Consider the following 213567-nt stretch of genomic DNA (forward strand, 5'->3'; position numbering starts at 1 on the left):
CAGCGCTTTCCGGCGGGGGGCCGTCGTCGTACCGCTGTGACGCGATGGCGCGTGATCAGCCGCGCTGTATGCCGGAGGTGTCCTGGAGGACTCCGCGGCGGCCGTCCTGCGTCTGGGCCACCAGACCGGGACCGCGCTGCTCGACCGCGAGGTACCAGGTGCCGGGGGCCAGCTCGGCGATCGGGGACGGCGAACCGTCCTCCCCGAACAGCGGGCGGGCCACCGGCACCGCGAACCAGAACGGGGAGAAGTCACCGGCGGGGGCGCCGCCCGTCGCCGGGCCGCCCTGCTGGGCCGGGGCGGGCTGGCCCGCCTGCGAGCCGTACGGCTGCGGCTGGCCCTGCGCACCGTACGGCTGCTGGCCGGCCGGGTAGCCGTAGCCCTGGCCGGGGATGCCCGGCTGGCCGCCGTACGGCTGCGGGGTCTGCGGCTTCGGGGCGCCGACGAGGGCGACCTTCAGGGCCGGGACGAGCGGCGTGGCGATCGCGCCGCCCGCGAGGATCGCGGCGCCGAGGAAGGTGAGGATCAGAGCGGCCCCGGCGCTGCCGGCGTCGAGCAGGTACCAGAGAGTCGTCCACAACGAGAAGACCGACAGGGCGGTGCCGAACTGGCCCAGTTCCAGCCCCGCGATCTTCTTCGGCTGGGGCAGCGAGCGGGAGGTGACGATCAGTGCGGCGGCGACGACCCCGGCCACGTGGACGCTCATCACGAAGCCCAGGAGGTCCCAGGCGTTGGAGCTGTAATTGCCGATGGTGCTCGTATTGATGAACGAGGCGACGAACAGCAACACCGCTGCTCCGATCACCACGCCGTCGCCTCGAGTGAGGGAGCGGATGTTCACGTGAGAAGTCCTTCGTCAGTCGTCTAAGTCGGGGCGGTCGTCGCTGCCGCCGGTCTGGCGGTACACGGTGCGAAGCTCGGGGGCGGCTCCCTGTCGTAGGGATGAATGTATCGTCTCGCCGTTCCGGGCGTCTGCCGGGTATCGGGGCCGGTATACGCCCGTTACGCGGGTACGTGGCCCGAGTTCACCACTTCCGTCTCCCGTTCCCCACCCGGTTCACGGCTCCCCTTCTCATCCCCTTCTCACCCTCTTCTCACTTCTTCAGGAATCCGCGGATCCCGTCCGCCAGACCCCGCGCCGCCTTCTGCCGCCATTCCGGATCGGTGAGCAGCCGGGCATCCGACGAATCGCGCATATTGCCGCATTCGATAAAAACCTTGGGCACGGTCGACAGATTCAGTCCGCCGAGGTCCGCGCGTACGTCGAGACCCGTGCCCTCGCCGAGATAGTTGGCGGGGGCGCTGCCGGTCTCGCGCACGAAATTGCCCACGATGTGTTCGCCGAGCCGGCGCGAGGGGCCGACGATGGCCGTGGTGTCCGCGCCTCCGCCCTTGACCCGGGCGGGGAGGATGACATGGAATCCGCGATTTCCGGGAGCCGATCCGTCCGCGTGGACGGAGATCGCGGCATCGGCCTCCGCCTTGTTCCCGATTCGGGCGCGCTCATCGACGCACGGCCCGTAAGGGCGCTCGTCGTCGTGGGTGAAGACGACCGTCGCGCCCTCTTTCCTGAGCAGATCGCGCAGCCGGTGGGAGACATCGAGGGTGAACTCGGCTTCGGGGTAACCGGCGCTGGTGGAGGTGCCGGTGGTGTCACATTCCTTGGTGGTTGTTCCGATATCCACCGGCTGATTGATCTCGGCGGTGTGGTCGCGATTGCGTGGATTATGGCCGGGGTCGATGACCACGACCTTGCCCGCGAGCGGTCCGGCCGGAGCGGAGGGTTCGGCCGGGGCGGTGCCGCCGGGAACGTCGTCGTCCCGCGTGCCGCCGGAGGGCGAAGGGGCGGGCGTGGTGGCCGGCGGGGCGGAGGACGCGACTCCGGCCGCCGACGCGGCGGACGGACCGCCGTCCGGGCCGCTCATCCCCTGCCGGACGAGCCATACCGCCACGGCGGTCAGCACGACAGCGGCGATCGCGACGGTGAGATTGCTCCGGCCGGAACGGCGGCGGGTGGGCTGCTGGCTCTCGTCGTACGACACCGTCGCGATGGTAGACGGTCCGGCGATCGGGACGCGGCGGAAGACACGGGACGTCGGACCGACTCGTCCGGGCAGCGGTCCCCCCGGCCGCGCGGCCGTACTTCGGCGGCGGTCAGATCCCCGGTGCCGTACGCCGCAGGACGCGCAGCGAATCGGTCACCGACACCTCGGTGAAGGCGCCCGAGGCCAGCGCCCGCAGATAGACGCGGTACGGGGCCTGCCCGCCGGCCGCCGGGTCGGGGAACACATCGTGGATGACGAGCAGCCCGCCCTCGGCGAGACGCGGGGCCCAGCCCTCGTAGTCCCCGTTGGCGTGCTCGTCGGTATGGCCGCCGTCGATGAAGACGAGCCCGAGCGCGCCGCCCCAGACCTCCGCGACCCGCGGCGAACGGCCGACGACCGCGATCACCGAGTCCTCCAGGTCCGCCGCGCGGAGCGTGCGGCGGAAGGCCGGGAGCGTGTCCATCAGGCCGCTGTCCGGATCGACCAGGGACGGGTCGTGGTACTCCCAGCCGACCTGCTGCTCCTCGCTGCCGCGATGGTGGTCGACGGTGACGGCGACCGTACCGGCCTCCCGTGCTGCGGCGGCCAGCAGGAGGGTGGAGCGCCCGCAGTACGTGCCGATCTCCAGCAGCGGCAGCCCGAGCGCGCCCGCCTCGGCCGCCGCCGCGTACAGCGCGAGCCCTTCATGGACGGGCATGAACCCCTTGGCGGCCTCGAAGGCGGCGAGGATCTTCGGCGCGGGTGCCGGGGGCATCGGCTCTCCTCGTGCTGGTGCGGTGGACGGCACGGACCGTGGTGGGGCGGTACGGACCGTGGTACGAAGCGTGATCGCCCATGCTGCCGTACAGCCCCGGCCCGCCGGCCGCCGGGGGTGAGAGGGCGGGTCAGGAGGCGACGGTGGTACGGCGCTCCCGCGCGCCCTGTACGAGGACCAGATCGACATCGACCGGCACGCCGCCGCCGGGATACTCGGCGGGGAGCGCGTGCGGCGCGTACCCCGTGGCCGTGCCCGCCAGTACGTACGATCCGCCCGACGGCGGCAGCAGCGCGTAGCGGCCGTCCTCGTCGGCGGTGGTGCGGCCCGCCTGCCGGCCCCGGGGGTCGATCAGCGTGACGTTCGCCCGCGCGACCGGCGTACCGTCCGTGTCCACCACCTGTCCGCGGAACCCGCCCGACCCGGCGACCAGCGTCGGCCGGCGCACCTGCTCGGCGTCGCCCGCCGGGGACGTACGCCGCCGCGCCGACCGCTGCGACGGCAGGAACGCGGCCAGCACCAGCCCGACGATCACCGCGCCCGTCGCGATGAGGAACGAGATACGGAATCCGTCCATGCTGGGGACGCTGACGCCGCCCGTCCGGATCGAGGTGTGCGCCAGCACCATGCCGATCACCGCGCTCGACACCGAGGTGCCGATGGAACGCATCAGGGTGTTCAGACCGTTGGCCGCGCCGGTCTCCGACGGGTCGACGGCGCCGATGATCAGGGCGGGGAGCGAGGAGTACGCGAGGCCGATACCGGCGCCCACGACGACCGAGATGACGATGGTCTGCCAGGCCGCGTTCATCAGGCCGAGACCCGCGCCGTACCCGATCCCGATGATCAGCATGCCGAGCAGCAGCGTGACCTTGGGGCCGCGCCGGGCGGAGATCCGGGCGTAGACCGGCGCCGTGAACATCATCGTCAGACCGAGCGGCGCCACGCACAGACCCGCCACCACCATCGACTGGCCCAGACCGTAGCCGGTGGCGGCGGGCAGCTGGAGCAGCTGGGGGAGGACGAGCGAGATCGCGTAGAAGGCGACACCGACCATGATCGAGGCGAGGTTGGTGAGCAGCACCTCACGCCGGGCGGTGGTGCGCAGATCGACCAGCGGGGCGGCGCTCCGCAGCTCCATCACGCCCCACAGCAGCAGAATGGCCACCGCCAGACCGAACAGCCCGAGCGTGGTCGGCGAACCCCAGCCCCAGTCGCCGCCCTTGGTGATCGGCAGCAGGAGGGAGACCAGTCCGGCGGACAGTCCGAGCGCGCCGAGCCAGTCGAAGGTGCCCTCGGCCCGTACCGAGGACTCCGGTACGTACCGGGCGGTCAGCAGTATCGACAGCACGCCGAGCCCGGCCGCGCCGAAGAACAGCGCGTGCCAGTCGGCGTTCTGGGCGATCAGGGCCGCGGCGGGCAGCGCGAGCCCGCCGCCGACGCCGATGGACGAGCTCATCAGCGCCATCGCCGAGCCGAGCTTCTCGCGCGGCAGCTCGTCGCGCATGATGCCGATGCCGAGGGGTATCGCGCCCATCGCGAAGCCCTGGAGCGCCCTGCCGACGATCATGATGACCAGGTCGTCGGTGAATCCGCAGATCAGCGAGCCGACCACCATCACGGCGAGGCTGGCGAGCAGCATCCGCCGCTTGCCGAAGAGATCGCCGAGCCGTCCCATGATCGGCGTGGAGACGGCGCCGGCGAGCAGGGTCGCGGTCATGACCCAGGTGGCGTCGGCGGGTGCCGTGTCGAGCAGGACGGGCAGGTCCTTGATGACGGGAACGAGCAGGGTCTGCATCACCGCGACGGTGATGCCCGCGAAGGCGAGGACGGGAACGATCCCGCCGGCTCCGCGGGTCGACGGATCCGGGAGCTCCCCGGCGTACTGATCGGTCGTCGTTTGTGGCATACGTGCGTCCTCCGGGCAGGAAGTGAGGGCAGCCGAGGGTGCGTCTACGGCAAGTGGATGCAGGATGAAACCTTCTACCCGGCCGTGATATTCCGGCGAACGCGACGCGGAACGCGATGCGAACGGCACCGGAAGAGGCCGCCGGTCCGTTCCCGCGTTTTCCTGACGCCCCATCAGAAGTGGGACGCGCGCCCCCCGGCATCTGCCGTCGGCGAATCTGCCACGGGCCGAGAACCCTTGGGCGGACACCCGGCCGGACCGAGAGTGGGATGACCGCGGCCACCACGCCCGGCCGCGCCACCCGACGACTCCCGGAGGACCGATGACCGCACTCCTCACCGGTGGGACCCCCGCCCCCGACCCGCGGGCCACCGCCGACGACACACCTCCGACCCGGTTCGACGACCAGCTGGCGGCTCAGCTGCTCATGCAGCGGATCGTCTTCCTCGGCACCCAGGTGGACGAGGTCTCCGCGAACCGGGTCTGCGCCCAGCTGCTCCTGCTGTCGGCGGAGGACCCGCGTACCGACATCAGCCTCTGCATCAACAGTCCGGGCGGCTCCGTGACGGCGGGGCTGGCGATCTACGACACGATGCGGCTGATCCCCAACGACGTCTCGACACTCGCCATGGGGTTCGCCGCGAGCATGGGGCAGTTCCTGCTCAGCGTCGGCGAGCGGGGCAAGCGCTACGCGCTGCCGAACGCGCGGATCATGATGCACCAGCCGTCGGCCGGCATCGGCGGGACCACCGCCGATATCGCCATCCAGGCCGAGAACCTCGAATTCACGAAGAAGGCCATCGAGCGGATCACCGCGGAGCACACCGGCCAGAGCGAGGAGACGATCTCCCGCGACGGCGACCGCGACCGGTGGTTCACGGCCGAGCAGGCGAGGGAGTACGGGATGGTCGACCGCGTGGTCGAGTCGCTCGACGATGTCCGCCCGGCCGGTACGCGGCGACGGATCGGACTCTGAGATGAGCCAGTACACGATCCCGACCGTCGTGGAGCGCACCCCGCAGGGGGAGCGGGCGTACGACATCTACAGCCGGCTGCTGGCCGAGCGGGTCATCTTCCTCGGCACCGAGATCGACGACGGCGTCGCCAACGTGGTCATCGCGCAGCTCCTCCATCTGGAGTCGTCGGGCCCGGAGCGCGAGATCGCGATCTACATCAACTCGCCCGGCGGCTCGGTCACCTCACTCATGGCGATCTACGACACGATGACCTTCGTCGGCGCGCCGATCTCGACGTTCTGCGTCGGGCAGGCGGCCTCGACCGCGGCGGTGCTGCTGGCGGGCGGGGACCCCGGGCGGCGGTTCGTCCTGGAACACGCCCGGGTGCTGCTGGGACAGCCGGCGAGCGGCGGCCGGCAGGGGACCGTCTCGGACCTCAGCCTCCAGGCGAAGGAGATGCTCAGGATCCGCGCGGAGATCGAGGACGTGCTGTCCCGGCACACGCACCACGACCTCGCGACCCTCCGCGCCGACATGGACCGCGACAAGGTCTTCACCGCGCACGAGGCGGTGGCGTACGGGCTGGCCGACGAGGTCCTGAGCAGGCGGTCCCCGGCTGTCCGGGGAACGTAGGGGGTTGTCGGGTCAGGCGGCGAGGAGACGTGCCTCGTACGACCCGGAGCCGCCGCGTCCCGGGCCCGGCCTCTCCTGACCGATGGGGGCCCGGCGGGTGTGCGTCCGGCCGGGACGGGTGAGTTCGCCGTGGCTCAGGGCGAGCAGATCGGCCAGCCCGAGGCCGAGCGCGCGGGCGGCGGCCGCGAGGACTTCGGACGAAGCCTCCTTGCGGCCGCGCTCCAGCTCGGAGAGGTACGGCATCGAGATCCTGGCCGCCTCGGCGACATCCTTGAGCGTGCGCTCCTGGGCGAGGCGCTCGCGCCGCAGGACATCGCCCACGAGGTGCCGCCACAGCGGCTCGCGCGGTTCCCCGGCGCCCGAGGGCGGCGAGGCGGCGGCGTCCGGGGACGGCGCGGCAGCCGCCGCCACCGGGCGCAGGGGAATGACGCGGGCTTGGTCGGTCGCGTGGCTGCTCACCTCCCCAGAGTAGGAGCGTCGCGCCGGACGGGAAGGGAACAGCGTTCTGCCTTCGGCGAATTCGCCGATCCGTGCGAGAGGCCGCCACAGACTCGCTGTGGCGGCCTCTCCTCATATGCGCGGTCGTGTTCCGGCCGGACGGTGCGTCAGATCGTCAGGCCGCGTAGCCGCTCTGCTCCGGGCGGCGGTGACGGCCGTGGACGGGGGACGCCGAGTCCTCCGTCGCCGCCGCACCTCCCCGGTGCTTTCCGTGCGTTCCGATACCGCCGCTGTCGTCCCGGTCGGCAGTTGCCGCTCCCCGCGGGCGCTCCTGGGTCGTGTCGGTTCGGGCTTCAGACATGTGGGAAGTCACCCCGTCGTGATCGCTTCTTGTGGTGGCGCAGGGGCTCCGGCCGCCCCGTACCGCCACGAGAGCGTGACGGTCACGCGTCCGCGTCACCGTCACCGACACATCCGGTCGGTACGGCCGCGAAGCCCCGGCCGAAAGTCTATCCAGGTGCCACACGGCCGGTGAGGGGAGCCTGCTGGAGCGGCACCGGCCTGCACATCACAGGAGTCCGGGGAGCGTTGGGCGGTTCCCCGTCCGCCGATTCCGCTTGTGCCGGTTCCGTGATCAGTCCGGGATCCGGGTCCTGGGGGCCGTCCGGTACGGGAAGCAGCACATCGGCGGGGGCGTCGAGGCGCGCCACCCCGCACGGCACCGCCCTTGTGGCGTACGGCAGTTGGAGCACGGCGTCCTTGGTCCACACACCGGATCCGGCCAGCCACCCCTCGGGCGCCCGGCGTTGATGCAGCCGCCGGCCCGCGGGACGCCACACCCCGAGCCGGCTGCCCGCCGCCCCGTCGATCCGCAGCGCCACCGCGCAGCTCTCCGGCATCAGCACCTGCCCCGGCTGTACGGCGAACGGCGTCACCGCGCAGTCCGCCAGCCGCAGGCACTCCGGGAACCGCACCGGCCGCAAACTACCCAGGACGCCCCACCCCAGCCGGTCGTGGCCCGGCGCGTCCGAGCGGATCAGCAGCAGTCCGCTGTCGGCGTCCGCCAGCAGCAGCCGGTCGTTGCTCTCCTCGGTGATCTGGAGCAGCGGGGTCACCTCGCCGCCCCGTCCCAGATCGACGGCGACGGCCTTCACCACGCCGTCCGTCTCCCGGTCGAGGGCCAGCATCCGGCCCGTACGGTCCAGCCAGACGCCGCCCGAGCAGCGGCCGCGCACCTCGGCGACCCGCTCGGGGCCGGACGCGCCGCCCGCCACCAGCCAGACCGTGGTGGCGCGCGGACCGGCGGACAGGGCGTACGCGCGGCGGCCGTCCGGCGACGGCGGCAGCAGCGTCAGCTCGGCGTGCTCGTCCGCGCGGCCCACCGCGCCCACCGGCAGCTGCCCCGTACCGGGGCCGGTGGGGTAGAGCAGCGAGAAGTCGTGCCGGTCCGCGACCAGCCGGCGGATGAGCACCCTGCCGTCCGACAGCGGCAGCACGTCGGTGTCGGGCTCCTCGGGCTGGTCGAGGGGGAGGGGCACGGCGTAGGGCTCGGGCCCGTCGAGGGTCCACCGCTCCGGGAACCACGCGTCGCCGCGACCGGCCGGAACGCCCTGGCGGGGCGCGCCGAGCGTCAGCCGCGCCGCGTACGCGCCGTCCGCCGTGATCGCGAACTCCGGATGCCGTACCGCCCGGCGAGGACCGCCCGGCTCGCCCCCTCCTCCCGGGCCACCCGGACCGTCCGGGCCGTTCGGCCCCGTTCCGTCCGCCCCGTCCGCACTGTCCGCCCCGTCCGGTCCGCTCCCGTCCTCAGCAGCCGTCGTAGCCGTAGTAGCCGTCTCGATAGCACAGGCCGTCATCGGTCTGTCACCTCCGGCGACGAAGCTAGTTTTCGTACTTCCTGCCGAACAACACGAGACCTCGCACTTCACACATAAGGGTGGCCATCGCGCGATTCCACAGATAGCGCGGGGGTGGGTGTGCTGGCCGGGACGGCGGTGGATAAAGTAAGGCACGCCTTACCAACCGCCGAGTACCGCCTCCCAGGAGCACCGACATGTCCATAAGACGCCGTGGCACAGCCGCCGCCGTCGCCCTCGCCGCCGCGCTCTCCCTCGCGGCCTGCGGCGGCGGCGACCCCTCCGACAGCGGTTCCGCCGCGTCGGACGGAGGCGACAAGAAGGCCGCCGTCGCCACGGGCGGCAAGGACTTCGCCGAAGCGGCCGAGAAGACGGCCGCCTACGGGACCGACGCGCGGCCGGGGCAGTTCCCGCGCACGATCACCCACGCCATGGGCACGACCGAGCTGAAGAAGCGCCCCGAGCGGGTCGTCGTGCTGGACGTCGGCGAGTTCGACAACGTCGTCTCCCTCGGCGTGGAACCGGTCGGATACGCGCCGACCGAGGGCGACGAGGGCATCCCCAGCTACCTGCGGAAGGGCGCGGGCAGCCCCAAGAGCGTCGGCACGATCAACAACCTCAACCTGGAGGCGATCGCCGGACTCAAGCCCGACCTCATCCTCGGCAGCCAGCTGCGCGCGGCCGACAAGTACAAGGCGCTCGCGGAGATCGCCCCGACGGTCTTCTCCATCCGCCCCGGCTTCACCTGGAAGGAGAACTACCTCCTCAACGCCCAGGCGCTGGACCGTACCGCGGAGGCGAAGGCCGAACTCGCCGCGTACGACAAGAAGGCGGCGGCCCTCGGCACGGAGATCGGCCCCGACAAGCCGACCGTCTCGATGGTCCGCTACATGCCGGACCGGCTGCGGCTGTACGCGAAGGCGTCCTTCATCGGCACGATCCTCGACGACGTCGGTCTGCCGCGGCCCGAGAACCAGCGGATCAACGACCTGGCCGTGGAGATCAGCCCGGAGAAGATCGACGACGCGGACGCGGACTGGATCTTCACGGGCGTGTACGGCGACCCGGCAAAGACCCAGCGGGACACGGCGCGCTCCAACCCGCTCTGGAAGAACCTGAAGGCGGTCGAGGCGGGGCAGGCGAAGGACGTCAAGGACGAGACCTGGTACCTGGGCCTGGGCGTGACGGCGGCGGACCAGGTCCTCGACGACCTGCGCGGCTACCTCGTCAAGTAGCGGGCGCCGTCGGGGTGACCGGCGCGCGCGCCGGGCGGGAACGTCCCCGCCCGGCCCCGCCCGGCCCCCGCCCGGCCCCGCCCGGCCCCCGCCCCATCCCGCCCGGCGTTATCCACAGGCATGGTGGGCGCGAGAGTGAGGACAGGTAGCCTTTGCACCGTGCCCCCTGTCCCCCCAGCCGTCCCCGCCGACGCCCCCTCCGCCCCCCGTCTGGCGGACGTCCTCGCCGCGCTCGACGCCCTCTGGCCGCCCGAGCGGGCCGAGCAGTGGGACGCCGTCGGCACGGTCTGCGGTGACCCCGGCGCCACGGTCACCCGGGTCCTGTTCGCGGTCGACCCCGTCCAGGAGATCGCCGACGAAGCCGTACGGCTCGGCGCCGAACTGATCGTCACCCATCACCCGCTCTATCTGCGCGGTACGACGACGGTCGCGGCCTCCACGTTCAAGGGGCGCGTCGTGCACACCCTCATCAAGCACGACATCGCGCTGCACGTCGCGCACACCAACGCGGACACCGCCGACCCCGGTGTCTCCGACGCCCTCGCCGGCGCGCTCGACCTGCGGGTCGTACGGCCCCTCGTACCCGATCCCACGGACCCCGCCGGACGGCGCGGCCTCGGCAGGATCTGCGAGCTGGACCGCCCCGCGACCCTCCGCGACTTCGCCGCACGCGTCGCGCACCGGCTGCCCGGCACCGCCCAGGGCATCCGGATCGCGGGCGACCCGGACGCGCCCGTCCGTACGGTCGCCGTCAGCGGCGGCTCGGGCGACGGCCTCTTCGACCAGGTCAGAGCGGCCGGTGTGGACGCGTTCGTCACCGCCGACCTGCGCCACCACCCGGTCTCCGAGGCCACCCAGCAGACCGCGCTCGGGCTGGTCGACGCCGCGCACTGGGCCACCGAGTGGCCCTGGTGCGAGCAGGCCGCCGCCCAGCTCGACGAGATTTCCGACCGCCATGGCTGGGACCTGCGGGTCCATGTCTCGAAGACGGTCACCGACCCCTGGTCAGCCCATCACTCCTCCGACTCCTCAGGAGCCCCCAACTGAACGCCGCGCCCGCCGACCAGATCCGACTCCTCGACGTCCAGGCCCTCGACGTACGACTGTCGCAGCTCGCCCACAAGCGCACCGCGCTGCCCGAGCACGCCGAGATCGAGTCGCTCGCCAAGGACCTCGCCCAGCTGCGCGACCTGCTCGTCGCCGCGACGACCGAGGAGAGCGACACCGCCCGCGAGCAGACCAAGGCCGAGCAGGACGTCGACCAGGTGCGCCAGCGCGCCGTACGGGACCAGCAGCGCCTGGACTCCGGCGCGGTCACCTCGCCCAAGGACCTGGAGAACCTCCAGCGCGAGATCGTCTCCCTCGCCAAGCGGCAGGGCGACTTGGAGGACGTCGTCCTCGAAGTCATGGAGCGCCGCGAGTCCGCGCAGGAGCGGGTCGCCGAGCTGACGGAGCGTGTCTCCGCCGTCCAGGCCAAGGCCGACGACGCCGCCGCGCGCCGGGACGCCGCCGTCGCGGAGTTCGACCGTGAGGCCGCGACGGTGACGAAGGAGCGCGAGGTCGTCGCCGCCTCCGTACCGGCCGACCTGCTCAAGCTGTACGAGAAGCTGCGTGTCCAGCAGGGCGGGGTGGGCGCGGCGCGGCTGTTCCGGCGCCGCTGCGAGGGCTGCCAGCTGGAGCTGAACATCACGGAGGTCAACGAGGTCAAGGCGGCCCCCGCCGACGCCGTGCTGCGGTGCGAGAACTGCCGCCGCATCCTGGTGCGGACCGCCGATTCGGGTCTGTGATGCGGCAGTTCATCGTCGAGGCGGACGGCGGCTCCCGGGGCAACCCGGGGCCCGCCGGATACGGCGCGGTCGTCCTGGACGGCCGCACCGGTGAGCCGCTCGCCGAGGCCGCCGAGTACATCGGTATCGCCACCAACAACGTCGCCGAGTACAAGGGCCTGATCGCCGGGCTGAACGCCGCCAAGGCGCTGGACCCGGCCGCCGAGGTCAGGGTCCGGATGGACTCCAAGCTGGTCGTCGAGCAGATGTCGGGGCGCTGGAAGATCAAGCACCCGGACATGAAGCCGCTGGCCGCCGAGGCGGCGCGGATCCTCCCCGCCGGGCAGGTGACCTTCGAGTGGATCCCGCGCGAGCGCAACAAACACGCGGACCGGCTGGCCAACGAGGCGATGGACGCGGGCAAGAACGGCGGCCAGTGGGATCCGTCGGCGTCGACGGCCGCGCTGGACGCGAGCGCGGCGCGGGCGGCGATGACGGAGGCGGAGGCGAGCGAGGCCGTGGGGCGGGCGGCACAGAAGGAGCGGACGGAGCGGACGGTGGCGGCGTCTTCCGACACAGCGTCCTCCGACACAGCGTCTTCCGACACCGCGTCATCCGTTTCGGCGCCCGCGAGTTCCCCGTCCGTGGGCTGGGGATCCTCCGCCGATCTCGGCGTTCCCGCCACCTTCGTCCTGCTGCGGCACGGCGAGACCGCGCTCACGCCCGAGAAGCGCTTCTCCGGCAGCGGTGGCAGCGACCCGGAGCTGTCCGCGGCCGGCCGCCGGCAGGCCGAGGCCGTCGCCGCGTCGCTGGCCGCGCGCGGCACCATCCAGGAGATCGTCTCCTCGCCGCTCAGGCGCTGCCGCGAGACGGCGGCGACCGTGGCGGCCCGGCTCGGTCTGGACGTCACCGTCGAAGAGGGCCTGCGCGAGACGGACTTCGGCGCCTGGGAGGGGCTGACGTTCGCGGAGGTAGGGGAGTGGTACGCCGACGATCTGAGCGCCTGGCTCGCCTCACCGGATGTCGCGCCGACCGGCGGCGGCGAGAGTTTCACGGCCGTGGAGCGACGCGTCGCGGCCGTCCGTGACCGGCTGCTGGAGCGCTACCGGGGCCGGACGGTGCTGGTGGTCACGCATGTCACCCCGGTGAAGACTCTGGTGCGGCTGGCCCTCGGCGCACCGCCGGAGTCCCTGTTCCGGATGGAGCTGTCGGCCGCCTCGCTGTCGGCGGTGGCGTATTACGCGGACGGCAACGCGTCGGTGCGGCTGCTGAACGACACCTCGCATCTGCGCTGACGCTCTCGCGGGTGCGGGTGCGGGTGCGGGTGCGGGTGCGGGTGCGGCTCGTGCCGTCCGGCGGCCCACGGCCTTACGGGCGGCGCGGCTCCCGCAGGGCCGACGCCTCGCGGGCCAGCGACTCGACCCGGTCCCAGTCCTTCGCCGCCAGCGCGTCCGCCGGGAGCATCCATGTCCCGCCGACGCAGCCGACGTTCGGGAGGGCGAGATACGACGGTGCCTTCCCCGCCGTGATGCCGCCCGTAGGGCAGAACCGGGCCCCCGGGAGCGGACCCGCCAGGGACGTGAGATAGGCCGTGCCGCCCGCGGCCTCCGCCGGGAAGAACTTCATCTCCGTCACCCCGCGCTCCAGCAGCGCCACGACCTCGGAGGTGGTCGACACCCCCGGCAGGAACGGCACGCCCGAGTCCCGCATCGCGGTCAGCAGCGCCTCCGTCCACCCCGGGCTGACCAGGAAGCGCGCGCCCGCCTTCACCGAGCCGGCCACGGCCTCGGCCGTGATGACCGTGCCCGCGCCGACCACCGCGTCCGGCACCTCCGCCGCGATCGCGCGGATCGCCTCCATCGCGGCCGGGGTCCGCAGCGTCACCTCGATCGCGGGCAGTCCGCCGGCGACGAGGGCGCGGGCGAGAGGCACGGCGTCGGCGGCATCGTCGAGGACGACGACAGGGATGACGGGGGCGAGGTCCAGCACGGAAGCCACGGGCGCGGAGGTCATGGCGACATCCTGCCGCGCCCGTGCCATTCCACGCAATGACCGTTGCGCAGGATGCAACGTCGCGTCAGAGGCCGCATCAGAGACAGTTCCGGGCTCAGTGGATCTCCGTGACCACCACATCCAGCGCCCAGGTACGCCCCGCCCGCTCCGGAGCGGTCGCCTCCACCACGTACCCCAGCTCCCGCAGTGTCTCCACCAGCTCGGCCGGGCCCTTCGGCCGCGCGCCCGCCGTCAGCAGATCCCGTACCAGCCGGCCCTTCGTCGCCTTGTTGAAGTGGCTGACCACGGACCGCTTCTCCGCGCCGGTCAGCGGATCGATCTGCGCGTGCAGCACCCGTACCGTCGCCGTGCGCCCCGCCAGTTCGCCCTTCGGCTTCCACGCGGCGGCATACGCCGACGAACGCAGATCGAGCACGGTCCCGCCGCCCGCCACCTCCGGCAGGACGGACTCCATCGGCCCGCGCCAGTACGCGCCCAGCGCGCCGAGCCCCGGCAGTTTGACCCCCATCGAGCAGCGGTACGAGGGGATGCGGTCCCCCATCCGAACCGCGCCCCACAGCCCGGAGAAGACCAGCAGCGTCTTCGCCGCCCGCCGTCGCGCCGAGGTGTCGAGCGTGGCCAGATCCAGCGCGTCGTACAGCACACCGGTGTAGATCTCGCCGGCCGGGCGCGTGCCCGCCGTCCGCAGCTCCACGTTCTTCGCGATCTCGCCGCGCAGCCCCTCGCTGAGCCCGAGCACCTGACGCGCCTTCTCCTCGTCGGCGGCGCACAGCTCGACGAGCTCGTCCAGCACGGCGGCCCTGGCCGCGGTCAGCCCCGGCAGGGAGAGGGACTCCGGCCTCAGCGGAGCGCCGCGCCCGGAAGCGGCCTTTCCTTCCGACGGCGGCAACAGCACGAGCACGGTGGTTCTCCTCGGACGACCTGGGCGGACAGGGGGCGTGGCCCCCGCGCCAGCGTAGGCGACGAACATCCCGCGCCGAGCCGCCGTGGGCGGGTCGTGCGCGTTCACGGGCGGCCCGCGCCGAGCCGCTCGTCGGCGGGGTGCGTTCGCTCGCCGCGCCGCCCGCTTCCGTCCGCCATACGCTCGGACCATGCCCCGCCGTCATCTGCACACGACCGGCGCAGCCGGGACTCCGCTGCGGGCCGCCCTGGACGAGCTGCGTACGGCGCTCGACGTGCCCGGGGCCTTCTCGGCCGCCGTCCGCGCCGAGACCGGGCGGGCCGTACGCGCCCCACGGCCGCCGGACGACGGCTGGCGGCCGGACCACGACGCCACCGCCGTCGAGCTGTTCACCCTCGCCCCGCCCGCCGCCGCCGACCTCGACCGGGCGCTGCGACTGGCCCGGCGGCCGGGCGGCGGCTTCCGGGTCCATTACGCGATCGCCGACGTCACCGCGTTCGTCACCCCGGCCGGCGCGCTCGACGCCGAGGCGCACCGTCGCGTACAGACCCTCTGCTTCCCCGACGCCAGGGTGCCGCTGTACCCCACCGTGCTCTCCGAGGACGCGGCCAGTCTGCTGCCGGACCGGACCAGGCCGGCCCTGCTCTGGCAGATCGACCTGGACGCGGAGGGCCGGACCGTCTCCACCGAGGTCCGCAGGGCGCTCGTACGGAGCAGGGCCAGGCTCGACTACGCGGACGCGCAGCGGGAGATCGACGCGGGGACGGCCCCGGAGTCCCTCGCCCTGCTGAAGGAGATCGGGGTGCTGCGCGAGCGGCTGGAACGGGAGCGCGGCGGCGTCTCCCTCGTCGTCCCCGAGCAGGAGATCGTGGCGCGCCCGTCCAGAGCGGACAGTGAACGCCCGTCCGAAGCGGCAGACAGCGTCTCCGGAGACAGCGTCTCCGGCGTTTCGTACGCCGTCACATACCGCGCCCCGCTCCCCGTCGAGGGCTGGAACGCCCAGCTCTCCCTGCTCACCGGCATGGCCGCCGCCCAGCTGATGCTGACGGCCGGCACCGGCATCCTCCGTACCCTCCCCAGCGCCCCGGGCGGCGAGGTCGGCCGGCTCCGTCGCTCGGCGGAGGCGCTGGGCATCGACTGGCCGCACCATGTCGCGTACGCCGAGACCGTCCGCTCCCTCGACCCCCACAACGCCCGCCACGCCGCCTTCCTCCAGGAGTGCACGGCGCTGCTCCGCGGCGCGGGCTACACCGTGTTCACCGGCGGCCGGATCCCGCGGCCCGCCGTCCACGCGGCGGTGGCCGCCCCGTACACCCACTGCACGGCCCCGCTGCGGCGGCTCGTCGACCGGTACGCGGGGGAGATCTGTCTGAGCGCGGTGGCGGGCCAGGGCCCGCCGGAGTGGGTGCTCGCGGCCCTGGACGGGCTGCCGAAGGAGATGGCCGAGGGCGCGGAACGGGCCGATGCGGTGGAGCGCGAGTGCGTCGACATCGTGCAGACGGCGCTGCTCAGGGACAGGGTCGGGGAGATCTTCGACGGGTATGTGATCGATGTGCGGGAGCACGACCCGGCCGTCGGCACGGTCCATCTGACGGACCCGGCGGTGATCGCCCGTATCGAGGGCGGCACCGCACCACTCCCGCTGGGGGAGCGGCTGCGGGTACGGCTCACCCGTGCCGGTCCGGGGTCGGCGAAGGCACTGTTCGCGCCCGCGTGAGCGCCTGGGTGAGGGCCTTGACCAGCTCGGCGGACCCGTCCGCGTGGAAGCGGACCACCCGGGCCCGCCCGCGCCGCCCGAGAGGCCGTACGAACGTGACGGGCGCGGTCAGTTCCACGCGTACGGTCGTCTGGCCGCCCACCGCGAGATCGAGGACCCCGTCGTCCGCCGGATCGAAGCCGATCAGGCCGCCGCTCGCCGGGTAGCGCCGGTCGACGTGTACGGAGGCGATCCGCGCCGCCTCGACGGACAGGTCGAAGAGCGAGCCGTACCGGATCCTCAACGACCCGTCCGCGCCCACCACATGGGGCCGGGTCACACAGCCCGCGTGCAACGCCAGCACCATCAGCACCGTATAGACGTCCAGCAGCAGCGTGATCCGGTGCACCACCGGCCAGGGGATCAGCACGGCCAGCGCCACCGTCTCGACGACGGCGACGAAGAGCAGGCCGTACATCATCGCGGTCTGCGGGCCGGTGTACGGAGCGGCGTGATCGCCCTCCCGCACGCCGTGCGTACGGCGCGTGACCCACCGCCCGAGGCTGCCGAGAGCCCGTATCTCGTGCGCGAGCAGCCGCCGTACGGGCTCGGGCACGCCGGTACGGACCGCCGAGGCGAACGCGTCCCGGCGGGCGGCACCGGTCCGCCGGGCCCGCGCGTAGTGCCGGCGCAGGACCACGGCCTCCAGCGCGACGAGCGCGAGCACGACGGCCTCGGCGCCCAGAAGCACGGGGGCGGGGACCGGCACCCCCGCCAACAGACAGCCGACGAGCACGAGTTCACCGGCGATGACGAGCGGTACGGCCCACTTCACGACGGCTCCCCTTCCCCTGTCGGCGCCTTCGTCGCCAGCGCCTCCATCACCAGCCGGGCGACCTCGGCCTGGGCCGGGGCGAAGTCGGCGATCAGGGCCTCCCCGAACCCGCCGACGACGGGCCGCTCCGGCGCCCGCGGAATCGCGGCCAGCACCTCGTCCGGGATGGCGGCGACGAGAGCGTCGGCGAGGGGCCCGATCCGGGGGTCGCCGGGCGCCGCGTCGGCGAGCTCGTCCAGCCGCCGGTAGAGACCGTGGAGCCGCGCGCTCTCCGCGAGGGGGCGCAGCGCCTCGTAGAACCGTTCACCGCCCCCGGCGGTGTCGAACAGGACCAGCAGTTCGCGGTCCTTGGCCCCCATGGGGGAGTCGATCGGCGGGACGGCGCTGAGCAGCCGCGCGAGCGCGGGGGACACCGGCCCCTCGGCGGACGGCGGGTCCTCCATCAGCTCGGCGAGCCTGGCGCGCCGAGCCCGGATCCCGGCCTCCTGCCGCGCCAGATCGGCGTCCAGCTCACCGAGCACCTCGGTGAACTCGCGCCCGGCGTCATCGGCGATCACATCCCGCACCTCGTCCAGGGCGAGCCCCAGCTCGGTCAGCCGCCTGATCCGGGCGAGCAGGACGGCGTCCCGTACCGAGTAGTCGCGGTAGCCATTGGCCCGCCGGGCAGGCTCGGGCAGCAGGCCCAGGTGGTGGTAGTGCCGTACCGCCCGCGTGGTGACCCCGACGAGGGCGGCGATCTCCGCTATCCGCATGGAGCCAGTACAAACCATGACGTCGCGGCAAGGTCAAGCCACCCGCCACCCGCCACCCGCCACCCGACACCCGCCATCCGTCACCCGCCACCCCGCCCAGGCCCCCCACCGGCGCCGATGCGCTGGGCCCCCCTCCCGCCGGGTAACATGGCCGACACGGCAGACGAGCCGGGCGGACGGCCGCGTGGAGCCCCCTGGGGCTTCCCGAGGAACGTCCGGACTCCACAGGGCAGGGTGGTGGCTAACGGCCACCCGGGGTGACCCGCGGGACAGTGCCACAGAAAACAGACCGCCGGGGACCGTATCCGTACGGGCCTCGGTAAGGGTGAAACGGTGGTGTAAGAGACCACCAGTGCCCAGGGTGACCTGGGCAGCTAGGTAAACCCCACCTGGAGCAAGGTCAAAAGGGAGCGCTCGTAGGAATACGAGCCGCTCCTGCGCGGACGACCGAGGGCTGCCCGCCCGAGTCCGCGGGTAGACCGCACGAGACCGACGGCAACGCCGGTCCTAGATGGATGGCCGTCTCCCGGCCGGCCGCGAGGCCGACCGGCGACAAAATCCGGCGTACAGCCCGACTCGTCTGCCTCCAAGGGACCCTGACCATGAGAAACGAAGGTCAGAGGCTTTTTCCAGGTACAGGCGGGCCTTGCTGGAACCTGGTTCGCACCGGTTCGCACGGGGCCGTGCGACTACGTACGTAGCCACGAAGGTAGCCATGCCTCGTGGCGTCGGCGAGTCCCGGCCTCGGTGGGTGGCGGTTCAGGTGAGCCGGTGTTCCAGGCGCAGCGACGGGCAGTCGTCGATCCAGTACACGTGGGACTGGTCGGTGACGCGGAGTCGCACCGCATCGATATCCGGAGCCCCGGCGTCCTGCCAGGCGACAAGGGAGCGTTCGATGTCGTCCCACAGTGCCACGGGGCCGCCTTGGCGGACGATCCAGCCCTCGCCGTCAGAGATGAACTCGGCGAACGATTCCCGCTCCGGATCGAACAGGTACCGCAAGAGCGAGCCGTCGCCGCGGGCGGCGCGGACGAACTGCGCGCCGGGTGCGGCGAGCTGTGCGAGGAACGCGGGCATCCACTCCTCCAGGACGAGGGGCGACACCAGCGCGGGCCGCTTACTGTCCGCGTGCGCGGTGCGGGCAGAGAGGTCGCCGGCCAAGGGCGTCACTGTCTGGGACCGCGCCTGCATGAAGGCGGAGCGTCCGGTGATCGCACCCTCGGCGGCGCCGTTATCGCCAACGGTGACCTTCGCGAGACCGGTTCCCCAGGGCCAGGAGCCGATCGTGCTGAGGACGACGCCACCGGGCCTCGTCTGCCGGATCCATGCGTACGGGATGCGACGCACCGCGCAGGTGGCGATGACCCGGTCGTACGGTGCCCGGTACGGGTGGCCTAGAAGCCCGTCGCCCGTCACCGTCCACGTTGAGTAGCCGACGGTTTCCAGGGCGGCATCCGCCCGTGACGCCACCTGCGGGTCGACCTCGACCGTGGTGACGTTGTCCTCGCCGAGGTAGTGGCACATCAGGGCCGTGGAGTAACCGGTGCCCGTGCCGATCTCCAGGACACGATGACCTTCTGTGAGGCCCAGGACCTCGATCATGCTGACGACGGTGGTCGGATCGGTCGAGGACGATGTGGGTACGCCCGCGACTGGTTCGCCGGTCTGGTCGGCGGTGAGGTGGCCGTCGAGCTGGGTGGTGAGGGTGTCGACGCTGTACGCGATCCTCAGCCACTCGTCCGGGCCCGTACCGACGGCGGTGACGGGCCGCCAGGTCCGCCCCTCGTCCAGGAAGACTCCGGGGTGGAGGAACTGCTCGCGGGGGACGGATTCGACGGCCCCGCGCAGCCAAGGGGACTTCAGAACACCCTTGTTCGCGAGAACGGCCGCCATGCGGCGCCGCTCGGATGCCGGGTCGGTCATCGGCGGTCTCCTTGCATGAGTAGGTCGGCGAACGCGGCGGACATCGGGAGGCCGGTCTCCGTCTCCAGCCACCCCCACTGCCCGTTGGGATTCAGCTCCAGCCACCAGTAGTCTCCGGCCCGATCCACCGCGAGATCGAAGCTCCCTGATACCAGCTCCAGTCGGTCCAGGTAGGCGCGCAGTGCCTTGTCCATCCGGTAGGGCAGGTGCTCCACGGTGTAGGTCAGGGCGCTGTAGTCCTTGCGCCAGTCCAGCAGTTCGGAGTCGATGCGCACGGCGAACGCGCGCCGCCCCACGATCAGGACGCGGAGGTCGGCGACCTTGTCCACACGAGCCTGGAACAGGTGGGGTGCGACGCGAACACTGTCGTCGATCTCGTCGGCGGTGACGGGGTCGGCCCATCCGGTCACCGGCACGCCATCCCGCGTATAGGGAGTCCAGCGCAGCGTCTTGAAGATCGCGTCCCCTTGGATACGGATGAACTCGCGCGCCTCGGCCGGATTGTTGGTGACGAGCGTGGGCGGGACGGCGAAGCCGAGCTGCTGGGCGAGAGCGAGCTGGGCGGGTTTGTAGCTGGCCGCCGCAATGTGTAACGGGTGGTTGATCCAGAGCGGGCCGTCCAACGCGTAGAGCGTGCCCCCAAGTCCGTAGCGGACCTGCGCCGCCGCGAAACGGGAGTCGTCCGGCGGCAGGTGGGGAAACGACGGCCACTTCGGGCGGCGCCAGTACACCGATCGGACGCTGGTCAGGTCGGCGGTTCTCGACGGGGTGCGTACCTGCCCGACCACAGGGGCCGGGCAGGTGCCGAACCGAGCCGAGACCGTGAGGCCATCGCCGATGTCGCCGGGGTTGAAACGGAGCACGGGTACATCGCGCCGGTTGAGTTCGGTGATCACCATGTCGGCGGTGATGTCGTCCGCCTCGGTGGCCACCAGTACCGGCCTCTTCTCGGCCATGGTCATCAGTCCTGGTTGCTGTCCTGGTCGTGACCCTGGTCGTTCCGCGAGTCCGAGTTCGTCGTCGTGGAGGTCTCGGTGCCCGAACTGGTGCCGTGCTTGCCCATCTCGACCACGTGACCGGCACGGTCGCGGAACACCCCGAGCTGAGTCGTGGGGTCGACGACGACCGTGGCGTGGAGCCGTCGGATGACGGTCGGGTAGGGCGCGAGGCGCCCCGCACCCCACGGGCGCATGGGGGTGAGAAGTACGACGGAGGTGGTCATGAGACTCCTTGGGTCGGGAGAGGCTCCGGCGGCGCGTACGTACGGCCACTGGCGCCAAGGTTCCTGCGGGGCAGTTCGGAGAGTCCTTCAGCCTTCGAGCGGCGTGTGACCAGTGAACGACGATCCGTTACCGTCTCCCAGAGCGGACCTAGCGAGGTTCCCAGGCGTTTTCCGGGCATCGCGCGGTGCGAGCTGGGCAGGTGCTCTTTCCGAGAGGGAGACCAATGGCGTCGAGGCGTAGGCGTTTTGCCGAACGGCGGGCGATACAGGGTTACTCTCAGGAGGTATTCGCCGAAGCACTCGCGGTGGCCGTGTCCACCGTGATCCGCTGGGAGGGCGGCCGTGCCACACCACAGCCGCACCAACGACCCAGGATCGCCTGTCTGTTAGGAGTCACCCTCTCCGAGCTGGAAGGGCTTCTCGTCGAAGAGCCGCCGGTCGAAACGGCCGTGCCTCCTGATACCCCACCCCTCCTCTACGGTGAAGATGACGACATGAAGCGCCGCGATGTTCTGGGCCTGCTCGCTGTCACGGGAGCGATGGTCACCCTGCCTGGTTCGGACGAGGCTCCCCGAGGACACACGGGGACGGCACTCCTTGAGACAGGGGAGGAACTGCACCGCGGCCTGTGGCAGGTCTTCACCCTCTCGGACTCCAAGCCGACCGTCTTCCCGGCCGTACGCAGGCAACTCGACGTCCTGGCGAAGGGCCTGATCGAGGCGCGCACCGAAGCGGAGCGGGCTCGACTGTGCACGATGACGGGCGACCTCTATCAGCTCGCCGGCGAACTCTTCTTCGACGCCAACCGGTACACCGACGCAGCCCAGTGCTACACGCTGGCCGCCAACGCTGCTCATGCTGGTGGTGACCACGACCTCTGGGCCTGCGCCATGACCCGCCACGCCTACGTCGAGTTATACGCACATCGCGCGCCCGCCGCCCAGCCGCTGTTGGCGGCGGCCTCGCTGATTGCCCGCCGGGGCGACAGCGCACTGTCCACCCGCCACTGGGTCGCCGCCGTCCAGGCCCAGGCGTACGCCGCCATGGGTGACGTCGACGCCTGCACCAGAGCCCTCGACGAAGCCGAGGAGGTGCACTCTCTTGGTAACCGCTCGCACAACGGCGGCTGGCTCCGCTTCGACGGCTCCCGTCTCCCGGAGGAACGAGGAGCCTGCTACCTCCAGCTCGAACGCCCCGACCTCGCGGAAGACGCCCTCACCGCAGCCCTCGCACAGCCCCTGTCGCTGCGCCGTCGCGCCGCCGTACTGAGCGACCTGGCCGTCCTCGGGGTCCATCGGCGCGACGCCGGCCAGGTCGTGCACTACGCGGAGACAGTGATCAGCCTGGCCGACCAGTCGAACTCCGGATTCATCGCCAAGAAGCTGGACGGACTCCGAGGGCGTCTTGCCCCGCTCATGTCCGATGATCGAGTCTCGGATCTGGATCACCGAATCGCGGCGCTCTCGCGCACCGCATGACGAGAGGGACATGTGCATGAGTGACGGTCGGATCTTCCGCGAGGCATGGATCGCCGGTGTGACCGCGCATTACCCCGGTGAACCGAAGCCCGGCTACGTCACGCCGTGGGACGAGACCCCGGAGTGGGAGCGCGAGGCTGCCGCGGCCGTCTACGGACAGGTTCGCGACTTCATCAAGGTCAGCGAAGGGCACGCCGCACGGCTCACCCGAGAGCAGAAGGGCCGCTTCGTCGCGCTCTGCTGGACCGCCCAGATATTCAAGCACTTCAAGGATCCGAAGCCCGGATATGTCGCCGACTGGGCAGACTTGCCGGCCTGGCAGCAGGAGACGGACTCGGACATCTTCGAGCGCATCGAGCAGACCGTCTGAACCCGGTGGACGACGGCCCTCGTCCGGACCACCGGGGGCCCTCCTCCGACGTCAGGGCTCCCGGCCGACGAAGGACAGGAACGCTGTCTGGGGGTCGGCGTCGGGAGGGGCGGGAACGCTCGGCCGGAACGCCCCGGTCCCGATCGCTCAGCATCGCGTGCATGTCGTCGCGGCACCGCGTGAAGGCGAGGGCGACGGCTTCCATCCGGGCGGCGCGCCGGCCCGGCCGCCCGTCGGCTCCCTCGCAGGCTGCCCCGGGGAAGCCGGCCAGGGGCCCGGATGCCTCCCGGTGGGCGGGAATGCGCCGGACCGTTGTGGCTGTTGGCCCGAGCATGAGCCCGCACTCCGCACCCGCAGCCAGTTCCAGAGAAGTCCTCCGGTACACCGCGTTCTCGACCGATCCCGGGGGCGGCAATCCGGCTGGTGTCGTCCTGGACGCGGCCGGGCTCGGTGATGACGCGATGCTCGCGATCGCGGCCGAGCTGGGGTACAGCGAGAGCGCCTTCCTGACCGCGCCGCCGGAGGGGCTCGGCGAGCCGGGCCGGGCTTTCACCGTGCGGTACTTCAGCCCGAAGGCCGAGGTCCCCTTCTGCGGACACGCCACGGTCGCCACCGCCGTCGCGCTCGCCGAGCGGACCGGTCCCGGCGATCTCGTCTTCGCGACCCGTGCCGGGACCGTCCCGGTGAGGGTCGCCGAGCGGGACGGCGCGCTGCGGGCCACGCTCACCAGCGTCGAGCCGTATGTCACCGAGGTGGGCAGCCAGGACGTACGGGAAGCGCTCGCCGCGCTCCGCTGGCCGGCGACCGATCTCGACCCGGCGCTGCCGTCCCGTATCGCCTTCGCCGGAGCCCGCCACCTTGTGCTGGCCGCCGCGACCCGGGCCCGGCTGGCGGATCTCTCGTACGACTTCGAGCGCCTCGAAAAGCTCATGCTGCGGCTGGATCTGACGACCGTTCAGCTCGTCTGGAGGGAGTCCGCGACCGTCTTCCATGTCCGTGACCCCTTCCCGGTGGGCGGCGTCGTCGAGGATCCGGCGACGGGGGCCGCGGCGGCGGCGTTCGGTGCGTACGCGCGTGAACTCGGCGTCGTACCGGGCGAGTCGGTGCTCACCCTGCACCAGGGCACGGACATGGGCCGCCCGGGTGTGCTGACCGTGGAGCTGCGGCCGGGCGACCCGCGCGTCCGGGTGTCGGGCGCGGGCGCCCGGATCCCGGACATGCCGTAGGCGAGCACGTCCGAAGTCCCGTCCGCCCGGGGGCGGACGACGCCACTTCGGACCTGCTCGTCCAGCGGTGGCGCTACGCGGCCAGCAGGTCGCGGATCTCCTTCATCTGACTGTCGCGCAGCGGCCCGTACGCGAGGGCGCCCGCGTTCTCCTCAACCTGGGCGACCGAGCGGAAGCCCGGGATCGGCACCGTATGCGGGCTGCGCGCCCACAGCCAGGCCAGCGCGCCCTGCGCGAGGGTGCGGCCGTCGCTGGTGAGGACGTCCCGTACGGACTCGACGCGCGCCGCCCACTCGGGCGACGGCACCCCGCCCGCCCCGAACCACCGCAGCCAGGCCGGGGGTACGGTCCGGATGTCCCCCGCGCCCGCGGCCTGGGCGCCGCCCCCGGACCGCCTGGCCAGCAGCCCCATCGCGAGCGGGCTGCGGTTGACGCTCGCGAGGTCGCGCTCCGCGCACAACGCGAGCATTTCCGGCGCGTCCTGGAGCACATTGCAGGCGTGCTGCACGGCCGCGCAGTGCGCCCCTTCGGCGAAGAGCGCGGCGCGCTCCGGGTCGTCGGTGCTCCAGGCGTACGCGCGGATCAGCCCCTCGCGTACGAACTCCTCGCAGAGGTCGCGGAGTTCGGCCGCCCGGTCGAGGGCCGCATCGGACAGATGCAGCTGGTAGAGGTCGATGTGATCGGTGTCGAGCCGGCGCAGCGACGCGGTGAGCGCGCGCCGCGCGTACGCGGGCGTGTCATCGGCACCCGTCCGGGTCCTGGTCGCCTCGTCGCACACGTTCCCCCACTTGGTGGCGATGACGACCTCGTCCCGCCGCCCCCGCACCGCGCGCCCGAGCACGCGCTCGCTGTGGCCCGTCCCGTACGCGTCGGCCGTGTCGAAGAAGGTGACCCCCAGCTCGATCGCCCGCCGGATCGCGGCCACGGACTCCTCGTCGTCGACCGCGCCCCAGCCGAGCGGATTTCCGGCGGTGTCCTGCCACTCACCGCCGATCGCCCAGCACCCGAAGCCGAGCGCGCCGACGGTGATCCCGCTGTGTCCCAGTGTTCTGCTCTCCATGGATTCCATGGAGAGAACGCTAGGAGTTGAAGCGCACGCGAAGACAAGAACCCGGACCAGGATCAGCGGCGGCAACGGAAAAAGCCCACCGCCTGAGGGGGTCCGTCACGCCTGCCCCGTCTCGAACCGCTCGACCTTCCCGTCCCCGACCGTGAACCGCCACGCGGTCCGCATCTCGCCCCAGGTGTCATTGCTGTAGCGCGCGACCAGCGCCAGCCCGCTGTCCGACTGCGACTCGACGTCCATGCGCCCGCGCGAGGTGAAGATCTCCCGGTCGGTCCACTCGTCGAGGTCCCGCTCGGACCCGTCGTCCGACATGGTCGCCCCGGGCGCGAGCGCGTCCCGGAACGCCTCACGGTCACCCTTGTTGACCGCACGCACGAACGCGCGGACCGCGGGGTCGCTGAGCTTGTCCACGGAGATGGTCACGGGTCCTCCTCGATGCGTCGATCTGTCGATGTGCCGAAGTACCGAAGTGCCGAAGTGCGGCGAAGCGCCGAGTGTGCCGAAGTGCCGATGCGCCGCAGCCTGGATGCCGGAAGCGCTGTGGAGTCCCCTCCATCCCTACACCGTCCGGCGCCGCCGCGCCCCTCGGACGTCACTCCCTTGGCCGCACCCCCGGCGTCATCCGAAGAACCGGCGCAGCAGCCAGTCCGGCATCACATCCGCCTCCCGGATGGGCGGCCCGAACTCGAATCCGTGCCGTCCCGCGTGCCCCTCCGGAAGACAGCAGCTCTCCTCCGACACATTCCCGGCCAGGAACTTCTCCGGACACGACTCCAGCCGGAGCAGCTCCCGCTCCGGTCCGTACTCCCCGGTATCCGGCCACCGCGCCCACATCACCCACGGAGCCGCCGTCTCCGACCCGCGTACACACTGCGCGATCACATGATGCAACCCCTCGTGCCCCGCCTCCAGCGCACACCACAACACCCGCTCGGACCGGAATCCGCCCTCCAGTCTGTCGAGCGCGGCCATCTCCTCGTCGAGAAAGAGAATCCGCCCCGGACACGACACCTGATGAATCGACACGGCCGACCACCTCCGGTCCGCCAGTGTGCCCCCACCCCCCGCGCCCGTCAGTGAATCGCCCCCACGTCACCCGTGAGCGCGTTCCCTCGACCATGCATCCGTGCCGCTGTGTTCCGCCCCCACGGACGGCCCGCCGGACAACCCCGGCGGGCCGTCCACGCGTGCGTCCCGCCTCGCGAACAACGTGCCCACCGCGGCGATTCGCCCCTTGGTGTTGATCTTCCGCACGGCGATCACGGGCAGGCAGGGTACGTGCGTCACGTGGGGTACAACTTGGCGCAGCACGCGGTCCTCATCCGGTCGCCATGCGTATGTTGTGCGCACGACAACGGGGCGCCTTCGCCTCCGACTGCAATGCGAGTGACAGCCGCCGTCAGGGGAGGGGCACATGACACCTGTACTTCGCCACGCACCGGCCAGCCGTACACCCGACAGCCAGGTACCGGGCAGCCGCACACCGGCCGGCCGTTCCCCCGGCAGTGCCCATTCCGCCGAGCTCAGAGCCGCCGCCGCGCATCTCGGCCGCCGTCGCTTCCTCACCGGCACCGCTGCCGCCGCCGCGCTCGCCTTCGCCGTCGATCTGCCGCGGGCAGGCGTCGCGAGCGCCGCCGAGCTGGACGTCAGGAGGATCGCCGAGGACCCGTTCACCCTCGGCGTCGCCTCCGGGGACCCGAGCCCCGGCAGCGCGCTGCTCTGGACCCGGCTCGCGCCCCGCCCGTACGAGGCCGACGGCGGTCTGCCCGCCAACCGGGTCTCCGTACGGTGGGAGCTGGCCCACGACGCGGCCTTCAGCCGGATCGTCAAGCGCGGTGAGACCGACGCGCACCCGGAGTTCAACCACAGCGTGCATGTCGAGGTCCCCGGGCTGGAGTCCGGCCGGGTGTACTACTACCGCTTCCGCACCGGCAGTTGGATCAGCCCGGTCGGCCGCACCCGAACCGCGCCCGCCGCGGGCGCCAGGACGAGCGCGCTGGCGTTCGCCGCCGTCTCCTGCCAGGCGTACCACGACGGCTACTTCACCGCGTACAAGCACCTCGCGGCCGAGGATCTCGATGTGGTCTTCCACCTCGGCGACTACCTCTACGAGTACGCCGTCAACTCCGCCGGCGGCGCCCGTAACTACCAGGACCGCGTGCTGCCCGCGCACTTCAACCGCGAGACGGTCACGCTGGACGACTACCGGATGCGGTACGGGCTCTACAAGTCCGACCCGGACCTGCGGGCCGCGCACGCCGCGCACCCCTTCGTCGTCACCTGGGACGACCACGAGACCGAGAACAACTACGCGGGAGACGTCCCCGAGAACGACGTACCGCCGGAGGAGTTCCTGCTGCGCAGGGCCTCCGCCTACCGCGCGTACTGGGAGAACCAGCCACTGCGCGCCCCGCAGCGGCCCAACGGCCCCGACATGCGCCTCTACCGCAGGCTGCGCTTCGGACGGCTCGCGCAGTTCGACATCCTCGACACCCGCCAGTACCGCGACGACCAGGCGTACGGCGACGGCTGGCAGCTGCCGGGCCCGGAGTCCGAGGACCCGGGACGCACGATGACAGGACCGAACCAGGAGCGGTGGCTGCTGGACGGCTGGAAGAAGTCCACGGCGACCTGGAACGTCGTACCCCAGCAGGTGACCTTCGCCCGGCGCCGCAATCTGCCGACGGACGGGTACAAGCTGTCGATGGACTCGTGGGACGGCTATCCCGCCTCCCGGCAGCGGCTGCTGAACGGCGTCGAGGCGGCCGGTCTCAAGAACTTCATGGTGCTGACCGGCGATGTGCACACGGCCTACGCGTACGACCTGAAGAAGGACTGGGACAACCCGGGGTCGCGCACGCTGGGCACCGAGATCGTGGCGACCTCCATCTCCAGCGGCAAGGACGGCACGGACCGGCCGTCCAACTGGGCCACGTTCATGGAGGCCAACCCGCACATGCGGTTCTACAACGGGCGGCGCGGTTACGTCACGGTGGCGCTCGGCGAGCGGCAGGCGCGGGCGGACTTCAAGACGGTCCAGGTCATCACGACGCCCGGGGCCCCGGTCACGACGGCGGCGTCCTTCGTGACCGAGGTGGGCGACCCGGGGCTCAAGCCGGCCTGACGGAGTTCAAGCCGGTCCGACGGGCCTCGGGCCGGTCGTCCGACCCGGCCTCGGGCCGGACCGGCACGGCTCAGGCCGCTCCGCCGTCGTCCGCGGGGAAGCGGACGCCGATACGGTCCCGTACCGCGTCGAGCGTCCGCATCACCGCGAGCGTGCCGTCCAGCGGCACCAGCGGGGATTCGGTCGCGCCGGCCCGCAGACAGCGCATCACCTCGGCCGCCTCGTACTGGAGGCCGTGGAGCGCGCCGTCGCCGGTGAACTCCTCGGGCTCCGTGCCGTCCCGGTGCAGTACGAACCGCTCCGTCCCGAAGAAACCGGACGGCACCTCGATCCGGCCCGCCGTGCCCGTCACCGTCGCCGTTACGGGGGTCCTGGCCGTCACCGAGCAGGTCAGCAGCGCCGTCGCCCCGGAGTCCCAGCCCAGCAGCATCCCCGTGTTGAGATCGACGCCCTCGGGCGAGAGCAGCGCGTCGGCCTGGACGCGGTCGGGCTCACCCAGCAGCAACTGCGCGAAGGAGACCGGATAGACGCCGAGATCGAGCAGCGCGCCGCCGCCGAGCGCGGGGTCGCGCAGCCGGTGGGTGGCGTCGAACGGGCCCTGGAGGCCGAAGTCGGCCTGGACGGTACGGATCTCGCCGATCGCGCCGTCCCGGACCAGTTCCACCAGCCGCAGGATGACGGGGTTGCAGTACATCCACATGGCTCACATCAGGAAGAGACCGCGCTCCCGGGCGAGCGACACCAGCTCCCCGGCCTCGCGCGCGTTGAGCGTGAACGCCTTCTCGCAGAGGACCGGCTTTCCGGCGGCCAGGGCCAGTCCGGCGGCGGACCGGTGCGCGGAGTGCGGGGTCGCCACATAGACGACGTCCACCTCCTCGTCGGCGAGGAGCCCGGCCCAGTCGCCGTACGCCCGGGGGATCCCGAACCGGCCCGCGAACGCCTTCGCGGACGCGTCGCTGCGCGAGGCCACCGCCACCACCTCGGCGTCCGGCAGTTCCCGTACGTCGGTGGTGAACCGCGCGGCGATCCCGCCCGTCGCCAGCACGCCCCACCGAACGGCTCCCTCCCGCGACACCTGCTGTGACATCTGTCCTGTTGTCATGGCTGCCCCACATAAAGGTCTCGACCGCTCCCGCTGAGCTGAGAGCATAGGTAAGGATTCAACGACATGGAGAGACGATGCCGGACGGCGGCCGAACCACCGAAGGACGTAAAGGACATATAACGCCCGAGCAGCGTCGCTCGGCACCGATTCCGGAACAGCGGCAGGCACCCCCGCAGGACCACACGGCGGGCGCGCGCCGCGCCGGGCTGCTGGTCACCCTCGTACTCGGCGGGCTCACCGCGCTGCCCCCGCTGTCCATGGACATGTACCTCCCTGCCCTGCCGGAGGTCACCCGCTCGCTGAACTCACCCGCGGCGACGGTTCAGATCACCCTCACCGCCTGTCTGGCGGGCATGGCGCTCGGCCAGATCGTGGTCGGGCCGATGAGCGACAAGTGGGGGCGGCGCCGGCCGCTGCTGCTCGGCATGATCGTGTACGTACTCGCCACCGCGATCTGCGCGCTGGCGCCCACCACCGAACTCCTCATCGGCTTCCGCCTCTTGCAGGGGCTGGCGGGCGCGGCGGGCATCGTGATCGCCCGCGCGGTGGTGCGTGATCTCTACGACGGTGTGGAGATGGCGCGCTTCTTCTCCACCCTCATGCTGATCTCCGGGGTCGCGCCGGTCATCGCGCCCGTGATCGGCGGACAGGTGCTGCGCCTCACCGACTGGCGCGGCATCTTCGCCGTCCTCACGGTGGTCGGCGTCGTCCTCACGTTCGTCGTCTGGAAGTGGCTGCACGAGACGCTGCCGCCGGAGAAGCGGCACAGCGGCGGCACCGTCGCGGCGCTGCGTACGATGCGCGGGCTGATCGCGGACCGGATCTTCACCGGCTACATGCTCGCGGGCGGTCTGGCCTTCGCCGCGCTGTTCGCGTACGTCGCGGCCTCGCCGTTCGTGGTGCAGGAGATCTACGGCGCCTCGCCGCAGACCTTCAGCCTGCTTTTCGGCGTCAACTCCATCGGGCTGATCACCGTCGGCCAGATCAACGGCAAGGTGCTCGTCGGCCGGGTCAGCATGGACCGGGTGCTGGGCTTCGGGCTCACGGTCATCACCGTCGCCGCGCTGGCCCTGCTGCTGATGACCTCCGGGGTGTTCGGTCCCGTGGGGCTCTTCCCGGTCGCGGCGGCGCTGTTCGTGCTGATGTCCGCGATGGGGCTCGCGATGCCCAACACCAACGCGTCGGCGCTGATGCGGACCCCGCACGCCGCGGGCTCGGCGTCCGCGCTGATCGGTACGTCGTCGTTCCTGATCGGCGCCATCGCCTCGCCGCTGGTGGGGATCGCGGGCGAGGAGACGGCCGTTCCGATGGCGGTCGTGCAACTGGTGTGCGCGGTCGGCTCGCTCGGCTGCTTCCTCGGTTTCGTACGGCCGTGGCGGCACCAGCAGCCGATGGAGCGCCCGGCCGCCCGACCCTGAACCCTTGATGTCGCGGTCTGTCCGCTGACGTCGCAGTATGTCCGCTGATGTCGCGGTCGGTCTGTTGACGTCGCGGTCAGTCCGCGCCGGGGCTCGGAGCCTCAGCCCTGGCGCGGGTAGCCGATCAGATGCGGGCGGTCCTTCGAGTCCGTCCAGCGGAAGAGCCCGACTCCCGACGCCTCCGCGCTGGGCAGCCGGAGATTGGTGGCCAGGGCCTCGGGCGTCGCGGTCGTGAGGTCCACCATGACCGGGTTGCCGCCGCCCGCCAGCGCGTCCTGCGTGTTGCGGGCGCTCACCGCGCCGTACGCCGTGCCGTCGTCCGACACGGTGGTCAGGGTCAGCGGCTGGGTGCCGTCCGCCTCCTCGAAGCAGTACGCCTTCTTCTCGTCCAGGTCGAAGGCGAGCCGCCCGGCGATCAGGAAACGGCCGTCGGGGGAGGCGATGAGGCGCGGGTCCTCGGCCGGGTTGATCGCCGGCTTACGGCATCGCACCTGCGTCACGACCTTGCCGTTCGCCGCGTCGTGCACCGCCCAGACCTCGTGCGTACGGGCGTCCTTGGCGCCCTTCTTCTGCTGCCACTTGGCGAGGATGTAGCCGCTCGCCATCGAGGCGGGCACACCCGAGGCGGCGTCGGTGTCCTTCGGCGCGCTCTGCCGGCTGAACCAGCCGCCGCGTACCCAGAACTCCTTGGCCCCGCCGACGAGCAGCCCCTTCGCGGTGACCCCGTGCACCTCGGTCAGCTTGCGGCACTCCTTGCAGCCCTTGGGGTAGCCGAGCGAGCCGGGCGGGACCTTGACCACATCGCCGGTCTCCGGGTCGATGACCGCGCTGGTGGCCTTGCCGTCGCTGATCAGAATGGCGGGTCCCGCCGCGCTCACCTTCGGCGCGTCCGCCCAGGGGGTTTCGACCCGCAGGCGGGAGCCGTCTGCCGCGTTGTAGATGTCGAGGGAGACGATGGAGTCGGCGGGGCGCAGCTCGTCCTGATCGAGTTTCCCGTACGACCAGGTGACGAAGTACTCCTGGTCGTCCTTGGTGACGGACAGCAGCCGGGGGAACCGGTCGGGGCTGAACAACGGCCGCCAGGGCTCCCCGTCCCAGCCGCGCTCCCCGGTCTCGGGATCGAGCGTCCGCAGCCGGAACCGGTACGCTCCGGCCCGCTCCAGATAGGCGAGCCGGTTCGTCTCATGGGCGAGGGCGAAGTCGGGGGAGCCGTCCACGATCTCCCAGCCGCGCGCGGCGTCGTACCTGTCCGGCACGCTGAGCCGCGGCGCCCGCTCCGCGACATTCGTCACGGGCTTCTTGGCCGCGCCGTCGTCCTTCGGCTTGGCGGGCTTGTTCCCGCCGCAGGTACTGAGCAGGAGCAGCAGCGCCAGCACGATCACCCCGACGACCAGGATCAGGCGTACGATCCGCTGCCGTACGGTTCCCTCACCGCCCCCGCGGAAGCGACCGCCTCCAGGGAAGCGACTACCCCCAGGGAAACGACTACCTCCAGGGAAGCGACTGCCCCCGGGCGAGAAGCCGCCTCCGCGCGAGAAACGGCCCCCGCGAGAGAATCCGGTCCCACGGGAGAAGCGGCCTTCGCGGGAGAAGCGTCGTCCGCTGGGTACGTCGGCCTGTCGGGGCCGGCGCACGAACCTCTGTTTCATGGTTCCCCTGCTGTCTCACGGCTGTCTCACGAGCCGGCTCAAGTGTCCCCCCGTGAGCGCGGCTGCCGGACAAGGAGCGCCAGCGTAGCAACTGCGCCTGTGCCCACCGCAGTTTGCCTGACCGTTATGACGGCCCGATTCGGCGGGTGAGGCTGCCCGTTTCGGCGGGCACGCCCGGGAGCGGGCCGCGTGTCAGAATTCGACGGTGAATCCCGCCGAGTCCGAATCCGCCGCCGAGTCCGCCACCGGGGCCGCTGCCGAGTCCGCCACTCGGTCCGCCACCGGCGGTTCCACCGGGGCCGCCGCCCTCCCCGCCGCCGAAGCGCTGCGCGCCGCGCTCGCCGGGGTGCTCGACGGGCTGCCGCCCAGGCAGGCGGCCGGGGCCGTCGAGCGGCTGATCGCCAACTACCGGGGTACCACTCCCACCGACGCGCCCGTACTCCGTGACCGCTCCGACGTCGCCGCGTACGCCGCGTACCGGATGCCGGCCACCTTCGAGGCGGTACGGGCCGCGCTGGAGGCCCTGGCCGACGCGGCGCCCGGCTGGGCGCCCGGGAGCCATGTCGACGTGGGCGGCGGTACGGGGGCGGCGGTCTGGGCGGCGGAAGCGACATGGGCCGAGGACGCGATGTGGTCGGCAGACGCGACATGGGCCGAGGACGCGACATGGGCGGAGCACCGGCGGCCCGGCGGCGAGGAGCCCCGTAAGGAGGCCCGCAAGGAGGCCCGTGCCACCACCGTCCTGGACTGGGCTGAGCCGGCGCTCGCCCTGGGGCGTGAGCTGGCGGCCTCGGGAGCGCCCGCGCTCCGTGCGACGGACTGGCGCCGGGCCAGGATCGGCGGGGAGTTGACGCTGCCCGAGAGCGATCTCGTGACGGTCTCGTACGTACTGAAGGAACTGACCGAACGCGACCGCACCGCACTCGTCGCCGAGGCCGCGCGGGCCGGGCAGGCCGTGGTGATCGTCGAACCCGGTACGCCCGACGGCTATCTGCGGATCATCGAGGCGCGTGATCAGCTCATCGCGGCGGGCTTCCGTATCGCCGCCCCCTGCCCGCACGACGGCACCTGCCCGATCGAACGGGGCACGGACTGGTGCCACTTCGCGGCCCGGGTCAGCCGCTCCTCGCTGCACCGCCAGGTCAAGGGCGGCTCGCTGCCGTACGAGGACGAGAAGTTCAGCTATGTCGCGGCCGTACGGTTCGAGGCGCGCCCGGCGGAGGCCCGGGTGACGCGGAAGCCGCAGATCCGCAAGGGACAGGTGCTGCTGGACCTGTGCACGAGGGATGACGGGCTGCGCCGGGAGACGGTCACCAAGCGCCACGGTCCGCTCTACAAGGAGGCCAGGGACACGGCGTGGGGCGACGCCTGGCCGTCGGCGGGTGGCTGAGCGGGGCTCGGGTTGCCTCGCAGTGTCCTCCAATGGAACGCCGGGAGGCCCTGAGATGACATGTTCGCCCCGGCCAACCGAAGTGACTTCTCGACACAACCGGCGCTCCCGAAGCCCTGTCTAAGCGGGTGTTCGGAGACGGCAACCGACCACCTCCGGCCCGCCGGCGCCGCTGCGCCAGGTGCTTGACCACCACCAGTTCCGAGAAGGGGCACTTCTGCATGCGTAAGCATGGAATCATCGCCGCCGCCACCCTCGCCCTCGCGTTCAGCGGGGCCATGTTCACCGCGCCCGCCGCCCAGGCGGACACATCGGCCGCGACCGGCCCGGCCACTCTCGTCCACGACGACGGCGCGCTCTGGTACAAGGCCGCTGACGGACAGGCGAACCGACTGAAAGTCTCCGTGAAGGACATCGATGTCGACCCCTCCGACTTCGGGTCCGATTACCAAATCACCTTCCGCGACCGGTTCAAGATGACCATCGACGCGTCCGCGAAGAAGTGGGCCGCCTGCACGTACCCCTCGGCGACCGACCGCACCGTCGTCCAGTGCACGATCGCCGCGCCCCTGGGCTCCGACGACTCGACCACCTACGAGGTCGACCTCGGCGACGGCGACGACACGGCGACGATCACCTCCGACAGCAGCGCGATCGCCGCGATCCACGGCGGTCCGGGCGACGACGTCCTCAAGGGCACCGGACAGAACCAGTTCAACGGCGGCGACGGCGACGACCGTGTCGACGGCGGCAACGGCCTCGGCGCCGACGGCGGCAACGGCGACGACATCCTCACCGGCGCCTGCCAGTACATATGCCGAGGCGGCGCCGGAAACGACTCCGTCACCGGAACCGGCGACATCAACACCCTGTACGGCGACGACGGCAACGACATCCTGCGCGCCGGCGGCGACAACGACGAGGTCTACGGCGGCAGGGGCAACGACAAGCTCTACGGCGAGAAGGGCAACGACACGATGTACGGCAACAGCGGCGACGACGTGCTGTACGGCGGCCCGGGCAACGACAAGCTCTCCGGCGGCCCGGGGAAGAACAAGGTCTACCAGGACTGACGGCCGCTCAGTCACCCGTGGGGGAGCACCGCCCCCTCACGGGTGCGCCCGGCGAAGGCGACGAAGTCGTTCCAGGCGGTGGGGGTGAGCAGGAGGACGGGCCCGGTGGAGGTCTTGGTGTCGCGTACGGGGACGATGCCGAAGGGGACGAGGTTGCGGGCGAACTCGACGCACTGCCCCTCTTGCTGACTGCTGTAGCTGGACTTCTCCCACTGCGCGTCGGAGAGGTCGAATGTGTTCATCGTGTCCAGTCCTCCATCACTTCGCGCATCATTTTGAGCGTCGCCGTTGGGGAGAGCGCGTCGGCGCGTAGCCGATCGTAGAGCACGCTGGCATCCGCCACGACCTTCCGGGAGTCGGTCACATGACCCGCGCCCAGAGTCTCCTGGTAGAGCATGTCCGGCTCGTCGTCGTCGAACTTCAGCAGCGTGAACCCCAGAGACCACGCGGGAGTCCCGGCGCTGAACGGCAGCAGCTGAATCGTGAAGCGAGGTGACTCCGCCTCCTCGATAAGGTGCGCCACCTGCTCGGCCATGACAGAGCGACTGCCGATCTCGCGCCGCAGACACGACTCGTCGAGAACGACCCAAACCAACGGAGGATTCTCGCGCTCCAGCACTTCACGCCTCTTGAACCGGCGTGCGACCCTCTCGGCGGTCACGTCCAGGGGATCGGTGGGACGCCACTTCCGGTAGAGGTCGTGCGCGTACGCCTCGGTCTGCAACAGGCCCATGATCAGGCTGTTGCTGTAGTCCAGGATGGCGGAAGCCTGCTGTTCGAGCAGGACGTACGGCTCGAACCAGTCCGGGTACCCACCCTTCTCGGCACACCGATCCCGTAGCCGCGCGAACATCCCCGGCGTACCAAACACCTGGTCGCAGCCTGCGGCGAATTCCGGACTGGCCATCCGGTCCCCGGCCTCCACCTTCGCTACGTACTGCTGCCCGTACCGCGCGGGAGCGCCCACCTCGCGCTGGCTCAGCCCCTTGCCCAGCCGCCACTCGCGCACCTCGGCACCGAAGTAAGCGGCCCCGCTGACCGGCCCCGTCGCCCTCTTCAGACCGTCCGACATGTGTCGTCCCTCCTCCACCCCAGACCCGGTGTTGTGCTCTCAACTCTGGTCAGCGTACGCGCGAATGCCGATTGTTGTGCACAGACAGTAGTTGCCCGACGACGTAGGGGTGCGTAGATGATTGACCGGAAACCACCGACCACGGACATGGCCGCACACACCGACGAGGAGGACGGCTTCCACCGCCTCGTCCCCGAGTGGGTGCCCCGCACATTCGCCGAGCCGACACCGGAGTTGACGGAGCGTGTGGCGTGCGGACTGCGGAGGCTGGCCGATGACGCGAAGTGAAGCGCGCAGGCGTCTGTCGCTGATGATCGCCGCGTACGGTGTGGACGGTTCGCTCGTCGTACCGAGATACGCGTCCGACCCCGATCCCGACCTGGGCGCCGAAGGCGCGGACCTCGCCCCCGGGGACGCGCTCAGGTGGCCGCCGTGCGCATGCGGCAACTCATCGTGCCCCGACTCCGCACCCCGCGCCGGTGACCGCGAGGGCGAGCAATGACCCTATCGCTACCGGAACTTGAACCCGCCCCCGCAACCGACTGCGACGTGTGCGCGGCGCTCTGCCGCCAACGCGAGGAAGCACGGGCCGTTGGCAACACCCGCATGGTCCGTGACTGGAACAACGAACTCCGCAATCACCCGCACCGCCGCGCGGGAGACTGGAAGTGACCCGTCTCGCCCGACCGCTCCCGGTACCGCGGCCGGGGTTGGGCGAACTCCGCCCCGCCATGCTGAGCTGGTGCGACGATTCGTAGCGTGCTGAGCGCACAGATAGGAAGACGTCTGAAGGAGGCGGCCCGTGCCCGTGGATGGCTCTAGTCCCGTGCTGCTGGACGGCGACGAGTGGCAGGCCCACTTCCGCGACTTCAAGCGCTCCGCGTTCCGCCTGGAAGTCCACCAGACGTACACCATGCCGACAGAGGAGGCCACCGTCCGCGACTTCCCGGCCGGAGCCCCGAAGCCGGATGGCTTCAACGCGCAGTGGCACCAGACTATCCGGGACCATGCGGCAGCCGGACGCACGATGACCCGCGCCAAGATCGTCCGTCGGCCGCTCACGCCCTACAGTCGCTACCTGTTCGAGTGGTGCATCCCGGGGAATGTGGCAGCCGGGGAGAGCTACCGCATAGTCGATGTGACGGACCAGCCGAACCCCGGACTGCCAGAGCAGGACTTCTGGCTGTTCGACGAGGTGACCGTCGTTCATCTGAACTATCGCCCCGACGGGACGCAGATCAATCGGGAACTGATCCAAGACCCGGACATCGACAGGTATCTCGCGTGGCGGGATCTCGCCCTGGAATGCGCAGTACCGTTCAGCGCCCCCTGACGAGCCCGACCACGCGGTGGGCTGGTCTATGCAGGAACGCGGGTAGCTCTTGCTCCTCAACGATCACCGCTCTAGCGTCCGAGGCATGTATCCGCAGAGAAGCGAGGGGGAACAATCATGAAGCTGACGCGGATCTCCGGCGGAGACCCCGATTGCCGGACAGATGACTGCCCCACGGTCTACCGCACGGACAAGCCCAAGACGCTTGCGATTCAGGGCTACATCGTCGAGCACGCGACTCCCGAGGGCGAAGCGGTGGTCTCCATCCCCGAAGACGTGCTGAGGGAGGCTGTGCGTGCACTTGGATGGTGATCAGTGGACCGCCTTCTTCGGTTCGTTCGAGCGGGAAGCGTTCCGGCTCGAAACCCTCCCTGTTTATGCCATGAAGGGTGAAGAGGAGGAGTTCGAGGCGTTCCAGACCACGGGAAAACTGGAACTCCCCCAGGATGACCCGTGGCTGGTGAAGGTTCGGAGCTTCCGTGATTCGGGGCGCCGGATTCGGCGAGTACACGTCGTCACCAGGCCACTCACGGATTACCTCCGGTACGAATTCGCCGCGTATCGCTACAACGTCGAGGCCGGAGAGGATGTGCGCATCCTTGATCTCACCGACCGCGAGAACCCTGGACTGCCTGACCAAGACTTCTGGCTGTTCGACAGTTCCCAGGTCGTCGCCATGAACTATCGGTCTGATGGCACACAGATCAGCCGAGACCTTCTTGAGGTTCCGGACCTCAACCAGTACCGGAAATGGCAGGAACTGGCTCTCTCGCTGTCGGTTCCGTTCTCGGAGTACGGCGCAGATTGAAGATAGACCCGCAAAAGGCCGGGCAGGATCGCCTCGATCTCGCAACAGCGCTCAAGGAGCTACGCCGTGCATCCGGCCTCTCGGGCGAGCGGTTGGCCGTGCGTTGTGGAATGTCCCAGAGCAAGGTCTCTCGAATAGAGACGGGGCGATTCCTGCCGTCTGTTGTGGACGTACAGCAGATTCTTCGCGCACTGGGCGTGGACGATGCCACGGCGGCGGACCTGCTGAGCCTGGCCCAGGTCGCGAATGCCGCGTACGAGGACGTCAGAACGTCCGTGAGACGCGGCCTGCACCATCGTCAGCGGGAGCTCGCCACGCTGGAGTCGGGTGCTCGCCATATGCGGCATTTCTTGCCCGCCATGGTCACCGGTCTGCTCCAAACCCCGAACTATATGCGCCAAGCCATGTCCCCCGCCGTGGAGCCCGCAGGAGGTGACATCTCCCGAGCCATGGCCCTGAAGCTGGAGCGGCAAGGCGTGCTTCACGACCCGTCCAAGCGTTTCGAGTTCCTGCTGACGGAATCAGCAGTTCGGTGGCAGCTGTGCGATGCCTCGGTCATGGCCACGCAGATTGATCACCTCGTGTCGGTTTCGAGGTTTCCCAACGTGCGTCTATCAGTGCTGCCTTTGGCGCGCCGAGTAACGGACGCGCCATTTCATACGTTCGTCACCTACGACGACCGACTCGTGACGGCTGAACTGTTCAGTGGTCAAGTCGTTCTGCGTGACCCCAAGGATGTCGACTATTACCGAGAGTTGTTCGACTTCTTTGCTGAGCACTCGGCGGGTGAGGAGGACACTCGGGCCATCTTGGAGTCCTGGGCCGATAGTTACAGGACCCAATCCATGCGGGAACGCGACTGACAGTACCGAGCGAGTGCTTTCGGTACAACAATGGGTTCCACGCCGATGGCGTACATGGAGCGACGAAAGGTGAGGCAGCAATGGGAAAGAATGGCGGAGACCACTCCGGTAAGCCCGACACCTCCAGCAGTGACGGCCACCGCGACAAACCACCGGGTCCCACCAAGCCGTACCAGCCTCCGAAGAAGTGAGATCGGATGACGACACAACAAGGACTCGTTCAGGCTCTTGAAGGCAAGGGGGTGCTGCTGCCCGAATGGCGGGAGGCGGTGGCCTCGGTGGACCGGGGGCTGTTCATTCCCGACGTATTCGAGGGTGGCGACTTCACCGCGGATCCCGAGGGATGGTCGCGAGCGGTCTACTCGGACGCGCCGGTCGTGACGCAGGTCAATGACGGGAAGCCCACGGCCGATGGGGAGTTCAGGCTCTTCACATCGTCTTCTTCGATGCCGTCGGTCATGATTGAGATGCTCGGCCTGCTCGATGTGCGGGAAGGGCATCGCATGCTGGAGATCGGCACGGGAGTGGGTTACAACGCCGCTTTGCTGTGTCACCGGCTGGGTGAACCCGCCGTGACCAGTGTGGAGTTGGACGAGGCGGTCTTGACCACCGCAAGGCGGAACCTGAAACGGGCCGGGTTCCAGCCGGCCACCGTCCTCGGGGACGGGCGCGATGGGTACCCCAGCGGTGCTCCTTACGACCGCATCCTCAGTACGTGCACTATGCGGGATGTTCCGAACGCGTGGTTGGAGCAGTGTCCCGAGGGGCGGATCGTCACTCCGTGGGGCAGCAGTTTCTTCAGCGGTTCGTACGCCACGCTGGATGTGGTGGGCGGGAAGGCCAGGGGCACGTTCTCCGGATATCCGGCTTTTATGTGGGACCGGACGCGGCGGGGCGGAGCAGGGCGTGTTACGGACATCTACCACGAGGAGAAGGGCGAGACGAGCACGACCGATATCGCGCCGCAGAACGTTATCCAGGACGATCCCGCGTTCTTCACCGGCCTGAGCGTCACCGATGCGTGGTACCGCTGGTGCGAGGCGGACGACGGCGGCGGCGAAGCGACGCTCTGGCTCTTCGCTGACGACCGGAAGTCGTGGGCAACGGTGGAGTACGTCCCGCACGCGGAGACGTATGAAGTGGAGCAGTACGGTCCCCGTGCGCTGTGGGCCGAGGTGAGGAAGGCGTTCCTGCGGTGGCACGACCTGGGGCAGCCGGAACGTTCGCGCTTCGGGCTGTCGGTCGATGGCGACGGTCAGCGGGTCTGGCTGGACGACCCGCACAACGTTGTCGGCCGGCCGTAGGCCCTGAACAGAGACCGTGAGCCCCGCGCCCCGTTCAGTCCGAGCGCCGCCGCGTAGCGGGGGTCGACCAGATCCAGGCCGATCACGGGGCGGCCGAAGAACTCCTGTGCCTCGCCGTGTGAGAGCGGGCCGGCCCGGAAGCCGCGCCCGGCCAGCGGATACGTGGCGGTGACGGCGGAATCGCCCTCGCCGCCCTCCGCCGAACCCGCGGCCTGTTCTTTCGAGCAGATGACGGGCGTGCATGGTCTCGTGAGCCGTTCATCCACCGGCGTGGCGGGCGCCGGCCCTGGTGCCTTCCGGCGCGCGGCCGGCCGTTCCGCCTCCGTCCGGTCGATCAACTCGGTCAGTCTCGACGGGCGGTCCGGCCCTGATGTCTCATCCCCGAATCCACGCACGTCCCAGAGGCTGTCACGGGCGCGTTCCCGCGAGCAAGGAGCCACTGTCACCCGCGGTTCGGCCGGCGGCGGCCCGCCGCTTTTCCACCGTCCATGCCCATCAGACCCGCAGCTCCTGCGTGCAGCACTTGACGCTGCCACCGCCCTTGAGTAGTTCCCCGAGGTCGATGCCCAGCGGCTCGAACCCCCGGTCGCGCAGTGGGGCGAAGAGGCCGGCCGCGCTCTGCGGGAGCAGGACATGGCGGCCGTCGCTCACCGCGTTCAGTCCGAGCGCCGCCGCGTCCGGCTCCTCGGCGATGAGGGCGTCGGGGAAGAGCCGGGCGAGTACGGTGCGGCTGCCGGGGGAGAAGGCGTCGGGGTAGTACATGATCTCGTCGGCCGCGTCGTCCAGCACACACAGGGCCGTGTCCAGGTGGTAGTAGAGCGGGTCGACCAGATCCAGGCCGATCACCGGACGGCCGAAGAACTCCTGTGCCTCGCCGTGCGAGAGCGGGCTGGCCCGGAAGCCGCGCCCGGCCAGCAGATATGTGGCGGTGACGGCGAAATCGCCCTCGCCCTCGTTGATGTGCACCGGCTCGCGGAGGTCGCTCCAGCCATGGGTGCGGAACCAGTCCAGATGCGCCTGCGCCTCGCCGTGCCGCTCCTGGTGGGCGAAGCGGGCGCCGAGCACGCGGCCGTCGATGACCGTGGCGCCGTTCGCCGCGAAGACCATGTCCGGCAGTTCCGGGTCGGGGTCCAGCAGCGAGACGGTGTGGCCGAGGGCTGTGTAGCGGTCGCGAAGCTCCTCCCACTGGGCCAGGGCCAGCGGCAGGTCCACGGGTTTCGCCGGGTTCATCCAGGGGTTGATCGAGTACGTCACCGCGAAGTGGTGCGGCGGGCACATGAGATAGCGGCGGGGCGAGGCGTCACGAGGCAAGGGGGGCTCCTCACGAGCTGCGGGCGCACATGGTGTCTGTGGGGGAAGCGTGTTGTGCGTGAAGCGTGGTGCGCGTGAAGCCATGGTCCGCTCCGCGGGGCCCGCGCGCTGTCAACCGTTCGGGTGGTTCCTTACGCGGCGTACGAGACGGTACGTGCCGATGCGGACGGGGCGGACGGGGCGGACGGGGCGTTACGGGCGAGACGATACGTCCCGCCTCCCCGGCTGTAGATTGAGGCCATGGCTGACAGCAGGGCACCCGACTCCACCCGGCGCAGTGAGCGTTCACGCCGGGCGATCTATGACGCGGCCCTCGCGCTGGTGAGTGAGGTCGGCTACGGCAGGACGACGATCGAGGGCATCGCGGCCCGCGCCGGGGTCGGCAAGCAGACGATCTACCGCTGGTGGCCCTCCAAGGGTGCCGTGCTGCTGGAGGCGTTCCTCGACCTCGGCGAGCAGGCGGCGCGCGAGGCGGACGGCGGGGAGGGCATCCACGAGATCCCCGACACGGGCGATCTGGAGGCCGATCTCAAGCTGGTCCTGCGCGCCACGGTCGACGAGATGAACGACCCGAAATACGACGTCCCCTCCCGCGCGCTCGCCGCCGAGGGGATCGTCGACGCCGAACTGGGCGTCGAATTCGCCAGGAAGATGCTCGAACCACAGCTCCAGCTCTATGTGAAGCGGCTGCGCGCCGCCCAGGAGGCCGGGCAGGTGCGGCAGGACCTCGATCCCCGGATCGCCCTGGAGCTGCTGGTCGGCCCCGTCGCCCATCGCTGGCTGCTGCGGACGCTGCCGCTGACACACGCGTACGCGGACACCATCGTCGAGTACGCGCTCCACGGACTGGCCCCGCGCCCGCCCTCGCGGCACTGAGTGCCAGGAGGGAAGCCGCGGCGCCAAGGTCCCCTGGACCCCCCGGACGCCGGGGGGCGCGCGGGGGCGCGTCGATGCATACGGGGCGGGTGTGGTGAATGCCACCGGCCCCGGAACCCCGTAACGGGGGCCGTATAACGCCGCATAAGCCGCGATCCACCCCGTGAAGGCCGACGGCTCCCCATACCCCGGTGGGGGCTCGCGGCCACCCGGGGAGCAGGATGGTGGGACCATGGGGAGAGTCCGCAGGGACGAGCATGAGGTGTGAGGGGATCGATGGGCGACGATTTCGGCCGCTACCGCGGCACGGAGAGCAGGATTCCCCAGTGGCTGCGCAGGCGCCCCAAGAAGAGCGCCGGCGGTTCCGCGTTCGACGGGGACGTGGCCGGCCGCGAGGCGCTGCTGCTCGCTGTCGCGGAGGCCGGTATGCCCGTCTCGCCCGCCGCGCACCCCGTCGGCTACCGATGTTCCTGTGAACGCATCGGCTGTCCCACCCCGGCCAGACACCCCCTCTCCTTCGCCTGGCAGACCCAGTCCACGACCGATCGCGCGCAGATCGAGCGCTGGGCGCGCAATCAGCCCGAGGCCAACTTCATCACCGCGACGGGCATGATCCACGACGTCCTGGACGTGCCGCTCGAAGCGGGCAGCCGGGCGCTGGAACGGCTGCTCGAACAGGGCATCGACGTCGGTCCCGTGGCGGACTCCGGCGGCGACCGGATGCTCTTCTTCACCGCGACCCGGGGCACGCCCGAGGACGAGGACGAGTGGTGGCCCTGTGAGCTGGACTGCCATCCCGAGACGATGGACGAGCACCCGGGACTGCGCTGGCACTGCCGGGGCAGCTATGTGCTCGTACCCCCGGCCCAGTTGCCCGGCGAGCTGTCGGTGCGGTGGCTGCGCGGCCCCGAGCATCCGCTGCCGGATCCGCTGACGCTGCTGGAGACGCTGACCGACGCGTGTGCCCGGTACGCGGGCGAGAACGGTGAGCTGGACCCGCACGCGGTGGCCTGGCCGCTGGGCCGCTGACTACGGCGGGGCCGGGCCCAGCCGCCGCCACCGAGCCCAGCCACCGCTACCGAATCGGGCCCAGCGGCTGCCACCGAGCCCAGCCGAACCCTCCTACGAGCCCTTCGCGCCCGTGACCCCCTGAAGGCGGCTCGCCACCTCCACCGTCGGTGTGTCCGCCCCCGCGCGCGGGACCAGCGCCACCTGGCTGGAGACCCACTCCTTGGTGACCGTGTTCCGTATCTCGCCCGTCAGCAGCGCCTTGACATCCGCGTTCACCCGCGGCGTGACACCCCGCGCGCCCGTCTGCCGCTCGAAGTGCCGCGTGGCGAAGAAGACCAGCGCCCCGCCGTCCTTCGTCGCCAGCCCCAGCGGGGCGAAGTCGCCCTCGGCCAGCGGCTGGTCGACATACTGCGTGACCAGACCGGGCAGCCGCGCGTTCTTCTCGCGGGCCTCCCGCCATCCGTCCGTGTGCGGCCCGTTCGCGAAGGTCTTCGCCTTGCCGTCGCGCAGATACGAGGCGTACGCCTCGCTCAGCTTCCCCGGCGCCAGCGACAGCGCCTCGCTGTCCGGCGCCACCGGTTCGCCCCAGCCGTCCTTGTCGGTCGCGAAGTCGGGGACCTCGTTCGCGGCCAGGATCGTCAGATACGGCACCTTCCACCGCTCGTCGGGCCCGTTGCGTACGAAGACCAGCACCCAGCGCGTGTCCTGCGGGCCGCCGTCGTCCGTGTCGCGGTTGCTGTCGGTGTCCGCGACGAACCAGCGCGGCCAGCCCGCCTTCTTGGGGATGGTGAACTTGGCGTCGGTCAGCTCCAGCGGCTGATGCGCCGGGTTGCCGTCCGGGTTCGTGATGCTGCGCGCCTTGAGACCCGCCTGGTTGATCGCGCCCAGCGCGCCGGTCACCCGGTCCGCGTCGAGCGCCGGATCGTACGCCTTGTCCGCCGCGTTGTACGCGTCGGTGAAATCCTTCAGCGCCCGCGCGGCCTCACTCCGGTCCGCCGACGGCAGAACCGCCAGCTCCCCGTGCACGGTCACGCACCCGCTCGCCGTCAGCGACAGCACCGTCACCGTCGCGAGCCCCGCCGCTGCCCGAATCGGCCTTCCCAGCCTGCTCATCGGCCGCCTCTGCTCCTTGACCCCCACTGACCGGCCCCAACCCTACCGGCGCCAGGAACAGCGCGAGCGTCGGGACCAGATACAGGCACCAGACAATGACCTGAAGGACCGTCGGGTCCGGCTGGAAGTTGAACACGCCCTTGAGGAGCGTGCCGTACCAGCTGTCCGGCGGGATCGTCGTGCTGATGTCGAACGCCTTGGTGGACAGGCCGCCCAGGAAGCGCGCCTCCTGGAGATCATGGACGCCGTACGCGAGCACACCGGCCGCGACGATCACGAGCATCCCGCCGGTCCAGGTGAAGAACTTGGCCAGATTGATGCGCAGCGCGCCCCGGTAGAAGAGCCAGCCGAGCACCACCGCGCTGGCGATACCGAGCAGCACCCCGATCAGCGGCGCGTGGCTGCCGTCCGAGGAGGCCCGTACCGACGCCCAGACGAACAGCGCGGTCTCCAGCCCCTCCCGGCCCACGGCCAGGAACGCCGTCGCGACCAGCGCACCCGTACCCATCTGGAGCGCCGCGTCCAGCCGGCCGTGCAGCTCCGTCTTCAGATGCCGCGCCGTACGCCGCATCCAGAAGACCATCCAGGTCACCAGCGCCACCGCGAGGACCGACAGCGAGCCGCCGAGCGCCTCCTTCGCCTCGAACGTCAGCTCCTGCGAGCCGAATTCGAGCCCGAAGCCGAAACCGAGCGCGATGACGACGGCGGCCCCGATCCCGAGCCAGATGGGGCGCAGCGCGTCACGCCGCTCCGTCTTGACCAGATACGCGACCAGGATGCAGACCACGAGGCTGGCCTCAAGGCCCTCGCGCAGACCGATCAGATAGTTTCCGAACACGTCGGAACTCCCTTTCCGATATCAGGAGATCAGGGCCCGGCCCCACCAGTCGTCCTTGTCCCGGACGCCCGGCGGGATCGCGAAGACCGCTGAACCCACGTGCTGGATGTATTCGTTGAGCGCGTCGGAGCGCGCCAGGGACCGCTGTACGGGGATGAACGCGTCCCGTACGTCGCGCTGGTACGCCAGGAAGAACAGCCCCGCGTCGAGCCGTCCGAGGCCGTCCGTACCGTCCGTGAAGGAGTAGCCGCGGCGCAGCATCCGCACCCCGTGGTGGGAGTCCGGATGAGCCAGCCGTACATGCGAAGTCGGCAGCATCGCCTTCAGGTTGGGCGTGTCGTGCTCGCGCGCCTTGCCGACCGCCGCGCCCTCGCCCTTGTCCCGGCCGAAGACGTCCTCCTGCTCCTGGAGGGAGGTACGGTCCCAGGTCTCGATCCGCATCGAGATCCGGCGGGCGACCAGATACGAGCCGCCCGCCAGCCAGCCGGGGCCGTCCGCGTCCGACACCCAGACGTGCTTGTCCAGGGCGGCGGTGTCCGTGCCCGCGATATTGCTGGTGCCGTCCTTGAAGCCGAAGAGATTACGGGGGGTCTGGGCGCCGGGCGTGGTCGACGACGTCTTGCCGAAGCCGAGCTGCGACCAGCGCACCGCGACCTTCCCGAAGCCGATCCTGGCCAGATTGCGGATCGCGTGCACGGCGACCTGCGGATCGTCCGCGCACGCCTGGACACAGAGATCGCCGCCGCCGCGCGCCGGATCGAGGTTGTCACCGGGGAACCTGGGCAGCTCGACGAGCGCGGCCGGGCGCCGCTCCGCCAGCCCGAACCGGTCCTTGGCGAAGAGGCCGGGACCGAAGCCGACGGTGAGCGTGAGCCGGGACGGCTTGAGGCCGAGCGCCTCGCCGGTGTCGTCGGGCGGGGCCTCGGGGAGACCGCCGTACGCGCCCTCGCCGACCGCGTGTCCCGTCGTCATCCGCTCGGCGGCCCGCGTCCAGTCCTTGAGCAGCTGGACCAGTTCCGCGCGGTCCTCGGTCGTCACATCGAACGCGGCGAAGTGCAGCCGGTCCTGGACGTCGGTGGCGATCCCGGCCTGGTGACGGCCGTGGAAGGGGACCGCCGCGCCGGACTCGGCGGCGGGCGCGGCGGTGTCACCGTCCCGTACGGCCGCCATGGCGCCCCCGGCCGCGGCGGCGCCGAGCGCGAGCCCGGCACCGCCCCAGCCGAGCAGCGCGCGGCGGGACGGCGGTGTCGTGGCCGGTGCCGGTGCCGCCTTCGCACCGCCGGGTTTCTCGTCCGGCGTGCTGTCGTCCGTGCTGTTGTGGGAAGACATGGTGCGCGGCCCTACTTGACGACGGCGGCGGCGAGCTTGGAGAGCGGCTCGGCCAGTGCGTTCACACCGTCCGAGAGCTCCTTGCGCTCCGCCTTGCCGACCTTCTCGTACGAGGTGAACTCATACGAGTCCGGGCTGTCGCGGTATGTGTCGAGCAGCTTGTTGAGCGCGGCGAACCGCTTGTCCAGCTCCGTCACCAGCGCCGGGTCGTTCTGCACGGCGACCGGCTTGAGCAGCTCGTACGAGCGCTGCGCGCCCTCGACGTTGCCCTTGAAGTCGACCAGGTCGGTGTGGCTGTAGCGCTCCTCCTCGCCGGTCACCTTGCCGGCGGCGACCTCGTCGAGGAGTTCCTTGGCGCCGTTGGCCATCGAGGTCGGGGTGATCTCGGCCTTGCCGACCCGCTGCTGCCAGTCGGCGAGGTCCTTGTCGAGCGCGTCCGCGAGCGCCTTGGCGTCCGGGCCGAGCTTCTTGTCCTGCCAGAGTTCCTTCTCCAGCCGGTGCCAGCCCGTCCACTTCTGGCCGGTCTCCAGACCGTCGGCGCGTACGTCGACCTTCGGGTCGATGTCGCCGAAGGACTCGGCGACCGGCTCGGTGCGCTCCCAGCCGATACGGGAGGGCGCGTACGCCTTCTTCGCGGCTTCCAGGTCACCGGCGCGCACGGCGTCGGTGAAGACCTTGGCCTTCGGCAGAGTCTCGTCGGCCTGCGTCTGGACGTACGTGCGGTACGCGGCGACGGCGGCGTCCATCTCCGGGCTGCGCCTGGCGGTGGCGGTGCCGCCCGTGACCGTGACCTGCTGGCGGATGCCGTCGCCCTTCATCCCGGGCTTGCAGGCGATCTCGTACGAACCGGCCTTCACCTCGGCGGTGATCTTGGCCTTCGTACCCGGGCCGATGTTCTCGCGCTCGGTGACGATCCGGTCGTCGGGGAAGAGCAGATAGACCTCGGTGATCTTCGTGCCCTTGTTCTCGACGGCCAGCTCCACATGGCCCGCCGGGAACTCCTTCGTGGAGACCTCGCAGGAGTCGTCCGTGGCGGTGACCTGGACGGCGCCGTCGCCGGCCTTCGCGTCGCTCTTCTCGGCGCAGCCCGTCACGGCGGTCAGGGCGGCCACCGCCGCGGTGGCGGTGACGACGGAGAGGCGGACAGGTCGCATGCGGGGCTCCACGATGGCTGGAATCGGACGGGAAAGAGGGGCGGGAAAGAGGCGGGATACAGCTGACATACGGAGGTGAGGCCGCCCTAACTTAACTGAGCCTTACCTGTGCCGTGACCGTTCGTGCAGTGATTCGGCTCTCACTGCCCCGCCCCGGATACGGGCAGGTCACAGTGGTCCCCAGGGCGCCCCAAGGCCGGGTCAAGCGCGGGTCAAGAGGTGCGCTTCGGGACCACCAGCGGAACGCCGGTGCGGGGGTGCGGGAAGACCTCGACGGGCTGGCGGTAGACCCGGCTCAGCAACTCGTCGCGGAAGATCCGGGCCGGCGGTCCCACGGCGGCGACGGCTCCGTCGTGCAGTACGGCGGTACGGTCCGCGTGGGCGGCGGCGAGCCCCAGATCGTGCAGGACGACCACCACGGCGTCGCCCGCCGCCGCACGCTCCCGGCAGACCCGCAGGACCAGCTCCTGATGGCGCAGATCGAGCGCGGCGGTCGGCTCGTCGAGGAGGAGCAGCGCGGCGCGCTGGGCGAGGACGCGGGCGAGCGCGACGCGGGCCCGCTCGCCGCCGGAGAGCGCGGAGAAGGGGCGCGGCGCGAACTCGGTCGTCTCGGTGGCCGCCATCGCCCCGGCGACGGCTGCCTCGTCCTCGTCCTCCAGCGCCGTCCCTGCCCAGGGCGCGCGGCCCATCCGTACGACCTGCGCCACCGGGAAGGGGAACGAGAGCGTGGCGGCCTGGGGGAGTACGGAGCGGCGCAGGGCCAGTTCGGGCGCGGACCAGTCGTGTGCGGGGCGCCCGGCGACGCGTACCTCACCGCGGTCGGGCCGCAGATCGCCGGCGAGCGCGGCGAGGAGGGTCGACTTCCCGGCCCCGTTGGGCCCGACGAGCGCGAGCACCTCACCGGCGCGGGCGTCGAGAGCGATCCCGCGGAGCACCTCGCGCTGTCCGAGCCGGACATGGAGGCCGTGGGCCTCGGCGAGGGGGGTGCCGGGGGCGACGGGGGCGGGGAGCGCGCGACGGCGCGCGGCGAACAGACTCTTCAGACTCATGCCCAACCGCCTTGTCCGGGAAGGGACGGGGCACTCATGCCCAACCCCCTTGCTTGCGGCGTGTTCTGCGCAGCAGCCAGAAGAAGAACGGGCTGCCGAAGAGCGCGGTCAGTACCCCCAGCGGGAGTTCCGCCGGGGCCGCGACCGTACGGGCCGCCAGATCACCCGCGACCAGGACCAGCGCGCCGCCGAGCGCGCTGCCCGGGACCAGGAAGCGGTGGCCGGGCCCGTGCGCCATCCGCAGCAGATGCGGCACCAGCAGCCCCACGAACGTGATGATCCCGGCCACCGCGACCGCCGCCGCCGTGAGCAGCGCGACCACCAGCACCAGCACCATGCGGAGCCGTTCCACGTCCACCCCCAGATGACGGGCCGGCCGCTCGCCCAGCGCGAGGAGATCCAGCCGCCGTGCGTAGAAGGGCGCCAGGACCAGACCGGCCAGCGCGCACGGCAGCACCGCGAGCACCTTCGGCCAGGTCGCCTGGGCCAGCGAACCGAGCTGCCAGAAGGTGATCTGGGTGATCTGCGCGTTGTCCGCGAAGAAGGGGAAGAGCCCGATCAGCGCCCCGGCGAACGCGTTCACCGCGATGCCGGTCAGGATGAGCGTGACCACTTCCGTACGGCCGCCCGAGCGGGACAGCGCGTACACCAGCAGCACCGTCGCGAGCCCGGCCATGAACGCGCAGACCGTCACCGTCCAGTTGCCGAAGAAGCTCAGCCCCAGCGCGATGGAGGCGACCGCGCCGACCGCCGCGCCCGACGAGATGCCGATGACCCCGGGCTCGGCGAGCGGATTGCCGAACACGCCCTGCATCAGCGCGCCCGCGCAGCCGAGCGAGGCGCCGACGAGGAGCGCGAGGACGACACGGGGCAGCCGTACGTTCCACAGGACGCTCTCGCCGACCCGGTCGAGCGCCGCGCCGCCGAGCCCGGTCCGGTGCTGCACGGAGGCGAGGACGTCCCCGAGAGGGATGTGGTACGCGCCGATCCCCGCGGAGAGCAGACAGAGGACGACGAGCGCACCGAGCAGCCCGGCGGTCAGCAGGGTGGTGCTCCCGGGCGGGCGTCGGCGTACTTTCGCGGCTGCCCCGGCGTTGGACGGATCGCCCGGATCCATGTCTCCGGGTGACGGCTGGCGCGCGATCGACGCTGACGTCATGTCAGCGTCCGTCCGCGTAGAGCTGCTTGACGATCGATCTCAGCACCTCGTCCGTGCGCGGGCCGTAGTTCAGCAGCACCCCGTCGTCGACCGAGACGACCCTGCGGTCCATTCCCGCCGGTGTCTCGGCGACTCCGGGGATCTTCACCAGGCCGTCCACCCCGCCCACCGAGTCGAGCCCCTTGGTCATCACCAGGATCGCGTCGGGCGCGGCCTTCGCCAGTGCCTCGCTCGTGATCGCGGTGAAGTCCTTGGCCGGCCCGGATTCCTTGCCCGCGTCGACCGCGCCGGCCGCCTCCAGCAGTGAACTCGCCCCGGAATCACGGCCGCCGAGCAGATAGACGGAGGCGGAGCCGCGCAGATAGAGGAAGGCGACGCGCGGTTTCCCCCGGCCCTTCCCGTCCGTCCCGTCCCTTGTGTCGCCCTTCCCGTCCCGCTCGCCCGCCGGGATCTCCTTGCGTACGGCGTCGATCCGGTCCTCCGTACGCTCCTTCAGCTCCGCGCCCGCCGTCGGCACGCCCAGTGCCCCGGCCACCGCGTCGATCCGTGTCCCGACATCGGCGAGGCTCTTCGCCGGGTCGACCACGACCAGCGGAATGCCCGCCTCCCGGATCTGGCCGATGGCCTCGGCGGGGCCCGTGGTGGTGTCGGCGAGGACGAGCGTCGGCCTGAGCGACAGCACGCCCTCCGCCGAGACATCGTGCGCCCTGGTCACCACCGGCAGTTTCGCGGCCTGTTCGAAGGTGGCGGTGACATCGCGGGCGACGACCCGGCCGCCGAGACCGAGGGTGAAGACGATCTCGCTCAGCGACCCGGTGAGCGGCACGATCCGGTCGGCCGAGGCGACCGTGACCTTCCTGCCGTCGGCTGAGTCGACGGTGACGGGCAGCCTGGGCGCGGGCGTGGCGGAAAGCGGCTCCACCCGGTCGGCGGTGGGTGTGGGCGACGGATTCCGCGGCGCGTCGGCCGCGTTCGTACGGTCGCCGCCGCAGCCGGTGACGGTCAGAGCGAGGGCGAGTACGGAGAGAAGAGCGCCCGTGAGGTGTGATCTGCGCACCGAGCGCACCATCCTGTTCGTTGTGCCGAGTCGTCCGGCTCGTTCAGCCGGGGCCGCTGCGGGGAAGGGGTTCCAGTACAGACCGAAGGTAGCTTAGGTTAGCCTTACCTTGCTTTCCAGGTCCCGGGTGGTGATGCGTCCGGGCCGGCCGTCCCTGCTCGTCAGACGTGGGAGTGACTCCGATGCTGTCCTTCAGACCCGTGCGCGCCTTCGTCGTCGCGCTGCTCATGGCGCTGCCGGTGGCCCTGCTGCCGGCCGCAGGGGCGCAGGCGGCCGACCGTACGGTGCAGGGCGGCCGGCTCGACTGGGGTATCAAGTCGTCGTTCCTCGGCTATGTCACCGGGCCCGTCGCGCAAGGCAGTTGGGCCCTCAACGGGGGCGCGGCCACAGTGGGCAGCCAGTTCCGGTTCCACTCGGCCACCGGCTCGTACGACCCGGCCACCGGCGCCTTGAGGGCCGGTTTCTCCGGCGGGGTCCGGTTCGTCGGACACCTCAAGGCCGACGGCACCCATGAACTCGATCTCACGATCAGCCGCCCCACCGTCCGGATCTCCGGCGGCCGCGGCACGCTCCACGCGGACATGGCGAGCAAGGCGAAGGGGAGCGGCAAGGTCACCTCCGCCTCCCAGGTCCCGCTGGCCACGCTCGATCTCTCCGGGATCGGGATGAAGGGCGGCGCCAGCCCCGTCGTCCTCACCCGTGTCCCGGCGACGCTCACCGCACAGGGCGCCACCGCCTTCGCCGGCTACTACACGGCCGGTACACCGCTCGACCCGATCAGTCTGTCCGTGGACGTGAAGGCGTCGGGCGAGGCGCCGGAGAAGTCCCCGCCGGCGTCCGCCACCGGGCCCGGCGACGGCGAGAAGGCGACCGACGCCATCCAGGACGCGGCCGTCGACTGGGGTGTGCGCCGCACCTACCGCGAGTACGTCACCGGTCCCATCGCCAAGGGGACATGGACACTGAGCGGCGGGGCGCAGGACGGAGGCGCGCTGTTCCGCTTCCCGCGAGGCAAGGGGACGTACGACGCCGGGAAGGGCACCCTCGACGCCGCCTTCGCGGGCAGCGTCCGCTTCACCGGGACCGGGCTGGATCTGACGCTCAGCAAGGTCGTCGTACGGGTGAAGGACGGCAAGGGCACGCTCTCGGCGGATGTCACCGACGCGGCCGAGGGCAGTCCGCCCCGTAAGGCCGTGCCGCTCGTCACCTTCGCGGCGAAGGACTTCACGCCCAAGGACGGTCTCGCCTCGCTCACCGAGGTCCCCGCGACCCTCACCTCACCAGGTGCCGAGACCTTCGGCTCCCTCTACGCGGCCGGGACGGCGATGGACCCCGTGTCGCTCGCCGTCGCCGTCGACAAGACGGCCGAACTGCCCGCGCTGCCCGACCTGGGCAGCGACGCCTCGCCCTCCGCGACGCCGGAGGACAGGGCATCCGCCGCCCCCTCCACCGGGCCGGCCACGGGCGCCGCGTCGTCCTCTTCGTCCTCGTCGTCCGCCGGTACGGGGACGTATGTCGCGCTCGGCGCGGGCGCGCTCGTCGTCGCGGGACTGGCGGGCCTCACGGTCGTCGCCCTGCGCAGGCGGCGCGGCGCCCACACGCCGTAACCCCCCCAATTTCCGTGCGGAAACCCGCATTTCGCCGGGGTCCCGTGCCTTCTACCCGTGCGCTCGCACGCCACACGATCGAGGAGTACACCCACCCATGCCTGCCACCCGCCGCCCCATAGCACTCGCCGCCGCCATCGCGACGGCGGCAGCCCTCGGAGCCACCGCCTTCACCCTCCCGGCGCTCGCGTCCGGCGCCCCGGCCGCCGCGCCCGGGGGACCGCTCGCCGCGCCCGGCGCCGCCCCGACGCTCGACCTGAAGGACGGCACCCTGGACTGGGGCCTCAAGGAGTCCTTCCGTACGTATGTGACCGGCATCGCCGCGGGCACGATCACTCCCGCCGACGGCGCCACCCAGGCCACCGGCAACGGCCCCTTCACCTTCACCGACGGCACCGGCTCGTACGATCCCGCCACACACGACGTGGCCACGGACTTCGACGGCAGTGTGCTGTTCTCCTCGAAGGCGCACGGCTTCGAGATCAAGGTCGCGGACGTGAGGCTGGTCACGGAGGGGACGGGCGGCGCCATCGAGGCGGACGTCACCCTCAACGGCGCGACCCAGCCGGACATCGAGCTGGCCGCGATCGATCTGACGGGCATCCGTCCGGAGAGCACGGGCACGAAGATGGTCTTCAAGGACATCCCGGCCACGCTGACCGCCGACGGCGCGAAGGCGTTCAATGGGATGTACGCGGAGGGCACGGAGCTGGACAAGGCGACGCTCGCCGTCAGTTACGAGACGGGCGGCGGCACGTCCTCACCGCCGCCCTCGCCGACGCCGACCCCGACGTCGTCGCCTACCGAGTCCGGGCCGACGACTGCCCCCACGTCGGACGCGCCCAGCGCCACGCCCACCCCGTCCACCACGACTCCGTCCACCACGACCCCGTCCACCGCCGTCTCCGAGGCGCCTGCGGTGGCCGAGGACGGCGCGATCGTCGACGGAAATCTCGACTGGGGCGTCAAGGAGTCCTTCCGCTCGTACGTCGTCGGCCCGATCGCCCAGGGCAAGGTCGAACTCACCGACGGCGCCACGAAGTCGGGCGCGGCGGCCTACCGCTTCCCGAAGGGCACGGGCGACTTCGACGCGACCGCCCGGACCCTCTCGGTGTCCTTCGGCGGTACGGTCCGCTTCCTCGGCCACCAGGAGGCCGGCGAGTACGTTCTCGACCTGCGGCTGAGCGGCCTCCAGGTCGTGGTGAAGGACGGCAAGGGCACGCTCGTCGCCGACGTCAGCAGCAAGGACCGCGAGACGGGCAAGGTCTCCGCGTACCAGGATCTGACCTTCGCCACGCTGGACGTCCCGGCCGCCGGTCCGGTCGCCAAGGACGGCGTCGTCACGCTGAACGCCGTACCCGCGACCCTCACCGCCGACGGTACGAGGGCCTTCGGCGGGATGTACCCGGAGGGTACGGAACTGGACACGCTGACCCTCGCGGTCGCGCTGGACGAGGACGCCAACCTCCCTGGCGGCGCGGGCGGTTCTGGCGGTTCTGGCGGCTCAGGCGATTCGGCCGGCTCCGGTACGGCGGGCGGCGGCACGGCGGGCGGCACCGTCGGCGGTACGGGGGGCGGGTCCCTCGCCTCCACCGGTTCCGAGGTCCCGGCGGGCGCGCTGATGGGCGCGGCCGGAGCGATCGCCGCCGCCGGCGCGGCCGTCGTCCACGCGGCCGGGCGGCGCCGTACCGGCCGGCCGGAGACGGCGTAATCCGCGCCGCTCAAGGGCGGTGCTTAAATGCCTGCGTGACTGACATCGACGTACTCAGCGTCTTCTGCGGGGCCGACGGCCGGCACGGCAATACGCTCGGTGTCGTCCGCGAGGGGCGTCACCACCCCGACCGGGCGGCCCGGCAGGCCATCGCGGCCGAACTCGGCTACAGCGAGACCGTGTTCGTCGACGATCCCGAGCGCGGTGTGGTCGACATCTATACGCCGGGGCTGCGGCTGCCCTTCGCCGGGCATCCGCTCGTCGGCGCCGCCTGGCTGCTCGATCTGGAGACCGTGAACCCGCCGGCGGGCGAGGTGTGGGTGCGTCAGGACGGCGAGTTCACCTGGATCACCGCCCGCCCCGAATGGGCCCCGCCGCGCACGCTCCGGCAGTACGCCACCGCCGCCGAGGTCGACGCGCTGCCCGCCCCGCCGCCGGGCGAGGGCTGGCTCTACGCCTGGGCCTGGGAGGACGAGGCCGCCGGCCGGGTCAGGGCCCGCGCCTTCCCGCGCCGTGACGACGGGATCGCCGAGGACGAGGCGACCGGCGCGGCGGCGCTGCTGCTCACGGCGGAGCTGGGCCGCGCCCTGAACATCCGTCAGGGCCGCGGGTCGCAGTTGATCACGGCCCCCGGCCCTGACGGATCGATCGAGATCGGCGGCCGTGTGCGGCTGCTCACGGCCCACTGACGGCACGCGGCTCTGACCCTTACTCAGGACCCGTAATCAGCCTGCCCCGCGCCCGGACAGGCGGTCAGGCGCTCACGCGGACCGGCGGTCAGGCGCTGACGCGCTGACGCGGTCACGCGGTCAACGGGAACCGCGCGCCCAGCTCCCGGAACACCGCCCCGTTGAAGTCGAACGCGCGCTTGCACTCGTCGATGATCCGCTGCTTCTCCAGATCGTCCGCCGCGACCCGGTCGAGCAGCTCGCGGTAACTCCGCTTGAACGCGGCCGGGTTGGCGATCCCTTCGAAGACATAGAAGCGGACGCCGTCGCCCTTGCGGGCGAAGCCCCAGGTCTTCTCCGCCTTGTCACGGATGATCTGGCCGCCGGACAGGTCCCCGAGATAGCGCGTGTAGTGGTGCGCCACGAAGCCGCCCGGCCACGAGCGCGCGCACTCCTCGACCCGCGCGGCGTACGCGGCGGTCGCGGGCAGCGGCTCCAGGCCCCTACGCCAGCCCGCCCCGCGCAGATGCTTCAGATCGCGCTCCAGCTCGGGCGTGCGCTCCAGCTCGCGCTGGATGAAGGGCCCGGCGACCGGGTCCTCCCGCAGCACCTCCGAAGCGCCCTCCAGCGCGCGGTACACGAACCACAGCTGCTCGGTGTAGCGCGTGTACGCGTCCACCCCGAGCCGGCCACCCAGCAGATCGCTCATGAATGTCGAGGCCTCCGCCTCCGTGTGCTGTGCGTGCGAGGCGACGCGGATGAGCGTGGAGAACGGGGTGGCGGTGGCGGGTGCGTCCAAGGCGGGCCTCCGGGGACCGAGGGGGACGGGAGCAGGCGGATGCCGGCGCCGGCGGCACGGGCGACCGCCATGACCGATACTCTTACTTAGGCTTACCTAAGTCAACCAGTTCCCGACGTCCTGTCGGTAAAAACGCTACCCCGCCCGAGCGGGTCGGCAACCTCAGGGCAGGGTGAGAATCTCGGTCCCCGTCTCCGTCACCACCAGCGTGTGCTCGAACTGCGCGGTCCGCTTGCGGTCCTTGGTCACGACGGTCCAGCCGTCGTCCCACATGTCGTGCTCGTACGTACCGAGCGTGAGCATCGGCTCGATGGTGAAGGTCATGCCCCGCTGGATGACGGTGGTGGCGTGCGGGCTGTCGTAGTGCGGGATGATCAGCCCGGAGTGGAAGGACGAATTGATCCCGTGCCCGGTGAAGTCCCTGACGACGCCGTAGCCGAACCGCTTGGCGTACGACTCGATGACCCGCCCGATCACATTGATCTGCCGGCCGGGCCGGACCGCCTTGATGGCGCGGTTCAGCGCCTCACGGGTCCGCTCCACCAGGAGCTTCGACTCCTCGTCGACATCCCCGCAGAAGTAGGTGGCGTTGTTGTCGCCGTGCACCCCGTTGAGATACGCGGTCACGTCCAGGTTCACGATGTCGCCGTCGCGGAGCACCGTGGAGTCCGGGATTCCGTGGCAGATGACCTCGTTGACGGACGTACAGAGGGACTTGGGGAAGCCCCGGTAGCCGAGCGTCGACGGATAGGCGCCGTGGTCGCACATGAACTCGTGCGCGACCCGGTCCAGCTCGTCCGTGGTGACGCCGGGCGCGATGTGCTTCGCGGCCTCCTCCATCGCCTGCGCGGCGACGCGGCCCGCGATCCGCATCAGCTCGATGGTTTCCGCGGTCTGCACTTCCGGCCCGGTGTACGGGGTGGGAGCGGGCTTCCCGACGTATTCGGGGCGCCGGATGTTTCCGGGAACGGAACGGACGGGAGAGAGCTCGCCTGGTACGAGCAGTGACTGGCCAGACATGCCAGCGAGTCTAACGAGCGGCGGTGGGGCAGCATGGCGTCAGAGGAAGGAGCCGATGATGGCCCTGTTCAAGAAGCGCACGGTCGGCAAGCCCGGCGAGTGGTACTACTGCCTGAAGCACCAGAAGGTCGAGGAGGGGCCCGAATGCCCCGCCAAGGACCGCTTCGGGCCGTACGCGAGCCGCCAGGAGGCGGAGCACGCGATGGAGACGGCCCGGGAGCGCAATCTGGAGTGGGAGACGGATCCGCGCTGGCACGACGCGTCCAAGGGTGAGGCCGCGGCCGGGGAGGACACGAACCCGCCCGCCTGACGGGATACGAACCGCGAGGTCAGGCCGTCGTCGCCGCTTCCTTCTGGGCGCGGCGGCGCAGGGCGTCCTCGTCCGTCTCCGCGTCGTACGTCACCAGCCTCGGCAGCACGGCCGCGAGCAGCCCCACCGAGGCCAGACAGGCCAGCCCGCCGCCCCATATCGCGGGGCGGGTGCCCGTCCAGCCCGCCATCGCGCCCGCGCGGATCTGGCCGAGCTGTGGTCCGACGCTGTACGAGAGCACCTCGATGCCCGCGAGCCGGCCGCGCAGCTCCTCCGGGATCGTCTGGTTCCAGATGGTCGAGCGACCCAGACCGCTGAGCATGTCGCCCGCGCCCGCGAAGCCCAGACAGACCAGCACCACCCAGATGTTCGAGAACCACCCGGCGGCCGTGATCGCCAGCCCCCAGCCCGCCGCGCCGAACACCACGAAGAGGCCGTGTCTGCGGACCCGGGAGGTCCAGCCGCTGGTCAGACTGAGCGCCACCGAGCCGACCGAGCCCGCCGCGTACATCAGACCGAGCGCCCACTCCGCGTCCAGATCGTCCGCGAGGAACGGGAAGACCGTGTTCGGGAAGGCGAAGAACATGGCGGCCAGATCGATCGCGTACGTCCCCAGCAGCACCGGTCTGCTCCAGGCGTAGCGGGCGCCCTCCACGATGCCGCGCAGGGACGGCGCCTCCGCGTCGTGCGCGGCGGGCGCGGGCGAGAGCCGCAGACAGAGCAGGACGGAGACGGCGAAGCCCAGGATCGTCACCCCGTACGCCGTGCCGTGACCGGCGTACGCGACGACCAGCCCGGCCAGCGCGGGCCCCGCGATCGCGCCGAGCTGCCAGCGCACGGCGTTGAGCGCGGCGGCGGCGGTGAGCTGGTCGTGCGGGACGATCCGCGCCATCAGCGAGTCCAGGGCGGGCCGTTGCAGCCCCGCCAGCGCGGAGACCCCGGCCGCCACCACGTACAGCGGCCACAGCAGTGGTTCGGGAAGCAGCGAGTTCACCAGCAGGACGGCGGCGAGCACCCCGAGCCCCGCCTCGGTGAGCAGGATGACCTTGCGCCGGTCGACGGCGTCGGCGAGCGCCCCGCCGTACAGCCCGAAGATCACCAGGGGCACCAGCTCCACCGCGCCCATCGCGCCGACGGCCAGCGGTGATCCGGTGAGGTCCTTGATCTGGAGCGGCAGCGCGATCATCGCCATGAAGCTGCCGAAGTTCGTCACCAGCCCCTGCACCCAGAGCAGCCGGAATTCCCGGGAGGAACGCAGCGGGGAGAGATCCGGCAGTATCGCGCCGAGCTTCTTGGTCACGAGGGGCCATGTTCGGTGCGGACGCGTGGATCGGGCAACCGAATTAGGTGCGGCTGGGCCTCATGGGTGGGTGGGGACCGGCGGCGTGGGTGGAGCCCGGCGGCGTGGGGGCCCGGCGGGTGTGGGCGGGGCCTCACGAGTCGGTGGGCCGGGCGGCGTGGGCGGGGCCTGGTGGCGGGCGCGGACGTGGCTTACCAGCGGGCCGGCGGTGGCGCCGTCAGCTGGTCGGCCAGCCGGGACAGCCGGTCACGGAACCGCCGCCGCCCGCGCGGCCCCGGCAGGCTGTTCTCCCCGGCCGCCGCGCTCACCAGATGCTGCACGGTGTCCAGATCCACGCCGTGCGCCGCCCGCGCCGCGTCCACCGACAGCGCGTCGTGCGCCAGCCCGCGCACCTCCTCGTCCCCGCCGTCCAGCGACAGCACCGTCGCCCCGGCCCGGCGCGCGCCGTGCACCCGTTCGAGCAGCGCGGAGTCCGGCCGCTCCGGCGCCACGACGAGCAGCGTCTCGCCCCGGCCGGCCGCTTCGAGACGGCCCAGACCGAAGGCCAGATGCGCCGGGTCCCCGGAGCGCACCCGGTGCCGTACCAGCGTGGGCGTCAGCTCCGGCTGCCCCGACCACGCCGCCTCGTCCACGAGATGTGCGGTGAGGTGCCACGGCTCGTACTCCGCCGTCCCGACGAGCAGCAGCCCGCCGCCCTGGGACACGGCGGAGGTGCGCAGCGCCCCCGCGAACCGGCGGGTCGCGGACGGCCATTCCGTCTCGGCGAGTACTTCACGCAGCAGTGCGACGCGTACGGCATCCATGGGCCCGCATCCTGCCGCAGCCGGGTGCGCGGCGCGGGCGGTCGGGGGCGGCTCACCCGAACGTGACCTTCTACCGGCGAGTAGGGTCGTGCCCATGACTTCAACGGACAGTGGCAGTACCCCCAAGCCCCCCGCCAAGGATCCCTGGGACCTCCCGGATGTCTCCGGTCTTGTCATCGGTGTACTCGGCGGCACCGGCGACCAGGGGCGCGGCCTCGCCTACCGGCTGGCGAGGGCCGGACAGAAAGTGATCATCGGATCCCGGGTCGCCGAGCGTGCCGAGACGGCGGCGGCCGAACTGGGCAACGACGTCGAGGGCTTCGTCAACGCCGAGTGCGCGCGCCGCAGCGACGTGGTCATCGTCGCCGTCCCATGGGAGGGGCACGGCAAGACCCTGGAGTCCCTCCGGGAGGAACTGGCGGGCAAGCTCGTCATCGACTGCGTCAACCCGATCGGCTTCGACAAGCGGGGCGCGTACGCGCTGAAGCCGGAGGAGGGCAGCGCCGCCGAGCAGGCCGCCGCCCTGCTGCCGGAGTCCCGGGTGACCGCCGCGTTCCACCATCTCTCGGCGGTGCTGCTCCAGGACCCGGAGGTCGAGCGGATCGACACGGATGTGATGGTGCTGGGCGAGGCGCGCGACGACACCGATCTCGTCCAGGCGCTTGCGGCCCGTATCCCGGGCATGCGCGGGGTCTTCGCGGGCCGGCTGCGCAATGCCCACCAGGTGGAGTCGCTGGTGGCCAACCTGATCTCGGTGAACCGCCGTTACAAGGCGCACGCGGGCCTGCGCGTGACGGACGTATAGAGGCGTACGTGTAGGGACGTACGTACAGGGACGTACGTACGGGGAGAGGCGCGGGCCGCCCGGCCGGCCCGCGCCGTCAGCCCGCGGCCGTCGCCGTACGGGCCTCGCGCTCGGCCCTCGCCTTGCGTACGTAGTACCAGGCCATGTTGGACGACAGCCCGGCCAGCAGCACCCACACGATGCCGAGCCAGTTCCCCTGGACGAAGGAGACCACGGCCGCGGCGACGGTGAGGACGCAGACGGCGAGGGCGTACAGAGCGAGGCGGGGCATGGGGGTTGGCTCCTGTCGGGGCGTCGTGGGCTGTCGTCGTTCGCGCTCCAGTGTCCCCCACACCCGCAAACGCCCCACGGCCGCCCGGCCCCACACCCGGGCGGCGTCATCGGCACTGTCACACCGCCGACCGCCCCACGTCGGCCACCGACCCGCTCGGGGCGCGGGCGCTCTTCGGTTATGACCCGGCGGGGCAGCCGGCCAAGGTCACCGGCCGGGCGGGCCAGGTCGCCACCGCGGAGTACGACCTGCTGGGCCGGGCCAAGAACGCCAAGTACGGCGTGGCCGCGGCGGGTCAGGCGCAGTCGACGGTGACGTACGCCTACGACGGCGTCGACCTGCCCAGGACCGTCACCGACACGGTGTCGGGCACGCGGTCCTTCACCTACGACGCCTACGACCGGACCACGACCGTCACCGGTCCGACCGGCACCGTCGGCTACGACTACGACGGTGCGGACCGCCGCAAGGAGATGACGGCGGCCGGGACGACCACGACCTACGGCTACGACACCTCGGGTGTCCTCGCGAGCGTCGCCCTCCCGGCGGCCGAGACGGGCGCGGTCTTCGGCAAGGACAACCGGCTCACCACCTTCAACGGCCGCTCCTTCACGTACGACGCCGAGGGGCAGCTCACGTCCGACGGCAAGCGGACGTACGACTGGAACGCCCGGGGCGAGCTGACCGGCCTGACCGAGACGGGCGGCCGGAGCAGCACCTTCGCGTACGACCCGCTCGGCACGCGTTCGGCCAGGACGCTCGATGGCACGACGCAGAGATTCCTCACCGACGGCTCCAACCCCCTCGTGGAACAGTCGGGTTCGGGCGAGACGGCGGCGACGTTGGCCACCTCGCCTAGACGAGTATCTGACCCGCACGGAGAGCGGCCGGACCCAGATCTATCTGACCGACGCCCTCGGTACGGTCGTCGGCCTCGCCGACCAGGACGGCACGATCGCCACCCGCTACACGTACGACCCGTACGGTCAGCCCACGGCGTCGGGCGCGGACTCGGGCAACCCGTACACCTTCACCGGCCGCGAGAGCGATGGCACGGGCCTGCTCTACTACCGCAGCCGTTACTACGACCCCGAGACCGGGCGCTTCATCTCCCAGGACCCCATCGGGTTCGCGGGCGGCGCCAACCTCTACCAGTACGCGCTGAGTTCACCCACGACGTACACCGACCCCTCGGGCAACAACCCCCTCCTGATCGGCTGCGCCGGCGGCGCCCTCTTCGACGGCGGCCTGGACTGGCTCACCCAGCGCCTCTCGGGCCGCAAGGTCAACTGGGGCCAGGTCGCCTCCTCGGCGGCCCTGGGCTGCCTGAGCGGAATGCTCGGCACGGCGGGCGGCGGCAAGCTCGCGAGCCGCATCGGCTGCAAGAACAGCTTCACCGGCGACACCCCGGTCCTGATGGGCGGACGGCACCCGCAAACCCATCAAGGACGTACGGGTCGGGGACAAGGTCCTCGCGACGGACCCCGAATCCGACGAGACGGGCCCCCGCGAGGTCACCACCCTGATCCAGGGATGGGGCGACAAGTCCCTGACGGACATCACAGTCGAGAGCTCTGACGGCACCGGAAAGATCACCGCGACCGACGGCCACCCCTTCTGGCTCCCTGACCTCAAGGAATGGACCGACGCCGGGGACCTCCAGCCGGGCCAGTGGCTCCGCACGAGCTCCGGCACCTGGATCCAGATCACGGCGATCAGCCACCGCACGCAAAGGATCACCTTGACAGTGGGCGGTTGAGGCACCTCGATGATGTCAAGTGCACGCACGTCTGTGGCGCGGAAGATGACGTTTTCATCGCCGAGCACCTCCGCATGGAAGAGTTGAAGCGCCAGGGGGTTCAGTTGGGTAACGACATCACTTCGCCCGGCAAGAAGAAGCTGCGGCAAAGAGGGTTTCAGCAATTGGGGCTCTGGTGAGGGTGGATCGCGTGATTGATTTCTGGCGCATTATTGGATCGAATCCCGCGCAATCGGGAGAAGATGTGCGGTTGGCTCTTGATCGGCTCTCCGGGCGACTTGAAGAGTTGGATCCAGTCGATTTGGTCAAGTTTTCTGAAAAGTTGCGCGAGGCTCTTTACGGGATCGACAGGCGGGAACTTGCGGAGATCCCGGTGGTACTTGCGGGCGGTTTGGAGCTGTCGCAAACGGGCGACCATTTCTTGTATGCGCGTTGCGCGTGCATCTTGGCCGGCAGGGATGCATACGATGCCACTTTGAGGGCGAGCTCTGACTTTGCGCGTTTCGTCGCTCCATTTTCGCAGGCTGCCGAGGGGCTTCTCTACATCACTTCCAGTGTTTACGAGAAGAAAGTCGGCAGTGAAATGGTGATGAGTGGTGGGTTTGCCATTGAATCGATGTCGAATGTGCAGGGATGGGCTGAATCAACGTGATGGCGCTGGGCCTCGGTTGAGCCGTATGTGCGATGCAAGGATGAGTTGACACCGATGGTCAGACGGAGATCTTTGCTGCTCGCCTCTTCGGCGGCCGGGCTTGCGGTGGGGGGCGCTGCCGTTTATGGCGTGCGGGCCGCGGGCGGGAGTGGTGATGCCGGGGGCGAGAGCCGGGGCGGGGGCGGCCGTCCGCGGCAGTTGGCCGAGATGCCCGCGTTCGCCGGGGATCTGCTGGATCCGGCGGGGTCGCACGGCGATGTGCTCGTACAGGTCGCGGGGGACCGGGCCGGCGAGGTGCGGACGGCGGTCGAGCGGTTGTTGCCCGCCGTTCCCGGGTGGCGGGAGCGGTGGCGGATCGAGGGGTTCCGGGCCGGGAACCGGGAAGAGGGTGGCCGGGGGCTGGCCCGTAATCCCTTCCACTTCACCGAGGGGTTCGGGAATCCGGCCGGTGACCGGGAGACCGCGGACCGCGCTCTCGTACGGGCCGGTCAGGGCGAGCCGGAGTGGGCTGTGGGCGGGAGTTATCAGGTCGTGCGGGTCATCCGGTTGGCGACCGAGTTGTGGGACAGGGACTCCGTTTCCGAGCAGGAGCGGATCATCGGGCGTCGGCGTGACGGGCGGTGGCTCGACGGGGCGCCCACGGACGAGGAGCCGAACTTCGCGGCCGATCCCAAGGGCCGGTTCACCCCGCTCGACTCGCATGTACGGCTCGCCGTGCCCGACCGCCGTGATCCGCCGCCGCTCGTTCGGCGCAGCTACAGCTATGACCGGGGGGATGGCGACACCGGGCTTGTCTTCTCGTGCTTCCAGCGCGATCTGGCGAAGGGGTTCGAGGCCGTGCAGAAGCGGCTGGAGGGTGAGGCGATGGCCAAGTATCTGCTGACCACCGGCGGTGGGTACTACTTCGTGCCGCCCCCGGGCGACCACTGGATCGACGCGTTCCGTTAGGTGGCCGACGGGCCGATCGCGAGGGACGCTACTGCCCGACCGCGCCGCAGACGAATTCGTTCCTCGTGGTCCAGAAGCTGAAGAGATCGCGTCCGCAGTAACTGTCCAGCTCCGAGACGCCCAGCCCGCGCAGGATCGTGTGGATCAGGTCGAAGAAGGCCGCGTTCACCTGGGGGATGAAGAAGAGCAGGACGAAGACGGCGAGCAGTCCGTACGGGGCGATCGGCTCCACCTGGCGGCGGATCTTGTAGGAGAGCCAGGGCTCCACCACTCCGTAGCCGTCGAGGCCCGGGACCGGCAGGAAGTTGAGGATCGCCGCGGTGATCTGGAGCAGCGCGAGGAAGCCCAGGGCGTAGCGGAAGCCCGTCGGGACGCCGGAGAGGGCGTTCAGCCAGAAGGGGGCGGTGCAGACGAGGGCGAACAGTACGTTCGTCAGCGGGCCGGCCGCGGAGATCAGGCTGTGCCGCCAGCGGCCACGGATGCGGTGGCGCTCGATGAAGACCGCGCCGCCCGGCAGACCGATACCGCCCAGGATCACGAAGATCACCGGCAGCACGATGGACAGCAGTGCGTGCGTGTACTTGAGGGGGTTGAGCGTCAGATAGCCCTTCGCCCCGACCGAGATGTCCCCGCTGTGCAGTGCGGTACGGGCGTGCGCGTACTCGTGCAGACAGAGCGAGACGATCCAGGCGCCGGTGACGAACAGGAAGACGGCGATCCGGATGTTCGCCGCGAAGTCCGTCCACACGGCCCAGCCCGCGACCGCGGTGACAGCGGCGATCCCCAGGAAGACGGGGGAGATCCGCCGGTCGCCGCGGCGGGAGGAGGCGGTGGTCATGGAGGGGGCTCCTCGGGGGGCGTGGGACGGCGGGCACGGGACGTCGGTCGGACCGGTCCTACCGTAGGCGGCACGGACGGCGGCCGGATGCCCGGCCCAGAACGGCGCGGGACGGCGTGGACGGCGCGGGACGGCGGTCGTCGTCGCCCGACCGTACAGCGGGCAGAACGGAAGCGTTCGGCCACGCCGATAACGTCTGGGCAACGGGTCCCGGTTCCGGGAAGGGCCGGCTCGGATGGCGATGTGGAAGATCAGGTACGACAGCCGGCGGCCGGCGGCAGCCGGAATGCTGTGGCGAGCCTTCTCCGTCGGCGACGAGGTGTCCTGACCCCTGCTGATGCTGCCCTCGGGCGCCCGCGACGCCTGGACCTGGCAGGACTGCCCCGAGTGGTTCACCACGCTCGCCCAGCCGCCCGCGCCCCGGGGAGAGAGCCACCGGCGCGACGCGACCGGCGTGCTGGTCGGATTCGCGACGGAATAAATCGGGTCGGCCTTCCTGGCGGCATTCACGGACAATGGGCGGATGCGCTACCGGCTCCTCGGCACCACACGGGCACTGCACGACGACGGCACCCCCGTCGCCCTCGGCGGTGCGCGGCTGCGTGCCCTGCTGACGGTGCTCGCCCTGCGGCCCGGCCGTACGGTTCCGGTCGCCCAGCTCGTCGACGAGGTCTGGGATGGTGATCCGCCCGCCGACGCGGTGGGGGCGCTCCAGGCGCTGGTCGGGCGGCTGCGCCGGGCGCTCGGGCCTGCTGCGGTCTCCTCCGTGGAGGGCGGCTACCTGCTCCGCGCCGACGAGGAGGACGTCGATCTCCACCGCTTCGGCCGGCTCGCCGGGGAGGGTGCGCGGGCCCTGGCGGACGGTGACGCGACCAAGGCGGCGAGCCTTCTGGACGAGGCGCTGGCGCTCTGGCGCGGTCCCGCGCTGGCCGACCTCCCCGACCGTACGACCGAGGCGGCCCGCTGGGAGAGCCGCCGGCTGGAGGCCCGCAGGGCGTGGCTCACGGCCGCGCTCGCCCTCGGCCGCGCCGAGGACACGCTGCCCGAACTGGCGGCGCTCTGCGAGGAGTTCCCGCTCGACGAGCCGCTCCAGGCGCTGCGTATCCGCGCCCTGCGCGACGCGGCACGACCGGCCGAGGCCCTGGCCGCGTACGACCGCGTACGCCGGGTGCTGGCGGCCCGCCTCGGCACCGACCCCGGCCCGGAACTGCGGTCCCTGCACGAGGAGTTGCTCCAGGGCGCTGACGGGACAGGCAGCTCAGGCAGGGCAGGCGGGACCGGTGGAATCGGCGGGTCGAGTGGGATCGGCGGGTCCGGTGGGATTGGCGGGTCCGGTGGGTCCGGCTCGTCCGACGGGCGGGCCGCGAGCGGCGGGCGGTCCGGCCGTACGACCGCCACGTCCCCCGGTCGTACCCACCCACCGGTCCGGGCTACGCTCCCCGCCGCACCGCCCGGCAACCTCCGCGCGCGGCTGACCAGCTTCGTCGGGCGCGAAGGCGACATCGAAGCCATCCGCGGCGATCTGGGCCGCGCCAGGCTCGTCACCCTGCTCGGCCCCGGCGGCGCGGGAAAGACCCGGCTCTCGCAGGAGGCCGCCGAGCTGATGGCCGAGGGGTGGCCCGACGGCGTATGGCTTGCCGAACTGGCGCCCGTGAACGATCCCGAGACCGTGCCCGAGGCCGTACTGACCGCGCTCGGAGCACGGGAGACCGTACTGCGGGGCGCCGGGGCCGAGGAGCTGCGGGCCGCCGACCGGCACGCCGGTGAGCCGCTCGTACGGCTGGCCGAGCACTGCGCGCGCCGGCGCATGCTGCTCCTCCTCGACAACTGCGAGCATGTGATCGGCGCCGCCGCGGCCCTCGCCGAGGAACTGCTCGCCCGCTGTCCGGAGCTGACCATTCTGGCGACGAGTCGGGAGCCGTTGGGGGTGCCGGGGGAGTCGGTGCGGCCGGTGGAGCCGTTGCCGCCGGATCCGGCGCATCGGTTGTTCGCGGAGCGTGCGCGGGCGGTGCGGCCGGGGTTCGACGCGGCGGGGGATGCGGAGGCGGTGGCGGAGATCTGTCGTCGTCTTGACGGTCTGCCGCTGGCGATCGAGCTGGCGGCGGCGCGGCTACGGATGTTGACGCCGCGTCAGATCGCGGATCGTCTCGATGACCGTTTCCGGCTGCTGAGCAGCGGGAGCCGGACGGTCCTGCCGCGGCAGCAGACGCTGCGCGCCGTCGTCGACTGGTCCTGGGACCTGCTCGACGCGTCCGAACGCGCCGTGCTGCGGCGGCTGTCGGTCTTCGCGGGCGGCTGTGGACTGACGGCCGCCGAGTCGGTCTGCGCGGATGGGCCGACGGGCCCGGACGCCGCGCGCGGCGCGTCCGGCGCGTATGGACCGGGCGGCGCGTACGGACCGGGGAGCGCGTACGGCACGAGCGGTACGCGAGCCCCGCACCGCCCGGACGGACCGCACCGCTCGGCCGCCCCCGCCGCCACGGACGGTCCGTCCGCCGTGCACGCCACGGCCGCCTCCGCCGTCCCGGATGGCCGGCACGCTCCGGACGCCTCCGCTGCCCCGCACCGCCCGGAGGGCCCGCACGCCCCGCACCGCCGGCCCGTCCCGGAGGGCCCGCACCGCCCGGCCGCTCAGGCCGCCTCCGCCGCCCCGGATGTCCCGTCCGCCATGCACGCTCCGGACGCCTCCGCTGCCCCGGATGGCCCCCACCGCCCGGCCGTCCCGGACGCCCCCGCCGCCCCGCACCCCCCATCGCACCCCGTCCCCTCCCAGGACGTCGCCCGGCTTCTCGGTTCGCTCATCGACAAGTCCCTCGTCGTCGCCACCCCCGCGCCGGACGGCGACATGCGTTACCGGCTGCTGGAAACCGTCGCCGAGTACACCGCCGAGCGGCTCGACCAGGCCGGTGACCGGGCCGCCGCCGAGCAGCGGCATCTCGTGTACTACCGGGAGCTGGCCCGTACCACCGATCCCGCGCTGCGCGGCCCCGGCCAGCACGCCGCGATCGCCCGCTTCCAGCTGGAGTACGAGAATCTGCGCACCGCGCTGCGCCGCGCCGTCGCCGCCCGCGACGAGCAGGAGGTGCTCTGTTTCGTACTCTCCCTCGGCTGGCTCTGGCAGATGCTCGATCTGCGCGCCGACGCCCGTCACTGGGCGGGCGCCGCCGCGGATCTGGGACCCGATCCGTTCGCCCCGCCCGTGGAGCCCGCTCCCGCCATCTCGCGACGGTGCACGGACGCGCCACCGCCCATGGCCCCCGACGTGCTCCAGGAGGCCCGGCGCCAGGTGCGGCTGATCGGGATCGTCAGCATGAATCACGAGGCGGAGGACTGGACCACACCCGAGCGGCACGCGTGGCTGCGCGAGGTCGCCGGTGCCTACCGGCCCGGACTTCCGCAGACCTGCCGGTTCCCCGGCACGCTATGGGTCTTCGCGTACATGCTCACCGGGGACTCCGAGGGGCTGAGACGGGTCGTGGACGAGACCGTACGGGCCTGCGAGGGGCTCGGTTACGAGTGGGAGCTGGCCGGCGCGCTGCACGTACGCGCCAATATCTTCGCGAATCACCGCGATTGGGCCGGGGACGCGAGCCGGGACGCCGACCGCAGTCTGGGGATCTTCCAGCGGCTCGGCGACACCTGGGGCGCCGCCGAGGCGCTGTCCTCGCGGGGCGAGGCCAGGGAGAGGGCGGGGGAGTACCTCCTCGCCGCCGACGACTACCGGGCCGCCATCGCCTACGCCGAGGGGCTCGGCGCGCAGAGCCAGGCCGCGCTGTTGCGCTCCCGGCTGGCGGCGACCATGTTCGAGACCGGGCCGGGCGACGAGGGCGAGCGCATCCTCCGTGAGGTGCTGGCCGAAGGGCGCGACACCTGGCACGAGGCGCGGCCCGCGGCCCGGCTCTTTCTCGCGCTGTGGCTGGGTTATACCGGGCGCGGGGACGAGGCGCGTGAACAGCTCAACCTGCTGCTCGATGTGTTCCGCTCCGAGACGCTGGCCATCTTCGAGGGTTTCGTCCAGGGCGTCTTCGCCTGGCTGGACTGCGCGGACGGCCATTACGCCACCGCGCTGGACGCGTCCCGCCTGGCCCTGGAGGCGGCGCTGTCGCCGCTCTCGCTCCTGGTCGCCCCCGATATGGTCGCGGTCCATCTGACGACGGTCGCCTGGGCGCTGGGCGGTCTGGCCGCCGAGGCGGGCGACCGGGAGCGTGGCCGGGACGCGGCCCGGCTGATCGGCGCGTACGAGAAGCTGGCGTCCGCCGGGCACCACCCCACGTTCACGGAGCGGCATATCGAGAAGCGCGCGCGAGAGACCGTGGCGGCCCTGCTCGGCGACGCCACGTTCGAGCAGGCCCTCGCCGAGGGCGGCGGCCTCACACTGGAGGAGGCCACCGCCCTCGCCGGATGCTGAATCCGCCGGGGTCCGGGATCCGCCGGGGTCCTGAACCCGCCGGATCCGGACCCGCCGGATCCGGACCCGACCCCGGGCCCGCCGGATCCCGGCTTCGGAACGTCAGGACTTCTTCCGGAACTTGGCCACCGCGAGCGGCGCCGTCACCAGCGTGATCGCCGCCGCCCACCCCAGCGTCATCCACATCGAGTGCGCGACAGGGCCGCCGTTTATCAGACTCCGCGCCGCGTCCGCGAGATTGGACAGCGGGTTGTAGTCGGTGAACGCCTGGAGCCAGCCGGGCATCGTGGACGGCGGGGCGAAGATCGACGAGCCGAACTGGAGGGGCATCAGTACGAGCATCGCCACCCCCTGGACGGCCTGCGCCGTCTTCATGGTGAGCCCGAGCAATATGAAGATCCACATCAGCGAGGCGCCGAACACCAGGGAGAGACCGACGGCTCCGAGCAGATCGAGCACCGACGTCTTGATCTCCATGCCGAGCAGGAAACCCATGCCGAGCAGGATGGCGGTGGCGACCAGCATCCGGCCGATCTCGACGACGATCTTGGCGATCAGCACCGACGACCGGGCGATCGGCATCGTACGGAACCGGTCCATGACCCCCTTGCGGAAGTCGTCGTTCACGCCCGTGCCGACCGCCATCGCGATATTCATGCCCATCATCGCCATCAGACCGGGGATCACATAGTTCACATACTCCTCACGGCTGCCGCCGAGGCTCGCGCCCACGGAGCCGCCGAAGACGTACACGAACAGCAGCGTGAAGATGATCGGCATCAGCAGGACGTCGAACATCGACTCCGGGTCCTGCTTGATCTGGAGGGCGTTGCGGCGGACCAGCGCGCCGATGTGCCGCAGATTGGCGCGCAGTCCGATCCGGCCCTCGTCGGCGACGGTGGCGTGCGACGGCGCGGGTGCCTTCTCGGGCGCGGACGTGGGCAGTGTGGTCGTGCTCATGCCGCGACCTCCTCGGGTGTGGTGTCGGACACGGAGGCCGTCTTCTGGCCGGTGATGGCCAGGAACACTTCGTCCAGGCTCGGGAGGTGGGTGCCGATATGGGCGATCCCGAAGCCGCGCTCGCCCAGCAGGCCGACGACCGCGGTCAGTTGCTCATCGCTCAGGATCGGTACGTACAGCAGGCCCTCGTCCGGGACGGCCTGCGCGCCGGCCAGACCGTCGAGCCCGGTCTCGGCGATCGCCCGCGCCATCGCCGGGAGCTGCGCCGGATCCGCGGGCCGGATCTGGAGCGTACGGCCGCCGACCTTGGCCTTCAGCTCGTCCACCTTGCCGTTGGCGATGACCCGGCCGCGGTCGATGACCGTCAGCTCGCTGGCCAGCTGCTCGGCCTCTTCCATGTACTGCGTGGTGAGCAGGACGGTGGCACCCTCCGCGACCATCCGCTGCACCTCGTCCCAGACCTCGTTGCGGGTACGCGGGTCGAGCCCGGTGGTCGGCTCGTCCAGATACAGCACCGACGGCTGTCCGATCATCGACGCCGCCAGGTCGAGCCGCCGCCGCATACCGCCGGAGTACTGCATCGCGGGCTTCTTCGCCGCCTCGGTGAGGGAGAAGCGCTCCAGCAGCTCGTCGGCACGGCGGCGGGCGTCCTTGCGGGACAGATCGAGCAGCCGGCCGATCATGTACAGGTTCTCCCAGCCGGAGAGCTTCTCGTCGACCGAGGCGTACTGGCCGGTGAGACCGATCCTGCGGCGCAGCTGGCGCGGCTGGCGCAGTACGTCGTAACCGGCGACCATCGCGGTCCCGGCGTCCGGCTGGACGAGCGTGGAGAGAATACGGACGAGCGTTGTCTTGCCGGCGCCGTTGGGCCCGAGCACACCGAGGACGGTGCCCTCGCGCACATCGAGGTCCACTCCGTCGAGAGCCCGGGTGCCCTGTGGTCCGCCGTAGTGCTTGACCAGCCCCCGTACCTCGACGGCGTTGCCCGTGCGGCTGCCGTTGGGGTTCTTGTCGATTCGAGTCATGACACCAGTGGACCAGCCGCCACCGACAATCCACCGACAAGCCGCCGACAAGCCGCTGTCGAGAGGCTGTCGGACAGCCGACAGCCCGCCGACGGGGGAAGATCGGCGGGCTGTCGTCCGTGCGGGCAGTGGCTTCGTGGGCGCCCCCGGGAGGCGCGCGGCCGGACAGGAACCGGCGCGGGTCCCGGATGAGGCCCAGGCTCTAGTGGAACGTGTGTTCCTCCTGAGGGAACGTTCCTCCAATGACCTCGTCCGCAAACTCCCTCGCCGCGTCCCCGAGCGTCTGCCGGAGATTCGCGTACTGCTTCGTGAAGCGCGGCACCTTCCCTCCGGTCAGCCCGACCATGTCCGTATAGACGAGGACCTGCGCGTCCGTCTCCGGCCCCGCGCCGATCCCGATGGTCGGGATGTGCAGGATGCGCGTGACCTCGGCGGCCAGCTCGGCGGGGACCAGTTCGAGCACGACCGCGAACGCCCCCGCGTCCTGTACCGCCTTGGCGTCGCGCAGCAGTTGCTGCGCGGCTTCCTCGCCGCGGCCCTGCACCCGGTAGCCGAGGGTGTTGACGGACTGCGGGGTGAGCCCGATGTGTCCCATCACCGGGATGCCGGCCCGCACCAGCAGCTCGATCTGGGTGTGCGAACGCTCGCCGCCCTCCAGCTTGACCGCGCCCACGCCCGCGTCCTTCACCAGCCGTGTGGCGCTGCGCAGGGCCTGGACCGGCCCTTCCTGGTACGAGCCGAACGGCAGGTCGCCGACGATCAGGGCGCGCTTCGTGCCCCGTACGACGGCCGCCGAGAGCATCGTCATCTCGTCCAGCGTGACGGGCACGGTCGTCTCGTACCCCAGATGACAGTTGCCCATCGAGTCGCCGACGAGCATGACCGGGATCCCGGCCTCGTCGAACACGGAGGCTGTCATCGCGTCATAGGCGGTGAGCATGGGCCACTTCTCGCCGCGCTCCTTGGCGGCGGCGATGTCATGGACGCTGACGCGCCGCGAACTCTTGCCGCCGTACAGCGCCTTGGAGGCGGCTTCGGGGCGTCCCGCGGGCGGCTTCTGAGCAGCCTCGGTCTGAACAGTCATGGCCAAAGGCCCTTTCGTCATCTCGAGGCACCCTGACGGTGTCCCCGGACCGGTTCCATGGTGGCATCCCGGGACCCGTCCCGGGAAGTGGGGGCCGTGTGCAAAGACTTTCCAATACGAGACGGTCTCGTATTGAAAACGGCCTAGGGTGTACGCCATGTCCACACCGTCCGGCGCCGCTGGCGCCGCACCCCGCATACCCGAGTCCCGGGTCCCGGAGGCGGTTCACCGCCGTCGCTGGGCCATACTCGGTGTCCTGATGTTCAGCCTGCTCATCGTCGTGCTGGACAACTCGATCCTGAACGTGGCGGTCAAGACGATCGCCGCCCCCGAGCCCACCGGCATCGGCGCCACCCAGAGCGAGCTGGAGTGGGCGATCAACTCCTACACGCTCGTCTTCGCCGGACTGCTCTTCACCTCCGGACTGCTCGGTGACCGCGTCGGCCGCAAGAAGGTGCTCCTCTTCGGCACGGCCGTCTTCGGTCTCGGCTCGGCGCTCGCCGCCCTGTCGGGATCGCCCGCCGAACTCATCGGCTACCGCGCCCTCATGGGCTTCGGCGCCGCCTTCGTGATGCCCGCCACCCTCGCCGTCCTGATGAATGTCTTCGAGCGCGAGGAGCAGCCCAAGGCCATCGGCATATGGGCGGGCAGCGTGGGCCTCGGCATCGCCATCGGCCCGATCACCGGCGGTCTGCTGCTCGAACACTTCTGGTGGGGCTCGATCTTCCTGGTCAACGTTCCCGTCGCCGTGGTCGCGCTGATCGCGATGGTGCTGCTGGTCCCGGACTCCAAGGACCCCAGGCCGGGCCGGCTCGACCCGCTGGGCGTCGCGCTCTCCATCGTCGGACTCGTCCTGCTGGTGTACGGGATCATCCGCGGCGGCGAGCTGGCGGACTTCACCGGCCTGACCGTGCTCGGCCCGCTGCTCGGCGGGGTGGCCGTACTCGCCCTCTTCGTCTGGCACGAGAAGCGCAGCAGCCATCCGGCCATCGACATCTCGTACTTCAGGAAGCCGGCCTTCGCCGCCGCCGTCGCCGCCATCGCGCTGGTCTTCTTCGCGCTGATGGGCGTGACCTTCTTCTCGGCCTTCTACCTCCAGAGCGTGCGCGGCTACAGCGCGCTCCAGTCCGGACTGCTGATCCTGCCGCTCGCCGCGGCGCAGATGATCTTCGCGCCCCGGGCCCGGCTGGTGGTGGACCGGTTCGGCGCCCGCGCGGTCTGCACGGCCGGCATGCTGCTGGTCGCGGCCGGGCTCGCGGCGTTCGCGCTCTTCGGCGCGGACACCCCGGTCTGGGTGCTGTGCCTCGTCTTCTTCGTCCAGGGCACCGGAATGGCGCACATCATGCCGCCGGTCACCGTCGCGGTCATGCAGGCGCTGCCCCGGGAGAAGGCCGGTTCCGGCTCGGCCGTCAACAACACCTTCCGCCAGGTCGGCGGCGCCCTCGGGATCGCCGTACTCGGCTCGGTGCTCTCCGCGACGTACCGGGGCGGGATCGAGGGGCACCTCGGCGCGGTCCCGGCCGGCGCGCGGGACGCGGCGGGGGAGTCGATCGAGGCGACGCTCGCTGTCGCGGAGAAGATGGGTCCGGCGGGCCGGCCGCTGATCAGCTCGGCCTACGACGCGTTCCTCGACGCCATGCATGTCACGGCCCTCGGCTCGGCGGCCGTCGCGCTGATCGGCGCCGTGGTGGTCGCGCTCTTCCTGCCGGGCCTGCCGGAGCCCCGGAAGCTCGCGGGGAGCGAGGAGGCGCCGGAATCCGCGCCCGCCGCCCGCGGCTGAGAGCGAGGCCCCGCTCACCGCGTACGCCGCATACGCCGTGTGCGGGTCGCCGGGTACGAGAGAATTCGCGCGGCGGAGAACGCGGCGCGGCGTACGCGGCCTAAGCGGCGCACGCGGTGGCCGGGGTCGGCGAGAGGGGAGACAGGTGCGGGAGCAGGGTCACGAGAAGGAACACCGGCGCGGCAGGCCACGCAGTGAGGCCGTCGAGCGGGCGATCCTGGAAGCCGTCGTGACCCTGCTGGAGGACGGCGTGCCGCTCGGCGCGCTCTCCGTCGAACGCATCGCCCGTACGGCGGGTGTCGGCAAGGCGACCATCTACCGGCGCTGGCAGGGCAAGGAGGAGCTGTTCCTCGACGTCCTGCGCGAGATCGAGCCGCCGGAGCCCGAACTGCCCGGCACCTCGGCGCTCGACGATCTCAGGGTCGTGCTGGAGTCGATGCGCCGGCGCGGCCTCGCCCAGCGCTCCTCGGTCCTGCTGCACAACGTCGTCGTCGGGATGAAGAGCCAGCCCAAACTCTGGGCGGAATACCACAGAACGGTCATCGACCCCCGGCGCGCGCTGACCATGGACCTGATCCGGCGCGGGGTCGCCTCCGGTGAGCTACGGGACGACCTGAGCGTGGAGTTGATGCACGAACTGCTGGTCGGCCCCATGCTCATGCGCACCCTGCACCGGCCCGGCGCGCCGCTGGACGAGGATCTCCCCGACCAGATCATCAGCGCTGTGCTCCAGGGACTGCGCGCACGCGCGTAAGCGGGACGGCGGGTGACGGACGCGGCGGGTGACGGGACGCGGCGGGTGACGGGACGCGCGAGTCACGGACACGAGGCTGACTGTCGTCGTGTGCGGGTTCTGTCACACCTGGCGCTCTTTCGTCCTTGATCGGAACCCCCGAACCCGCCCTCTTCGTCTCCAGTGCCAGTACGGCTGTCCCCGGATGGCGGAGAAAGTACCCGTGCGATCGCCTAGGGTCGGGGGCGGGCGTGCACGGCAAGGCAGTGAGGGCGGCGCATATGACGCAGGAGTACACGGCGCAATCGGTGGCGGACGGCGGGGAGGACCCCCGCACCGGCTCCCGCGTCAGAGTCCTCCTCGACCGATGGCGGAGCGATCCGGGCATCTGGCGGCGCGGCATCGTGCTCGCGGCGCTCGCCGTGGTGGTCGCGCTGCTGATGATCTTCCATGCGCAGATCCCCAACAAGATCGGCAACCTGGGCAGTCTCATCGAGACCTTCCTGCCGTGGTTCGGGGTGTTCGTTCCGCTGATCCTCGTGCTGGCGCTGGTACGGCGCTCCGCCACCGCGCTGATCGCCGTCCTGCTGCCCGCCGTGGTCTGGGTCAATCTCTTCGGCGGACTCCTCACCGACAAGTCCGGCGGCGGCGACGGTGGCCTCATGGTCGCCACCCACAACGTCAACGCGGACAACCCCGACCCGGAGGGCACCGCGCGCGAGCTGGCGGAGTCCGGAGCCGATGTGGTGGCGCTGGAGGAGCTGAAGGCCAGTGTCGTCCAGACGTATGTCGAGGCGCTGGCCGGCACGTACAAGTACCACTCGGTGCAGGGCACGGTCGGTCTGTGGAGCAAGTACCCGATGACCGGGACCGAGCCCGTCGACATCCGGCTGGGCTGGGTCCGCGCCATGCGCTCCACCGTCAACACCCCGGAGGGCCGGGTCGCCGTCTATGTGGCGCATCTCCCGTCCGTACGGGTCAAGCTGCACGCGGGCTTCACCGCCAGCCAGCGTGACAAGAGCGCCGACGCGCTGGGCGAGGCCATCGCCGACGAGTCGCTGAGCCGGGTGATCCTGCTCGGCGATCTGAACGGCACCATGAACGACCGCGCGCTCAACGCCGTGACCTCCCAGATGCGCTCGACCCAGGGCGCGGCCGGGGACGGTTACGGCTTCAGCTGGCCGACGTCGTTCCCGCTGGCCCGGATCGACCAGATCCTGGTGAAGGGCGTCGAGCCGACCTCGTCCTGGACCCTTCCCGCGACGGACAGCGACCATCTGCCGATCGCGGCGCGCGTGCGGCTGGGCTGAGGCCGCTGGGCCGAGCCCGGGGGTTCCGCCGGCCGGTGTGCTGGGCGCAATCCGGTGTTCATCCGCCGGAATAGAAAGCCTGAGAGACTTTGTTCCGTGGGGGTACTTAACCTGCCCCCGAACCCCACCACGGAAGGTCTCTTGATGCCCCTCGCCCTGTTCGCCCTGGCCGTCAGTGCTTTCGGCATCGGGACGACAGAGTTCGTGATGATGGGCCTGCTGCCCAATGTCGCGGACGATCTGGGTACGTCCGTGCCGACCGCCGGATATCTGGTCTCGGCCTACGCGATCGGTGTCGTCGTCGGCGCCCCCCTGCTCACCGCCCTCGGCTCCCGTATCCCGCGCAAGCGGATGCTGCTCCTGCTCATGGGGCTCTTCGTCATCGGAAACCTCGGCTCGGCGCTCGCCCCCGGCTTCGGCTGGCTGCTGGCGGGCCGGTTCCTCGCAGGGCTCCCGCACGGCGCGTTCTTCGGCGTCGGCGCGGTCGTCGCCGCCCGGCTGGTGCGCGAGGGCCGGCAGGCGCGGGCCGTCGCGACCATGTTCCTGGGCCTGACCGTGGCCAATATCGTCGGCGTCCCGGCGGCCACCCTGCTCGGCCAGCACCTCGGCTGGCGCGCCACCTTCCTGGTGGTGACCGTGATCGGCCTGATCGCGCTCGCGGCGCTCGCCCGGCTCATCCCGTACGTACCGGTCGAGGCGCACCAGAGCGTGCGCCGCGAGATACGCGCCCTCGGCGACCGTCAGGTGCTGCTCGGCCTCGCGACCGCCGTCTTCGGCTTCGCCGGGGTCTTCGCCGTCTACTCGTATCTGGCCTCGATCACGACCGAGGTGATGGGCTTCGGCGAGTCCTCCGTCACACTGGTCCTCGCGCTCTTCGGCATCGGTATGACGCTGGGCGCGCTGGCGGCCGGGCCGCTGACCGACCGGGCGCTGCGGCCCACCCTGTACGCCTCGCTCGGCACGCTCGCCGTCGTCCTGCTCGCCTTCCGGTTCACCGCGCACATCCAGTGGGCGGCGCTGGTGACGGTCGTGGTGCTGGGCGCGGTCGGGTTCATGACGACCACTCCGCTCCAGATGCTCGTCATGCAGAAGGCCAGGCACGCCCCCACGATCGCCTCCGCCTCCAACCACTCGGCCTTCAACCTGGCCAACGCGGGCGGCGCCTGGCTCGGCGGCGTCGCGATCGCGGCGGGCTGGGGCTGGCTGTCCCCGACCCTGGTCGGCGCGGTGCTCGCGGTCGTCGGCCTGGCGATCGCGGTGACGGCGGGGCTGCTGGACCGGGGTGGCCGGGGCGACCGGGTGCCGGAGGCGTCGCGGGTCGTCGCCTCGGCCACGACGAAGGCCGAGGCGGCGGCCGGGACGACGGAACGGGTGTAGGCCGGACAGGACCTGGCCCCGGCGGCTCCCCCCCCCCGCGTCGGCTACGAACGCCGGCTACGAACTCAGTTCGCGCCAGCGGTTCGTGATCGGGAGCCGCCGGTCCTTGCCGAAGCCCTTCGCCGAGATCTTGGTGCCCGGCGGGTACTGGCGCCGCTTGTACTCCGCCGTGTCCACCATCCGCAGCGTCCTGGCGACCAGTTCCGCGTCGAAGCCGGCCGCGACGATCGCGTCCATGCCCTGGTCACGGTCGACGTACAGCTCAAGGATCCGGTCCAGTACGTCGTAGTCGGGCAGCGAGTCCGTGTCGACCTGGCCGGGGCGCAGCTCGGCGCTCGGCGGCTTGGAGATCGAGGTCTCCGGGATCGGCGGGGTCTGGCCGCGCTCCTCGGCGGCGCGGTTGCGCCACCGGGCGAGCCGGAACACGGACGTCTTGTAGACGTCCTTGATCGGTCCGTACGCGCCGACGGAGTCGCCGTAGAGCGTCGAATAGCCCACGGCCAGCTCGGACTTGTTGCCCGGGGCGAGAACGATGTGCCCCTCCTGGTTGGAGAGCGCCATCAGCATCGTGCCGCGCAGCCGCGACTGGAGGTTCTCCTCCGCGAGCCCGGTCAGCCCGAGTTCGCCCATGTACGCGCCGAACATCGGCTCGATCGCGTGCGTACGGAAGTTGAGCCCGGTGCGGCGGGCCAGCTCGGCCGCGTCGTCCCTGGAGTGGTCCGAGGAGTACCTCGACGGCATGGACACGCCGTACACGTTCTGCGCGCCGACCGCGTCGCAGGCGATGGCGGCGACGAGCGCGGAGTCGATACCGCCGGAGAGCCCGATCAGCACGGACCGGAAGCCGTTCTTCGCGGCGTACGCGCGCAGGCCCACCACCAGCGCCGAGTACACCTCCTCGTCGTCGTCCAGGCGCTCGGCGTAGCCGCCGGTCAGCTCCGGCTCGTAGGCGGGCAGCGGGTCCTCGGAGAGGACGACCCGGTCGATGCGCAGCCCGTCGTCCACCACGCCCGTCGGCGCCTGCGGCGAGGCGGCGGGCAGATCGAGGTCGAGGACCACACAGCCCTCGGCGAACTGCGGCGCGCGCGCCACGACTTCGCCGTCCTTGTCCACGACGATCGAGTCGCCGTCGAAGACCAGCTCGTCCTGGCCGCCGATCATCGCCAGATACGCGGTGGTGCAGCCGGCCTCCTGCGCGCGCTTGCGCACCAGGTCGAGGCGGGTGTCGTCCTTCTCGCGCTCGTACGGCGAGGCGTTGACCGAGAGCAGCAGCCCCGCCTCCGCGGACCGGGCCGCCGGGACCCGGCCGCCGTCCTGCCAGAGGTCCTCGCAGATCGCGAGCGCGACATCGACGCCATGGACCCGGATGACGGGCATGGTGTCGCCGGGTACGAAATACCGGAACTCGTCGAAGACGCCGTAGTTCGGCAGATGGTGCTTGGCGAAGTTGAGGACGACCGCGCCGCGGTGCAGTACGGCGGCGGCGTTGCGCGGGGCGCCCGCGGGCTGGCCGTAGCGCGGCTGGGCCGACTCGGAGCGGTCCAGATAGCCGACGACGACGGGCAGCTCGCCGAAGCCCTCCTCGTCGAGGCGCCGCGCGAGCGCGCGCACGGCGGCCCGGGACGCCTCGACGAAGGACGACCGCAGGGCGAGGTCCTCGACGGGGTAGCCGGTCAGCACCATCTCGGGGAACGCGACGAGATGCGCTCCCTGTTCGGCGGCGTGCCGGGTCCAGTGCACGATCGCCTCGGCGTTCGCGGCGAGATCGCCGACGGTCGAGTCGATCTGATTCAGAGCGAGACGTAGTTGAGGCACGGGGCCCAGTGTAATCGTCTGATTGACGCGATGTCCCGGGGTGGGCGTGTGGGGCAGCCCACTCGGTTCCGGTACGGACGATGCGGGGCGCGCCGCGGCTCAGCCGTGCGCGTAGACCTGCTCCATCCAGGAGGCGCGCTGTCCTTCGGTGAGGTGCTGGGCCAGATCGGCCTCGCTGATCATTCCGACGAGACGCTTGTCCTCGATCACCGGCAGCCGGCGTATCTGGTGGCTCTGCATCTCGTACAGCACCTGGTCCACGTCCGCGTTCGCGTCGATCCAGCGAGGGGTGCCGTGCGCCATCTCACCGGCCGTCGTCTCCGCCGGATCATGGCCCATCGCCACACACCCGACGACGATGTCGCGGTCCGTGAGTATGCCGGCCAGCCGCTCCTTCGCGTCGGCGATGGGGAGCGCGCCCACATCCCGCTCACGCATCAGCTGGGCGGCGCGGTCCAGGGTCTCGTGGGCCGGGATCCACTGGGCCCCGGGGTGCATGATGTCTTTGGCGGTAGTCATCGTTTTCTGCCTCCTGAGTGCCGTCCACCCCGAGCCAGATCCATCATCGTGCACCCGTTCGGGTGAGGCGACCGCAAGCACCCGAACGGGTGACGGTGAGGCGGGCGGAGGAGTGCCGGCGGGCGGGGGCGGGAAGGCGGACGGAGCGCATGGCACGACTGACCCTGCGGATCACCGGGCGCGAGCTGCCCGGCCGTGCGTGCGGCTGTTTCCGGGACGTCCATGTGGCCCCTCAGCGCGGCGGCGGCCCGGACCCGGACCAGCTGGTACGCGGCGACGCGGCCGAGGCGTCCTTCGAGATCCCCGTCGACACGACCACGGCCCCCGACGGCAGCCCCGATTTCCGCGGCCCCCATGTCCAGGGCCGGCGCGGGGCGCGGTTCGTCTATCTGACCTGGGGCGAGCTGCCGCCCGGTGAGGACATCGCGGCGTTCCGGATGTTCCGCCGCGCGAAGCTCTTCCTCGCGGACCTGCCGCCGGAGCTGCGTGCCGGGGGCGACGCCGGGACGACGCTGTCGCTGACGGACGCGAAGGGCCTGCCCCGGTGCGCGGGGATCCGCCCGCCGGAGCTGGTGTGGCGGGCGGGCGGATCCCCGGCGCCCGGGACGCGGGAGGGCTGAGACCGCGCACGCGCCCCACGGCCGGGCCGGGCCGCCGGGTCCCCGCGGAGCCGGCGGCCCCGCGCGTCAGCCGGTACGCGGCTTCGCGCCGCGTGCCTGGAGCAGCTCCGCCATCAGCTTCATCTCGGACTGCTGCGCCGCGACCATCCCCTCGGCGAGATTCTTCTCCGTACCGGGCGCGCACAGCTCCACGCAGCCCTGCGCCATGGCGACCCCGCCCTGGTGGTGGTCGGTCATCAGCTGGAGATAGAGGATCTCGGCCGCCTTGCCCCGGGCCTTGGTGAGCTGGTCCAGCTCCGCCTTCGTGGCCATGCCCGGCATCAGCGAGCCGTCCTGGGCCTGGTGGCCCGCGCCACCGTGGTCCATCGAGCCCATGTCCATGCCGCCGTCGCCGTGGTCCATGTTCTTGTCCATGGACATCCAGGCCATCGGCTCACGGCCCGACTCGACCTTCGGCAGTCCCCACATGTCCAGCCAGCCCAGCAGCATCCCGCGCTGGTTCGCCTGGGTGTTGGCGATGTCGTACGCCAGCCGGCGCACCTCCTCGTCGTCCGTGCTGTCCCGCACGATGAACGACATCTCCACCGCCTGCTGGTGGTGGACCGCCATGTCACGGGCGAAGCCCGCGTCCGCCGAATCCGCCGTCGGGGTACGGGGCGCGGCGGGGCCGCCGTCACGCCCGGCCGAGGCCACCGCCGCCGTACCGGCGAAGACCAGCGCCAGGACGACAGCGGTGATCGCCGCCCACTGGGTACGCGTCACCTTGCGCGCCGGACGAGCCGTATCAGCCGTATCAGCCGCATCAGCCGTATCGGCGGCGGCCGTCGGCTCGGGCGCGCTCTGCGCCGTCACTGTGCGCCCATTCCGCCCGTGCAGGCGGCGCCCGGCTCAGGCGTCTGCTCGCCCTGCACGTACTTCGTGAAGAACTGGTCCACGCGCGGGTCGGCGGCGCTGTCCACCGTGACCTGCTTGCCCCACGCGCTCAGCATGATGCCGCCCGCCTGGTCCTTCACCGGGCTCATGAACGAGTAGGGGGTCTTCTCCACCTTCTCGCCGAGCGCCTTCACATCGGCGTCGGAGGCCTTGTCGTTGTATGTGACCCAGACCGCGCCGTGCTCCAGTGAGTGCACCGCGTTCACATTCTCGATCGGGTCCTTGTAGACGTCGCCCTGGCAGTTCATCCAGACCTGGTGGTGGTCACCGCCCACGGGCGGGGTCATCGGGTACGAGACCGCCTCGGTGACATGGTTACGGCCGAGCTTCTTGGCGTCCCAGGACTTCTCGTCCTTCACGGGCGCCTTGGCCGCCGCCTGCTCCTGCTCCTTCTTGTCCGACTCCTTGTTGAGGAGATAGGCGCCACCGGCGACGAGGGCGGCCACCACGACGGCGCTCGCCGTGATCGTGATGATGCGGCTGCGCCGCTCACGGGCCCGCTCGACGCGGCGCATCTCCTCTATTCGGGCCTTGCGCTCGGCGGACTGGGACTTGGAAGCCATGGTGTGTGTCCTTCTGCGATAACTGCGGAACGCGGATAACTGCGTGACCACGGAACGTGGTTCGGGATATTCGGGAACCCGGTGCGGAGAAAGGCCCGGCTGCGGACAGGGGTGGGGCCCGGCCACGGGTGTGGGGCCCGGCTACGTCCGCAGTACTTGAAGGACGTGGAGATCCGGCGCGCGGGCGAGCGCTCCGGAGCGGGGCACCTGGCCGGTGGGGTACGGCGGTTCGAGGTGCGAGGGCTGGACATCGCCGGCGAGCGGGGTGGCCGGCGGCGGGACGGTGAGCACGGCCGGGCTCTGACGCGGGAAGAGCCCGCAGTCGCCCTTGTCGTACGGACAGGTGTAACGGGCCTCCGCCGGGGCCTTGGCCCGGAACGCGGGCCCGGCGGCCGGACCGTACGCGGTGCCGCTCGCCGCCGTCACCGGACCGTCCGGGTGGTGGTCCCTCGTCCCGCCCGGGTCAGTGCCCAGACAGAGGAAGAGCGCGGCGAACAGCGTCGCCACGGCACTCAGCAGTGCCGCGGGACGCGAGACGCGTATGTGGCCGGGCCGCGATCCCCCCATGGGCGCAGATCGTAGTGCGTATACCCCCGCCGCAGCAGTGAGGAGCCGGTTCCGGTTCCCCTCCGGCACCCCAGACGGTACGAACCGGACGCGGCCGGGGTACAAAGAGGCATGGCCGAGGATCCGCAGCCGCACCGACAGCCGCACCCGCAGCCGGAGCCGCCCGCGCGGGATCCGCGGGGCCCGGCGGATGCCGACGCGGTGACGCACGCCATGCTGACCGCGTCCCGGCTGCTGGTGAAGGTGTCGGCGCGGTCCCTCGCGGCCGTCGCGGAACGGGTCACCCTGCCGCAGTTCCGGCTGCTCGCGGTCCTCGCCGCCCACGGCGACGCCAAACTGGTCGACATCGCCGAGCGGCTCGGGGTGAATCCGTCGACCGCCATGCGGATGCTCGATCGGCTGATCGTCGCGGGCCTGGCGACCCGGCAGAGCAACCCGTGCAACCGCCGCGAGACGATGCTGCGGCTGACCCCGGAGGGCCGCACGCTCGTCGACCGGGTCACCGCCGTACGCCACCGCGAGATCTCCGCGATCGTCGAGCGGCTCACCCCCGAGCAGCGCACCGCCCTGGTCGGCGCGCTCACCGCGTTCACCGAGGCGGGCGGGGAGCCGGCGGTCCCGGGCGAGGACACCGAGCCGTACCCCCTGGGCTGGTCGGACACCCCCGTCCGGCACACCGGTGGCTGACCGGCGCCGGAGTCGATCTTCCGCACCGATCTCGCGCACAATGGATTGCGGCCGCCTGTTTCATGGGCATCGGACGAACAGGCACTATGGGCGGCAGGCCCGTACACACGCACGACGCGGAGCGTTGGACGGGGGTTCGCAACGCGCCGGAAATCGTGTGGTGGGATGCTCGGGTGCCCCCGGGGTGCCCCGCGGCATGGGAGCAGGTGGCCTGACCAGCAAGGATGGGTAGGACGGCTAATATGGATAAGCAGCAGGAATTCGTGCTCCGTACGCTCGAAGAGCGCGACATCCGCTTCGTACGCCTGTGGTTCACCGACGTGCTCGGCTTCCTGAAGTCGGTCGCCGTCGCGCCCGCCGAGCTGGAGCAGGCCTTCGACGAGGGCATGGGCTTCGACGGGTCGGCGATCGAGGGCTTCGCCCGGGTGTACGAGTCCGACATGATCGCCAAGCCCGACCCGGGCACGTTCCAGATACTGCCCTGGCGCGCGGAGGCCCCCGGCACGGCCCGGATGTTCTGCGACATCCTGATGCCCGACGGCTCGCCGTCCTTCGCGGACCCGCGCTATGTGCTCAAGCGGATGCTCGCGAAGACCTCGGATCTGGGCTTCACCTTCTACACCCACCCCGAGATCGAGTTCTTCCTGCTGAAGAACAAGCCGGTCGACGGCTCACGCCCCACGCCCGCCGACAGCTCCGGCTATTTCGACCACACCCCGCAGAACGTCGGCATGGACTTCCGGCGCCAGGCGATCACGATGCTCGAATCCATGGGCATCTCGGTGGAGTTCAGCCACCACGAGGGCGCCCCGGGCCAGCAGGAGATCGATCTGCGGTACGCGGACGCGCTCTCCACCGCGGACAACATCATGACGTTCCGCCTGGTCATGAAGCAGGTCGCGCTGGAGCAGGGCGTGCAGGCGACCTTCATGCCGAAGCCGTTCTCCGAATACCCGGGCTCGGGCATGCACACCCATCTCTCCCTCTTCGAGGGGGACCGCAACGCCTTCTACGAGTCGGGCGCCGAGTACCAGCTGTCGAAGGTCGGCCGCTCCTTCATCGCCGGGCTGCTCAAGCACGCGGCGGAGATCTCGGCCGTCACCAACCAGTGGGTCAACTCGTACAAGCGCATCTGGGGCGGCTCCAGCCGTACCGCGGGCTCGGGCGGCGAGGCCCCCTCGTACATCTGCTGGGGCCACAACAACCGCTCCGCGCTGATCCGCGTCCCGATGTACAAGCCGGGCAAGACCGGCTCCGCGCGGGTCGAGGTCCGCTCCATCGACTCGGGCGCCAACCCCTATCTGGCGTACGCGGTACTGCTCGCCGCCGGCCTCAAGGGCATCGAGGAGGGCTACGAACTCCCGGCGGGCGCCGACGACGACGTATGGGCCCTCTCGGACGCGGAGCGCCGCGCGATGGGCATCGAGCCGCTGCCGCAGAACCTGGGCGAGGCGATCTCCCTGATGGAGCGCAGCGAGCTGGTCGCGGAGACGCTCGGCGAGCATGTCTTCGACTTCTTCCTGCGCAACAAGAAGCAGGAGTGGGAGGAGTACCGCTCCGAGGTGACGGCCTTCGAGCTGAAGAAGAACCTGCCGGTGCTGTAGGGCGCCGGGTGTGATCCGATCCGGGCCGGCGGGGCTTCGTACCGCCGGCCCGGAGTCCGTTCCCGCGCGACCGCCGCCGTCAGAACCGCCAGCGCGTCTGGCTGTACGGGGCCTTGCCGAAGCCGAAGGCCGTGCGGGGCGCGACCTCGAAGACCAGGGCCACGCCGTGCCCGCCCGCGAACCCGCCGTCCCGCACGTCGAAGTGCCACTCCGCGCCGTATTTCGCCTCCCACAGCGTGGCGAGCGCGGTCAGCCGGGGCTCGTCGGTCACCCGGACCGCCGTGCCCTCGATCACCAGGTCGCAGCCGCCGTGGAGGGCGTTCACGCCGGTCGTGAGCACCACCTCCGGGTTCCGGGCCAGATTCAGGGCCTTCCGCTCGGCCTCGCCGGTGCAGAAGTACAGCGCGCCGTCCGCCCAGACGGCCAGCAGCGGGGTGACATGCGGGCGGCCTTCGGGCCGTACGGTCGACAGCCAGAACAGCTCGGCCTCGGCGAGCAGGCCCTCGGCCTCCGCCCAGGGGGTGGCGACGGCCTGCGGCTCGCCGTAACGGGTGTCCAGTTCGGTGCGGGGTTCCTTGAGCGCCATGGTGCGGTCCTCTCGCGACGCCATGCGTCGGCCGTATCTCCGGGGCTGCGTATATCTCTGCTGTCTCTGCCGTATCTCTGCCGTACATAAGGACCGACGGCACGGCCGGGACTCATCGCTCCTCGGCTTCGACCTGGGACTAGTCTCACTTCTGGAGCTTGGCGGGACGGGATCGTGGTGGACAGGAGACGGTGAATATGGCACTGCCGGGACGCAGGAGCAGTACGTTCACCCGCCTGCTGCGGCACGGCTTCACCGATCCCTCCGCCGCCGAGCGGCTGCTCGACGCCCCCGCGATGTCACTCGTACAGTCCGATCCGATACTCCTCGACGCGCTCGGCGCCACCGCGGACCCCGATCTCGCGCTGCGCGGGCTCGTCAGGCTGGCCGAGGCGCAGCGGCCCGAGGAGCTACGGGTGCTGCTGGACACCCTGGTCGCGGCGAAGCCGCTGCGGGACCGGCTGCTCGGGGTGCTCGGCGCGTCGGAGGCGCTCGGGGACCATCTGGCCAGACATCCCGGGGACTGGCAGGTGCTGGTCACCTACGAGCTGTCCGATCTGCACCCGGGGGTCGAGGAGTTCGAGCACGGACTCGCCGAGGCGACCGACCCGGAATCGCTGCGGGTCGCCTACCGCCGCTGTCTGCTGGCCATAGCCGCCAGGGATGTCTGCGGGACGGCGGACTACGCGCAGACCGCCGCCGAGCTGGCCGATCTGGCGACCGCGACCCTGCGCGCCGCCCTCGCGATCGCGAAGGCGGCCGCGCCCGAGGACGCCGCGCTGTGCCGGCTCGCGGTGATCGCGATGGGCAAGTGCGGCGGCCATGAGCTGAACTACGTCTCGGACGTGGACGTGATCTTCGTCGGCGAGCCGGCCGACGGGGTGGGCGGCGCGGCCGAGGGGATCGACGAGGGCAAGGCCATCCAGGCGGCGACCCGGCTGGCGTCCCATCTGATGCGGATCTGCTCCGAGTCGACCATCGAGGGCTCCATCTGGCCGGTCGACGCCAATCTGCGCCCCGAGGGCCGTAACGGGCCGCTCGTACGGACCCTGAGCAGCCATCGCGCGTACTACCAGCGCTGGGCCAAGACCTGGGAGTTCCAGGCGCTGCTGAAGGCCCGTGCCGTCGCGGGCGATCCGATGCTCGGCGCCCAGTACATCGAGGCGGTGTCCCCGCTGGTGTGGCAGGCCTCCGAGCGTGAGCACTTCGTCTCCGACGTGCAGAAGATGCGCCGTCGCGTCGTCGACAACATCCCCCCGGGGCAGGTGGACCGTGAGCTGAAGCTCGGTCCCGGCGGGCTGCGGGACGTCGAGTTCGCCGTACAGCTCCTCCAGCTGGTCCACGGCCGCAGCGACGCCACGCTGCACAGCGGCTCGACCCTCGAAGCGCTGGCCGCGCTGGCCGCGGGCGGCTATGTGGGCCGGGCGGACGCGGCGAAGCTGGACGAGGCGTACCGCTTTCTGCGCGCCATGGAGCACCGCATCCAGCTCTACCGGCTGCGCCGTACTCATCTGGTGCCCGAGGACGAGGCGGATCTGCGCCGCCTCGGGCGCTCGCTCGGGCTGCGCGGCGATCCCGTCGCCGAGCTGAACCGGACCTGGCGGCGGCACTCCTCGGTCGTACGGCGGCTGCACGAGAAGCTGTTCTACCGGCCGCTGCTGGACGCGGTCGCCCAGCTCGCGCCCGGCGAGATCCGGCTCAGTCCGCGGGCGGCCCGGCAGCGGCTCGAAGCGCTCGGTTACGCGGACCCGGCCGCCGCGCTGCGGCATCTGGAGGCGCTGTCGTCCGGGGTGAGCCGCAAGGCGGCGATCCAGCGGACGCTGCTGCCGGTGCTGCTCGGCTGGTTCGCGGACTCCGCCGACCCCGACGCCGGGCTGCTCGGCTTCCGCAAGGTGTCGGACGCGCTCGGTAAGACGCCCTGGTATCTGCGGCTGCTGCGCGACGAGGGGGCCGCGGCGGAGAATCTCGCGCGGGTGCTCTCGGCCGGCCGGCTCGCCCCCGACCTGCTGCTCCGGGCGCCCGAGGCGGTCGCCATCCTCGGCGACCCGCAGGGGCTCGCGCCGCGCGGCCGTGAGCCGCTGGAGCAGGAGGTCCTGGCGGCGGTCGGGCGCGCGGAGACGGCGGAGGGCGCGGTCGCGGCGGCCCGCGGGATGCGCAGGCGCGAGCTGTTCCGTACGACCGCGGCGGACATCATCGGCTCGTACGGTACGGAGGACAGCCCGGCCGAGGAGGATCCGGGGGAGCTGGTCGACCGGGTCGGCAACGCGCTCACCGATCTGAACGCGGCGACTCTCGCGGGCGCCCTGCGGGCCGTCGTACGCGAGCAGTGGGGCGACACGCTGCCCACCCGCTTCGCGGTCATCGGCATGGGCCGGTTCGGCGGCCATGAGCTGGGTTACGGCTCCGACGCGGATGTGCTCTTCGTCCATGAGCCGCGCGAGGGCGTCAGCGAGCACGAGGCGGCGCGCGCCGCGAACGAGGTGGTCGCCGAGATGCGGCGGCTGCTCCAAGTCCCCAGCTCCGACCCGCCGCTGCTGATCGACGCGGATCTGCGGCCGGAGGGCAAGAGCGGCCCGATGGTCCGTACGCTCGCCTCCTACGCGGCGTACTACCGGCGCTGGTCGCTGGTCTGGGAGAGCCAGGCGCTGCTGCGCGCGGAGCCGATGGCGGGGAACGCCGAACTCGGCCGCCGCTTCATCGAACTGGTCGATCCGCTGCGGTATCCGGCGGAGGGCCTGGGCGAGGACGCGGTACGGGAGATCCGCCGGCTCAAGGCGCGGATGGAGACGGAACGGCTGCCGCGCGGCGCCGATCCGACCCTCCACACCAAACTGGGCCGGGGCGGTCTCTCCGATGTCGAGTGGACGGTCCAGCTGCTCCAGATGCGGCACGGCTGGGCGGAACCGGGTCTGCGCACCACCCGCACCCGGGAGGCCCTGGCGGCGGCCCGCGCGGCGGAACTGATCTCCACGGAGGACGCCCAGATCCTGGACGAGGCGTGGGTGCTGGCGACCCGGGTCCGTAACGGTGTGATGCTGGTCAGGGGCCGGCCGGGCGACACCTTCCCGTCGGACGGGCGCGAACTGGGCGCGATGGGACGCTATCTGGGGTACGGGCCGGGCCGTGTGGGCGCCATGCTGGACGATTACCGGCGTACGACGCGCAGGGCGCGGGCGGTGGTGGAGGAGCTGTTCTACGGGGCGGCGACCTGAGCCCGGGGGTCCGCGTCAGCCCGCCTCGCGTACCGCCTCGTACCCCCGCGTACCGCCTCGTACCGTCAGGCGGTCTGCGGGCGGCGTGGCCGGTCGTCGTCGACATGGCGGGGCAGCCGGTACGGAGGCGAGCCGTACCAGGCGTACGAGACCGCGATGCCGAACGCCAGACAGAGCAAGCCGCCCACCGCGTCCAGCCAGAAGTGGTTCGCGGTGGCGACGATCACCAGCAGTGTTATCGCCGGGTAGAGCAGGCCGAGTATCTTCGCCCAGGGCGCCGAGGCGATCGCGAAGATGGTCAGCCCGCACCAGAGCGACCAGCCGATATGCATCGACGGCATCGCCGCGTACTGGTTCGACATGTGCTTGAGGTCGCCGGAGGCCATCGAGCCCCAGGTCTCGTGGCGCAGCACGGTGTCGATGAAGTGCTGCCCGTTCATCAGCCGCGGCGGCGCGAGGGGGTACAGGTAGTAACCGAGCAGCGCGACCGCCGTGGTGGCGAAGAGCACCAGCCGGGCGGCGGCGTACCGGCCGGGGTGGCGGCGGAAGAGCCAGATCAGCACCCCGATCGTGACGATGAAGTGCAGCGTCGCGTAGTAGTAGTTCATGCCGACGATCAGCCACGTCACCGAATTCATCGCGTGGTTGATGGTCTGCTCGACCGCGATGCCGAGCGTCTTCTCCGCCTCCCAGATCCAGTCCGCGTTCCGCAGGGCCTTGGCCTTCTGCTCCGGGACCGCGTTGCGGATGAGGGAGTACGTCCAGTAACTCACCGCGATCAGCAGGATTTCGAACCAGATGCGCGGACGGCGGGGCGCCCTGAGACGCTGGAGCAGGGTACGGTCGCCGGTCGCCTCGGTGCTCGCGTCCGCCGCCGTGGCCGCGCCCCCGGCCGCCTCCTCTTCAGGGATGGGTGACGGGGTCGCCGTACGGCCGCGCAGGCCTTCCTGTGTCTTCACGGTCGATTCACCCATAGCGTGAGAGTCTGCCAGATTCCCGTTCCCGACCGATCATCCCCTGGACGGGTTCGGGCCGCATTCGCTACACCCTACGGACGACTTCGTGACCCTGATATTCCCTGGGGTCCCGGGACAGGACCCGAGGCGGTCGAACCGCGTACCACCAGCTCCGGCATGAAGACGAACTCGCTGTGCGGGGCGGGCGTACCGCCGATCTCCTCCAGGAGCGTACGGACCGCTGCCTGGCCCATCGAGGGCACCGGCTTGCGGATCGTCGTCAGCGGCGGATCCGTGAAGGCTATGAGGGGCGAGTCGTCGAAACCGACGACCGACAGGTCCCGGGGTACATCGAGACCGAGCCGGCGTGCGGCCCTGATCGCGCCGAGGGCCATCATGTCGCTCGCGCACACCACCGCCGTACAGCCGCGTTCGATCAGCGCGGAGGCCGCCGCCTGGCCGCCCTCCAGAGTGAACAGCGACTGCTGGATCAGTTCGTCCGTCTCCTCGGAGGAGAGCCCCAGCAACTCCTGGACCGTGGCGCTGAAACCCTCGATCTTGCGGAGGACCGGCACGAAGCGCCGGGGGCCGACGGCGAGTCCGATCCGCTGGTGGCCCAGCGAGACGAGATGGGTCACCGCGAGCCGCATGGCCGCCCGGTCGTCGGGCGAGATGAAGGGCGCCTGGACCTTCGGCGAGAAACCGTCCACCAGCACGAACGGCACGCCCTGGGCGCGCAGCTTCTCGTAGCGCCGCATATCGGCGGAGGTGTCGGCGTGCAGCCCGGAGACGAAGATGATGCCGGAGACGTCGCGTTCGACGAGCATCTCCGTCAGCTCGTCCTCGGTGGAGCCGCCGGGGGTCTGGGTCGCCAGCACCGGTGTGTAGCCCTGCCGGGTCAGCGCCTGGCCGATGACCTGCGCCAGGGCCGGGAAGATGGGGTTCTCCAGCTCGGGGGTGATCAGCCCGACCAGCCCGGCGCTGCGCCGGCGCAGCCGTACGGGACGTTCGTAACCGAGGACGTCGAGCGCGGCGAGTACGGACTCGCGGGTGGTCGCGGCAACCCCGGGTTTGCCGTTCAGTACGCGGCTGACCGTCGCTTCGCTGACCCCCGCCTGAGTTGCGATATCGGCAAGCCGTGCGGTCATGTCAGTGGACTGTACCGGGCGTATGTCGGATTGCCCACCGTGCCTGGGGCCGGGCAGGCGCGGCAAGCCCTTGCAAGATCTTGCGAAGCCTTCCCGCCGCCCCGCCGCAGAGGGCCCGTGACCGCGCCGGGACCGGCACTGACCTGCGCCGTCCCTCCCTGCCAGGTCCTGTGGGTTCCCGTCAAGAGGGTGGCCGGCAATCGACAGGACACATGCCGGTAACGATCGCCCCGCCTTGCAGAAATATTCCGCAAGGTCTTTCGGCCATCTTGCAAGGCTGTTACGTTCACGTCCGACCCGGCGCCGCGACGGAGCGGTACGGCAGTTGAAGGAGTTCGGATGCGACGTGGCATAACGGCCACCGCCCTGGCCGCGACCCTGGCCCTCGCGGCGACCGCCTGCGGCAGTGACAGCGACGCAGGCAGCGACAAGAGCTCGGGCGGCGAGCTTTCGGGAACGGTCACCTGGTGGGACACCTCGACCGTGGGCAGCGAGGACAAGGTCTTCAAGCAGCTCGCCGAGGACTTCGAGAAGAAGCACCCGAAGGTCGACGTCACATATGTCAACGTGCCCTTCGGTGACGCCCAGAACAAGTTCAAGAACGCCGCGCAGTCCGGCTCCGGGGCTCCCGACGTGATCCGCTCCGAGGTCGCCTGGACCCCCGAGTTCGCCGATCTCGGCTATCTCGCCCCGCTGGACGGCACCCCGGCGCTGAAGGACGAGAAGGACTTCCTCGCGCAGGCCGCCGCCTCCACGAAGTACAACGGCAAGACCTATGCCGCGCCGCAGGTCATCGACTCCATGGGCATCTTCTACAACAAGAAGATCTTCAAGGACGCGGGCGTCGAAGTCCCCACGACCGTCGCCGAGTTGAAGACCGTATCGAAGACGATCAAGGACAAGACCGGCAAGACCGGTCTCTATCTGCGCGGTGACGACGCCTACTGGTTCCTCTCCTTCCTCTACGGCGAGGGCGGCGACATGGTCGACGCGAAGAACAAGACCGTCACCGTCGACAACCCGGCCGGCGTCAAGGCCATGACCGTCGTCAAGGACCTGGTCGACTCCGGCGCCGCCAAGACCGACGCCACCGACGGCTGGGAGAACATGCAGTCGGCCTTCAAGGACGGCGATGTCGCGATGATCATCAACGGCCCCTGGGCCGTCACCGACACCTACGGCGGCGCGCAGTTCAAGGACAAGGCCAATCTGGGCGTCGCCCCCGTACCGGCCGGCTCCGTCGCGCAGGGCGCCCCGCAGGGCGGCCACAACCTCGCCGTCTACGCGGGCTCCAAGAACCTGGACGCCTCCTACGCGTTCACCGAGTACATGACCTCCGCCGAGAGCCAGGCCAAGGTCGCCAAGGAGCTGAGCCTGCTCCCGACCCGTACGTCCGTCTACTCCCAGCCGGGCGTCGCGGACAACGAGATCGTCGGCTTCTTCAAGCCGGTCGTGGACAAGGCCGTCGAGCGCCCCTGGATCCCGGAGACCGGCAGCCTCTTCGCGCCGCTGGTGACCGAGTACACCAAGGTCCTCACCGGCCAGAGCACCCCCGACAAGGGCGCCAAGGCCACCGGTGACTCCTACCGCAAGCTGCTCAAGGGCTGGAAGTAACAGGTAACGGGAAGGAAGGCGGGCCGGCTGATGGCTGTCCACACCAGCCAGTCGGTGGCGCCGGCCGCGGGCGATGACCTCGCCCGCGGCCGCGGCCGCGGCACTGGCAAGGCACCCGACGGACCCCGGGTGTCGACGAGACTCCGGCGCGGTGTCTCGACCCACTGGTACGCCTGGGCCATGGTCGCCCCGGTGGTGGCCGTGATCGGCGTGATCATCGGATATCCGCTGGTCCGCGGCATCTATCTGTCGCTCACCGACGCCAACGAGCGCAATGTCGAGCGCAGCATCGGTGTCAACCACCTGCCCGCCAGCTACGAGTTCGTCGGCCTCGACAACTACACCGACGCGCTGACGGGCGATCAGTTCCTCGGCACCCTCGGCTGGACCCTGGTGTGGACGGTCTCCTGCGTCAGCCTCACCTTCGCGCTGGGCCTCGGCCTCGCCAATATCCTCAACCGCAGGATCGCCGGCCGCTCCTTCTACCGGATGCTGCTGATCCTGCCCTGGGCCGTCCCCGGCTTCGTCTCCGTCTTCGCCTGGCGCTTCCTCTACAACGAGGACCGCGGCTTCCTCAACAAGCTGCTCGCGGGCGGCGGCATCGACGCCGTGCCCTGGCTCAACGACCCGACCATGGCGAAATTCTCGGTCATCGCCGTGAACATCTGGCTCGGCGTGCCCTTCATGATGGTCGCGCTCCTCGGCGGACTCCAGTCCATCCCGGGGGAGATGTACGAGGCCGCCGAGATGGACGGCGCCAACGCCTGGCAGCGGTTCCGCCACATCACCCTGCCGGGGCTGCGCTCGGTCAGTACGACCGTGATCCTGCTCTCCACCATCTGGACCTTCAACATGTTCCCGGTGATCTTCCTGCTGACCCGCGGCGGACCCGGCGAGGCGACCCAGATCCTGGTCACCCAGGCGTACAAGTTCTCCTTCGAGATCAGCCCCCGCGACTACGCGCAGTCCTCCACCTGGGGCGTCCTGATCCTCGTCCTCCTGATGCTCTTCGCCGCCGTCTACCGGCGCGTCCTCCGTAAGCAGGGAGATACGTGGTGACCGCTGCCGCCCCTGAACCGACCGTCAACGTCCGGCGCCGCGGCGACCGTTCACCGCTGGCCTCGGTCGCGCTGCACGTGACCCTGATCGTCGCGTCCGTGATCGCCGTCTTCCCGGTGCTGTGGGTCTTCCTGACCTCGCTCAAGCCCGCGAGCTACGCCACGACCACGGACTTCTTCAAAGAGACGACGTTCGAGAACTACACCAACCTGCTGCGGGACACCCCGTTCCTCACCTGGTTCGGCAACTCCCTGCTCATCGCGGGACTCACCACCCTGCTCGGGGTGTTCGTCGCCGCCACCACCGGCTACGCCGTCAGCCGCTTCCGCTTCCCCGGCAAACGCGGACTGATGTGGACGCTGCTGGTCACTCAGATGTTCCCGGTCGCCGTCCTGATCGTGCCGATCTACAACATCATGGCGGGCCTCGGGCTGCTCAATCAGTCGGCCGGGCTGGTGATCACCTATCTCACCATCGCCGTACCGTTCTGCGCCTGGATGATGAAGGGCTTCTTCGACACCATTCCCCGGGAGATCGACGAGTCCGGCATGGTGGACGGGATGACCCCGTTCGGCACCTTCCGCCGGCTGATCCTGCCGCTCGCCAGGCCGGGGCTCGCGGTGACCGCGTTCTACTCGTTCATCACCGCCTGGGGCGAAGTCGCCTACGCCTCCGCCTTCATGGTCGGCGACGAGAACCTCACGCTCGCGGGCGGCCTCCAGAAGTTCGTCAACCAGTACGGCGCCCAGTGGGGCCCGATGACCGCCGCGTCCGTCCTCATCGCCATCCCGGCCGCGCTGGTCTTCCTCTTCGCACAGCGCCATCTCGTCACCGGCATGTCAGCCGGTGCCGTCAAGGGCTGAACGGCCTTGCCCTTACCACCGAGTCCGTACGACGACGGCGGCGCGCAGGACCCACCAGGCCGCGCGCCGCTCCCACCCCCCAGACACCACAGGGACGACATGACCCAGCACCTCGCTGCCCCTCTGACCGGCACGTCCGACGACGCCCCGGGCCACCGCCACGGCTGGTGGCGGGACGCGGTGATCTACCAGGTCTATCCACGCAGTTTCGCCGACGGCAACGGCGACGGAATGGGCGATCTCGACGGGGTGCGCCGCCGGCTGCCGTACCTCAGGGACCTGGGCGTCGACGCCGTCTGGCTCAGCCCCTTCTACGCCTCCCCCCAGGCCGACGCGGGCTACGACGTCGCCGACTACCGGGCCATCGACCCGATGTTCGGCACCCTGCTGGACGCCGACGCGCTGATCCGCGACGCCCACGAGCTGAATCTGCGCGTCATCGTCGATCTCGTCCCCAACCACTCCTCCGACGCGCACGAGTGGTTCAAGCGCGCCCTGCGCGAGGGCCCCGGCTCCCCGCTGCGCGAGCGCTACCACTTCCGTCCCGGAAAGGGCGCGGACGGCGAACTCCCGCCCAACGACTGGGAGTCCATCTTCGGCGGCCCCGCCTGGACCAGGACCACCGACCCGGACGGCACCCCCGGCGACTGGTATCTGCATCTCTTCGCACCCGAGCAGCCCGACTTCAACTGGGACCACCCGGCCGTCGCCGACGAGTTCCGCTCGATCCTGCGCTTCTGGCTGGACATGGGCGTCGACGGCTTCCGCGTCGATGTCGCCCACGGCCTGGTGAAGGCGGCGGGCCTGCCCGACATCGGCGGCGCCGGCCAGCTCAGGCTGCTCGGCAACGACGCCATGCCGTTCTTCGACCAGGACGGTGTGCACGAGATCTACCGGCAGTGGCGCAGGATCCTCGACGAGTACCCCGGCGACCGGATCGCCGTCGCCGAGGCGTGGACGCCGACCGTCGAGCGCACCGCGAACTACGTACGCCCCGACGAGCTGCACCAGGCGTTCAACTTCCAGTATCTGGGCACCTCATGGGTGGGCTCCGAGCTGCGCGAGGTCATCGATGTCTCGCTCGCCGCGATGCGCCCCGTCGGCGCCCCCGCCACCTGGGTGCTCTCCAACCACGATGTCACCCGGCACGCCACCCGCTTCGCGAGCCCGCCCGGCGGCGGCACCCAGACCCGCGAGGCCGGCGACCGTACGCTCGGACTGCGCCGGGCGCGCGCGGCGACGCTGCTGATGCTGGCCCTGCCCGGCTCCGCCTATGTCTACCAGGGCGAGGAACTCGGGCTGCCCGATGTCACCGACCTGCCCGACGAGGCCAGGCAGGACCCGTCGTACTTCCGCGCGGACGGCCAGGACGGCTTCCGCGACGGCTGCCGCGTGCCCATCCCCTGGACGCGCGAGGGCAGTTCGTACGGCTTCGGCGGCGGGGGCAGCTGGCTGCCGCAGCCGGAGGGCTGGGGCGCGCTCAGCGTCGAGGCGCAGACCGGCGACCCCGGCTCCACCCTGGAGCTGTACCGGGCGGCGCTGGCCGCGCGCAAGGAGCACCCGGGGCTGGGCGCGGGCGACACGGTGGAGTGGCTGGACGCGCCCGAGGGCGTGCTGGCCTTCGCCAGGCCCGGCTTCGTCTGCACGGTCAACACGACCGGCACGGCGGTACGGATCCCCGCACACGGCCGGCTGCTGGTGGCCAGCGGCCCGGTGACCGTGGACGGTACCGGGGCCGAACTGCCCGCCGACACCACGGTGTGGTGGACGGTGTGAACGACCTCCTGCCGCCGGGCGGCGACGGACGTCTCACCGCCGGTACGCCGAGGCTCGCTGACATAGCGGGCCGGGCGTCGGTGAGCGAGGCGACCGTCAGCCGGGTCCTGAACGGCAGGCCGGGCGTCGCGGACACGACGCGTCAGCGGGTGCTCGCGGCGCTCGACACCCTCGGGCACGAGAGGGGCGAGCGGGGCGAGCGCGACGGGCGGGAGTTACGGGACCCACGGCAGGAGCGCTCCGCACGCGGCCCGAAGCACCGCGGCGCCGGGCTGATCGGGCTGGTGACCCCCGAACTCACCAACCCGGTCTTCCCGGCCTTCGCCCAGGCCGTCGAACAGGTCCTGGCCGGGCACGGCCACACCCCGGTGCTCTGCACCCAGCTGCCCGGCGGCGCCACCGAGGACGAGCTGGTCGAACAGCTCGTGGAGCGGGGCGTCGGCGGCATCGTCTTCCTCTCCGGGCTGCACGCCGACACCTCGGCCGACCCGGCGCGCTACGCCGCGCTCGCCGCGCGCGGTGTGCCGTACGTACTGATCAACGGCTACAACGAGCGTGTCAGCGCGCCCTTCGTCTCGGCGGACGACCACGCGGCCGTACGGATGGCCGTCGGCCACCTCGCCGAGCTGGGACACCGCAGGATCGGGCTCGCGACCGGACCGCAGCGGTACGTACCGTCCCGGCGCAAGCGCGAGGGCTTCCTCGACGCGTCCGTCGGGCTGCTGGGACTGGCCTGGGGCGAGGCCGAGGAGCTGGTGTGCTCCACGCTGTTCGGCGTCGAGGGCGGGCAGGTCGCGGCGGACGCGCTGCTCGGGCTCGGCTGCACCGGCATCGTCTGCGCCAGCGATCTGATGGCGCTCGGTGTGGTGCGGGCGGCCAGGGAGCGCGGGCTCGGAGTGCCGTACGACATCTCGGTCGTGGGGTACGACGACTCGCAGCTGATCGCCTTCACCGACCCTCCGCTGACCACGGTCAGACAGCCGGTGCGGGCGATGGCCGCGGCGGCCGTCGCCGCGCTGCTGGAGGAGATGGCGGGCAGCCCCATGCAGCGCACCGAGTATGTCTTCCAGCCCGAGCTGGTGGTACGCGGCTCCACCGCGGGAGCGCGCGTGCCCCGGTACCACTGACCCTTTCCGCACCACTGATGCACAGAGCCGCACCACCGCACCACTCATGCACAGAGCCGCACCACCGCACCACCGCAGAGAGCCGCATCACCGTCACCCGCACCTCCCCCCACCAGTGTTGTTGGAGGAACCGAATGGCTCGCAGAACTCTGGCCGCCTCGCTCGCCCTCGTGGCGGGCGCCGCAGCCGCGCTCACGGTCCCCGCCGGGTCCGCCCAGGCGGCGCCGCCCGGTGGCAAGGACGTCACCGCCGTACTCTTCGAGTGGCGCTTCGACTCCATAGCCAAGGCGTGCACGAGCACCCTCGGCCCGGCCGGCTACGGCTACGTACAGGTCTCGCCGCCCCAGGAGCACATCCAGGGCGGCCAGTGGTGGACCTCGTACCAGCCCGTCAGCTACAAGATCGCCGGGCGGCTCGGTGACCGCGCCGCCTTCTCGAACATGGTGAACACCTGCCACGCGGCCGGCGTCAAGGTCGTCGTCGACTCCGTCATCAACCACATGGCGGCCGGAGACGGCACCGGCACCGGCGGCTCCTCGTACACCAAGTACAACTACCCCGGCATCTACTCGGGCGCCGACATGGACGACTGCCGGGCGCAGATCAGCAACTACGGCGACCGCGGCAACGTACAGAACTGCGAGCTGGTCGGGCTCGCCGATCTGGACACCGGCGAGGAGTACGTACGCGGCCGGATCGCGGCGTACCTCAACGACCTGCTCTCGCTCGGCGTCGACGGCTTCCGGATCGACGCGGCCAAGCACATGCCGGCCGGTGATCTCGCCAACATCAAGAGCAGGCTGAGCAATCCGGGCGTGTACTGGAAGCAGGAGGTCATCTACGGCGCGGGCGAGGCCGTCTCGCCGACCGAGTACCTCGGCAACGGTGACGTCCAGGAGTTCCGGTACGCCCGCGACCTCAAGCGGGTCTTCAACAACGAGAACCTGGCCTATCTGAAGAACTACGGCGAGGGCTGGGCCTACATGGAGTCCGGCAAGTCCGGCGTCTTCGTCGACAACCACGACACCGAGCGCGGCGGCGACACCCTCAGCTACAAGGACGGCGCGAACTACACGCTCGCCAATGTCTTCATGCTGGCCTGGCCGTACGGCGCGCCCGATGTGCACTCCGGTTACGAGTGGAGCGACAAGGACGCCGGTCCGCCCAACGGCGGCACGGTCAACGCCTGCTACAGCGACGGCTGGAAGTGCCAGCACGCCTGGCGCGAGATCTCGTCGATGGTCGCCTTCCGCAACGCCACGCGCGGCCAGGCCGTCACCAACTGGTGGGACAACGGCGGCGACCAGATCGCCTTCGGCCGGGGCTCGGCGGGCTATGTGGCCATCAACCACGAGGGCTCCTCGCTCACCCGTACCTTCCAGACATCGCTGCCGGGCGGCACGTACTGCGATGTGCAGAACGGCAGGACGGTGACGGTGAACGGCTCCGGACAGTTCACGGCGACGCTCGGCTCGAACACGGCGGTCGCGCTGCACACCGGCGCCCGCAGCTGCTGACGCACCCGAAACGGCCGTCCGGCGCTGCCTCCCCGCCGCCGGACGGCCCCTTCCCGTACCCGCGTTCCTCCATGCCCGCATCCGCTGAGATGCCCGCATCCCCTGATCCCGCACATCCGAGGAGATCCGCGTGAAACGCCCGCCCCTGCGAAGAGCGGCGACCGCCGTCCTCGCCGCCGCCCTGTGCGCGGCGCTGGTCCCCGCCCTGCCCGCCGCCGCGTCGGCCGGTGAGCGGCCCGCCGTGTCCGCGCCGCCCGCGCCGCCGTCGGACGCCCGGCTCGCCGCCGAGCCCGCGCGCCACGATCTGACCCGTGAGCAGTTCTACTTCGTCCTGCCCGACCGGTTCGCCAACGGCGACAGGACCAACGACCGGGGCGGGCTGACCGGTTCGCGGACCTCCACCGGCTACGACCCCACCGACAAGGGCTTCTACCAGGGCGGCGACCTCAAGGGCCTCACCGACAGGCTCGACTACATCAAGGGGCTCGGCACCACCGCGATCTGGCTCGCGCCGATCTTCAAGAACAAGCCCGTGCAGGGCGAGGGGAAGGACGCCTCGGCCGGCTACCACGGCTACTGGATCACGGACTTCACCCAGGTCGACCCGCACTTCGGCACCAACGCCGACCTGACGAAGCTGATCGCCAAGGCCCATGACAAGGGCATGAAGGTCTTCTTCGACGTCATCACCAACCACACCGCCGACACCGTCGACTACGCGGAGAAGGAGTACGGCTACCGGCCCAAGGGCGCCTATCCGTATCTCGACAAGGACGGCCGCCCCTTCGACGACCGCGGCGGCGACGGCGACCGCGGCGACGGCGCGCGTACCGACTTCTCGAAGGCCGACGCGGACTCCTTCCCGTACACCCCCGTCGTGCGCACGGGCGAGACGAAGGTCCCCGCCTGGCTCAACGACCCGATGATGTACCACAACCGGGGCGACTCGACCTTCGCGGGCGAGAGCGGTGAGTACGGCGACTTCGCCGGGCTGGACGACCTGTGGACCGAGCGCCCCGAGGTCGTCTCCGGGATGGAGAAGATCTACGAGAAGTGGGTCCGCGACTTCGACATCGACGGCTTCCGTATCGACACCGTCAAACATGTCGACATGGACTTCTGGACCCAGTGGGCCACGGCGCTCGACGCGTACGCGGCCAAGCGCGGCCGGGACGACTTCTTCATGTTCGGCGAGGTCTACTCGTCGGACACCGCCGTCACCTCGCCGTATGTGACCCGGGGCCGGCTGGACGCCACGCTCGACTTCCCCTTCCAGGACGCGGCGCGCGCCTATGCCTCGCAGGGCGCGCCGGCCGAGCGGCTCGCGAAGGTCTTCGCCGACGACTACCGCTACACCACCGACAAGGCCAACGCCTATGAGCAGGTGACCTTCCTCGGCAACCACGACATGGGCCGGATCGGCACCTTCCTCGCCCAGGACAACCCGGGGGCCGGCGACGCCGAGCTGGTGGCGCGGGCCCGGCTCGCCAACGAGCTGATGTTCCTGTCCCGGGGCAACCCGGTGATCTACTACGGCGACGAGCAGGGCTTCACGGGCGCGGGCGGCGACAAGGACGCCCGTCAGACCCTCTTCGCCTCCCGGACCGCCGACTATCTGGACGACGACCAGCTGGGCACGGACCGTACCCACGCCTCGGACGCCTATGACCCGGCGCACCCGCTGTACCGGTCGATCGCCGCGCTCTCGAAGCTCACCAAGGCCCACCCGGCGCTGCGGGACGGAGTCCAGACGGAGCGGTACGCGAAGGATTCCGTCTACGCCTACTCCCGCACCGATTCCCGCACCGATTCCCGTACCGACGCCAAGGCGCGCACCGAGTACGTCGTCGCCGTGAACAACGCCGCCGATGCCAAGACCGTCGAGATCCCGGTCGGCTCGGCCGCGGGCACCGACTTCCGTACGCTGTACGGCGGTTCGGGCGAGGAGGCGGGTACGGTGCGCGCCGGGGCCGGCGGCACCGTCAAGGTGACCGTACCCGCGCTCTCCTCGCTGGTGCTGAAGGCGGCGAAGCCCCTGGCCGCCCCCGCCGCCAAGCCCGCGATCACCCTGAAGGCCCCGGCGCCCGGCGCCACCGGCACCGTCGAACTGGCCGCCGAGGTCACCGGCGGACAGCTCAACCGCGTCGTCTTCGCCGCCCAGACCGGTAACGGTAAGTGGCGGACCCTCGGCACCGCGGACCACGCCCCGTACCGGGTCACCGACCACGTGACCACCGCCGCCGGAACTCCCCTGCGCTACAAGGCCGTTGTGGTCGACAGCGCGGGCCGCACCGCGAGCGCCACCGCCGACTCGACGGCCGGACAGACGCCCGCCCCCGAGAAGCCGGGCGCGGTCGAGCGGGAGTACGCCGTCGTCCACTACCAGCGGCCCGACGGCGACTACGAGGGCTGGCAGCTGAGGTCCGGCTCCACGACCGCCGCGTTCACCGGCCGGGACGCCTACGGCGCCTTCGCCTGGATCAAGGTCCCCGAGGGCGCGGCCGGCCTCCCGTACACCGTGGAGAAGCCCGGCGCCCCGGACGAGGGCCCGCAGCGCACCGTCGATCTCGCGCGCACCGGCGAGGTGTGGATCAGCCAGGGCGCGGACGGCCAGTCCGAGAAGGCTCCGGACGGCGCCCATCCGCCGCAGGACACCACGAAGGCGACCATCCACTACCGCCGCGCGGACGGCGACTACGACGGCTGGGGGCTGCACACCTGGTCGGGCGCGGCCTCGCCCACCGACTGGTCGAAGCCGCTCCAGCCGGTACGGGAGGACGCGTACGGCGTGACCTTCGAGGTTCCGCTCGCGGCCGGTGCCGCCTCGCTCAGCTACATCCTCCACAAGGGCGACGAGAAGGACCTCCCCACCGACCAGTCCCTGGACCTCGCGACCTACGGCAACGAGGTGTGGCTGCTCGCCGGGCAGCCGAAGTACCTGCTGCCGCAGTCCGGTTCGTCCCCGAGCCTCGACCTCACCAAGGCCGAGGCCCAGTGGATCGACACCGACACCGTCGTCTGGAAGGTGAAGGCGACCGCCGCGACCAGCCAGCAGCTGGTGTACGCGCGCGACGGCGGCATCACCGTCGAGGACGGCGCGCTCTCCGACGAGGGGCAGTGGCTGCGGCTCTCGCCGTCCGCCCTCACCGACGCGCAGAAGGCCGCGTACCCGCACCTCAAGGACTATCCGGCCTTCAGCGTGGACGTACGCGACCGGGACAGGATCCGTGAGTCGCTGTCCGGGCAGCTGATCGCCACCCAGCGGGCCGCCAACGGCGCGCTGCTCGCGGCCACCGGCGTCCAGACGCCGGGCATCCTCGACGACCTCTACAGCGCGCGGGCGGTCAAGGCGTCGCTCGGGCCGGTCTTCACCGGCGGGCGCCCCGTCCTCTCCCTCTGGGCACCGACCGCGCAGCGGGTCGCGCTCGAACTCGACGGCCGTACGGTCCCGATGAAGCGCGACGCGGCCTCCGGCGTCTGGTCGGTGACCGGCGAGCGGAGCTGGGCGGGCAGACCGTACCGGTACGCCGTGACGGTCTGGGCGCCGAGCGTCCAGAAGGTCGTCACCAACAAGGTCACCGATCCCTACTCGACCGCGCTCACCACGGACTCGGCCCGCAGCCTCGTGGTGGACCTGGCCGATCCGAAGCTGGCCCCCCGGGGCTGGTCCACGCTGAAGAAGCCCGCCGCCGTCCCGCTGCGCGACGCGCAGATCCAGGAGCTGCACATCCGCGACTTCTCGGTCGCGGACCGCACCTCGGACCACCCGGGCCGGTATCTGGCCTTCACGGACCGCGACTCCGACGGGATGAAACATCTGGCGCGGCTGGCGGATTCGGGCACGTCCTACGTGCATCTGCTGCCGGCCTTCGACATCGGCACGATCCCGGAGCGCGCCTCCGAACAGGTCACCCCTGGCTGTGACTTGAAGGTGTACGCGCCCGACTCGGCCGAACAGCAGGCGTGCGTGGCGCGGACCGCCGCGAAGGACGCGTACAACTGGGGCTACGACCCGCTGCACTACACCGTGCCCGAGGGCTCGTACGCCTCGGACCCGGAGGGGACCCGGCGTACGGTCGAGTTCCGGCAGATGGTGCAGTCGCTGAACGGCACCGGGCTGCGCACGGTCATGGACGTCGTCTACAACCACACCGTCGCGAGCGGACAGGCGGACAAGTCCGTCCTCGACAAGATCGTGCCCGGCTACTACCAGCGGCTGCTGGCGGACGGCTCCGTCGCCACCTCCACCTGCTGCGCCAACACGGCGCCCGAGAACGCCATGATGGGCAAGCTCGTCGTGGACTCGGTCGTCACCTGGGCCCGCGAGTACAAGGTCGACGGCTTCCGCTTCGATCTGATGGGCCACCACCCGAAGGCCAATATCCTCGCCGTACGGAAGGCGCTGGACGCGCTGACCGTGGCGAAGGACGGAGTCGACGGCAAGAAGATCATCCTCTACGGCGAGGGATGGAACTTCGGCGAGATCGCCGACGACGCCCGCTTCGTCCAGGCCACCCAGAAGAACATGGCCGGGACCGGAATCGCGACCTTCTCCGACCGGGCCCGTGACGCGGTGCGCGGCGGCGGACCCTTCGACGAGGACCCGGGCGTCCAGGGCTTCGCCTCCGGTCTCTACACCGACCCCAACTCCTCCACCGCGAACGGCACGCCCGCCGAGCAGAAGGCCCGGCTGCTGCACTACCAGGACCTGATCAAGGTGGGGCTGACCGGCAACCTCGCGGACTACACGTTCACCGACACCTCCGGCCGTACGGTCCGCGGCTCCGAGGTCGACTACAACGGCGCACCGGCCGGCTACGCGGCCGTCCCCGGCGACGCGCTGGCCTACGCCGACGCCCACGACAACGAATCCCTCTACGACACGCTCGCCTTCAAGCTGCCGCCGTCGGTGACGGCCGCCGACCGGGCGAGGGCGCAGGTCCTCGCGATGGCGACCGCCACGCTTTCTCAGGGCCCGGCCCTCTCCCAGGCGGGCACGGACCTGCTTCGGTCCAAGTCGCTGGACCGCAATTCGTACGACAGCGGGGACTGGTTCAACGCGATCCACTGGGACTGCCGCGACGGCAACGGCTTCGGCCGGGGGCTGCCGCCGGCCGCCGACAACGAGGACAAGTGGCCCTATGCCAAGCCCTTGCTGACGGCTCCGACGCTCACGCCCGGCTGCGCGCAGATCGACGGCACCTCGGCCGCGTACCAGGACCTGCTGCGGATCCGCGCCACGGAGCCGGCGTTCAGCCTCACCACCACGGACGCGGTCCGGTCCGCGCTGACCTTCCCGCTCTCCGGGCCCGGTGAGACGCCGGGCGTCATCACCATGCGGCTCGGTGATCTGGTCGTGGTCTTCAACGCGACCCCGGCGGCCCGGGACCAGCGGGTGACGGAGCTGGCCGGGCGGCCGTACGCGCTGCACCGGATCCAGGCCGGGGGAGCGGACCGTACGGTCAAGGAGTCCCGCTACGAACGGAGTTCGGGGACGTTCACCGTGCCCGCGCGGACGGTGGCGGTCTTCGCGGCGCAGGGGGCGTGAGCGCCTGAACCCGGCCGTACGGGCGGGGCGTGAGCGTGTGAACCCGGCCGTACGGGCAATCCGTTAGGTATGACGTCCACCGACGCGCATCCGGAGAAGGCCCGGAGCCGTACGCGGCTGTCCCGGTGGGGCAGCCGCGTACGGGTGCCGCTCGCACTCGTCGTCGTGGCCGCGCTGCTCTTCGCGGGCAGCCGGCTCGATCTGCTGCCCGGGTTCGGTGATCTCTTCGGCGAGGAGACCCACGACCGCACGGGACCGGCCCTGCTCGAATCCATCCAGGACCTGGACCGGTACGAGGCGGCCTCCGGCAACTTCCAGGTCGTGGTCGACCTGGAGAAGGACACCAAGTATCTGCCCGACGCGATCCGTGGCACCCGCACGCTCTACGTGGGCGCGGGCACGGTCTCCTCCTACGTCGACTTCAGCGGCCTCGGCGAGCGGAACGTCCAGGTCGACAAGGACCGCACCACCGCCACGATCCGACTGCCCCACGCGCGCCTCGGCGAGCCCGCGCTCGACCCGGAGCGCTCGTACGCCGTGTCCAAGGAACGCGGTCTGCTCGACCGGCTCGGCGACCTCTTCTCCGACAACCCGGCCGACGAACACGCCGTGAACAGGCTCGCCGCCCGCCATATCGGGGACGCGGCCAAGGAGAGCGAACTCACCGCGCGCGCCGAGAAGAACACTACCGGCATGCTCCAGGGCCTGCTGCGTTCGCTCGGCTTCACGGAGGTGACGGTGGTCTACGCCTGAGAGGGAGCAGTCGAGAGACCGGCTTCAGTCGGTCAATCCCACCCGCTTGGCCATCTCCATCAGGTCCGGCCGAGTCCTCTGGTGCATTACGAAGAGAACCCTGAGCACTTCCCGGCTCATGGGGTGCAACTCGGTCATCTCGGGCGCCACCTTGAAGGCCCTCTTCAAGGACTCTTCCGCGCCTGCCACGTCTCCGACCGCCAATCGGGCGCGCGCCACATCAATGTGAAGTCGCCCTATCCTGCTCGGCTTCAACCCTGCCGGCGGCTTCTTCAGGAGGGGCGCCGCCATGTTGACCGCCCGGTCGGGCTGCTCCAGCTCGATATGCGCTGCCAGTTCGTACAACGCGGTGTTCCCTGCCCCGAAGGTCAGGTTGTGCAAGAGCGCGTCCCCCGCCTGCGGAAGCTTCGCCGTCAGCTCGCGCGCCCGGACGAGGTGGGCCTCGGTTGCGGCTGCGTCCCTGTGCCGGGAGGCGAGTACCACCCCCCGCAGGTGAAGCGAGCCGAGGATGATCGCGCTGGAGGCCGCATCGTTGCCCATGCGCTCGTACTGGACGATGGCTCGGTCCACGATGGCCAGCCCGTCGTCATAGTGCCCGGCGGACTGATAGGTGCCGGCCTCGTTCCACGACGCGGCGGCTTCCGCGTCCGGGTTCCATGTCTGGTGAGCAGCCCATTGCTGACGCGAGACGATCATGTCTGCGAGGTCGGGCTCCCCGAGCCGGTGAGCGACGGCATAGGCGCAGCCGTAGAGGTCGGCGACCTGCCCCCACGCGACAGCGTCACCACCAGCGGCGAACGCCGTCGCCGTCGCCTGACCAAGCAACTTGGGCAGGACATCGAGCAATCCAAGGTACTGAGCCTCCGCCCGTAGCCGAGCTGATTTCTTCAGGTCGCGGGCCAGCACCTTGGGATCCGGCACGTCCTCCCTGGGAAGGGTGTGCCGACGCACTGCCGTCCGCAACGCGTCAAGCCGCTCAGCCTCGGTAAGGGGGCGGTCACGGAAAGGCTGACCATAGATGCGAGCCGTCGTGACGCCCATGGCTTTCGAGCAAGCGGCTCCCACAGGCGGCGTGACCGGCCGAAGCCCGGTCTCGATTTTGCTGAGGTAGGAAACGCTCAGCCCGGCAGCCCGGCCCAGCTGAGCCTGCGACATCCCCCGCGCTTTGCGAAGTACGGCGATGTTCTCGCCGGCGCTCTTGCTGTCCATGTATCCCACCTTCCCATTGCCAGTAGGTGCGATCCCCCAACTGAGCCTACGGGCAGTGCCGTTGTGCAAGTTCTGTGTGAGCTGATCTTGGTCCAGCGCAGTTCACTTGTTACAGAGGGCGATCGAGCGAGTAGCTGGAGTGACCAAGGGGTCGCCGTGAACTGCAAACTCCAGGCAAGGGGTTCAGGGTGAGTATCGAGTCGCAGGCGAGAGTGGACACCGTGACTTCCGAATCCAAGCGCAGCACGGCTATGCGGGAGTCGGAGGAGCTTAGTCCCACGGGAGTGGCGACGACCGAGCCCAACGCCACCAGCAACGCTGGAAGTGCAGGCATCGACGAGTCACCCAGCACCCCGGCGTATGCGGTCGACTTGACGACGATCTCGCACACGGTGAAGCAGGCACTCGAACTCCGTATCTCGCTTCCCGAGCGGGAGTGGACAGACATCACGACACTGAAGCTGCGCGGTCACCTGGCCACGCTGATCGATGACGAAATCTGGGGCATCGAGACTGCCCAGTCGCGGGCGCTGCTCAAAGAGGCCCGGGGACTGCTCCGGGAAGACGTCCGCCCTACGGAGACAACACCCCCTGGTTTCGCGTACGAACACATGCGGAGCTTGGCCCTGGCCACCCGCACGACTGCCGCCGTCTACCGGCTCCGTCACGTGGAACGCGACAGGAAGAGGCGAGCCATGGAAAGCAACCGGTGAGCCCGCGCATGGAGCAGATTGCCTATGTGATGACCGTCAGCGCTCTCGGCTGCGCTCTCGTGCTGGCGGTGTGGCTCGGTTGGTGAGTTACCAGGACTGGGTTCCCGCAACTCGCAGGCCCAGCGACACGTTCGCCATTGATCTGGACCCACAGTCGGTGCGGCTCGCGGAGCGCAAGAAGGACGAAGCCCAAGAACCCCAGTCTCCTCCGGGTTGAAAATACTCACCCTCCCCTGGTGGGGGCAGGTTCACAAGCTCAGTGCACAGTCCAACAAGAAGGGTCATGACAGTGACAACGAGCATCGAAACCACGTCGGTCGAGAAGACCGCTACTCGGCTTTTATGGCTGGACCTGACGCGGAAGTGCCAGCTCAACTGCACTCACTGCTACAACGCATCAGGGCCGGACGGCACCCACGGGACCATGACTCGCGAGGACTGGGTCAGCGTCCTCGACCAAGCCGCCGCCTGTGGAGTGCGCAACATCCAGTTCATCGGCGGCGAGTCGACCATGCATCCGAACTTCACGGACCTGGTCGACCATGCTCTGACCATCGGACTGAACGTCGAGGTCTACAGCAACCTGGTACACGTCTCAGACCAATGCTGGGACGTCTTCCAGCGCAACGGACTCAGTCTCGCCACGTCCTACTACTCGCACCGTGCCGAGGAACATGCGGCGATGACCGGCCGCCGAAGTCACGAACGCACCCGGACCAACATCGAACGGGCCGTTGGCCTGGGCATTCCCCTCCGGGTCGGGATCATCCACAGCGCTGAAGGGCAGCCTGTCACCGAGACACGGCGAGACCTCGAAGCTCTGGGCGTCCGCCGGATCAGCGTTGACGGCGTCCGCCCCTTCGGACGGGGCGCTCAGGGGCGCGCCCCGGATGTGGCGAATCTCTGTGGCCGATGTGGCTCCGGCAGGGCAGCCATCAGTCCCACGGGCGAGGTCTCTCCGTGCGTCTTCTCCGGCTGGATGAACATCGGCAACGTCATGAGCACCCCTCTGGCCACTATCCTCAGCGGCGGCGCCATGAAACGCGCCAACACCGCCATCCGGGCTGAAGCCGGAGGTGACGAAGATGACGACGACAATGACGATGAATGCAGCCCCGGCTTCCCGGGCAGTGAGTGCACCCCGAGGAACTGAAGGTCTCATGAATCGCAATGATCCGGGGGCGGAGTTCTGGAGCCTGCTCCACCCGCACACAGGAGATCTGACTGGTTTTCAGCCCACCGCGCGTGGGTTCAGCTCGGATGTCACAGCCCTGGTCGAGTGTGAGAGGGGCCGGTTCTTCGTCAAGGCCGTACGCAACCGGCCTGGAGGCCGGCGCGACTCGATCATCCGGGAAAGGCTGATCAACCCGGCCGTATGTCCCATCTCCCCGGCAATGCGATGGCACGCGGAGGATGACACCTGGCAAGCGCTCGGCTTCGATTGGGTCGACGGACGCGGTTCTGACTTCGCTCCGGGCTCACCGGATCTCCCCGCGGTCGTTGACATCCTCAACCGGATCGGGGAACTGGATCTGCCCGAGATAGCCCGCGACTGGCCGGAGACTCGCTGGAACCGCTTCGCCGCGGATGAGATCGACCCCTCTCACTTCCAGGGCGAAGCGTTGCTCCACACCGATATCAACCCGAGCAACCTCCTCATCGGAGAGCGGGGCACGTGGGCGGTCGACTGGTCGTGGCCCACTCGCGGCGCGGCGTTCATCGACCCCGCCTGCCTGGTCGTGCAACTGATCTCGGCGGGACACGATGCCGAGAGCGCCGAGTCCTGGGCATCCCGCTGTAGAGCCTGGACGGACGCGGACCCGAAAGCGATCGACGCGTTCGCCGCTGCCACGTTGCGTATGCATCGTGCTTTCGCTGAGCGCAAGCCCGATGCCTCGTGGCTCAGGGCCATGGTCGAGGCGGCCCGGTCATGGGCCTCTTACCGCGGCGTGGCCGTTCGGGCAGCCCCCTGAGTCAGGCGAGAAGCCGCCGGCCATCCGGCCTCGTGGCCTACGCCAGAGCTCGCTGCGCCGGGAGTTCCGTACTCAGCATGGTGAGCCGGCCGAGCAGATCGGCGAACGCGCCGTCGGGCGGCTCGTCGGCGATGATCCGCCGCAGGATCGCCGCCATCTCCTCGTCGTACGCGGCGCTCACGGCGGCCAGCGCGGCGAAGTCGTGCACCAGCTGCGACTCCAGCTCGCCGCGCGGGACGCGGCGGCCGTCCAGCCAGATCAGTGCCGTCGTCTCGGCCAGCGACACCCAGGACCGTACGAGCAACTCCAGCCGCGCGGGCGGGTTCCCGACCCCGAGATGGGCCAGGATCTGTTCGTACGCGGCCTGCCGCACCTCGTCGATCACCGCGTTGGCCGTCGAGGAGCCCACCGCGGGGCCGCCGCGCATCAGCGCGGAGAAACCCGCGCCGTGCTCGTCGACGAAGTCGAAGAAGCGCTCCATGACCCGGAGCAGCCGCGCTCCGAGGGGCCCTTCGCGCGGCTCCAGGAAGCGGGTCGCCAGATCGTCGGCGGCGCGGCGCACGGCGGCCTCGTACAGGCTCTGCTTGCCGGGGAAGTAGTGGTAGACGAGCGGGCGGGAGATACCGGCGGCAGCGGCGATCTCGTCGATCGAGACATCCCCGGGGGAGCGGTGGCTGAACAGCTCCAGCGCCACGCCGATCAGCTGCTGCTTCCGCTCTTCCACGCCCATTCTGCGGCGCACCCCGGTTGTCATATGAACAGCCTAACGGGCGGCTCCTGGCGGGTGTCCGTTACGCTCCGGGACCATGAGCGCATCTGACCAGGACGAGGCCATGGACACGCCGGTACCGGAGCCCTACGAGGGCGGACTGACGCCCCGTCAGGCGCGGGCGGCGCGGATCGCGTTGGCGTCGGTGCTGCTGGTCGGTCTCGCCGTGCTGCTGGCGGTACGGCTCGCGGAACGGACCTCGGTCCTGGTGGTCGGGGTGTACGGGCTCGCGATGATCCTGTGCGGTGTGGTGATCGAACTGAGCCGTCACGGCCGTACACGGCTCGGCACCTGGCTGCTGGGCGTGGGGCTGGTGGCGGCGCTGGGAGCGGACTGGCTGCTGCTGCCCTGAAGGTTGGGGGCGGGCGCGCGCCGGTGCTACGGGACCGGGTGCCAGGGGCCGTCAGCGCAGCGCGTCCACCCGCGTCCCGTCCGGGGCCCTGCCGTACAACGCGGCCTGCGCGCCCTCTTCCGCCCGTACCGCCAGCAGATTTCCGGACGCCCTGCCCCGCACCCCGCCCGACACCTCGACCGAATTCAACTTCCCGCTCGCGGCGGCCAGCACGTACCACGTGCCGCCCCGCGACTTCCACAGCACGCCCGCCAGCACCTGTGAGTCCCGTGCGCCGCAGGCCGGTGAGTGCTCCGCGCGCGCCGCGACGGCCCCGGGCGCCGTGGTCTCCGACGGCGCCTGGAACTGGGCCAGTACCCGGCTTCCCGGGCCCCGCCAGGTCTCCGCGCGGGTGCAGAGCCACGTCGCGGTGCCGTTGGACTCGGGCAGCGGCTGCCGCGCGTACGGCCAGGAGTTCACGGACCGTACGCCGTGGGAGCGCATCGCGGGCAGCAGACAGGCGGTACCGGCCCAGGCGGCACGGTCGGCCGGGGCCGCTACGTCGCCGGGGGCCGACGGCGGTCCCGATGTCAGCCGGGCGGGCGTCAGTTCGCCGAGATCGGTGAGCAGCCGGTCCGTGGCGCCCGCGTCAGCCGTATCCGCGCGGTCGTCGCCGGTGGGCGCGCCGCCGTCGCCGCCGGGGTCCGCGCTGCCGTCCCGCACGGAAAGTGTGTCCCAGGAGCGGCAGTCGCGGGCCATCGCCGGGCTGGCCAGCGGATCGGTCACTCCGTCCGCGTCGCGCCGCAGGGGCCGCGCGGGCCCCGCCGGGTCGAGCAGATCGCGTACCGACGTACCCCGCACCCATGGCGCGGTCAGATAGCGCACATTGCCGTCCGAGCGGCCGACGACCAGCGCCCCCGCGGCGGCGGCGTCCGCGCCGTCGACCCGCGCGAAGTCGAGGGCGGCCACTCCGTCGCCGCCGTCGGCCGCGGGCTCCGCGTACCGCACGACCCGCAGGCCGTCGTGGAAGAGCACCACCCGCGCCGCGTCCACCTTCCCCGCGTACAGCAGCTGCGGCGACCCCATCGGCGGGCCCGAGGGCGTGGCGGGCGTCGCCGAGATCTGTACGGCAGCGCCGGGCGCGGCCCAGGCCCTCAGCGCCCGGCCGAGCAGCGCGCGGTCCCCGGCCAGCGGCCCGCGCGCCGGCCAGACGGAGAAGTCCGTACGGGCGGAGGTCCGCCACGCGGCGGGCGCGATCCGCCGCACCCTGGCCGGATCGAGGGCCGACGCGACTGCGGCGTTCTGGCCGTACGCGGGGTCCGCGTCGTCGTCCTGGCCCCAGCCGCCGCCCGCCGGGCCGAGGAGCGTTCCGCACACCAGCAGGGCCGCGCCGGTGGCGAGGGCAGCCTTGCCGTACTGGCGCCTGCGCATCAGATCGGTGGGCCTGGCCTGGAGCGAGCAGGGGTCGAATTCGGGTGAGCGCAACAGCTCGACGGGATCCGCCGTCCCGATCCGCTGATCCGCGGCGGCGGATGCTTCGCAGAGCGCGGTCTCCGTGTCCTCGGCCCCGGCCGCCTGGAGCAGCCGGCGGACCTCCTCGTCGGTCAGCAGCTCCAGACCGCGCAGCGCGAACGCCGCGCGCGCCGGTCCCGAGAGGCCGGAGAGCCGCTGGTCCAGTGCGAGTTCGTCGGCTCCCCCCGAACGCGGGAACAGCCGCAGACCCCATACGTGCGGCAGCAGAGGCGGCAGTTGGGCGCGCCTGGGCCGGGCGAGGCGGCGCAACGGCCGCCCGGCGTCCAGCGCCTGGCGCAGCACGCGCTCACGTACGTACGCGTACCCCGGGTTCCGCCCCGGCCCGGTCGTGGTCCGGGGTTCGGCTCCCTCCGCGCGGCTCTGCCCGGGAATCGAGGACCGCTCGGCCACCGCCGCCGTACGCCCGCGCGGCAGTGAGCGCTGCACGAGCGCGTGCGCGGTCAGTACGCGCCGGTTGCGGCCGAGCGAGGGCGGCAGCACGAGATACGCGAGGCGCACGAGGCGGGTGTAGTGCTCGACGAGAGCGGCCTCGGCCTGTTCGACACCGACGGCACCGAGGGCGCCTCGGGCACCTCGGGCGGCGGGGGGAACCGCGTCGGATACGGACGTGTCCGCCGCGTCCGCGGGAACGGCTGTGGACGGGGCGGTCGAGACGGTGTCGGCGCTGTCTGGGGGCACGTTGAGCAGAACGAGCGATTGGTCCGATGGTCACCCCGGAATCCGGCCGTTCCGCCGCGCGGCGACGGGCTGTCGGGGACGATGGCGGCATGCGTACCGAACGATCCCTGGTGGTGCTCGCGGCCCTGACCCTGGCGCTGACGGCGGGCTGTGCAGGCAACGGCGGCAACGACGGCAAGGGCGGCAACGGCGGCAACGGCGAAAAGGCTCCCGCGACACCGGACACGGCGACGGGGAGCCTCGAACAGATCGCCGCGAAGGCGGAGTGCGAGCCGAACATCCAGACCGACGCGGACGAGTTGCGGCAGGGCAACTGCACGACGGACGACGGGAAGTACGTACTGGTCACCTTCGCCACCGACCGCGGTCTGCGCGAGTGGATCAACGAGGCCAAGGACTACGGCGGTTCGTATCTCGTCGGCAGGAAGTGGGTCGCGGTCGGTGACGACAAGGTGGTGACGGCGCTGCGCGGCCGGCTCGGCGGGACCGTGGAGGCCGGCTCGTCGCACCACTCGGGGGGAAGTGGCGACGGTGGGGGAGACGAGGGGCACTCCGGTCACCACACGGGCTGACCGCGCAGCGCGACAGGGGGAGACGGGACGGCCGGTGCCTCAGAGGGCCGGCCTCACGCGGCCTCACGCGGCCTCATGCGGCCGGCCTCGTGCTGTCGGCCTTACGCGGCCGGCCTCACCTGCACGTGCGTCCGCCGTTGATGCAGTTCACGACCTTCTTCATCAGGTTGTCGTCGAAGACGTTGATGAAGTCGCCGTGGTCGGTGATGGGCTTGTGCAACTGCTCCGGGAAGGAGTCCACGGCGAAGCCGGGCCCCGGCGGTACGTCGTACACCACGCGCTGCTGAAGCTGCGGGATCGCCTTGAAGCCGTTCTGGCAGCGGCCGTTCTGATCGGCGAACGCCACATGCGTGCGGTGGTTGGCGCTGTCGGCGTTCTGGCCGTCCCAGCAGCTCTGGAACGCGAAGCTGCGGACCACCTGGCTGCCCTCGGGGCAGATCGGGTATTTGTCCTTGAGCTGGCGGTCCTCGAATCCGGTGCAGCTCCATGAGGCATTGGCATTGGCGTCGCCATTGGTGAATGCCTTGGCGTCACCGGTGATGATCCGCAGGAACCGCGGCATGGCGGTGACCTTGGATTTCGGATTGCCGGCGAAGGTCAGGGTCACCTGGGACGGCGTCTGGATCTCACCGACATTGCCTTCCTTGCCGCCGCCGTCCGCATTGGCGTCGGCTTCTTCCTGGCCGTTCTGGAGGCGCAGCACCGGCCAGTAGTACGTGGACTTGTCGCCCTGGTTGCGGCAGCTGGTCTCACCGGCCGCGAGAGAGTCGTCGGTCGCGAACGCGTCATTGGCCTGGTTGCCGACATAGTCATGCATATGGTGAGCGCCATTGCTCACACCGGGGGCGACGATGACATTGTCCGAATTGAACTTTCCGGCCTCGTTGACACCGCAGTCGGTGGTGAAGGTGCCCTTCGAACCACCCCGGGCGGTCCTGGCCTTTCTGACATTGGGCTGGACGGTGGTGATGTCGACGAAGTCGGACGTCTCGGGGCCGTTGCCGGCCTGGCCGCCCCCGTTCTGACCGTCGCCGTCCTGGCCATCGCCCTGGCCGCCGTTCTGGCCGTTACCCTGACCGCCGTCCTGGCCCGGGTCCTGACCGCCGTCCTGGCCCGGGTCCTGGCCGCCGTTCTGGCCGTTACCCTGCCCGTTGCCCTGCCCGTCGCCCTGACCGCCGTTCTGGCCCTGGCCGCCCTCTCCGGGGGAGTTGCCGCCCCGCAGGGTGCAGGGCGCGAGACCCTCCAGCCCCCGCGGCCGCTCCGCCACCCTCCCGATCGACAGGGCGATCCGCTCCAGAGTGGCCGCCCGCTTGTCCTTCAGCGGATTGAGAATGGCATTCTCGGCGAATCGCGGATCCCGCTCGATCTGGGCCTTCTCATCGGCGAATCGTTTGTACGCCTCGGTGATCTGGCTGTCGATCAGCGCGAGATTCCGGTCGACCTCGGAACGTGCCGCGTCCGGCACGTTCGCCAACTGGTCCTGGGTCGCCACATCCGGGCAGTCGATGGTCGACACCGACCGTCCCGCATTCTGGCTCCGAGGGGCGGACCGGTTGGAGTCGCCCTCACCCGCGGATGCGTAGACATTGACCGCTACCAGCCCACCCCCGCCCAGGAGCAAGGCAGCCGAGGCGACGATCGCCCGGTTTGCCAGTGTGGAGCGTTTTCTCGATGTGCGTGGCATGGAACTCCTCAAGCTTCGTCGCCGGTTACGGAAAGCGCGGCAGGGGAGAAGCGAAGCGCTCCGTTCCATACGGACCTCGGCTGAGGGGTGTTCAGCCGCCGGGGGAATTCATAGAAACCTCCAGCGCCAAACCGGGCGGATGCCCGCCAATCACCTGCCGTGGTCCAGATAGGCGAGAACCGCCAGGACCCGGCGGTTGTCGTCGTCCGACACCGGCAGATCCAGCTTGGCGAAGATGTTCGAGGTGTGTTTGGCCACCGCCCGCTCCGTGACGACGAGTTGGGCCGCGATGGCGGCGTTCGAGCGGCCCTGCGCCACCAGCTCCATCACCTCGCGCTCGCGCGGGGTCAGCCCGCCGATCGGCTTGTCCCGCGCCCGCCGGGAGAGCAGTTGCGAGATGACTTGCGGATCCATCGCCGTTCCGCCCGCCGCGACCCGGCGTACCGCGTCGATGAACTGGTCCGCGTCGAAGACCCGGTCCTTCAGCAGATAGCCGATGCCGCCGTTGCCGTCCGCCAGCAGCTCGCGCGCGTACAACTGCTCGACGTGCTGGGACAGTACGAGGACCGGCAGGCCGGGCCGGGCCCGGCGGGCCGCGAGCGCGCACTGAAGGCCCTCGTCCGTGTGGGACGGCGGAAGCCGGACGTCGACCACGGCGACATCCGGCTCCAGCTCCGCCAGGGCCCTGGACAGTTCGGGCCCGCTCTCCACCGCCGCCAGGATCTCGAAGTCGTACGCCTCCAGCATCCGGACCAGACCGTCGCGCAGCAGGAAGAGGTCTTCGGCTAGGACAACTCGCAAGGGATCTCCATGGTGACCATGGTGGGGCCGCCCGCTGGACTGCTGACGGCCAGGACGCCGTCGAATGTACCGAGCCGGCGTTCGAGCCCGCTCAGCCCCGAGCCGGTCCCGATCACCGCGCCCCCGCCGCCGTTGTCCGTGACGGCGATCCGCAGCATCCCTCCGGTGTGCGAGATGTCGACCCACGCACGGTCGGCGCCCGCGTGCTTGACCACATTGGTCAGCGCCTCGCTCACGGCGAAGTACGCGGCCGACTCGACCGGGGCGGGGGCGCGGCCCGTCAGCTCGACCTCCACCTCGGTCTCCACGGGCAGCCGCAGCGTCAGCGCCTTCACGGCGTCCCCGAGACCGCGCTCGGCCAGTACGGGCGGATGGATGCCCCGTACGAGATCGCGCAGCTCGGTGAGCGCCTCGGCGGAGGACTGCCGGGCCTTGCCGATCAGCGCCTTGGCCTTGGCCGGGTCCTTCTCGATGAGCGCCTCGACGGTGCCCAGATCCATGCCCACGGCGACCAGCCTGGCCTGCGCCCCGTCGTGCAGATCGCGCTCGATACGGCGCAGTTCGGCGGCCGAGGTGTCCACCGCGTCGTGCCGGGACTCGGTGAGCCGCGCGATCCGCAGCGCCATCTCCTGGTCGCTGCCGGGCGCGAGGAGCGCCTTGGTCAGCAGGAAGTGGCCGCGCAGCAGATCCGCGTTGTAGCGCACGCCGAGCCCGAGCAGGACCGCGCCGAGGCCGGCCGCGGCGAGAGCGGTCGCCTGGCTGTCGACCGGGATGAACGTGTACCAGTACCGGTCGTCGGCGAACACCCGCCACAGGCCCGCGGCGAGTACGAACCCCTCCACCGCGTAGAGGAGCAGGGCGAACGACAGCAGGGCGGTGATGAAGCCCGCCGTCATGTCGACCACCAGCCACTGGAGATCACGCCAGGTCGCCGGGTCCTTGAGCATCAGGGAACAGCGCTCCACCCGGCCGCTGACGCCGGTGCGCGCGTTCGCCGGGAAGGGGCGGTACGGGACCGGGATCCGTACGCCCGACCACCGCACGGCCAGCAGCCGGCGCTGATTGGCGTGCGCCCTGACCATCGCCAGTACCGCGGGCGTGGTGAAGATCCCGAAGCCCAGCACGATGAAGACCAGAGAGAGCGCCGACAGTACGAAAAGCGTGATCGATCCGGCGAGCGAGACGACCGACAGCATCAGTCCCCGCCCGGCGGACACCAGCGGGCCCGGCCTCTTCGTCCTGCTGTCCATGGCGTTCGTCTCCCCTGCGCGGCCGGACGGCCCGACGGCCCCCGGCGGTCCGACCCCCGGACCTGGCACCAGTCTGACCGGCGCGGTCCGGCGGCGGCAGCCGGTCGTCCCCCGGGCCGGGGTGGTGCTGGATACACCCCGGGACGGCCGCGCGGGCGTCTGGTATCGGGAGTCGGGGATTGTCAGTGGTGCCTGGCACGATCGTCACAGCGGGATGAACGTGATGGGGAACGACCAGGGGGCAGACCATGGGTACGTGGGACACCGGCCACTTCGACAACGACGCCGCGGTGGACTTCTCCGCCGACCTGGATGAAGTGACGGTCGAGCAGCGGACGGAGATCGTACGGGCGGCGCTGCTGCGCGCACTCGCCGGGGATGGCAGGGACGACGGGGGCGCCGGGAACGAGGGGGGCGCCGGCAACGACGGGGACGCCGGGGACGTCACCGCGCGCGGTCCGCTGGACGGTGAGGTGGGGGCAACCGCCGTGGCCGCGGCGGCGCTGGTCGCCTCACAGTGCCCCGGCGGACCGCCCGTGGAGTCGGTGTACGGCCCGGAGGAGCCGCTGCCCCGGCTTCCCGAGGAGCTGAGGGAGCTCGCGCTCCTGGCCCTGGACCGGGTGAGCGTGCCCGGGTCCGAAGTGCGCGACCGCTGGGTCAGGGCGGACGGCGAGAACGGCGCGTGGCACCACGCGATGGCCGAGCTGCGCGCGGCGCTGACGGCGGCCATAACAGGGCCCGGGGGCGACGGCTGACCCGGCGGCTCACGGAGTCGGCGAGCCGCTGAGCCGCTCGGTCCGTCAGACGCGGGCGACGAACTTGACCTCGACCAGCAGCTCGCGGAAGGCCAGCCGAGGGGTGCCGATCATGGTGCTCGCCACCTGGGGGTCCGGCCGGCCGTACGCTTCCTTGCGTACCGGCCCCGCCGCGGCGTCGGCCGCGTCGACATCGACCGCGTAGATGACCTCGTCGACGACGTCGTCCAGCGATGCGCCGAAACGCCGGAGCAACTCCGCCGCGTTGGCATAGCACTGGCGCAGCTGCTCGCCCGTGTTGGCGAAATCGGTGACCAGTCCGGCATCATCGACCGGAGCGGGGGCGACGAGTTCCGTTCCGTCGTGCGCCACCTGACCGGAGAGGTAGATGGTATCGCCGCGCTTGACCGCCTGAACGTACCCGTAACTTTCCTCCCAGGGAACTCCGAAGCTTTCGGCCTGATGTGTGTTGCTCATGGCGTTCCCCTCATCAAAATGCGTTCCGTCGTGACCGCTCAGACGATATGGGGCCGGGCCGGGGCGAACGAGACGTGGTTGTGCCACTTACAGCAAGGATCGTGCCAGAACGTGGCACCGCGGAGACAAGGGAGCGTCATTGCGGTCCGGAGATGACGAATTGGTTGTCGCGATACTCACGGTGCCGCGCGCATACGCGCTGGACGTGAGCATTCCGGAGCATGTGTTTGGTCAGCATCCGGGTTATCGAGTCGTGGTGTGGGGGATTCAAGATGTCGACCCGGCCGCGGATATCGTCGTGGTTCCGGGCTACGAAGATCCGCATCGTCCCGTACCGGACGAGTATCTGAAGGCGCTGCGGGCCGCCGTCGAGCGGGGTGCCCGTGTCATCGCCGTCTGCACAGGCGTATTCGCGCTCGCGGCCGGCGGAGTACTCAACGGGAAGGCGGCGACGACACATTGGCGCCATACCGGGCAGCTTCGGGAGATGTATCCGGGAGTCGACGTCGTCGAGAATCGGCTGTTCGTCGAGGACGGGGCGATTCTCACCTCCGCGGGCGGGGGCGCGGGGATTGACGCGTGTCTCCATGTCGTCCAGACGGATTTCGGGGCCACCGTCGCGGATGGCGTGGCGAAGGACGTCGTTTTCTCCTCCGTCCGTGGTGCGAACGAGCCACAGCACAGAGAGGGGCTCACTCCTTCCCGCGACAGCCTGCGCGCGACGCGGGAATGGGTGATCGAGAATATGGGATCGTCGATCACCGTGCAGCGGATGGCGGACCACAGCCTGCTTTCGCGGAGAACCTTCATTCGGCGTTTCGCGCGTGAGACAGGAATGCCTCCCATGCAATGGGTCGCCGTGCAGAGGATTCTCGGTGCGCGCCGGCTCCTTGAGGCATCGGACTGGTCGGTCGAGAGGATCGCGGGAGCGACGGGTTTCGGCACGGCCGCGAATTTCCGGACGATCTTCCGAAGAGAGGTGGGGGTGACGCCGACCGCCTACCGGAAACTGCATGGCCCGACGGCGGAAGGCCCGCACCCGCGGTGACGTCAGGCGTCGCCCTGTGGGGCCAGCACCCTGGCCTCCAGCTCCGGTGCCAGACCCAGCTGCGGGCGGTCCGGCCGGTGCGGGGCCCGGCCGCCGATCGAGCCGAGCCAGGACCAGGTGTCCGCCACCGTCTCGGCCACCGGGCGGCACCGCAGGCCCGTGGCAAGAGCCTTGGAGACATCGCTGCCGTGGATGGTGTCGTGCAGCTCGCCCGGCGGGAGCCAGACCGGCAGGTCGGTCCAGGGCTCGATCCCCGCCGCGAGGACCGTCTCCGGCTCCGTCCAGCGCAGTTCGGCGTCGGAACCGGTGACCCGTACGCAGGCGTCGAGCAGCTCACCCATGCTGGTGTGCCCGGCCGGGCTCACCAGGTCGTACGGGCCGCCCAGCCCGTCCCGTACGGCGTCCAGCGTCCATTCGGCGAGGTCGCGCGCGTCGATGTACTGCAAGGGGTTGTCGCGCGGCCCCGGCGCCAGTACGGGGCCACCCCGGGCGATCCGCCCCAGCCACCAGGGCAGCCGGCCGGTGTTCTCCCAGGGCCCGAGGATCAGCCCGGCACGGACCAGCAGCGCCCGGTCGCCGAAGACCGCCTCGGCGGCCAGCTCGCCGCCGCGCTTGTCCTGGGCGTACGCGGTCCGGCCGGCCGCCGCGTGCGCGCCCTCCACCAGGGGGCCGTCCTCCGTGAGCCCGGCCGGGGCGGGGTGCGCGTACACCGAGCGGCTGGAGACGTACGCGTACCGGCCGACGCGGTCCGCGAGCAGGCGGGCCGTGGAGAGCACCGCCGACGGCGCGGCGGCCCAGGTGTCGACGACCGCGTCCCAGGTATCGGCTGTGTCCGAGAGGGCCGCGAGACCGCCGGGGGCGGTGCGATCGCCCCGCAGGACGGTGACACCGTCGGGCGCCTCGTGATGGCCGCGGTGGAAGACGGTCACCCGCCAACCGCGCGCGAGCGCCGCCTCCGTGACCGCGCGCCCGACGAATTCCGTACCACCGAGGATCAGGAGTCTCATGGCACCGACTCTGCCCGCGCGCCCGCTCCGGGATGGCCGAATTCGCTGCCAGAAGAATCACGGAACCGGGGGCCTGCCCTACGTGCCCGTGAGGATGGCAGCATGTGGCCACCATGACAGATGCCACGTCACCTATACGCGCTCTCCGGGCCGCCGCCTTCGCTGCGGTATGCGTGACATTGGCGGCGGTGGGGCATTCGTTCACATCCGGGCATGAGATCCCGCTCGGCGCGCTGTGGACGGCGTTCGGGGTGACCGCGGGCGTGGCCTGGCTCGCGGGCGGCCGACGGCGCGGGTTCCGCTCGATCGGGGCCGGGCTGCTCACCGTCCAGGGCGGACTGCATCTGATCTTCGCCGGCACGCCGCCGTTCGGCGGGGCCGCGCCGCCGGACCACACGCCGCACGGCGCCGAGGGCGGCATCGCCACCGGTACGGGTATGGACATGGGGGAGGGCGCCGGGGCCGGCATGCTCCCCGTCGACACCGCCGTCCCCTTCGGCCTGGACGGTTCGGCGGGGATGCTCGTCGCCCATGTCCTCGCCGCGGCCGTCTGCGCGCTCTGGCTGGCCCGGGGCGAGGCCGCGCTCTTCCGGCTCGCGACCGTCCTCGGCGCCCTGGCCTTCTCCCCGCTCCGGCTGCTGCTGACCGCGGCCCGGCCGCGGTTCGCGCCACGGCCGGCGGTGGCGGTACGACACGCCCCCGACGCGCCCGCGGCACACCGCTTCCGTGGCGTCGTACTCGCCCACACCCTGTCGCGGCGGGGCCCGCCCGCGAGCCGTACTTCTCGCGCGACGGCCCCGGCAACGGCCCTCATCACCACTGTCCGATCTGTTCGATCTGTCTGAACTCAGCCGACCAGGCAGTCAGACAGGGCGACAGGCAGGCGAACAGGGCGGGCCCGGGGTCCGCTTTCCCCTGCCTACGCCAACACCTAGGACAGTCATGGCCATTGACGACCCCGTACAGGGGCCCGAGACCAACGCTCCGCGAACCGCTCCGCCAGCCGCCCCGGCCGGCTCCGGCGCCGCCTCCGTCTGGAGTTCCCTGCGCCCCCTCGTGCTGCGGCTCCACTTCTACGCGGGCCTGCTGATCGCCCCGCTGCTGCTGATCGCCGCCACCAGCGGCTTCCTCTACGCGCTCTCCTTCCAGGCGGAGAAGGTCCTCTACCGCGACGAGCTGCGGGTCCCGGTAGGCGACCGGACGCTCCCGCTCGCCGAACAGCTCGACGCCGCCCGCGCCGCCCGCCCGGACGGCACGGTCACCTCCGTAAGCCTGCCGTCCGAGGACGGCGCGACCACCCGGGTCCTGATGAGCACGCCCGACGCCGAGGAGAGCATGTCTCTCGCCGTCTTCGTCGATCCGTACACCGCGGAGGTACGGGGAGAGCTGACCAGCTACGGCAGTTCGGGCGCCCTCCCGCTGCGGACCTGGATATCCGAGCTGCACCGCCATCTGCTGCTCGGCGAGCCGGGGCGCGTCTACAGCGAACTCGCCGCCAGCTGGCTGTGGGTGGTGGCCCTCGGCGGCGCAGTGCTCTGGATCGGGCGCAAACGTGCCTCGAAGCGCGCGCTGCTCACCCCCGAGCGCGGGGCCACGGGCCGGCGCAGAACCCTCTCCCTGCACGGCTCACTCGGACTGTGGGCCGTGACAGGGCTGGTGCTGCTCTCCGCCACGGGGCTGACCTGGTCGAAGTACGCGGGCGAGAACATCGGCTCGATCCAGGACCAGCTGGGCGGTGCCACCCCCGCCGTCTCCGCCGCGCTCGAAGGGGGCACCGGCGGAGCGGGCGGCGGCGGAGGCCACGAAGGCCATGAGTCGATGCCCGGCATGGAGAACATGCCGGGGATGGAGGGCATGGCGGGCGGGGACGTCGGGGTCGATCTGGCGGTCGTCGCCGCCCGTCAGGCCGGTCTCGACGGACCGCTCTCGGTGACCCTGCCGACGGAGGGCACCGGCTATGTGGTCGCGCAGACCGACAAGCAGTTCCCGGTACGGCTCGACTCGGTCGCCATCGATCCCGCCAACGGCATGGTCATGGACGAACTGCGGTTCGCCGACTACCCGTTGCTCGCCAAGCTCACCCGCTTCGGCATCGACGCCCATATGGGCCTCTTCCTCGGGGTCACCAACCAACTGGCACTCGCGGCGCTCGCCCTCTCGCTCATCCTGATCATCTGCTGGGGCTACCGGATGTGGTGGCTGCGCAGGCCCACCAAGGAGCGGAAGCTGAGCGCGGGCAGGGCGATACCGCGCGGTGCCTGGCGCAAGGTACCGCTGGCCGCTCTGCTGCCGCTCGCGGCGGCCGTGGCGCTGATCGGCTGGTTCCTGCCGCTGCTGGGCATCAGCCTGCTGGTCTTCCTCGTACTGGACGGCCTGCTCGCCCTGCGGGCCCGCGCTCGCGCCCGTACGGCGGCCGGTACCTGACGGGACCGAGGTCGCGGGGGAGTCGCGGGGGAGCCCTGCCGGCGCCGGCCGGAATCGGCAGCGCTCGGCGGGGCTCCCCCGACCTCGCCCCTCTCAGGGCGTGTACTTGTACCCGACCCGCCGTACCGTCTGGATGCTGTGGCGGTGGGCGGCCCCCAGCTTGCGGCGCAGCCGGGCGACATGGACATCGACGGTGCGCCCGTCGCCCACATGCCCGTACCCCCAGACCGTGGTCACCAGCTGGTCCCGGGTGTGCACCCGGTGGGGATGGGCCACCAGATGCGCGAGCAGCTCGAATTCGAGATAGGTGAGATCCAGCTGCTGTCCGTCCACGACGGCGGTCCGCTGGACACTGTCGATCGACACGGGGCCGCCGCCGCCCCGCGCCCCGGACCCGGCGCCGTCGGTGCCCGCGCCGGCGCCGCTGCCCGCGGTCTCCGCGGTGGCGACGGACGGCGCCGAGGCCGCCGCCAGCACCGCCGCGTGCTGATCGGCCGGTACGAGGACGAGATAGCCGACCATCGGCGGCTGTCCCGGCAGCGAGGGCAGGGTGTGCTGGGGCGCGGGCAGCCAGGTCGCGCCGGGCGGCAGGAAGTCCACGACCTGTCCGGTGGTGACCCCGGCCGGGAGGGCCGGGAGCGGCACGGGAGCCGGGCGGGCGGCCGGAGCGGTCTCGTCGCGGTCGACGGCCCGGAGCCGGTGCCGGCCCGGCGCGGGCCGTTTCTGGTTCAGTGCGGCGGCGCCGGCGGCCGCGGTGGCGGTCGCCGACGCGGACGCGGAGGAGAAGGGGCGGGGATTCGCCATGGGAGGTCAGCTCTTTCGCGCGGAGGAGTCGTCGATTCGACGGACGGACGGGGGACGTACGTCATGCGCGGCGGCCGAAGGCCGGAAAGAAGGCTTTAGAGGGCCGACGCGTTCCTCGCGCGGCAACACACCCGGTCGAAGTCGTGATGCTGCCGGGACGGCCAGAACGGCTCAAGGTCGGAGCGACCTGTCGCGGGGTGCTGGAAGCTGGCCATGCCCCCATTGAAGCAGATACGGGTCGGGCGCAGCAGGTCCCTTTCAGCTGTCGATACGGCGCGATCCCGTGACTGCCGACACAGTGCGCGGCGGGGAACGCGACGAGGGGGCGGGGCCGCTGTATGGCGGCCCGCCCCCTCGTGGAGTGCGGTGAACTCGGTACGTGGGCCGACTCGGCCGGGTCAGACCTGGCCGGCCTTCTCCAGCGCGGTGCAGCAGGTGTCGACGATCATCCGCGTCACCACGTACGGGTCGACGTTGGCGTTCGGGCGGCGGTCCTCGATGTACCCCTTGCCCTCCTGCTCGACCTGCCACGGGATACGGACCGAGGCGCCGCGGTCGGAGACGCCGTAGCTGTACTCGTTCCACGGGGCGGTCTCGTGCAGGCCGGTCAGCCGGTCGTCGATGCCCGCGCCGTAGTTCTTGACGTGGTCGAGTGGCTTCGAGCCCTCGCCGAGCGACTCGCACGCGGTGATGATCGCGTCGTACCCCTCGCGCATCGCCTTGGTCGAGAAGTTGGTGTGCGCGCCCGCGCCGTTCCAGTCGCCCTTCACCGGCTTGGGGTCGAGCGTCGCGGAGACCTCGAAGTCCTCGGCGGTGCGGTAGAGCAGCCAGCGGGCGACCCACAGCTGGTCCGCCACCTCCAGCGGCGAGAGCGGACCGACCTGGAACTCCCACTGTCCCGGCATGACCTCGGCGTTGATGCCGGAGATGCCCAGACCCGCCTTGAGGCAGTTGTCGAGGTGCGCCTCGACGATGTCACGGCCGAAGATCTCGTCCGAGCCGACACCGCAGTAGTAGCCGCCCTGAGCGGCCGGGAAGCCGCCCTCGGGGAAGCCCAGCGGGCGGGCGCCCTTGAAGAAGGTGTACTCCTGCTCGATGCCGAAGACCGGCTCCTGGGCCGCGAACCTCTCCGCGACCTCGGCCAGCGCCGCCCGCGTGTTGGACGCGTGCGGCGTCATGTCGATGTTCAGGACCTCGCACATGACGAGGACGTCGCCGCCGCCCCGGATCGGGTCGGGGCAGGAGAAGACCGGCTTGAGCACCCGGTCGGAGGCGTGACCCTCGGCCTGGTTGGTGCTCGACCCGTCGAAGCCCCAGATGGGCAGCTCCGCGCCCTCGTTGAGGATCTTCGTCTTCGAGCGCAGCTTGGCGGTCGGCTCGGTGCCGTCGATCCAGATGTACTCAGCCTTGAAGGTCACGGGCCTCATCCTTTGCGGGTTCAGCAGGTATACCCCGAAGCTTCGCAATCCGTGATTTCCCGGCTGTTGCTCTTCTGTGAACCACGCGTTACTCAGGTTTCCCGTGTTTCGGCGGCGTGTCGGATCCGTCGGCGCCCGGCACGGCACACTGGCCGTCATGAGCAAGCCACGCATCGGACTCCTCGGCACCGGCCCCTGGGCGGAGCGCACCCATGCCCCCGCCCTCGCCGCCCATCCCGGACTCGAACTCAGCGGCGTCTGGGGGCGGCGCCCCGAGGCCGCCGCGGCTCTCGCCGCCGCCCACGACACCACGGCCCACTCGGGCGAGGTCGGCCTCGACGCGCTCTTCGCCGAGAGCGACGCCGTCGCGTTCGCCCTGCCGCCCGACGTCCAGGCACCGCTGGCGGCGCGCGCCGCCGCGGCGGGCTGCCATCTCCTCATGGACAAACCGGTCGCGACGACCGTGGCGGGGGCTCGTGAGGTGGCGGACGCGGCGGCGGACGCCGGGGTCGCGTCCGTCGTCTTCTGCACGCTGCGCTTCGCGGCGGGCACCACGGGCTGGCTCGACGAGCAGGCCGCGAAGGGCGGCTGGTTCACCGCCCACGCCTACTGGCTCGGCGCGCTCTACGCGCCGGGCGAGACCAGCCCGTACGCCGCCTCCCCCTGGCGCCGCGAGAAGGGCGGCCTCTGGGATGTCGGCCCGCACGCGCTGTCGGCGCTGATCCCGGTGCTCGGCGAGGTGGCCGACGTGACGGCCGTACGCACCGAGCCGGACCTCACCCATCTCGTGCTGCGGCATGTCTCCGGGGCGGCCGGCTCGGTGGCGCTGAGCCTGAGCGCGCCGAAGGCGGGCGCGGGTTCGAGGATCGAGTTCCGGGGCGAGCACGGTACGGCGGTGCTGCCGGAGAACTGGGGAGATCCGGTCACCTCGTTCGGGGCGGCGATCGACGCGCTGCTGGAGTCGGTCCGTACGGGCCGGCCGCACGCCTGCGACGTACGGTTCGGGCTCCGGCTGACGGAGATCCTGGCGGAGGCGGAGCGACAGCTGAACGCATAGGCCGTGTCCCGCTGTTGACCACTACCGTAAGTCCCGCCGAGGCGCGGCCGGCCGGGCCGTCGGCCAGCCGGTCGGCCGGTCGTCTCAAGGGTGGGAGACAAGCCGTCAAATAGCCTCTGGCCAGGGGCGATTGTCAGTGGGGGACGGTAAAATGGAGGTAGTTCGTGAGGGAACCACCACCGCGCCGGGAGGTCGCCGATGGCCGTTGCCACCATGCCGACGAAACCCTTCGAGAGTCACCCAACCCTCAAGCGCAAGCCCCTGCCCGCGGGTCAGCCCCGTGAGTGGTACGAGACCCATAACCGCCGGCTCAAGGCCATGCGCCTCGCCATCGCCCTGCTCGACTCGGGCGTGTACCACCCGGCGAACGCGAACAACGGCCGGATACGGAGGACGGCGGCCCGGATCGGGATCCACCCGCCGTCGGACACCACCTGCCGCATGGTGCGAGCTCTGATCGGTTAGAGCTGGACGAGTGACGAGTGACGAGTGACGAGTGACGAGTAAGTCCCAAGCCCCAAGTCCCTTCTGTCCGGGGCCGGGTCCTGCGCAGTGCCCCGCCCGGCTCCACTCCCGCCTCCGGGAGAGGAGCCGGGCGGGGCACCGTCGTTCGCGTACGCGGTCGGCTCATGGCCCGACCGCCGGTCGCTGATCAGCGGTCCACCGCCACCGCACCTCGCCGTCGTGCCGCTCGCCGGTCGGCGCCAGCCCAAGGGCCTTGGTGACGGCGGCGGATGCTCCATGATCCGGATGGATATGGGCGACAAGCGTCCGCACGCCCTGCTCCCTCAGCCACCGTACGAGCCCCCGCGCCGCTTCCGTCGCGATACCGCGCCCCTGCCGGTCCGTCCCCACCACCCAGGCGATCTCGGCCGAACGACCGTCACCGTCCGGGCCGATGGTGGCCTGTACGTAGCCGGCCAACGGTCCCGCGAAAGACTCCGCCGGCCGCCGACCGCCGTGTGGCTCCTCCCGGATGCCGATCACCCAGTTGCACCAGACGACCTCCGGGTCGGGTGAGCCCGCGAGCTGACGGGCATAGCGCGAGCGCAACTCCTCGACCGTCGGGGGCGTCCCGCCGGTATACGCGTACAGCGCCGGGTCGGCGAGCACGGCGGCCATCTCCTCGGCGTGCGCGATACGGAGCGGCAGCAGCGCCAGCCGCTCCGTATCGATGACCGCGGCACTGATCGAGGTCATGAGGGCGCGATCGCGTGCAGCCGTCCGTGCCGGATCGCGAAGCGCGGCAAGGAGACCCCGAACACCTCCGCGATGGCGTCGAGACTCTCGTACTCGTCATCGGGGTCCAGCGCCCAACCGCCCTCCCCGCCGGAGTCCGTGTCGTCGTACGAGCCGGGGCCCGCGTCCTCGTCCGAGGCGTCGTACGAGTCCTCCTCGTCCCAGCCGGGGCCCGCGTCCGGGAAGAGATGCCCGGGGTCGAGCGCGTCGGGAATCGCCCCCCACTCCTCGGTCCCGCCGTCGCGCACGGTGAATCCGTACACCCGCTCCCCGTCCTCCGCGTAGGAGAAGTGGAAGGCGCCGGGGGGCGCCGCCGGCCGGCCGCCGCGCTCGCACCACACCGTCACCGACTTCGTGCCCCGCGACACCGCCTCACCTGACGGCTCCGTCCCGTTCCACCCGCTCCCGAACGCGAAACTCCAGCTCCCCTCCCCCGTTCCGCGGCCCCCGCCCCCGCTTCCGGCCTCAGCTCCGTCCCCGCCCGCGACTCCGCACGATCCGATACGTATCGCCTGCCCCGCCTCCGACTCGTCGCACGGCGCCAACAGCGGTCCCTCGCCGATCCGTCCGGCCAGCTCCCACGGCGTGACGCCATGGACGAGGACGAAGCGGTAGGCGTCCGGCGCCGGTGGCCGGGCCTCCTCGGCGAGCCAGCCGAGCCCGTCCACCCGCGCGCGGGGCGCCTCCGTATCACCGTCGTCCGCCGCGCCCTGCCCACCGGCCCGGGGGGTCTCCAGGAGGTACCGCCCGCGCTCCGCCGTGATCACCGGCCCGAGGAGAGGATCCGCGAGCAGCCCGACGGGGGCTATGTCCTCCTCGCCGTACGGCTCCCAGCCGGCCGCGGCCGCCGCCACCGTGCGCCACGCGCCGTCCGTGTCGCCCCACCGGGCCTGCTCACGCGCCGAGGCGACCGCGTCACCGAAGGGCCCCGGAGCCTCGTACCGGAACGTACGCTCGTCGATCTCCCGCAGCAGGGCCAGCGCCTGCTTCCGGTCGTCCCCGTCGTGATCACCTCCGTCGGGGGACCGGAGGAACACGGCCTCGTCATGGCCCGCCCGGATGTGCTCCAGCGCGGCCAGCGGCAGAAGCTCGCGCGCGTACGACGGATCGTCCATCCGCCCGACGACACGAAGATCCGCCGAGCCACCGCCCCCGCGACGGTCTCCGCGACCGCCTCCGCGACCGCCCGCGCCGCCGCTCAGCATCGCCTCCATCTGGACGCGCAGCCCACGAGCGCGGGGTCGGCCGCACTCGTCCGCCTCGGTGAGCAGTTCGAGCGCGCCGTCGATGTCCTCACCGTCCAGACAGGCCAGCCGCGCCTCTTCGATGTCGGCGTCGAGCTCGCGCGTCGTCTCGTTCACGAACCCGGGCGTGTCCCCATGAGCACGGTGGAACTCCCGGAACAGCGCCTGCATGAGGTCCATGAACGACCCGTGGCGCTCCGGCCGCCCGCCGCCCGCCCCGCCCCGGTGGAGATAGGCGGCCCACTCCCCGTTGGCGTCCGGATCGCCGGGATCGAGCAGGACCTCGACCGTGCCCGGAGCGGCCGTGTCCAGGGCGGCCGTGTCCAGGGCGGCCGTGTCCAGGGCGGCGGACAACCGCAGGGCCCTGCCCCACATACCGGCCCTGAGCACCTCCTCCTCGGAGGCATACTCGTCCAACGCGCCCTCGTGGAGGGCCTGAAGACCGTGGGGATCCCCGTACCAGTGGACGCCCTCCGCCGCGCCCACCCGGCCGACGGGCGTCCCCGCGGGCCGCCACCCGTCGGTGGTCGCCAGAAACGACCGGTACGTGGGCGGCAGCGTCACCCCCAACCGCTCCTCCAGCTCGCTGATCCGGCCCTCCCCGGCGGCCGGGAACCCCAGCCACCGGTCCCGGAGGACCGTCTCGTCCACGTCCCCCCGCCCCCGCACGCCGGGCGAGTCGAGCCAGTCCGCACTCCACCGTTCAAGGAAGGGGCGCCAGTTGTAGGTCTTCATGTGGTCATGGTGCCAGCGCCCACTGACAACGGACACCTGTCTTCACAGGTGCACCGGGCGCACCCTCCCGCTTTGCCGAATCCGCAAAGCGGCTTGCCGAAGGGTGAGGCATGGGCGGACTATCTCCGGTGAACGGAGGTAATAGCGCACATGAGTGATCAAGCAAGACAGACAAGGCGAAATGGGGCCACCGCCTCCCGGGCCGGGGAGCCCCGCCATGACGTCGTGGTCGTGGGCGGGGGAGCCGCCGGGCTGAGCGGGGCGCTGGCCCTGGCGCGGGCCAGGCGCTCGGTACTGGTGATCGACAAGGACCGGCCGCGCAACGCCCCGGCGTCCCACGTCCACAACTTTCTGACACGTGACGGCACACCCCCTTCGGAGCTGCTGGCCGCGGGCCGTGCGGAGGTGTCCGGTTACGGCGGAGAGATCATGACGGGCGACGCCGTGGCGGCAGAGCGCCTGGACACCGGCGGCTTCCGTGTCGCTCTGGCGGACGGGGCGACGGTCCTGGCGCGGCGGCTGCTGGTGACCACCGGCCTGGTGGACGAACTGCCCCCGGTGCCCGGCCTGGCCGAGCGGTGGGGACGCGAGGTGCTGCACTGCCCGTACTGCCACGGCTGGGAGGTACGCGACCAGCCGGTCGGCATCCTCGCCACCGGGCCGCTCGCCGCGCACCAGGCACTGATGTGGCGGCAGTGGAGCGATGAGGTCACGCTGTTCCTGCACACCGCGCCCGATCCCGGCGAGGAGGAGTACGAGCAGCTCGCCGCCCGCGACATCGCTGTGGTGGACGGCGAGGTGACCGGCCTGGAGGTGACGGGCGACCGGCTCACCGGCGTCACCCTGGCCGGCGGACGGACGATCCCCATCCGGGCCCTGGTGGTCGCGCCGCGCTTCACCGCCCGCGCGGACCTCCTCATGAGCCTCGGACTGGCACCCGTCGAACAGGAGAGGGGCGGCGAGGTGATCGGTACGTACATCGCCTCCGACCCGGTCGGCGCGACGGCCGTGCCCGGGGTGTGGGTGGCCGGCAATGTCACCGATCTGCTGGAACAGGTCATCGGCGCCGCCGCCGCGGGCCTGCGCGCCGCCGCGGCGATCAACGCCGACCTGATCGCCGAGGACACGCGCCGGGCCGTGGCCGCCCGGCGTGATCCGTTCTCGCCGAGGGGGGAGCGGGAAGCCGCGGAGCACCGCGTGCGCGGCGGCTCCCGGCACGGCCTCTGACCACGGGCTGCCTCGTATGGCCGAGGGCGCCTCGTACGACCGAGGGTGCCTCGTACCCCCCGTATCCGATCCGCCCCCCGTACCCGATCCCCCCGTACCCGATCCCCCCGTATCCGATCCGCCCCACCTCGAAGGAGAACCACACCGATGACGCACGGCAGCACCTCGGACGAGGCGTTCTGGGACACCCGCTACGGCGGGAACGGCCGCGTCTGGAGCGGAAACCCCAACACCGTCCTGGTACGGGAAGTCACCGGCGTGGAGCCGGGCAGCGCTCTGGACCTCGGTTGCGGCGAGGGAGCCGACGCGATCTGGCTCGCCCGGCACGGCTGGCGTGTCACCGCCACGGACATCTCCCAGGTCGCCCTGGACCGCGCGGCCCGGCACGCGGCGTCGGCCGGGGTCGCCGACCGTATCGACTGGCAGCACCACGACCTCGGCGCCTCCTTCCCCGCCGGGACCTTCGACCTCGTCTCCGCCCACTTCCTCTACTTCCGGGGCGACACGTCCCGGGAGGAGGTCCTGCGGACCGCGGCCTCGGCCACCGCGCCCGGCGGCGTGCTCCTGATCGTCGGGCACGCGGGGTTCCCCTCCTGGGAGGAGAACCCCGACCCCACCGTGCGTTTCCCCGGCCCGGACCAGGTCGTGGCGTCACTCGAACTCCCCGACGGCCAGTGGGAGGTGCTGCTGAGCGAAGAACACGAACGGACCCAGACCGCCCCCGACGGCCGGCCGGCGATCCGTACGGACAACGCGGTCAAGATCCGCCGCGTAGGCGCTGATCGCTGAGAAGAAACAGAGGCGCTACTCGAACCGTGAGGTGTCGCCCGCCCCCCGGCGTACGATCTCCAGTTCGCCGCCGGAGAAGTCGATGACCGTGGTCGGCTCGGTGCCGCAGTCGCCCGAGTCGACCACGGCGTCCACCACGTGGTCGAGCCGTTCCTTGATCTCCCAGCCCTGGGTCAACGGCTCGTCCTCGTCGGGCAGGAGCAGCGTGCTGGAGACCAGCGGCTCGCCGAGCTCGGCGAGCAGCGCCTGAGCGACGACATGGTCCGGAATCCGGACTCCGACCGTCTTCTTCTTCGGGTGCAGCAACTGGCGCGGCACTTCCTTCGTGGCGGGAAGGATGAAGGTGTAACTGCCGGGCGTCGCCGCCTTGATCGTGCGGAACACGTCGTTGTCGACATGCACGAACTGACCCAGCTGCGCGAAGGTCTGGCACACCAGGGTGAAGTGATGACGATCGTCGAGGTTCCGGATCGACCGGATCCGGTCGATGCCGTCACGGTTGCCCAGCCGGCATCCCAGCGCGTAACAGGAGTCGGTCGGGTACGCGACAAGCGCGCCGGAACGGATGAGGTCAGCCACACCGCTGATGGTGCGACGCTGAGGATTCTCGGGGTGCACGTCGAAGTACTTCGCCATTCGCCGAGTCTAGGCCGCGTTCGCCGAGTGCAGGCCGTCCCGGGGTCCCGTGCCCGCGCTCAGTGTCCGGAGCCCTTCCCATGGCCCGTGTGTCCGTCGACGATGTCCAGAACGGACATCATGCCCATGTCCTCGTGGTTGAGGATGTGGCAGTGCACCACGGTCCGCCCGGTGAAGTCGTCGAAGCGGATGCGCAGGACGAGCTTCTGCCCGCGAAGGATGTTGACCGTCTCGTGCCAGGAGTAGGCGGGGTCCACGGCCTTCCCGTTCAGGGACATCACCTGGAACTGGTTGGTGTGGACGTGGAAGGAGTGGTCCTCCTGCGTGTCGTTGCGGACCGTCCACTCCTCGACGGTGTTGAGCCGGGAGACGAAGTCGACGCGTTTCGGGTCGAAGTACTTGCCGTTGATGAAGTACTTCTCCGGGCTGGCCTGTTCCGTGTACACCATCGTCTTGCGGCCGGCGACCTTGGCGTGGGTGAGGTCGACGAGGGGACCGAACCGGGACGGGATACGGGCCCGGTCCACGGGGGCGCCGCCGGTGACGACCGATGCCAGGTTCACCTGCGGGAAGGTGTTGCCGGCCGGCCCGGTGTCGAACGGCTGCGTCTCCAGCTGGGCGGTGCCCGCCCGGTCGGCCTGCACCAGTACGTCGTACCGGGCGGCGGCCGGGACGATCAGCGTCTTCGTGGAGTAGACGCGGTGGACGGGATAGCCGTCCTGGGCGATCACATGGAAGGTGAAGCCCTTGAGGTGCAGCTTGTAGTAGATGTTGGCGCCGATATTGGCGAGCCGCCACAGCTGCGTCTCGCCGGGACGGATGCGGATCACCGGATTCTGCTGGCCGTTGACGGTGCGGTTGGTCTTCGCCTGGATGGACAGCGGATTGATCTTGATCGCGTCGCCCTGGATCTGATTGTCCTTCAAGGCGACCACGCGCTCGGTGATATGGCGCAGGGACGGCGGCAGGTACGTCCGCAGACCGTCGATGACGATGAGGCCCGACTCGCCGCCGGCGACCTGCCCGGCCGAGTACATGTCCATGTGCGAGTGGTACCAGTACGTGCCCGGCGTGAGGTCCCGCGGCAGCCGGTACGAGTAGTGGTAGGTCGTACCGGGCTTGATGGAGATGAAGATGTCGTCGGCGGGCTGACGCGGCGAGACATGGAGCCCGTGCACGTGCACGTTGGTGTCCGCCCCGATGCCCTGCCACTTCTCCCCGACGCGGTTCACCAGGGCGAGTTCGATGCGGTCGCCCGGCCGGGCGCGGAGTGTGGGCGGCATATAGCGTCCGTTGTAGGTCAACGCCCACAGCCGGCGGTCGCCCACCCACACTTTGCGCTTCTCCACCACGACGGTGGTCCGCAGCACCCCATGGTGGCTCACCACCTCCGGCGGGTCCTGGAGATCCGCGCCTCTGGTCTGCTGCCCGGCCGACAAGGCGCCGGACACCGCCTGTTCGGACGCTGCCTGTGCCGACGCCGCTTGTGCCGACGCCGCCTGTTCGGACGGCGGCGTGTTACAGCCGGACAGCCAGGTCACCGCGAGTGCCAGGCCGACGAGGAGCCTGGTCACCTTGGAATGGGTGCTCACGCGGGGGGATTCCGTCACCATGGCGGTATCTTCTACCGATTCACCGCTGTCTGGCGTGACTTGTCACGGAGTGTCGAGATGCGGCGGGACGGCGAACGGTCAACGAGGCCGTTGGTTCGCGGGGTTCGAGGAGGTCGCGGGGTTGGCGAGGGGGCGGGGTTCGCGGGGTTCGCTCGTGGGGCCCCGGGTGCTCGGCGCTCAGCGCGCGTACCGCTCCACCACCGCCTGCCGGTCCAGCGCGCCCTTGGCGGTGTGCGGGAGCGCGTGGGCGATCTCCAGCCGGTCGGGCACCTCGTACGGCGCCAGCCGGGCCCGGCAGTACGCCAGGATCCGGCCGGTGTCGGCGCCGTCGCGGGTGACCACGGCCGCGCCGACCCGCTGTCCGTACGTGGCGTCGGGAACGGGGAAGACCGCCGCCTCGGTCACGCCGGGGCAGCCGCTCAGCACGTCCTCGACATGCTCGGGGGAGATCTTCTCGCCGCCGCGGTTGATGAGGTCCTTGATCCGGCCCGTGAGGAAAAGGTCACCGTCCCTGTCCAGGGAGCCGAGATCGCCGGTGTGGAACCACCCGTCGGTGAAGCCGCGTGCCGTCTCCGCCGGATCGCCGAGGTAGCCGCGGGTGACCGTGGGCCCGCGTACCCACACCTCCCCCACCGTGCCGGGGGCGCGGTCCTTCCCGTCCGGGCCGACGATCCTCAGCTCCACCCCGGTGGTCCGCCCGACCGATCCGCGCTTCGGCACCCCGCGCCCCGGCAGCCGCTGGCTGGTCGCCTGATGCGTGGACTCGGTCATCCCGTACGCGGACAGGACCGGCGCCCCGAGCGTGCGCTCCAGTGCCCGGCCGGTCGCGACGGTGAGCGGCGCGCTGCAACTGCGGACGAAGCGCAGCGGCGCCAGCAGAGGTCCGGGGTACTCGCGCGCCGCCCGCTCCAGGAGGATCTCGTGGATGGTCGGGACGGCGGTGAACCAGGTGGCGCCCGCCGCCCGCACGTCGTCCCAGAAGGTGTGCGCCGAGAACCGTCCGCGCGCGGGAAGGAGTACGCACGCCCCGGCCGCCAGTGGTGCCAGCAGCCCCGCGAGCAGGCCGTGACCGTGGAAGAGGGGCATCACGGCGACCGTCGCGTCCGTGGGCTCCAACTCGTAACCGGTGCAGATGCCCCGTACCGAGGCCGCGACATTGGCGTGGGTCAGGGGCACCATCTTGGCCCGGTCGGTGGTGCCGGCGGTGAAGAGCACCAGGGCGTCCTCCGCCGACAGCCCCGGCGCGGCGCCGCGCACGCGGTGCGCCGCGCGGCCCCCGGTGTCAAGGGTGGCGTTCACGCGCCCGGCGCGAGGGGCGTCGATCCGCAGGGTCCAGCCCGGCACCGGCCCCTGCCCGCCGGGTGCGGCTTCCGGCCCCTGCCCAACGGGTGTGGCTTCGGACCCCTGCCCGTCGGGTGCGGCTTCCGTCCCCCGCCCGGCCGGTACGGCTTCCGGCGTCGGAGCGCCGACCACGACGACCCGCGCCCCCAGTGCCCGCAGCCGGGCGGACATCTCGGGCTCGGGCAGCGCGGGGTCCAGCGGCGCGACAACCAGCCCGGCCCGCGCCGAGGCGAGCAGCGTGACGACGAATTCCACGGTGTTGGCGCCCGTCAGGGCGACCGCGTCACCGCTCCGCAGCCCTTCGGCGCCCAGCCGGGTGGCCACCCGCTCCGCCAGGCCGGCCAGGGAGCGGTACGTCAGCGGCACCCGGTCTTCGCCGATGACCAGGGCCCGGTTCTCGGGCCGCTGCCGCAGCCCCTCGTCCAGCAGATCGGCCAGACCGGTCAGCTCCGGGGGCCGGTACGGTTCGGCGCCGGACTCGGACGCCGCGGTCGGTACGGACACGGCCACCACCTCCTCGCACCAGGCGACGTGACGTCGATAGTGGAAGGATAGGTCCAAAAGGAGTAATCCCGACATAGGGGAATTGGATCATGGCAACCGTTTCCGCACCGGGCGGCACGGCGACCGCCGACGCTCTGCCCCTCACCGATGGCTTCCATCTGGTCGTCGACGCGCTCAGACTCAACGACGTCCAGGTCATCTACGGGGTGGTCGGCATCCCGGTCACCGACCTGGCCCGGGTCGCGCAGGCGTCGGGCATCCGCTATATCGGCTTCCGGCACGAGAGCGACGCGGGTCACGCGGCCGCGGCGGCCGGCTTCCTGACCCAACGGCCGGGCATCTGTCTGACGGTGTCCGCCCCCGGCTTCCTCAACGGGCTGGTCGCGCTCGCGGAGGCCACCACGAACTGCTTCCCGGTGGTCCAGATCTCCGGGTCCAGCGAGCGGCACATCGTCGACCTCAAGCAGGGCGACTACGAGGAACTCGACCAGCTGGCCGCGGCCAGGCCGTTCGCCAAGGCCGCCTACCGGGTGGACCGGGTCGAGGACATCGGCCGCGGTGTCGCCCGCGCGATCCGCACCGCGGCGTCCGGCCGCCCCGGCGGGGTGTACCTCGACATCCCCGCCGCGGTGCTCGGCGAAGTCATCGACGCCAAGGCGGGCGCGGCCTCGCTGTGGCGCGTCGTCGACCCGGCGCCGCGCCAGCTGCCGGCGCCCGAGGCGGTGGACCGCGCGATCGAGCTGCTGGCCGCCGCCGAACGGCCGCTGGTCGTGCTCGGCAAGGGCGCCGCGTACGCCCAGGCCGACCAGCGGATCCGGGAGTTCATCGACACCACCGGCCTGCCGTTCCTGCCCATGTCGATGGCCAAGGGCCTGCTGCCCGACGACCACCCGCAGTCGGCCGCCGCCGCCCGGTCGCTGGCGCTGCGCAGGGCCGACGTCGTGATGCTCATCGGCGCACGGCTCAACTGGCTGCTGAGCCACGGCGAACCACCGCACTGGAACCCCGACGCGCGGTTCATCCAGGTCGACATCGAGCCCGTGGAACTGGACAGCAACCAGCCCATCGCCGCCCCGCTGGTCGGAGACATCGGATCGGTGATGGAGGTACTCACCGAGCGGACCAAGCCCGGCCAGGTGAAGGTCGCCGCGCCATGGCGCCAGGAGCTCGCCGAACGCTCGGCGCACAACGCCGCCAAGATGGCGGAGCGCCTTGAGGCGGACCCGCACCCGATGCGGTTCTACGGAGCGCTGCGGGCGATACGTGACGTCCTGCACGAGCATCCCCGCGCCTACGTCGTCAACGAAGGGGCGAACGCGCTCGACTTCGCCCGCAACGTGATCGACATGCAACTGCCGCGCCACCGGCTCGACACCGGCACCTGGGGCGTCATGGGAGTCGGCATGGGGTACGCGATCGCCGCCGCCGTCGAGAGCGGCGATCCCGTCGTGGCGGTCGAGGGCGACAGCGCCTTCGGCTTCGACGGTATGGAGCTGGAGACCATCTGCCGATACCGGCTGCCCATCGTCGTCGTCATCCTCAACAACGGCGGCGTCTACCGCGGCGACGGGACCAACACCGCCTCCGCCGACCCGTCGCCGACCACCTTGATGCTGAACGCCCACCACGACCGTCTGATCGAGGCGTTCGGCGGCAAGGGCTACCGCGCGACCACGCCCGCCCAGCTCACCACCGCCCTCACCGACGCGCTGGCCTCCGGCCGGCCGGCCCTCATCGACTGCGTGATCGACCCCACCGCCGGTACCGAGAGCGGCCACCTCACCGACCTCAACCCGCGGGGAGTCACGGCCCCGGCCTCCGACGCCCCGGCCTCCGACGCCCCGGCGAAGCGGTGAGAGCGCCCGGCGGCGGCCCGTCCAGCGCGCCCGGCGGCGGCCGATCCAGCGCGCCCGGCGGCGGCCGATCCAGCGCGCCCGGCGGCGGACCGCCCATACCGCCCACCATCCGGCATACCACCCACCACCCGGAAGGGGACGCACCATGACTGACCTGCCGCGCACCACCGACCTGCCGCTCGCCGGGATCAAAGTGATCGACTTCTCCGGCGTCCAGGCCGGCCCGGCGTGCTCCCAGCTGCTCGCCTGGTTCGGGGCCGACCTGCTGAAGGTCGAGCGTGTCAACGGCGGCGACGTCACCCGTCACCAACTGCGCGACATCCCCGACGCCGACGCGCTGTACTTCACCATGCTCAACAGCAACAAGCGCTCCCTCGCCATCAACACCAAGACCCCGGAAGGCAAGGAGGTCATGGAGAAACTGATCAGCGAGGCCGACGTCCTGGTCGAGAACTTCGCACCCGGCGCCATGGACCGTATGGGCCTGCCCTGGGAGCACATCCACGAGCTCAACCCGCGCCTGATCTACGGCTCCGTCAAGGGCTTCAACGACGACTCGCCGTGGTCCGACATCAAGGTCTACGAGAACGTGGCACAGGCCGCCGGAGGCGCCGCCTCCACCACCGGATTCTGGGACGGCCCGCCGACCGTCAGCGCCGCGGCCCTCGGCGACAGCAACACCGGGATGCACCTGCTGATCGGCATCCTCACCGCACTGCTCGCCCGCGAGCGGACCGGAGAGGGCCAGAAGGTGTCGGTGTCGATGCAGGACGCGGTGCTCAACCTGTGCCGGGTCAAACTGCGCGACCAGCAGCGCCTTGAGAAGGTCGGCTACCTGGAGGAGTACCCGCAGTACCCGAACGGCACGTTCACCGACGTGGTGCCGCGCGGCGGCAACGCCGGCGGCGGCGGCCAGCCCGGCTGGGTACTCAAGTGCAAGGGCTGGCAGAACGACCCCAACGCCTACGTCTACTTCACCATCCAGGAACAGGACTGGGAGCAGACCTGCCGGGCGCTCGACCGGCCCCAGTGGATCGACGACCCGGCGTACAAGACCGCCGAGGCCCGCCAGCCGCACCTCTTCGACATCTTCGCCGAGATCGAGAAATGGCTGGCCGACAAGACCAAGTACGAGGCGGTCGACATCCTCCGCGGGTTCGGCGTGCCCTGCGCACCGGTACTCAGCATGAAGGAGATCGCCTACGACCCCGCGCTGCGCCGCAGCGGCACCATCGTCGAGGTCGACCAGCCGCAGCGCGGCACGTACCTGACGGTGGGCAGCCCGATCAAGTTCTCCACCTTCACCCCCACGATCACCAGCGCCCCCCTGCTCGGCGAACACACCGACGAAGTCCTCACCGAACTCGGCTACGACGCCGACGACATCGCCAAGATGCACGCCAACCAGGTCGTCGTGTGACGGCCCGCCGCTTCTGACGGCCCGCCGCTGGAGTGTCGGGCCCGGTCAGCCGGTCGCATCGTCGGCGACGCGGTAGCCCACCCCGGGCGTCGTCGTGATCACCGGCGGGCTGCCCAGCTTGCGGCGCAGCCGGCCGACGGTGACGGTCACCGTGTTCGTGAACGGGTCGGCGTTCTCGTCCCACACCTGTTCCAGGAGGTCCTCGGCGCTCAGAAAGCCCGGACCGGCGCGCAGCAGCGCCTCCAGGACGGCGAACTCCTTGACGGACAGCTCCAGTTGACGGCCGTCACGGAGGACAGTCCGGCGTACCGGGTCGAGTTCCAGCCCGGCGGCGCGCAACGTGCGGGCCCGCGCGGCCGGCCTGCGGCGGGCCAGGGATTGAACGCGCAGGATCAACTCCGGGAAGTGGAAGGGCTTGGCGAGGTAGTCGTCGGCGCCGAGGGTGAGACCGCTGACCCGGTCGCCGGGCGCCCCGGCCGCGGTCAGCATCAGCACCATCGCCCGCTCGTCCCGCTCGGTGATCATCCGACAGAGCGTGTCGCCGTGGATGCCGGGCAGATCACGGTCGAGGACCACCACGTCGTACGTGGTCAGGTCGAGCTTGGCGGCGGCGGCCAGACCGTCGTGCGCGACGTCGACGGCCATCCCCTGATCCCGTAGTCCCTCCGCGACGACCTCGGCGAGCGACCGCGCGTCCTCCACGACCAGAACCCTCACTGTGTCACCTTTCACCGTCACCGTGTCCCCGTTCACCCGCACCGTGCCACCCTTCCGAAGCGGTCGCCGACGGCAGCGCCACCGTGACGCACAGACCGCCCTCCGGCCGGGCCAGGAGGGTGAGTCGGCCGCCGTGCGCCGCGACGATCGCCGCGACGATCGACAGCCCCAGGCCGGAACTCCCCTCCGGTCCCGTCCTGTCGGTGCCGAGCCGCTCGAACGGCTGGGTCAGCCGGTCCACCTCGCCCTGGTCGAGCACGCGCCCGCCGGTCTCGACGACGAGGACTGCCCCCGTGCCGTCGTGTGCGGTGGAGATCCGGATCCAGCCGCTGTCCTGGTTGTGCGTGATCGCGTTGTCGACCATGTTCTCCACCATCCGGGACAGCAGCGCCGGACTCCCTCGCGTCCAGGCGTCCGGCCGCACTTCTCCGTCGACGGTCAGCGTCTTCGCGGCGATGTCGGAGGACCGGTCGGCCAGTGCCTCCCGCGCCAGCTCGCCGAGCGACACGGGGGTGCGGTCGGTGAGGGTGCCGTACTGCGCCCGTGCGAGGAGGAGGAAACCGTCCAGCAGGTGATCCACCCGGTCGAGCTCGGTCCGCAACCGGCCGGCGAGCGCGACGGTCTGAGCCGCGGGCTCCGGTTTGGCGACGGCGACGTCCAGCGACGCCCTTATCGTGGCCAGCGGCGTACGCAGTTCGTGCGAAGCGTTGCCGACGAACCGGCGCTGCGCGACGAACGAGGCTTCGAGGCGTTCCAGCAGACCGTCGACCGTGTCGGCGAGCTCCTTGACCTCGTCGACGGGTCCGGCCACGGCGAGCCGCTGGTGCAGGTTCTCCGCGGAGATCCGCCGTGTCGCCGCGGTGATCAGCCGCAGCGGGCGCAGGACCCGGCCGGCGAGGATCCGGCCGAGCAGGAGCGAGAGGCCCGCCATCACCACCAGCGCGATCAGCGAGCCGACCAGCAACTGGTGGTTCTGCTGCGCATGCACGTCCGAGAGTTGCCGCTCCAGATCCCGGATCTGCTGCTCGGCGGCGGCGAGACCCGGCCGGCCGGTCCGGGGCTGTCCGGGAGCGACGCCGCTCACCCGCGTACCGGACATCAGATAGGTCAGCGCGAGCAGTACCGTTCCGGACCCGAGGAAGCCCGCGGCGTACAAGATCGTGAATCGCCGTCCGACGGTCCCGCTCCACAGCGTGTCCATGTTCCTCCTCCGGACTCGGTTCCGCCCGGCCTCAGGATGGACCGCCGCACCTAACAGCGACATGACAGGGGCGGTTCGGACCACGTTATGGCCCCGTCCGTAGAACCGGATCCATGCTCACGACCAACTCGGCAAACGAACCACAGCGGCCGCTCCGGCGGGAGTGGACCCGATTCCGACGTCCGGGCCGGCTGATCGCGATGGTGGCGGCGGCTCTGGCCGTCGTCACCATCGGACTGCTCTACGCGTACGGCAACCACGCGTCCTGCGGCGGCCCGTGCCCGGCCGACCCCACCGGACCGGACGGCTCCGTCGTCGACGACCGGTTCTTCTTCCTGCATCGCGATCTGGGTGAGAACGGCAGCATCACCGTCCGGATGACATCCATGACGGGCACGATCACCTACCCGCCGCCGGACCATGACCGGATCGTTCCGGGCCTGGTGCCATGGGCGAAGGCCGGGATCATCATCAAGGACGGTATCCGCCAGGGATCCTCCTACGCGGCGCTGATGCTCACCGGCAGCCACGGCGTGCGGATGCAGTACGACTACCGCCATGACACGGCGGGCAGCGACGGTGGGGTCTCGGCCACGTCGCCGCGCTGGCTGCGGCTGACGCGCTCGGGCGACACCATCACCGGCTACGAGTCCGCCGACGGCGAGCGCTGGACGGAGGTTGGCACGGCGCGGCTGTCCGGGCTGCCCAGAACCGTACGCGTCGGCCTGTTCGCCACCTCTCCCGGCGACCTGACGCTGCGGCCCGCCGGCCTCGGCGGCGCCACCGAAGAGGTGCGCTTCACACAGGCCGCCGGTGTCTTCGACAACGTCAGCCTCAAGGGAGCGGTCTCCGGCGGGGGTTGGAGGAGAGACGCCGTCGGCGAGATGAACCAGACCGATTGGGAGAAGTACCACAAGGCGTCCGGGGCGGTGGAGGAGAAAGGCACGATCACCGTCACCGGCACCGGCGACATCGGCCCGGGAGGCGCCGAGGGCGGAAGCCGCCCGATGGAACGCACCCTCGGCGGCCTGCTCCCCGGACTGCTCATCGTGCTGGTGGTCGCCGTACGGTTCGTCACCTCCGACCACCACCCCGAGCCCGCGCGCGGCGGCACGCCGCTCACCCGCCGGGCGCTCGCCGCGAAGGCGGTCGTCGTCGGAACCGTCACGTTCGTGACGGGCCTCCTCGCCGTGGGCGCCGTGATCCCCGTCGGCGTGGCGATCCTGCAGGCGAACGGGATCTCCGTCACCGGGGCGTCCCCGCTCACCGGCGCACGGGTCGTCATCGGTACGGCCACCGTGCTCGCCCTCGCAGCCGTCCTCGCCCTCGCGCTGGGCGCCCTGCTCCGGCGCGCCCGGCTCGCGATCCCCGCCGCCATCCTGGCGATCGCGCTCCCGTACGCGGTGACCTCCCTCCCGCTGCTGGCCGACGACATCTCGCAGTGGCTGCTCCGGACCACTCCGGCCGCCGGTTTCGCCGCCCAGCAGACCCTCATCGAATACCCACAGGTCATCGCCCACTACGCACCCTCCGCCGGATACTTCCCGCTCCCGTGGTGGGCCGGGATCGCAGTGCTGTGTGCGTACGCGGCGACGCTCCTGGCACTCGCGCTGAACCGCCTGCCCCACAACGACGAGCGGCCCGAACAACCGGCGGACTGGAGGTAACCACGCCCAGAGACCGCCAAACGGCCCCCCTGACAAGCCGTTCCGGCTGATCAGAGGGGCCGTCGCAGGTCCTGCGGCTCCGATGTCGAAGTACAGCATGGGATCGCTCCTGACCTGTATCGGCGCTTGCTCCCAGAGGTGCTCGGTGCACAATCGGTGCACCCGGAAACACGCAGTCACTGCTCCCCGCCGGGCGCACCATTCCGGACACACGGCAGATCACTCATCGATACTCCGTGCGGATAGCTCTCCTCGTGTTTCACGCCTGTAGGGCGTGCCAGAGAAACGCGCTGCTTCCGGTGCCGGTGGGACTCTTCGTTCGTCACACTCCGACGAGGCCTCCTGGCAGTCGTGATCAGCCCCGTTGCGCAGCTCGTTCCGTACTTGCCGCCAAGCACGGATGATCTGCGGAAGCTTCGACAACACCTCGCCCACCTGCGTCAGCAGGAGCGTGAGGCAACCGAAGGCGGCAAGGATGATCAGGCTGAGGTTGTCCCAACTCACGGGGTGCCCTCCGACTCCTGCTGCATGGGGGCTCGCTGCCCGCCCAAGCGCAAGGTTGCGCTGCCCAACCGGACTTCGAAGTGGTCGCCGGCAGTACGGGCAATGGCGCCGGGGACGCCCACGGGAGAAGCAGTCAGCGACAAGGCCACATCTTCGACGTTGGGGAAGCCATTCCACCGGAACGTCCATTGGTGCCCGGATCCATGCAGTTGCTTCTCGTACCGATCTTCACCTTGGTCGGCGAGCCAGCCGGGACGCGTCAACGGGTCGGAGAACCAATTGCCGATCGCCCATCTGCCTTGAGCGTCTCGTGCGGCGATACGGCACGTGAGGCCCGCCAACAGCCGTTCGGCGTCTTCGCTCATGTCGGGGACTTCTGCGAGCTGTGTCCGTTCAGTGCCCGTGAGGGGCCTGTTGACGCGAAAGAAGCCCCATCGAGGGGACGGGCGCAGTTTCCCGTTCCAGGTCCCGGAACGGTTTCCAGTGATGACGAGTTGAGCACCTGTAGGAAGATGGCGTGCCACGTACGTGCGCCGCCCCCGGAACTCTTCGAGGCGGAGCCCCGGCAAGGAGCTTCCGCCGTCACGGCTGGGCAAGAGATACGGAGCTACGTTGTGCGGCACGTCAGTGATGAGGACGAGCCGGTTGAACTGGGGCGAGGTGATGATGTCGTACGCGACGAGGGTGTGGAGCCCCCAAGCGGCGACGCCGCGATGAGGTTGCCAAGTCCCCGGTCGATTGAACAGCCCCAGGGCTATCAGGGCGCGAAGCCTACGCTGCTCGGGCGAGCAGGTGTCCAGGCCGAGGGAGCCGTCACGCGGTACGGCGTCCAGAGCGGCTGACCTGGGTTCACCCAGGTATTGCATCCGAGTGCGGGCAATCGTCTTGTTGGTGCTTCTGGGCATGCGAGTACCTCGCGCCAACCCGGCTGGCACTTCAGGTCACATACCTAGTGAGCCCACGAATGATTGTCGCGGAGCTGGGCGAACCACGCCCATGTGCAGCGTCCCAGGGGGCCGGGCCCGTAGGAAGATGCCGCCCACCGACTCTCCGCGAGCCGGATGCTTGATGGTATACCCCGTTTGCAAGGGCTTATCTGCCCCGAGCCCGTCAGCTACCGGGCGGGTCCAGATGCTGGAATTAAGCGAGCAGGGACTGGCGGGAAATCCAGTCGAGGGCGTCTGTTCCCAGCCTGTCGGGCGCTTCGAGCAACGCCGCTTCCACTGCCGCGAGGTCTGTCAGAGCCTCGGGTGCGCCCGACCGGTCCAGCACGGCGAGACGCTCCATAGCCGAGGCGACGGCGCCGGGCCAGCCCGGCATTCCGAAATGGGCAGGTGCCTTGAACGCGGCTGAAGTGGCTCGATGCAGCAACCCCGCGCGCCAACCCTGTTCACGCATTACCTCTGAGGTGAACCAGACCCTGTCGTCGACGTGCTGGATGAACTCCTCCACTGATGCAGACACCGTCCGAAGGGCGAAGCGCGAGCCGCCGGCCCACGGAAGGTCCACGTCCGAGGCCACGGCCACGAATGCGAGTAGCACCTCGGGCCCGTCGTCCCGCGCGGCTACCAGCGCTGCGCGGGCCCTGCGGTAGAGATCGACGCTCTGCGCGAAGATATCCCCGTCGCTCGGCCCGCCGTCAGCCGCGTGGATCTCTTCCAATGGGCCCTCGCGCCAGACGTCCGCGACCAGACCTACTGCCGCCGCACTGACCAGGACGTTCGTGTCGTCCGCGTCGATGCCGAAGTGCGCCAAGACCATCGGCGCCCCCTCCTCGATGTCCGGAAGCCGTGAGGGTTTCTCTTCAGCCTCAGTCCTCCCTAAGAGGGCGGGGGCCTGAGGCGACAGGGATTCGGACTCTGGCTGCTCCACCGTGATGCCATACTCCGCCAGATCGTCGAAGACGGCGTCCGGCCCGCAGTCGATGTGCGTGGAGTCGTGGCGTCCCGAGCAACCTTCCGGGCATTCGAACTCCTCGCACATCTCCGGCTCATCAGGCTGCGCCTCGTTGAGAAGGTGATACGCCAGCCGTTCTGCCACCGCCTCCCGCGCCGTGATCATGGCTAAGTTGAGCCGGAAGGCCTCGTCCTTCATCTCCGAGTCCTCACGATCCACAGAACCGGGTGGTTCCGGAGCGTCGGGGAGCCAGGTATGCGCGGACTCCAGCGAGACCAGTAGCCAGGCGACGCGCAGTGCCTCGGTATCTTCGCCCCGCGCCAGCCCGGCCACGGCCTCAGCGGCCTGCCGCACGCTGCAGAGCCGGGCGAGATGGCGTTCACGTACCGGCATCCAGGCCGCGGACTCCGTTCGGGCCCGCTCGGCGTCGTTTGTGAGCGCGGCGTCGCGGGTCCGTCGTGCCTGGGTGACCAACCGGGTCAGACAGGGGCGGCACCCGAACAGCCCGGACATCGGTGTCGGCCCGAGCGGTATGGCAGCGAGGTCCTCGCCGAACGATTTATCGCAGAGGCAGCAGTCCAGACCGCCTACCTGTCGCGACGTGGGCACGCTGGGCAAGTTGGCGCGGATCGTGGCATGAGCGTAGGCAGGGATGTGCATGCGCGGCGACTCCTTAGATGCAGGCGCTCCGTCGGCGCCATCTCCATGCTGGCCTCGCTGGTCGGCCGCGAGTCACGGTTTGGCGGGCGCAACGGCGAACTTGACGAATACTGACTCGGCTCTGGCCTGCGGCTTCTATCGTGTTGACGGAACTTGACACCGTGAGCAAGGAGGAAGCGCCTTGGCCGCGTCCCGCACCACATCTCAGGCAACTGGTTCCCACCGGGAGCTGGTCGCGGCGCTGCAAGAGTTGCACCGTGCTGCGGGCCGGTTGAGTTTCCGGAAAGTAAGCACGCTCATCCGCAGCCGCACTGACCAGTTGTCGGACGCCAGCCATGAGACCGTGCGCTCTGCCGTCAGTGGGATCCGGGTACCGCGCTGGGAAACCGTCCACGACATCGTCGTAGTCCTGGCAGGGCTGTGCAGCCCGCCCCGTGACGAGAAGTCCGAGGCAGCCAGGTTTCTGCCACTGTGGCGCGCGATCGCCGAGGGGGAGTCCGGCGGGCTGAAGTCGTTCCAGGAACTTGTCAACGGCGGCTGGGGCGGTGAGGACGGCAAATGGACGCCGGAGCAGGTCATGGGCATCTTGATCAACCCCTTCAACGCCATCGAGATCCACCCGTCGCTGGCCGTTCCGCACGAGCCGCTACTGGCGGAGGACGATTGGATCCGGCTGATGGTGAAACACATTGAGGCGGAGGGCGCGGAGCACGTGCTGCGGGTCCTGCTCCACATGCTGAAGGGCGACTATGTCGGGGTGGAGGAGGGCGCGCCGTACGGCTACCGCAATCCCGACCGGGAGGCTATGGAGGCCTACGCGGCCTTTCGGTACGGCTGCCAAGAGATTCTCCGGCGGCTGGGCCGCGAGCCGAATCTCCTCCCGGAGTCGATCCGCGCCATGCGCGCCGACGAGACGATGGACCGAGACGACCGGGCGGAGATGCTGGAGAACGAGTCGGACCTGAGCTTGATGCGCGAGGTCATGGTCGTGACTCCGGACACCTGGGATGAGGTGTCTGAGGAGGCGCATCACATGGTCTTCGGCTATCTGATCAAGCAGATCAGTCCGGTAAGCCCACTAGGACTTCCCGACGCCGAGCGGTTCCAGATCACCTGGCGCATCCCTGAGCCGCAAGCGGCGTAGCTTCGCTCGCTTCTCGTACGGGCCCATACGGCGAAGGCCGCCACCTCGGAGCTGGGCGGCGGCCCTCAGACGAAATACTCGACTTGGTTGGCCACAACCTACGGCCAGTGGCACGTCGCCCTAGCCACACGTCGTGGCTCTTCTGACCCCGGGTACGCGTCAGGCTGCTTCGGTTCCGCCCGGAGCAGCGGTCGCACCAGTCCGCACGTCGAGCAGCCGCCCCGCCCACGCCCGGGCCGCGGCCAGGTGTTCAGCCTGGAGCCCGACACGGGGGTCAGGTTGGATCAGGAGAGTCGCCGCGCCACGGGTGGTGCGCTCTGCGGCCCAGGCGTTGTCGAGGCTGGTGAAGTCGTCGTCGATCCACACAGCGGGGGCGTCGCCCAGCCAGGCGTCGACGTGGTCGCGCTTCCACAGGTAGCCGTTGGGGTGGCTGGTGGTGATCTGGGGGCGCGGCAGGTCGATGTGCGGCAGGGGCGGGAGGCCGAGGAGGGGCCCGATCAGGGTGGTGGCGTCCTGGCGCCAGCTGGTGCACCAGACGGAGGTGACCAGGCCGGTACGGATCACGTCCATGAGCAGGCAGCCGTGGGCGGGGTCGAGCCAGACGGTGACTGGGTTGTCGGCGCTGTGCCCGGTGGGGACAACGTCGTGGCGGGCGTGGATGGCCGGGGTCGAGCCGTCCGGGTCGGGGAAGGGGATGAGGACACCGTCGATGTCAAGGAGCAGGTAGGGCGGACGCATCGGTTCCTCCAGGGGAAGCCGGGCGGATGGCTGTCAGAGCTTGAGCGCTGATCAGCAGGGTGGTGGGCCAGTGACCCATGCGGGAGTCGTAGAACTCCTGGGCCGAGGTGAGGCGGAAACTCGCCTGGTTGAGGTGCTTCTCCCACCGGTCGGTGGAGAACTCCCAGCGGGCGATAGGGAGCCGGGTACGGTCGGGAAGGGTGACGTAGTCGCGGCGGGGACGGTCGTCGCCCGAGGGGTTTCGGCCGCCTCGCTGCGGGTGCGGGACGGAGAAGGCGAGCACCCGGCCGGGCGTGAGGCGCTGGGCGATGGCCGGGAGCAGGAGCTCGGGGGCGACGAGGCCGACGGCGCCGAAGACGGAGTAGATCGCGTCGAACTGCTCGTCGGAGGCGTGCAGGTAGTGCAGGGCGTGTCCGGCGATGAAGGTGAGGTTGTTCAGCCGTCCGTAGTGGGAGCGGGCGCGTCGAACCTGGAGGCCAACCAGGTCGACGCCGGTGACGTGAGCCCCGTGGCGGGTGGCGAGCTGAGCGGCGTTGTGGCCGGGGCCGCAGCCAAGTTCGAGAAGTCTCTTGCCGCGCAGGTCAGGACCCAGGATGTCGGCCCCAGGGCCTTGGTCGGGTCGGGTGGTCCACTCCATCCCGGCAGGTACGGGCAGAGGTTCGACGAGTCCGGCGGCGGTGCGCTGGAGGGCGTGGGCGTGCCAAGGGGAAGCCTGGGCGAGCACGTCAGATCTCCAGGAGGTGGAGGACGTCGGTGAGGTGGCGGCGCACGGCCTTGATGTAGGCGGGGTCGGTGGCCGGGTCGTTGATCCAGCGGATGGACTGCTCCATGAACCACTCGACGGCCCACATGCGGTGCCAGCCCAGGGCCCAGTTCTCGGCGGTGAGCCCGCCGCGCGGAGTGAGGGTGTCGGGGGTGCCGCCGGCGGTGACGTACTGCTCCAGGAAGACGCGCAGGCGCACAGGGTGGGGAGGCTTGATGGTGCCGTGCCAGCTGGCGAGGTCGAGCAGGCCGGGGCCGGTGAAGGCGCGGGCGAAGTCGAGCAGCCGCCAGCCGTGCTTACCGATGTGGAGGCTGGTGGGGTGGAACTCGGAGTGCACCCAGCCGAAGGGCGCCATCACCGCTCCGGCCGAGCGGGCGTCGGCGGCCTGGGCGATCCGGTCAAGTGCATTCTCGATGTCCTCGGCGTCCTGCCACCGGTCGGCCTCGCGCAGCCGTTCGAGATGCTCCAGCGCCCGGGCCGGCAGCATGCGTAGCCGCTCCTGGTTGAGGACGGGCAAGGGGGGAGCCGTACGGGTGCCGTGCAGGACCACCGCCGCAGCGACGCCGTCGAGGTCGTCGGCCTCGCGGACGGACGGTCCAAGGTCCTCCATGAGCATGCCGAGCCAGCCATGCAGAACAGCGGAAGCGTGGACCTGGGGGACGGGAACGCCGAGGGTGTGGGCCAGGCGGAGGGCCTGGTCCTCGCTGTCGAACGGCCTCTTGGCGTACTTGAAGATGGCCGTGGTGCCGTCGGGGAACGTCACACGCTCGACTCCGGACATGGACCACACGCGCACCTCCTCCCGTACGGCGGTGGACTGGCCAGCCACGGTGAGCAGGTTGTCGAGGAGTTCGGCGCTGGGATTCGAGCTCATGGGGACTCCGGTCGGTCGGAGGCGTCCAGGGCGGGCGAGAGATGCCGGCCCGCCCCGGAGTCTGATCGGTTGGCGGGTTACGAGGCGGGGTTCACGCGGTGGGCGTAGACCTGCTCGGTCCAGCCCGCCTTGAACGCGGCGAGGTCGTCTCGGAAGTTCGCCATCGAGGCACCGTAGGGCGCGACGACGCCGCCGGACTGGTCCGGCACGGACTGGCAGCCGTGCACGAGCCGCCCTCCGAGCGCAGCGTGGGCCTTGACCGACTCGATGCGGCGATGCTCGTTGAACCAGCCGCCGTGGTAAACGTCGTCGAGCATCCCGCCCATCTCATCGTCCAGGTCGAAGACGACGGAGGTGGCGGCGGGGAAGAACCAGCACGGGCCGACGTTGGAGATGTGCCCGTCCAGCTCGACCTTGTTGAGCGCCATGAGCGTGGCCGCCTCGCGGAGCATCCGCAGGTGGTCGGCGGTGATCTGGGCGAGGGCGAGGCTGGCGAGGTGCTCCTCGCGGAAGAGGTACGCGTACGCCTCGTACGCGGTGGTCAGCACGCGGGCGGCGTCCGAGGTGGACTCGCCGTGGTTCTTGATGAAGTCGAGCGCGAGCTGCTCGACCGCGCTCTCGGTCGTCTCGTCCACACCGAGGAGCTGGGACTTGACCAGCTCCCAGTCGGCGACGAGCCAGGTGTTGGACTCGAAGCGGAAGAAGTACTCGGCCGGGTTGATCGTGATGCGCCGGCCGTCGACCTGGATGCCGGGCAGGCGGCTCCAGCGCGGGTCGAACGCCTCGGGCAGCTCGACCGTGATGGCCGTGATGTCGATGGTGGTCACCGTGTCTCCGTCTCTGATCGGCCGGGTCCGGTCACAGGAATGCCCGAGCCCGGTGTGGGCGTACGAATTTTCGAGGAGCCGCCCGGACCAAGGGGAGCCTGGATCACGGTCGCGCCGTTCCGGGCGGCTACTGTTAAGTGAACAGGCGGTTACGTTCAGTGGGTACGGTGGAAGGCAGTTGAGGCGGTATACGCGGTTTACAGCTCCGGAGTGGAGGCAATCGTGGTGGCGCAGAGAGACCCCAACTCACGTCTGCGCGACGTCATCGACGCGGTCGACTGCACCTACGAAGCCCTCGCCAGGGACGTGCGGCGTATCGCCGCCGAGAACGGCGAGATCCTCCAGACCAACAAGTCGGCCATCTCGCACTGGGTGAACGGCACCCGTGCGCCTTCCGGGCAAGTGGGCCAGTACCTTGCCGAGTCACTGTCCCGCCGAGCGGGACGCACGGTCACCCAGACCGAGATCGGTCTCCGCGCAGCCGACGCCGAAGAGCCGGCGGAATCCGATCCCGTTCTCGCCGTCACCGACCTCGGACGCGCCGACGTCGAGCGCCGTCGCTTCCTCGCCATCGCGGTCTTCACCACGGCTGGCGTCGCGATGCCTCTCGGCTATGACCACGAGGCCACCACTCGCATGCTCCGCGCCCGCACCGGCGCATCCATGATCGGCGTGGAGGACGTGGACGTCGTACGACAGATCACCACGGCCTTCAGCGCCGCCGACGAACGCCTCGGCGGCGGTCATGGCCTGACCACCGTCACCGCCTACCTCGCCGACACCGCCGCACCCATGCTGCGTGGACGCTTCCCCAGCGAAGCCTTACGCCGGGCAGCCTTCGGCGCGGTCGCCGAACTCGCCTACCTCGCAGGGTGGAAGCACCACGACCTGGGTCAAGAGGGTGCCGCCCAGCGCTACTACCAGGTGGGCTACCAGCTCGCCTGCGAAGCCGACCCCCATGGCCACGCCGCCTGGATGATGCGCGCCCTCGCCCACCAAGCCCTCAGCCTCAAGCAGCCCCACCACTGCGTCGACCTCGCCGAAGCCGCCCTCGCCCAAGGCGTCGGCCACATCGACGGCCAGACTGAAGCGCTACTCCACATCACCCACGCCCGCGCTTACGCCGCCATCAACGAGAACCCTCTGGCCGCACGTGCCCTGCTCGCCGCCGAAGACGCGCTCCTACGGGAGGATGGCCCTCAACCCAGCTACTCCCATGTCGGCGGCCCCGCCGCCGGCACCGTAGCCAGCCACACCGCCCGCACCCTGACCGACCTTGCCGACCACGTCGGCACCGAACAGCAACACCGGGACGCCCTCACCCGCTGGGACCCCCAGAAGTACAAACGCGTCCACGCCCTCACCCACGCCGACCTAGGCGACAGCCTCGCCGCCCAGGCCCGCGCCGACGAGGCCGTAGCGGCCTGGTCCCAGGCACTGACCCTCATGGAGGGCATGACCTCCGACCGCACCCGCAAGGCGATCACGTCGATCCGCTCCACCCTCGCGGTCTACCAGCGGCGCAAGGTACCCGGCGCCGCCGATCTCGCCCGCCGCGCCCGCGAAGCCCTCGCCTAACATGCCCAACAACCCGTCCGACGAAGGGAAACCCGTGACCCAGCAGACCGACGACCAGCCGAAGGCTCTCAAGCCAGCGCTCGAATCGATGACCCTGCTGGTAGCCGCGGTCATCGTCCACGACAAGGCCACCAACCGCGTGGTCCTTCTCCAACGCAGCGAGAACGCGAAGTTCGCCCAGGGAATGTGGGACCTCCCTGTCGGCAAGAGCGAGCCGGGCGAGCCAATCACGGAGACGGCCGTCCGCGAGCTGTACGAGGAGACCGGCCTGACGGTGAAGCCCGAGTCCCTCAAGGTCGCTCACGTCATCCACGGAGCTTGGGGTGTCGAAGCCCCCAACGGCTTCCTCACGGTCGTCTTCGCCGCCCACGACTGGACCGGCGAACCCGAGAACCGCGAGCCTCGAAAACACTCCCAGGTCCGCTGGGTCGATGCCGACGCCATCCCCAAGGAATTTGTGGAGACCACCTCCAGTGCCCTCCACCACTACCTGGCTGGTGGCCGCCAGGTATCCCTCGACGGCTGGAAGTAAGCACACCCGCTCGTACTCCACCAGGGTTCCCTTCCTGGCCTGTTAGAGCTCATAACACAATCTTGTGGCGCGGTGGTGTTCGGCCGTAGCCGGTCTGGCGCTGGGGCCGTTCACGTGGGCGTGAACGTGGAGCCGTGGATCGTGGACGACGAGTTGTGGACGGTGGTCAAGTCGGTTTTGCCGTCGTGATAGGAGCGGGTCGCCCGGTCCTCGGCCGGTGCCGGATCGTCTGTGCCTGCCGGGAGTGCTGTTCGTGCTCCACACCGGGATCCCTTGGCAGCAGCTGCCGTTGGAGGTGGGCTTCGGCTTTTGCCAGACCTCCTGGCGACGCCTGGAGCGTCGGCAGGACGCGTGCCTGTTCGAGCAGCTGCACCGGATACTTCTGTCGCGGCTGAACGCGGCTGCTGAACTGGACTGGAGCCGCGTGTGCGTGGACGCCTCCCACGTGCGCGCGAAATAGGGGGCGCCGCGACGGGCCTGTCATGTGTTAACCGCCGCAAGACCGGCGGTAAGCACCACCTGATCAGTGACGGCAACGGAATCCCATTGAAGTTCGTCACCACCGCGGCGAACGTCTACGACGTCACCGAGACCATGTCCCTGGTCGACGGCTTCCCCTGGGTTGCCAACCGTGTTCGCCACCCGTGAACGCACCCCCGAGACCCTCCTCGGCGACAAGGGCTACAACAGCAAACCGGTCCGCCGCAGGCTGCGGCACCGCAGCATCCTGCCAGTCATCTCCCGACGAGGTGCACCCGACATCCACGGCCTGGGCAAGCTCCGCTACGTCGCCGAGCAGACCTTCGCACTCCTGCAAGAATTTAAGCGCCTCGCCGTCCGTTGGGAACGCCGTCTCGGCCTCCATGACGCCCTCGTCTCACAGGGCTGCACACTCATCTAGTGACAACGTACTGACAACGCCTCAAGAAGGCCATCACGTGATCGCGTTACAAGCCCATTGGGGTGACGTGAAAGACTTTGCGCACCATGCAACCATCATCGCGGCAAATGGAATCATCACAGTATCAGTCGAAAATATTATCGACTGACTATTCGCGACTGTCACTTTAAAGGCAAGGAGTATCACTGCTCGAAAGGTGGCGAGATCGTCCTGCGCCGTGCTTCAATACCACACGAAGCGGCGCCATGGAGATTCCGATGATCGTAGCAATGGTAACGGCCTGTGCCAGCATCCTGGTTGCCGTCATGGCCTACTGGCTGAACCATCAAGGAGAGACTCGCAGATCTCTGCGGGAAGCGCGAATCGACCGGGTGAGCAGTCAATTAAAAGACCTCTACGGCCCACTTCTCGTTCTCACGGAAACGAACGAGAAGGCGTGGAGTGAGTACTACAGACGCCACATTCTACCCATTGGTGTGGGCCCGGTCGGGATGTCGCTGTCGGAACTGGAGGAGGAACGTTGGCGCACGTGGGTAGAAGCGGTATTCGCTCCGACGGCCCAGAAGATACGGGAGATTATCACCGCTCGTGGTGACCTGATTATCGAGGGAGAAATGCCGCCCGTGGTCCTGGAGTTTTGCGCGCACGCAGCGACTTATGACGCCCTTTTGGCGGACTGGGACGGAGCCGGCCCAAGCAAATCCACCCTGATTCGCCATCCGGGAAAAAGGTTCCTGTCCTACGTCCGTGATTCGTACGGATCACTCAAGGCGGAACAGGCACTCCTGCTCACGGCGGCACGTGAGGCCGGTCGATCCGGATTCGATCAATCGGCACGCTGACCAAAATTGAAGGAGACCGTCATCAAGGTATTTCTGAGCTGGTCCGGAGAGCGCTCTAAGAAGACCGCTGAAGTCCTGTGGTCCTGGTTGCCGGACGTCCTTCAATACATCAACCCCTGGTTCTCGAGTCTGGACATTTCCGCAGGGAGGAGGGGGGTTCGAGAGATTACCGACGAGCTTTCCGAAACAAATTTTGGGATCATCTGCATAACTCCGGAGAATCAAGCTTCCACTTGGATCAACTTTGAGGCCGGGGCCCTTTCTAAGCAGGTCGAGGGAGGCTATGTCGTCCCGTTCCTGATCGGCATGAAAACTACCGACCTCATCAGTCCTCTCAGTCAGTTCCAGGCCATAATCGGTGATAGTAAAGATGATGTACGGAAGCTTCTTTTCGACATCAATGACGCCTCGGACGGCCTGGCAATCCCACGTGAAAGACTGGAACGCGCCTTCCAGAGAAGTTGGCCGGAGTTCGAGAGTAACATGAGGAGCATCAGTGAAATTTCGTCGAGGGATAACCTCTCGAACACGGTGCAGCGATCCGAGGCCGACATGACGGAGGAGATTCTCCTCATTGCCCGACAGCTCGATCACCGCATGGCAGAGATCGAGAGATACGGGCTACGGGCGGACGGGACACCGAGGCGACCGCCTCGGGAAATTCGCCGGATCAGCGAAGAGAAGTTCATCGCGTCCTCATTCGCAAAGATCGGCTGGGAGGCTGTGCGCTCCTCTTGGGAGGGTGAGAGCGTAGTGATTGTAGCGCAGAGCTCAGATGGGTCCTCGCGGTCAATTTCGCGCGATTTTGTCGAGCGGCTTGCCAAGTCACTGGGCCGGGAGGTGGTCGTGCAGGGGGAGGCCGGAAAGGTGGTTGTTCGCAGCAAGCTCTCCTGAAACTCCCAACGCGTTCCTAGCGCTCGAATTTCACCTCGACCGGCATCGGCATATTCTCCCCCTTCCTCAAACGTCGAAGGCGCAATTCTCCAGCCTTCTCCGGCTCCATCCAGGCGTTCCATGCCTTGATGTAGATTGCCACCTGGTCCCGCATGTCCATCCTGCGCTTGGAACCCCGCTTCTGTGTGTCTTTCGGCACCTCTCGCAGAGCGAGCCTCGCATCGCCAGGATCTAGACTCGCGCCTGACTTGAGACCCAAGATCCACTCGTCGATATTCGCGGCAGGCGCCACCTCATTGGTCACGAAAAACCCCACTGCCGCCGCCGTCGGACTCGCGAAGAGGTGCTTGGAAAGCTCGCGACCGATGGTCACCGCCTCCCCGTACCTGTCTCTATCTTCGTTGTATGCAGCCAGGATTCGGTCGTTCGATACATGAGACCGGGCACCGCTCCAGGGTTCGTTCGGCATTGTCTTGAAAAGAATCACGTGACGGATGGTGGAGGAAAGCAGAGGCAGGTACTTCGCGCCGGTCGACAACAACGTATCCGCCGCACTTCGACGCCTTCCTGTGTCGAGAACCGAGAAAACGTCTTTTGATAGCCCGTCGAAAACGACCATTTCTACAGGGGTGTTGGCCTCGATAATCGCCTGGAGACGATGCTGGCCGTCGAGAAGGGCGCCGGCCTTGTCGAAGGCAATCCCTTGATGAGTCAACTTCCATTCGCCACGGAGAATAGTATCCGCCAGGGCTCTGACGTGGCCCGTGTTCAGGCGCCTATTGACCGAAGCTCGGGACAGAAAAGTTTCGGCAATTTCAGGAGTTACCTTGACGATTCGCCAGACGAGATTCCCCTCTGGCTCCTCAGGCTCTGCAATAGAGATAGTCATCCTCTGATCCTAAGGTCATCGATACCCGAACTTCCCACTTTTGATCATAAGTGATCAACTTTGATCAATGAAGTGCTATTTGAACACCTTCGATGCCTCAAGTCGGCAAGGTGGGGCCTGCTTGGAACTCGTAACACGATCACGGTGCCCGTCGATTGAGGCGTCGCCAGTAGATGAGTCCGCAGGCGAGTGAAACGAAGGCGTTGTGGAGGTTGAGGCATCGTCCCCAGTGGACGGCAAGACGCTTGAACTGGTGGAGTTGGGCGAAGGCCTGCTCGACGACGTAGCGCAGCTTGCCGAGGCCGATGATGTCGGGCTCGTCCCGGCGGGAGATGACCGGCATGATGCGGCGTTTGTGCGGCTACTGAGGGTGTAAGCGTGGTGTCGTCAGTGTGAGTCCAGTCGCGGTGAGGCATCCGTCGATGACGCCGCTGCGGTACTGGATCTGGCGGAGGCTATGTCGTATTCGTCGGATGAGGTGGTCGGGGCCGGTGAAGGCGGTGTTTCCCTGGGTGGTCCGGCGGAGGACCGACGATGTGCCTTCGACGGGGTTGAGATCGGGTGCGTAGGACGGTAGGTGATAGGCGTTGCCCCAGTCGTGCGCGTCGATGAAGGCCCGCATGCGGCGGTCTTTGTGGACCTTCAAGTTGTCCTCTGATGAGGACGATTGGTTCGTTGAGCTGCTGGTGGGCGGCGATGAGGAGGTCTCGGTACTCGATCCAGGCGAAGCTCTTGCGGGCCGCCACTCTTGTGATCGGTATGCCGTTTGGGCCGGTAGATCAGGCGGGATCGTTCGCCGGGCTTGTAGCAGCACAGGGCGGCTATGGAGAAGCGGCGCTGGGAACGGCCGCGGACCCGGATGACCGGGGTGGATCCGCGCCCGCTCCAGGTGCGGGAGGTCGGCGACGTCATCGAGAACCTGGCCGCGTCCTCGAAGAGGATCCAGGCCCCGAGCGCCGCCGCGGTGGTTCAAGGTGCGGCCACACCTCCTTCACCCAGCCGGCCACGGCCGCCTCGTTATGCTCGACGGCCCGACGGGCAGGAACCTGATGACTCCAGCCGTGCCGCCGCAGCATCTGCGAGATGCCCGACAGCGTCATGCTCTTGTGGAACCGCCGACCGATCAGCGTCTTGATGCGGGCCAGGGTCCATCGTTGATCCGGCCAGCCATGAGCGACCGGGCCTTTGGCCAACTCCTCCATGAGCACGGCGAACAGTGCCTCGCTCAGTTTCGGCCGGGACGCCGGGCCATGGAAACGAACCGTGTCCTCGCCGGCCTCCCGCCACCGCTGCACAGACCGGACGCTGGCCCGTAACTCCTTCGCGATCTCCGTACTGCCCCGCCCGGCAGTGGACATCCCGACTGCTTCCATCCGGACCCGCTCGCGGAATGCTTGCCTCTGCGCCGTCAGACCCCCACCTGCGGATACCTCATATAACCGGCATACCGCGACGATCAACAACAGTCAGCCCTTACGACAAGCCGGGTGAGGGTCTGCGTGACGTTGTTGACGTTGGCCGCGGTGGTGATCACGTGGAAGGGAATGCCGCCGCCATCGCTGATCAGGTGGTGCTTGCTGCCTGTCTTGCGGCGGTCGAGTGGCCTCTCCCCCTTTTTCGCGCGCATGTGGGAGGCATCCACTCAGGCGTGCGTCCAGTCGATCTGCCCGGCCGCGCGTTTAACTCGGCCAGGAGTATGCGGTGCGGGGCGATGCCCTAAGGGCAGCGCCGGTCGTCCACAGGGCGCGGGGCCGGTGACTGCCCCGGCCAGGCAGGCAGCAGCGGCTCGATACGAGCCCACAGCTCGTCGTCAACGATCCACGGCTCGTTGCGGACGAATCGTCACATCGGTCATGCCGTATCGGCAACGATGAGCAAGATTGTGTTACAAGCTCTCAGCAGCCCGCGGCAGGAAGGGCTGACCGTAGAGGGGTGGAAGTCCAACTGTCCGAGCAGTCCGCAGGACACCTGATGGAAACCGCCGCCCAAGAGGAAAGGGCCGGGTCACCGTCCCACGGGGAAGATCCCCGCAGGCCACTGACCCGGCCCATTACTGTGAGACGAAGAAGGCTGACGCCGCAGAAAGAGCCTGGACGAGCCGACGAAGGCCGCTAGCCCGGCTATGGGGTAGCGGCCCTAGTCAGAGGATTGATCGGCGGTGCACACTCGGTGCACAAGGGGGCGGAAAGCAAGCGGTGACAGTGAGAACTACTGAGAAGAGTTTTCACAGGTCACAGCCTGTTTACAGGACCTCAGTCCGGGGCGCCCGACCTCGCTCTTTAGATGTCGAAGTACAGCTCGAACTCGTGCGGGTGCGGGCGCAGTTGGATCGGGGCGATTTCCTTCGTGCGCTTGTAGTCGATCCACGTCTCGATCAGGTCCGCGGTGAAGACCCCGCCGGCCTGCAGGTACTCGTTGTCCGCCTCCAGGGCCTCCAGGACCGCGGGGAGGGACGTCGGGACCTGAGGGACGCCCGCGTGCTCCTCGGGGGCGAGTTCGTAGAGGTCCTTGTCGATCGGCTCGGCCGGCTCGATCTTGTTCTTGATGCCGTCCAGGCCCGCGAGGAGGAGGGCCGAGAAGGCCAGGTACGGGTTGGAGGACGGGTCCGGGGCGCGGAATTCGACGCGCTTGGCCTTCGGGTTCGAGCCCGTGATCGGGATGCGCATCGCCGCCGAGCGGTTGCGCTGCGAGTAGACCAGGTTGACCGGGGCCTCGAAGCCGGGGACCAGGCGGTGGTACGAGTTCACCGTCGGGTTGGTGAATGCCAGCAGTGACGGGGCGTGCTTGAGGATGCCGCCGATGTAGTAGCGGGCGGTGTCCGAGAGGCCCGCGTAGCCCTGCTCGTCGTAGAAGAGCGGGGTGCCGCCCTGCCACAGGGACTGGTGGACGTGCATGCCGGAGCCGTTGTCACCGAAGATCGGCTTGGGCATGAAGGTCGCGGTCTTGCCGTTGCGCCAGGCGACGTTCTTCACGATGTACTTGAAGAGCATCAGGTCGTCGGCCGCGGCGAGCAGCGTGTTGAACTTGTAGTTGATCTCCGCCTGGCCGGCCGTGCCGACCTCGTGGTGCTGGCGCTCGACCTGGAGGCCGGACGCCTCCAGCTCCAGGGAGATCTCGGCACGCAGGTCGGCGAAGTGGTCGACCGGCGGGGCCGGGAAGTAGCCGCCCTTGTAGCGGACCTTGTAGCCGCGGTTGTCCTCGATCGCACCGGTGTTCCAGGCGCCGGCCTCGGAGTCGATGTGGTAGAAGCCCTCGTTCGCGGTGGTGTTGAAACGCACGCTGTCGAAGACGTAGAACTCGGCCTCCGGGCCGAAGTACGCGGTGTCCGCGATGCCGGTGGAGGCGAGGTACGCCTCGGCCTTCTTGGCGATGTTGCGCGGGTCGCGGCTGTACTGCTCGCCCGTGATCGGGTCGTGGATGAAGAAGTTGATGTTCAGCGTCTTGTCACGGCGGAAGGGGTCCACCCGGGCCGTCGACAGGTCCGCGCGCAGCGCCATGTCCGACTCGTGGATGGCCTGGAAGCCGCGGATCGACGAGCCGTCGAAGGCCAGCTCCTCGGCCGGGTCGAACGCCTTCGCCGGGATCGTGAAGTGCTGCATCACGCCAGGAAGGTCGCAGAAACGGACGTCGACGAACTTGACGTCCTCGTCCGCGATGAATTTCTTGGCGTCGTCGGCGTTCTGGAACATCCAGCTCCTCCTCCTCCCGTCCCGGGGAGGGGCGGGGGTTATCGGTCGTGCGGCCAGTGCGGTGGCACACGCTGGACCCGACCATAGGTTTCCGGGATTTCTCCAGCATGACCCATTTGTTTCGCCGAAGTTAACCAGCCCGGGTGCGCGCCGGGGCGTACGACGGCTCCGCCGGCGTCCGCGTACCCCCGTCCCCGAGCCCGGAAACGGGTCCCAGTACCGTGGACGGGTGGACAACAGGCAAGCAATCGGATCGTGGCTCTCCGGACCGCGCGCGGCGGCCGAGGACATGGGCGTCGACTTCGGCTACCGGGGTGAGCGGCTCGGTCTGCCGGAGCACGGACCGGGCTCCGTCGCCCCGCTCGGCCGGCGCTTCGGGGCCCTCCTCGTCGACTGGGCCCTCTGCATGCTGATCGCATACGGGCTGCTCGCCGGGCGTGACTGGCAGGCATCGGGCAACTGGGCCCTCGGCGTCCTTCTCGTACTCAGCGTGCTCACCCTCGGTACGGTCGGCTTCACCCCCGGCAAGCGCCTCTTCGGCCTGCGGGTCATCACCGAGAGCGGCGAGCGGATCGGCTTCGGCCGCGCGCTCGTGCGCAGCGTGCTGCTCTGCCTGGCCATCCCCGCGCTGATCTGGGACCGCGACGCACGCGGCCTCCACGACCGCCTCGCCCGCGCCGTGCAGGTGCGGATCTAGGGCCCGGTAAACGAGCAATTCAATAGAGAGGGCGGTCCGGAACTCGCGTTCCGGACCGCCCTCTTGAACGTGTACGTGGCTGAACGTGTACGTGGCGATCAGCGCGGCTTTCCGCCGCCCCGCGGCATCCGCATGCCCTTCGGCATCGGCCCCTTCGGCAGCGGCATGTTGCTCATCAGGTCGCCCATCGCCCGCAGCCGGTCGTTGGCCGCCGTCACCTGCGGGCCCGCCAGCACCCGGGGCAGCTTCAGCATCGTCGTACGGACCTTCTTCAGCGGCACCTGGCCCTCGCCGTCACCGACGATGATGTCGTGCACCGGCACGTCCACCACGATGCGCGCCATCCGCTTCTTCTCGGCCGCCAGCAGCCCCTTCACCCGGTTCGGGTTGCCCTCGCCCACCAGCACGATGCCCGCCTTGCCGACGGCCCGGTGGACGACGTCCTGGTTGCGGTTCATCGCCACCGCGGGCGTGGTGGTCCAGCCGCGTCCGACGTTCTCCAGGACGGCCGCAGCCGCCCCCGGCTGGCCCTCCATCTGTCCGAAGGCGGCGCGCTCGGCGCGGCGGCCGAAGACGATCGCCATCGCGAGGAACGCCAGGATGAAGCCCAGGATGCCCAGATAGATGGGGTGGTTGATCAAGAAGCCGACCGCGAGGAAGACACCGAAGGTGACGATTCCCACACCCGCGACGACAAGACCGACCTTCGAGTCGGCCCGCCGGGTCATCTTGTAGGTAAGGGCGATCTGCTTCAGTCGCCCCGGGTTCGCAGCAGTGTCTGCGTTTTCCTTCCTCGCCATGCCCAGAAGTTTACGTGGCGTGGGAAGTGGCCTCCGACACCGCCTCCAGCACATGCTCCGCCTCGACCCGGTCCTTGGCCCTGCGGCGGTCCTCCAGCACGGCCGTCCAGGCGTTGCGGCGCGCCGTGCGCTGGCCGCCGCTCAGGAGCAGGGACTCCACGGCGCGCAGCGCGGAGGAGACGGAGGGCAGCACCATGCCGGTGCGGGGGGTGGCTGTCGCCACGACTTCGGAGACGGGTCGTACCGGCGCGACCTGCATGGCGGCGGTCCCTTCAGGAACGGTGAAGGTGAACGTGAACGTAGAGGCGAAGACGCGGACACCTGTACGCGGAACGTGCATTCAGGGTCACTCACTGGTGTTACCAGTGCGTGACCGACCGGTCAAACGCGAATGAAACCCTGACGCGCCCCCGGACCGCCTCCGGAAACACCGGCGCGGCCCGTACGCCCCCATGACCTGCGGGGAAGTACGGACCGCGCGCCGCCTCGTCTCTACTGTCGGGTAGCCACTTGTGCTCGGATTCACACAGCCCGGCGGGGGCCGGAATCCCTTATCAGGCCTGGGCGGTGACCGCCGCGCCGCGCCGTTCCATCGCCTGCTGGAACAGCCGGCCCGCGCGGTACGACGACCGCACCAGCGGTCCCGACATCACACCCGAGAAGCCGATCTCCTCGGCCTCGTCCTTCAGCTCCACGAACTCATGCGGCTTTACCCACCGTTCGACCGGATGGTGTCGTACGGACGGCCGCAGATACTGCGTGATCGTGATCAACTCGCAGCCCGCCTCGTGCAGCTGCCGCAGCGCCTCGCTGACCTCGGCGCGCTCCTCGCCCATCCCCAGGATCAGATTGGACTTGGTGATCAGGCCCGCCTCACGGGCACGCGTGATCACTTCGAGGGAGCGCTCGTACCGGAATCCGGGGCGGATCCGCTTGAAGATCCGCGGCACCGTCTCGACATTGTGCGCGAGCACCTCGGGCCGGGAGGAGAAGACCTCGGCCAGCTGCTCCGGTACGGCGTTGAAGTCCGGGACGAGCAGCTCGACCTTGGTGGCGCCGCTCTCGCGCCCCGCCGTCTGCGCGTGGATCTGGCGCACGGTCTCCGCGTACAGCCAGGCGCCGCCGTCCTCCAGGTCGTCGCGCGCGACGCCGGTGATCGTGGCGTAGTTCAGGTCCATCGTGACGACGGACTCACCCACGCGGCGCGGCTCGTCGCGGTCCAGCGCCTCCGGCTTGCCCGTGTCGATCTGACAGAAGTCACAACGCCGGGTGCACTGGTCACCGCCGATGAGGAAGGTCGCCTCGCGGTCCTCCCAGCACTCGAAGATGTTCGGACAGCCCGCCTCCTGGCAGACCGTGTGCAGCCCCTCGCTCTTCACGAGGTTCTGCAGCTGCTTGTACTCGGGACCCATTTTCGCCCGGGTCTTGATCCACTCGGGCTTGCGCTCGATGGGGGTCTGGCTGTTCCGGACCTCCAGGCGCAGCATCTTGCGTCCGTCGGGTGCGACAGCGGACACGTCCGGCACCTCTCTCTGCTGGCGCGGCATTCGATTCTTCGGCGAACACCAGGTTACGCCCGATATTTGCGTGGCATTACGTCTGGCCAACCCGTGGCCAGAGGGTCACATTCCCCCGGTCGGCCCAGGGGCGAGCCCGATCCCCAGGCGCTCGCGGCCTCAGGCGCTCGCGCGCTCGATCTCGCGCGGGCGCGGCTCCGCGTGCTCCAGTACGTCCCGCAGATGTCTCTCCACCACCGGGACGACCTCCTCGACCGTGATGTCCCGGCCCAGCTCGTACGCCAGTGAGGTGACGCCCGCGTCGCGGATCCCGCACGGCACGATCCGGTCGAACCAGGTGTTGTCCGGGTTCACATTGAACGAGAAGCCGTGCATGGTCACGCCCTTGGCGACCCGGATACCGATCGCCGCCAGCTTGCGGTCCTCCCGGCGCTGGCCCGCGTTGGACGGCGCGTACTCCGGTCCGTTCAGCCGCGGGTCGAACTCCTCGTCCGCCACCCGGGGATCGAAGTCCAGCGAGAGCCCGCCCACCGCCGGCCGCTCCGCCACCGGATCCCCGAGCACCCACACCCCGCTGCGGCCCTCGACCCGCGAGGTCTCCAGGCCGAACTCGGCCGCCGTACGGATCAGGGCCTCTTCGAGCCGGCGCACATGCGCCACGACATCCACCGGGCGCGGCAGTTTCAGGATCGGGTAGCCCACCAGCTGTCCGGGGCCGTGCCAGGTGATCTTCCCGCCGCGGTCCACATCGACGACCGGGGTGCCGTCCAGGGGACGTTCACTGTCCGTCGTACGCCGCCCGGCCGTATAGACCGGCGGGTGCTCCAGCAGCAGACAGGTGTCGGGGATCTCGTCCGCGAAGCGGGCCGCGTGTACCCGGCGCTGCTCCTGCCATGCCTCCTGGTACTCGACGGATTCCGCGCCGAACCCCAGGCGGATGTACCGCAGCTCACTCACGGCAGTGCCTCCTTCAGAACCTTCACCGTGCACGTATCGCGCCCTCGCCACTGTACGGCGGGCCCCCGGCGACGAACCGGGCAGGTGGTTCTGGGCATCTCCCGCCGGGCCTCCGCCACACCACCGCCGGCCGCTTGTCAGCAACGCCATCGATCCTCACACGAACGAATGAATATGGGGCGAACGGGCCGGTGAAACCGGTCACTGCTACTAAATTCGCGCCGTTCCATGAGGGCTGCTCCCCGGGCCCGGAAGGCAGGAGACCGTACAGCTGATGTCGGAACGACCTCCGCAGCGCATCCCCAACCGCCAGCTCGCCGCGCTCATCTCAGAAGCCGGTTTCTCCCACGCAGGTCTCGCCCGCCGGGTGGATCAGCTCGGTCTGGAACACGGCCTCGATCTGCGGTACGACAAGACGTCGGTGACGCGCTGGCTGCGCGGACAGCAACCACGCGGCACCACCCCCGCACTGATCGCCGAGGTCTTCACCCGCCGTCTCGGCCGCCGGCTCTCCGCCCAGGATCTCGGCCTGGACGCCTGCGCCCCCGTCTACGCGGGCCTCGAATTCGCCTCCACCCCCGAGGAAGCCGTCGATATCGTCGGCGGACTCTGGCGCAAGGACTCCGGCAGCCACAGCGAACTGCGCAAGATCGCGTTCACCCCGGCCGGGCTGGTCGTCCCCAGCCGCGACTGGCTGATCGGACGCCCCGACGAACGGGTGGCCCACCCCGCCGCCGCCCCGCAGAACGGCTCCCGCGTGCCCACCCAGGGGAAGTCGGCGTCCCCCGCCGTTCCCCGGCAGCGCACCGAACGCGCGGCCGGCCAGCGCGTCACCGCCGGGGACATCGAGGCCCTGCGCTCGGTCGGTGACCTCTTCCGCACCCTCGACCACGCCTACGGCGGCGGCCACGCCCGGCAGGCGCTCGTCCGCTATCTGGAGCACGAGGCCGAGCCGATGCTGCGCGGCCAGTACGGGGAGACCACCGGGCGCAGACTCTTCGCCGCGGCGGCCGACCTGACCCGGCTCGCGGGCTGGACCTCGTACGACATCGCCGCGCACGGCCTGGCCCAGCGCTACTTCGTCCAGGCCCTGCGGCTCTCCCAGGCGGCGGGCGACCGGGTCTACGGCTCGTACGTACTGACCACCATGAGCCGCCAGGCGGTCTACCTCGGCCACGGCAGGGAAGCCGTCCAGCTGGCCCGCGTCGCCCAGCAGGGCATCGGCGCGTCCGCGCCCCCGGTCGTCCAGGCGCTGCTGCACTCCGCCGAGGCCCGGGGACACGGCGTCCTCAATGAGGTACGGGCCTGTACGGCCTCGCTCGTACGGGCCGAACGCGCCCTGGAGACCGCGCGCCCCGGCGACGACGTACCGCACTGGGCGCGCTTCTTCGACGAGGCGCAGCTCGCCGACGAGTTCGGGCACTGCCACCGCGACCTCCAGCAGTACCGCGCCGCCGTGCAGCACGCCGAACGCTCGCTCCAGCTGCGCTCCCCGGCGTTCGCGCGCAGCCGCCTCTTCTGCCGTGTCGTGCTCGCCTGCGGACGTCTGGGCCTCGGCGAGCTGGACCAGGCGTGCCTGCTGGGCGCGGAGGCGGCGCGGCAGGCCACCGAGATGAGGTCGGCGCGGGCGGTGGAGTACGTACGCGACTTCGAACGGCGGCTGGAGCCGTACCGGGACGCGGCGGCCGTACGGAACTACCGCGACCGGGTCGCGGCGCTGGGCTGAACAGGACCGCGTCCGCCTGGAGTTGAGCCGGTCCCGTCCGAGGTGACTCGACGCCCGGACGGGACCGGAGCCTCGCGGTCGGCCCGCGTCACGCCACCGCCGGCAGCCGCGCCGGTTCGTACGCGGGGCGTACGCCCAGGTCGCGCAGGATCGCGTGGGCGGCGCGGCGGCCCGAGAACAGCGCGCCCTGGACCGTGTTCGTATCGCGGTGGTCGCCGCACACGTACAGCCCCGACAACAGCCGTACCGGGCGCCGCGGATCGTGCGGCGGAGGCATCGCGGGCACCGCCTCCGGGTCGTGATGGACGGCCAGCAGCTCCCAGTCACCGGTCGGCGTCCCGTAGAGCCGCGCGAGCTGCGCGCGGACCGTACGGTCGAGCACGGCGGCCGGGGGAGGCGGCCCGAGCACCGTCGACGAGACCAGCACACGGCCCTCCGGCGCGCGCGCGGGATCGACCGCGCTCATCACGGCCGTATGCGCCACCGGTCCGCTCCGGTCGGCGTCCAGCAGCAGGGCCGGATCGGTCAACGGGGCTACCGGCGCGGTGTGGTGCAGCACCGTCACCGGATGGAAGTCCGGCACCCGCAGCCCCGGCAGCAGCTCGGCCGCGGCCCGCGCGCCGGTCGCCACCACGAGCGAGCGGCAGCTGATCTCGCCGTGCTCCTTGGTGGTGACGCCGGATATCGACGCGTCCGTGACACACACATCCGTACGGACCGTGCCCTCCGGCAGCGTCCGCGCCAGCAGTTCGGGCAGTACGGAGGACCCACCCGCGGTGACACACAGCCTGCCCCGGGCGAACGCGCGCAGCGCGAGGTCCGCGCACCGGCTCGACGTGGTCAGGTCCGGGTCGCAGAGCAGCGCGGACAGCAGCGGGCGGACGAAGCCGTTGACCGTACGTACGGGCAGACCGCGGACCGACAGGGCCTCCAGCGCGGTGCGTTCGGGGCGGGCGAGGAGCCGGGCGGTCGGCGTCGCCGCGAGGCGGCCGAGGGCCGCGCCGAGCCGGGCCTGGTCGACCGCGCCGCCGAGCGGCGGGCGGGGGGCGCTCGCCAGGGCGCGTGCCACGGTCAGTGCGCTCCGCGCGCTCCCTACGGCCCCGGTCCGGTAGTTCCGCCCCTCGCTGTGCACGACCACCCCCGGCGAGAACATCCGCAGGGCGGCGCCCTCCAGGCCCGGTGTGCGGAGCAGCTCCGGATACGAGATGGTGAGCAGCCGTCCGCCCCGGTCGAGCCGGAAGCCGTCGACCCGGTCGGTGGCCATGCGACCGCCGACGTGGGGGGCGGCCTCCAGGACGCTGACTCTCACCCCGGCGCTGGTCAGATGATGAGCCGCGGCCAGACCCGCGAGGCCGGCTCCGATGATGACGACGTCTGCGTGGTGCGCGGTGCTGAGTGCGGTGCTGAGCACGTGCCCCTCCCCGAGGTCGGCGCGGTTGGGTCGAGGGTAGGGAGGGAGGGGGCGGGGGGTGTCCGCGCGTGTGGGGGTTCACGGGTGCATGGGGGGCGCTGCGCTGTCCGGCGGGAGGCGTTGCGCGGGGTGCGTTGTGGTTCCGGGGGCCGGGGCCTCCGGAGGTGCGTGTCCGGACTGCGCTGCGATCGATGTGCGACTCCGTCGCGTGGTCACCGCGCTTCGCGCGAGCTGCGACGCTTTACGTCCGGACACGCACCTCCTCCGACCCCGGCCCCCTCCCGCCGGTGGGCCCCCACCAGCGCGCGCCCCGGCCGGGGTTGGGGGCCGGTGCGGGACGGTTCGTACGCCCCGGGCACGGCCGGGTCGCTTGTGCGGGCGGTGAAGGGGGGCGCGCAGGGGTCGTGTCCGGGACACTAAAGCGTGATTTGTGGCGCGCGAACGCCCGTGTCTAGACCTTGGGCAGCTGCGCGCCGTAAATCATGCCGTCCCGGGCGCGAGCCCCGGAGCGCACCCCGGCGACAACCCGCACCGCACCACCGGCCCCGGCCAAAGACGACCGGCCCACGCCCCCCCGGGAGGACCCGCACCGCCTACGCCACACGAATCGCCTCCTCAATCGTCGGGAACGCGAACCTGAAGCCCGACTCCAGCAGCCTCTTCGGCAGCACCCGTTGGCTGCCCAGCACCTCCGCCGACAGCTCGCCCAGCGCCACCCGCAGCGCCACCGCCGGGACCGGGAACGGTGTCGGGCGGTGCAGGACCCGGCCCATCGCCGTCGTGATCTCGCGGTTCGTGACCGGTTCCGGCGCGGTGAGGTTCACCGGGCCCTCCAGGGCTTCCGTGTCGATCAGATGCCGCAGCGCCGCCACCTCGTCGTGCAGGGCGATGAAGCTCCAGTACTGGCGGCCCGAGCCGAGCCGTCCGCCCAGGCCCGCGCGGAACAGTGGGAAGAGCCGGCCCCAGGACCCGCCCGCGCGGGCGACCACGAGGCCCGTGCGCGCGAACACCGTTCGTACGCCCGCCTCTTCCGCCGCCAGGGCCGCCTCCTCCCAGTCGACGCAGAGCGAGGGCAGGAACCCGTCGCCCGGAGGCGCGCTCTCGTCCACCTCGCGGTCGCCGGTGTCGCCGTAGAACCCGATGGCGGATCCGCACACCAGTACCCGGGGCGGCTGGTCGAGCGTGGCGACGGCCTCCGCGATCGCGGCGGTGCCGAGGATCCGGCTGTCGCGGAGTTCCTTCTTGTACGCCTCGGTCCAGCGGCGGTCGCCGATGCCGGCTCCGGCGAGATGGACGACGGCCTCGCAGCCGTTGAGGCGGTGGCCGTCGACCCGTTGCCGCAGCGGGTCCCACTCGACCTCGTCGGCCGTCCGGACGGGGTGCCGCACCAGGCGGACCACCTCGTGGCCGTCGGCGCGCAGGGAGCGGGTGAGTGCCGTACCGATGAGCCCGGTGGAACCGGTGATCGCGATCCTCATGGGCCCCATCCTGCCCCCGGGACGCCCCATGGCACAGTTGCGCCATGTCCGACGCACAGATACGTCCCGCACTCCCCGCCGATGACGGCGTCCTGGGCGAGCTCGACCGGGCGGCCTGGTCGTCGCTGCACGCCGTGTCGCCGAGGCCGGAGCCGCCGTACGCTCCGTTCTTCGACGAGCGGCACCGGCCCGAGGACTTTCTGGTCGCCGAGGTCGATGACGAGCGGATCGCCGGCTACATACGCGTGGTGCGGCCCACGCCGCTCGCCAGCAACGCGCATGTACGGCAGATCCAGGGGCTCGCGGTCCATGAGTGGGCGCGCGGGCGCGGTGTGGGCCGCGCACTGCTGCGCGCGGCGGCGCTGCACGCGCGCAACCAGGGCGCACGCCGGCTGACGCTGCGCGTGCTGGGGCACAACGCGCCGGCCCGCGCGCTGTACGAGGCGGAGGGGTATGTCGTCGAGGGGATTCTGCCCGGGGAGTTCTTGCTCGACGGCGTGTACGTGGACGACGTGCTGATGGGGATCTCGCTGAGGGACTGAGCAAGGCCCTACGCGCCGCCGAAGCGATCCGAGAGCCGGGGGAACCGCTCCGCGAGCGCCGTCTCGTCCTCGAAGTCCAGCGGTGTGCCCTCCGGCTCGGCCGGCTGCGAGGCGATGCCCAGGGCGGGCGCCACCACGCCGGTCAGCTGTTCGTACGCCTCGTCCGCCGCGTATCCCAGCTCCTCGCCGTCCCCGTCGATGTCCGGGTCGAACGCGTCCAGCAGTTCGGCCAGCGCGTCCGGTTCGTGCAGCGCGCCCTCGAAGATCTCGCGGCCCTGGCCGATGAGCCAGCAGCGGAAGTAGTCGAAGGCGTCGTCGCTGACGCCGCCGAGCAGTACGGCGGCGGCGCCCCAAAGGTCCCAGCGGTACGCGCGGTTGTAACGCGACTCGAAGTGGCGCGAGAAGTCCAGTACGGATTCGGGATCGAGCTGGAGCAGCCGCTCGACCAGCTGATCGGCCTGGTCCTCGGGGTCGCCCTCGGCGGCCTCGCGGGTGCTGTCGACGATCTCCCAGAACTCCGTCTCGTCCATCACGGGTCAAGCATCGTGCTTACGGGAGGGCGGCGCACGCGGAGCCACGGATTGTGAGCCGTTTCGTTGCCGGGTGTTCGGGTGGGGCGGCGCGGGGCGGTGGCCCGGTCACTCGTACAGCGTCCGCATCCGGCGCGAAGCCTCGGCGAAGCGGTCGCGCAGGGTGGCCGGCCGCAGGATCTCCACGTCCGGGCCGAGCGTGAGCAGTTGGGAGTACGCCACGTCCTCCGACTCCACCGGCAGCGCGAGCGTGAGCAGACCCTGGTCGTCCGGCGGGTCCGCCGTGGCGAGCGCCTCGCGGGCGGCCGCGCGGTCGACGGTGTACGGCAGCAGGCGGGCGCCGTCCGGCGAGAGCCGGATCACGACCTCCGTACGCAGCAGCGAGCGGGCGAACTCCGCGGCGCGCTCCTCCCAGAACCCGGGGAGATCGAAGGACTCATCCCTGGGAAAACGTTCCTGCAAGGTCTCGGCCGAGGCGAACCGGTCCACCCGGTAGACCCGGAAGGACCCCTGGGAACAGGCACAGACGTACCAGACACCGGCCTTGAGCACGAGCCCGTACGGGGCCAGCTCCCGTTCCACCTCGGCGTCCTGGCGCCGGTAGCGCGCCGCGACCAGCCGGTCGCCCCAGACCGCCTCGGCGAGCACCGGCAGCAGCTCGGGCGTCTCCGGCTCCTGGTACCAGCCCGGCGCGTCCAGATGGAAACGCTGCGCCGCCGAGTCCGAGGCGTCCCGCAGCGACGGCAGCAGCGCCGCCGACACCTTCAGCCGGGCCGCCGACGAGACATCGTCGAGCCCCATCTCCCGCAGCGCGCCCGGCACTCCGGAGAGGAACAGCGCCTCGGCCTCGCCGCGCGCCAGCCCGGTCAGCCGGGTGCGGTAGCCGCCGATCAGCCGGTAGCCGCCGCTTCTGCCCCGGTCCGCGTACACCGGGACCCCGGCCTCGGAGAGCGCCTGGGCGTCCCGGGTGATGGTCCGCTCGGACACTTCGAGCTCCCGGGCCAGTTCGCCCGCGGTCATGGAGGGCCGGGACTGGAGCAGGAGCACCATCTTGATCAGCCGGGCAGCGCGCATGGATCCATGATGCAGGGAGCCCCCGCCACGGCGTGACAGGGGCTCCCGGGGTGCTACCGGCTCAGAGACCGTAGCGCTCGCGGGCCTCCACGACCCGCTCCGGCTTGACCTCGCCACGGCGGGCGAGCTGCGCCAGCGCCGCGACCACGATCGACCGGGCGTCCACACCGAAGTGACGGCGGGCCGCCTCGCGGGTGTCGGAGAGCCCGAAGCCGTCCGTACCGAGCGAGGTGTAGTCCTGCTCGACCCACTGGCTGATCTGGTCGGGGACCTGACGCATCCAGTCGCTGACCGCGAGGACAGGACCCGGCGCGCCGGACAGCGCGCGCGTCACGTACGGCACCCGCTCCTCGCCGCGCAGCAGCGCCTCGTCGGCCTCCATCGCGTCCCGGCGCAGCTCGCCCCAGGACGTGGCGGACCAGACGTCGGCGGTGACGCCCCAGTCGGCGGCGAGCAGTTCCTGCGCCTCCAGGGCCCAGTGGATCGCCGTGCCGGACGCCAGCAGCTGGGTACGGGGGGCGTCGGCCCCGGCCGGGGTGCCCTCCTTGAAGCGGTACAGGCCCTTGAGGATGCCCTCCTCGACGCCTTCCGGCATCGCGGGCTGCGGCATCGGCTCGTTGTAGACCGTCAGGTAGTAGAAGACGTCCTCGGCCTCGGGGCCGTACATCCGCCGCAGGCCCTCCTTGACGATCACGGCGATCTCGTACGCGAAGGCCGGGTCGTAGTTGAGCGCGGCCGGGTTGGTGGACGCGATCAGATGCGAGTGGCCGTCGGCGTGCTGGAGGCCCTCGCCGGTCAGGGTCGTACGGCCCGCGGTGGCACCGACGATGAAGCCCTTGCCCAGCTGGTCGGCGAGCTGCCACATCTGGTCGCCCGTGCGCTGCCAGCCGAACATCGAGTAGAAGATGTAGAAGGGGATCATCGTCTCGCCGTGCGTCGCGTACGACGTCGCCGCGGCGATGAAGTCCGCCATCGAACCGGCCTCGGTGATCCCCTCGTTGAGGATCTGGCCGTCCTTGGCTTCCTTGTAGTACATGATCTGGTCGCGGTCGACCGGGTCGTACGTCTGGCCCAGCGGCGAGTAGATACCGGCCGACGGGAACAGCGCCTCCATACCGAAGGTGCGGGCCTCGTCCGGGACGATCGGGACCCAGCGCTTGCCGGTCTCCTTGTCCCGCATCAGGTCCTTCATCAGCCGGACGAACGCCATGGTGGTCGCCACCGACTGCTTGCCCGAGCCCTTCTGGACCGCCTGGAACGGCTTGTCGGACGGCTCGGGAAGGGCCACGGCGTGCACCCGGCGGGCCGGGGCGGGGCCGCCCAGCTCCGCGCGGCGCTCCTGGAGGTAGCGCACCTCGGGGGAGTCGGCGCCGGGGTGGCCGTACGGTACGAGGCTGTCGTCCAGCTTCGCGTCCGGGATGGGCAGGTCGAGCAGGTCGCGCATGGCGCGGAACTGGTCGCCCGAGAGCTTCTTCATCTGGTGGTTGGCGTTGCGCGACTCGAAGCCGGCGCCGAGCGTGTAGCCCTTCACGGTCTGCGCCAGGATCACGGTCGGGGCGCCCTTGTGCGCCAGGGCCGCGCGGTAGGCCGCGTACACCTTCCGGGCCTCGTGGCCGCCGCGCGAGGTGTAGAAACACTCGGCGATCTTCGCGTCGGGCAGCAGCTTCGCGAGCGCGATGAGGGCCGGGTCGACACCGAAGAAGTGCTCGCGGATGTACGCCACATCGCGGGTCGCGTACGTCTGGAACTGCGCGTCCGGCACCTGGCGCAGCCGGCGTACCAGCGCGCCCGTGGTGTCCAGGGCGAACAGCTCGTCCCAGGCCGAGCCCCACAGCGACTTGATGACATTCCAGCCGGCGCCGCGGAACTGGGCCTCCAGCTCCTGCACGATCTTGAAGTTGGCGCGGACGGGACCGTCGAGCCGCTGGAGGTTGCAGTTGATGACGAAGGTCAGATTGTCCAGCTGCTCACGGGACGCGAGCGCCAGGGCCGCCGTCGACTCGGGCTCGTCCATCTCGCCGTCGCCGAGGAACGCCCAGACGTGCGAGGCGGAGGTGTCCTTGATACCGCGGTTGGTCAGATAGCGGTTGAAACGCGCCTGGTAGATCGCGGAGAGCGGGCCGAGGCCCATCGAGACGGTGGGGAATTCCCAGAGCCAGGGCAGCCGGCGCGGATGCGGGTACGAGGGCAGGCCCTGGCCGCCCGACTCCTGGCGGAAGTTGTCCAGGTGCTGCTCGGTCAGCCGGCCGTCGAGGAAGGCGCGGGCGTATATGCCGGGGGAGGCGTGGCCCTGGATGTAGAGCTGGTCGCCGGAGCCGTCGCCCTCCTTCCCGCGGAAGAAGTGGTTGAAGCCGGTCTCGTAGAGCCAGGCCGCCGACGCGAAGGTGGCGATATGGCCGCCGACGCCGAAGCGGGCGCCGCGGGTGACCATGGCCGCCGCGTTCCAGCGGTTCCAGGCGGTGATCCGGGACTCCATCGCCTCGTCGCCGTCGAAGGCGGGCTCGGAGGCGGTGGGGATGGTGTTCACATAATCGGTCTCCAGCAGGGCGGGCACCGGGACCCCGGCCGTTCCCGCGTGCTGGAGGGTGCGCCGCATCAGATACGCGGCGCGGTGCGGGCCGGCGTGCTCGGTCACGGCATCGAGCGAGGCCGCCCACTCGGCGGTCTCCTCGGCATCACGGTCCGGGAGCTGGTCGAGCTCGCTCGGAAGTTTGCCTACGGGGTCGGGCATGGTCGCCGCCTTCCGGACAGGAGGGGGGTGGAGAAAGCCTTGTCTGGCAGGACAGGGCGCGGGACTGGGTGCAGTCCGTCTAAGACTGTAAGTCGCTGATCGATGATCGATCAAAGGGTTGAAAGGCAAAACTTCTCGATCTGGAGGAATTGGCATTCCGTGCCACAGAAGGGGGCACCGAGTGACGGAGAGTAAGTCACGACAGAAGGGACGTATCAGGCGCGCGGTGCACATCCGAGCACATGGTCCTTCACCAGTGTGCCGATGCCCGGATCCCTTCTGCGGAAGGCATCGACCAGCTCCTCGTGCTCCTCGGCGTACGACTTCTGCACCGTTCCCAGCCAGCGGATCGACAGGGCGGTGAAGACCTCGATGCCCAGCCCCTCCCAGGTGTGCAGCAACACACTGTTACCGGCCGCGCGCACCAGCTCCCGGTGGAAGGCCACGGTGTGCCGCACCTGCGCGGTCCCGTCGGCTCTTCGGTCCGCCTCGTACAGCGCCACGACATGCGGCTCCAGCGCCGAGCAGTCCCGCGCGAGCCGCTCGGCGGCCAGCTCCGCGGCGATCTGCTCAAGCCCCGCCCGTACCGGATAACTCTCCTCCAGATCGGCCGCGGTCAGATTCCGTACTCGTACGCCCTTGTTGGGCGCCGACTCGATCAGCCGCAGACTCTCCAGCTCGCGCAGCGCCTCACGCACGGGTGTCTGGCTGACCCGCAGCTCCGTCGCGATGCGCCGCTCCACGATCCGCTCGCCCGGCTTCCAGCGGCCGCTGACGATCCCCTCCACGATGTGCTCGCGGATCTGTTCGCGCAGCGAGTGGATGACGGGCGGGGTCATGAAGCGCTCCTGGGGGCAGCGGTCGATGGATGAACGATACGGCGGCGTGCACCATACGGCGGCGCCCCCGCCCGGAGAAGTTCCGGGCGGGGGCGCCTTTGCCGTACGTGTGTGTGGTGGTGCCTCGGGCCTACAGGCCCAGCTCGACCTCGAACTCGCCGGCTTCCAGAATCGCCTTGACCGCCGTCAGGTAGCGGGCGGCGTCGGCGCCGTCCACCAGCCGGTGGTCGTAGGAGAGCGCGACGTACGTCATGTCGCGCACCGCGATCGTCTCGCCGAGGTCCGGGTGGTTGATGACCACGGGACGCCGGACGGTGGCACCGATACCCAGGATGGCGACCTGGTTCGGCGGCACGATGATCGTGTCGAAGAGCGCACCGCGCGAACCGGTGTTGCTGACGGTGAAGGTCGCGCCGGCCAGGTCGTCCGGGGTGATCTTGCTCGCCCGGACCGCCGCCGCCAGCTCCGCGGTCTTCTTGGAGATACCGGCGATGTTCAGATCGCCCGCACCCTTGATGACCGGGGTCATCAGACCCTTCTCGGAGTCCACGGCGATGCCGATGTTCTCCGAGTCGAAGTACGTGATCGTGCCCTCGTCCTCGTTGATCCGGGCGTTGATGACCGGGTGGGCCTTCAGCGCCTGGGCCGCCGCCTTGACGAAGAACGGCATCGGGGAGAGCTTGACGCCCTCACGGGCGGCGAAGGCGTCCTTGGCCTGGGCCCGCAGCCGCATCAGCTTGGTGATGTCCACCTCGACCACGGAGGTCAGCTGGGCCTGCGTGTGCAGCGCCTTCCACAGGTTGTCGCCGATGACCTTGCGCATGCGCGGCATCTTGACGGTCTGGCCGCGCAGCGGGGACGCCTCCAGCGTGGGCGCCTTCGACGCGGCGGCGGGAGCGGCGGCCGGGGCCTGGGCGGCAGCCAGCGCGGCGGCCTTGGCGGCCTCCGCGGCGGCGACGACGTCCTGCTTGCGGATACGGCCACCGACGCCGGTGCCCTTGACCGCGGCCAGGTCGACACCGTTCTCGGCGGCGAGCTTGCGCACCAGCGGGGTGACATACGCGCCGTCGTCACCGGTGGTCGCGGCGGGCGCCGGGGTGACCGGGGCCGGGGCCACGGGGGCCGGAGCGGCCGGAGCCGGAGCGGCGGGCGCGGCCTGGGCCGGCACGGGCGCCGGAGCCGGGGCAGCGGCCGGAGCCGGAGCCGGAGCGGCGACGGGTGCCGGGGCGGGGGCCGGAGCCTCCTGGACCGGTGCGGGCGCCGGGGCGGCCGGAGCCGGAGCGGCGGCCGGGGCGGCCCCCGGAGCACCGATCACGGCGAGCTTGGCGCCGACCTCGGCGGTCTCGTCCTCGCCGACCACGATCTCCAGCAGCACACCGGCGACCGGGGCGGGGATCTCGGTGTCGACCTTGTCGGTGGAGACCTCCAGCAGCGGCTCGTCCTCCGCGACCTCCTCGCCGACCTCCTTCAGCCAGCGGGTGACGGTGCCCTCGGTGACCGACTCGCCCAGCGCGGGCAGTGTGACGTCGGTGCCGGAGGCGCCACCGGCCGGGGCGGCGGCGGGCGCGGGCTCGGCGGCCGGAGCCGGAGCGGGGACCGCGGGAGCCTCGGCCACCGGGGCCGGGGCGGGCTCGGCGACGGGCGGAGCGGAGACCGTCTCCACCGGCTGGGCCGCCGCGAGGCCGCCCGTGCCGTCGTCGATGATGGCCAGCTCGGAGCCGACCTCCACGGTCTCGTCCTCGGCCACCTTGATGGAGGCCAGCACACCGCCGGCCGGGGCCGGGATCTCGGTGTCGACCTTGTCGGTGGAGACCTCCAGCAGCGGCTCGTCGGCCTCGACGCGCTCGCCCTCGGCCTTCAGCCAGCGGGTGACAGTGCCCTCGGTGACGCTCTCGCCGAGCGCCGGCAGGGTTACGGAAACCGCCATGGTTTCAGTTGCTCCTAACGGTGGGGTCTCCCCAGCTTGCGCGGAGCGCCGAGCGAGGGGAAGTGCGGTAGTGGTCGTCGCGCCCGGACTGGGGCATCAGTCGTGGGAGTGGAGGGGCTTGCCGGCCAGGGCCAGGTGGGCCTCGCCGAGAGCCTCGTTCTGGGTCGGGTGCGCGTGGATGAGCTGCGCGACCTCGGCCGGCAGGGCCTCCCAGTTGTAGATCAGCTGAGCTTCGCCGACCTGCTCGCCCATACGGTCACCGACCATGTGGACGCCGACCACGGCGCCGTCCTTGACCTGGACGAGCTTGATCTCGCCCGCGGTCTTGAGGATCTTGCTCTTTCCGTTGCCCGCGAGGTTGTACTTGAGAGCGACGACCTTGTCCGCGCCGTAGATCTCCTTGGCCTTGGCCTCGGTGATACCGACGGAGGCGACCTCGGGGTGGCAGTACGTCACCCGCGGCACGCCGTCGTAGTCGATCGGAACGGTCTTCAGACCGGCCAGCCGCTCGGCCACGAGGATGCCCTCGGCGAAGCCGACATGCGCCAGCTGGAGGGTCGGGACGAGGTCACCGACCGCCGAGATGGTCTCCACGTTCGTGCGCATGTACTCGTCGACGAGGACATAGCCGCGGTCGGTCGCGACGCCCTGCTCCTCGTACCCGAGCCCCTCGGAGACCGGACCGCGGCCGATCGCGACGAGCAGTATCTCCGCCTCGAAGGTCTTGCCGTCGGCCAGCGTCACCCGGACACCGTCCGGGGTGTACTCGGCCTTCTCGAAGAACGTACCGAGGTTGAACTTGATGCCGCGCTTGCGGAAGGCGCGCTCCAGCAGCTTGGAGCTGTTCTCGTCCTCGACCGGGACGAGGTGCTTGAGGCCCTCGACGACCGTGACGTCCGTGCCGAAGGACTTCCACGCGGAGGCGAACTCGACGCCGATGACGCCGCCGCCCAGGATGATCGCGGACTGCGGGACCCGGTTCAGCGTCAGCGCGTGGTCCGAGGAGATGATGCGGTCGCCGTCGATCACCAGACCCGGCAGCGACTTCGGTACGGAACCGGTCGCGAGGAGGACATGACGGCCCTGGACGCGCTGCCCGTTCACATCGACGGAGGTGGGGGAGGAGAGCCGGCCCGCGCCCTCGATGTAGGTCACCTTGCGGGAGGCGACCAGACCCTGGAGGCCCTTGTACAGGCCCGAGATGACCTCGTCCTTGTACTTGTGCACACCCTCGATGTCGACACCGTCGAAGGTGGTCCTGATACCGAACTGCGCGCTCTCGCGGGCCTGGTCGGCGATCTCGCCGGCGTGCAGCAGAGCCTTCGTGGGGATGCAGCCGTTGTGCAGGCAGGTGCCGCCCAGCTTGTTCTTCTCGATCAGTGCGACGTCCAGGCCCAGCTGCGCTCCGCGCAGCGCCGCGGCGTAACCGCCGCTACCGCCGCCGAGGATCACTAGGTCGAAAACGGTGCTGGCGTCGTTCGCCACGTCACGTCCTCCATGCATGTGCGCCGGGCGCGGTCCGGTGACCGGGCGGCGGCTGGTCTTCGGCCGCTATGTCGTCGGCCCTGTGGTGGGGGCCCTGTCCTGCCGAGAACCCATCTTCGCACTTGTCGAAGCAAGACGGGACGCGGGGCCCCGGAGGTGAGACGGGCGACATAGTTCCGCCGCCCCCGCCCACCTCCGGAGCCCCGGTCCGCCGGCCTGCCGCGCGCGGACCGTGACTCAGCCCAGGTCGCCCGCGGCGGTGCGCTCCGCCAGCTTCACGAGCGTACGGATCGAGGCGCCCGTACCGCCCTTGGGCGTGTAGCCGTACGGCGCGCCCTCGTGGAACGCCGGGCCCGCGATGTCCAGGTGGGCCCAGGTGATGCCCTCGCCGACGAACTCCTTCAGGAAGAGCCCGGCGACCAGGCCGCCGCCCATCCGCTCGCCCATGTTCGCGATGTCGGCGGTGGGGGAGTCCATGCCCTTGCGCAGGTCCGCGGGGAGCGGCATCGGCCAGGACGCCTCGCCCGCCTCCTCCGCGATCTCGTGGATCGAGGTACGGAACGCCTCGTCGTTCGCCATGATCCCGAACGTCCGGTTGCCCAGCGCCAGCACCATCGCGCCGGTCAGGGTCGCCACGTCGACGATCGCGTCCGGGTTCTCCTCGGAGGCCCGGGTCAGCGCGTCGGCCAGCACGAGCCGGCCCTCGGCGTCGGTGTTGAGGACCTCGACGGTCTTGCCGCTGTACATGCGCAGCACGTCACCCGGGCGGGTGGCGGTGCCGGACGGCATGTTCTCCGCGAGGGCGAGCCAGCCGGTGACGTTGACGGCGAGACCGAGCCGGGCGGCCGAGACGACGGCGGCGAACACCGCGGCGGCGCCGCTCATGTCGCACTTCATGGTCTCGTTGTGACCGGCCGGCTTCAGCGAGATGCCGCCCGAGTCGTACGTGATGCCCTTGCCGACGAGGGCGAGGGTCTTCTCCGCGTCGGGGTGCGTGTAGGCGAGCTTCACCAGCCGCGGCGGGTTGGCCGAGCCCTGGCCGACGCCGAGGATGCCGCCGTAGCCGCCCTTGGCGAGCGCCTTCTCGTCGAGGACCTGCACCTTGATGCCGTTCTCCTTGCCGGCGGCGGTGGCCACGGCGGCGAAGGACTCGGGGGTGAGGTCGTTCGGCGGGGTGTTCACCAGATCGCGGGCGCGGTTGACCTCTTCGGTCAGCGCGATCGCGCGCTCGGCGGCGGCCTTGTGCGCCTTGTCGCGCGGCTTGGCGCCCAGCAGCGCGACCTCACCGAGCGGCTGCTTCGGGCGGTCGCCCTTCTTCGCGTTCTTCTCGCCGCCCTGGTACGCGGTGAAGGCGTACGCGCCGAGCAGGGCGCCCTCGGCGATGGCCTCGACGTCCTCGGACGCCTCGACGGGCAGCGCGAACGCGGCCTTCTTCACGCCGGACAGAGCGCGCGCGGCGACCCCGGCGGCGCGGCGCAGCGGCTCGGTGCCGTACGTCGCGTCCTTCTTGGGGACGGGACCGAGCCCGACCGCGAGGACGACCGGCGCCTTCAGGCCCGACAGCACGGGCAGCTTGGTCACCTCACCCTCGGCACCCGAGGCGCCGAGGGTCTCCAGGACGGAGGCGAGCTTTCCGTCGAACGCCTTGTCCACGGCCTCGGCGCCCGGCGCCACGACCGGCCCCTTGGCGCCCTTCGCGACGCCGACGACAATCGCGTCGGCGCGCAGCGTCGCCGCCCCGGCAGTGCTGAGAGTGAGAGCAGTCACGGTGGTGAAATCTCGCTTCCGTTAGGTTCATTGGCGGTCGAGGGGTGGGCCGACCGACCGTGCCCGCCGCATCGTAAGCGGGCGACAGGCCCTGGGCGCGGCGGGAACGAGCCTACGCTCAGTGATGTGCGTCGCTCACGCGGGCGGCGGTTCCTTCGGCTGTGGGCGGCTTTCCCACCTTTGCGGCGCGCCGGAACGCGGCCGGGACCGCGGGTGTCACAAGCCCAGCGTCAGCGCGACCAGCGCCACGGTCGCGGCCGTCTCCGCGAGGGCGCCGAAGACATCGCCGGTGACTCCGCCGAAGCGCCGTACGCAGTGCCGCAGCAGGAGTTGGGCCGCGGCCAGCCCGGCCACGGCCGCCAGCGTGTGCCGTACGGCGCCGTAGGGACCGAACAGCGCGCCCGCCGCCGCGCACACCGCCATCACGAGCAGCGCGGCGACCGCGGCGGACCGTACCGGCACCACTCCCGCCACCGCCGCGCCCAGACCGTCGGGCCGGGCCGGCGGCACCCCCGTACGGCAGGCCAGGGTGAGCGCGAGCCGCGCCGTCACCCCGGCGACGACCACCGCCACCGCGCCGCGCGCCGCGCTGCCCTCGTACAGTCCGGCCACCGCCGCGACCTGCCCCAGCAGCACCAGCACCAGCGTGACCACCCCGAACGGGCCGATGTCCGACCGCTTCATGATCCGCAGCGCGTCCTCGGCGGGCTTGCCGCTGCCGAGGCCGTCCGCGGTGTCCGCGAGACCGTCGAGATGGAGAGCGCGGGTGAGGACGGCGGGTACGGCCACCGCCGCCACCGCCGCGAGCAGCGGGGGCGCGCCCGCGAGCAGCAGCAGCGCGCCGGCGCCCGCCGCGGTCGCCCCCACGACCAGCCCGGCGGCCGGCGCGCTCAGCATTCCGGTACGGGCGGCGCCGCGGTCCCAGCGCGTCAGCCGGACCGGGAGCACGGTGAGGGTGCCGAAGGCGAACCGGATGCCGTCGGCTATCGGGGCGCGTGCGGCGTCGATGCGGGTCATCGCGTGAGACTAGCCTCCGACGGTCAGCGGCGAGTCCCCAGCCTTCTGCGGTGCAGCCACCCCGGCAGCCCCGGCGCCTCCAGGAAGCCCTCGGCGCGGCCCGCCGCGATTCCGATACGCGGCAGATCGGCGCTCTTCTCGAAGAGCATGAAGCGCGGCTCCCAGATGGGCCGGTACTTGGCGTTGGCGCGGTACAGCGACTCGATCTGCCACCAGCGCGAGAAGAAGCTGAGCAGCGAGCGCCACAGCCGGAGCACGGGCCCCGCGCCCAGCTTCGCGCCCCGCTCGAAGACCGACCGGAACATCGCGAAGTTCAGCGAGACCTGCGTGATCCCGATCTCGCCCGCGCGCCGGAGGAGTTCGATGACCATGAACTCCATCAGTCCGTTCTCGCTGTCCCGGTCACGGCGCATCAGATCGAGCGAGAGCCCCTTGGGCCCCCAGGGCACAAAGCTCAGCACCGCCCGCAGCTCGCCGTTCCCGTCATGGCATTCGAGCATCACGCACCGCCCGTCGCCCGGGTCGCCCAGCCGGCCGAGCGCCATCGAGAAGCCGCGCTCGGTCGCGCCGTCGCGCCAGTCGTCGGCGCGGCGCAGCAGTTCGGCCATCTCGTCGGCGGGGATGTCCTCGTGGCGTCTGACCGTGACCCGGTAGCCGGCCCGCGCGACCCGGTTGTACGCCTGGCGCACGGTCCGCATGGCCCGCCCCTCCAGGGTGAAGTCGACGGTCTCGACCAGCGCCTCGTCACCCAGTTCCAGCGCGTCCAGGCCATGCCGGGCGTAGATCGTGCCGGCCTCCTCGCTCGCGCCCATCACGGCCGGCAGCCAGCCGTGTTCCCGCGCCTCGGCCAGCCAGGGCTCGATCGCCCCGGGCCATGCCTCCGGATCACCGATCGGATCGCCGGAGGCCAGCGACACCCCGCCCACCACGCGGTAGGTGATGGCGGCCTTGCGGGTCGGGGACCACATCACGCTCTTCTCACGGCGCAGCGCGAAGTAGCCGAGCGAATCGCGCTCCCCGTACTTGTCCAGGAGCACCCGCAGCCCCGCCTCGTCGTCCTCGGTGATCGGGTCGACGGCGCGACGCGAGCGGAACGCCGCGTACAGCACGGCGAGCAGCAGCAGCGTGGACAGCACGTTGATGGTGACATTGACCCAGCCGGGCGTCGCGATCCCCGGGAATCGGGAGTCGGCCATCAGCGAGACGAGCCGCGCCGTGCCGTACCGCCAGCGCTCACTGAAGGTCGAGGTCCCCCCGGCGGTGTTGGTGACGGTGACGAGCAGCGCGGCCAGCAGCGAGGCGGCCAGCAGCCCGCCGACCGCCACGGCCGCTGCCAGCTTCGGGTTGGAGCGGTCGCCCTTCGCGTAGAACTCCCGCCGCCCCAGCAGCAGCGCGCCGACGAAGGCACCGGTCAGCCCCAGCGAGACCCAGTTCTGCGGATACCGCCTGATCTCCGGAAAGACCATCACGAACGAGAACAGCAGCAGGAAGGACCCGGCGAGCACGAGATTGAGAATCCAGGCGGCCCGCTTGCGGCGGCGCATGGTGATCGCCAGGAAGAGCGTGAAGACACCGGACGCGAAGCCCGCGGTGAGCAGATACGGGGTGAAGTAATTGTCGACGTTGTGCCGCCGCAGATCCTGGCCGAGCGAGACCCACACGGCGCTCAGGAAGTTCACGAACGTGACGGCGCGCAGATACCAGACCGCGAACGCCGCGCCGCGGCGCGAACGTTCGGTGGCCCGGCTCGACCCGGTCGCCCGGCCCAATGGACAGACAGCCATGCGGACTTCTCCCATAAAACACGATCATATGGGGCATCGTGCTTCATGCAGACTGATACGGCCGCCCGTGGTAGCGACCGCACCGATGCCTCACTCGCTGACGTACTCCGCGGCGTCCTCCGCCGGCTCCGTCCCGGCCCGCTCCGGCAGCTCCGCCGCGAGTGCGGCAGCGGCCCGGACGAGCGGGAGCGCGAGCAGCGCCCCGGATCCCTCCCCTACAGTGACGCCCTGATCCAGCAGCGGGTTGAGCGCCATCCTGTCCAGCGCCTTCGCCTGCGCGGGCTCCCCGCTCAACTGGCCCGCCAGCCACCAGTCGGGAGCGCGGAACGCCGCCCGCTGCCCGACCAGCGCGCAGGCCGCCGAGACCACACCGTCCAGGATCACCGGCATCCGCCGCACCGCGCTCTGCAACAGGAACCCGGTCATCGCGGCCAGATCCGCGCCGCCCACCGCCGCCAGCAGCTCCAGCTGATCCCCGAGCACCGGGCGCGCCCGGCGCAGCGCGTCCCGCACCGCCGCGCACTTGCGCATCCACGCCAGGTCATCGATCCCGGCGCCACCGCGCCCGGTCACCACGGACGCGTCCGTACCGCAGAGCGCGGCGATCAACGTGGCGGCGGGCGTCGTGCCGCCGACGCTCAGATCGCCCAGCACGATGAGATCCGTGCCGGAGTCCGCCTCCTCGTCCGCGATCGCCATCCCGAGCCGTACGGCCCGCTCGGCCTCCTCGACGGTCAGCGCGTCCTCGATGTCGATCCGCCCGCTGCCCCGCCGCACCCGGTGCCGTACGACCTCGTCGGGCAGCAGCGCGGGATCGCAGTCGAGCCCGGCGTCCACGATCCGCACCGGCACCTCCGCGAGCCGGGCCAGCACGGCGACGGGGCTCTCGCCCTCCAGCACCGCGCGCACCAGCAGTTGCGCGCTGCCGGCGGGCCGCCCGGACACGTCGAGCGCGGCGACGCCGTGATCCCCGGCGAACAGCACGACGCGGGGCTGCCGGACGGCCTTGACCGGTACGGACCCCTGTGCGGCGGAGAGCCACTCACCGAGCTCATCCAGGCGCCCCAGCGCCCCACTCGGCACGACCAGCCGCTCCCGCCGCTCCTCGGCGTCCCGCCGCGTACCGCTGTCGGGGCGCTCGATCAGATCGGAGAAGTCATCGAGATTAAGCGAGCTCATCCGCCGACAGTACCGGTGGGGCGGGGTCGTCTTTGGCCCGGGCCGGTGGTTCGGTGCGGGTGCGCGTGGGTGCCGGGGGCCGGGGCCTGCGGAGGTGCGTGTCCGGACACTGAAGCGTGATTTGTGGCGCGCGGACGCCCGCATCCTGACTGTGGCCAGGTGCGCCGTACGGGGGTCCGGGGGTGTCCCCCGGGAAAGCACAGCATGCCGTCCGGGCATGCACCTCCGGAGCCCCCGGCCCCCGGCACCAGCGACGGCCCGCACCACGACCCCCCGCCGGGAGGCGCCCCGCACCCCAACCCCGCCGGCTCAGCGCAGCGTCACCGCCTGGCCCGCCACCACCAGCAGCACCCCCTCACACTCCCCCGCCACCCCCGCGTTCAGCCTCCCCAGCTCGTCCCGGAACCTCCTCCCCGACACCGTCCCCGGCACCACCCCCGCCCCCACCTCGTTCGTCACCGCCACCACCGTCCGCCGCGTCGCCCGCACCGCCGCCACCAGCGCCCCCGTCCGCTCCCGCAGCGCCTTCTCGCCGCCCGCCGCCCACGCCGCGTCGTCCCACGCGTTCACCCGGTCCATCGCGTCCGTCAGCCACAGCGACAGGCAGTCGATCAGCAGCGGCGGCCCCTCCGCCGCGAGCAGCGGGACGAGGTCGCAGGTCTCCTCCGTGTGCCAGGACGCCGGCCGGCGTTCGCGGTGCGCGCGGACGCGGGCGTCCCACTCCGGGTCGTCCTCCCGGCCGCCGCCCGTCGCCACGTACAGCACGCCGGGAAACGACGCGAGCCGCCGCTCCGCCTCCCAGGACTTGCCCGAGCGCGCACCGCCCGTCACCAGCGTGCGCCGTGGCACCTCGGGTACGGGGTGGTACGCGCCGACCGTCAGCGTGGTCCCGTCGGGCACGGCCCGCGCGCCCGCCGCCGCCAGCCGGCGGTCCAGTTCCGCGCCGGGCGGCACGTCGTGGTCGAGGTGGACGGCGACGACATCGGTGTCGGGCCCGATCGCCCCGGCCGCCCGCAGCCGCGCCACCGCGTCGGGCCGTCCCACCACATCGGCGGCGACCATGTCGTACGGGGCCGGGGCCCGGCCGTTCTCGGGTGAGAGACCCGCGGGCGCGCCGCCCGGCGGCAGATACAGCAGCCGCTGGCCGCCGGACGCCGTCACCTCGTACCCCGTACCCGGCGCGTCCATCGGCACCGCCCGTACCCGGTGACCGCTGAGCAGCGTCAGGACCCGGCCGTCCGCCACCCGGCCCGCCGTGGGCAGTCCGGCGGGCAGCTCCATGGCGGGACCGTCGTGCGGATGGCTCAGCAGGACCTGCCGCACGCCCGCGAGGGAGTGCCCGGCGCGGGCCGCGGCGAGCGCGGCCCCGGGGGTGAGGTCGAGCAGCAGGACGCCGTCCACCAGCAGCGCGGTCGCGGCGCGGGCGCGTGCGCCGCGGGCGGTCGCGCAGGCGGCGCAGGGGCAGTGGGGGCGGGGGAGTCCCGCGGGGGCTCCGGTGCCGAGCAGAGTCAGTTCCACGGGGTGATCCTCCCGTGTCACCGCTCACGGTGCGCGCCCGGCTACGCTGCGGGCAGGAAATCGATCAGTTCCGCGGGACTCGGGAGGCGCACATGGCGTGGACGTGGCGGTTCGAGAAGGCCGACGGGACGGAGGTCCCGCCGGCGGTGGAGCCGGAGGAGTTCACGACGCAGGGGGACGCCGAGTCGTGGGTCGGCGAGGCGTGGAAGGAGCTCCTCGCGGGGGGCGCGGAGCAGGTCACGCTGTTCGAGGACGGTGCCAAGATCTACGGTCCGATGAGTCTGCGGGCCGAAGAGAGCTGACCGTACGCGTCGGGCGCCCGCGGACCGCTCCGCGGGCGCCCGCGCTCGTACGGTGCGCCGCCTCGGTCGTACGGCGCGCTACATCTCGCCGAGCGTGACCTCCACCGTCTTCGTCGCGCCGCTCCGCGTGAACGTCACCTTGATCTTCTGCCCCGGCTTGTCCGAGGCGAGTTCCTCGGACAGCGAGGTGATCGTCGGGACGGGGGTGCCGTCGATCTTGGTGATGATGTCCCCGGGCTTGATGCCCGCCTTGGCCGCGGCGCCGCCCCTCGGGGCCGTGACGACCGCGACGCCGGCCGGCTGGAAGTCGGGGCCGAGTACGGTACGGCCGCTGATGCCCAGGGCCGCCCGGCCCGAGTCGATGACCCGGCCGTTCTTGATGATCTGGTCGGCGACTGTCTTCACCATCGACGCCGGGATCGCGAAGCCGATACCGGGCGCCGCGCTGTTGCCCAGTTGCTGGTCGGTCGCGGCCAGCGTCGGGATGCCGATCACCTCGCTGTTCAGATTGACCAGCGCGCCCCCGCTGTTGCCCGGGTTGATCGCGGCGGACGTCTGCACCATGTTGGCGATGGTGGCACCCGTACCGCCGCCCGACGAGGACTCGCTGACGGTCCGTCCGACCGCCGAGACGATCCCCTGGGTGACGCTGCCCGACAGCCCCAGCGGTGACCCCATGGCCAGCACGATCTGACCGACCGCGACCGCCGAGGTCTCGCCGAACTTGGCGGCCTTCAGCCCGGCCGGGACCTTGTCGAGCTTGATGACGGCCAGATCCTGCTGGGGGAAGCTGGAGACGAGCCGGGCCCCGAGGGGCTGTTCGCTGTTGGCCACGGTGACCGAGAACGTCCGCTGTTTGCCGATGACATGGGCGTTGGTGACGATGTGTCCCTGTCCGTCGTAGACGACGCCCGACCCCAGATTCTCCCCGGCCTGGATCTGGACGACCGAGGGCAGCACATTCCTGATCACCGTCTCGTAGGCGGTCTGCAGATCGTTGACGGCGCGTCGCATGGCCGCCGCCTGGGTCGTGGTGTCGGGGTTCGACATACGGGAGCCCGGGGTGCCGGGGCCGGCGCAGCCGCCGGCCAGCGCCGCCGCGCAGATCGCGGCGGTCAGAGACAGCAGCGGCCGGCGGGCGCGACGACGGTGAGGGGAAACATCCATGCCCGGAGTATCCCGTTTGTCCTACCGCTGTGGCCTGCGGTGCACCGCCGATCGTGGCCCGCGGAAACCGTCGCGACACTCAGCGCGCCGCCGCCAGGAACTGGGTGGCCGCCAGCTCCCCGTACAGCGGATCGTTCGCCACCAGCTCGTCGTGCGTGCCCACCGCCCGCACCTTGCCCGCGTCCATCACCACGATGCGGTCCGCGAGTGTCACCGTCGACAGCCGGTGCGCCACCACCAGCACCGTCACCTCCCGGGCCGCCTCCGCCACCGCGTCCCGCAGCGCCAGTTCGTTGACCGCGTCCAACTGGGACGTCGCCTCGTCCAGGAGCAGCAGCCGGGGCCCGCGCAGCAGCGCCCGCGCGATCGCCACGCGCTGGCGCTCACCGCCCGACAGCTTGGAGCCACGATGGCCGACCAGCGTCTCCAGACCGTCCGGCAGCCGCTCCACGAGCCCGTCCAGCCTGGCCCGTACGAGCACCTCGCGGATCCGCTCGTCGGTGGCGCCGGGGGCGGCGAAGACGAGATTCTCGCGCAGCGTCCCGGCCAGCACCGGCGCGTCCTGCTCGACATAGCCGATCGTGGCGCGCAGTTCGGGGAGCGGCCAGTCCCGTACGTCCCTGCCGTCGACCAGGACCCGGCCGCCGGTCGCCTCGTAGAACCGTTCGATCAGCCCGAAGACGGTCGTCTTGCCCGCGCCCGAGGGGCCGACGAAGGCCGTCATCCCGGGGCCGGGGATCTCGAAGGAGACACCGTGATGGACGTACGGCAGCTCCTCGCGGTACCGGAAGGTGACGTCCTCGAAGGCCACGGTGGCCGGACCTCCGTCGTGCCGTCCGGCCGGCTCCGTCTTTCCCGCCGCCGGTTCCAGGACCTCCGTCTCCAGCCGCTCCGCCTCCGCGATCCTGGCGACGGCCGCCGAGCCCACCTGATACTGCGTCACCGCCTGCACCAGCTTCGAGACGGGATCCATCAGATAGAACAGGAACAGCAGAAACGCGATCAGCGTCGAGACGGAGATGGCCCCCGAGGCCACCCGCGCCCCGCCGATCCCCAGCACCGCCAGGAACGACACCTGTACCGCCAGTCCGACCGAGGACCCGGCCAGCGACTGCCACTTGGCGGCCCGTACGCCGTGCCGCCACGCCTCCTTGGCCGCCGCCTCCACCGCGGCGGCCTCGCGCTCCTCCGCGCCCGACGCCTTGACCGTACGGAACGCGCCGAAGGCCCGCTCCAGCACGGTGGATATATGGCCGACCGCCTCCTGCGACCGTCTTGTCGCCCGCGAGATCCTGGGCATGACCAGCGCCACGGCGGAGCCGATCACCACGATCACGCCCAGCGTCACCCCGAGCAGCACCACGTCCATCACGCCCATCAGCGCGATGGTCGCCAGGAACGCGAGCCCGCCGGTGCCCGCCGAGACGATCGACTGGGTCGTCACCGCGCGCAGCAGGGTGGTGTCCGAGGTGACCCGGGACATCAGATCGCCCGGCTGGGTCCGCTCCACCTCGGGCAGCCGCAGCCGCAGCAGCCGCCCGATCAGGGTGCGGCGGGCGGCCAGGACGACGGACTCCGCGGTCCGCTCCAGGAGGTACGAGGCGAGCGCCTCGATCGCCGTGCCGAACACCACCAGCCCGGTGAGCACCAGCAGGATGCCGGTGATCGAGCCGTCCTCACCGAGCCGCTCGACCAGGGCCTTGGCGGCGAGGGGCTGGGCCAGCCCGCTCGCCGCGCCGATCAGCGCCAGGAACGCGCCGAGGGCCACGATCCGGCGGTGCGGCCGGAAGTGCCGGTACAGGGCCCGCCAGGTCTCCCCGGCGGAGAGCCGGGCCGTCTCGGGTGCGCCGGCCGTGCCGCCGCTCTCTCTGCTGCTCACGACCGTGAGGACGCGTCCGGGGGCCCATCACCTGACCGGCTCCCCGTACGGGGCACGTGATCCGGTCTCAGCCGCGTACGCCGCACAGGTGCAGCAGCGCGGCGACCCTGCGGTACGGCTCGGTGCGCCCCGCCCGGTCCTCCAGGGCCAGCAGCCGTTCGAGTTCGTCCCCGGCCGGTGGTTCCGCGTCACCGGCCGCGCCGTCCGTGAAGACGCGTACGCCGTACCAGGCGTGCAGCGGCGCCGCGATCCCCGCCAGCGTGGCGGTCAGCGCCTCCAGCCGGTCCGCGCGTACCCGCAGCCCCAGCCGGTTGACATAGGTGTCCGTGTCGAAGGAGTCCAGCGCCCCCGCCCACTCCCCGGCCAGGCCGGGCCGCAGGGCCAGGGTGTCCCCGTTGCGTACGAGCAGCGACAGCAGTCCGCCCGGCGCCAGCATCCTGGCCAGCCCCGCGAGCAGCGCGTCCCGCTCGTCGGTGTACATCAGCACGCCATGACAGAGGACCACGTCGAAGCTGCCGGGCAGGAAGTGCACCCCGGTCTCCAGGCCGTCGGCCTCGATCAGTCTGACCCGGTCGCGTATGCCCGCGGGCTCGTCGCCGAGCGCCGCACGCGCCGTGGTGAGCAGCGCGGCGTCCGACTCCAGCCCGGTGACCGTGTGCCCGGCCCGTGCCAGCCGCAGGGCCTGGATGCCCTGTCCCATGCCGACATCCAGCACCCGCAGCCGCTGCCCCACCGGGAAGCGGCCCGCGATCTGCTCGTCGAGCTGGCGCGCGACGAGTTCCCGCCGGACGACATGACGCAGCGCGCCACGGGTGGCCGACCGGTCGGCCGGGCCCTCCACGCAGCCGGAGACGTCCGTGCTCAGGGCCGCTCTCCGCGCTTGACCTGCGGCTTCGGCAGCCGCAGTCGGCGCATCTGGAGCGTACGCATCAGGCCGTAGGCCACCGCACCGCGCTTGGGGGTGTCCGGGAAGCGCTCGGCGAGCTGCTTCTTCAGGCGGAACCAGAGCCCGATCGAGTCGATGACGATCAGCACGATCACACCGAGCCAGAGCAGCAGCGCGATGTTCTGGAGGGCGCCGACCCTGATCATGCTCAGTACGAGGATCACCACCGCGAGCGGCAGGAAGAACTCGGCCATGCAGAAGCGCGAGTCGACGAAGTCGCGGACGAAGCGGCGTACCGGCCCCTTGTCACGGGCGGGCAGATAGCGCTCGTCACCACTCGCCAGCGCCTCGCGCTGCTTCGCCAGATCCGCGCGGCGTGCCTCGCGCTGGCGCTTCATGGCCGTCTTGCGGTCGGTCGGCGTCGTGGAGGCGCGACGTCGCTGCGTCTGCGCCTCACTCCGCTTCGGAGTCGGGCGGCCCTTGGGGGCCTGCGGGTCGCGGGGCTGCGTGGAGAGGCCCGGTGTCACCTGGGTGGCGGGGGCCTTCTCTTCCTTGGAACGGCTTCGGAACACAAAACCCAAGGGTACGGGGTGTCGTGGTTGGACCCCACCCCCGGTGGGGAACGATCCCGCAACAGCGACCGTCTGTATGCGGACAGAGGGGGACTTTGTCTCCCCTGTCCCTGACGGCCGTCTACTCCTTGCGCCTGATCGGGGCGCGGAGCAGTCGTCCTTGGGGAGGAGCGCATCCGCGCTCGAACAGTGCGGTAATAGAGGCAGGGCCCGTACTGTGGGTTCTGTTGGAGTGCTGGAGCTGTAGTCCGTCAGAAGGGGGCGCGCGAAGCCCATGAGCGGTGTCATGAAGCGTATGGGGATGATCTTCCGCGCGAAAGCCAACAAGGCCCTTGACCGGGCCGAGGATCCGCGCGAGACCCTTGACTACTCGTATCAGAAGCAGCTTGAGCTGCTGCAGAAGGTACGTCGCGGGGTCGCCGACGTGGCGACGTCCCGCAAGCGGCTGGAGCTGCAGCTGAACCAGCTGCAGGGCCAGTCGTCGAAGCTGGAGGACCAGGGCCGCAAGGCGCTGGCGCTCGGCCGGGAGGACCTGGCGCGCGAGGCGCTCTCCCGCCGTGCCTCGCTCCAGCAGCAGGTCACCGACCTGGAGACGCAGCACCAGACGCTCCAGGGCGAGGAGGAGAAGCTCACGCTGGCCGCGCAGCGTCTCCAGGCCAAGGTCGACGCCTTCCGTACGAAGAAGGAGACCATCAAGGCCACCTACACCGCGGCACAGGCGCAGACCCGGATCGGGGAGGCATTCTCGGGCATTTCCGAGGAGATGGGCGACGTCGGTATGGCGATCCAGCGCGCGGAGGACAAGACCGCGCAGCTGCAGGCGCGCGCCGGCGCGATCGACGAGCTGCTGGCCTCCGGCGCCCTGGACGACCAGTCCGGGATGGCGAAGGACGACATCGCCGCCGAGCTGGACCGGATCTCCGGTGGTACGGATGTCGAGCTGGAGCTCCAGCGCATGAAGGCGGAGCTCGCGGGCGGCTCGGCCCCGAAGCAGGCGATCGAGGGCGGCACCCAGGACGCCCCGCCGGCCTCGAACAAATTCGACAAGCAGTAGGGATTCGTCATGATCGTACGGATCATGGGGGAGGGCCAGGTGAAGCTGGCGGACAGCCACTTCGCCGAACTCGACACGCTGGACGACGAGCTGCTTGCCGAGATCAGGCACGGCGACACGGACGGCTTCCGCCGTACGTTCCACGCCCTCCTGGACAAGGTGCGCGAGCTCGGCGAGCCGCTGCCCGACGACTCCCTGGAGCCGTCCGAACTGATCCTGCCCGCTCCTGGCGCGACCCTCGAAGAGGTCCGCGAGATGCTGAACGACGACGGCCTGATCCCTTCGGCCTGACCGGCGTCTCCCGCACTCCAGCACAGACGCGTGCCCCGCGTCCCCGGCCCTGTCCGGCGGCGCGGGGCACACGTCTGTGTGCGCCTCGCGTCCCCGGTACGGGGCGCCCGCGCCCCGGGGAGGCGGGCGCACGCGCGTGGGCGTCGCCATCCGTACCCCGTACCGTTGCTCCGTGACCCCTTCCGGATGCCCGACGTGACCTCCCTCGGAACCGCGCTCGCCCGTGCGCGGAGCTGGGTGCGCGCGCATCCGCTCGCGTCCGACGGGGTGCTGGCCGCGGCCGTCCTCTTCTGCATGGTGCTCGGATCGTTCGCCGAGCGGCACGTCGGCCCCGGCGGCCCCACCTTCGGCACCCGCACCCCGGACCCGCTCAATGTCCTGCTGATGGTGCTCGGCGCGGGGGCGCTCGTCTTCCGCCGCCGCGCGCCCATGCCCGTACTGCTGTGCACCGGCGGACTGACCCTCCTCGATCTCTTCACCGGCGATCCGCCCGCCCCCGTCGTGTTCAGCGCCGTCATCGCGCTCTACACCGTCGGCGCGCACACCGACCGGCCCACCACCTGGCGGGTCGGCCTCGCGACCATGGGTGTGCTCACCGCCGTCGCGATGCTGCTGAGTCCTGAGCCCTGGTACGCACAGCAGAATCTGTCGATATTCGCCTGGACCGGCATGGCCGCCGCCGCGGGCGACGCCGTACGCAGCCGCCGCGGCTTCATCGACGCCATCCGCGAACGCGCGGAACGCGCCGAACGCACCCGTGAGGAGGAGGCGCGCCGCCGGGTCGCCGAGGAGCGGCTGCGTATCGCCCGCGATCTGCACGATGTGGTCGCCCACCACATCGCCCTGGTCAATGTGCAGGCCGGTGTCGCCTCGCACGTCATGGACAAACGCCCCGACCAGGCCAAGGAAGCCCTCGCCCATGTACGGGAGGCCAGCCGCTCCGCGCTCAACGAACTGCGGGCCACCGTCGGGCTGCTGCGTCAGTCCGGCGACCCGACGGCCCCCACCGAACCCGCCCCCGGCCTCGCCCATATCGACGGGCTCCTCGACACCTTCCGGCACGCGGGCCTGCCTGTGGAGTTCGCCGCGAACGGGGCGGGCGCCACCGGAAACAGCCTCCCCGCCGCCGTCGACCTCGCCGCGTACCGGATCATCCAGGAGGCCCTGACCAACGTACGGAAGCACGCGGGGCAGCCGGCGAAGGCCGAGGTCAGCGTCGTACGCGTGGGCGCCACCATCGAGATCACCGTGCTGGACGACGGAAAGGGCACGGGCGAGCCCGCGGACGGCGGCGGCCACGGCCTCATCGGCATGCGCGAGCGCGTCACCGCCCTCGGCGGCACTCTCACCGCGGGGCCCCGCTACGGCGGCGGCTTCCGCACCCAGGCGATACTGCCGCTCATGAACCGCACGGGGGAGAACGCATGACGATCCGGGTCCTGCTCGCCGACGACCAGACGCTGCTGCGCAGCGCGTTCCGGGTACTCGTGGACTCCGAGCCGGACATGGAGGTCGTCGGGGAGGCCGCCGACGGCGCGCAGGCCGTGGCCCTCGCCCGTACCTTCCGGCCCGATGTCGTCCTGATGGACATCAGGATGCCCGGCACGGACGGCCTCGCCGCCACCCGCATGATCAGCGCGGAGCCGGACCTCGCCGGGGTGCATGTCGTGATGCTGACCACCTTCGAGGTCGACGAGTACGTGGTGCAGTCGCTGCGCGCCGGCGCCTCCGGCTTCCTCGGCAAGGGCGCGGAGCCGGAGGAACTGCTCAACGCCATCCGGATCGCGGCGGCCGGCGACGCGCTGCTGTCGCCCGTCGCGACGAAGGGCCTCATCGCCACCTTCCTCGCGCAGGCCGCGGGTCCGGGCGAGGGTCCGGATCCGGCCGTGAGCCCGGAGCGGCTGGACGCGCTCACGGGGCGCGAGCGCGAGGTGCTGGTGCTGGTCGCGGGCGGCCACTCCAATGACGAGATCGCGGAGCGCCTCCAGGTCAGTCCGCTGACCGTCAAGACCCATGTGAACCGCGCGATGGCCAAACTAGGGGCCCGTGACAGGGCCCAATTGGTGGTAATCGCCTACGAATCGGGCCTGGTACGTCCAAGGGTGGAGTAGCACACCGCTCGTACGTACTCCAGGTGCGGTATGCGCCAGATAAGGAACTCGACCTGCGGTCTACCCATCGGGCCCCGCCGATGGCCGATCGTATAGAGGGGCCGTTGTGCCCATCCGCCGGAGGCGCCGCAGTGTTCCTCCACGGCCGAGCCGCCGCGTCCACCTGCCGCGTACACCACAGAAGAGAGACACCCAATGTCCTGGCTGTCGAAATTCAGCCTCGCGCAACGGGCCCTGATAGGGCTGATGTCGATCATCGCGATCGTCTTCGGAGCCATCGCGATACCGCAGCTCAAGCAGCAGCTCCTGCCCACCATCGAACTCCCCATGGTGTCGGTGCTCGCTCCCTACCAGGGCGCCTCCCCGGATGTGGTCGAGAAGCAGGTCGTCGAACCGCTCGAAAACTCCATCAAGACGGTCGACGGCATCAGCGGCGTCACCTCCACGGCCAGCGAGGGCAACGCCGTCCTCATGGCAAGCTTCGACTTCGGGGACTCGGACACCAAGCAGCTCGTCGCCGACGTCCAGCAGGCCGTCAACCGCGCGCGCTCCCAGCTCCCCACCGAGGTCGACCCGCAGGTCGTGGCCGGCTCGACGGACGACATCCCGACCGTCGTCCTCGCCGTCACCTCCGACAAGGACCAGCAGGCGCTCGCCGATCAGCTGGACCGTACGGTCGTCCCCGCCCTGGAGGACATCTCCGGCGTCGGCCAGGTCTCCGTCGACGGTGTCCGTGACCTCCAGATCGCCGTCACCCCCGACGACAAGAAGCTCGCCGCGGCCGGCCTCAACACCATGGCGCTCTCCGAGGCGCTGAAGGCCGGCGGTGCCACCTTCCCCGCCGGTTCGTTCTCCGAGGACGGCAAGAGCCGTACGGTCCAGGTCGGCGGCGGGTTCACCTCGCTCAAGCAGATCGAGGACCTGCGGGTCGTGCCCCAGGCGCCCGCGGGCGGCTCCGGTGGCGACTCCGCGGGAGCGCCCGCGCCGGTACGCGTCGGTGACATCGCCACCGTCGAGCAGAAGCCGGCCGCCGCGACCTCGCTGACCCGTACGAACGGCAAGCCCAGCCTCGCCGTCATGGCCACCATGGACAACGACGGCAGCGCCGTCGCCATCTCGAACGCGGTCAAGGACAAGCTGCCCGACCTCCGCAAGGACCTCGGCTCCGGCGCCACCCTCACCGTCGTCAGCGACCAGGGCCCGGCCGTCTCCAAGTCGATCTCCGGACTGACCACCGAGGGCGCGCTCGGCCTGGTCTTCGCCGTGGTCGTGATCCTGGTCTTCCTGGCCTCGATCCGCTCCACGATCGTCACCGCCGTCTCCATCCCGCTCTCCGTCGTCCTGGCGCTGATCGTGCTGTGGACGCGTGACCTCTCGCTCAACATGCTCACCCTCGGCGCGCTGACCATCGCGATCGGCCGGGTGGTCGACGACTCGATCGTCGTCCTGGAGAACATCAAGCGGCACCTCGGCTACGGCGAGGAGCGCGAGAGCGCCATCCTCACCGCCGTCAAGGAGGTCGCGGGCGCGGTCACCGCCTCCACCCTCACCACCGTCGCGGTGTTCCTGCCCATCGGTCTGACCGGCGGCATGGTCGGCGAGCTGTTCGGCTCGTTCTCGCTGACGGTCACGGCGGCGCTGCTCGCCTCCCTGCTCGTCTCGCTGACCGTCGTACCGGTGCTCTCGTACTGGTTCCTGCGCCCGCCGAAGGCCGCCATCGGGGTCAGCCCCGACGAGGCCCGCCGCCAGGCCGAGGAGAAGGAGGGCCGCAGCCGGCTCCAGCGGCTGTACGTGCCGGTGCTGCGCTTCGCGACCCGCCGCCGTATCACCAGCGTGGTCATCGCGATCGTCGTCCTGATCGGTACGTTCGGCATGGCGCCGCTGCTCAAGACCAACTTCTTCGACCAGGGCGATCAGGAAGTCCTCTCCATCAAGCAGGAGCTGACCCCGGGCACCAGCCTGGAGTCGGCCGACGCCTCCGCGAAGAAGGTCGAGAAGGTCCTTTCCGGCATCGAGGAGATCAAGGACTACCAGGTCACCGTCGGCTCCTCCGGCTTCATGGCGGCCTTCGGCGGCGGTACGGGCGCCAACCAGGCGTCGTACCAGGTGACCCTGAAGGACTCCGCGTCGTACGAGAAGACGCAGGACCGCATCGAGAAGGAGCTGGCCGGGCTCGACGGCATCGGCCAGACGACCATCGCCGCGGGCGACGGCTTCGGCAGCCAGGACCTGAGCGTCGTGGTCAAGGCCTCCGAGGCGGACACCCTCCGCAAGGCCGCGGACCAGGTCCAGGCCGCCGTCGCGAAGCTCGACGACGTCACGGACGTACAGAGCGACCTGTCGCAGTCCGTCCCGCGCATCTCCGTCAAGGGCAACGCCAAGGCCGCGGAGGCGGGCTTCAACGACACCACGCTCGGTCTCGCCGTCGGCCAGGCGGTGCGCGGCACCTCCTCCGGCAAGGCGATCCTGGACGACACCGAGCGCGATGTCGTCGTCACCTCGGCCAAGCCCGCCAAGACGATCGCCGAGCTGAAGAACCTGCCGCTCGGCCCGGTGAAGCTCGGTCAGATCGCCGACGTGAAGCTGGTGCCCGGTCCGGTCTCGATGACCCGGATCGACGGCTCGCGGGCGGCGACGATCACGGCACGGCCGACCGGTGACAACACCGGCGCGGTCAGCGCCGCGCTCCAGACGGAGATCGACGCCCTGGATCTGCCGGAGGGCGCGACCGCGTCCATCGGCGGTGTCACGCAGGACCAGGACGACGCCTTCGGAAAGCTGGCGCTCGCCATGCTGGCGGCCATCGCGATCGTCTTCATGCTGCTGGTCGCGACGTTCCGCTCGCTGATCCAGCCGCTGATCCTGCTGGTCTCCATCCCGTTCGCGGCCACCGGCGCGATCGGCCTGCTGATCCTGACGGGTACGCCGATGGGCGTCCCCGCGATGATCGGCATGCTGATGCTGATCGGCATCGTGGTGACCAACGCGATCGTGCTGATCGACCTGATCAACCAGTACCGGTCGCAGGGCCTGGGCGTCGTGGAAGCGGTCATCGAGGGTGGCCGCCACCGGCTCCGCCCGATCCTGATGACGGCCCTGGCGACGATCTTCGCGCTGCTCCCGATGGCGCTGGGCATCACCGGCGAGGGCGGCTTCATCGCGCAGCCGCTGGCGGTCGTGGTGATCGGCGGCCTGGTGACATCGACGCTGCTGACGCTGCTGCTCGTGCCGACGCTGTACGCGATGGTGGAGCTGCGCAAGGAACGCCGGGCGAAGAAGAAGGCGGCGAAGCGGGAGGCGAAGGGGAACGACACCCAGGCCTCGGAGTCGCCGCGCGAGCCGGAACCGGCGAACGTCTGAGGTTGTGAACGTCTGACGCAGTGAACGGGGATGCCCCGGAACGGCCGCGAGGATCGGGCCGCTCCGGGGCATCGCTGTGCGCGGGAGTGCCCCGGGGCATCGCTGTGCGCGGGCATGGATTCAGCTCGCCCGCGCCCCCGCCCATCCCGCCGCCGTCACCGCCCCCGCGCCGCACGCCGTCATCACCAGGAACAGCGGCACCGCCGTGTCCGCGCCGCCCAGTCCCGCCAGTGGTGCCACCACCGCCCCCAGCGCGCTCTGCGCCGTGCCGAGCAGTGCCGAGCCCGTGCCCGCAGCGGCCGGGAGCCGGGCGAGTGCCAGGGACGTCGCGTTCGTGAGGACCAGGCCCAGACCGGCGCACACCACCGCCACCGAGACCAGGCAGCCGGCCACCGTCAGTACGTCCGCGACGGCGGCGGCGAGCAGGGACACCGTTCCCGCGAGCACGGTGCGCACCCCCGTACGCAACAGCCGCTCCGGGGTGATCCGGCCCACCAGCCTCGCGCTCACCGCCCCGGCCAGCGCGGTGCAGACCGCGCCGCCCGCGAACGTCACGGACGAGACACCGACGCTCAGCCCCAGCACGTTCTGCAGCAGGAACGGCGACCCGGCGATGTAGCCGAACAACGTGCCGAAGGCCAAGGCGTACGCGAGGGTGTAGCCGGCATACGCGCCGTCGCCCGCGACCTCCCGTACCGTACGGAGCAGCTCCGCGCCGCTGCCCGTCCGCCGCCGCGACGGCGGCAGGCTCTCCGGTACGGCTACCGCCACGGCCGCCACGACCAGCAGCGCGACCCCGGCCAGCACCCAGAACACGCCCCGCCATCCGGCCGCCCCGATCACGGCGCCGCCCGCGAGCGGCGCGAGCACCGGCGCCGTGCCGGACAGGGTCATCAGGATCCCGAACAGCCGTGCCGCCGCGGCGCCTTCGGCGACATCCGTGACCACCGCCCGCGCGATCACGACCCCCGCGGCCCCGCTGAACCCGGCCACGAAGCGCAGCGGGACCAGCCAGCCCGGTCCCGGCGACACCGCGCACAGCGCGGTGGCCACGGCGCACACCGCCGCCCCCGCGAGCAGCGGCCCCCGTCGCCCGAACCGGTCCGACAGCGGACCGAAGACGAGATGGCCGGCCGTCATCCCGGCCAGGAACGAGGTCAGCGTCAGCTGCACCCCGGACGCGTCCGTACGCAGCTCCGCGGCCATCCGCGGAAAGGCCGGCAGATACATGTCCGTCGACAACGGGCCGACGAAACAGACGAGTACGAGCGCGACGGTGAGCCGGGAAAGGGCGCGCGAACGGGAACGGGAGCAGGATCGGGAACGGGAGCAGGATCGGGGCATGCGGCGGCAACCTCTTCGGTCCGGTACGGAGGAGACGGTGGATCGACCGGGAACGCGAGGGATTGCTGGAGCGGGACGGCACAGGAGAACGTGGTGCGGCTCCGGGAACCCGCCCTCGGCGGAGTACGGCACGACGGCCGTGCTCAAGAACGCCCGAGCGGTTGGTGAACGCGACAGACCGTAGACGACACCAGGGGCGCCCCGCAATCAAGCGGGACCGCCCCCGGGTGCGGTCGTACGACCATGGGTTACGCGGCCATGGGTTACGGCAGCGCCAGCATCCGTTCCAGTGCCAGCTGCGCGAAGTCCGCCGTCTCCTTGTCGACCTGGATGCGGTTGACCTCGTTGCCCTCGGCCAGCGACTCCAGCGCCCACACCAGGTGCGGCAGATCGATCCGGTTCATCGTGGAGCAGAAGCAGACCGTACGGTCGAGGAAGACGATCTCCTTGTCCTCGTCGGCGAAACGGTTCGCCAGCCGCTGTACGAGATTGAGCTCCGTGCCGATCGCCCACTTCGAGCCGGCCGGGGCCGCCTCCAGCGCCTTGATGATGTACTCCGTCGAGCCGACATAGTCCGCCGCCGCCACGACCTCGTGCTTGCACTCCGGGTGCACCAGCACGTTCACGCCCGGGATCCGCTCCCGTACATCGCGGACGGAGTCCAGCGAGAAGCGCCCGTGCACCGAGCAGTGGCCGCGCCACAGGATCATCTTCGCGTCGCGCAGCTCCTGTTCCGTGAGGCCGCCGTTCGGCTTGTGCGGGTTGTACAGGACGCAGTCCTCCAGCGACATCCCCAGATCCCGCACCGCGGTGTTGCGCCCGAGGTGCTGGTCGGGCAGGAAGAGGACCTTGTCGCCCTGCTCGAAGGCCCAGTTCAGCGCGCGCTCGGCGTTGGAGGACGTACAGATCGTGCCGCCGTGCTTGCCGGTGAAGGCCTTGATGTCGGCCGAGGAGTTCATGTACGAGACGGGGACGACGCGCTCGGCTATGCCGGCCTCGGTCAGTACGTCCCAGCACTCCGCGACCTGCTCGGCGGTGGCCATGTCCGCCATGGAGCAGCCCGCGGCCAGGTCGGGCAGGACGACCTTCTGGTCGTCGCCGGTCAGAATGTCCGCGGACTCCGCCATGAAGTGCACGCCGCAGAAGACGATGTACTCGGCGTCGGGCCGCGCCGCCGCGTCCCTGGCCAGCTTGAAGGAGTCGCCGGTGACATCCGCGAACTGGATGACCTCGTCACGCTGGTAGTGGTGGCCGAGGACGAAGACCTTGTCCCCGAGCCTCTCCTTCGCCGCGCGGGCGCGCTCCACCAGGTCCGGGTCGGACGCGGCGGGCAGATCGCCCGGACACTCCACGCCCCGCTCGCTGCGCGGGTCGGCCTCGCGGCCGAGCAGCAGGAGGGCGAGCGGCGTCGGCTGGACGGCGAGATCCTGACGGGGTTGGGCGGTGGTCACGTCACGCACCCTTTCTTCTCTGCAGACGAGCCTTTTCGTCTAATTGACGCTATCTATGATAGCCGGTTCATGTCACTTTGACGATGCCGATAGCGTCGATGTGACGCATTCCCGGGCGCTGCCGCATCCCGAGCCGGTGTGCGAGCATGAAGAAGGGAAAGACACGCGCCCAGCGCCCGGAATGATTCCGCGGCCGAGCCGGTTGCACTGTCGGCAAGCAGTCCGTACAACCCGGGAGAGAAGCAGATGTCCGTATCGGACGAGACCACCACCGTGAGCGACGGCATCCTCCTGTCCGACGCCGCCGCGGGCAAGGTCAAGGCCCTGCTGGACCAGGAAGGCCGCGACGACCTCGCACTGCGCGTCGCCGTGCAGCCCGGCGGCTGCTCCGGCCTGCGTTACCAGCTGTTCTTCGACGAGCGCTCGCTCGACGGCGATGTCGTCAAGGACTTCGGTGGCGTCAAGGTCGTCACCGACCGGATGAGCGCCCCGTACCTGGGCGGCGCCTCCATCGACTTCGTCGACACCATCGAGAAGCAGGGCTTCACGATCGACAACCCGAACGCGACGGGCTCCTGCGCCTGCGGGGACTCCTTCAGCTAGGCCCTGTCCGGACCTGGGACACAGCGCGAACGAAACGAAAGGCGGCGGCCCCGGAACCCCCGGGGCCGCCGCCTTTCGCTCGCGCCCGCCTTCCGCTGTTCAGCTCTGCCGCGTCAGTGCGGCGGCAGCGGGTCGCCCGTCGTCGCCTCCACCACACGCCGGTCGCCCAGCGGCTCGTCCAGCGTCACCTTCGCCGTCTGGAACTTGGCCATCGCCACACAGACCGTCCCCGGCTCCGGCCGGGACTCGGTCACCCGCACCTTCACCGCCGTACCGCTCTCGTCCGCCGACGCCGTGTACGTACCGCACACGCCGCCCGAGAAGTGCAGCGTCAGGGTCCGCCCCTCGGTGCTGTACGAGGTGACCCGCTCACCCGGCAGATCCCCGCTCGGCCGCGGCTGCGCCCGCGGCGGTACCGGCTTCGGCTTCGGCTTCGCCAGGAACTCAGGAGCGACCGCGGGCTGGGTGACGGTGTACGGCATGGCGTCCCCGCCCGGTGCCACCTCGAACAGCCAGGACGGTACGAGAGCCCCGCGCCCGTCAACGGACAGCATCGCCAGCCCGAAGACCGCCTTCTCGACCACCATCGGCGCGGCCTTGGGGGCGTCCTTCGGTGTGCACGGAGCCGAGGGCTTCCCGCCCTCCGGCGCCGTACCGCCCTCCAGGGGCGCCGGGGTCGCGCAGCCGCCGATGCTGCCCCGGCCGGTGGTGTCGCCCGACGCGTTCAGCTCCTTCAGCGCCTCGTCCGCGCCGATCACCGGATACGAGTCGCTCCGCTCCGGCGCCTTCAACTGGCCCGTGCCGCCCGTCACTTGCCCGTCTGCGCCCACCTGGATCCCGGTGGACCAGCCGTAGGTGGGCAGCCCGCCGATCACCGGGTCCGCGTTCACCACCCGGATCGCGCCCATCAGCTGGCGGGCGTCCAGCGCGGCCCCGTCCTGGCCCAGCGCCTTCAGTACCGGGGCCGCCGCCCGCTTCGCCGCCGCCTCGCTGACGGCGTCACCCGCGGCGCCGAGCCCGCCTCCGGGGCCGCCGTCGCTCGGACAGCTCTTCCCCTTGAGGCAGTTGTCGCTGCCCGAAGGGCGGTACCGGTCGAAGGTCCAGGTGCCGGGCGCCTGCTTGGCGACCCGGAGCAGCGGGCCCGAACCGTCCTTCTCCGTACCGACGTTCCAGGCCGTGCCGTCCGACCGCGGCGTGCCCGCCACACCCAGCGCCTCCGCCAGCCGGGCCACGTCCGCCGCCGCGACCTCGCCGTTCGTACGGTAGACAGGGGACGTCGCGGGACCGTCGGGCAGCGCGCCCTTGGCGCGGTAGGTGACCCCGCTCGGATCCGGCTCGCCGGGCGCGATCCCGGGCGGCTCGGAGGGGCTGGTTCCGGACGCTGCTCCGGATTCGATTCCGGTTCCCGCTCCGGATCCGTTCGCCGCGCTGTCGAGGGCGAGCAGCGGTGGCCCGCCGTTCCCCGCCGTACCGCTCGTGCCGTCCGTACCGTCGCCGGAGGCGCTCGTGGCGAAGTACGCGCCACCGCCCCCGGCGATCAGTACCGCCGCCGCCACCGTGGCGACGGCGAGCGGGGAACGCCGCCGGCGCGGGCGTTCGGCGGCGTCGGTGCCCGCTGTGCTCTTCTGAGGCCGCTCCGTGCTGGTCACCGCTGCGCTCCTTCGACTGTGGATCGTGCCGGGTCGTCCCCTGACGCCGGTGGGACGGAAAGGAGGAGCGCGCGGTTCCCCGGAGTACGCCGAACGGGTGTCCCGGATCAGCCGCCCGGTTCGGCTTACCCGCACCGTTTGTCCGTCCGTTGTGCGAAGAAAGCCCTGCTGCGAGTTGGTTCGTGAGCTTAGGAAGGCCGCCGCCGACCCGATAGCGTGAACTGTCAACCGTTCTCCTCATCAGGAGCGTTCACGCCGTGCGAATCGCAGTCACCGGCTCCATCGCCACCGACCATCTGATGACCTTCCCCGGCCGCTTCGCCGACCAGCTGGTCGCCGAGCAGCTCCATACGGTCTCGCTGTCCTTCCTGGTCGACAACCTCGATGTGCGCAGGGGCGGTGTCGGAGCGAACATCTGCTTCGGCATGGGCCAGCTGGGCACCGGTCCCATCCTGGTCGGCGCGGCCGGATCGGACTTCGACGAGTACCGCGCCTGGCTGGACCGCCACGGGGTCGACACCGCGTCGGTCCGTATCTCCGAGGTCCTGCACACGGCCCGCTTCGTCTGCACGACGGACGCCGACCACAACCAGATCGGCTCCTTCTACACGGGCGCGATGAGCGAGGCCCGGCTGATCGAGCTCAAGAAGGTCGCCGACCGCGTCGGCGGCCTGGACCTGGTGCTGATCGGCGCGGACGACCCCGAGGGCATGCTGCGCCACACCGAGGAGTGCCGTACCCGCGGCATCCCGTTCGCCGCGGACTTCTCGCAGCAGATCGCGCGCATGGGCGCGGACGAGATCCGCACCCTGCTCGACGGCGCCACCTATCTCTTCTCGAACGAGTACGAGAAGGGGCTCATCGAGTCCAAGACCGGCTGGTCCGACGCCGAGATCCTCTCCCGGGTCGGCCACCGCGTCACGACGCTGGGCAAGAACGGCGTCCGTATCGACCGCGTGGGCGAGGAGCCGATCATCGTCGGCTGTCCCGAGGAAGAGACCAAGGCCGACCCGACGGGCGTCGGCGACGCCTTCCGCGCCGGATTCCTCTCGGGCCTCTCCTGGGGCGTCGGCCTGGAGCGCGCGGCCCAGGTCGGCTGCATGCTCGCGACGCTCGTCATCGAGACCGTCGGCACCCAGGAGTACACCCTGCGCCGGGCCCACTTCATGGAGCGCTTCACCAAGGCGTACGGCCATGACGCCGCCGCCGAGGTCCAGGCCCACCTGGCCTGACGTACGGCCGGACAGGGCTCGGGGCTCACGAGCTACGACATCCGGCGGACCACATACGCGACACCGTGGTCCGCCGGCTGCTCGCCCACGTACTCCTGGCCGCGCATCTCGCACCACGCCGGAATGTCCAGCCGCGCCGCCTCGTCGTCCGAGAGCACCGTCACCGTCCCGCCCACCGGTACGTCGCCGAACACCTTCGCCAGCTCGATCACCGGGACCGGACACCGCTTGCCGAGCGCGTCCACCACGAGCGACGGCTCCGTACCGGCGGACCCGGCGGCGGAGACCGGCGCGCCGAGCCGCTCGCGTACGCCGGACACCACCGAGGGCAGCACCTCCAGGAACCCGTCCACATCCGCCTCCGGGGTGCCGAGGGGCAGCGAGATCCGGACATTCCCCTCCGACAGCACGCCCATCGCCCGCAGCACATGGCTCGGGGTCAGCGTGCCGCTCGTGCAGGACGACCCCGAGGAGACGGAGAACCCCGCCCGGTCCAGCTCGTGCAGCAGCGCCTCTCCGTCGACATAGAGACAGGAGAACGTGACGAGATGGGGGAGCCGGTGGTCCGGATCGCCCACCACCTCCACATCGGGCACCAGCTCGGGCACCCGTGCCCTGATCCGGTCCACCAGCGCCCGCAGCCGCACCGCCTCGTCCGCCGCCTCCGCGCGTACCGCCCGCAGTGAGGCCACCGCGGCCACGATCGCCGGAATGTTCTGGAACCCCGGAGCGCGCCCCGACTCCCGCTCGTCGGCCGGGCCTTGCGGGGCGAACCGGACGCCCTTGCGTACGGCGAGCAGCCCGACGCCCGCCGGGCCGCCCCACTTGTGCGCGCTCCCCGTCAGCAGCGACCAGGCGCCCTCCACCGGGCCCCAACCCAGCGACTGCGCCGCGTCCACCAGCAGCGGCACGCCCCGGCCGCGGCAGGCCTCGGCGACCGCCGCCACCGGCTGCTCCGTACCCACCTCGTGGTTGGCCGACTGGAGACAGGCCAGCGCCGTGTCCTCGCGCAGCGCCCCGGCGTACGCGTCGGGCGACACCGCGCCGAGCCGGTCCACCGGCACCTCGGTCACCGCGCCGCCGGTCGCAGCCTCATGGGCCGTCGCCGCGTGGAGCACCGAGGAGTGCTCCACCGCCGACACCACCGCGTGCCGCCCGACACGGCGACGGCCCGCGAGCGCGCCGGACATTCCGGAATGCACCGCATACGTCCCCGAAGGAGTGAAAACCAGTTCGTCGGGACGGCAGCCGACCGCCTCCGCGGCGGCCTCGCGCGCCGCGTCCAGCAGCAGTACGGCACGCCGGCCCTCGCGATAGAGCCGGGCGGGGTCGGCCCACCCCTCGTCCAGGGAGGCCTGGAGAGCCTGGCGGGCGACGGGGTGCAGCGGAGCGGAGGAAGCGACGTCGAAGTAGGCCACGCTCCACGCTAACGCGGGTACCCGGACGTGCCGGTTCCGCGTACCGGACGTGCCGCTTCCGCGTATCCGGAGAGAGATCCGGAGAGCGGCCGGAGGGGGATCAGGAGAAGGGCCGGAGAGCGATCCGGAGGGGGCGTCAGAAGCGCCCCGGAACCGGCCGTTCCAGGGCTCCCGGGCAGCCCCGGGCAAGGTCAGGCCACCCCTTCGGGGAGTCGGGCGGCGCGTTGGGCACCCTCCCCGCACGGCCCCAAAACGCGTCCAGTAGGGTTTGGTCCGCATAAACATCCAAACCCCTGCCCGCGTCAGGGCCGGCGACCGACCAGGAGACGGCCGCAGCCGGCCGCGCGGGCGAGACTCTCGGGAAGGCGCTACGTGAGTCCCAACGGCTCCGACCGCTCGTCGCGGCGCCCGATGCGGCGGAAGCTGCCGCAGGTGCTGACTGCGGGCCTGATCCTCGCGACCGCCACCGGTTGCACATACAAGGACTTCCCCCGCCTTGGAATGCCCACCCCAGTGACGGAGGAGGCTCCCCGGATCCTCTCCCTCTGGCAGGGCTCGTGGGCGGCAGCGCTCATCACGGGCATCCTGGTATGGGGCCTGATCCTGTGGAGCATCATCTTCCACCGGCGCAGCCGCACGAAGGTGGAAGTCCCTCCGCAGACCCGGTACAACATGCCCATCGAGGCGCTGTACACCGTGGTCCCGCTCATCATCGTCTCGGTGCTGTTCTACTTCACCGCCCGGGACGAGTCGAAGCTCCTCTCGCTCTCCGAGAAGCCGGCCCACACCGTGAACGTGGTCGGCTACCAGTGGAGCTGGGGCTTCAACTACATCGAGAACGTGGACCGTAACCCCGCTACGGGCAATGAGATCCCCCCGGAGCTCGACGCCATCCCGAACCGGTTCACGGAGCAGTTCCCCAAGGGTGCCGAGGGCGTCTACGACGCCGGTGTCCCGGGCCAGCGGAACCCGCAGACCGGGAACCCGGGTCCGACCCTGTGGCTCCCCAAGGGCGAGAAGGTCCGGTTCATCCTGACGTCGCGTGATGTCATCCACTCCTTCTGGGTGGTGCCGTTCCTGATGAAGCAGGACGTCATCCCGGGGCACACCAACTCGTTCGAGGTGACCCCGAACCAGGAGGGCACCTTCCTGGGCAAGTGCGCCGAGCTCTGCGGCGTCGACCACTCGCGGATGCTCTTCAACGTCAAGGTGGTCTCCCCGGAGCGCTACCAGAAGCACCTGGAAGAGCTGGCCAAGAAGGGTCAGAGCGGCTACATCCCGTCGGGCATCGCGCAGACGGATCCGGCCAGGAATGCGGAGACGAACAAACTGTGAGCATCCTCAACGAACCCCAGGGTGCCGCCGCAGCAGCTGACGACTCCTACGAGAGTGAGCTGCCGGTACGGCGCAAGCAGCCGGGCAATGTCGTCGTGAAGTGGCTGACCACCACAGATCACAAGACGATCGGCACGATGTACCTGGTCACGTCGTTCGCGTTCTTCTGCATCGGCGGTCTGATGGCGCTCTTCATGCGCGCCGAACTGGCCCGTCCCGGTACGCAGATCATGTCGAACGAGCAGTTCAACCAGGCGTTCACGATGCACGGCACGATCATGCTGCTGATGTTCGCGACGCCGCTGTTCGCCGGATTCGCGAACTGGATCATGCCGCTGCAGATCGGTGCGCCCGATGTGGCGTTCCCGCGGCTGAACATGTTCGCGTACTGGCTCTACCTCTTCGGCTCGATCATCGCCGTGAGCGGTTTCCTCACCCCGCAGGGTGCCGCGGACTTCGGCTGGTTCGCGTACTCGCCGCTGTCGGACGCGGTGCGTTCGCCGGGTATCGGCGCGGATCTGTGGATCATGGGTCTGGCCTTCTCGGGCTTCGGCACGATCCTCGGTTCGGTCAACTTCATCACCACGATCATCTGCATGCGCGCGCCCGGCATGACGATGTTCCGGATGCCGATCTTCACCTGGAACGTACTGCTGACCGGTGTGCTGGTCCTGCTGGCCTTCCCGGTGCTGGCCGCCGCGCTCTTCGCGCTGGAGGCGGACCGCAAGTTCGGTGCGCAGATCTTCAACTCCGCCAATGGCGGTGCGTTGTTGTGGCAGCACCTGTTCTGGTTCTTCGGGCATCCAGAGGTGTACATCATCGCCTTGCCCTTCTTCGGCATCGTCTCCGAAGTGATTCCGGTCTTCTCGCGCAAGCCGATGTTCGGTTACATCGGTCTGGTGGCGGCGACGATCGCGATCGCGGGCCTGTCGGTGACGGTGTGGGCGCACCATATGTACGTGACCGGCGGTGTGTTGTTGCCGTTCTTCTCGTTCATGACCTTCCTGATCGCGGTGCCCACCGGGGTGAAGTTCTTCAACTGGATCGGCACGATGTGGAAGGGCTCACTGTCCTTCGAGACGCCGATGCTGTGGACGATCGGATTCCTGATCACCTTCGTGTTCGGCGGTCTGACCGGTGTGATCCTGGCATCGCCGCCGATGGACTTCCATGTGTCCGACTCCTACTTCGTGGTGGCGCACTTCCACTACGTGGTGTTCGGCACGGTGGTGTTCGCGATGTTCGCCGGATTCCACTTCTGGTGGCCGAAGTTCACCGGCAAGATGCTGGACGAGCGGCTCGGGAAGATCACCTTCTGGACGCTGTTCATCGGCTTCCACGGCACCTTCCTCGTCCAGCACTGGCTGGGTGCCGAGGGCATGCCGCGCCGTTACGCGGACTATCTGGCCGCCGACGGTTTCACCGCGCTGAACACCATCTCCACGATCAGCTCGTTCGTCCTCGGCCTCTCCGTCCTGCCGTTCTTCTACAACGTCTGGAAGACGGCCAAGTACGGCAAGAAGATCGAGGTCGACGACCCGTGGGGCTACGGCCGTTCACTCGAATGGGCGACTTCCTGCCCGCCGCCGCGGCACAACTTCCTCACGCTGCCGCGGATCCGTTCCGAATCGCCGGCGTTCGATCTGCACCACCCCGAGATCGCCGCGCTGGAGCACCTTGAGCTCGACGACCAGCAGGACACCGCCCTCGCGGGTGGCAAGGAGGTCGGCAAGTGAAGATCCAAGGCAGGCTGTTCATCTGGCTGAGCGTCTTCATCCTGGCCACCGCCGTCGTCTACGGCGTCTGGTCGAAGGAGCCGGTCGGTACGACGGCGCTGTTCCTGGCCTTCGGCCTGAGCGTCATGATCGGCTTCTATCTGGCCTTCACGGCTCGCCGGATGGACGCGCTGGCTCAGGACAACAAGGAGGCCGACGTCGCGGACGAGGCCGGCGAGGTGGGGTTCTTCGCCCCGCACAGCTGGCAGCCGTTCTCGCTCGCCGTCGGTGGCGCGCTGGGCTTCCTGGGTGTAGCAATCGGTTGGTGGCTGCTGTACTTCTCGCTGCCGCTGATTCTGATCGGCCTCTGGGGCTGGGTCTTCGAGTTCTACCGGGGCGAGAACCAGAACCAGTAGCACACTGAGTGAACCAGGGGCCCGAGCATTCCCATTCGGAGTGCTCGGGCCCCCGTTTGCCACTCTCGGCGCGCGGAAAGTGGCGAGCGTTCTTACCTTGTGATCATGACCCACAAGCCGCGCTTGCGCACCGTCCTGAGCTGCACCCTGCTGGTCGTGTCCCTCCTGGCGAGCGCGACCGCGTGCAGCAGCGATGAGAAGCAGCACCCGCTCTCCACGAAGCCGTCCGACGCCACCGGAAAGATTGCCTTCAGCACGTCCGCGGGCAAGACCAAGGCCGACCCGGACAAGCCGCTCGAAGTCACCTCCACGGGGACCGACGGCAAGATCACCGACGTGACCGCCGTCGACAAGACGGGTCACTACCTGGCCGGCGAGCTCACTGCCGACGGCACACGCTGGCACTCCACGGCGCCCCTGGCCGCCGGCAGCCGCTACACCGTCAAGGTCTCCACGGAGAACAAGAAGGGCGCCCCGGGCCTCCGGACGCTCACCTTCGACACCCGCCCCGCCAAGAAGAAGCTCACCGTCGAATTCGGCCCGGACTCCGGCGAGTACGGGGTCGGCCAGCCCATCACCGCCACGCTCAGCGAGCCCGTCACCTCGAAGAAGGCCAGGGACGTGGTCGAGCGGTCCCTGAAGGTCCGCTCCACGCCCGCCGCGGACGGCGGCGCCTGGCACTGGGTGGACGACACCGAACTGCACTACCGCCCCAAGGACTACTGGCCCGCCAACGGGACCGTCACGGCGTCGAGCACCCTCGAAGGCGTGAAGATCAGCAAAGAGCTGTACGGCGGCGCGGTCAAGCCGATCAAGATGAAGACCGGCGACCGGGTCGAGGCCATCGTCGACGCCAGCGCCCACTACATGACGGTCTACGTCAACGGGGAAGAGATCAACAGCATCCCGGTGACCACCGGTAAGCCGGGCTTCTCCACGCGTAACGGCATCAAGGTCGTCCTGGGCCAGGAGTACTTCGTCCGCATGCGCGGCACCAGCGTGGGCATCGGCGGCGGTGAGGGCTACGACCTGCCCGTCTACTGGGCCACCCGCGTCACCTGGAGCGGGGAGTACGTACACGCCGCGCCGTGGTCCGTGGGCTCGCAGGGGTCCGCGAACGTCAGCCACGGCTGCGTGGGCATGTCCACCGGCAACGCCGCCTGGTTCTTCGAGACCGTCCAGGAGGGCGACATCGTCCAGGTCATCAACAGCGCCGGGGACTACATGGAGGACTTCGGCAACGGCTACGGCGACTGGAACGTGGACTGGAAGGACTGGCGCGAGGGCAGCGTCCTCCAGGCCGGGACGAGAGAGGGCAGCAGCCCCGCCGACAAGGCGAGGCTCCGCCCCGTCGTCTGAGCCCCGTCCGAGTCCCGGAATCCGAACCGAGTCATCCGAGAGAGGGCCGTGGACGCCTTGGCGTCCGCGGCCCTCAGGCGTCTACGGAGAGCCTGGCGCGCAGCAGGGAGGCCAGCGCCTCCGCGAAGCCGACCGGCTCGACCGGAAGGGTCACCGCGGCGTCCGCGCGGCTCCAGGTGGCCAGCCAGGCGTCCTGCGGGCGGCCGATCAGCAGCAGCACGGGCGGGCAGTTGAAGATCTCGTCCTTGATCTGCCGGCAGACCCCCATGCCGCCCGCGGGGACCGTCTCGCCGTCCAGCACACAGACGTCGATGCCGCCGCGGTCCAGATGCTTGAGCACCGCGGGCAGAGTGGCGCACTCCAGGAACTCGACCTGCGGCACGTCGGAGGCGGGCCGGCGCCCCGCCGCCAGCCGGACCTGCTCGCGGGTGTTCGCGTCGTCGCTGTAGACCAGCACCGTGGCGGTCGGCTGCATTGTTCCTCCGTGACATCAGTGTCTGCGAGGGCTTCAGGGCGTCATTGCCATGAACCGATGCCGCGGATGCTACTCCGTCGGACACCATGTCAGCACGGGTAATGACACCCCTTCGCGGGTCCGTTCGACCTGGGCACACCGCATGGACACACCGAACGGCACCCCCCGGAGTCAGGGCGGGATAAGCGACCGACATAATGTCGGTCGTGGCGACAGCAACGACAGTAGAAACCGGGCACGCGCACCCGTCGGTCAATCGGCCGAACCTCACCAGCGTCGGAACCATCATTTGGCTGAGTTCCGAGCTGATGTTCTTCGCGGCCCTCTTCGCGATGTACTTCACCCTGCGATCGGTGATGGGAGCCGAGTACTGGAAGGAAATGGCTCATGCCCTGAACATCCCGTTCTCGGCCACGAACACCACGATCCTGGTGCTCTCCTCCCTCACCTGCCAGCTCGGCGTCTTCGCCGCCGAGCGGGGTGACGTGAAGAAGCTCCGCACCTGGTTCGTGGTCACGTTCGTGATGGGTGCGATCTTCATCGGCGGCCAGGTCTTCGAGTACACCGAGCTGGTCAAGGTGGAGGGCATCTCGCTCTCCTCCGACCCGTACGGCTCGGTGTTCTATCTGACCACCGGCTTCCACGGCCTGCATGTGACAGGGGGTCTGATCGCGTTCCTGTTCGTCCTGGGCAGGACGTACGCGGCCAAGAGATTCACCCATGAGCAGGCGACCGCCGCCATCGTCGTGTCCTACTACTGGCACTTCGTCGATGTCGTCTGGATCGGCCTTTTCGCCACGATCTACTTGATCAAGTAGCCGGGCACCGCGCCCGAGCGCACACAGTCCAGAAGCACCGACGCAGAAGATCCTGACACCGGGGTAATCCGTGAAAAAGCTCTCCGCACGACGACGCCATCCGCTGGCGGCGGTCGTCGTCCTACTCCTCGCGCTGGCGGCCACCGGGGGGCTGTACACCGCGTTCGCGCCCGCGGGCAAGGCGCAGGCTGACGAAACCGCCCAGTCCCTCGCCATCGAGGAGGGCAAGAAGCTCTACGCCGTCGGCTGCGCCAGCTGCCACGGCACCGGCGGTCAGGGATCCTCTGACGGCCCGAGCCTGGTCGGCGTCGGCTCCGCCGCCGTGGACTTCCAGGTCGGCACCGGCCGTATGCCGGCCATGGCGCCCGGCGCCCAGGTGCCGAAGAAGAAGGTCATCTACTCGCAGAAGGAGATCGACCAGCTCGCCGCGTATGTCGCGTCCCTCGGCGCCGGTCCGATCACGCCGACCGCGAAGCAGTACAGCCCCGCCGGTGCGGACATCGCCAACGGTGGCGAGCTGTTCCGTACCAACTGCACCCAGTGCCACAACTTCACCGGTGAGGGTGGGGCGCTGACACACGGCAAGACCGCGCCGTCGCTTGAGGGTGTGGATCCGAAGCACATCTACGAGGCCATGCAGACCGGCCCGCAGAACATGCCGTCCTTCCCCGACTCCACGATGCCGGAGCAGGAGAAGAAGGACGTCATCGCCTACATCAAGGCGGTGAACGGCGAGGAGACCGAGAGCCCCGGAGGTCTGAAGCTGGGTGGCCTCGGCCCCGTCAGTGAAGGGCTCTTCGCCTGGGTCTTCGGTCTGGGTGCTTTGATCGCAGTTGCCGTCTGGGTCGCGGCCCACACCGCTAAGGCCAAGAAGTCATGAGTAGCCAAGAAGAGATTCCAGAAGAGAACCTGCCGAGCGAGCAGGGGGCCGCGCACGGCGCGGTGGAGCGTACGGACGACCCGTTCGCCGACCCGGGACTGCCGGCCCACCGGCCGCGTGTGCAGGACATCGACGAGCGGGCGGCCAAACGGTCCGAGCGCACGGTCGCCTTCCTGTTCACGCTGTCGATGGTCGCGACCGTCGCCTTCATCGCCTCGTTCGTGGCGTTCCCGGTCGACAAGAGCGTCTTCATCTTCCCGTTCGGCCATGTCAGCATCCTGCACTTCTCGCTGGGACTGACCCTCGGCATCGCGCTGTTCTGCATCGGCGCCGGCGCGGTCCACTGGGCCCGCACGCTGATGTCGGACGTGGAGACCGCCGACGACCGCCACCCGATCGAGGCGACGCCCGAGGTCAAGGCGAAGGTCCTGGAGGACTTCGCCGCCGGTGCGGCGGAGTCCGGCTTCGGCCGGCGCAAGCTGATCCGCAACACCATGTTCGGCGCGCTGGCGCTGGTGCCGCTCTCCGGCGTGGTGCTCCTGCGCGACCTGGGCCCGCTGCCCGAGAAGAAGCTCCGCTCCACGCTGTGGCGCAAGGGCAAGCAGCTCATCAACATGAACACCAATGAGCCGCTGCGTCCCGAGGACGTCGTCGTGGGTTCGCTGACCTTCGCCATGCCGGAGGGTCTCGACACGCACAGCGAGGACTTCCAGAAGCAGATCGCCAAGGCGGCTCTGATGATCGTCCGGATCCAGCCGGACGAGATCAAGGACAAGCGCGAGCTCGAATGGTCCCACCAGGGGATCGTGGCGTACTCGAAGATCTGCACCCATGTCGGCTGCCCGATCAGCCTGTACGAGCAGCAGACGCACCACGCGCTGTGCCCGTGCCACCAGTCCACCTTCGACCTCTCCGACGGCGCCCGCGTCATCTTCGGCCCCGCCGGTCACCCCCTTCCGCAGCTGCGTATCGGTGTGAACGCCGAGGGCAACCTCGAAGCGCTCGGCGACTTCGACGAGCCCGTCGGCCCTGCCTTCTGGGAGCGCGGATGAGTACCGCTGACGACAAGAACCGTAAGGTGCCCGCCGGTGAGCGGGTGGCCGACTGGGCGGACGGCCGGCTGGGCATCTACAGCCTCGCCAAGTCCAACATGCGGAAGATCTTCCCGGACCACTGGTCCTTCATGCTCGGTGAGATCGCCCTCTACAGCTTCATCATCATCATCCTCACGGGTGTGTATCTGACGCTGTTCTTCCACCCGTCGATGAACGAGGTGGAGTACCACGGCGGCTACGTCCCGCTCCAGGGCGTGATGATGTCGGAGGCGTTCGCCTCCACGCTGGACATCAGCTTCGACGTCCGCGGCGGTCTGCTGATCCGGCAGATCCACCACTGGGCGGCGCTGATCTTCCTCGCGGCCATGCTGGTCCACATGATGCGCGTCTTCTTCACGGGCGCGTTCCGCAAGCCGCGCGAGATCAACTGGCTGTTCGGCTTCCTGCTGTTCGTCCTGGGCATGTTCACCGGGTTCACCGGTTACTCGCTCCCGGACGACCTGCTCTCCGGCACCGGTGTCCGGTTCATGCAGGGCGCGATCCTGTCGGTGCCGGTCGTCGGAACGTATCTGTCGATGTTCCTGTTCGGCGGCGAGTTCCCCGGCGGCGACTTCGTGGCCCGGTTCTACTCGGTCCACATCCTGCTGCTGCCCGGCATCATGCTCGGCCTCGTGGTGGCCCACCTGATCCTGGTCTTCTACCACAAGCACACGCAGTTCGCGGGCCCCGGCCGTACGAACAGGAACGTCGTGGGCATGCCGCTGCTGCCGGTCTACATGGCGAAGGCCGGAGGCTTCTTCTTCCTGGTCTTCGGTGTGATCGTGATCGTCTCCGCGATCGCCACGATCAACCCGATCTGGGCCATCGGCCCGTACCGTCCGGACCAGGTGTCCACCGGCGCCCAGCCCGACTGGTACATGGGCTTCTCCGAGGGACTCATCCGTGTGATGCCCGGCTGGGAGATCAACTTCGCGGGTCACACCCTGGTCCTGGGTGTCTTCATCCCGCTGATCATCTTCCCGCTGGTGCTGGTCGCGATCGCGGTCTACCCGTTCGTCGAGTCCTGGGTCACCGGCGACAAGCGCGAGCACCACATCCTGGACCGCCCGCGCAACGCACCGACCCGTACCGCGTTCGGTGTGGCCTGGCTGACCTGGTACTTCATCCTGCTGGTCGGTGGCGGTAACGACCTGTGGGCGACCCACTTCCATCTGTCGATCAACGCGATCACCTGGTTCGTCCGGATCGCCTTCTTCGTCGGACCGGTCATCGCCTTCATCGTCACCAAGCGGATCTGCCTGGGCCTCCAGCGGCGCGACGCCGAGAAGGTGCTGCACGGACGCGAGTCCGGCATCATCAAGCGGCTGCCGCACGGTGAGTTCGTCGAGGTCCACACCCCGCTGGAGCAGGGAGACCTGCACAAGCTCACCGCGCACGAGCAGTACAAGCCGGCCGAGATCGGCCCCACGGTCGACGAGAACGGCGTGGAGCGCAAGGTGAGCCCCACCGAGAAGCTCCGCTCGAAGCTGAGCAAGGGCTACTACGGCGAGGGCGCCCAGATCCCCAAGCCCACCGCCGAGGAGTACAAGGAGATCACCAGCGGCCACGGCCACCACTGATCCCGCCCGGCCTCACCAGGTCGCCACCACCGAGGGCCCCGGCCCGGTCTCCCGCGAGGGAACCGGCCGGGGCCCTCGGCGTATGTCCTGTCCCGGAGTACGGGCATCCGCCCTGCGCGCCGGTACGCGCCGATAGGCTGGCCACAGGCCGCACACCAGGCCCACGCATTGGACCCGGACACCCAGGAGCGAGCATGAGCGCTGTGACCCCCGTCGGAGGCGACACCACGGCGGCCCGCACCTGGCCGGGCGTACTGGACGCGCTGCTGAGCGGCACCGACCAGAGCGCGGACGCCACGGCCTGGGCGATGGACCGGATCATGAGCGGCGAGGCGACCAACGCCCAGATCGCCGGGTTCGCCGTCGCGCTGCGGGCCAAGGGCGAGACGGTCGAGGAGATCAGCGGTCTCGTACGCGCGATGTACGCGCACGCCAACCTGATCGAGGTACCCGGCCGGACCGTCGACATCGTCGGCACCGGCGGCGACGGCGCCAAGACCGTCAACATCTCGACCATGTCGTCGATCGTGGTCGCCGGCACCGGCGCGAAGGTCGTCAAGCACGGCAACCGCGCCGCGTCCTCGGCGAGCGGAGCCTCCGACGTACTGGAGAAGCTCGGCGTCAACCTGGCACTGACCCCCCAGCGGGTCGTCGAGGTCGCCGAGGAAGCGGGGATCACCTTCTGCTTCGCGGTGAAGTTCCACCCGGCGCTGCGTCATGTGGCCGCCGCGCGGGGCGAGTTGGGCATCCGCACCACCTTCAACTTCCTGGGCCCCCTCACCAACCCGGCGAAGGTCCGCGCGCAGGCGACGGGCGTCGCGGACGCCCGTATGGCGCCGATCATCGCGGGCGTACTGGCCGAGCGCGGCTCCTCAGCCCTTGTCTTCCGCGGCGACGACGGCCTCGACGAGCTGACCACCACCGCGACGTCGCGGGTATGGGTCGTACGGGACGGCAAGGTGACGGAGGAGGCGTTCGACCCGCGGGACGTGGGCCTGGAGCTGGTGCCGGTGGAGGCGCTGCGGGGGGCGGACGCCTCGTACAACGCGGATGTCGCGCGGCGGCTGCTGGCGGGGGAGACGGGGCCGGTGCGGGACGCGGTGCTGCTGAACTCGGCGGCGGCGTTGGTGGCGCTGGATCCGACGGGGGAGTCGCTGTCGGCGCAGCTGTCGGCGGGGATGGAGAGGGCGGCGGAGTCGATCGACTCCGGCGAAGCGGGGCGGGCTCTCGCCCGCTGGATCGCGTCGTCGCAGTCGTAGGGCTTGCCGTTTGCCGTGTGCCGTTGTCCGGGGTGCGTTTCGGCTCGGGCCGGTGGTCGGGTGCGGGTGCGCGTGGGTGCCGGGGGCCGGTGTCTCCGGAGGTGCGTGTCCGGACTGCTTTCCTCACCGCGCTTCGCGCGAGCTGCGACGCTTTACGTCCGGACACGCAC

189 protein-coding genes, 1 other RNA gene and 8 pseudogenes are annotated in these 213567 nt (G+C 70.4%); 96 read left to right on the top strand and 102 right to left on the bottom strand.

The window, feature by feature from the left end:
• Positions 1-55: 55 nt before the first annotated feature.
• The 4 genes from ACFRKB_RS21790 to ACFRKB_RS21805 form a co-directional block, all read right to left on the bottom strand.
• A complete protein-coding gene (locus ACFRKB_RS21790) occupies positions 56-841 on the bottom strand; it encodes a hypothetical protein (RefSeq protein ID WP_365970973.1) in 786 nt (261 codons plus the stop codon).
• A 253-nt stretch (positions 842-1094) separates the two neighbouring features.
• A complete protein-coding gene (locus ACFRKB_RS21795; protein ID WP_383107910.1) occupies positions 1095-2042 on the bottom strand; it encodes an N-acetylmuramoyl-L-alanine amidase in 948 nt (315 codons plus the stop codon).
• Positions 2043-2154: 112 nt separating this feature from the next.
• Positions 2155-2799, bottom strand: coding sequence for a class I SAM-dependent methyltransferase (locus ACFRKB_RS21800; protein ID WP_383107912.1), 645 nt, complete (start codon positions 2797-2799; stop codon positions 2155-2157).
• A gap of 130 nt (positions 2800-2929) precedes the next feature.
• Positions 2930-4708, bottom strand: a complete 1779-nt coding sequence (locus ACFRKB_RS21805; protein WP_383107913.1) for an MFS transporter — start codon at positions 4706-4708, stop codon at positions 2930-2932.
• Between the two features lie 322 nt (positions 4709-5030).
• On the opposite strand from ACFRKB_RS21805, the gene ACFRKB_RS21810 reads away from it, so the two are divergent.
• Positions 5031-5684: a ClpP family protease gene (locus ACFRKB_RS21810; RefSeq protein WP_383107914.1), complete on the top strand. Its 654-nt coding sequence runs from the start codon at positions 5031-5033 to the stop codon at positions 5682-5684.
• 1 nt (position 5685) lies between these two features.
• Positions 5686-6297, top strand: a complete 612-nt coding sequence (locus ACFRKB_RS21815) for a ClpP family protease (RefSeq protein WP_383107915.1) — start codon at positions 5686-5688, stop codon at positions 6295-6297.
• Positions 6298-6309: 12 nt separating this feature from the next.
• On the opposite strand, the gene ACFRKB_RS21820 is transcribed toward ACFRKB_RS21815, so the two are convergent.
• The 3 genes from ACFRKB_RS21820 to ACFRKB_RS21830 form a co-directional block, all read right to left on the bottom strand.
• Positions 6310-6756 (bottom strand): helix-turn-helix domain-containing protein, encoded by a 447-nt coding sequence (locus tag ACFRKB_RS21820; RefSeq protein WP_383107917.1) that lies wholly within the window; start codon positions 6754-6756, stop codon positions 6310-6312.
• 154 nt (positions 6757-6910) lie between these two features.
• Positions 6911-7096, bottom strand: a complete 186-nt coding sequence (locus ACFRKB_RS21825) for a hypothetical protein (protein ID WP_383107918.1) — start codon at positions 7094-7096, stop codon at positions 6911-6913.
• A gap of 148 nt (positions 7097-7244) precedes the next feature.
• Positions 7245-8591, bottom strand: coding sequence for a hypothetical protein (locus ACFRKB_RS21830; protein WP_383107919.1), 1347 nt, complete (start codon positions 8589-8591; stop codon positions 7245-7247).
• 197 nt (positions 8592-8788) lie between these two features.
• Here ACFRKB_RS21830 and ACFRKB_RS21835 point away from each other — a divergent pair, with 197 nt between their 5' ends.
• The 4 genes from ACFRKB_RS21835 (at position 8789) to ACFRKB_RS21850 (ending at position 12887) form a co-directional block, all read left to right on the top strand.
• Positions 8789-9826: an ABC transporter substrate-binding protein gene (locus ACFRKB_RS21835; RefSeq protein ID WP_383107920.1), complete on the top strand. Its 1038-nt coding sequence runs from the start codon at positions 8789-8791 to the stop codon at positions 9824-9826.
• Between the two features lie 159 nt (positions 9827-9985).
• Complete coding sequence (locus tag ACFRKB_RS21840) at positions 9986-10873, top strand: Nif3-like dinuclear metal center hexameric protein (RefSeq protein ID WP_383107922.1); 888 nt, start codon at positions 9986-9988, stop codon at positions 10871-10873.
• Positions 10870-11613 carry a zinc ribbon domain-containing protein gene (locus ACFRKB_RS21845; protein ID WP_383108132.1) on the top strand — a complete coding sequence of 248 codons (744 nt, stop codon included), beginning with the start codon at positions 10870-10872 and terminating at the stop codon, positions 11611-11613. The genes ACFRKB_RS21840 and ACFRKB_RS21845 overlap by 4 nt, the downstream gene beginning before the upstream one ends.
• Positions 11613-12887, top strand: a complete 1275-nt coding sequence (locus ACFRKB_RS21850) for a bifunctional RNase H/acid phosphatase (protein WP_383107923.1) — start codon at positions 11613-11615, stop codon at positions 12885-12887. Before ACFRKB_RS21845 ends, ACFRKB_RS21850 begins: the two co-directional genes overlap by 1 nt.
• Positions 12888-12960: 73 nt before the next feature.
• Here the strand turns inward: ACFRKB_RS21850 and eda are convergent, their stop codons facing one another.
• Positions 12961-13605 (bottom strand): bifunctional 4-hydroxy-2-oxoglutarate aldolase/2-dehydro-3-deoxy-phosphogluconate aldolase, encoded by a 645-nt coding sequence (eda, locus tag ACFRKB_RS21855; RefSeq protein WP_383107924.1) that lies wholly within the window; start codon positions 13603-13605, stop codon positions 12961-12963.
• A gap of 94 nt (positions 13606-13699) precedes the next feature.
• Positions 13700-14506 (bottom strand): peroxide stress protein YaaA, encoded by an 807-nt coding sequence (gene yaaA, locus ACFRKB_RS21860; RefSeq protein ID WP_383107925.1) that lies wholly within the window; start codon positions 14504-14506, stop codon positions 13700-13702.
• Positions 14507-14696: 190 nt separating this feature from the next.
• Between yaaA and ACFRKB_RS21865 the strand changes: the two genes are divergently transcribed.
• A complete protein-coding gene (locus tag ACFRKB_RS21865) occupies positions 14697-16223 on the top strand; it encodes an RNB domain-containing ribonuclease (protein WP_383107927.1) in 1527 nt (508 codons plus the stop codon).
• Here ACFRKB_RS21865 and ACFRKB_RS21870 read toward each other — a convergent pair.
• Together ACFRKB_RS21870 and ACFRKB_RS21875 are read right to left on the bottom strand one after the other, a co-directional pair.
• Positions 16174-17037: a hypothetical protein gene (locus ACFRKB_RS21870; protein ID WP_383107928.1), complete on the bottom strand. Its 864-nt coding sequence runs from the start codon at positions 17035-17037 to the stop codon at positions 16174-16176. The two genes, ACFRKB_RS21865 and ACFRKB_RS21870, sit on opposite strands and share 50 nt — an antisense overlap.
• Complete coding sequence (locus ACFRKB_RS21875) at positions 17034-17789, bottom strand: MerR family transcriptional regulator (protein ID WP_383107929.1); 756 nt, start codon at positions 17787-17789, stop codon at positions 17034-17036. The genes ACFRKB_RS21870 and ACFRKB_RS21875 overlap by 4 nt, the downstream gene beginning before the upstream one ends.
• Positions 17790-17953: 164 nt before the next feature.
• Here ACFRKB_RS21875 and rnpB point away from each other — a divergent pair.
• Positions 17954-18372, top strand: an RNA gene (gene rnpB, locus ACFRKB_RS21880) — RNase P RNA component class A.
• A gap of 176 nt (positions 18373-18548) precedes the next feature.
• Here the strand turns inward: rnpB and tgmC are convergent.
• The 3 genes from tgmC to tgmA are packed head-to-tail and all read right to left on the bottom strand — an operon-like array spanning position 18549 to position 20934.
• The gene (gene tgmC, locus ACFRKB_RS21885; RefSeq protein WP_383107930.1) at positions 18549-19712 is read right to left on the bottom strand and encodes an ATP-grasp peptide maturase system methyltransferase; all 1164 of its coding nucleotides are present in this window, start codon (positions 19710-19712) and stop codon (positions 18549-18551) included.
• Positions 19709-20668 (bottom strand): ATP-grasp ribosomal peptide maturase, encoded by a 960-nt coding sequence (gene tgmB / locus ACFRKB_RS21890; RefSeq protein ID WP_383107932.1) that lies wholly within the window; start codon positions 20666-20668, stop codon positions 19709-19711. Before tgmB ends, tgmC begins: the two co-directional genes overlap by 4 nt.
• 5 nt (positions 20669-20673) lie before the next feature.
• A complete protein-coding gene (tgmA, locus tag ACFRKB_RS21895) occupies positions 20674-20934 on the bottom strand; it encodes a putative ATP-grasp-modified RiPP (RefSeq protein ID WP_383107933.1) in 261 nt (86 codons plus the stop codon).
• A 224-nt stretch (positions 20935-21158) separates the two neighbouring features.
• Here tgmA and ACFRKB_RS21900 point away from each other — a divergent pair.
• The 4 genes and pseudogenes from ACFRKB_RS21900 to ACFRKB_RS21915 all read left to right on the top strand — a co-directional run.
• Positions 21159-21332, top strand: a pseudogene (locus ACFRKB_RS21900) (helix-turn-helix domain-containing protein); the annotation flags it as partial.
• A 96-nt stretch (positions 21333-21428) separates the two neighbouring features.
• Positions 21429-22412, top strand: a complete 984-nt coding sequence (locus ACFRKB_RS21905; protein WP_383108133.1) for a transcriptional regulator — start codon at positions 21429-21431, stop codon at positions 22410-22412.
• Between the two features lie 16 nt (positions 22413-22428).
• On the top strand, positions 22429-22782 hold the full coding sequence (locus ACFRKB_RS21910; RefSeq protein ID WP_383107934.1) for a hypothetical protein: 354 nt from the start codon (positions 22429-22431) through the stop codon (positions 22780-22782).
• A 332-nt stretch (positions 22783-23114) separates the two neighbouring features.
• Positions 23115-24008, top strand: a complete 894-nt coding sequence (locus ACFRKB_RS21915) for a PhzF family phenazine biosynthesis isomerase (RefSeq protein ID WP_383107935.1) — start codon at positions 23115-23117, stop codon at positions 24006-24008.
• A 73-nt stretch (positions 24009-24081) separates the two neighbouring features.
• On the opposite strand, the gene ACFRKB_RS21920 is transcribed toward ACFRKB_RS21915, so the two are convergent.
• The 3 genes from ACFRKB_RS21920 to ACFRKB_RS21930 all read right to left on the bottom strand — a co-directional run bounded on the left by ACFRKB_RS21920 (position 24082) and on the right by ACFRKB_RS21930 (position 26100).
• Complete coding sequence (locus ACFRKB_RS21920) at positions 24082-25077, bottom strand: aldo/keto reductase (RefSeq protein WP_383107937.1); 996 nt, start codon at positions 25075-25077, stop codon at positions 24082-24084.
• Positions 25078-25173: 96 nt separating this feature from the next.
• Positions 25174-25497, bottom strand: a complete 324-nt coding sequence (locus ACFRKB_RS21925; RefSeq protein ID WP_383107938.1) for a nuclear transport factor 2 family protein — start codon at positions 25495-25497, stop codon at positions 25174-25176.
• A 195-nt stretch (positions 25498-25692) separates the two neighbouring features.
• Positions 25693-26100, bottom strand: a complete 408-nt coding sequence (locus ACFRKB_RS21930; protein WP_382874120.1) for a hypothetical protein — start codon at positions 26098-26100, stop codon at positions 25693-25695.
• Between the two features lie 388 nt (positions 26101-26488).
• Here ACFRKB_RS21930 and ACFRKB_RS21935 point away from each other — a divergent pair, with 388 nt between their 5' ends.
• Positions 26489-28198: an alkaline phosphatase D family protein gene (locus tag ACFRKB_RS21935; RefSeq protein ID WP_383107939.1), complete on the top strand. Its 1710-nt coding sequence runs from the start codon at positions 26489-26491 to the stop codon at positions 28196-28198.
• A 70-nt stretch (positions 28199-28268) separates the two neighbouring features.
• On the opposite strand, the pseudogene ACFRKB_RS21940 reads toward ACFRKB_RS21935, so the two are convergent.
• Positions 28269-29300 (bottom strand): annotated as a pseudogene (locus ACFRKB_RS21940) (Gfo/Idh/MocA family protein).
• 77 nt (positions 29301-29377) lie between these two features.
• Between ACFRKB_RS21940 and ACFRKB_RS21945 the strand changes: the two are divergent.
• Positions 29378-30721, top strand: coding sequence for a multidrug effflux MFS transporter (locus ACFRKB_RS21945; RefSeq protein ID WP_383107941.1), 1344 nt, complete (start codon positions 29378-29380; stop codon positions 30719-30721).
• Between the two features lie 101 nt (positions 30722-30822).
• On the opposite strand, the gene ACFRKB_RS21950 is transcribed toward ACFRKB_RS21945, so the two are convergent.
• Positions 30823-32103 carry a hypothetical protein gene (locus ACFRKB_RS21950; protein WP_383107942.1) on the bottom strand — a complete coding sequence of 427 codons (1281 nt, stop codon included), beginning with the start codon at positions 32101-32103 and terminating at the stop codon, positions 30823-30825.
• 592 nt (positions 32104-32695) lie between these two features.
• Between ACFRKB_RS21950 and ACFRKB_RS21955 the strand changes: the two genes are divergently transcribed.
• Positions 32696-33760, top strand: a complete 1065-nt coding sequence (locus tag ACFRKB_RS21955) for a small ribosomal subunit Rsm22 family protein (RefSeq protein ID WP_383108135.1) — start codon at positions 32696-32698, stop codon at positions 33758-33760.
• A 221-nt stretch (positions 33761-33981) separates the two neighbouring features.
• A complete protein-coding gene (locus ACFRKB_RS21960) occupies positions 33982-34833 on the top strand; it encodes a calcium-binding protein (protein ID WP_383107943.1) in 852 nt (283 codons plus the stop codon).
• An 11-nt stretch (positions 34834-34844) separates the two neighbouring features.
• On the opposite strand, the gene ACFRKB_RS21965 is transcribed toward ACFRKB_RS21960, so the two are convergent.
• Together ACFRKB_RS21965 and ACFRKB_RS21970 are read right to left on the bottom strand one after the other, a co-directional pair.
• Positions 34845-35075 carry a DUF397 domain-containing protein gene (locus tag ACFRKB_RS21965; RefSeq protein ID WP_383107945.1) on the bottom strand — a complete coding sequence of 77 codons (231 nt, stop codon included), beginning with the start codon at positions 35073-35075 and terminating at the stop codon, positions 34845-34847.
• Positions 35072-35905, bottom strand: coding sequence for a helix-turn-helix domain-containing protein (locus ACFRKB_RS21970; RefSeq protein ID WP_383107946.1), 834 nt, complete (start codon positions 35903-35905; stop codon positions 35072-35074). The genes ACFRKB_RS21965 and ACFRKB_RS21970 overlap by 4 nt, the downstream gene beginning before the upstream one ends.
• Before the next feature lie 147 nt (positions 35906-36052).
• On the opposite strand from ACFRKB_RS21970, the gene ACFRKB_RS21975 reads away from it, so the two are divergent.
• From ACFRKB_RS21975 to ACFRKB_RS22005, 7 genes are all read left to right on the top strand, one after another.
• Positions 36053-36193: a hypothetical protein gene (locus ACFRKB_RS21975; RefSeq protein ID WP_383107947.1), complete on the top strand. Its 141-nt coding sequence runs from the start codon at positions 36053-36055 to the stop codon at positions 36191-36193.
• Entirely contained in the window at positions 36180-36407 is a 228-nt protein-coding gene (locus tag ACFRKB_RS21980; RefSeq protein ID WP_383107948.1) for a hypothetical protein, read from the top strand. Before ACFRKB_RS21975 ends, ACFRKB_RS21980 begins: the two co-directional genes overlap by 14 nt.
• Before the next feature lie 324 nt (positions 36408-36731).
• On the top strand, positions 36732-37238 hold the full coding sequence (locus ACFRKB_RS21985; protein WP_383108137.1) for a DUF6879 family protein: 507 nt from the start codon (positions 36732-36734) through the stop codon (positions 37236-37238).
• A gap of 117 nt (positions 37239-37355) precedes the next feature.
• The gene (locus ACFRKB_RS21990; protein ID WP_383107950.1) at positions 37356-37550 is read left to right on the top strand and encodes a hypothetical protein; all 195 of its coding nucleotides are present in this window, start codon (positions 37356-37358) and stop codon (positions 37548-37550) included.
• Positions 37534-38046, top strand: a complete 513-nt coding sequence (locus ACFRKB_RS21995; protein WP_383107951.1) for a DUF6879 family protein — start codon at positions 37534-37536, stop codon at positions 38044-38046. The genes ACFRKB_RS21990 and ACFRKB_RS21995 overlap by 17 nt, the downstream gene beginning before the upstream one ends.
• Positions 38043-38909, top strand: a complete 867-nt coding sequence (locus ACFRKB_RS22000) for a helix-turn-helix domain-containing protein (RefSeq protein ID WP_383107952.1) — start codon at positions 38043-38045, stop codon at positions 38907-38909. The genes ACFRKB_RS21995 and ACFRKB_RS22000 overlap by 4 nt, the downstream gene beginning before the upstream one ends.
• A gap of 197 nt (positions 38910-39106) precedes the next feature.
• Entirely contained in the window at positions 39107-40213 is a 1107-nt protein-coding gene (locus ACFRKB_RS22005; RefSeq protein ID WP_383107953.1) for a methyltransferase domain-containing protein, read from the top strand.
• A 53-nt stretch (positions 40214-40266) separates the two neighbouring features.
• Here ACFRKB_RS22005 and ACFRKB_RS22010 read toward each other — a convergent pair.
• Both ACFRKB_RS22010 and ddaH read right to left on the bottom strand, forming a co-directional pair.
• Positions 40267-40404: pseudogene (locus ACFRKB_RS22010) on the bottom strand (amidinotransferase); the annotation flags it as partial.
• Positions 40405-40708: 304 nt separating this feature from the next.
• The gene (gene ddaH / locus ACFRKB_RS22015) at positions 40709-41608 is read right to left on the bottom strand and encodes a dimethylargininase (RefSeq protein ID WP_383107954.1); all 900 of its coding nucleotides are present in this window, start codon (positions 41606-41608) and stop codon (positions 40709-40711) included.
• Between the two features lie 156 nt (positions 41609-41764).
• Here ddaH and ACFRKB_RS22020 point away from each other — a divergent pair, with 156 nt between their 5' ends.
• Both ACFRKB_RS22020 and ACFRKB_RS22025 read left to right on the top strand, forming a co-directional pair.
• Entirely contained in the window at positions 41765-42400 is a 636-nt protein-coding gene (locus ACFRKB_RS22020) for a TetR/AcrR family transcriptional regulator (RefSeq protein ID WP_383107956.1), read from the top strand.
• Between the two features lie 276 nt (positions 42401-42676).
• Positions 42677-43429 carry a bifunctional DNA primase/polymerase gene (locus tag ACFRKB_RS22025; RefSeq protein WP_365970935.1) on the top strand — a complete coding sequence of 251 codons (753 nt, stop codon included), beginning with the start codon at positions 42677-42679 and terminating at the stop codon, positions 43427-43429.
• 93 nt (positions 43430-43522) lie between these two features.
• Here the strand turns inward: ACFRKB_RS22025 and ACFRKB_RS22030 are convergent, their stop codons facing one another.
• The 7 genes from ACFRKB_RS22030 to ACFRKB_RS22060 form a co-directional block, all read right to left on the bottom strand.
• On the bottom strand, positions 43523-44476 hold the full coding sequence (locus ACFRKB_RS22030) for an SCO2278 family lipoprotein (protein WP_383108139.1): 954 nt from the start codon (positions 44474-44476) through the stop codon (positions 43523-43525).
• Positions 44394-45362: an iron uptake transporter permease EfeU gene (gene efeU / locus ACFRKB_RS22035; RefSeq protein WP_383107957.1), complete on the bottom strand. Its 969-nt coding sequence runs from the start codon at positions 45360-45362 to the stop codon at positions 44394-44396. Before efeU ends, ACFRKB_RS22030 begins: the two co-directional genes overlap by 83 nt.
• 21 nt (positions 45363-45383) lie before the next feature.
• Positions 45384-46691, bottom strand: a complete 1308-nt coding sequence (efeB, locus tag ACFRKB_RS22040; RefSeq protein ID WP_383107958.1) for an iron uptake transporter deferrochelatase/peroxidase subunit — start codon at positions 46689-46691, stop codon at positions 45384-45386.
• 11 nt (positions 46692-46702) lie between these two features.
• On the bottom strand, positions 46703-47845 hold the full coding sequence (gene efeO, locus ACFRKB_RS22045) for an iron uptake system protein EfeO (protein ID WP_383107959.1): 1143 nt from the start codon (positions 47843-47845) through the stop codon (positions 46703-46705).
• A gap of 212 nt (positions 47846-48057) precedes the next feature.
• On the bottom strand, positions 48058-48894 hold the full coding sequence (locus ACFRKB_RS22050) for a heme ABC transporter ATP-binding protein (RefSeq protein WP_383107961.1): 837 nt from the start codon (positions 48892-48894) through the stop codon (positions 48058-48060).
• 34 nt (positions 48895-48928) lie between these two features.
• Positions 48929-50053, bottom strand: a complete 1125-nt coding sequence (locus ACFRKB_RS22055) for a FecCD family ABC transporter permease (protein ID WP_383107962.1) — start codon at positions 50051-50053, stop codon at positions 48929-48931.
• Position 50054: 1 nt separating this feature from the next.
• Positions 50055-51122 carry a heme/hemin ABC transporter substrate-binding protein gene (locus ACFRKB_RS22060; RefSeq protein WP_383107963.1) on the bottom strand — a complete coding sequence of 356 codons (1068 nt, stop codon included), beginning with the start codon at positions 51120-51122 and terminating at the stop codon, positions 50055-50057.
• 170 nt (positions 51123-51292) lie between these two features.
• On the opposite strand from ACFRKB_RS22060, the gene ACFRKB_RS22065 reads away from it, so the two are divergent.
• From ACFRKB_RS22065 to ACFRKB_RS22075, 3 genes are all read left to right on the top strand, one after another.
• Positions 51293-52717, top strand: a complete 1425-nt coding sequence (locus ACFRKB_RS22065) for an HtaA domain-containing protein (protein WP_383107964.1) — start codon at positions 51293-51295, stop codon at positions 52715-52717.
• Between the two features lie 97 nt (positions 52718-52814).
• The gene (locus ACFRKB_RS22070) at positions 52815-54428 is read left to right on the top strand and encodes an HtaA domain-containing protein (RefSeq protein WP_383107966.1); all 1614 of its coding nucleotides are present in this window, start codon (positions 52815-52817) and stop codon (positions 54426-54428) included.
• Positions 54429-54463: 35 nt separating this feature from the next.
• On the top strand, positions 54464-55117 hold the full coding sequence (locus ACFRKB_RS22075) for a PhzF family phenazine biosynthesis protein (RefSeq protein WP_383107967.1): 654 nt from the start codon (positions 54464-54466) through the stop codon (positions 55115-55117).
• Between the two features lie 112 nt (positions 55118-55229).
• On the opposite strand, the gene ACFRKB_RS22080 is transcribed toward ACFRKB_RS22075, so the two are convergent.
• A complete protein-coding gene (locus tag ACFRKB_RS22080; RefSeq protein ID WP_383107968.1) occupies positions 55230-55895 on the bottom strand; it encodes a biliverdin-producing heme oxygenase in 666 nt (221 codons plus the stop codon).
• A gap of 162 nt (positions 55896-56057) precedes the next feature.
• The gene (map, locus tag ACFRKB_RS22085; protein WP_383107969.1) at positions 56058-56915 is read right to left on the bottom strand and encodes a type I methionyl aminopeptidase; all 858 of its coding nucleotides are present in this window, start codon (positions 56913-56915) and stop codon (positions 56058-56060) included.
• A 58-nt stretch (positions 56916-56973) separates the two neighbouring features.
• On the opposite strand from map, the gene ACFRKB_RS22090 reads away from it, so the two are divergent.
• A complete protein-coding gene (locus ACFRKB_RS22090; protein ID WP_383107971.1) occupies positions 56974-57225 on the top strand; it encodes a hypothetical protein in 252 nt (83 codons plus the stop codon).
• 19 nt (positions 57226-57244) lie between these two features.
• Here ACFRKB_RS22090 and ACFRKB_RS22095 read toward each other — a convergent pair whose 3' ends face one another.
• Together ACFRKB_RS22095 and ACFRKB_RS22100 are read right to left on the bottom strand one after the other, a co-directional pair.
• Positions 57245-58525: an MFS transporter gene (locus ACFRKB_RS22095; RefSeq protein WP_383107972.1), complete on the bottom strand. Its 1281-nt coding sequence runs from the start codon at positions 58523-58525 to the stop codon at positions 57245-57247.
• Between the two features lie 191 nt (positions 58526-58716).
• Positions 58717-59328 (bottom strand): hypothetical protein, encoded by a 612-nt coding sequence (locus ACFRKB_RS22100; RefSeq protein WP_383107973.1) that lies wholly within the window; start codon positions 59326-59328, stop codon positions 58717-58719.
• Between the two features lie 94 nt (positions 59329-59422).
• Between ACFRKB_RS22100 and npdG the strand changes: the two genes are divergently transcribed.
• Positions 59423-60133 carry an NADPH-dependent F420 reductase gene (npdG, locus tag ACFRKB_RS22105; RefSeq protein WP_383107974.1) on the top strand — a complete coding sequence of 237 codons (711 nt, stop codon included), beginning with the start codon at positions 59423-59425 and terminating at the stop codon, positions 60131-60133.
• A 76-nt stretch (positions 60134-60209) separates the two neighbouring features.
• Here the strand turns inward: npdG and ACFRKB_RS22110 are convergent, their stop codons facing one another.
• On the bottom strand, positions 60210-60404 hold the full coding sequence (locus ACFRKB_RS22110; RefSeq protein WP_030352687.1) for a hypothetical protein: 195 nt from the start codon (positions 60402-60404) through the stop codon (positions 60210-60212).
• Positions 60405-60909: 505 nt separating this feature from the next.
• Complete coding sequence (locus ACFRKB_RS38950) at positions 60910-61173, bottom strand: hypothetical protein (protein WP_463291748.1); 264 nt, start codon at positions 61171-61173, stop codon at positions 60910-60912.
• On the opposite strand from ACFRKB_RS38950, the pseudogene ACFRKB_RS22120 reads away from it, so the two are divergent.
• The 5 genes and pseudogenes from ACFRKB_RS22120 to ACFRKB_RS22140 all read left to right on the top strand — a co-directional run.
• Positions 61167-61589: pseudogene (locus ACFRKB_RS22120) on the top strand (RHS repeat-associated core domain-containing protein); the annotation flags it as partial. The gene ACFRKB_RS38950 and the pseudogene ACFRKB_RS22120 overlap by 7 nt on opposite strands.
• Positions 61590-61845: 256 nt before the next feature.
• Entirely contained in the window at positions 61846-62163 is a 318-nt protein-coding gene (locus ACFRKB_RS22125; protein WP_383108141.1) for a polymorphic toxin-type HINT domain-containing protein, read from the top strand.
• Positions 62160-62342, top strand: a complete 183-nt coding sequence (locus ACFRKB_RS22130) for a hypothetical protein (protein ID WP_383107976.1) — start codon at positions 62160-62162, stop codon at positions 62340-62342. Before ACFRKB_RS22125 ends, ACFRKB_RS22130 begins: the two co-directional genes overlap by 4 nt.
• Positions 62343-62353: 11 nt before the next feature.
• Positions 62354-62815, top strand: a complete 462-nt coding sequence (locus tag ACFRKB_RS22135) for a DUF4240 domain-containing protein (protein ID WP_383107977.1) — start codon at positions 62354-62356, stop codon at positions 62813-62815.
• A 54-nt stretch (positions 62816-62869) separates the two neighbouring features.
• Entirely contained in the window at positions 62870-63763 is an 894-nt protein-coding gene (locus ACFRKB_RS22140; RefSeq protein ID WP_383107978.1) for a Dyp-type peroxidase, read from the top strand.
• A gap of 28 nt (positions 63764-63791) precedes the next feature.
• Here the strand turns inward: ACFRKB_RS22140 and ACFRKB_RS22145 are convergent, their stop codons facing one another.
• The gene (locus tag ACFRKB_RS22145; protein ID WP_383107979.1) at positions 63792-64601 is read right to left on the bottom strand and encodes a site-2 protease family protein; all 810 of its coding nucleotides are present in this window, start codon (positions 64599-64601) and stop codon (positions 63792-63794) included.
• A gap of 337 nt (positions 64602-64938) precedes the next feature.
• Here ACFRKB_RS22145 and ACFRKB_RS22150 point away from each other — a divergent pair, with 337 nt between their 5' ends.
• Together ACFRKB_RS22150 and ACFRKB_RS22155 are read left to right on the top strand one after the other, a co-directional pair.
• A complete protein-coding gene (locus tag ACFRKB_RS22150) occupies positions 64939-65082 on the top strand; it encodes a hypothetical protein (protein ID WP_383107980.1) in 144 nt (47 codons plus the stop codon).
• Between the two features lie 42 nt (positions 65083-65124).
• Entirely contained in the window at positions 65125-69009 is a 3885-nt protein-coding gene (locus ACFRKB_RS22155; protein ID WP_383107981.1) for a BTAD domain-containing putative transcriptional regulator, read from the top strand.
• A 102-nt stretch (positions 69010-69111) separates the two neighbouring features.
• Here the strand turns inward: ACFRKB_RS22155 and ACFRKB_RS22160 are convergent, their stop codons facing one another.
• The 3 genes from ACFRKB_RS22160 to panB form a co-directional block, all read right to left on the bottom strand.
• A complete protein-coding gene (locus ACFRKB_RS22160; RefSeq protein WP_365970920.1) occupies positions 69112-69969 on the bottom strand; it encodes an ABC transporter permease in 858 nt (285 codons plus the stop codon).
• Positions 69966-70994, bottom strand: coding sequence for an ATP-binding cassette domain-containing protein (locus ACFRKB_RS22165; RefSeq protein ID WP_383107982.1), 1029 nt, complete (start codon positions 70992-70994; stop codon positions 69966-69968). The genes ACFRKB_RS22160 and ACFRKB_RS22165 overlap by 4 nt, the downstream gene beginning before the upstream one ends.
• Before the next feature lie 202 nt (positions 70995-71196).
• Complete coding sequence (panB, locus tag ACFRKB_RS22170; protein ID WP_383107984.1) at positions 71197-72078, bottom strand: 3-methyl-2-oxobutanoate hydroxymethyltransferase; 882 nt, start codon at positions 72076-72078, stop codon at positions 71197-71199.
• Between the two features lie 157 nt (positions 72079-72235).
• On the opposite strand from panB, the gene ACFRKB_RS22175 reads away from it, so the two are divergent.
• From ACFRKB_RS22175 to ACFRKB_RS22190, 4 genes are all read left to right on the top strand, one after another.
• The gene (locus ACFRKB_RS22175) at positions 72236-73858 is read left to right on the top strand and encodes an MFS transporter (RefSeq protein ID WP_383107985.1); all 1623 of its coding nucleotides are present in this window, start codon (positions 72236-72238) and stop codon (positions 73856-73858) included.
• A 145-nt stretch (positions 73859-74003) separates the two neighbouring features.
• Positions 74004-74612, top strand: coding sequence for a TetR/AcrR family transcriptional regulator (locus ACFRKB_RS22180; protein ID WP_383107986.1), 609 nt, complete (start codon positions 74004-74006; stop codon positions 74610-74612).
• A 260-nt stretch (positions 74613-74872) separates the two neighbouring features.
• Positions 74873-75901: an endonuclease/exonuclease/phosphatase family protein gene (locus ACFRKB_RS22185; protein WP_383107988.1), complete on the top strand. Its 1029-nt coding sequence runs from the start codon at positions 74873-74875 to the stop codon at positions 75899-75901.
• Positions 75902-76045: 144 nt separating this feature from the next.
• Positions 76046-77278 (top strand): MFS transporter, encoded by a 1233-nt coding sequence (locus ACFRKB_RS22190; RefSeq protein WP_383107989.1) that lies wholly within the window; start codon positions 76046-76048, stop codon positions 77276-77278.
• A gap of 57 nt (positions 77279-77335) precedes the next feature.
• On the opposite strand, the gene ACFRKB_RS22195 is transcribed toward ACFRKB_RS22190, so the two are convergent.
• Together ACFRKB_RS22195 and ACFRKB_RS22200 are read right to left on the bottom strand one after the other, a co-directional pair.
• Entirely contained in the window at positions 77336-79093 is a 1758-nt protein-coding gene (locus ACFRKB_RS22195) for an NAD+ synthase (protein ID WP_383107990.1), read from the bottom strand.
• A gap of 99 nt (positions 79094-79192) precedes the next feature.
• On the bottom strand, positions 79193-79612 hold the full coding sequence (locus tag ACFRKB_RS22200) for a CBS domain-containing protein (RefSeq protein ID WP_365970913.1): 420 nt from the start codon (positions 79610-79612) through the stop codon (positions 79193-79195).
• A 149-nt stretch (positions 79613-79761) separates the two neighbouring features.
• On the opposite strand from ACFRKB_RS22200, the gene ACFRKB_RS22205 reads away from it, so the two are divergent.
• Positions 79762-80232 (top strand): DUF5990 family protein, encoded by a 471-nt coding sequence (locus ACFRKB_RS22205; protein WP_383107992.1) that lies wholly within the window; start codon positions 79762-79764, stop codon positions 80230-80232.
• A 66-nt stretch (positions 80233-80298) separates the two neighbouring features.
• Here ACFRKB_RS22205 and ACFRKB_RS22210 read toward each other — a convergent pair whose 3' ends face one another.
• From ACFRKB_RS22210 to ACFRKB_RS22220, 3 genes are all read right to left on the bottom strand, one after another.
• A complete protein-coding gene (locus ACFRKB_RS22210) occupies positions 80299-80994 on the bottom strand; it encodes a DUF305 domain-containing protein (protein ID WP_383107993.1) in 696 nt (231 codons plus the stop codon).
• Between the two features lie 86 nt (positions 80995-81080).
• Complete coding sequence (locus ACFRKB_RS22215; protein ID WP_383107994.1) at positions 81081-81728, bottom strand: DUF3105 domain-containing protein; 648 nt, start codon at positions 81726-81728, stop codon at positions 81081-81083.
• 141 nt (positions 81729-81869) lie between these two features.
• Positions 81870-82295, bottom strand: a complete 426-nt coding sequence (locus ACFRKB_RS22220) for a hypothetical protein (protein ID WP_383107995.1) — start codon at positions 82293-82295, stop codon at positions 81870-81872.
• A 213-nt stretch (positions 82296-82508) separates the two neighbouring features.
• Between ACFRKB_RS22220 and ACFRKB_RS22225 the strand changes: the two genes are divergently transcribed.
• Together ACFRKB_RS22225 and ACFRKB_RS22230 are read left to right on the top strand one after the other, a co-directional pair.
• Complete coding sequence (locus tag ACFRKB_RS22225) at positions 82509-82982, top strand: MarR family winged helix-turn-helix transcriptional regulator (protein WP_383108143.1); 474 nt, start codon at positions 82509-82511, stop codon at positions 82980-82982.
• A 242-nt stretch (positions 82983-83224) separates the two neighbouring features.
• Positions 83225-84586 (top strand): glutamine synthetase family protein, encoded by a 1362-nt coding sequence (locus ACFRKB_RS22230; protein ID WP_365970909.1) that lies wholly within the window; start codon positions 83225-83227, stop codon positions 84584-84586.
• A 79-nt stretch (positions 84587-84665) separates the two neighbouring features.
• Here the strand turns inward: ACFRKB_RS22230 and ACFRKB_RS22235 are convergent, their stop codons facing one another.
• On the bottom strand, positions 84666-85172 hold the full coding sequence (locus ACFRKB_RS22235) for a pyridoxamine 5'-phosphate oxidase family protein (protein WP_383108144.1): 507 nt from the start codon (positions 85170-85172) through the stop codon (positions 84666-84668).
• A gap of 197 nt (positions 85173-85369) precedes the next feature.
• On the opposite strand from ACFRKB_RS22235, the gene ACFRKB_RS22240 reads away from it, so the two are divergent.
• Positions 85370-88384, top strand: coding sequence for a bifunctional [glutamine synthetase] adenylyltransferase/[glutamine synthetase]-adenylyl-L-tyrosine phosphorylase (locus tag ACFRKB_RS22240; RefSeq protein ID WP_383107997.1), 3015 nt, complete (start codon positions 85370-85372; stop codon positions 88382-88384).
• 65 nt (positions 88385-88449) lie between these two features.
• Here ACFRKB_RS22240 and ACFRKB_RS22245 read toward each other — a convergent pair whose 3' ends face one another.
• Positions 88450-89358 (bottom strand): phosphatase PAP2 family protein, encoded by a 909-nt coding sequence (locus ACFRKB_RS22245; RefSeq protein WP_383107998.1) that lies wholly within the window; start codon positions 89356-89358, stop codon positions 88450-88452.
• 74 nt (positions 89359-89432) lie between these two features.
• A complete protein-coding gene (locus tag ACFRKB_RS22250; RefSeq protein ID WP_365970903.1) occupies positions 89433-90488 on the bottom strand; it encodes a LacI family DNA-binding transcriptional regulator in 1056 nt (351 codons plus the stop codon).
• A 339-nt stretch (positions 90489-90827) separates the two neighbouring features.
• Here ACFRKB_RS22250 and ACFRKB_RS22255 point away from each other — a divergent pair, with 339 nt between their 5' ends.
• The 8 genes and pseudogenes from ACFRKB_RS22255 (at position 90828) to ACFRKB_RS22290 (ending at position 104745) form a co-directional block, all read left to right on the top strand.
• Positions 90828-92102 carry an extracellular solute-binding protein gene (locus ACFRKB_RS22255; protein ID WP_383107999.1) on the top strand — a complete coding sequence of 425 codons (1275 nt, stop codon included), beginning with the start codon at positions 90828-90830 and terminating at the stop codon, positions 92100-92102.
• Positions 92103-92132: 30 nt separating this feature from the next.
• Positions 92133-93161 (top strand): carbohydrate ABC transporter permease, encoded by a 1029-nt coding sequence (locus tag ACFRKB_RS22260; protein WP_383108001.1) that lies wholly within the window; start codon positions 92133-92135, stop codon positions 93159-93161.
• Positions 93155-94024 carry a sugar ABC transporter permease gene (locus tag ACFRKB_RS22265; protein WP_383108002.1) on the top strand — a complete coding sequence of 290 codons (870 nt, stop codon included), beginning with the start codon at positions 93155-93157 and terminating at the stop codon, positions 94022-94024. Before ACFRKB_RS22260 ends, ACFRKB_RS22265 begins: the two co-directional genes overlap by 7 nt.
• Positions 94025-94123: 99 nt before the next feature.
• The gene (locus ACFRKB_RS22270) at positions 94124-95800 is read left to right on the top strand and encodes a glycoside hydrolase family 13 protein (protein WP_383108003.1); all 1677 of its coding nucleotides are present in this window, start codon (positions 94124-94126) and stop codon (positions 95798-95800) included.
• Positions 95785-96927 carry a LacI family DNA-binding transcriptional regulator gene (locus tag ACFRKB_RS22275; protein ID WP_383108004.1) on the top strand — a complete coding sequence of 381 codons (1143 nt, stop codon included), beginning with the start codon at positions 95785-95787 and terminating at the stop codon, positions 96925-96927. The genes ACFRKB_RS22270 and ACFRKB_RS22275 overlap by 16 nt, the downstream gene beginning before the upstream one ends.
• Before the next feature lie 134 nt (positions 96928-97061).
• Positions 97062-98441, top strand: a pseudogene (locus ACFRKB_RS22280) (alpha-amylase); the annotation flags it as partial.
• 133 nt (positions 98442-98574) lie between these two features.
• The gene (gene pulA / locus ACFRKB_RS22285) at positions 98575-103992 is read left to right on the top strand and encodes a pullulanase-type alpha-1,6-glucosidase (protein WP_383108005.1); all 5418 of its coding nucleotides are present in this window, start codon (positions 98575-98577) and stop codon (positions 103990-103992) included.
• Between the two features lie 69 nt (positions 103993-104061).
• The gene (locus ACFRKB_RS22290) at positions 104062-104745 is read left to right on the top strand and encodes a DUF4230 domain-containing protein (protein WP_383108007.1); all 684 of its coding nucleotides are present in this window, start codon (positions 104062-104064) and stop codon (positions 104743-104745) included.
• Positions 104746-104769: 24 nt separating this feature from the next.
• Here ACFRKB_RS22290 and ACFRKB_RS22295 read toward each other — a convergent pair whose 3' ends face one another.
• Positions 104770-105954, bottom strand: a complete 1185-nt coding sequence (locus tag ACFRKB_RS22295) for a helix-turn-helix domain-containing protein (RefSeq protein WP_383108008.1) — start codon at positions 105952-105954, stop codon at positions 104770-104772.
• Between the two features lie 188 nt (positions 105955-106142).
• On the opposite strand from ACFRKB_RS22295, the gene ACFRKB_RS22300 reads away from it, so the two are divergent.
• The 3 genes from ACFRKB_RS22300 (at position 106143) to ACFRKB_RS22310 (ending at position 108640) form a co-directional block, all read left to right on the top strand.
• Positions 106143-106667 carry a hypothetical protein gene (locus ACFRKB_RS22300; RefSeq protein ID WP_383108009.1) on the top strand — a complete coding sequence of 175 codons (525 nt, stop codon included), beginning with the start codon at positions 106143-106145 and terminating at the stop codon, positions 106665-106667.
• Positions 106668-106950: 283 nt separating this feature from the next.
• Positions 106951-107820, top strand: a complete 870-nt coding sequence (locus ACFRKB_RS22305) for a radical SAM/SPASM domain-containing protein (RefSeq protein ID WP_383108011.1) — start codon at positions 106951-106953, stop codon at positions 107818-107820.
• A 7-nt stretch (positions 107821-107827) separates the two neighbouring features.
• A complete protein-coding gene (locus ACFRKB_RS22310; protein WP_383108012.1) occupies positions 107828-108640 on the top strand; it encodes a protein kinase family protein in 813 nt (270 codons plus the stop codon).
• Between the two features lie 37 nt (positions 108641-108677).
• Here ACFRKB_RS22310 and ACFRKB_RS22315 read toward each other — a convergent pair whose 3' ends face one another.
• A complete protein-coding gene (locus tag ACFRKB_RS22315; protein ID WP_383108013.1) occupies positions 108678-109394 on the bottom strand; it encodes a TetR/AcrR family transcriptional regulator in 717 nt (238 codons plus the stop codon).
• A gap of 52 nt (positions 109395-109446) precedes the next feature.
• On the opposite strand from ACFRKB_RS22315, the gene ACFRKB_RS22320 reads away from it, so the two are divergent.
• Positions 109447-109761: a hypothetical protein gene (locus ACFRKB_RS22320; RefSeq protein WP_365970894.1), complete on the top strand. Its 315-nt coding sequence runs from the start codon at positions 109447-109449 to the stop codon at positions 109759-109761.
• A 51-nt stretch (positions 109762-109812) separates the two neighbouring features.
• On the opposite strand, the gene ACFRKB_RS22325 is transcribed toward ACFRKB_RS22320, so the two are convergent.
• The gene (locus ACFRKB_RS22325; RefSeq protein ID WP_383108014.1) at positions 109813-111951 is read right to left on the bottom strand and encodes a hypothetical protein; all 2139 of its coding nucleotides are present in this window, start codon (positions 111949-111951) and stop codon (positions 109813-109815) included.
• Between the two features lie 89 nt (positions 111952-112040).
• On the opposite strand from ACFRKB_RS22325, the gene ACFRKB_RS22330 reads away from it, so the two are divergent.
• Positions 112041-112523 carry a hypothetical protein gene (locus ACFRKB_RS22330; protein WP_383108016.1) on the top strand — a complete coding sequence of 161 codons (483 nt, stop codon included), beginning with the start codon at positions 112041-112043 and terminating at the stop codon, positions 112521-112523.
• Positions 112524-112638: 115 nt separating this feature from the next.
• Here ACFRKB_RS22330 and ACFRKB_RS22335 read toward each other — a convergent pair whose 3' ends face one another.
• The 3 genes from ACFRKB_RS22335 to ACFRKB_RS22345 all read right to left on the bottom strand — a co-directional run bounded on the left by ACFRKB_RS22335 (position 112639) and on the right by ACFRKB_RS22345 (position 116258).
• A complete protein-coding gene (locus tag ACFRKB_RS22335; RefSeq protein WP_383108017.1) occupies positions 112639-114207 on the bottom strand; it encodes a DUF1996 domain-containing protein in 1569 nt (522 codons plus the stop codon).
• Positions 114208-114357: 150 nt separating this feature from the next.
• The gene (locus ACFRKB_RS22340) at positions 114358-115008 is read right to left on the bottom strand and encodes a LuxR C-terminal-related transcriptional regulator (RefSeq protein ID WP_376583595.1); all 651 of its coding nucleotides are present in this window, start codon (positions 115006-115008) and stop codon (positions 114358-114360) included.
• Positions 114993-116258: a sensor histidine kinase gene (locus ACFRKB_RS22345; protein ID WP_383108018.1), complete on the bottom strand. Its 1266-nt coding sequence runs from the start codon at positions 116256-116258 to the stop codon at positions 114993-114995. The genes ACFRKB_RS22340 and ACFRKB_RS22345 overlap by 16 nt, the downstream gene beginning before the upstream one ends.
• Positions 116259-116506: 248 nt before the next feature.
• On the opposite strand from ACFRKB_RS22345, the gene ACFRKB_RS22350 reads away from it, so the two are divergent.
• Positions 116507-117013, top strand: coding sequence for a DUF4259 domain-containing protein (locus tag ACFRKB_RS22350; RefSeq protein ID WP_383108019.1), 507 nt, complete (start codon positions 116507-116509; stop codon positions 117011-117013).
• Between the two features lie 45 nt (positions 117014-117058).
• Here ACFRKB_RS22350 and ACFRKB_RS22355 read toward each other — a convergent pair whose 3' ends face one another.
• Positions 117059-117490: a Rid family hydrolase gene (locus tag ACFRKB_RS22355; protein WP_383108021.1), complete on the bottom strand. Its 432-nt coding sequence runs from the start codon at positions 117488-117490 to the stop codon at positions 117059-117061.
• 205 nt (positions 117491-117695) lie between these two features.
• Between ACFRKB_RS22355 and ACFRKB_RS22360 the strand changes: the two genes are divergently transcribed.
• Positions 117696-118538 (top strand): GlxA family transcriptional regulator, encoded by an 843-nt coding sequence (locus ACFRKB_RS22360; protein ID WP_383108022.1) that lies wholly within the window; start codon positions 117696-117698, stop codon positions 118536-118538.
• 2 nt (positions 118539-118540) lie between these two features.
• On the opposite strand, the gene ACFRKB_RS22365 is transcribed toward ACFRKB_RS22360, so the two are convergent.
• Complete coding sequence (locus ACFRKB_RS22365) at positions 118541-119545, bottom strand: NAD-dependent epimerase/dehydratase family protein (protein WP_383108023.1); 1005 nt, start codon at positions 119543-119545, stop codon at positions 118541-118543.
• Between the two features lie 188 nt (positions 119546-119733).
• On the opposite strand from ACFRKB_RS22365, the gene ACFRKB_RS22370 reads away from it, so the two are divergent.
• Both ACFRKB_RS22370 and ACFRKB_RS22375 read left to right on the top strand, forming a co-directional pair.
• Complete coding sequence (locus ACFRKB_RS22370; protein ID WP_383108025.1) at positions 119734-120390, top strand: hypothetical protein; 657 nt, start codon at positions 119734-119736, stop codon at positions 120388-120390.
• A 97-nt stretch (positions 120391-120487) separates the two neighbouring features.
• Positions 120488-121969 (top strand): PepSY-associated TM helix domain-containing protein, encoded by a 1482-nt coding sequence (locus ACFRKB_RS22375; RefSeq protein ID WP_383108026.1) that lies wholly within the window; start codon positions 120488-120490, stop codon positions 121967-121969.
• A 93-nt stretch (positions 121970-122062) separates the two neighbouring features.
• On the opposite strand, the gene ACFRKB_RS22380 is transcribed toward ACFRKB_RS22375, so the two are convergent.
• Positions 122063-122773 (bottom strand): winged helix-turn-helix domain-containing protein, encoded by a 711-nt coding sequence (locus tag ACFRKB_RS22380; protein ID WP_383108027.1) that lies wholly within the window; start codon positions 122771-122773, stop codon positions 122063-122065.
• 398 nt (positions 122774-123171) lie between these two features.
• The gene (gene glnII, locus ACFRKB_RS22385) at positions 123172-124191 is read right to left on the bottom strand and encodes a glutamine synthetase (protein WP_383108028.1); all 1020 of its coding nucleotides are present in this window, start codon (positions 124189-124191) and stop codon (positions 123172-123174) included.
• 157 nt (positions 124192-124348) lie between these two features.
• Between glnII and ACFRKB_RS22390 the strand changes: the two genes are divergently transcribed.
• Complete coding sequence (locus ACFRKB_RS22390; RefSeq protein WP_383108029.1) at positions 124349-125248, top strand: Gfo/Idh/MocA family protein; 900 nt, start codon at positions 124349-124351, stop codon at positions 125246-125248.
• Positions 125249-125446: 198 nt separating this feature from the next.
• Positions 125447-125713 carry a hypothetical protein gene (locus ACFRKB_RS22395; protein WP_030352739.1) on the top strand — a complete coding sequence of 89 codons (267 nt, stop codon included), beginning with the start codon at positions 125447-125449 and terminating at the stop codon, positions 125711-125713.
• Positions 125714-125875: 162 nt separating this feature from the next.
• Here ACFRKB_RS22395 and ACFRKB_RS22400 read toward each other — a convergent pair whose 3' ends face one another.
• Positions 125876-126448, bottom strand: a complete 573-nt coding sequence (locus ACFRKB_RS22400) for a GNAT family N-acetyltransferase (protein ID WP_383108031.1) — start codon at positions 126446-126448, stop codon at positions 125876-125878.
• Positions 126445-128466: an SMI1/KNR4 family protein gene (locus tag ACFRKB_RS22405; RefSeq protein WP_383108032.1), complete on the bottom strand. Its 2022-nt coding sequence runs from the start codon at positions 128464-128466 to the stop codon at positions 126445-126447. The genes ACFRKB_RS22400 and ACFRKB_RS22405 overlap by 4 nt, the downstream gene beginning before the upstream one ends.
• A gap of 150 nt (positions 128467-128616) precedes the next feature.
• Here ACFRKB_RS22405 and ACFRKB_RS22410 point away from each other — a divergent pair, with 150 nt between their 5' ends.
• Together ACFRKB_RS22410 and ACFRKB_RS22415 are read left to right on the top strand one after the other, a co-directional pair.
• On the top strand, positions 128617-129693 hold the full coding sequence (locus ACFRKB_RS22410; protein WP_383108033.1) for an NAD(P)/FAD-dependent oxidoreductase: 1077 nt from the start codon (positions 128617-128619) through the stop codon (positions 129691-129693).
• A gap of 147 nt (positions 129694-129840) precedes the next feature.
• The gene (locus ACFRKB_RS22415) at positions 129841-130482 is read left to right on the top strand and encodes an SAM-dependent methyltransferase (RefSeq protein ID WP_383108034.1); all 642 of its coding nucleotides are present in this window, start codon (positions 129841-129843) and stop codon (positions 130480-130482) included.
• A 15-nt stretch (positions 130483-130497) separates the two neighbouring features.
• Here the strand turns inward: ACFRKB_RS22415 and ACFRKB_RS22420 are convergent, their stop codons facing one another.
• The 3 genes from ACFRKB_RS22420 to ACFRKB_RS22430 all read right to left on the bottom strand — a co-directional run bounded on the left by ACFRKB_RS22420 (position 130498) and on the right by ACFRKB_RS22430 (position 134576).
• A complete protein-coding gene (locus tag ACFRKB_RS22420; protein ID WP_383108036.1) occupies positions 130498-131118 on the bottom strand; it encodes an L-threonylcarbamoyladenylate synthase in 621 nt (206 codons plus the stop codon).
• Between the two features lie 59 nt (positions 131119-131177).
• Positions 131178-132710 (bottom strand): multicopper oxidase family protein, encoded by a 1533-nt coding sequence (locus ACFRKB_RS22425; protein ID WP_383108037.1) that lies wholly within the window; start codon positions 132708-132710, stop codon positions 131178-131180.
• 198 nt (positions 132711-132908) lie between these two features.
• Positions 132909-134576, bottom strand: coding sequence for an AMP-binding protein (locus ACFRKB_RS22430; RefSeq protein ID WP_383108038.1), 1668 nt, complete (start codon positions 134574-134576; stop codon positions 132909-132911).
• A gap of 89 nt (positions 134577-134665) precedes the next feature.
• On the opposite strand from ACFRKB_RS22430, the gene oxc reads away from it, so the two are divergent.
• Together oxc and frc are read left to right on the top strand one after the other, a co-directional pair.
• On the top strand, positions 134666-136432 hold the full coding sequence (gene oxc / locus ACFRKB_RS22435) for an oxalyl-CoA decarboxylase (RefSeq protein WP_383108039.1): 1767 nt from the start codon (positions 134666-134668) through the stop codon (positions 136430-136432).
• Between the two features lie 145 nt (positions 136433-136577).
• Positions 136578-137852: a formyl-CoA transferase gene (gene frc, locus ACFRKB_RS22440; protein WP_383108041.1), complete on the top strand. Its 1275-nt coding sequence runs from the start codon at positions 136578-136580 to the stop codon at positions 137850-137852.
• A gap of 45 nt (positions 137853-137897) precedes the next feature.
• Here the strand turns inward: frc and ACFRKB_RS22445 are convergent, their stop codons facing one another.
• Together ACFRKB_RS22445 and ACFRKB_RS22450 are read right to left on the bottom strand one after the other, a co-directional pair.
• Positions 137898-138569: a response regulator transcription factor gene (locus ACFRKB_RS22445; RefSeq protein ID WP_383108042.1), complete on the bottom strand. Its 672-nt coding sequence runs from the start codon at positions 138567-138569 to the stop codon at positions 137898-137900.
• A gap of 4 nt (positions 138570-138573) precedes the next feature.
• Positions 138574-139770 (bottom strand): sensor histidine kinase, encoded by a 1197-nt coding sequence (locus ACFRKB_RS22450; RefSeq protein ID WP_383108043.1) that lies wholly within the window; start codon positions 139768-139770, stop codon positions 138574-138576.
• A gap of 113 nt (positions 139771-139883) precedes the next feature.
• On the opposite strand from ACFRKB_RS22450, the gene ACFRKB_RS22455 reads away from it, so the two are divergent.
• Positions 139884-141437, top strand: coding sequence for a DUF1349 domain-containing protein (locus ACFRKB_RS22455; RefSeq protein ID WP_383108044.1), 1554 nt, complete (start codon positions 139884-139886; stop codon positions 141435-141437).
• Positions 141438-141937: 500 nt separating this feature from the next.
• On the opposite strand, the gene ACFRKB_RS22460 is transcribed toward ACFRKB_RS22455, so the two are convergent.
• On the bottom strand, positions 141938-142846 hold the full coding sequence (locus ACFRKB_RS22460; protein ID WP_383108046.1) for a hypothetical protein: 909 nt from the start codon (positions 142844-142846) through the stop codon (positions 141938-141940).
• 235 nt (positions 142847-143081) lie between these two features.
• Positions 143082-144497 (bottom strand): hypothetical protein, encoded by a 1416-nt coding sequence (locus ACFRKB_RS22465; RefSeq protein ID WP_383108047.1) that lies wholly within the window; start codon positions 144495-144497, stop codon positions 143082-143084.
• A gap of 181 nt (positions 144498-144678) precedes the next feature.
• Between ACFRKB_RS22465 and ACFRKB_RS22470 the strand changes: the two genes are divergently transcribed.
• Entirely contained in the window at positions 144679-145641 is a 963-nt protein-coding gene (locus tag ACFRKB_RS22470) for a hypothetical protein (RefSeq protein ID WP_383108049.1), read from the top strand.
• Positions 145642-145800: 159 nt separating this feature from the next.
• On the opposite strand, the gene ACFRKB_RS22475 is transcribed toward ACFRKB_RS22470, so the two are convergent.
• The 4 genes and pseudogenes from ACFRKB_RS22475 to ACFRKB_RS22490 form a co-directional block, all read right to left on the bottom strand.
• The gene (locus ACFRKB_RS22475) at positions 145801-146379 is read right to left on the bottom strand and encodes an HAD domain-containing protein (protein WP_383108051.1); all 579 of its coding nucleotides are present in this window, start codon (positions 146377-146379) and stop codon (positions 145801-145803) included.
• A 34-nt stretch (positions 146380-146413) separates the two neighbouring features.
• Positions 146414-147103 (bottom strand): annotated as a pseudogene (locus ACFRKB_RS22480) (class I SAM-dependent methyltransferase); the annotation flags it as partial.
• Between the two features lies 1 nt (position 147104).
• Positions 147105-148016 (bottom strand): phosphotransferase family protein, encoded by a 912-nt coding sequence (locus tag ACFRKB_RS22485; RefSeq protein WP_383108052.1) that lies wholly within the window; start codon positions 148014-148016, stop codon positions 147105-147107.
• A gap of 77 nt (positions 148017-148093) precedes the next feature.
• Positions 148094-148843 (bottom strand): hypothetical protein, encoded by a 750-nt coding sequence (locus tag ACFRKB_RS22490; RefSeq protein WP_383108054.1) that lies wholly within the window; start codon positions 148841-148843, stop codon positions 148094-148096.
• 222 nt (positions 148844-149065) lie between these two features.
• On the opposite strand from ACFRKB_RS22490, the gene ACFRKB_RS22495 reads away from it, so the two are divergent.
• The 6 genes and pseudogenes from ACFRKB_RS22495 (at position 149066) to ACFRKB_RS22520 (ending at position 153590) form a co-directional block, all read left to right on the top strand.
• Complete coding sequence (locus ACFRKB_RS22495) at positions 149066-150421, top strand: tetratricopeptide repeat protein (protein ID WP_383108055.1); 1356 nt, start codon at positions 149066-149068, stop codon at positions 150419-150421.
• Between the two features lies 1 nt (position 150422).
• Positions 150423-150953 (top strand): NUDIX domain-containing protein, encoded by a 531-nt coding sequence (locus tag ACFRKB_RS22500; RefSeq protein ID WP_383108056.1) that lies wholly within the window; start codon positions 150423-150425, stop codon positions 150951-150953.
• Between the two features lie 205 nt (positions 150954-151158).
• Positions 151159-151413 (top strand): annotated as a pseudogene (locus ACFRKB_RS22505) (transposase); the annotation flags it as partial.
• A 171-nt stretch (positions 151414-151584) separates the two neighbouring features.
• A complete protein-coding gene (locus tag ACFRKB_RS22510; RefSeq protein ID WP_383108058.1) occupies positions 151585-151854 on the top strand; it encodes a transposase in 270 nt (89 codons plus the stop codon).
• Between the two features lie 257 nt (positions 151855-152111).
• Positions 152112-152696 (top strand): hypothetical protein, encoded by a 585-nt coding sequence (locus ACFRKB_RS22515; RefSeq protein WP_383108060.1) that lies wholly within the window; start codon positions 152112-152114, stop codon positions 152694-152696.
• A gap of 6 nt (positions 152697-152702) precedes the next feature.
• The gene (locus tag ACFRKB_RS22520; protein WP_383108062.1) at positions 152703-153590 is read left to right on the top strand and encodes a TIR domain-containing protein; all 888 of its coding nucleotides are present in this window, start codon (positions 152703-152705) and stop codon (positions 153588-153590) included.
• 16 nt (positions 153591-153606) lie between these two features.
• Here the strand turns inward: ACFRKB_RS22520 and ACFRKB_RS22525 are convergent, their stop codons facing one another.
• From ACFRKB_RS22525 to glnA, 5 genes and pseudogenes are all read right to left on the bottom strand, one after another.
• Positions 153607-154479 carry a hypothetical protein gene (locus ACFRKB_RS22525; protein WP_383108063.1) on the bottom strand — a complete coding sequence of 291 codons (873 nt, stop codon included), beginning with the start codon at positions 154477-154479 and terminating at the stop codon, positions 153607-153609.
• Positions 154480-154618: 139 nt separating this feature from the next.
• Positions 154619-154822, bottom strand: a complete 204-nt coding sequence (locus tag ACFRKB_RS22530; protein ID WP_383108065.1) for a hypothetical protein — start codon at positions 154820-154822, stop codon at positions 154619-154621.
• A gap of 18 nt (positions 154823-154840) precedes the next feature.
• A pseudogene (locus ACFRKB_RS38955) lies at positions 154841-155914 on the bottom strand (IS630 family transposase).
• Positions 155915-155935: 21 nt separating this feature from the next.
• Positions 155936-156106 carry a hypothetical protein gene (locus ACFRKB_RS22545; RefSeq protein ID WP_383108068.1) on the bottom strand — a complete coding sequence of 57 codons (171 nt, stop codon included), beginning with the start codon at positions 156104-156106 and terminating at the stop codon, positions 155936-155938.
• Between the two features lie 652 nt (positions 156107-156758).
• On the bottom strand, positions 156759-158168 hold the full coding sequence (gene glnA / locus ACFRKB_RS22550; protein WP_383108070.1) for a type I glutamate--ammonia ligase: 1410 nt from the start codon (positions 158166-158168) through the stop codon (positions 156759-156761).
• A 229-nt stretch (positions 158169-158397) separates the two neighbouring features.
• On the opposite strand from glnA, the gene ACFRKB_RS22555 reads away from it, so the two are divergent.
• Positions 158398-158865, top strand: coding sequence for an RDD family protein (locus ACFRKB_RS22555; protein ID WP_037728005.1), 468 nt, complete (start codon positions 158398-158400; stop codon positions 158863-158865).
• Between the two features lie 98 nt (positions 158866-158963).
• Here the strand turns inward: ACFRKB_RS22555 and ACFRKB_RS22560 are convergent, their stop codons facing one another.
• The 4 genes from ACFRKB_RS22560 to lipB form a co-directional block, all read right to left on the bottom strand.
• Positions 158964-159665 carry a DUF4191 domain-containing protein gene (locus tag ACFRKB_RS22560; RefSeq protein WP_365970858.1) on the bottom strand — a complete coding sequence of 234 codons (702 nt, stop codon included), beginning with the start codon at positions 159663-159665 and terminating at the stop codon, positions 158964-158966.
• 10 nt (positions 159666-159675) lie between these two features.
• Positions 159676-159924 (bottom strand): SCO2195 family GlnR-regulated protein, encoded by a 249-nt coding sequence (locus ACFRKB_RS22565; protein WP_437108978.1) that lies wholly within the window; start codon positions 159922-159924, stop codon positions 159676-159678.
• A 295-nt stretch (positions 159925-160219) separates the two neighbouring features.
• Complete coding sequence (lipA, locus tag ACFRKB_RS22570) at positions 160220-161182, bottom strand: lipoyl synthase (RefSeq protein WP_383108071.1); 963 nt, start codon at positions 161180-161182, stop codon at positions 160220-160222.
• A 159-nt stretch (positions 161183-161341) separates the two neighbouring features.
• Positions 161342-162139 carry a lipoyl(octanoyl) transferase LipB gene (gene lipB, locus ACFRKB_RS22575; RefSeq protein ID WP_383108073.1) on the bottom strand — a complete coding sequence of 266 codons (798 nt, stop codon included), beginning with the start codon at positions 162137-162139 and terminating at the stop codon, positions 161342-161344.
• Positions 162140-162413: 274 nt separating this feature from the next.
• Here lipB and ACFRKB_RS22580 point away from each other — a divergent pair, with 274 nt between their 5' ends.
• Entirely contained in the window at positions 162414-163865 is a 1452-nt protein-coding gene (locus tag ACFRKB_RS22580; protein WP_383108075.1) for a regulator, read from the top strand.
• An 88-nt stretch (positions 163866-163953) separates the two neighbouring features.
• Here ACFRKB_RS22580 and ACFRKB_RS22585 read toward each other — a convergent pair whose 3' ends face one another.
• Together ACFRKB_RS22585 and ACFRKB_RS22590 are read right to left on the bottom strand one after the other, a co-directional pair.
• Complete coding sequence (locus ACFRKB_RS22585; protein ID WP_383108077.1) at positions 163954-165276, bottom strand: NAD(P)/FAD-dependent oxidoreductase; 1323 nt, start codon at positions 165274-165276, stop codon at positions 163954-163956.
• A 593-nt stretch (positions 165277-165869) separates the two neighbouring features.
• Positions 165870-166763 (bottom strand): TIGR01777 family oxidoreductase, encoded by an 894-nt coding sequence (locus ACFRKB_RS22590; RefSeq protein ID WP_383108078.1) that lies wholly within the window; start codon positions 166761-166763, stop codon positions 165870-165872.
• 35 nt (positions 166764-166798) lie between these two features.
• Here ACFRKB_RS22590 and ACFRKB_RS22595 point away from each other — a divergent pair, with 35 nt between their 5' ends.
• Positions 166799-167296 carry a GNAT family N-acetyltransferase gene (locus ACFRKB_RS22595; protein WP_383108080.1) on the top strand — a complete coding sequence of 166 codons (498 nt, stop codon included), beginning with the start codon at positions 166799-166801 and terminating at the stop codon, positions 167294-167296.
• 8 nt (positions 167297-167304) lie between these two features.
• Here ACFRKB_RS22595 and ACFRKB_RS22600 read toward each other — a convergent pair whose 3' ends face one another.
• From ACFRKB_RS22600 to ACFRKB_RS22650, 11 genes are all read right to left on the bottom strand, one after another.
• A complete protein-coding gene (locus ACFRKB_RS22600) occupies positions 167305-167826 on the bottom strand; it encodes a DUF4240 domain-containing protein (RefSeq protein WP_383108145.1) in 522 nt (173 codons plus the stop codon).
• 108 nt (positions 167827-167934) lie between these two features.
• On the bottom strand, positions 167935-168900 hold the full coding sequence (locus tag ACFRKB_RS22605; RefSeq protein WP_383108082.1) for a helix-turn-helix transcriptional regulator: 966 nt from the start codon (positions 168898-168900) through the stop codon (positions 167935-167937).
• A 61-nt stretch (positions 168901-168961) separates the two neighbouring features.
• A complete protein-coding gene (gene aceE, locus ACFRKB_RS22610; protein ID WP_383108084.1) occupies positions 168962-171631 on the bottom strand; it encodes a pyruvate dehydrogenase (acetyl-transferring), homodimeric type in 2670 nt (889 codons plus the stop codon).
• A gap of 215 nt (positions 171632-171846) precedes the next feature.
• The gene (locus ACFRKB_RS22615) at positions 171847-172470 is read right to left on the bottom strand and encodes a GntR family transcriptional regulator (protein ID WP_383108086.1); all 624 of its coding nucleotides are present in this window, start codon (positions 172468-172470) and stop codon (positions 171847-171849) included.
• Positions 172471-172600: 130 nt separating this feature from the next.
• On the bottom strand, positions 172601-174397 hold the full coding sequence (gene sucB / locus ACFRKB_RS22620; RefSeq protein WP_383108088.1) for a 2-oxoglutarate dehydrogenase, E2 component, dihydrolipoamide succinyltransferase: 1797 nt from the start codon (positions 174395-174397) through the stop codon (positions 172601-172603).
• Positions 174398-174493: 96 nt separating this feature from the next.
• On the bottom strand, positions 174494-175882 hold the full coding sequence (lpdA, locus tag ACFRKB_RS22625) for a dihydrolipoyl dehydrogenase (protein WP_383108090.1): 1389 nt from the start codon (positions 175880-175882) through the stop codon (positions 174494-174496).
• 237 nt (positions 175883-176119) lie between these two features.
• Positions 176120-177649 carry a leucyl aminopeptidase gene (locus ACFRKB_RS22630; protein ID WP_383108092.1) on the bottom strand — a complete coding sequence of 510 codons (1530 nt, stop codon included), beginning with the start codon at positions 177647-177649 and terminating at the stop codon, positions 176120-176122.
• Between the two features lie 216 nt (positions 177650-177865).
• Positions 177866-178666, bottom strand: coding sequence for an adenosylcobinamide-GDP ribazoletransferase (locus tag ACFRKB_RS22635; RefSeq protein ID WP_383108094.1), 801 nt, complete (start codon positions 178664-178666; stop codon positions 177866-177868).
• A gap of 23 nt (positions 178667-178689) precedes the next feature.
• Positions 178690-180465: a phosphatidylglycerol lysyltransferase domain-containing protein gene (locus ACFRKB_RS22640; RefSeq protein WP_383108096.1), complete on the bottom strand. Its 1776-nt coding sequence runs from the start codon at positions 180463-180465 to the stop codon at positions 178690-178692.
• Positions 180466-180540: 75 nt separating this feature from the next.
• Positions 180541-181629, bottom strand: coding sequence for a nicotinate-nucleotide--dimethylbenzimidazole phosphoribosyltransferase (gene cobT / locus ACFRKB_RS22645; protein ID WP_383108098.1), 1089 nt, complete (start codon positions 181627-181629; stop codon positions 180541-180543).
• Between the two features lie 309 nt (positions 181630-181938).
• Complete coding sequence (locus tag ACFRKB_RS22650) at positions 181939-183147, bottom strand: bifunctional adenosylcobinamide kinase/adenosylcobinamide-phosphate guanylyltransferase (protein WP_383108099.1); 1209 nt, start codon at positions 183145-183147, stop codon at positions 181939-181941.
• A gap of 92 nt (positions 183148-183239) precedes the next feature.
• On the opposite strand from ACFRKB_RS22650, the gene ACFRKB_RS22655 reads away from it, so the two are divergent.
• Entirely contained in the window at positions 183240-183449 is a 210-nt protein-coding gene (locus ACFRKB_RS22655; RefSeq protein ID WP_030355441.1) for a hypothetical protein, read from the top strand.
• 78 nt (positions 183450-183527) lie between these two features.
• On the opposite strand, the gene ACFRKB_RS22660 is transcribed toward ACFRKB_RS22655, so the two are convergent.
• The 4 genes from ACFRKB_RS22660 to ACFRKB_RS22675 form a co-directional block, all read right to left on the bottom strand.
• Positions 183528-184616, bottom strand: a complete 1089-nt coding sequence (locus tag ACFRKB_RS22660) for a S1C family serine protease (protein ID WP_383108101.1) — start codon at positions 184614-184616, stop codon at positions 183528-183530.
• A gap of 79 nt (positions 184617-184695) precedes the next feature.
• Positions 184696-186495: an ABC transporter ATP-binding protein gene (locus ACFRKB_RS22665; RefSeq protein WP_383108103.1), complete on the bottom strand. Its 1800-nt coding sequence runs from the start codon at positions 186493-186495 to the stop codon at positions 184696-184698.
• Between the two features lie 67 nt (positions 186496-186562).
• The gene (locus ACFRKB_RS22670) at positions 186563-187297 is read right to left on the bottom strand and encodes a class I SAM-dependent methyltransferase (protein WP_383108147.1); all 735 of its coding nucleotides are present in this window, start codon (positions 187295-187297) and stop codon (positions 186563-186565) included.
• 59 nt (positions 187298-187356) lie between these two features.
• A complete protein-coding gene (locus ACFRKB_RS22675) occupies positions 187357-187953 on the bottom strand; it encodes a DUF3043 domain-containing protein (RefSeq protein ID WP_249950865.1) in 597 nt (198 codons plus the stop codon).
• A 286-nt stretch (positions 187954-188239) separates the two neighbouring features.
• Here ACFRKB_RS22675 and ACFRKB_RS22680 point away from each other — a divergent pair, with 286 nt between their 5' ends.
• The 5 genes from ACFRKB_RS22680 to ACFRKB_RS22700 all read left to right on the top strand — a co-directional run bounded on the left by ACFRKB_RS22680 (position 188240) and on the right by ACFRKB_RS22700 (position 194769).
• Positions 188240-189007, top strand: coding sequence for a PspA/IM30 family protein (locus ACFRKB_RS22680; RefSeq protein WP_030355436.1), 768 nt, complete (start codon positions 188240-188242; stop codon positions 189005-189007).
• 9 nt (positions 189008-189016) lie between these two features.
• A complete protein-coding gene (pspAA, locus tag ACFRKB_RS22685) occupies positions 189017-189298 on the top strand; it encodes a PspA-associated protein PspAA (RefSeq protein ID WP_365977371.1) in 282 nt (93 codons plus the stop codon).
• A 186-nt stretch (positions 189299-189484) separates the two neighbouring features.
• The gene (locus ACFRKB_RS22690) at positions 189485-190726 is read left to right on the top strand and encodes a sensor histidine kinase (protein WP_383108105.1); all 1242 of its coding nucleotides are present in this window, start codon (positions 189485-189487) and stop codon (positions 190724-190726) included.
• Complete coding sequence (locus tag ACFRKB_RS22695; protein WP_383108107.1) at positions 190723-191409, top strand: response regulator; 687 nt, start codon at positions 190723-190725, stop codon at positions 191407-191409. Before ACFRKB_RS22690 ends, ACFRKB_RS22695 begins: the two co-directional genes overlap by 4 nt.
• A gap of 195 nt (positions 191410-191604) precedes the next feature.
• The gene (locus ACFRKB_RS22700) at positions 191605-194769 is read left to right on the top strand and encodes an efflux RND transporter permease subunit (RefSeq protein ID WP_383108108.1); all 3165 of its coding nucleotides are present in this window, start codon (positions 191605-191607) and stop codon (positions 194767-194769) included.
• A 120-nt stretch (positions 194770-194889) separates the two neighbouring features.
• Here the strand turns inward: ACFRKB_RS22700 and ACFRKB_RS22705 are convergent, their stop codons facing one another.
• Positions 194890-196113 carry a multidrug effflux MFS transporter gene (locus ACFRKB_RS22705; protein ID WP_383108110.1) on the bottom strand — a complete coding sequence of 408 codons (1224 nt, stop codon included), beginning with the start codon at positions 196111-196113 and terminating at the stop codon, positions 194890-194892.
• A 263-nt stretch (positions 196114-196376) separates the two neighbouring features.
• Entirely contained in the window at positions 196377-197564 is a 1188-nt protein-coding gene (gene nadA, locus ACFRKB_RS22710) for a quinolinate synthase NadA (RefSeq protein WP_383108112.1), read from the bottom strand.
• 246 nt (positions 197565-197810) lie between these two features.
• On the opposite strand from nadA, the gene ACFRKB_RS22715 reads away from it, so the two are divergent.
• On the top strand, positions 197811-198167 hold the full coding sequence (locus ACFRKB_RS22715; RefSeq protein WP_030355429.1) for a HesB/IscA family protein: 357 nt from the start codon (positions 197811-197813) through the stop codon (positions 198165-198167).
• A 113-nt stretch (positions 198168-198280) separates the two neighbouring features.
• On the opposite strand, the gene ACFRKB_RS22720 is transcribed toward ACFRKB_RS22715, so the two are convergent.
• Positions 198281-199816 (bottom strand): hypothetical protein, encoded by a 1536-nt coding sequence (locus tag ACFRKB_RS22720; RefSeq protein ID WP_383108114.1) that lies wholly within the window; start codon positions 199814-199816, stop codon positions 198281-198283.
• A 257-nt stretch (positions 199817-200073) separates the two neighbouring features.
• On the opposite strand from ACFRKB_RS22720, the gene ACFRKB_RS22725 reads away from it, so the two are divergent.
• Positions 200074-201048 (top strand): carbohydrate kinase family protein, encoded by a 975-nt coding sequence (locus ACFRKB_RS22725; RefSeq protein ID WP_383108116.1) that lies wholly within the window; start codon positions 200074-200076, stop codon positions 201046-201048.
• A 32-nt stretch (positions 201049-201080) separates the two neighbouring features.
• Here the strand turns inward: ACFRKB_RS22725 and ACFRKB_RS22730 are convergent, their stop codons facing one another.
• Positions 201081-202466, bottom strand: a complete 1386-nt coding sequence (locus ACFRKB_RS22730) for a cysteine desulfurase/sulfurtransferase TusA family protein (RefSeq protein WP_383108118.1) — start codon at positions 202464-202466, stop codon at positions 201081-201083.
• Positions 202467-202838: 372 nt separating this feature from the next.
• On the opposite strand from ACFRKB_RS22730, the gene ctaC reads away from it, so the two are divergent.
• From ctaC to ACFRKB_RS22750, 4 genes are all read left to right on the top strand, one after another.
• A complete protein-coding gene (gene ctaC, locus ACFRKB_RS22735; RefSeq protein ID WP_383108120.1) occupies positions 202839-203801 on the top strand; it encodes an aa3-type cytochrome oxidase subunit II in 963 nt (320 codons plus the stop codon).
• On the top strand, positions 203798-205537 hold the full coding sequence (gene ctaD, locus ACFRKB_RS22740; RefSeq protein ID WP_365977381.1) for an aa3-type cytochrome oxidase subunit I: 1740 nt from the start codon (positions 203798-203800) through the stop codon (positions 205535-205537). The genes ctaC and ctaD overlap by 4 nt, the downstream gene beginning before the upstream one ends.
• Complete coding sequence (locus tag ACFRKB_RS22745; protein WP_365977383.1) at positions 205534-205932, top strand: cytochrome c oxidase subunit 4; 399 nt, start codon at positions 205534-205536, stop codon at positions 205930-205932. The genes ctaD and ACFRKB_RS22745 overlap by 4 nt, the downstream gene beginning before the upstream one ends.
• 105 nt (positions 205933-206037) lie before the next feature.
• The gene (locus ACFRKB_RS22750; protein ID WP_383108122.1) at positions 206038-207291 is read left to right on the top strand and encodes a L,D-transpeptidase; all 1254 of its coding nucleotides are present in this window, start codon (positions 206038-206040) and stop codon (positions 207289-207291) included.
• A 73-nt stretch (positions 207292-207364) separates the two neighbouring features.
• Here ACFRKB_RS22750 and ACFRKB_RS22755 read toward each other — a convergent pair whose 3' ends face one another.
• A complete protein-coding gene (locus ACFRKB_RS22755; RefSeq protein ID WP_383108124.1) occupies positions 207365-207766 on the bottom strand; it encodes a DNA-binding transcriptional response regulator in 402 nt (133 codons plus the stop codon).
• 197 nt (positions 207767-207963) lie between these two features.
• Between ACFRKB_RS22755 and ctaE the strand changes: the two genes are divergently transcribed.
• The 5 genes from ctaE (at position 207964) to trpD (ending at position 213397) form a co-directional block, all read left to right on the top strand.
• Positions 207964-208584 carry an aa3-type cytochrome oxidase subunit III gene (gene ctaE, locus ACFRKB_RS22760; RefSeq protein ID WP_365977385.1) on the top strand — a complete coding sequence of 207 codons (621 nt, stop codon included), beginning with the start codon at positions 207964-207966 and terminating at the stop codon, positions 208582-208584.
• Positions 208585-208654: 70 nt separating this feature from the next.
• Positions 208655-209464, top strand: a complete 810-nt coding sequence (qcrC, locus tag ACFRKB_RS22765) for a cytochrome bc1 complex diheme cytochrome c subunit (protein WP_365977386.1) — start codon at positions 208655-208657, stop codon at positions 209462-209464.
• Positions 209461-210516 (top strand): cytochrome bc1 complex Rieske iron-sulfur subunit, encoded by a 1056-nt coding sequence (qcrA, locus tag ACFRKB_RS22770; protein ID WP_383108126.1) that lies wholly within the window; start codon positions 209461-209463, stop codon positions 210514-210516. Before qcrC ends, qcrA begins: the two co-directional genes overlap by 4 nt.
• Entirely contained in the window at positions 210513-212138 is a 1626-nt protein-coding gene (qcrB, locus tag ACFRKB_RS22775; RefSeq protein WP_383108128.1) for a cytochrome bc1 complex cytochrome b subunit, read from the top strand. The genes qcrA and qcrB overlap by 4 nt, the downstream gene beginning before the upstream one ends.
• A gap of 194 nt (positions 212139-212332) precedes the next feature.
• Positions 212333-213397 carry an anthranilate phosphoribosyltransferase gene (trpD, locus tag ACFRKB_RS22780; protein WP_383108130.1) on the top strand — a complete coding sequence of 355 codons (1065 nt, stop codon included), beginning with the start codon at positions 212333-212335 and terminating at the stop codon, positions 213395-213397.
• Positions 213398-213567: the final 170 nt, after the last annotated feature.

The organism is Streptomyces scopuliridis (assembly GCF_042790125.1).
GTDB classification, from domain to species: Bacteria; Actinomycetota; Actinomycetes; order Streptomycetales; family Streptomycetaceae; genus Streptomyces; species Streptomyces scopuliridis_A.

Excerpts from the sequence above, each read along its gene's own strand:
- ACFRKB_RS21800 (WP_383107912.1), bottom strand. The coding sequence starts at position 2,799 with ATGCCCCCGGCACCCGCGCCGAAGATCCTCGCCGCCTTCGAGGCCGCC.
- ACFRKB_RS21805 (WP_383107913.1), bottom strand. The coding sequence starts at position 4,708 with ATGCCACAAACGACGACCGATCAGTACGCCGGGGAGCTCCCGGATCCG.
- ACFRKB_RS21810 (WP_383107914.1), top strand. The coding sequence starts at position 5,031 with ATGACCGCACTCCTCACCGGTGGGACCCCCGCCCCCGACCCGCGGGCC.
- ACFRKB_RS21815 (WP_383107915.1), top strand. The coding sequence starts at position 5,686 with ATGAGCCAGTACACGATCCCGACCGTCGTGGAGCGCACCCCGCAGGGG.
- ACFRKB_RS21825 (WP_383107918.1), bottom strand. The coding sequence starts at position 7,096 with ATGTCTGAAGCCCGAACCGACACGACCCAGGAGCGCCCGCGGGGAGCG.
- ACFRKB_RS21830 (WP_383107919.1), bottom strand. The coding sequence starts at position 8,591 with ATGACGGCCTGTGCTATCGAGACGGCTACTACGGCTACGACGGCTGCT.
- ACFRKB_RS21835 (WP_383107920.1), top strand. The coding sequence starts at position 8,789 with ATGTCCATAAGACGCCGTGGCACAGCCGCCGCCGTCGCCCTCGCCGCC.
- ACFRKB_RS21850 (WP_383107923.1), top strand. The coding sequence starts at position 11,613 with ATGCGGCAGTTCATCGTCGAGGCGGACGGCGGCTCCCGGGGCAACCCG.
- eda (WP_383107924.1), bottom strand. The coding sequence starts at position 13,605 with ATGACCTCCGCGCCCGTGGCTTCCGTGCTGGACCTCGCCCCCGTCATC.
- ACFRKB_RS21865 (WP_383107927.1), top strand. The coding sequence starts at position 14,697 with ATGCCCCGCCGTCATCTGCACACGACCGGCGCAGCCGGGACTCCGCTG.
- ACFRKB_RS21875 (WP_383107929.1), bottom strand. The coding sequence starts at position 17,789 with ATGCGGATAGCGGAGATCGCCGCCCTCGTCGGGGTCACCACGCGGGCG.
- tgmC (WP_383107930.1), bottom strand. The coding sequence starts at position 19,712 with ATGACCGACCCGGCATCCGAGCGGCGCCGCATGGCGGCCGTTCTCGCG.
- tgmB (WP_383107932.1), bottom strand. The coding sequence starts at position 20,668 with ATGGCCGAGAAGAGGCCGGTACTGGTGGCCACCGAGGCGGACGACATC.
- tgmA (WP_383107933.1), bottom strand. The coding sequence starts at position 20,934 with ATGACCACCTCCGTCGTACTTCTCACCCCCATGCGCCCGTGGGGTGCG.
- ACFRKB_RS21905 (WP_383108133.1), top strand. The coding sequence starts at position 21,429 with ATGAAGCGCCGCGATGTTCTGGGCCTGCTCGCTGTCACGGGAGCGATG.
- ACFRKB_RS21910 (WP_383107934.1), top strand. The coding sequence starts at position 22,429 with ATGAGTGACGGTCGGATCTTCCGCGAGGCATGGATCGCCGGTGTGACC.
- ACFRKB_RS21915 (WP_383107935.1), top strand. The coding sequence starts at position 23,115 with ATGAGCCCGCACTCCGCACCCGCAGCCAGTTCCAGAGAAGTCCTCCGG.
- ACFRKB_RS21920 (WP_383107937.1), bottom strand. The coding sequence starts at position 25,077 with ATGGAATCCATGGAGAGCAGAACACTGGGACACAGCGGGATCACCGTC.
- ACFRKB_RS21935 (WP_383107939.1), top strand. The coding sequence starts at position 26,489 with ATGACACCTGTACTTCGCCACGCACCGGCCAGCCGTACACCCGACAGC.
- ACFRKB_RS21945 (WP_383107941.1), top strand. The coding sequence starts at position 29,378 with ATGCCGGACGGCGGCCGAACCACCGAAGGACGTAAAGGACATATAACG.
- ACFRKB_RS21960 (WP_383107943.1), top strand. The coding sequence starts at position 33,982 with ATGCGTAAGCATGGAATCATCGCCGCCGCCACCCTCGCCCTCGCGTTC.
- ACFRKB_RS21965 (WP_383107945.1), bottom strand. The coding sequence starts at position 35,075 with ATGAACACATTCGACCTCTCCGACGCGCAGTGGGAGAAGTCCAGCTAC.
- ACFRKB_RS21970 (WP_383107946.1), bottom strand. The coding sequence starts at position 35,905 with ATGTCGGACGGTCTGAAGAGGGCGACGGGGCCGGTCAGCGGGGCCGCT.
- ACFRKB_RS21975 (WP_383107947.1), top strand. The coding sequence starts at position 36,053 with ATGGCCGCACACACCGACGAGGAGGACGGCTTCCACCGCCTCGTCCCC.
- ACFRKB_RS21980 (WP_383107948.1), top strand. The coding sequence starts at position 36,180 with ATGACGCGAAGTGAAGCGCGCAGGCGTCTGTCGCTGATGATCGCCGCG.
- ACFRKB_RS21990 (WP_383107950.1), top strand. The coding sequence starts at position 37,356 with ATGAAGCTGACGCGGATCTCCGGCGGAGACCCCGATTGCCGGACAGAT.
- ACFRKB_RS22005 (WP_383107953.1), top strand. The coding sequence starts at position 39,107 with ATGACGACACAACAAGGACTCGTTCAGGCTCTTGAAGGCAAGGGGGTG.
- ddaH (WP_383107954.1), bottom strand. The coding sequence starts at position 41,608 with ATGGCTTCACGCGCACCACGCTTCACGCACAACACGCTTCCCCCACAG.
- ACFRKB_RS22020 (WP_383107956.1), top strand. The coding sequence starts at position 41,765 with ATGGCTGACAGCAGGGCACCCGACTCCACCCGGCGCAGTGAGCGTTCA.
- ACFRKB_RS22025 (WP_365970935.1), top strand. The coding sequence starts at position 42,677 with ATGGGCGACGATTTCGGCCGCTACCGCGGCACGGAGAGCAGGATTCCC.
- efeB (WP_383107958.1), bottom strand. The coding sequence starts at position 46,691 with ATGTCTTCCCACAACAGCACGGACGACAGCACGCCGGACGAGAAACCC.
- efeO (WP_383107959.1), bottom strand. The coding sequence starts at position 47,845 with ATGCGACCTGTCCGCCTCTCCGTCGTCACCGCCACCGCGGCGGTGGCC.
- ACFRKB_RS22050 (WP_383107961.1), bottom strand. The coding sequence starts at position 48,894 with ATGAGTCTGAAGAGTCTGTTCGCCGCGCGCCGTCGCGCGCTCCCCGCC.
- ACFRKB_RS22055 (WP_383107962.1), bottom strand. The coding sequence starts at position 50,053 with ATGACGTCAGCGTCGATCGCGCGCCAGCCGTCACCCGGAGACATGGAT.
- ACFRKB_RS22060 (WP_383107963.1), bottom strand. The coding sequence starts at position 51,122 with ATGGTGCGCTCGGTGCGCAGATCACACCTCACGGGCGCTCTTCTCTCC.
- ACFRKB_RS22065 (WP_383107964.1), top strand. The coding sequence starts at position 51,293 with ATGCTGTCCTTCAGACCCGTGCGCGCCTTCGTCGTCGCGCTGCTCATG.
- ACFRKB_RS22070 (WP_383107966.1), top strand. The coding sequence starts at position 52,815 with ATGCCTGCCACCCGCCGCCCCATAGCACTCGCCGCCGCCATCGCGACG.
- map (WP_383107969.1), bottom strand. The coding sequence starts at position 56,915 with ATGTCTGGCCAGTCACTGCTCGTACCAGGCGAGCTCTCTCCCGTCCGT.
- ACFRKB_RS22090 (WP_383107971.1), top strand. The coding sequence starts at position 56,974 with ATGGCCCTGTTCAAGAAGCGCACGGTCGGCAAGCCCGGCGAGTGGTAC.
- ACFRKB_RS22100 (WP_383107973.1), bottom strand. The coding sequence starts at position 59,328 with ATGGATGCCGTACGCGTCGCACTGCTGCGTGAAGTACTCGCCGAGACG.
- npdG (WP_383107974.1), top strand. The coding sequence starts at position 59,423 with ATGACTTCAACGGACAGTGGCAGTACCCCCAAGCCCCCCGCCAAGGAT.
- ACFRKB_RS22110 (WP_030352687.1), bottom strand. The coding sequence starts at position 60,404 with ATGCCCCGCCTCGCTCTGTACGCCCTCGCCGTCTGCGTCCTCACCGTC.
- ACFRKB_RS22140 (WP_383107978.1), top strand. The coding sequence starts at position 62,870 with ATGGTCAGACGGAGATCTTTGCTGCTCGCCTCTTCGGCGGCCGGGCTT.
- ACFRKB_RS22145 (WP_383107979.1), bottom strand. The coding sequence starts at position 64,601 with ATGACCACCGCCTCCTCCCGCCGCGGCGACCGGCGGATCTCCCCCGTC.
- ACFRKB_RS22150 (WP_383107980.1), top strand. The coding sequence starts at position 64,939 with ATGCTGCCCTCGGGCGCCCGCGACGCCTGGACCTGGCAGGACTGCCCC.
- ACFRKB_RS22155 (WP_383107981.1), top strand. The coding sequence starts at position 65,125 with ATGCGCTACCGGCTCCTCGGCACCACACGGGCACTGCACGACGACGGC.
- ACFRKB_RS22160 (WP_365970920.1), bottom strand. The coding sequence starts at position 69,969 with ATGAGCACGACCACACTGCCCACGTCCGCGCCCGAGAAGGCACCCGCG.
- ACFRKB_RS22165 (WP_383107982.1), bottom strand. The coding sequence starts at position 70,994 with ATGACTCGAATCGACAAGAACCCCAACGGCAGCCGCACGGGCAACGCC.
- panB (WP_383107984.1), bottom strand. The coding sequence starts at position 72,078 with ATGACTGTTCAGACCGAGGCTGCTCAGAAGCCGCCCGCGGGACGCCCC.
- ACFRKB_RS22175 (WP_383107985.1), top strand. The coding sequence starts at position 72,236 with ATGTCCACACCGTCCGGCGCCGCTGGCGCCGCACCCCGCATACCCGAG.
- ACFRKB_RS22185 (WP_383107988.1), top strand. The coding sequence starts at position 74,873 with ATGACGCAGGAGTACACGGCGCAATCGGTGGCGGACGGCGGGGAGGAC.
- ACFRKB_RS22190 (WP_383107989.1), top strand. The coding sequence starts at position 76,046 with ATGCCCCTCGCCCTGTTCGCCCTGGCCGTCAGTGCTTTCGGCATCGGG.
- ACFRKB_RS22200 (WP_365970913.1), bottom strand. The coding sequence starts at position 79,612 with ATGACTACCGCCAAAGACATCATGCACCCCGGGGCCCAGTGGATCCCG.
- ACFRKB_RS22205 (WP_383107992.1), top strand. The coding sequence starts at position 79,762 with ATGGCACGACTGACCCTGCGGATCACCGGGCGCGAGCTGCCCGGCCGT.
- ACFRKB_RS22215 (WP_383107994.1), bottom strand. The coding sequence starts at position 81,728 with ATGGCTTCCAAGTCCCAGTCCGCCGAGCGCAAGGCCCGAATAGAGGAG.
- ACFRKB_RS22220 (WP_383107995.1), bottom strand. The coding sequence starts at position 82,295 with ATGGGGGGATCGCGGCCCGGCCACATACGCGTCTCGCGTCCCGCGGCA.
- ACFRKB_RS22225 (WP_383108143.1), top strand. The coding sequence starts at position 82,509 with ATGCTGACCGCGTCCCGGCTGCTGGTGAAGGTGTCGGCGCGGTCCCTC.
- ACFRKB_RS22230 (WP_365970909.1), top strand. The coding sequence starts at position 83,225 with ATGGATAAGCAGCAGGAATTCGTGCTCCGTACGCTCGAAGAGCGCGAC.
- ACFRKB_RS22235 (WP_383108144.1), bottom strand. The coding sequence starts at position 85,172 with ATGGCGCTCAAGGAACCCCGCACCGAACTGGACACCCGTTACGGCGAG.
- ACFRKB_RS22240 (WP_383107997.1), top strand. The coding sequence starts at position 85,370 with ATGGCACTGCCGGGACGCAGGAGCAGTACGTTCACCCGCCTGCTGCGG.
- ACFRKB_RS22245 (WP_383107998.1), bottom strand. The coding sequence starts at position 89,358 with ATGGGTGAATCGACCGTGAAGACACAGGAAGGCCTGCGCGGCCGTACG.
- ACFRKB_RS22250 (WP_365970903.1), bottom strand. The coding sequence starts at position 90,488 with ATGACCGCACGGCTTGCCGATATCGCAACTCAGGCGGGGGTCAGCGAA.
- ACFRKB_RS22255 (WP_383107999.1), top strand. The coding sequence starts at position 90,828 with ATGCGACGTGGCATAACGGCCACCGCCCTGGCCGCGACCCTGGCCCTC.
- ACFRKB_RS22260 (WP_383108001.1), top strand. The coding sequence starts at position 92,133 with ATGGCTGTCCACACCAGCCAGTCGGTGGCGCCGGCCGCGGGCGATGAC.
- ACFRKB_RS22270 (WP_383108003.1), top strand. The coding sequence starts at position 94,124 with ATGACCCAGCACCTCGCTGCCCCTCTGACCGGCACGTCCGACGACGCC.
- ACFRKB_RS22290 (WP_383108007.1), top strand. The coding sequence starts at position 104,062 with ATGACGTCCACCGACGCGCATCCGGAGAAGGCCCGGAGCCGTACGCGG.
- ACFRKB_RS22295 (WP_383108008.1), bottom strand. The coding sequence starts at position 105,954 with ATGGACAGCAAGAGCGCCGGCGAGAACATCGCCGTACTTCGCAAAGCG.
- ACFRKB_RS22305 (WP_383108011.1), top strand. The coding sequence starts at position 106,951 with ATGACAGTGACAACGAGCATCGAAACCACGTCGGTCGAGAAGACCGCT.
- ACFRKB_RS22310 (WP_383108012.1), top strand. The coding sequence starts at position 107,828 with ATGAATCGCAATGATCCGGGGGCGGAGTTCTGGAGCCTGCTCCACCCG.
- ACFRKB_RS22315 (WP_383108013.1), bottom strand. The coding sequence starts at position 109,394 with ATGACAACCGGGGTGCGCCGCAGAATGGGCGTGGAAGAGCGGAAGCAG.
- ACFRKB_RS22320 (WP_365970894.1), top strand. The coding sequence starts at position 109,447 with ATGAGCGCATCTGACCAGGACGAGGCCATGGACACGCCGGTACCGGAG.
- ACFRKB_RS22330 (WP_383108016.1), top strand. The coding sequence starts at position 112,041 with ATGCGTACCGAACGATCCCTGGTGGTGCTCGCGGCCCTGACCCTGGCG.
- ACFRKB_RS22335 (WP_383108017.1), bottom strand. The coding sequence starts at position 114,207 with ATGCCACGCACATCGAGAAAACGCTCCACACTGGCAAACCGGGCGATC.
- ACFRKB_RS22345 (WP_383108018.1), bottom strand. The coding sequence starts at position 116,258 with ATGGACAGCAGGACGAAGAGGCCGGGCCCGCTGGTGTCCGCCGGGCGG.
- ACFRKB_RS22350 (WP_383108019.1), top strand. The coding sequence starts at position 116,507 with ATGGGTACGTGGGACACCGGCCACTTCGACAACGACGCCGCGGTGGAC.
- ACFRKB_RS22355 (WP_383108021.1), bottom strand. The coding sequence starts at position 117,490 with ATGAGCAACACACATCAGGCCGAAAGCTTCGGAGTTCCCTGGGAGGAA.
- ACFRKB_RS22365 (WP_383108023.1), bottom strand. The coding sequence starts at position 119,545 with ATGAGACTCCTGATCCTCGGTGGTACGGAATTCGTCGGGCGCGCGGTC.
- ACFRKB_RS22375 (WP_383108026.1), top strand. The coding sequence starts at position 120,488 with ATGGCCATTGACGACCCCGTACAGGGGCCCGAGACCAACGCTCCGCGA.
- ACFRKB_RS22380 (WP_383108027.1), bottom strand. The coding sequence starts at position 122,773 with ATGGCGAATCCCCGCCCCTTCTCCTCCGCGTCCGCGTCGGCGACCGCC.
- ACFRKB_RS22390 (WP_383108029.1), top strand. The coding sequence starts at position 124,349 with ATGAGCAAGCCACGCATCGGACTCCTCGGCACCGGCCCCTGGGCGGAG.
- ACFRKB_RS22395 (WP_030352739.1), top strand. The coding sequence starts at position 125,447 with ATGGCCGTTGCCACCATGCCGACGAAACCCTTCGAGAGTCACCCAACC.
- ACFRKB_RS22400 (WP_383108031.1), bottom strand. The coding sequence starts at position 126,448 with ATGACCTCGATCAGTGCCGCGGTCATCGATACGGAGCGGCTGGCGCTG.
- ACFRKB_RS22405 (WP_383108032.1), bottom strand. The coding sequence starts at position 128,466 with ATGAAGACCTACAACTGGCGCCCCTTCCTTGAACGGTGGAGTGCGGAC.
- ACFRKB_RS22410 (WP_383108033.1), top strand. The coding sequence starts at position 128,617 with ATGAGTGATCAAGCAAGACAGACAAGGCGAAATGGGGCCACCGCCTCC.
- ACFRKB_RS22415 (WP_383108034.1), top strand. The coding sequence starts at position 129,841 with ATGACGCACGGCAGCACCTCGGACGAGGCGTTCTGGGACACCCGCTAC.
- ACFRKB_RS22420 (WP_383108036.1), bottom strand. The coding sequence starts at position 131,118 with ATGGCGAAGTACTTCGACGTGCACCCCGAGAATCCTCAGCGTCGCACC.
- oxc (WP_383108039.1), top strand. The coding sequence starts at position 134,666 with ATGGCAACCGTTTCCGCACCGGGCGGCACGGCGACCGCCGACGCTCTG.
- frc (WP_383108041.1), top strand. The coding sequence starts at position 136,578 with ATGACTGACCTGCCGCGCACCACCGACCTGCCGCTCGCCGGGATCAAA.
- ACFRKB_RS22450 (WP_383108043.1), bottom strand. The coding sequence starts at position 139,770 with ATGGACACGCTGTGGAGCGGGACCGTCGGACGGCGATTCACGATCTTG.
- ACFRKB_RS22455 (WP_383108044.1), top strand. The coding sequence starts at position 139,884 with ATGCTCACGACCAACTCGGCAAACGAACCACAGCGGCCGCTCCGGCGG.
- ACFRKB_RS22460 (WP_383108046.1), bottom strand. The coding sequence starts at position 142,846 with ATGCCCAGAAGCACCAACAAGACGATTGCCCGCACTCGGATGCAATAC.
- ACFRKB_RS22465 (WP_383108047.1), bottom strand. The coding sequence starts at position 144,497 with ATGCACATCCCTGCCTACGCTCATGCCACGATCCGCGCCAACTTGCCC.
- ACFRKB_RS22475 (WP_383108051.1), bottom strand. The coding sequence starts at position 146,379 with ATGCGTCCGCCCTACCTGCTCCTTGACATCGACGGTGTCCTCATCCCC.
- ACFRKB_RS22485 (WP_383108052.1), bottom strand. The coding sequence starts at position 148,016 with ATGAGCTCGAATCCCAGCGCCGAACTCCTCGACAACCTGCTCACCGTG.
- ACFRKB_RS22500 (WP_383108056.1), top strand. The coding sequence starts at position 150,423 with ATGCCCAACAACCCGTCCGACGAAGGGAAACCCGTGACCCAGCAGACC.
- ACFRKB_RS22515 (WP_383108060.1), top strand. The coding sequence starts at position 152,112 with ATGATCGTAGCAATGGTAACGGCCTGTGCCAGCATCCTGGTTGCCGTC.
- ACFRKB_RS22525 (WP_383108063.1), bottom strand. The coding sequence starts at position 154,479 with ATGACTATCTCTATTGCAGAGCCTGAGGAGCCAGAGGGGAATCTCGTC.
- ACFRKB_RS22530 (WP_383108065.1), bottom strand. The coding sequence starts at position 154,822 with ATGCCGGTCATCTCCCGCCGGGACGAGCCCGACATCATCGGCCTCGGC.
- ACFRKB_RS22545 (WP_383108068.1), bottom strand. The coding sequence starts at position 156,106 with ATGCGCGCGAAAAAGGGGGAGAGGCCACTCGACCGCCGCAAGACAGGC.
- glnA (WP_383108070.1), bottom strand. The coding sequence starts at position 158,168 with ATGTTCCAGAACGCCGACGACGCCAAGAAATTCATCGCGGACGAGGAC.
- ACFRKB_RS22560 (WP_365970858.1), bottom strand. The coding sequence starts at position 159,665 with ATGGCGAGGAAGGAAAACGCAGACACTGCTGCGAACCCGGGGCGACTG.
- ACFRKB_RS22565 (WP_437108978.1), bottom strand. The coding sequence starts at position 159,924 with ATGCAGGTCGCGCCGGTACGACCCGTCTCCGAAGTCGTGGCGACAGCC.
- ACFRKB_RS22580 (WP_383108075.1), top strand. The coding sequence starts at position 162,414 with ATGTCGGAACGACCTCCGCAGCGCATCCCCAACCGCCAGCTCGCCGCG.
- ACFRKB_RS22590 (WP_383108078.1), bottom strand. The coding sequence starts at position 166,763 with ATGGGGCCCATGAGGATCGCGATCACCGGTTCCACCGGGCTCATCGGT.
- ACFRKB_RS22595 (WP_383108080.1), top strand. The coding sequence starts at position 166,799 with ATGTCCGACGCACAGATACGTCCCGCACTCCCCGCCGATGACGGCGTC.
- ACFRKB_RS22600 (WP_383108145.1), bottom strand. The coding sequence starts at position 167,826 with ATGGACGAGACGGAGTTCTGGGAGATCGTCGACAGCACCCGCGAGGCC.
- ACFRKB_RS22605 (WP_383108082.1), bottom strand. The coding sequence starts at position 168,900 with ATGCGCGCTGCCCGGCTGATCAAGATGGTGCTCCTGCTCCAGTCCCGG.
- aceE (WP_383108084.1), bottom strand. The coding sequence starts at position 171,631 with ATGCCCGACCCCGTAGGCAAACTTCCGAGCGAGCTCGACCAGCTCCCG.
- ACFRKB_RS22615 (WP_383108086.1), bottom strand. The coding sequence starts at position 172,470 with ATGACCCCGCCCGTCATCCACTCGCTGCGCGAACAGATCCGCGAGCAC.
- sucB (WP_383108088.1), bottom strand. The coding sequence starts at position 174,397 with ATGGCGGTTTCCGTAACCCTGCCGGCGCTCGGCGAGAGCGTCACCGAG.
- ACFRKB_RS22635 (WP_383108094.1), bottom strand. The coding sequence starts at position 178,666 with ATGACCCGCATCGACGCCGCACGCGCCCCGATAGCCGACGGCATCCGG.
- ACFRKB_RS22640 (WP_383108096.1), bottom strand. The coding sequence starts at position 180,465 with ATGGGAGAAGTCCGCATGGCTGTCTGTCCATTGGGCCGGGCGACCGGG.
- cobT (WP_383108098.1), bottom strand. The coding sequence starts at position 181,629 with ATGAGCTCGCTTAATCTCGATGACTTCTCCGATCTGATCGAGCGCCCC.
- ACFRKB_RS22655 (WP_030355441.1), top strand. The coding sequence starts at position 183,240 with ATGGCGTGGACGTGGCGGTTCGAGAAGGCCGACGGGACGGAGGTCCCG.
- ACFRKB_RS22660 (WP_383108101.1), bottom strand. The coding sequence starts at position 184,616 with ATGGATGTTTCCCCTCACCGTCGTCGCGCCCGCCGGCCGCTGCTGTCT.
- ACFRKB_RS22680 (WP_030355436.1), top strand. The coding sequence starts at position 188,240 with ATGAAGCGTATGGGGATGATCTTCCGCGCGAAAGCCAACAAGGCCCTT.
- pspAA (WP_365977371.1), top strand. The coding sequence starts at position 189,017 with ATGATCGTACGGATCATGGGGGAGGGCCAGGTGAAGCTGGCGGACAGC.
- ACFRKB_RS22690 (WP_383108105.1), top strand. The coding sequence starts at position 189,485 with ATGCCCGACGTGACCTCCCTCGGAACCGCGCTCGCCCGTGCGCGGAGC.
- ACFRKB_RS22695 (WP_383108107.1), top strand. The coding sequence starts at position 190,723 with ATGACGATCCGGGTCCTGCTCGCCGACGACCAGACGCTGCTGCGCAGC.
- ACFRKB_RS22700 (WP_383108108.1), top strand. The coding sequence starts at position 191,605 with ATGTCCTGGCTGTCGAAATTCAGCCTCGCGCAACGGGCCCTGATAGGG.
- ACFRKB_RS22705 (WP_383108110.1), bottom strand. The coding sequence starts at position 196,113 with ATGCCCCGATCCTGCTCCCGTTCCCGATCCTGCTCCCGTTCCCGTTCG.
- ACFRKB_RS22715 (WP_030355429.1), top strand. The coding sequence starts at position 197,811 with ATGTCCGTATCGGACGAGACCACCACCGTGAGCGACGGCATCCTCCTG.
- ACFRKB_RS22750 (WP_383108122.1), top strand. The coding sequence starts at position 206,038 with ATGACCCACAAGCCGCGCTTGCGCACCGTCCTGAGCTGCACCCTGCTG.
- ACFRKB_RS22755 (WP_383108124.1), bottom strand. The coding sequence starts at position 207,766 with ATGCAGCCGACCGCCACGGTGCTGGTCTACAGCGACGACGCGAACACC.
- ctaE (WP_365977385.1), top strand. The coding sequence starts at position 207,964 with ATGTCGGTCGTGGCGACAGCAACGACAGTAGAAACCGGGCACGCGCAC.
- qcrA (WP_383108126.1), top strand. The coding sequence starts at position 209,461 with ATGAGTAGCCAAGAAGAGATTCCAGAAGAGAACCTGCCGAGCGAGCAG.
- qcrB (WP_383108128.1), top strand. The coding sequence starts at position 210,513 with ATGAGTACCGCTGACGACAAGAACCGTAAGGTGCCCGCCGGTGAGCGG.
- trpD (WP_383108130.1), top strand. The coding sequence starts at position 212,333 with ATGAGCGCTGTGACCCCCGTCGGAGGCGACACCACGGCGGCCCGCACC.